Annotated in this window: 225 protein-coding genes, 10 tRNA genes and 80 pseudogenes (1 of these 315 running past the window's edge); 180 read left to right on the forward strand and 135 right to left on the reverse strand. The window is 58.9% G+C overall.

Annotated elements, in window-relative coordinates; genetic code table 11:
• Positions 1–36 precede the first annotated feature (36 nt).
• The 8 genes and pseudogenes from GKE73_RS13650 (at position 37) to GKE73_RS26610 (ending at position 4,931) form a co-directional block, all read left to right on the forward strand.
• On the forward strand, positions 37–954 hold the full coding sequence (locus tag GKE73_RS13650; RefSeq protein ID WP_230371486.1) for a PAS domain S-box protein: 918 nt from the start codon (positions 37–39) through the stop codon (positions 952–954).
• A complete protein-coding gene (locus GKE73_RS13655) occupies positions 891–1,727 on the forward strand; it encodes a GGDEF domain-containing protein (protein WP_230370434.1) in 837 nt (278 codons plus the stop codon). Before GKE73_RS13650 ends, GKE73_RS13655 begins: the two co-directional genes overlap by 64 nt.
• Positions 1,646–1,834, forward strand: coding sequence for an EAL domain-containing protein (locus GKE73_RS24865; RefSeq protein WP_312854575.1), 189 nt, complete (start codon positions 1,646–1,648; stop codon positions 1,832–1,834). The genes GKE73_RS13655 and GKE73_RS24865 overlap by 82 nt, the downstream gene beginning before the upstream one ends.
• Positions 1,749–2,423, forward strand: coding sequence for a putative bifunctional diguanylate cyclase/phosphodiesterase (locus tag GKE73_RS13660; RefSeq protein ID WP_280954932.1), 675 nt, complete (start codon positions 1,749–1,751; stop codon positions 2,421–2,423). Before GKE73_RS24865 ends, GKE73_RS13660 begins: the two co-directional genes overlap by 86 nt.
• 194 nt (positions 2,424–2,617) lie before the next feature.
• Positions 2,618–2,719 (forward strand): RNA methyltransferase substrate-binding domain-containing protein, encoded by a 102-nt coding sequence (locus GKE73_RS13665; protein WP_230370435.1) that lies wholly within the window; start codon positions 2,618–2,620, stop codon positions 2,717–2,719.
• A gap of 1 nt (position 2,720) precedes the next feature.
• Positions 2,721–3,250: pseudogene (gene rlmB, locus GKE73_RS13670) on the forward strand (23S rRNA (guanosine(2251)-2'-O)-methyltransferase RlmB).
• A 155-nt stretch (positions 3,251–3,405) separates the two neighbouring features.
• Positions 3,406–4,329: a multicopper oxidase family protein gene (locus GKE73_RS13675; RefSeq protein WP_230370436.1), complete on the forward strand. Its 924-nt coding sequence runs from the start codon at positions 3,406–3,408 to the stop codon at positions 4,327–4,329.
• Positions 4,293–4,931, forward strand: coding sequence for a multicopper oxidase domain-containing protein (locus GKE73_RS26610; protein WP_230370437.1), 639 nt, complete (start codon positions 4,293–4,295; stop codon positions 4,929–4,931). Before GKE73_RS13675 ends, GKE73_RS26610 begins: the two co-directional genes overlap by 37 nt.
• Positions 4,932–4,942: 11 nt before the next feature.
• On the opposite strand, the gene GKE73_RS26615 is transcribed toward GKE73_RS26610, so the two are convergent.
• Complete coding sequence (locus tag GKE73_RS26615; protein ID WP_280954933.1) at positions 4,943–5,065, reverse strand: hypothetical protein; 123 nt, start codon at positions 5,063–5,065, stop codon at positions 4,943–4,945.
• Between GKE73_RS26615 and GKE73_RS26620 the strand changes: the two genes are divergently transcribed.
• The 6 genes and pseudogenes from GKE73_RS26620 (at position 5,064) to rplI (ending at position 7,082) form a co-directional block, all read left to right on the forward strand.
• Positions 5,064–5,267 (forward strand): metal-sensitive transcriptional regulator, encoded by a 204-nt coding sequence (locus GKE73_RS26620; protein ID WP_230370438.1) that lies wholly within the window; start codon positions 5,064–5,066, stop codon positions 5,265–5,267. The two genes, GKE73_RS26615 and GKE73_RS26620, sit on opposite strands and share 2 nt — an antisense overlap.
• Positions 5,264–5,389, forward strand: coding sequence for a hypothetical protein (locus GKE73_RS23625; RefSeq protein ID WP_280954934.1), 126 nt, complete (start codon positions 5,264–5,266; stop codon positions 5,387–5,389). The genes GKE73_RS26620 and GKE73_RS23625 overlap by 4 nt, the downstream gene beginning before the upstream one ends.
• Before the next feature lie 296 nt (positions 5,390–5,685).
• Entirely contained in the window at positions 5,686–6,105 is a 420-nt protein-coding gene (rpsF, locus tag GKE73_RS13690; protein WP_230370439.1) for a 30S ribosomal protein S6, read from the forward strand.
• Positions 6,084–6,383, forward strand: a complete 300-nt coding sequence (gene priB, locus GKE73_RS13695; RefSeq protein WP_230370440.1) for a primosomal replication protein N — start codon at positions 6,084–6,086, stop codon at positions 6,381–6,383. Before rpsF ends, priB begins: the two co-directional genes overlap by 22 nt.
• A gap of 5 nt (positions 6,384–6,388) precedes the next feature.
• Positions 6,389–6,615, forward strand: a pseudogene (gene rpsR, locus GKE73_RS13700) (30S ribosomal protein S18).
• 18 nt (positions 6,616–6,633) lie between these two features.
• Positions 6,634–7,082: pseudogene (gene rplI / locus GKE73_RS13705) on the forward strand (50S ribosomal protein L9).
• A gap of 106 nt (positions 7,083–7,188) precedes the next feature.
• On the opposite strand, the gene GKE73_RS13710 reads toward rplI, so the two are convergent.
• Positions 7,189–7,524: a DUF2322 family protein gene (locus tag GKE73_RS13710; protein WP_230370441.1), complete on the reverse strand. Its 336-nt coding sequence runs from the start codon at positions 7,522–7,524 to the stop codon at positions 7,189–7,191.
• 108 nt (positions 7,525–7,632) lie between these two features.
• Here GKE73_RS13710 and GKE73_RS13715 point away from each other — a divergent pair, with 108 nt between their 5' ends.
• From GKE73_RS13715 to GKE73_RS23635, 5 genes are read left to right on the forward strand one after another with little or no spacing between them, the layout of a single operon-like run.
• Positions 7,633–8,319 carry an efflux RND transporter periplasmic adaptor subunit gene (locus GKE73_RS13715; protein ID WP_230370442.1) on the forward strand — a complete coding sequence of 229 codons (687 nt, stop codon included), beginning with the start codon at positions 7,633–7,635 and terminating at the stop codon, positions 8,317–8,319.
• On the forward strand, positions 8,285–8,686 hold the full coding sequence (locus GKE73_RS13720; protein WP_230370443.1) for an efflux RND transporter periplasmic adaptor subunit: 402 nt from the start codon (positions 8,285–8,287) through the stop codon (positions 8,684–8,686). The genes GKE73_RS13715 and GKE73_RS13720 overlap by 35 nt, the downstream gene beginning before the upstream one ends.
• Positions 8,686–9,900: an ABC transporter permease gene (locus GKE73_RS13725; protein ID WP_230370444.1), complete on the forward strand. Its 1,215-nt coding sequence runs from the start codon at positions 8,686–8,688 to the stop codon at positions 9,898–9,900. The genes GKE73_RS13720 and GKE73_RS13725 overlap by 1 nt, the downstream gene beginning before the upstream one ends.
• Positions 9,893–10,132: an ATP-binding cassette domain-containing protein gene (locus GKE73_RS23630; RefSeq protein WP_312854453.1), complete on the forward strand. Its 240-nt coding sequence runs from the start codon at positions 9,893–9,895 to the stop codon at positions 10,130–10,132. The genes GKE73_RS13725 and GKE73_RS23630 overlap by 8 nt, the downstream gene beginning before the upstream one ends.
• A 53-nt stretch (positions 10,133–10,185) precedes the next feature.
• Positions 10,186–10,596 (forward strand): ABC transporter ATP-binding protein, encoded by a 411-nt coding sequence (locus tag GKE73_RS23635; RefSeq protein WP_280954936.1) that lies wholly within the window; start codon positions 10,186–10,188, stop codon positions 10,594–10,596.
• A gap of 259 nt (positions 10,597–10,855) precedes the next feature.
• Here GKE73_RS23635 and GKE73_RS23640 read toward each other — a convergent pair whose 3' ends face one another.
• The gene (locus GKE73_RS23640) at positions 10,856–10,978 is read right to left on the reverse strand and encodes a hypothetical protein (protein WP_280954937.1); all 123 of its coding nucleotides are present in this window, start codon (positions 10,976–10,978) and stop codon (positions 10,856–10,858) included.
• 27 nt (positions 10,979–11,005) lie between these two features.
• Entirely contained in the window at positions 11,006–11,407 is a 402-nt protein-coding gene (locus tag GKE73_RS13735; protein WP_230371487.1) for an isochorismatase family protein, read from the reverse strand.
• Between the two features lie 239 nt (positions 11,408–11,646).
• Between GKE73_RS13735 and GKE73_RS13740 the strand changes: the two are divergent.
• From GKE73_RS13740 to GKE73_RS24870, 3 genes and pseudogenes are all read left to right on the forward strand, one after another.
• A pseudogene (locus tag GKE73_RS13740) lies at positions 11,647–13,130 on the forward strand (FAD-binding oxidoreductase); the annotation flags it as partial.
• Positions 13,131–13,139: 9 nt separating this feature from the next.
• Positions 13,140–13,502: a 4Fe-4S dicluster domain-containing protein gene (locus GKE73_RS13745; protein ID WP_230371488.1), complete on the forward strand. Its 363-nt coding sequence runs from the start codon at positions 13,140–13,142 to the stop codon at positions 13,500–13,502.
• On the forward strand, positions 13,478–14,290 hold the full coding sequence (locus GKE73_RS24870; protein WP_230370445.1) for a heterodisulfide reductase-related iron-sulfur binding cluster: 813 nt from the start codon (positions 13,478–13,480) through the stop codon (positions 14,288–14,290). The genes GKE73_RS13745 and GKE73_RS24870 overlap by 25 nt, the downstream gene beginning before the upstream one ends.
• Here the strand turns inward: GKE73_RS24870 and GKE73_RS13755 are convergent.
• The 9 genes and pseudogenes from GKE73_RS13755 to purM all read right to left on the reverse strand — a co-directional run bounded on the left by GKE73_RS13755 (position 14,287) and on the right by purM (position 22,613).
• On the reverse strand, positions 14,287–14,526 hold the full coding sequence (locus GKE73_RS13755; RefSeq protein ID WP_230370446.1) for a hypothetical protein: 240 nt from the start codon (positions 14,524–14,526) through the stop codon (positions 14,287–14,289). The two genes, GKE73_RS24870 and GKE73_RS13755, sit on opposite strands and share 4 nt — an antisense overlap.
• 340 nt (positions 14,527–14,866) lie before the next feature.
• A pseudogene (locus GKE73_RS13760) lies at positions 14,867–16,112 on the reverse strand (uracil-xanthine permease family protein).
• 84 nt (positions 16,113–16,196) lie between these two features.
• Positions 16,197–16,828, reverse strand: a pseudogene (gene upp / locus GKE73_RS13765) (uracil phosphoribosyltransferase).
• A gap of 142 nt (positions 16,829–16,970) precedes the next feature.
• A complete protein-coding gene (locus GKE73_RS13770; protein ID WP_230370447.1) occupies positions 16,971–17,735 on the reverse strand; it encodes an EAL domain-containing protein in 765 nt (254 codons plus the stop codon).
• A 231-nt stretch (positions 17,736–17,966) separates the two neighbouring features.
• The gene (grxD, locus tag GKE73_RS13775) at positions 17,967–18,278 is read right to left on the reverse strand and encodes a Grx4 family monothiol glutaredoxin (RefSeq protein ID WP_230370448.1); all 312 of its coding nucleotides are present in this window, start codon (positions 18,276–18,278) and stop codon (positions 17,967–17,969) included.
• A 198-nt stretch (positions 18,279–18,476) separates the two neighbouring features.
• A pseudogene (locus GKE73_RS13780) lies at positions 18,477–19,732 on the reverse strand (RsmB/NOP family class I SAM-dependent RNA methyltransferase).
• Positions 19,728–20,873 (reverse strand): DUF3108 domain-containing protein, encoded by a 1,146-nt coding sequence (locus tag GKE73_RS13785; protein ID WP_230370449.1) that lies wholly within the window; start codon positions 20,871–20,873, stop codon positions 19,728–19,730. Before GKE73_RS13785 ends, GKE73_RS13780 begins: the two are co-directional and overlap by 5 nt.
• A gap of 3 nt (positions 20,874–20,876) precedes the next feature.
• A pseudogene (gene purN / locus GKE73_RS13790) lies at positions 20,877–21,507 on the reverse strand (phosphoribosylglycinamide formyltransferase).
• A gap of 71 nt (positions 21,508–21,578) precedes the next feature.
• Positions 21,579–22,613 (reverse strand): annotated as a pseudogene (purM, locus tag GKE73_RS13795) (phosphoribosylformylglycinamidine cyclo-ligase).
• A 273-nt stretch (positions 22,614–22,886) separates the two neighbouring features.
• On the opposite strand from purM, the gene hda reads away from it, so the two are divergent.
• The 7 genes and pseudogenes from hda (at position 22,887) to GKE73_RS13830 (ending at position 26,956) form a co-directional block, all read left to right on the forward strand.
• On the forward strand, positions 22,887–23,561 hold the full coding sequence (gene hda / locus GKE73_RS13800) for a DnaA regulatory inactivator Hda (protein ID WP_230370450.1): 675 nt from the start codon (positions 22,887–22,889) through the stop codon (positions 23,559–23,561).
• Between the two features lie 115 nt (positions 23,562–23,676).
• The gene (locus tag GKE73_RS13805; protein WP_312854454.1) at positions 23,677–24,240 is read left to right on the forward strand and encodes an HAD family hydrolase; all 564 of its coding nucleotides are present in this window, start codon (positions 23,677–23,679) and stop codon (positions 24,238–24,240) included.
• A gap of 113 nt (positions 24,241–24,353) precedes the next feature.
• Positions 24,354–25,224 (forward strand): annotated as a pseudogene (locus tag GKE73_RS13810) (ATP-binding protein).
• Positions 25,225–25,280: 56 nt separating this feature from the next.
• Complete coding sequence (locus GKE73_RS13815; RefSeq protein ID WP_230370451.1) at positions 25,281–25,661, forward strand: hypothetical protein; 381 nt, start codon at positions 25,281–25,283, stop codon at positions 25,659–25,661.
• Entirely contained in the window at positions 25,612–25,767 is a 156-nt protein-coding gene (locus GKE73_RS13820) for a hypothetical protein (protein WP_230370452.1), read from the forward strand. Before GKE73_RS13815 ends, GKE73_RS13820 begins: the two co-directional genes overlap by 50 nt.
• Positions 25,767–26,621: a Nudix family hydrolase gene (locus GKE73_RS13825; RefSeq protein ID WP_230370453.1), complete on the forward strand. Its 855-nt coding sequence runs from the start codon at positions 25,767–25,769 to the stop codon at positions 26,619–26,621. Before GKE73_RS13820 ends, GKE73_RS13825 begins: the two co-directional genes overlap by 1 nt.
• Entirely contained in the window at positions 26,618–26,956 is a 339-nt protein-coding gene (locus tag GKE73_RS13830) for a hypothetical protein (RefSeq protein ID WP_230370454.1), read from the forward strand. The genes GKE73_RS13825 and GKE73_RS13830 overlap by 4 nt, the downstream gene beginning before the upstream one ends.
• A 200-nt stretch (positions 26,957–27,156) precedes the next feature.
• Here GKE73_RS13830 and ubiA read toward each other — a convergent pair.
• Together ubiA and GKE73_RS13840 are read right to left on the reverse strand one after the other, a co-directional pair.
• Positions 27,157–28,002 (reverse strand): annotated as a pseudogene (ubiA, locus tag GKE73_RS13835) (4-hydroxybenzoate octaprenyltransferase).
• Positions 28,003–28,266: 264 nt separating this feature from the next.
• Positions 28,267–28,551: pseudogene (locus GKE73_RS13840) on the reverse strand (chorismate--pyruvate lyase family protein); the annotation flags it as partial.
• A 181-nt stretch (positions 28,552–28,732) separates the two neighbouring features.
• Between GKE73_RS13840 and GKE73_RS13845 the strand changes: the two are divergent.
• From GKE73_RS13845 to GKE73_RS13860, 5 genes are all read left to right on the forward strand, one after another.
• Positions 28,733–29,089 (forward strand): CidA/LrgA family protein, encoded by a 357-nt coding sequence (locus GKE73_RS13845; protein ID WP_230370455.1) that lies wholly within the window; start codon positions 28,733–28,735, stop codon positions 29,087–29,089.
• Positions 29,086–29,355 carry an LrgB family protein gene (locus tag GKE73_RS23645; RefSeq protein ID WP_280954938.1) on the forward strand — a complete coding sequence of 90 codons (270 nt, stop codon included), beginning with the start codon at positions 29,086–29,088 and terminating at the stop codon, positions 29,353–29,355. Before GKE73_RS13845 ends, GKE73_RS23645 begins: the two co-directional genes overlap by 4 nt.
• Positions 29,327–29,755, forward strand: coding sequence for an LrgB family protein (locus tag GKE73_RS23650; protein WP_312854455.1), 429 nt, complete (start codon positions 29,327–29,329; stop codon positions 29,753–29,755). The genes GKE73_RS23645 and GKE73_RS23650 overlap by 29 nt, the downstream gene beginning before the upstream one ends.
• Before the next feature lie 119 nt (positions 29,756–29,874).
• Entirely contained in the window at positions 29,875–30,123 is a 249-nt protein-coding gene (locus tag GKE73_RS13855; protein ID WP_230370456.1) for a SixA phosphatase family protein, read from the forward strand.
• Positions 30,120–30,341: a hypothetical protein gene (locus GKE73_RS13860; protein WP_230370457.1), complete on the forward strand. Its 222-nt coding sequence runs from the start codon at positions 30,120–30,122 to the stop codon at positions 30,339–30,341. Before GKE73_RS13855 ends, GKE73_RS13860 begins: the two co-directional genes overlap by 4 nt.
• Positions 30,342–30,401: 60 nt before the next feature.
• On the opposite strand, the pseudogene metE reads toward GKE73_RS13860, so the two are convergent.
• Positions 30,402–32,683 (reverse strand): annotated as a pseudogene (gene metE, locus GKE73_RS13865) (5-methyltetrahydropteroyltriglutamate--homocysteine S-methyltransferase).
• Positions 32,684–32,780: 97 nt separating this feature from the next.
• Here metE and GKE73_RS13870 point away from each other — a divergent pair.
• Positions 32,781–33,716, forward strand: a pseudogene (locus GKE73_RS13870) (LysR family transcriptional regulator).
• Between the two features lie 64 nt (positions 33,717–33,780).
• On the opposite strand, the gene GKE73_RS26625 reads toward GKE73_RS13870, so the two are convergent.
• The 7 genes and pseudogenes from GKE73_RS26625 to glnA form a co-directional block, all read right to left on the reverse strand.
• On the reverse strand, positions 33,781–33,999 hold the full coding sequence (locus tag GKE73_RS26625) for a helix-turn-helix domain-containing protein (RefSeq protein WP_280954939.1): 219 nt from the start codon (positions 33,997–33,999) through the stop codon (positions 33,781–33,783).
• Positions 34,000–34,066: 67 nt separating this feature from the next.
• Entirely contained in the window at positions 34,067–34,252 is a 186-nt protein-coding gene (locus tag GKE73_RS26630; RefSeq protein ID WP_280954940.1) for an AAA-type ATPase lid domain-containing protein, read from the reverse strand.
• A complete protein-coding gene (ntrC, locus tag GKE73_RS13875; protein ID WP_280954941.1) occupies positions 34,234–35,244 on the reverse strand; it encodes a nitrogen regulation protein NR(I) in 1,011 nt (336 codons plus the stop codon). The genes GKE73_RS26630 and ntrC overlap by 19 nt, the downstream gene beginning before the upstream one ends.
• A gap of 119 nt (positions 35,245–35,363) precedes the next feature.
• Complete coding sequence (locus GKE73_RS13880; protein ID WP_230370458.1) at positions 35,364–35,696, reverse strand: two-component system sensor histidine kinase NtrB; 333 nt, start codon at positions 35,694–35,696, stop codon at positions 35,364–35,366.
• Positions 35,687–36,418 (reverse strand): two-component system sensor histidine kinase NtrB, encoded by a 732-nt coding sequence (locus GKE73_RS13885; RefSeq protein WP_230370459.1) that lies wholly within the window; start codon positions 36,416–36,418, stop codon positions 35,687–35,689. The genes GKE73_RS13880 and GKE73_RS13885 overlap by 10 nt, the downstream gene beginning before the upstream one ends.
• A gap of 108 nt (positions 36,419–36,526) precedes the next feature.
• On the reverse strand, positions 36,527–37,015 hold the full coding sequence (locus GKE73_RS13890; RefSeq protein ID WP_230370460.1) for a DUF4124 domain-containing protein: 489 nt from the start codon (positions 37,013–37,015) through the stop codon (positions 36,527–36,529).
• Positions 37,016–37,181: 166 nt separating this feature from the next.
• A pseudogene (glnA, locus tag GKE73_RS13895) lies at positions 37,182–38,601 on the reverse strand (type I glutamate--ammonia ligase).
• Positions 38,602–38,862: 261 nt separating this feature from the next.
• Here glnA and GKE73_RS13900 point away from each other — a divergent pair.
• From GKE73_RS13900 to GKE73_RS26635, 6 genes and pseudogenes are all read left to right on the forward strand, one after another.
• A complete protein-coding gene (locus GKE73_RS13900; protein WP_230370461.1) occupies positions 38,863–39,315 on the forward strand; it encodes a rhodanese-like domain-containing protein in 453 nt (150 codons plus the stop codon).
• Positions 39,316–39,505: 190 nt separating this feature from the next.
• Positions 39,506–40,330: pseudogene (gene aroE / locus GKE73_RS13905) on the forward strand (shikimate dehydrogenase).
• A gap of 38 nt (positions 40,331–40,368) precedes the next feature.
• Positions 40,369–41,019, forward strand: a complete 651-nt coding sequence (mtgA, locus tag GKE73_RS13910; RefSeq protein WP_230370462.1) for a monofunctional biosynthetic peptidoglycan transglycosylase — start codon at positions 40,369–40,371, stop codon at positions 41,017–41,019.
• 367 nt (positions 41,020–41,386) lie between these two features.
• A pseudogene (gene mgtE / locus GKE73_RS13915) lies at positions 41,387–42,677 on the forward strand (magnesium transporter); the annotation flags it as partial.
• Between the two features lie 5 nt (positions 42,678–42,682).
• Positions 42,683–43,503, forward strand: a pseudogene (gene prmC / locus GKE73_RS13920) (peptide chain release factor N(5)-glutamine methyltransferase).
• Entirely contained in the window at positions 43,503–44,267 is a 765-nt protein-coding gene (locus GKE73_RS26635; RefSeq protein ID WP_446686332.1) for a phosphatase PAP2 family protein, read from the forward strand. Before prmC ends, GKE73_RS26635 begins: the two are co-directional and overlap by 1 nt.
• A gap of 11 nt (positions 44,268–44,278) precedes the next feature.
• On the opposite strand, the pseudogene GKE73_RS13930 reads toward GKE73_RS26635, so the two are convergent.
• A pseudogene (locus tag GKE73_RS13930) lies at positions 44,279–44,759 on the reverse strand (FKBP-type peptidyl-prolyl cis-trans isomerase).
• Between the two features lie 142 nt (positions 44,760–44,901).
• Between GKE73_RS13930 and GKE73_RS13935 the strand changes: the two are divergent.
• The 3 genes from GKE73_RS13935 (at position 44,902) to GKE73_RS13945 (ending at position 46,489) form a co-directional block, all read left to right on the forward strand.
• Complete coding sequence (locus tag GKE73_RS13935) at positions 44,902–45,630, forward strand: cupin domain-containing protein (RefSeq protein WP_230370463.1); 729 nt, start codon at positions 44,902–44,904, stop codon at positions 45,628–45,630.
• An 18-nt stretch (positions 45,631–45,648) separates the two neighbouring features.
• Positions 45,649–46,122, forward strand: coding sequence for a winged helix domain-containing protein (locus GKE73_RS13940; RefSeq protein ID WP_230370464.1), 474 nt, complete (start codon positions 45,649–45,651; stop codon positions 46,120–46,122).
• 175 nt (positions 46,123–46,297) lie between these two features.
• Entirely contained in the window at positions 46,298–46,489 is a 192-nt protein-coding gene (locus GKE73_RS13945) for a hypothetical protein (protein WP_230370465.1), read from the forward strand.
• 126 nt (positions 46,490–46,615) lie between these two features.
• On the opposite strand, the gene bamC is transcribed toward GKE73_RS13945, so the two are convergent.
• Entirely contained in the window at positions 46,616–47,755 is a 1,140-nt protein-coding gene (bamC, locus tag GKE73_RS13950; protein WP_230370466.1) for an NlpB/DapX family lipoprotein, read from the reverse strand.
• Positions 47,756–47,783: 28 nt separating this feature from the next.
• Positions 47,784–48,660, reverse strand: a pseudogene (dapA, locus tag GKE73_RS13955) (4-hydroxy-tetrahydrodipicolinate synthase).
• A gap of 169 nt (positions 48,661–48,829) precedes the next feature.
• Here dapA and GKE73_RS13960 point away from each other — a divergent pair.
• Positions 48,830–50,501, forward strand: a pseudogene (locus GKE73_RS13960) (ABC-F family ATPase).
• Positions 50,502–50,767: 266 nt separating this feature from the next.
• Positions 50,768–51,499: an SDR family NAD(P)-dependent oxidoreductase gene (locus tag GKE73_RS13965; RefSeq protein WP_230370467.1), complete on the forward strand. Its 732-nt coding sequence runs from the start codon at positions 50,768–50,770 to the stop codon at positions 51,497–51,499.
• Between the two features lie 90 nt (positions 51,500–51,589).
• Here GKE73_RS13965 and cysB read toward each other — a convergent pair whose 3' ends face one another.
• Positions 51,590–52,534 (reverse strand): HTH-type transcriptional regulator CysB, encoded by a 945-nt coding sequence (gene cysB / locus GKE73_RS13970; protein WP_230370468.1) that lies wholly within the window; start codon positions 52,532–52,534, stop codon positions 51,590–51,592.
• Between the two features lie 118 nt (positions 52,535–52,652).
• On the opposite strand from cysB, the gene GKE73_RS13975 reads away from it, so the two are divergent.
• The 16 genes and pseudogenes from GKE73_RS13975 to GKE73_RS14020 all read left to right on the forward strand — a co-directional run bounded on the left by GKE73_RS13975 (position 52,653) and on the right by GKE73_RS14020 (position 64,798).
• Positions 52,653–53,360: a phosphoadenylyl-sulfate reductase gene (locus GKE73_RS13975; protein ID WP_230370469.1), complete on the forward strand. Its 708-nt coding sequence runs from the start codon at positions 52,653–52,655 to the stop codon at positions 53,358–53,360.
• A gap of 48 nt (positions 53,361–53,408) precedes the next feature.
• Positions 53,409–53,828, forward strand: a complete 420-nt coding sequence (locus GKE73_RS21730) for a ferredoxin-like domain-containing protein (RefSeq protein ID WP_245393849.1) — start codon at positions 53,409–53,411, stop codon at positions 53,826–53,828.
• Entirely contained in the window at positions 53,711–54,187 is a 477-nt protein-coding gene (locus GKE73_RS24875) for a nitrite/sulfite reductase (RefSeq protein WP_312854456.1), read from the forward strand. The genes GKE73_RS21730 and GKE73_RS24875 overlap by 118 nt, the downstream gene beginning before the upstream one ends.
• Entirely contained in the window at positions 54,112–54,912 is an 801-nt protein-coding gene (locus tag GKE73_RS21740) for a ferredoxin-like domain-containing protein (protein WP_312854576.1), read from the forward strand. Before GKE73_RS24875 ends, GKE73_RS21740 begins: the two co-directional genes overlap by 76 nt.
• Positions 54,834–55,070, forward strand: coding sequence for a hypothetical protein (locus GKE73_RS21745; RefSeq protein WP_376767359.1), 237 nt, complete (start codon positions 54,834–54,836; stop codon positions 55,068–55,070). Before GKE73_RS21740 ends, GKE73_RS21745 begins: the two co-directional genes overlap by 79 nt.
• 44 nt (positions 55,071–55,114) lie before the next feature.
• Entirely contained in the window at positions 55,115–55,372 is a 258-nt protein-coding gene (locus GKE73_RS23685; protein ID WP_280954944.1) for a DUF934 domain-containing protein, read from the forward strand.
• A gap of 5 nt (positions 55,373–55,377) precedes the next feature.
• Entirely contained in the window at positions 55,378–55,551 is a 174-nt protein-coding gene (locus GKE73_RS23690; RefSeq protein WP_280955206.1) for a DUF934 domain-containing protein, read from the forward strand.
• A 254-nt stretch (positions 55,552–55,805) separates the two neighbouring features.
• A pseudogene (locus GKE73_RS13990) lies at positions 55,806–56,470 on the forward strand (OmpA family protein).
• 129 nt (positions 56,471–56,599) lie between these two features.
• Positions 56,600–57,537 (forward strand): annotated as a pseudogene (locus GKE73_RS13995) (bifunctional riboflavin kinase/FAD synthetase).
• A pseudogene (gene ileS / locus GKE73_RS14000) lies at positions 57,534–60,320 on the forward strand (isoleucine--tRNA ligase). The pseudogenes GKE73_RS13995 and ileS overlap by 4 nt, the downstream one beginning before the upstream one ends.
• 92 nt (positions 60,321–60,412) lie before the next feature.
• Positions 60,413–60,896, forward strand: a pseudogene (gene lspA / locus GKE73_RS14005) (signal peptidase II).
• A 64-nt stretch (positions 60,897–60,960) separates the two neighbouring features.
• Complete coding sequence (gene ispH / locus GKE73_RS14010) at positions 60,961–61,887, forward strand: 4-hydroxy-3-methylbut-2-enyl diphosphate reductase (protein WP_230370470.1); 927 nt, start codon at positions 60,961–60,963, stop codon at positions 61,885–61,887.
• 167 nt (positions 61,888–62,054) lie between these two features.
• Entirely contained in the window at positions 62,055–62,504 is a 450-nt protein-coding gene (locus tag GKE73_RS26640; RefSeq protein ID WP_446686333.1) for an ATP-binding protein, read from the forward strand.
• Positions 62,505–62,511: 7 nt separating this feature from the next.
• A complete protein-coding gene (locus tag GKE73_RS26645) occupies positions 62,512–62,874 on the forward strand; it encodes a hypothetical protein (protein ID WP_446686334.1) in 363 nt (120 codons plus the stop codon).
• A gap of 32 nt (positions 62,875–62,906) precedes the next feature.
• Positions 62,907–63,959 (forward strand): molecular chaperone HtpG, encoded by a 1,053-nt coding sequence (htpG, locus tag GKE73_RS26650; protein WP_446686335.1) that lies wholly within the window; start codon positions 62,907–62,909, stop codon positions 63,957–63,959.
• A gap of 152 nt (positions 63,960–64,111) precedes the next feature.
• Positions 64,112–64,798 carry a DUF1345 domain-containing protein gene (locus tag GKE73_RS14020; RefSeq protein ID WP_230370471.1) on the forward strand — a complete coding sequence of 229 codons (687 nt, stop codon included), beginning with the start codon at positions 64,112–64,114 and terminating at the stop codon, positions 64,796–64,798.
• A 77-nt stretch (positions 64,799–64,875) separates the two neighbouring features.
• On the opposite strand, the gene GKE73_RS14025 is transcribed toward GKE73_RS14020, so the two are convergent.
• The 6 genes and pseudogenes from GKE73_RS14025 to GKE73_RS14050 all read right to left on the reverse strand — a co-directional run bounded on the left by GKE73_RS14025 (position 64,876) and on the right by GKE73_RS14050 (position 70,517).
• Positions 64,876–65,502, reverse strand: a complete 627-nt coding sequence (locus tag GKE73_RS14025; RefSeq protein ID WP_230370472.1) for a glutathione S-transferase N-terminal domain-containing protein — start codon at positions 65,500–65,502, stop codon at positions 64,876–64,878.
• A 135-nt stretch (positions 65,503–65,637) separates the two neighbouring features.
• The gene (locus tag GKE73_RS14030) at positions 65,638–66,333 is read right to left on the reverse strand and encodes an SIMPL domain-containing protein (RefSeq protein WP_230370473.1); all 696 of its coding nucleotides are present in this window, start codon (positions 66,331–66,333) and stop codon (positions 65,638–65,640) included.
• A gap of 61 nt (positions 66,334–66,394) precedes the next feature.
• Complete coding sequence (locus GKE73_RS14035) at positions 66,395–67,546, reverse strand: GGDEF domain-containing protein (RefSeq protein WP_230370474.1); 1,152 nt, start codon at positions 67,544–67,546, stop codon at positions 66,395–66,397.
• 146 nt (positions 67,547–67,692) lie between these two features.
• A pseudogene (locus tag GKE73_RS14040) lies at positions 67,693–68,489 on the reverse strand (ABC transporter ATP-binding protein).
• Positions 68,486–69,385: pseudogene (locus GKE73_RS14045) on the reverse strand (ABC transporter permease). Before GKE73_RS14045 ends, GKE73_RS14040 begins: the two co-directional pseudogenes overlap by 4 nt.
• Positions 69,386–69,623: 238 nt before the next feature.
• Positions 69,624–70,517 (reverse strand): ABC transporter substrate-binding protein, encoded by an 894-nt coding sequence (locus GKE73_RS14050; RefSeq protein WP_230370475.1) that lies wholly within the window; start codon positions 70,515–70,517, stop codon positions 69,624–69,626.
• 795 nt (positions 70,518–71,312) lie between these two features.
• Between GKE73_RS14050 and GKE73_RS14055 the strand changes: the two genes are divergently transcribed.
• Positions 71,313–72,515: an amino acid permease gene (locus GKE73_RS14055; RefSeq protein ID WP_280954945.1), complete on the forward strand. Its 1,203-nt coding sequence runs from the start codon at positions 71,313–71,315 to the stop codon at positions 72,513–72,515.
• Between the two features lie 296 nt (positions 72,516–72,811).
• Here GKE73_RS14055 and GKE73_RS14060 read toward each other — a convergent pair whose 3' ends face one another.
• From GKE73_RS14060 to GKE73_RS26655, 3 genes and pseudogenes are all read right to left on the reverse strand, one after another.
• Positions 72,812–73,405, reverse strand: coding sequence for an acetate uptake transporter (locus GKE73_RS14060; RefSeq protein WP_230370476.1), 594 nt, complete (start codon positions 73,403–73,405; stop codon positions 72,812–72,814).
• A gap of 258 nt (positions 73,406–73,663) precedes the next feature.
• Positions 73,664–74,802 (reverse strand): annotated as a pseudogene (gene aceA, locus GKE73_RS25925) (isocitrate lyase).
• Positions 74,751–74,960 (reverse strand): hypothetical protein, encoded by a 210-nt coding sequence (locus GKE73_RS26655; protein ID WP_230370477.1) that lies wholly within the window; start codon positions 74,958–74,960, stop codon positions 74,751–74,753. The pseudogene aceA and the gene GKE73_RS26655 overlap by 52 nt, the downstream one beginning before the upstream one ends.
• A 424-nt stretch (positions 74,961–75,384) precedes the next feature.
• On the opposite strand from GKE73_RS26655, the gene grpE reads away from it, so the two are divergent.
• From grpE to dnaJ, 3 genes and pseudogenes are all read left to right on the forward strand, one after another.
• Positions 75,385–75,921 carry a nucleotide exchange factor GrpE gene (gene grpE, locus GKE73_RS14080; protein ID WP_230370478.1) on the forward strand — a complete coding sequence of 179 codons (537 nt, stop codon included), beginning with the start codon at positions 75,385–75,387 and terminating at the stop codon, positions 75,919–75,921.
• A 118-nt stretch (positions 75,922–76,039) separates the two neighbouring features.
• Positions 76,040–77,968: pseudogene (dnaK, locus tag GKE73_RS14085) on the forward strand (molecular chaperone DnaK).
• A 132-nt stretch (positions 77,969–78,100) separates the two neighbouring features.
• A pseudogene (dnaJ, locus tag GKE73_RS14090) lies at positions 78,101–79,226 on the forward strand (molecular chaperone DnaJ).
• Between the two features lie 70 nt (positions 79,227–79,296).
• On the opposite strand, the pseudogene GKE73_RS14095 reads toward dnaJ, so the two are convergent.
• Together GKE73_RS14095 and GKE73_RS23695 are read right to left on the reverse strand one after the other, a co-directional pair.
• Positions 79,297–80,669, reverse strand: a pseudogene (locus GKE73_RS14095) (M13 family metallopeptidase); the annotation flags it as partial.
• On the reverse strand, positions 80,578–81,423 hold the full coding sequence (locus tag GKE73_RS23695) for a M13 family metallopeptidase (RefSeq protein WP_312854458.1): 846 nt from the start codon (positions 81,421–81,423) through the stop codon (positions 80,578–80,580). The gene GKE73_RS23695 and the pseudogene GKE73_RS14095, both read right to left, overlap by 92 nt.
• 79 nt (positions 81,424–81,502) lie before the next feature.
• On the opposite strand from GKE73_RS23695, the pseudogene hemB reads away from it, so the two are divergent.
• Positions 81,503–82,509: pseudogene (gene hemB, locus GKE73_RS14100) on the forward strand (porphobilinogen synthase).
• 146 nt (positions 82,510–82,655) lie between these two features.
• Positions 82,656–82,892, forward strand: a complete 237-nt coding sequence (locus tag GKE73_RS14105; RefSeq protein WP_230370479.1) for a hypothetical protein — start codon at positions 82,656–82,658, stop codon at positions 82,890–82,892.
• Here GKE73_RS14105 and GKE73_RS26660 read toward each other — a convergent pair.
• Positions 82,889–83,317 (reverse strand): CZB domain-containing protein, encoded by a 429-nt coding sequence (locus GKE73_RS26660; RefSeq protein ID WP_446686351.1) that lies wholly within the window; start codon positions 83,315–83,317, stop codon positions 82,889–82,891. The genes GKE73_RS14105 and GKE73_RS26660 overlap by 4 nt on opposite strands.
• Positions 83,318–83,341: 24 nt before the next feature.
• Positions 83,342–83,605: pseudogene (locus GKE73_RS26665) on the reverse strand (methyl-accepting chemotaxis protein); the annotation flags it as partial.
• A gap of 633 nt (positions 83,606–84,238) precedes the next feature.
• Here GKE73_RS26665 and glyQ point away from each other — a divergent pair.
• The 9 genes and pseudogenes from glyQ (at position 84,239) to GKE73_RS14150 (ending at position 91,637) form a co-directional block, all read left to right on the forward strand.
• Positions 84,239–85,111 carry a glycine--tRNA ligase subunit alpha gene (glyQ, locus tag GKE73_RS14115; protein ID WP_230371490.1) on the forward strand — a complete coding sequence of 291 codons (873 nt, stop codon included), beginning with the start codon at positions 84,239–84,241 and terminating at the stop codon, positions 85,109–85,111.
• Positions 85,112–85,119: 8 nt separating this feature from the next.
• Positions 85,120–85,578, forward strand: coding sequence for a hypothetical protein (locus tag GKE73_RS14120; RefSeq protein ID WP_230370481.1), 459 nt, complete (start codon positions 85,120–85,122; stop codon positions 85,576–85,578).
• Positions 85,553–87,612, forward strand: a pseudogene (gene glyS / locus GKE73_RS14125) (glycine--tRNA ligase subunit beta). The gene GKE73_RS14120 and the pseudogene glyS overlap by 26 nt, the downstream one beginning before the upstream one ends.
• A gap of 130 nt (positions 87,613–87,742) precedes the next feature.
• Positions 87,743–88,293, forward strand: a pseudogene (gene gmhB, locus GKE73_RS14130) (D-glycero-beta-D-manno-heptose 1,7-bisphosphate 7-phosphatase).
• Between the two features lie 5 nt (positions 88,294–88,298).
• A pseudogene (locus GKE73_RS14135) lies at positions 88,299–89,075 on the forward strand (lysophospholipid acyltransferase family protein).
• Complete coding sequence (locus tag GKE73_RS23700) at positions 89,035–89,322, forward strand: DUF45 domain-containing protein (RefSeq protein ID WP_280954947.1); 288 nt, start codon at positions 89,035–89,037, stop codon at positions 89,320–89,322. The pseudogene GKE73_RS14135 and the gene GKE73_RS23700 overlap by 41 nt, the downstream one beginning before the upstream one ends.
• A 113-nt stretch (positions 89,323–89,435) precedes the next feature.
• Positions 89,436–89,747, forward strand: a complete 312-nt coding sequence (locus tag GKE73_RS23705; RefSeq protein WP_280954948.1) for a M48 family metallopeptidase — start codon at positions 89,436–89,438, stop codon at positions 89,745–89,747.
• 27 nt (positions 89,748–89,774) lie between these two features.
• Complete coding sequence (gene gloA / locus GKE73_RS14145) at positions 89,775–90,164, forward strand: lactoylglutathione lyase (RefSeq protein WP_230370482.1); 390 nt, start codon at positions 89,775–89,777, stop codon at positions 90,162–90,164.
• A 72-nt stretch (positions 90,165–90,236) separates the two neighbouring features.
• Positions 90,237–91,637: pseudogene (locus GKE73_RS14150) on the forward strand (sodium:proton antiporter).
• 54 nt (positions 91,638–91,691) lie between these two features.
• Here the strand turns inward: GKE73_RS14150 and ypfH are convergent.
• Positions 91,692–92,192, reverse strand: coding sequence for an esterase (gene ypfH, locus GKE73_RS14155; protein ID WP_230370483.1), 501 nt, complete (start codon positions 92,190–92,192; stop codon positions 91,692–91,694).
• Entirely contained in the window at positions 92,080–92,373 is a 294-nt protein-coding gene (locus GKE73_RS24880) for an alpha/beta hydrolase family protein (protein ID WP_230370484.1), read from the reverse strand. The genes ypfH and GKE73_RS24880 overlap by 113 nt, the downstream gene beginning before the upstream one ends.
• A 190-nt stretch (positions 92,374–92,563) precedes the next feature.
• Here GKE73_RS24880 and mpl point away from each other — a divergent pair.
• Positions 92,564–93,942, forward strand: a pseudogene (gene mpl, locus GKE73_RS14165) (UDP-N-acetylmuramate:L-alanyl-gamma-D-glutamyl-meso-diaminopimelate ligase).
• Positions 93,943–94,066: 124 nt separating this feature from the next.
• On the opposite strand, the gene GKE73_RS14170 reads toward mpl, so the two are convergent.
• The 3 genes and pseudogenes from GKE73_RS14170 to GKE73_RS14180 form a co-directional block, all read right to left on the reverse strand.
• Positions 94,067–94,498, reverse strand: a complete 432-nt coding sequence (locus GKE73_RS14170; protein ID WP_230370485.1) for a hypothetical protein — start codon at positions 94,496–94,498, stop codon at positions 94,067–94,069.
• Positions 94,499–94,535: 37 nt separating this feature from the next.
• Complete coding sequence (gene serB / locus GKE73_RS14175; RefSeq protein WP_230370486.1) at positions 94,536–95,387, reverse strand: phosphoserine phosphatase SerB; 852 nt, start codon at positions 95,385–95,387, stop codon at positions 94,536–94,538.
• Between the two features lie 198 nt (positions 95,388–95,585).
• Positions 95,586–96,238: pseudogene (locus GKE73_RS14180) on the reverse strand (YiaD family glycine zipper/OmpA-like lipoprotein).
• A 340-nt stretch (positions 96,239–96,578) separates the two neighbouring features.
• Between GKE73_RS14180 and GKE73_RS14185 the strand changes: the two are divergent.
• Positions 96,579–97,069: pseudogene (locus GKE73_RS14185) on the forward strand (acyl-CoA thioesterase).
• Between the two features lie 93 nt (positions 97,070–97,162).
• The gene (locus GKE73_RS14190) at positions 97,163–97,525 is read left to right on the forward strand and encodes a pseudouridine synthase (RefSeq protein ID WP_230370487.1); all 363 of its coding nucleotides are present in this window, start codon (positions 97,163–97,165) and stop codon (positions 97,523–97,525) included.
• A gap of 302 nt (positions 97,526–97,827) precedes the next feature.
• Here GKE73_RS14190 and GKE73_RS25930 read toward each other — a convergent pair.
• The 8 genes and pseudogenes from GKE73_RS25930 to GKE73_RS14230 form a co-directional block, all read right to left on the reverse strand.
• Positions 97,828–98,623: pseudogene (locus GKE73_RS25930) on the reverse strand (ChbG/HpnK family deacetylase).
• Between the two features lie 6 nt (positions 98,624–98,629).
• On the reverse strand, positions 98,630–98,761 hold the full coding sequence (locus GKE73_RS14205) for a hypothetical protein (protein ID WP_230370490.1): 132 nt from the start codon (positions 98,759–98,761) through the stop codon (positions 98,630–98,632).
• A 20-nt stretch (positions 98,762–98,781) separates the two neighbouring features.
• The gene (locus GKE73_RS14210; protein ID WP_230370491.1) at positions 98,782–98,943 is read right to left on the reverse strand and encodes a hypothetical protein; all 162 of its coding nucleotides are present in this window, start codon (positions 98,941–98,943) and stop codon (positions 98,782–98,784) included.
• Between the two features lie 67 nt (positions 98,944–99,010).
• A complete protein-coding gene (locus GKE73_RS14215) occupies positions 99,011–99,550 on the reverse strand; it encodes a hypothetical protein (RefSeq protein ID WP_230370492.1) in 540 nt (179 codons plus the stop codon).
• A complete protein-coding gene (locus GKE73_RS14220) occupies positions 99,435–99,842 on the reverse strand; it encodes a glycosyltransferase (protein WP_230371491.1) in 408 nt (135 codons plus the stop codon). Before GKE73_RS14220 ends, GKE73_RS14215 begins: the two co-directional genes overlap by 116 nt.
• Positions 99,843–100,010: 168 nt before the next feature.
• Positions 100,011–100,136 (reverse strand): hypothetical protein, encoded by a 126-nt coding sequence (locus GKE73_RS23710; RefSeq protein ID WP_280954949.1) that lies wholly within the window; start codon positions 100,134–100,136, stop codon positions 100,011–100,013.
• 20 nt (positions 100,137–100,156) lie between these two features.
• Positions 100,157–101,125: an ArnT family glycosyltransferase gene (locus GKE73_RS14225; RefSeq protein WP_245394078.1), complete on the reverse strand. Its 969-nt coding sequence runs from the start codon at positions 101,123–101,125 to the stop codon at positions 100,157–100,159.
• A gap of 78 nt (positions 101,126–101,203) precedes the next feature.
• Positions 101,204–101,491 (reverse strand): ArnT family glycosyltransferase, encoded by a 288-nt coding sequence (locus GKE73_RS14230; protein ID WP_230370493.1) that lies wholly within the window; start codon positions 101,489–101,491, stop codon positions 101,204–101,206.
• A 256-nt stretch (positions 101,492–101,747) separates the two neighbouring features.
• Here GKE73_RS14230 and GKE73_RS14235 point away from each other — a divergent pair.
• From GKE73_RS14235 to GKE73_RS14245, 3 genes and pseudogenes are all read left to right on the forward strand, one after another.
• Positions 101,748–102,354: pseudogene (locus GKE73_RS14235) on the forward strand (LemA family protein).
• Positions 102,355–102,356: 2 nt separating this feature from the next.
• Positions 102,357–103,193 carry a TPM domain-containing protein gene (locus GKE73_RS14240; RefSeq protein WP_230370494.1) on the forward strand — a complete coding sequence of 279 codons (837 nt, stop codon included), beginning with the start codon at positions 102,357–102,359 and terminating at the stop codon, positions 103,191–103,193.
• A 226-nt stretch (positions 103,194–103,419) separates the two neighbouring features.
• Positions 103,420–103,695, forward strand: a complete 276-nt coding sequence (locus tag GKE73_RS14245; protein WP_230370495.1) for a TPM domain-containing protein — start codon at positions 103,420–103,422, stop codon at positions 103,693–103,695.
• Between the two features lie 99 nt (positions 103,696–103,794).
• On the opposite strand, the gene GKE73_RS14250 is transcribed toward GKE73_RS14245, so the two are convergent.
• The 8 genes and pseudogenes from GKE73_RS14250 to ccoN form a co-directional block, all read right to left on the reverse strand.
• Positions 103,795–104,217 (reverse strand): YbaY family lipoprotein, encoded by a 423-nt coding sequence (locus GKE73_RS14250; RefSeq protein ID WP_230370496.1) that lies wholly within the window; start codon positions 104,215–104,217, stop codon positions 103,795–103,797.
• Positions 104,217–104,732, reverse strand: coding sequence for a FixH family protein (locus tag GKE73_RS14255; protein ID WP_230370497.1), 516 nt, complete (start codon positions 104,730–104,732; stop codon positions 104,217–104,219). The genes GKE73_RS14250 and GKE73_RS14255 overlap by 1 nt, the downstream gene beginning before the upstream one ends.
• 19 nt (positions 104,733–104,751) lie before the next feature.
• Positions 104,752–106,207, reverse strand: a pseudogene (ccoG, locus tag GKE73_RS25935) (cytochrome c oxidase accessory protein CcoG).
• Positions 106,208–106,413: 206 nt separating this feature from the next.
• Positions 106,414–106,662, reverse strand: a complete 249-nt coding sequence (locus GKE73_RS24900; RefSeq protein ID WP_312854462.1) for a c-type cytochrome — start codon at positions 106,660–106,662, stop codon at positions 106,414–106,416.
• A complete protein-coding gene (locus GKE73_RS14265; RefSeq protein ID WP_312854463.1) occupies positions 106,662–107,282 on the reverse strand; it encodes a cbb3-type cytochrome c oxidase N-terminal domain-containing protein in 621 nt (206 codons plus the stop codon). The genes GKE73_RS24900 and GKE73_RS14265 overlap by 1 nt, the downstream gene beginning before the upstream one ends.
• Positions 107,282–107,470: a cbb3-type cytochrome oxidase subunit 3 gene (locus GKE73_RS14270; protein ID WP_230370498.1), complete on the reverse strand. Its 189-nt coding sequence runs from the start codon at positions 107,468–107,470 to the stop codon at positions 107,282–107,284. The genes GKE73_RS14265 and GKE73_RS14270 overlap by 1 nt, the downstream gene beginning before the upstream one ends.
• 3 nt (positions 107,471–107,473) lie before the next feature.
• Positions 107,474–108,092, reverse strand: a pseudogene (gene ccoO, locus GKE73_RS14275) (cytochrome-c oxidase, cbb3-type subunit II).
• A gap of 19 nt (positions 108,093–108,111) precedes the next feature.
• Positions 108,112–109,540 (reverse strand): annotated as a pseudogene (ccoN, locus tag GKE73_RS14280) (cytochrome-c oxidase, cbb3-type subunit I).
• 827 nt (positions 109,541–110,367) lie between these two features.
• On the opposite strand from ccoN, the gene GKE73_RS24905 reads away from it, so the two are divergent.
• From GKE73_RS24905 to GKE73_RS14340, 11 genes and pseudogenes are all read left to right on the forward strand, one after another.
• Complete coding sequence (locus tag GKE73_RS24905) at positions 110,368–110,892, forward strand: M61 family metallopeptidase (RefSeq protein ID WP_312854464.1); 525 nt, start codon at positions 110,368–110,370, stop codon at positions 110,890–110,892.
• A gap of 28 nt (positions 110,893–110,920) precedes the next feature.
• A complete protein-coding gene (locus GKE73_RS23720) occupies positions 110,921–111,775 on the forward strand; it encodes a M61 family metallopeptidase (protein ID WP_280954950.1) in 855 nt (284 codons plus the stop codon).
• A gap of 68 nt (positions 111,776–111,843) precedes the next feature.
• A pseudogene (gene pepN, locus GKE73_RS14300) lies at positions 111,844–114,469 on the forward strand (aminopeptidase N).
• A gap of 189 nt (positions 114,470–114,658) precedes the next feature.
• Complete coding sequence (locus GKE73_RS14305) at positions 114,659–115,315, forward strand: 2OG-Fe(II) oxygenase (RefSeq protein WP_230370499.1); 657 nt, start codon at positions 114,659–114,661, stop codon at positions 115,313–115,315.
• Positions 115,316–115,369: 54 nt separating this feature from the next.
• Positions 115,370–116,468 (forward strand): annotated as a pseudogene (gene aroC / locus GKE73_RS14310) (chorismate synthase).
• A gap of 2 nt (positions 116,469–116,470) precedes the next feature.
• Positions 116,471–116,911 carry a hypothetical protein gene (locus GKE73_RS14315; RefSeq protein ID WP_230370500.1) on the forward strand — a complete coding sequence of 147 codons (441 nt, stop codon included), beginning with the start codon at positions 116,471–116,473 and terminating at the stop codon, positions 116,909–116,911.
• Positions 116,912–116,921: 10 nt separating this feature from the next.
• The gene (locus tag GKE73_RS24910; RefSeq protein WP_230370501.1) at positions 116,922–117,746 is read left to right on the forward strand and encodes an EAL and HDOD domain-containing protein; all 825 of its coding nucleotides are present in this window, start codon (positions 116,922–116,924) and stop codon (positions 117,744–117,746) included.
• Positions 117,743–117,946, forward strand: coding sequence for a hypothetical protein (locus GKE73_RS14325; RefSeq protein ID WP_230370502.1), 204 nt, complete (start codon positions 117,743–117,745; stop codon positions 117,944–117,946). Before GKE73_RS24910 ends, GKE73_RS14325 begins: the two co-directional genes overlap by 4 nt.
• Positions 117,947–118,155: 209 nt before the next feature.
• Entirely contained in the window at positions 118,156–118,485 is a 330-nt protein-coding gene (locus GKE73_RS14330) for an acid-shock protein (protein WP_230370503.1), read from the forward strand.
• A gap of 137 nt (positions 118,486–118,622) precedes the next feature.
• The gene (locus GKE73_RS14335; protein WP_230370504.1) at positions 118,623–119,330 is read left to right on the forward strand and encodes an alcohol dehydrogenase catalytic domain-containing protein; all 708 of its coding nucleotides are present in this window, start codon (positions 118,623–118,625) and stop codon (positions 119,328–119,330) included.
• 85 nt (positions 119,331–119,415) lie between these two features.
• Positions 119,416–119,637, forward strand: coding sequence for an MDR/zinc-dependent alcohol dehydrogenase-like family protein (locus GKE73_RS14340; protein ID WP_230370505.1), 222 nt, complete (start codon positions 119,416–119,418; stop codon positions 119,635–119,637).
• A gap of 58 nt (positions 119,638–119,695) precedes the next feature.
• Here the strand turns inward: GKE73_RS14340 and GKE73_RS23725 are convergent, their stop codons facing one another.
• The 12 genes and pseudogenes from GKE73_RS23725 to GKE73_RS25945 form a co-directional block, all read right to left on the reverse strand.
• On the reverse strand, positions 119,696–120,019 hold the full coding sequence (locus GKE73_RS23725) for a thiolase (protein WP_280954951.1): 324 nt from the start codon (positions 120,017–120,019) through the stop codon (positions 119,696–119,698).
• A complete protein-coding gene (locus GKE73_RS23730) occupies positions 119,934–120,239 on the reverse strand; it encodes a thiolase family protein (protein WP_312854465.1) in 306 nt (101 codons plus the stop codon). The genes GKE73_RS23725 and GKE73_RS23730 overlap by 86 nt, the downstream gene beginning before the upstream one ends.
• On the reverse strand, positions 120,130–120,543 hold the full coding sequence (locus GKE73_RS23735; RefSeq protein WP_280954952.1) for a thiolase family protein: 414 nt from the start codon (positions 120,541–120,543) through the stop codon (positions 120,130–120,132). The genes GKE73_RS23730 and GKE73_RS23735 overlap by 110 nt, the downstream gene beginning before the upstream one ends.
• Before the next feature lie 14 nt (positions 120,544–120,557).
• Positions 120,558–120,893, reverse strand: a complete 336-nt coding sequence (locus GKE73_RS23740; protein WP_280954953.1) for a thiolase family protein — start codon at positions 120,891–120,893, stop codon at positions 120,558–120,560.
• A gap of 39 nt (positions 120,894–120,932) precedes the next feature.
• Positions 120,933–121,188 (reverse strand): annotated as a pseudogene (locus GKE73_RS14350) (3-hydroxyacyl-CoA dehydrogenase family protein).
• A complete protein-coding gene (locus GKE73_RS14360; RefSeq protein ID WP_230370507.1) occupies positions 121,179–121,784 on the reverse strand; it encodes a 3-hydroxyacyl-CoA dehydrogenase family protein in 606 nt (201 codons plus the stop codon). The pseudogene GKE73_RS14350 and the gene GKE73_RS14360 overlap by 10 nt, the downstream one beginning before the upstream one ends.
• Positions 121,733–122,449: a 3-hydroxyacyl-CoA dehydrogenase NAD-binding domain-containing protein gene (locus GKE73_RS14365; protein WP_230370508.1), complete on the reverse strand. Its 717-nt coding sequence runs from the start codon at positions 122,447–122,449 to the stop codon at positions 121,733–121,735. The genes GKE73_RS14360 and GKE73_RS14365 overlap by 52 nt, the downstream gene beginning before the upstream one ends.
• A gap of 3 nt (positions 122,450–122,452) precedes the next feature.
• A pseudogene (locus GKE73_RS14370) lies at positions 122,453–123,222 on the reverse strand (enoyl-CoA hydratase).
• Between the two features lie 52 nt (positions 123,223–123,274).
• On the reverse strand, positions 123,275–123,844 hold the full coding sequence (locus tag GKE73_RS14375; protein ID WP_280954954.1) for an enoyl-CoA hydratase-related protein: 570 nt from the start codon (positions 123,842–123,844) through the stop codon (positions 123,275–123,277).
• Positions 123,845–123,861: 17 nt separating this feature from the next.
• Positions 123,862–124,050: an enoyl-CoA hydratase-related protein gene (locus tag GKE73_RS23745; RefSeq protein WP_280954955.1), complete on the reverse strand. Its 189-nt coding sequence runs from the start codon at positions 124,048–124,050 to the stop codon at positions 123,862–123,864.
• Between the two features lie 9 nt (positions 124,051–124,059).
• The gene (locus GKE73_RS25940; RefSeq protein ID WP_376767436.1) at positions 124,060–124,524 is read right to left on the reverse strand and encodes an AMP-binding enzyme; all 465 of its coding nucleotides are present in this window, start codon (positions 124,522–124,524) and stop codon (positions 124,060–124,062) included.
• Positions 124,525–124,548: 24 nt separating this feature from the next.
• A pseudogene (locus GKE73_RS25945) lies at positions 124,549–125,780 on the reverse strand (AMP-binding protein); the annotation flags it as partial.
• Between the two features lie 332 nt (positions 125,781–126,112).
• Here GKE73_RS25945 and GKE73_RS14390 point away from each other — a divergent pair.
• Positions 126,113–126,460 carry an acyl-CoA dehydrogenase family protein gene (locus GKE73_RS14390; protein WP_230371496.1) on the forward strand — a complete coding sequence of 116 codons (348 nt, stop codon included), beginning with the start codon at positions 126,113–126,115 and terminating at the stop codon, positions 126,458–126,460.
• On the forward strand, positions 126,453–127,262 hold the full coding sequence (locus tag GKE73_RS14395) for an acyl-CoA dehydrogenase family protein (protein WP_230370511.1): 810 nt from the start codon (positions 126,453–126,455) through the stop codon (positions 127,260–127,262). Before GKE73_RS14390 ends, GKE73_RS14395 begins: the two co-directional genes overlap by 8 nt.
• Here GKE73_RS14395 and GKE73_RS14400 read toward each other — a convergent pair.
• Positions 127,259–127,729, reverse strand: a complete 471-nt coding sequence (locus GKE73_RS14400; RefSeq protein ID WP_230370512.1) for a MarR family winged helix-turn-helix transcriptional regulator — start codon at positions 127,727–127,729, stop codon at positions 127,259–127,261. The genes GKE73_RS14395 and GKE73_RS14400 overlap by 4 nt on opposite strands.
• A gap of 103 nt (positions 127,730–127,832) precedes the next feature.
• Between GKE73_RS14400 and GKE73_RS14405 the strand changes: the two genes are divergently transcribed.
• From GKE73_RS14405 to GKE73_RS14445, 12 genes and pseudogenes are all read left to right on the forward strand, one after another.
• Positions 127,833–128,540 (forward strand): SDR family NAD(P)-dependent oxidoreductase, encoded by a 708-nt coding sequence (locus tag GKE73_RS14405; RefSeq protein ID WP_230370513.1) that lies wholly within the window; start codon positions 127,833–127,835, stop codon positions 128,538–128,540.
• Entirely contained in the window at positions 128,488–128,601 is a 114-nt protein-coding gene (locus tag GKE73_RS25950; RefSeq protein WP_376767360.1) for an SDR family oxidoreductase, read from the forward strand. The genes GKE73_RS14405 and GKE73_RS25950 overlap by 53 nt, the downstream gene beginning before the upstream one ends.
• Positions 128,602–128,631: 30 nt before the next feature.
• Positions 128,632–129,413: pseudogene (gene badI, locus GKE73_RS14410) on the forward strand (2-ketocyclohexanecarboxyl-CoA hydrolase).
• Between the two features lie 99 nt (positions 129,414–129,512).
• Positions 129,513–130,667, forward strand: coding sequence for an acyl-CoA dehydrogenase family protein (locus GKE73_RS14415; protein ID WP_230370514.1), 1,155 nt, complete (start codon positions 129,513–129,515; stop codon positions 130,665–130,667).
• A 36-nt stretch (positions 130,668–130,703) separates the two neighbouring features.
• Positions 130,704–130,832, forward strand: a complete 129-nt coding sequence (locus GKE73_RS26670; protein ID WP_280954956.1) for an acyl-CoA dehydrogenase family protein — start codon at positions 130,704–130,706, stop codon at positions 130,830–130,832.
• Positions 130,774–131,307: pseudogene (locus tag GKE73_RS26675) on the forward strand (acyl-CoA dehydrogenase family protein); the annotation flags it as partial. The gene GKE73_RS26670 and the pseudogene GKE73_RS26675, both read left to right, overlap by 59 nt.
• 116 nt (positions 131,308–131,423) lie before the next feature.
• The gene (locus GKE73_RS26680; RefSeq protein WP_245394081.1) at positions 131,424–131,867 is read left to right on the forward strand and encodes an acyl-CoA dehydrogenase family protein; all 444 of its coding nucleotides are present in this window, start codon (positions 131,424–131,426) and stop codon (positions 131,865–131,867) included.
• Positions 131,860–132,648, forward strand: coding sequence for a nitroreductase (locus tag GKE73_RS14425; protein WP_230370515.1), 789 nt, complete (start codon positions 131,860–131,862; stop codon positions 132,646–132,648). The genes GKE73_RS26680 and GKE73_RS14425 overlap by 8 nt, the downstream gene beginning before the upstream one ends.
• Before the next feature lie 30 nt (positions 132,649–132,678).
• Complete coding sequence (locus GKE73_RS14430; protein WP_230370516.1) at positions 132,679–133,428, forward strand: electron transfer flavoprotein subunit beta/FixA family protein; 750 nt, start codon at positions 132,679–132,681, stop codon at positions 133,426–133,428.
• Positions 133,429–133,439: 11 nt separating this feature from the next.
• Positions 133,440–134,367: pseudogene (locus GKE73_RS14435) on the forward strand (electron transfer flavoprotein subunit alpha/FixB family protein).
• 195 nt (positions 134,368–134,562) lie between these two features.
• Positions 134,563–134,874 (forward strand): hypothetical protein, encoded by a 312-nt coding sequence (locus GKE73_RS14440; RefSeq protein WP_230370517.1) that lies wholly within the window; start codon positions 134,563–134,565, stop codon positions 134,872–134,874.
• A complete protein-coding gene (locus GKE73_RS14445) occupies positions 134,793–135,689 on the forward strand; it encodes a porin (RefSeq protein WP_230370518.1) in 897 nt (298 codons plus the stop codon). Before GKE73_RS14440 ends, GKE73_RS14445 begins: the two co-directional genes overlap by 82 nt.
• A gap of 162 nt (positions 135,690–135,851) precedes the next feature.
• Here the strand turns inward: GKE73_RS14445 and GKE73_RS23755 are convergent, their stop codons facing one another.
• From GKE73_RS23755 to GKE73_RS14455, 4 genes are all read right to left on the reverse strand, one after another.
• A complete protein-coding gene (locus tag GKE73_RS23755; RefSeq protein ID WP_280954957.1) occupies positions 135,852–135,983 on the reverse strand; it encodes a hypothetical protein in 132 nt (43 codons plus the stop codon).
• Positions 135,984–136,112: 129 nt separating this feature from the next.
• Positions 136,113–136,523 carry a methyl-accepting chemotaxis protein gene (locus GKE73_RS23760; protein WP_312854467.1) on the reverse strand — a complete coding sequence of 137 codons (411 nt, stop codon included), beginning with the start codon at positions 136,521–136,523 and terminating at the stop codon, positions 136,113–136,115.
• On the reverse strand, positions 136,480–137,154 hold the full coding sequence (locus GKE73_RS23765; RefSeq protein ID WP_280954958.1) for a methyl-accepting chemotaxis protein: 675 nt from the start codon (positions 137,152–137,154) through the stop codon (positions 136,480–136,482). Before GKE73_RS23765 ends, GKE73_RS23760 begins: the two co-directional genes overlap by 44 nt.
• A gap of 188 nt (positions 137,155–137,342) precedes the next feature.
• The gene (locus GKE73_RS14455) at positions 137,343–137,696 is read right to left on the reverse strand and encodes a PAS domain-containing protein (protein WP_230370519.1); all 354 of its coding nucleotides are present in this window, start codon (positions 137,694–137,696) and stop codon (positions 137,343–137,345) included.
• A gap of 192 nt (positions 137,697–137,888) precedes the next feature.
• On the opposite strand from GKE73_RS14455, the pseudogene GKE73_RS14460 reads away from it, so the two are divergent.
• Positions 137,889–138,880: pseudogene (locus tag GKE73_RS14460) on the forward strand (2-hydroxyacid dehydrogenase).
• A gap of 6 nt (positions 138,881–138,886) precedes the next feature.
• Here GKE73_RS14460 and yaaA read toward each other — a convergent pair.
• Complete coding sequence (yaaA, locus tag GKE73_RS14465; RefSeq protein ID WP_230370520.1) at positions 138,887–139,666, reverse strand: peroxide stress protein YaaA; 780 nt, start codon at positions 139,664–139,666, stop codon at positions 138,887–138,889.
• 137 nt (positions 139,667–139,803) lie between these two features.
• Here yaaA and dtd point away from each other — a divergent pair, with 137 nt between their 5' ends.
• Positions 139,804–140,256 (forward strand): D-aminoacyl-tRNA deacylase, encoded by a 453-nt coding sequence (dtd, locus tag GKE73_RS14470; RefSeq protein WP_230370521.1) that lies wholly within the window; start codon positions 139,804–139,806, stop codon positions 140,254–140,256.
• Between the two features lie 144 nt (positions 140,257–140,400).
• Here the strand turns inward: dtd and GKE73_RS14475 are convergent, their stop codons facing one another.
• From GKE73_RS14475 to gloB, 6 genes are all read right to left on the reverse strand, one after another.
• Positions 140,401–141,426: a lytic transglycosylase gene (locus GKE73_RS14475; protein ID WP_230370522.1), complete on the reverse strand. Its 1,026-nt coding sequence runs from the start codon at positions 141,424–141,426 to the stop codon at positions 140,401–140,403.
• Positions 141,410–141,574 carry a hypothetical protein gene (locus tag GKE73_RS14480; protein ID WP_230370523.1) on the reverse strand — a complete coding sequence of 55 codons (165 nt, stop codon included), beginning with the start codon at positions 141,572–141,574 and terminating at the stop codon, positions 141,410–141,412. The genes GKE73_RS14475 and GKE73_RS14480 overlap by 17 nt, the downstream gene beginning before the upstream one ends.
• A gap of 8 nt (positions 141,575–141,582) precedes the next feature.
• The gene (locus GKE73_RS14485; protein ID WP_230370524.1) at positions 141,583–141,921 is read right to left on the reverse strand and encodes a transglycosylase SLT domain-containing protein; all 339 of its coding nucleotides are present in this window, start codon (positions 141,919–141,921) and stop codon (positions 141,583–141,585) included.
• A 13-nt stretch (positions 141,922–141,934) separates the two neighbouring features.
• Positions 141,935–142,240 (reverse strand): transglycosylase SLT domain-containing protein, encoded by a 306-nt coding sequence (locus tag GKE73_RS24920; RefSeq protein ID WP_230370525.1) that lies wholly within the window; start codon positions 142,238–142,240, stop codon positions 141,935–141,937.
• A 371-nt stretch (positions 142,241–142,611) separates the two neighbouring features.
• Entirely contained in the window at positions 142,612–142,824 is a 213-nt protein-coding gene (locus GKE73_RS14495; RefSeq protein WP_230370526.1) for a hydroxyacylglutathione hydrolase C-terminal domain-containing protein, read from the reverse strand.
• 17 nt (positions 142,825–142,841) lie between these two features.
• On the reverse strand, positions 142,842–143,369 hold the full coding sequence (gloB, locus tag GKE73_RS14500; RefSeq protein ID WP_230370527.1) for a hydroxyacylglutathione hydrolase: 528 nt from the start codon (positions 143,367–143,369) through the stop codon (positions 142,842–142,844).
• Positions 143,370–143,390: 21 nt separating this feature from the next.
• Between gloB and GKE73_RS14505 the strand changes: the two genes are divergently transcribed.
• The 15 genes and pseudogenes from GKE73_RS14505 (at position 143,391) to GKE73_RS14580 (ending at position 153,561) form a co-directional block, all read left to right on the forward strand.
• Positions 143,391–143,648, forward strand: coding sequence for a hypothetical protein (locus tag GKE73_RS14505; RefSeq protein ID WP_230370528.1), 258 nt, complete (start codon positions 143,391–143,393; stop codon positions 143,646–143,648).
• On the forward strand, positions 143,567–143,953 hold the full coding sequence (locus GKE73_RS14510) for a class I SAM-dependent methyltransferase (protein ID WP_230370529.1): 387 nt from the start codon (positions 143,567–143,569) through the stop codon (positions 143,951–143,953). The genes GKE73_RS14505 and GKE73_RS14510 overlap by 82 nt, the downstream gene beginning before the upstream one ends.
• Before the next feature lie 177 nt (positions 143,954–144,130).
• On the forward strand, positions 144,131–144,580 hold the full coding sequence (gene rnhA, locus GKE73_RS14515; RefSeq protein ID WP_230370530.1) for a ribonuclease HI: 450 nt from the start codon (positions 144,131–144,133) through the stop codon (positions 144,578–144,580).
• 66 nt (positions 144,581–144,646) lie between these two features.
• Positions 144,647–145,379: pseudogene (gene dnaQ, locus GKE73_RS14520) on the forward strand (DNA polymerase III subunit epsilon).
• The gene (ispD, locus tag GKE73_RS14525; protein ID WP_230370531.1) at positions 145,360–146,061 is read left to right on the forward strand and encodes a 2-C-methyl-D-erythritol 4-phosphate cytidylyltransferase; all 702 of its coding nucleotides are present in this window, start codon (positions 145,360–145,362) and stop codon (positions 146,059–146,061) included. Before dnaQ ends, ispD begins: the two are co-directional and overlap by 20 nt.
• 1 nt (position 146,062) lies before the next feature.
• Positions 146,063–146,568 (forward strand): annotated as a pseudogene (gene ispF, locus GKE73_RS14530) (2-C-methyl-D-erythritol 2,4-cyclodiphosphate synthase).
• Positions 146,569–146,642: 74 nt separating this feature from the next.
• Positions 146,643–147,301, forward strand: a pseudogene (gene rpiA / locus GKE73_RS14535) (ribose-5-phosphate isomerase RpiA).
• A gap of 113 nt (positions 147,302–147,414) precedes the next feature.
• Positions 147,415–148,119 carry a phosphate signaling complex protein PhoU gene (gene phoU, locus GKE73_RS14540; protein WP_230370532.1) on the forward strand — a complete coding sequence of 235 codons (705 nt, stop codon included), beginning with the start codon at positions 147,415–147,417 and terminating at the stop codon, positions 148,117–148,119.
• Between the two features lie 161 nt (positions 148,120–148,280).
• Positions 148,281–149,770, forward strand: a pseudogene (ppx, locus tag GKE73_RS25955) (exopolyphosphatase).
• Between the two features lies 1 nt (position 149,771).
• Entirely contained in the window at positions 149,772–150,302 is a 531-nt protein-coding gene (locus GKE73_RS23770; RefSeq protein ID WP_280954959.1) for a CorA family divalent cation transporter, read from the forward strand.
• An 11-nt stretch (positions 150,303–150,313) separates the two neighbouring features.
• The gene (locus tag GKE73_RS26685) at positions 150,314–150,955 is read left to right on the forward strand and encodes a CorA family divalent cation transporter (protein WP_446686336.1); all 642 of its coding nucleotides are present in this window, start codon (positions 150,314–150,316) and stop codon (positions 150,953–150,955) included.
• A gap of 12 nt (positions 150,956–150,967) precedes the next feature.
• Positions 150,968–151,204: a cation transporter gene (locus GKE73_RS14570; protein ID WP_230370537.1), complete on the forward strand. Its 237-nt coding sequence runs from the start codon at positions 150,968–150,970 to the stop codon at positions 151,202–151,204.
• Complete coding sequence (locus GKE73_RS23785; protein ID WP_312854468.1) at positions 151,171–152,439, forward strand: heavy metal translocating P-type ATPase; 1,269 nt, start codon at positions 151,171–151,173, stop codon at positions 152,437–152,439. The genes GKE73_RS14570 and GKE73_RS23785 overlap by 34 nt, the downstream gene beginning before the upstream one ends.
• The gene (locus GKE73_RS23790) at positions 152,418–153,314 is read left to right on the forward strand and encodes a heavy metal translocating P-type ATPase (RefSeq protein WP_312854469.1); all 897 of its coding nucleotides are present in this window, start codon (positions 152,418–152,420) and stop codon (positions 153,312–153,314) included. The genes GKE73_RS23785 and GKE73_RS23790 overlap by 22 nt, the downstream gene beginning before the upstream one ends.
• Positions 153,315–153,350: 36 nt before the next feature.
• Positions 153,351–153,561 (forward strand): annotated as a pseudogene (locus tag GKE73_RS14580) (heavy-metal-associated domain-containing protein).
• Positions 153,562–153,578: 17 nt separating this feature from the next.
• Here GKE73_RS14580 and GKE73_RS14585 read toward each other — a convergent pair.
• From GKE73_RS14585 to lgt, 4 genes and pseudogenes are all read right to left on the reverse strand, one after another.
• Entirely contained in the window at positions 153,579–153,812 is a 234-nt protein-coding gene (locus tag GKE73_RS14585; RefSeq protein WP_230370538.1) for an MBL fold metallo-hydrolase, read from the reverse strand.
• A gap of 129 nt (positions 153,813–153,941) precedes the next feature.
• Positions 153,942–154,286 (reverse strand): MBL fold metallo-hydrolase, encoded by a 345-nt coding sequence (locus tag GKE73_RS14590; RefSeq protein WP_312854578.1) that lies wholly within the window; start codon positions 154,284–154,286, stop codon positions 153,942–153,944.
• Between the two features lie 166 nt (positions 154,287–154,452).
• Positions 154,453–154,797: a hypothetical protein gene (locus tag GKE73_RS14595; protein ID WP_230370540.1), complete on the reverse strand. Its 345-nt coding sequence runs from the start codon at positions 154,795–154,797 to the stop codon at positions 154,453–154,455.
• Positions 154,794–155,648, reverse strand: a pseudogene (gene lgt, locus GKE73_RS14600) (prolipoprotein diacylglyceryl transferase). The gene GKE73_RS14595 and the pseudogene lgt overlap by 4 nt, the downstream one beginning before the upstream one ends.
• A gap of 198 nt (positions 155,649–155,846) precedes the next feature.
• On the opposite strand from lgt, the pseudogene ilvD reads away from it, so the two are divergent.
• From ilvD to GKE73_RS14650, 8 genes and pseudogenes are all read left to right on the forward strand, one after another.
• A pseudogene (gene ilvD, locus GKE73_RS14610) lies at positions 155,847–157,694 on the forward strand (dihydroxy-acid dehydratase).
• 742 nt (positions 157,695–158,436) lie between these two features.
• Positions 158,437–158,757 (forward strand): hypothetical protein, encoded by a 321-nt coding sequence (locus GKE73_RS14615; RefSeq protein ID WP_230370541.1) that lies wholly within the window; start codon positions 158,437–158,439, stop codon positions 158,755–158,757.
• Between the two features lie 49 nt (positions 158,758–158,806).
• A complete protein-coding gene (locus tag GKE73_RS14620) occupies positions 158,807–159,121 on the forward strand; it encodes a hypothetical protein (RefSeq protein ID WP_230370542.1) in 315 nt (104 codons plus the stop codon).
• 4 nt (positions 159,122–159,125) lie between these two features.
• On the forward strand, positions 159,126–159,548 hold the full coding sequence (locus tag GKE73_RS14625; protein WP_230370543.1) for a hypothetical protein: 423 nt from the start codon (positions 159,126–159,128) through the stop codon (positions 159,546–159,548).
• A gap of 105 nt (positions 159,549–159,653) precedes the next feature.
• Positions 159,654–160,904 carry a serine hydroxymethyltransferase gene (glyA, locus tag GKE73_RS14630; protein WP_230370544.1) on the forward strand — a complete coding sequence of 417 codons (1,251 nt, stop codon included), beginning with the start codon at positions 159,654–159,656 and terminating at the stop codon, positions 160,902–160,904.
• A gap of 214 nt (positions 160,905–161,118) precedes the next feature.
• Positions 161,119–161,578, forward strand: a pseudogene (gene nrdR / locus GKE73_RS14635) (transcriptional regulator NrdR).
• Between the two features lie 100 nt (positions 161,579–161,678).
• A pseudogene (gene ribD, locus GKE73_RS25960) lies at positions 161,679–162,775 on the forward strand (bifunctional diaminohydroxyphosphoribosylaminopyrimidine deaminase/5-amino-6-(5-phosphoribosylamino)uracil reductase RibD).
• Positions 162,776–162,975: 200 nt separating this feature from the next.
• Positions 162,976–163,596 (forward strand): hypothetical protein, encoded by a 621-nt coding sequence (locus GKE73_RS14650; RefSeq protein WP_230370547.1) that lies wholly within the window; start codon positions 162,976–162,978, stop codon positions 163,594–163,596.
• A 96-nt stretch (positions 163,597–163,692) separates the two neighbouring features.
• On the opposite strand, the gene GKE73_RS14655 is transcribed toward GKE73_RS14650, so the two are convergent.
• The 12 genes and pseudogenes from GKE73_RS14655 to guaB all read right to left on the reverse strand — a co-directional run bounded on the left by GKE73_RS14655 (position 163,693) and on the right by guaB (position 171,600).
• Positions 163,693–164,547, reverse strand: coding sequence for an HDOD domain-containing protein (locus tag GKE73_RS14655; RefSeq protein ID WP_230370548.1), 855 nt, complete (start codon positions 164,545–164,547; stop codon positions 163,693–163,695).
• 32 nt (positions 164,548–164,579) lie between these two features.
• On the reverse strand, positions 164,580–164,834 hold the full coding sequence (locus GKE73_RS14660) for an alpha/beta fold hydrolase (protein WP_230370549.1): 255 nt from the start codon (positions 164,832–164,834) through the stop codon (positions 164,580–164,582).
• A complete protein-coding gene (locus tag GKE73_RS14665) occupies positions 164,831–165,217 on the reverse strand; it encodes a hypothetical protein (protein ID WP_376767361.1) in 387 nt (128 codons plus the stop codon). Before GKE73_RS14665 ends, GKE73_RS14660 begins: the two co-directional genes overlap by 4 nt.
• The gene (locus tag GKE73_RS14670) at positions 165,147–165,548 is read right to left on the reverse strand and encodes an alpha/beta fold hydrolase (protein ID WP_512698926.1); all 402 of its coding nucleotides are present in this window, start codon (positions 165,546–165,548) and stop codon (positions 165,147–165,149) included. The genes GKE73_RS14665 and GKE73_RS14670 overlap by 71 nt, the downstream gene beginning before the upstream one ends.
• Complete coding sequence (locus GKE73_RS14675; protein ID WP_230370552.1) at positions 165,548–165,727, reverse strand: hypothetical protein; 180 nt, start codon at positions 165,725–165,727, stop codon at positions 165,548–165,550. The genes GKE73_RS14670 and GKE73_RS14675 overlap by 1 nt, the downstream gene beginning before the upstream one ends.
• A gap of 13 nt (positions 165,728–165,740) precedes the next feature.
• Positions 165,741–166,352 carry a CZB domain-containing protein gene (locus tag GKE73_RS23795; RefSeq protein ID WP_312854470.1) on the reverse strand — a complete coding sequence of 204 codons (612 nt, stop codon included), beginning with the start codon at positions 166,350–166,352 and terminating at the stop codon, positions 165,741–165,743.
• A pseudogene (locus tag GKE73_RS23800) lies at positions 166,331–166,966 on the reverse strand (EAL domain-containing protein). Before GKE73_RS23800 ends, GKE73_RS23795 begins: the two are co-directional and overlap by 22 nt.
• Positions 166,851–167,237 carry a diguanylate cyclase domain-containing protein gene (locus GKE73_RS14685; protein ID WP_230370553.1) on the reverse strand — a complete coding sequence of 129 codons (387 nt, stop codon included), beginning with the start codon at positions 167,235–167,237 and terminating at the stop codon, positions 166,851–166,853. The pseudogene GKE73_RS23800 and the gene GKE73_RS14685 overlap by 116 nt, the downstream one beginning before the upstream one ends.
• A 1-nt stretch (position 167,238) precedes the next feature.
• Positions 167,239–167,583, reverse strand: a complete 345-nt coding sequence (locus GKE73_RS14690) for a PAS domain-containing protein (RefSeq protein WP_230370554.1) — start codon at positions 167,581–167,583, stop codon at positions 167,239–167,241.
• Positions 167,577–169,079, reverse strand: coding sequence for a PAS domain S-box protein (locus GKE73_RS14695; protein WP_230370555.1), 1,503 nt, complete (start codon positions 169,077–169,079; stop codon positions 167,577–167,579). Before GKE73_RS14695 ends, GKE73_RS14690 begins: the two co-directional genes overlap by 7 nt.
• A 27-nt stretch (positions 169,080–169,106) precedes the next feature.
• A pseudogene (locus tag GKE73_RS14700) lies at positions 169,107–169,976 on the reverse strand (phosphate/phosphite/phosphonate ABC transporter substrate-binding protein).
• 159 nt (positions 169,977–170,135) lie between these two features.
• Positions 170,136–171,600, reverse strand: a pseudogene (gene guaB, locus GKE73_RS14710) (IMP dehydrogenase).
• A 168-nt stretch (positions 171,601–171,768) separates the two neighbouring features.
• Here guaB and GKE73_RS24925 point away from each other — a divergent pair.
• From GKE73_RS24925 to GKE73_RS14775, 13 genes and pseudogenes are all read left to right on the forward strand, one after another.
• Positions 171,769–171,948, forward strand: coding sequence for a DUF4124 domain-containing protein (locus GKE73_RS24925; RefSeq protein WP_230370558.1), 180 nt, complete (start codon positions 171,769–171,771; stop codon positions 171,946–171,948).
• A gap of 58 nt (positions 171,949–172,006) precedes the next feature.
• Positions 172,007–172,165, forward strand: a complete 159-nt coding sequence (locus GKE73_RS14720) for a hypothetical protein (RefSeq protein ID WP_230370559.1) — start codon at positions 172,007–172,009, stop codon at positions 172,163–172,165.
• Positions 172,166–172,237: 72 nt separating this feature from the next.
• Positions 172,238–172,392, forward strand: a pseudogene (locus GKE73_RS14725) (GIY-YIG nuclease family protein); the annotation flags it as partial.
• Complete coding sequence (locus GKE73_RS14730) at positions 172,378–172,980, forward strand: UvrB/UvrC motif-containing protein (protein WP_512698927.1); 603 nt, start codon at positions 172,378–172,380, stop codon at positions 172,978–172,980. The pseudogene GKE73_RS14725 and the gene GKE73_RS14730, both read left to right, overlap by 15 nt.
• On the forward strand, positions 172,935–173,351 hold the full coding sequence (locus GKE73_RS14735) for a hypothetical protein (protein WP_230370562.1): 417 nt from the start codon (positions 172,935–172,937) through the stop codon (positions 173,349–173,351). Before GKE73_RS14730 ends, GKE73_RS14735 begins: the two co-directional genes overlap by 46 nt.
• The gene (locus tag GKE73_RS14740) at positions 173,299–173,973 is read left to right on the forward strand and encodes a helix-hairpin-helix domain-containing protein (protein WP_230370563.1); all 675 of its coding nucleotides are present in this window, start codon (positions 173,299–173,301) and stop codon (positions 173,971–173,973) included. Before GKE73_RS14735 ends, GKE73_RS14740 begins: the two co-directional genes overlap by 53 nt.
• Positions 173,974–173,988: 15 nt before the next feature.
• Positions 173,989–174,572, forward strand: a pseudogene (pgsA, locus tag GKE73_RS14745) (CDP-diacylglycerol--glycerol-3-phosphate 3-phosphatidyltransferase).
• A gap of 81 nt (positions 174,573–174,653) precedes the next feature.
• Positions 174,654–174,729 (forward strand) — tRNA-Gly (locus tag GKE73_RS14750).
• Between the two features lie 21 nt (positions 174,730–174,750).
• A tRNA-Gly gene (locus tag GKE73_RS14755) sits at positions 174,751–174,826 on the forward strand.
• Between the two features lie 23 nt (positions 174,827–174,849).
• Positions 174,850–174,925 (forward strand) — tRNA-Gly (locus tag GKE73_RS14760).
• 21 nt (positions 174,926–174,946) lie between these two features.
• Positions 174,947–175,022: transfer RNA gene (locus tag GKE73_RS14765), tRNA-Gly, on the forward strand.
• 43 nt (positions 175,023–175,065) lie between these two features.
• A tRNA-Cys gene (locus GKE73_RS14770) sits at positions 175,066–175,139 on the forward strand.
• 944 nt (positions 175,140–176,083) lie between these two features.
• Positions 176,084–176,668: an amidohydrolase family protein gene (locus GKE73_RS14775; RefSeq protein ID WP_230370564.1), complete on the forward strand. Its 585-nt coding sequence runs from the start codon at positions 176,084–176,086 to the stop codon at positions 176,666–176,668.
• Here the strand turns inward: GKE73_RS14775 and GKE73_RS14780 are convergent.
• Genes GKE73_RS14780 through GKE73_RS14790 form a run of 3 tightly spaced genes read right to left on the reverse strand, consistent with a single transcriptional unit; the run spans position 176,662 to position 177,943 of the window.
• Positions 176,662–177,021, reverse strand: coding sequence for a hypothetical protein (locus GKE73_RS14780; RefSeq protein ID WP_230370565.1), 360 nt, complete (start codon positions 177,019–177,021; stop codon positions 176,662–176,664). The genes GKE73_RS14775 and GKE73_RS14780 overlap by 7 nt on opposite strands.
• A 23-nt stretch (positions 177,022–177,044) precedes the next feature.
• Complete coding sequence (locus tag GKE73_RS14785) at positions 177,045–177,242, reverse strand: hypothetical protein (RefSeq protein ID WP_230370566.1); 198 nt, start codon at positions 177,240–177,242, stop codon at positions 177,045–177,047.
• Positions 177,230–177,943 carry an MFS transporter gene (locus tag GKE73_RS14790; protein WP_230370567.1) on the reverse strand — a complete coding sequence of 238 codons (714 nt, stop codon included), beginning with the start codon at positions 177,941–177,943 and terminating at the stop codon, positions 177,230–177,232. Before GKE73_RS14790 ends, GKE73_RS14785 begins: the two co-directional genes overlap by 13 nt.
• Between GKE73_RS14790 and GKE73_RS14795 the strand changes: the two genes are divergently transcribed.
• The 13 genes and pseudogenes from GKE73_RS14795 to GKE73_RS14835 all read left to right on the forward strand — a co-directional run bounded on the left by GKE73_RS14795 (position 177,927) and on the right by GKE73_RS14835 (position 188,283).
• Positions 177,927–178,172, forward strand: coding sequence for a hypothetical protein (locus tag GKE73_RS14795; protein ID WP_230370568.1), 246 nt, complete (start codon positions 177,927–177,929; stop codon positions 178,170–178,172). The genes GKE73_RS14790 and GKE73_RS14795 overlap by 17 nt on opposite strands.
• Before the next feature lie 153 nt (positions 178,173–178,325).
• Positions 178,326–178,928 carry a hypothetical protein gene (locus GKE73_RS14800; protein ID WP_230370569.1) on the forward strand — a complete coding sequence of 201 codons (603 nt, stop codon included), beginning with the start codon at positions 178,326–178,328 and terminating at the stop codon, positions 178,926–178,928.
• Positions 178,929–179,013: 85 nt separating this feature from the next.
• Positions 179,014–179,280 (forward strand): glycine zipper family protein, encoded by a 267-nt coding sequence (locus GKE73_RS14805; protein WP_230370570.1) that lies wholly within the window; start codon positions 179,014–179,016, stop codon positions 179,278–179,280.
• A 166-nt stretch (positions 179,281–179,446) separates the two neighbouring features.
• Positions 179,447–180,673 (forward strand): MdtA/MuxA family multidrug efflux RND transporter periplasmic adaptor subunit, encoded by a 1,227-nt coding sequence (locus tag GKE73_RS14810; RefSeq protein WP_230370571.1) that lies wholly within the window; start codon positions 179,447–179,449, stop codon positions 180,671–180,673.
• A gap of 15 nt (positions 180,674–180,688) precedes the next feature.
• A complete protein-coding gene (locus GKE73_RS23805) occupies positions 180,689–182,104 on the forward strand; it encodes an efflux RND transporter permease subunit (RefSeq protein ID WP_280954960.1) in 1,416 nt (471 codons plus the stop codon).
• Positions 182,092–182,409, forward strand: a complete 318-nt coding sequence (locus tag GKE73_RS23810) for an efflux RND transporter permease subunit (protein WP_312854471.1) — start codon at positions 182,092–182,094, stop codon at positions 182,407–182,409. Before GKE73_RS23805 ends, GKE73_RS23810 begins: the two co-directional genes overlap by 13 nt.
• Positions 182,312–183,688, forward strand: coding sequence for an efflux RND transporter permease subunit (locus GKE73_RS23815; protein WP_312854472.1), 1,377 nt, complete (start codon positions 182,312–182,314; stop codon positions 183,686–183,688). The genes GKE73_RS23810 and GKE73_RS23815 overlap by 98 nt, the downstream gene beginning before the upstream one ends.
• Positions 183,689–183,785: 97 nt before the next feature.
• Positions 183,786–185,849 (forward strand): efflux RND transporter permease subunit, encoded by a 2,064-nt coding sequence (locus GKE73_RS14820; protein ID WP_280954961.1) that lies wholly within the window; start codon positions 183,786–183,788, stop codon positions 185,847–185,849.
• A pseudogene (locus GKE73_RS23820) lies at positions 185,735–186,901 on the forward strand (efflux RND transporter permease subunit). Before GKE73_RS14820 ends, GKE73_RS23820 begins: the two are co-directional and overlap by 115 nt.
• On the forward strand, positions 186,898–187,095 hold the full coding sequence (locus GKE73_RS14825; RefSeq protein ID WP_230370572.1) for a hypothetical protein: 198 nt from the start codon (positions 186,898–186,900) through the stop codon (positions 187,093–187,095). The pseudogene GKE73_RS23820 and the gene GKE73_RS14825 overlap by 4 nt, the downstream one beginning before the upstream one ends.
• Complete coding sequence (locus tag GKE73_RS14830; RefSeq protein WP_230370573.1) at positions 187,041–187,496, forward strand: TolC family protein; 456 nt, start codon at positions 187,041–187,043, stop codon at positions 187,494–187,496. The genes GKE73_RS14825 and GKE73_RS14830 overlap by 55 nt, the downstream gene beginning before the upstream one ends.
• Positions 187,497–187,529: 33 nt before the next feature.
• Entirely contained in the window at positions 187,530–187,655 is a 126-nt protein-coding gene (locus GKE73_RS23825; RefSeq protein ID WP_280954962.1) for a hypothetical protein, read from the forward strand.
• 79 nt (positions 187,656–187,734) lie between these two features.
• Positions 187,735–188,283: a TolC family protein gene (locus GKE73_RS14835; RefSeq protein ID WP_280955219.1), complete on the forward strand. Its 549-nt coding sequence runs from the start codon at positions 187,735–187,737 to the stop codon at positions 188,281–188,283.
• 20 nt (positions 188,284–188,303) lie between these two features.
• Here GKE73_RS14835 and GKE73_RS14840 read toward each other — a convergent pair whose 3' ends face one another.
• From GKE73_RS14840 to GKE73_RS14855, 4 genes and pseudogenes are all read right to left on the reverse strand, one after another.
• Positions 188,304–189,725: an ABC transporter ATP-binding protein gene (locus GKE73_RS14840; protein WP_230370575.1), complete on the reverse strand. Its 1,422-nt coding sequence runs from the start codon at positions 189,723–189,725 to the stop codon at positions 188,304–188,306.
• Positions 189,686–190,054: a hypothetical protein gene (locus GKE73_RS14845; RefSeq protein ID WP_230370576.1), complete on the reverse strand. Its 369-nt coding sequence runs from the start codon at positions 190,052–190,054 to the stop codon at positions 189,686–189,688. Before GKE73_RS14845 ends, GKE73_RS14840 begins: the two co-directional genes overlap by 40 nt.
• Before the next feature lie 87 nt (positions 190,055–190,141).
• A complete protein-coding gene (locus GKE73_RS14850) occupies positions 190,142–190,819 on the reverse strand; it encodes an ATP-binding cassette domain-containing protein (protein WP_230370577.1) in 678 nt (225 codons plus the stop codon).
• Between the two features lie 106 nt (positions 190,820–190,925).
• Positions 190,926–191,909, reverse strand: a pseudogene (locus GKE73_RS14855) (ABC transporter transmembrane domain-containing protein); the annotation flags it as partial.
• Positions 191,910–191,982: 73 nt separating this feature from the next.
• Between GKE73_RS14855 and GKE73_RS14860 the strand changes: the two are divergent.
• From GKE73_RS14860 to GKE73_RS14870, 3 genes are all read left to right on the forward strand, one after another.
• A tRNA-Leu gene (locus tag GKE73_RS14860) sits at positions 191,983–192,067 on the forward strand.
• 330 nt (positions 192,068–192,397) lie between these two features.
• Positions 192,398–192,739: a lysozyme inhibitor LprI family protein gene (locus tag GKE73_RS14865; RefSeq protein WP_230370578.1), complete on the forward strand. Its 342-nt coding sequence runs from the start codon at positions 192,398–192,400 to the stop codon at positions 192,737–192,739.
• Between the two features lies 1 nt (position 192,740).
• Positions 192,741–193,064, forward strand: a complete 324-nt coding sequence (locus tag GKE73_RS14870; RefSeq protein WP_230370579.1) for a hypothetical protein — start codon at positions 192,741–192,743, stop codon at positions 193,062–193,064.
• Between the two features lie 102 nt (positions 193,065–193,166).
• Here GKE73_RS14870 and GKE73_RS14875 read toward each other — a convergent pair whose 3' ends face one another.
• Positions 193,167–193,583, reverse strand: a complete 417-nt coding sequence (locus GKE73_RS14875) for a hypothetical protein (protein WP_230370580.1) — start codon at positions 193,581–193,583, stop codon at positions 193,167–193,169.
• Between the two features lie 215 nt (positions 193,584–193,798).
• A complete protein-coding gene (locus GKE73_RS14880) occupies positions 193,799–195,406 on the reverse strand; it encodes a methyl-accepting chemotaxis protein (RefSeq protein WP_230370581.1) in 1,608 nt (535 codons plus the stop codon).
• Positions 195,407–195,861: 455 nt separating this feature from the next.
• On the opposite strand from GKE73_RS14880, the gene GKE73_RS14885 reads away from it, so the two are divergent.
• The 4 genes and pseudogenes from GKE73_RS14885 to GKE73_RS23830 form a co-directional block, all read left to right on the forward strand.
• Positions 195,862–196,065: a cold-shock protein gene (locus GKE73_RS14885; protein WP_230370582.1), complete on the forward strand. Its 204-nt coding sequence runs from the start codon at positions 195,862–195,864 to the stop codon at positions 196,063–196,065.
• A gap of 204 nt (positions 196,066–196,269) precedes the next feature.
• Positions 196,270–196,345: transfer RNA gene (locus tag GKE73_RS14890), tRNA-Met, on the forward strand.
• 329 nt (positions 196,346–196,674) lie between these two features.
• Positions 196,675–197,093: pseudogene (locus GKE73_RS14895) on the forward strand (ProQ/FINO family protein).
• Between the two features lie 150 nt (positions 197,094–197,243).
• Positions 197,244–197,774 (forward strand): annotated as a pseudogene (locus GKE73_RS23830) (glycerate kinase); the annotation flags it as partial.
• On the opposite strand, the gene GKE73_RS23835 reads toward GKE73_RS23830, so the two are convergent.
• Positions 197,687–197,944, reverse strand: a complete 258-nt coding sequence (locus GKE73_RS23835; RefSeq protein ID WP_280955262.1) for a hypothetical protein — start codon at positions 197,942–197,944, stop codon at positions 197,687–197,689. The pseudogene GKE73_RS23830 and the gene GKE73_RS23835 sit on opposite strands and share 88 nt — an antisense overlap.
• Between GKE73_RS23835 and GKE73_RS23840 the strand changes: the two genes are divergently transcribed.
• Positions 197,864–198,313 (forward strand): glycerate kinase, encoded by a 450-nt coding sequence (locus GKE73_RS23840; RefSeq protein WP_280955220.1) that lies wholly within the window; start codon positions 197,864–197,866, stop codon positions 198,311–198,313. The genes GKE73_RS23835 and GKE73_RS23840 overlap by 81 nt on opposite strands.
• A pseudogene (locus GKE73_RS14905) lies at positions 198,313–198,844 on the forward strand (O-acetyl-ADP-ribose deacetylase). Before GKE73_RS23840 ends, GKE73_RS14905 begins: the two are co-directional and overlap by 1 nt.
• Here the strand turns inward: GKE73_RS14905 and GKE73_RS14910 are convergent.
• Positions 198,841–199,595 (reverse strand): annotated as a pseudogene (locus tag GKE73_RS14910) (ion transporter). The pseudogenes GKE73_RS14905 and GKE73_RS14910 sit on opposite strands and share 4 nt — an antisense overlap.
• Before the next feature lie 227 nt (positions 199,596–199,822).
• Between GKE73_RS14910 and cysK the strand changes: the two are divergent.
• The 4 genes and pseudogenes from cysK to GKE73_RS14930 all read left to right on the forward strand — a co-directional run bounded on the left by cysK (position 199,823) and on the right by GKE73_RS14930 (position 202,218).
• Positions 199,823–200,755: pseudogene (gene cysK / locus GKE73_RS14915) on the forward strand (cysteine synthase A).
• Between the two features lie 145 nt (positions 200,756–200,900).
• A complete protein-coding gene (locus GKE73_RS14920) occupies positions 200,901–201,368 on the forward strand; it encodes a hypothetical protein (RefSeq protein WP_230370584.1) in 468 nt (155 codons plus the stop codon).
• 5 nt (positions 201,369–201,373) lie between these two features.
• Positions 201,374–201,784 (forward strand): YchJ family protein, encoded by a 411-nt coding sequence (locus GKE73_RS14925; RefSeq protein ID WP_230370585.1) that lies wholly within the window; start codon positions 201,374–201,376, stop codon positions 201,782–201,784.
• Between the two features lie 200 nt (positions 201,785–201,984).
• Positions 201,985–202,218, forward strand: coding sequence for a hypothetical protein (locus GKE73_RS14930; protein ID WP_230370586.1), 234 nt, complete (start codon positions 201,985–201,987; stop codon positions 202,216–202,218).
• Positions 202,219–202,382: 164 nt separating this feature from the next.
• On the opposite strand, the gene GKE73_RS23845 is transcribed toward GKE73_RS14930, so the two are convergent.
• The 3 genes and pseudogenes from GKE73_RS23845 to dcd form a co-directional block, all read right to left on the reverse strand.
• Positions 202,383–202,844 (reverse strand): MarR family winged helix-turn-helix transcriptional regulator, encoded by a 462-nt coding sequence (locus tag GKE73_RS23845; protein ID WP_280954963.1) that lies wholly within the window; start codon positions 202,842–202,844, stop codon positions 202,383–202,385.
• Positions 202,841–203,323, reverse strand: a complete 483-nt coding sequence (locus GKE73_RS14940) for a glutathione peroxidase (protein ID WP_230370587.1) — start codon at positions 203,321–203,323, stop codon at positions 202,841–202,843. The genes GKE73_RS23845 and GKE73_RS14940 overlap by 4 nt, the downstream gene beginning before the upstream one ends.
• Before the next feature lie 311 nt (positions 203,324–203,634).
• Positions 203,635–204,206 (reverse strand): annotated as a pseudogene (dcd, locus tag GKE73_RS14945) (dCTP deaminase).
• 164 nt (positions 204,207–204,370) lie between these two features.
• Here dcd and GKE73_RS14950 point away from each other — a divergent pair.
• Genes GKE73_RS14950 through GKE73_RS23855 form a run of 4 tightly spaced genes read left to right on the forward strand, consistent with a single transcriptional unit; the run spans position 204,371 to position 206,365 of the window.
• A complete protein-coding gene (locus GKE73_RS14950; RefSeq protein ID WP_230370588.1) occupies positions 204,371–204,601 on the forward strand; it encodes a FeoA family protein in 231 nt (76 codons plus the stop codon).
• A complete protein-coding gene (locus GKE73_RS14955) occupies positions 204,598–205,632 on the forward strand; it encodes a FeoB small GTPase domain-containing protein (RefSeq protein WP_230370589.1) in 1,035 nt (344 codons plus the stop codon). Before GKE73_RS14950 ends, GKE73_RS14955 begins: the two co-directional genes overlap by 4 nt.
• On the forward strand, positions 205,632–206,198 hold the full coding sequence (locus GKE73_RS23850; RefSeq protein WP_280954964.1) for a nucleoside recognition domain-containing protein: 567 nt from the start codon (positions 205,632–205,634) through the stop codon (positions 206,196–206,198). Before GKE73_RS14955 ends, GKE73_RS23850 begins: the two co-directional genes overlap by 1 nt.
• The gene (locus GKE73_RS23855) at positions 206,195–206,365 is read left to right on the forward strand and encodes a hypothetical protein (RefSeq protein ID WP_280954965.1); all 171 of its coding nucleotides are present in this window, start codon (positions 206,195–206,197) and stop codon (positions 206,363–206,365) included. The genes GKE73_RS23850 and GKE73_RS23855 overlap by 4 nt, the downstream gene beginning before the upstream one ends.
• 98 nt (positions 206,366–206,463) lie before the next feature.
• Here GKE73_RS23855 and GKE73_RS14965 read toward each other — a convergent pair whose 3' ends face one another.
• Both GKE73_RS14965 and GKE73_RS14970 read right to left on the reverse strand, forming a co-directional pair.
• Positions 206,464–207,243 carry a DODA-type extradiol aromatic ring-opening family dioxygenase gene (locus GKE73_RS14965; RefSeq protein WP_230370590.1) on the reverse strand — a complete coding sequence of 260 codons (780 nt, stop codon included), beginning with the start codon at positions 207,241–207,243 and terminating at the stop codon, positions 206,464–206,466.
• A 185-nt stretch (positions 207,244–207,428) separates the two neighbouring features.
• Positions 207,429–208,425: pseudogene (locus GKE73_RS14970) on the reverse strand (recombination-associated protein RdgC).
• 93 nt (positions 208,426–208,518) lie between these two features.
• Here GKE73_RS14970 and GKE73_RS14975 point away from each other — a divergent pair.
• The 3 genes from GKE73_RS14975 to GKE73_RS14985 all read left to right on the forward strand — a co-directional run bounded on the left by GKE73_RS14975 (position 208,519) and on the right by GKE73_RS14985 (position 208,869).
• Positions 208,519–208,595 (forward strand) — tRNA-Pro (locus GKE73_RS14975).
• 72 nt (positions 208,596–208,667) lie between these two features.
• A tRNA-Pro gene (locus GKE73_RS14980) sits at positions 208,668–208,744 on the forward strand.
• 49 nt (positions 208,745–208,793) lie between these two features.
• Positions 208,794–208,869, forward strand: a tRNA-Thr gene (locus GKE73_RS14985).
• Between the two features lie 16 nt (positions 208,870–208,885).
• Here GKE73_RS14985 and GKE73_RS14990 read toward each other — a convergent pair.
• Together GKE73_RS14990 and GKE73_RS14995 are read right to left on the reverse strand one after the other, a co-directional pair.
• Positions 208,886–209,647 (reverse strand): sterol desaturase family protein, encoded by a 762-nt coding sequence (locus GKE73_RS14990; protein ID WP_230370591.1) that lies wholly within the window; start codon positions 209,645–209,647, stop codon positions 208,886–208,888.
• Positions 209,648–209,849: 202 nt separating this feature from the next.
• Positions 209,850–210,548: a YebB family permuted papain-like enzyme gene (locus GKE73_RS14995; protein WP_230370592.1), complete on the reverse strand. Its 699-nt coding sequence runs from the start codon at positions 210,546–210,548 to the stop codon at positions 209,850–209,852.
• 176 nt (positions 210,549–210,724) lie between these two features.
• Here GKE73_RS14995 and GKE73_RS15000 point away from each other — a divergent pair, with 176 nt between their 5' ends.
• Positions 210,725–211,492 (forward strand): helix-turn-helix domain-containing protein, encoded by a 768-nt coding sequence (locus GKE73_RS15000; protein ID WP_230370593.1) that lies wholly within the window; start codon positions 210,725–210,727, stop codon positions 211,490–211,492.
• A 270-nt stretch (positions 211,493–211,762) separates the two neighbouring features.
• Here the strand turns inward: GKE73_RS15000 and tssA are convergent, their stop codons facing one another.
• From tssA to tssF, 16 genes and pseudogenes are all read right to left on the reverse strand, one after another.
• Positions 211,763–212,836, reverse strand: a complete 1,074-nt coding sequence (gene tssA, locus GKE73_RS15005) for a type VI secretion system protein TssA (protein ID WP_230370594.1) — start codon at positions 212,834–212,836, stop codon at positions 211,763–211,765.
• Positions 212,837–212,888: 52 nt separating this feature from the next.
• Positions 212,889–213,119, reverse strand: coding sequence for a PAAR domain-containing protein (locus GKE73_RS15010; protein WP_230370595.1), 231 nt, complete (start codon positions 213,117–213,119; stop codon positions 212,889–212,891).
• Positions 213,116–213,520, reverse strand: coding sequence for a hypothetical protein (locus tag GKE73_RS15015; RefSeq protein WP_230370596.1), 405 nt, complete (start codon positions 213,518–213,520; stop codon positions 213,116–213,118). The genes GKE73_RS15010 and GKE73_RS15015 overlap by 4 nt, the downstream gene beginning before the upstream one ends.
• Positions 213,521–213,940: 420 nt before the next feature.
• The gene (locus GKE73_RS15020) at positions 213,941–214,444 is read right to left on the reverse strand and encodes a hypothetical protein (protein WP_230370597.1); all 504 of its coding nucleotides are present in this window, start codon (positions 214,442–214,444) and stop codon (positions 213,941–213,943) included.
• Positions 214,445–214,560: 116 nt separating this feature from the next.
• Positions 214,561–214,866: a ClpB D2-like domain containing protein gene (locus GKE73_RS25965; protein ID WP_230370598.1), complete on the reverse strand. Its 306-nt coding sequence runs from the start codon at positions 214,864–214,866 to the stop codon at positions 214,561–214,563.
• A gap of 71 nt (positions 214,867–214,937) precedes the next feature.
• Positions 214,938–215,521: pseudogene (locus GKE73_RS25970) on the reverse strand (AAA family ATPase); the annotation flags it as partial.
• 65 nt (positions 215,522–215,586) lie between these two features.
• Positions 215,587–215,865, reverse strand: a complete 279-nt coding sequence (locus GKE73_RS25975; RefSeq protein ID WP_280954966.1) for a hypothetical protein — start codon at positions 215,863–215,865, stop codon at positions 215,587–215,589.
• The gene (locus GKE73_RS25980; RefSeq protein WP_280954967.1) at positions 215,819–216,070 is read right to left on the reverse strand and encodes a hypothetical protein; all 252 of its coding nucleotides are present in this window, start codon (positions 216,068–216,070) and stop codon (positions 215,819–215,821) included. Before GKE73_RS25980 ends, GKE73_RS25975 begins: the two co-directional genes overlap by 47 nt.
• Positions 216,071–216,105: 35 nt before the next feature.
• Positions 216,106–216,363: an AAA family ATPase gene (locus tag GKE73_RS25985; RefSeq protein ID WP_376767362.1), complete on the reverse strand. Its 258-nt coding sequence runs from the start codon at positions 216,361–216,363 to the stop codon at positions 216,106–216,108.
• Positions 216,360–216,542, reverse strand: a complete 183-nt coding sequence (locus GKE73_RS25990; protein ID WP_280954968.1) for a hypothetical protein — start codon at positions 216,540–216,542, stop codon at positions 216,360–216,362. The genes GKE73_RS25985 and GKE73_RS25990 overlap by 4 nt, the downstream gene beginning before the upstream one ends.
• Before the next feature lie 136 nt (positions 216,543–216,678).
• Positions 216,679–217,212 (reverse strand): Clp protease N-terminal domain-containing protein, encoded by a 534-nt coding sequence (locus tag GKE73_RS25995; protein WP_230370600.1) that lies wholly within the window; start codon positions 217,210–217,212, stop codon positions 216,679–216,681.
• Positions 217,213–217,285: 73 nt separating this feature from the next.
• Entirely contained in the window at positions 217,286–217,438 is a 153-nt protein-coding gene (locus tag GKE73_RS15050; RefSeq protein ID WP_376767437.1) for a hypothetical protein, read from the reverse strand.
• A 61-nt stretch (positions 217,439–217,499) separates the two neighbouring features.
• Positions 217,500–217,568, reverse strand: a pseudogene (locus GKE73_RS24935) (hypothetical protein); the annotation flags it as partial.
• A complete protein-coding gene (gene tssG / locus GKE73_RS15060) occupies positions 217,553–218,044 on the reverse strand; it encodes a type VI secretion system baseplate subunit TssG (RefSeq protein WP_230370602.1) in 492 nt (163 codons plus the stop codon). The pseudogene GKE73_RS24935 and the gene tssG, both read right to left, overlap by 16 nt.
• A gap of 56 nt (positions 218,045–218,100) precedes the next feature.
• Positions 218,101–218,268 (reverse strand): annotated as a pseudogene (locus GKE73_RS23880) (type VI secretion system baseplate subunit TssG); the annotation flags it as partial.
• A protein-coding gene (gene tssF, locus GKE73_RS15065; protein WP_230370603.1) for a type VI secretion system baseplate subunit TssF crosses the window boundary here: on the reverse strand, positions 218,265–218,485 show its final stretch. The gene runs 1,636 nt beyond the window's last position; 221 of the gene's 1,857 nt are visible here — the last part of the coding sequence; the start codon falls outside the window, past its right edge; it ends in the stop codon at positions 218,265–218,267. The gene tssF and the pseudogene GKE73_RS23880, both read right to left, overlap by 4 nt.

The raw sequence follows: 218,485 nt of genomic DNA on the forward strand, positions 1-218,485 counted from the left end.
CGCATGGAGTCGCTGGTCAACCACAGCCCCAACATGATGTCGCTCAAGGGGCTGGATGGCCGTTACCTGCTGGTCAACCAGTCCTACGCCAACTGGGTGCAGGCGTTGCCGGAGCAGATTCTTGGCCAGCGCGCGGATGCGTTTTTCTCCGCCGAGGACGCCGAGAAGATTCGCCAGCAAGATGCCGAAGTGTTGCGCACGCTGGAGGCGCGCCAGTTTGAGGAGTGCATCACGCTGGGTGGCGAGCGCCGTGTCACGCTGGTGAGCAAGTTCCCGTTGTTCGATGCCGATGGCCGTCCTGCCGGTGTAGGCAGCGTGGATGCCGATATTTCCGCGATCCGTCAGGAAAAACAGGCCAAACGTGAAGCGGAACAACGCTATCGGGCGTTGGTGGAACAGTCGTTGATGGGCATCTATATCCTGCAGGACGAACGCATCGTGTACGCCAACCCCAAACTGGCGTCGCTGCTGGGTTACCCGCAGCAAGACTTGCAGGATATTTCGCTGGAAACGCTGCTGGGCGGTAGCGAATACCAGCGCATGCGCCACCAGATCGCCCATCGCTTCCGCGAGCAGATCAACATCATGCATTTTGCCACCCGCGCACGGCGGCAGGATGGCGCCATGGTGGATGTGGAAGTGCATAGCCGCTTGTTCGACTATCAGGGCCGCCCGGCCATCATTGGCGTGGTGATGGATATTTCCGAGCGGGTGAGCGCCGATGCCAACCTGCGTCTGGCCGCCAAGGTGTTCGAAAATTCGGCGGAAGGGATTCTGATTCTGGATGCCGACACCCGCATCGTCGCGGTCAACGACGCCTTTCACCGTATCACCGGCTATGACGAGGCCCACGCCCGGGGCGCCAGTCGCGCATCTTCTTGCAGCACGATGTGGCCATCAACCGCCATCTGCGCGATGCCTTGGCCCTGCATGGCCACTGGCAGGGCGAAATGATGGACCGCCGCCGCAACGGCGAATGGTATCCGGCCGAGCTGTCGATCTCCACGGTGCGCGACAGCAACGGCGCCCTGTCCAATTACGTGGCGGTGTTTTCCGACATTACCGTGCGCAAGCAGGCGGAGGAGCGGCTGCAGTTTCTTGCCAATCACGATCCGCTGACTCGTCTTCCCAACCGTTCCAGCCTGATTGCCCGGCTGGAGCAATTGATCCGCCAGCCTGAGAGCTTGGCGGCGTTTGCCGTCATGTTCATTGATCTGGACCGCTTCAAGCTGATCAACGATTCGTTTGGTCATCAGGCCGGTGACGAGCTGCTGCGGGTACTGTCCCTGCGCCTGACCGACGCCATTGGCAGCCGGGGGGAACTGGCGCGGCTGGGCGGTGACGAATTTACCTTGCTGGTCAGTGGCGTGACCGATCAGGCCGAGCTGTCAACGTTGGCCGAAGACCTGCTCAACATTCTTTCCCGTCCGCTGCGGCTGGCCGAGCACGAGGTCTATGTCACCGGCAGTATCGGTATCAGCGTGTTCCCCGGCGATGGCGCCGATGCGCAAACCTTGCTGAAACATGCCGATAGCGCCATGTACCGGGCCAAGGAAGCTGGCAAGAACACCTACCAGTTTTTCGATGCCGAAATGAACGCCCACACCTTCGAGCGGCTGTTGCTGGAAAACGGCTTGCGCCGGGGCTGGAGCGTGGCGAATTCGAACTGCATTACCAGCCACAAGTCAGCGCCAGCAGCCACGAGCTGGCCGGAGTCGAGGCGCTGATCCGCTGGCGTCATCCCGAACTTGGCTTGGTGCCGCTTAACGCGTTTCATTGGTCTGGCGGAAGAAACCGGGCTGATCAAGTCGATTGGCGAATGGGTGTTGCGTGAAGCCTGCCAGCAACTGGCGCGCTGGCAGCAACAGGGGATATGGGTGCCGCGCGTGGCGGTGAACCTGTCGGCCCGCCAGTTTGAAGATCTGGCGCTGTTGCAGCATATCCATGACGCGCTGGCGGCGGCGGATCTGGAACCGCAGCGGCTGGAGCTGGAAATGACGGAAAGCCCGGTGATGCAGAATCCGACCGAAGCCGTGCGCCTGCTGACCGAGCTAAAAAGCCTGGGCGTGTGTTTGTCTATCGACGACTTTGGCACCGGTTATTCGTCGCTGTCGTATCTCAAGCGCTTTCCGCTGAATACCCTGAAAATTGACCGTTCTTTTGTCGACGGCCTGCCGCATGACGAGGACAACGCCGCCATCGCCGAAGCCATTCTCGCCATGTCGCGCAAGCTCAAGTTTGCCGTGGTGGCGGAAGGCGTGGAAACGGCCGAACAGGCCGATTTCCTGCAATCCAAGGGGTGCCATATGCTGCAGGGCTATCTGTTCAGCAAACCGGTGCCAGCGGAAGCCTTTGCTGCTGTGTATGCCCGGCTGGCCGCGGCCGTGCCGTCCGTCGCTCCGACCGGGCTGCTGGAGCGCTGAACGCCGGAGTTGCCTGCGCCAGCAGCGGGCGTTGGCGTTACAATAGCGGCCAACCTCTATCTGAAGACATGCCATGAGCAACAAACGCCTGATTCACGGCTTTCATGCCATCAATGCCCGCTTGTGGCAAAACCCCAATAGCCTGCTGGAAATCTGGCTGGCTGGCGGCTTAACAGGATGCCCGCGCCAAGGCCGTGCTGGAAAAAGCCGCCGAGGAAAACATCAAGCTGCACATCGTCGACAAGGAACGACTGGACAGCATGACCGGCAATGCCCGCCATCAGGGCGTGGCTTAGCATGATTGACGCCAGCCGCAACCATGTCAATCTGGACGACGTGCTGGAAAATCTCAGCGAACCGCCGCTGTTGCTGATTCTGGATGGCGTGACCGATCCGCATAACCTCGGCGCCTGCCTGCGTGTGGCCGATGCCATGGGTGCGCATGCGGTGATCGCACCGAAAGACCGTTCCGCCACGCTCAATGCCACCGTGTCGAAAGTGGCCTGCGGCGCCGCCGAAGTGGTGCCGTATATCACCGTCACCAATCTGGCGCGTACCCTGCGCGACCTCAAGGATGCCGGGGTGTGGATTGCCGGTACCACCATGGAAGCAGATACCGATCTGTACCATTTCGAGGCAGCGCGCTGGCCTGGGTCATGGGGGCGGAAGGCGAGGGCATGCGCCGCCTGACGCGCGAACATTGCGACGTGCTGGTGTCGATCCCGATGTTTGGCACGGTGGAAAGCCTGAATGTCTCGGTATCGTCCGGCATGGTACTGAGCGAAAGCCGCCGCCAGCGTGTGCTCAAGGCGGAGGCGTCGGCCTGAGTTTCGGCCAACCTTGCACGGCACAACCCCGCCCGGTTCCGGCGGGGTTTTTCATGGCCGGTTAGCTGACGCGGTGGAACTTTATCGACAGCCATGGTCCATTCGGTATATACCTGACTGGGGTATGCAATGTTATGGGCAAAGGAACACACACGATGGATCGTCGCCATTTTCTGCAGTTTGCCGCCACCCTGACGGCCAGTACCTGTTGGGCACGCCAAAGCTGGGCGCAGGGCATGGATCACCATGCCATGTCTGGTGCCGCGGCTGGGACAGCCGCCGTGCCGCTCGGCAGAACACTTTCACTTGCCGCGCCAGCGGCCGCTCAATGCCTTGCCGCGCCTTGCCAATCAGGCGGGCGCCGGACACTTTGCCGCCAGCTTGCGCGCCGCGCCGGTACAACTGCAGCTGGCACCGGACCTCCCCGCTACGACGTTCTGGGCTTACAACGGCCAGTGCCCGGCCCAGCCATTGTGGCGCAGGAAGGCGATAGCGTGGCCTTGCACTTTGCCAATCAGCTCGCTCAGCCCACCACGATCCACTGGCACGGTTTGCCGGTGCCGCCTGCTCAGGATGGCAATCCGCACGATCCGGTACTGCCGGGGCAGCAGCGTGATTACCGTTTCACCCTGCCGCAAGGCTCGGCGGGCACTTACTGGTATCACCCGCATCCGCATGGCCTGACCGGGCAACAGGCCTACATGGGGCTGGCCGGGGTGTTTGTGGTCAAGGCCAAGGACGATCCGCTGGCATCGCTGCCGGAGCAGTGGCTGGTGTTGTCCGATCTCAAGTTGGCCGAAAACGGCCAGATCGCCGCCAACAGCATGGCCGACCGGCATGATGGCCGCGAAGGCCAGTTCGTGTTGGTCAACGCCGGGTTACAGCCGGTACTGACGCTGGCGGCCGGAGAGCGTCAACGCTGGCGGCTGTGGAATGCCACCAATGCGCGCATCCTGAAACTGGCATTGCTTAAGCGCATGAAGTGCATCTGGTGGGCACCAGCGGAGGCTTGCTGGCCGCGCCTCGGCGGATCGACAGCATCATGCTCTCGCCGGGCGAACGCGTGGAAATCGTGGTGACGGCGCGCTTTAGCGCCGGTCAGCCGCAGGGCCTGCTCGCCTTGCCATACAACCGTGGCAAGGCCATGGGGCCAGAGTTGGCCGAACCCTTGACGCTGGCGGACGTGCACCAGCACGGCCGTGTCGCCACGCCACTGCTGCCGACGAATTTGCGCACGATAAGTGCACTGGGTACTCCAGCCGTGCGGCGCACGGTGGAATTTGCCGAAAACATGGCCGACCCGGCTGCGATGTTCCTGATCAACGGCAAAAAGTTCGACATGAATCGGGTGGATTTCGTCGGTAAAGTCGGCCAGATTGAAGAATGGGACATCGTCAGCAAGGCGCACATGGATCACCCTTTCCACCTGCATGGCACGCAGTTTCAAGTGCTGGCGCGCACGGACGATGGCATCTGGCAGGACGAGCCGTTTCTCGCCCTGGCGCGACGTGGTCAACGTGCCTGCTGGCGAGAGCGTGCGCTTGCGTTTTGTTCAGTCACAACCCGGCCTGCGCATGTTCCACTGCCACATTCTGGAACACGAAGATGCAGGCATGATGGGCATGCTGGAGGTCAGGGCCTAGTCCTGACCCGGCTTTTTCCGAAATGGCACACAACATGAATCAAACCTTGTCAGACCCAGAACAGTTGGCCGAAACCGCTTGCTGCAGCAAGAGCGTGGTGCAGCCCAACAAAGCCGCCCTGCTGAAGCGCCCGGCGCGCGTGGAAGGGCAGGTGCGCGGCATCGGCCAGCATGGTGGAAGCCGACCGTTACTGCGTGGATATTCTCACGCAGGTGGCGGCGGTGAAGTCGGCGCTCGACGCCGTGGCCATGCAGTTGCTGGAAAACCACATGAACGGTTGCGTCAGCCGCGCCATGGTAGAGGGCGATGCGGCCGGAATGGTGACCGAACTGCTGGATGTGGTGAAAAAATTCGCTGAAACGGAGCCGACATGAAATCCCTCTGGCTGCTTGCGGCGCTGCTGCCGGGCGTTGCCCCCGCCGCGGCGATTCCGTTTGAAACCTTCATCCGCCTGTCGCGCGGCATGTCGGAAGCCGAGGCCGTCAGCCCTGGCTAAGCCCGCCCGATTACGTCAGTGACGGCATTTCCACCCGCCACCGCCACGGCCCGTACACCGTGTTCGTCACGCGCAAGAAGATGTCATGGATGGCCGACGCGTTCACGCCCTATACCACCACGCTGACCATTGCCAATGGCGTGGTGGAAGATATTGAACGCGAAAAGCATTTCTGAGCCATCGTCCGCTACCGCACCATTTGCCTAGCCGCCGCAATGCGCGTAAAATGCTGCGGTTTTAACACCTTGCCTTTTGCAACCGCATGGCAAAAGGCTAAATAGCCAAAAGGAGTTCACATGCGTCATTACGAAATCGTGTTCATCGTCCATCCGGACCAGAGCGAACAGGTTCCGGCCATGATCGAGCGCTACAAGGGCATGGTTCTGGCCGCTGAAGGCAAGATCCATCGTCTGGAAGACTGGGGCCGCCGTCAACTGGCTTACCCGATCCAGAAGCTGCACAAGGCTCACTATGTTCTGATGAACGTGGAATGCCAGGCTGAAACCCTCGCCGAGATCGAGCACGCCTTCAAGTTCAACGACGCCGTTCTGCGTCACCTGACCATCAAGATGGATCGCGCCGTAACCGAAGCGTCCCCGATGATGAAGGACGAAAAGGCCAAGAACCTGCTGGATGCCCAGCAGTTAAGCAGCCGAGACCGAAGCTGCAGCCTGATTCAGGCCGCACTACGGACTTGCAGAACCGTCTGGTACTGACCGCCACGGTCGACCGCGAAGACGCCTTGAGATACACGCCCGCTGGCTTGCCAGTGCTGGAAATGTGGCTCAGACATCAGTCAAGGCAGACATCTTGCGGGTTTGAACGTGATGTGGCTTGCGAAATGCAGGCCGTCCTGATTGGCGACAATGCCCGGAAACTCTCCGGGACACTGGCAGGCAACACGGTGAATGTCACCGGTTTCATTGCCCAGCGTAGCCTCAGGAATCCTCGGTTAGTGCTGCATATCGAATATGTTGAATTTGTAAAAGGTTAGTCAAAATGGCTCGTCAACTCTTCAAGCGCAAGAAGTTCTGCCGCTTCACGGCAGAAGGCATCAAGGAAATCGACTACAAATCGGTTGATCTCCTCAAGGATTTCATCGCCGAAAACGGCAAAATCATCCCGGCTCGCATTACCGGTACGAAAGCTCGCTACCAGCGTCAGCTGACGACCGCTATCAAGCGCGCTCGTTTCCGGCTTTCCTGCCGTACACCGACCAGCACTAAACCGGGAAAGGACACGAGATGCAAATCATTCTGCTCGAAAAAGTCGCTAACTTGGGTCAACTGGGTGACGTAGTTAAAGTTAAAAACGGCTACGCCCGTAACTTCCTGATCCCGCAAGGCAAAGCCAAGCGTGCCAACGAAGCCAACCTGAAGGAATTCGAAGCTCGCCGCGCCGAGCTGGAAGCCCATCAGGCGCAAATCCGGCTGACGCGCAAGCCCGTGCCGCTAAACTGGTTGACGCGGTTGTTACCGTTGCCCAGAAGGCTGGTGTGGATGGCCGTCTGTTCGGTTCCGTTACCAACGTCGACATCGCTGAAGCTGTTACCGCTTCTGGCGTTGAAATCAAGCGTTTCGAAGTTCGTCTGCCGGACGGCCCGTTGAAGGCCATCGGTGAATACGACATCGAAATCGCTCTGCACCACGACGTGGTTGCTCCGATCAAGATCGTTGTAACGCCGGAAGCCTGATTCCAGTTTCTGGAATGGCCCCGCAAAAAAGCCCGCTCATGTAGCGGGCTTTTTTTATTTGGACTTCGGCCAACTTCTGTTGGCATCGCCGCACAGGTGCGCAGATTTAGTCCTGACGGGCAATGATGCTGCCTTGCAGCGTGGCGGCCTGCTGTTCGGCAATCGCCAGCAGGCGGTCGATATTGGGATGTTTGCCCGGAAACTGGCGCGCATCGGCGGTGTGTTCGGCATACAGGGCCAGCCCTTCCGGGCGGCGGCCGGATTGATGGCGCCGTGACGTTGCAGCAACGCATGGTAAACCCGCACCGAACCGGCCGTACCGGCTGATTTTCCAGCCTAAGCATACGCGCTGGCCGTTGCTGTCCAGTAGTTCGATGGCGGCAATCGCATCAACGGTGGGCAGGGTGTTCAGGTTGTCCTGAAAAGAGCGTGGTGGCGTCATGATCAATTCCTTGGGACAAGGCAGTCGGCCTTGCCGGGTTTCGTGAGTACAATAGTCGGCATGAAGACAAGCCGTACGGATGATATGACGATTTCTCGCAAACGGTTAATGCTAATTGTGTTGGGTGCCTTGCTCGGGCTGGCTACTCTCGCCCGGCTGGGCGTCCGACTGCTATTGGGGCCGAGCCTGCCCGCCTATCGGGTAACGGTCAAACCGCTGGTGCAGACGGTGGTGGCGACCGGGCGGTTGTCCAGTGTCACGGCGGCCAGTCTGGGGGCGACGGTGACGGCGCGGGTGGTCGCCACGCCGGTGGAAGAGGGCAGTGCCGTACGCAAGGGCGCGGTGCTGCTGCGGCTGGAGTCGGATGAAGCCGTGGCGCTGCGGGCGCAGGCACAGGCTGCCGTGGCACAGGCCGAGGCAACGTTGGCCGAAGCCCAGCGTCATTACCAGCGTCAGCATGGCCTGTTTACACAGGGTTTCATCAGTCAGGCGGCCATGGATAGCGAAGCCAAGGCGCTGCAGCTGGCGCAAGCCCAACTGGATGCGGCCAGCCAGCAGCGTACCGCTACCGATGTACGGCTGTCCCAGCTGACCGTGCGGGCACCGGCCGATGGCGTGCTGGTCAAGCGTAACGTGGAAGCCGGTGCTCTGGTCACCGCAGGTAGTGCGGCGCTGACTTTTGCCCCGGCTGGCCAGACCGAGGTGTTGCTGGATATGGATGAGCGCTATCTGGCCCGGCTGGCGCTGGGGCGAGCCGCGCGTGGCGGCGGATGCCTACCCGCAGGCTCCGTTTGAGGCCAAGGTGGTGCGCATTGCGCCGCTGGTGAACCGCGAACGCGGCACGGTGGAAGTGCGATTGCAACCGGCCGGGGCGTTGCCCGCCGGTTTGCGCCAGGACATGACGGTATCGGCGGAAATCATCGCCGCGCGCAAGAACGCTGCCATGGTGCTGCCCGCCTCGGCGGTACACGACAGTGCGTTGCTCACGCCGTGGGTGTGGGCGGTGCAGTCGGGCCGGGTGGTCAAACGCACGTTGCGGCTGGGCTTGGTGACGGATGGCTGGGCCGAAGTGTTGCAGGGTTTGCAGCCGGGTGAGCGGGTGCTGACTGGCGATGCGCTGGTGACGGCAGGCGAGCGGGTGCGTGTGACGGAGGCCGACTGATGCCGTTTGAATGGGCGGTGGCGCTGCGGTTGTTACGCGAGGGGCGTTTCCAGACCGTGCTGATCCTGGCCGGGGTGACCATCGGCGTTGCCGTGGTAGTGTATATCACCGCCATCGTCAACGGCCTGCAGAGCAACATCATCGACAAAACCTTGTCGACGCAGGCGCATATCGTGCTCAAGCCGTTGGAGGACGAAAACCGTCGGCTGATCGTGCCGAGTGGCGGCGTGCAGGTGATGGCCGAGGTGGCCAAGCGCACCACGCGTGAGAACACCATCGACAACTGGCAGCATCGGATGGCGCTGGTTAGGCAGATACCCGGCATTACGGCGGCTGCCGCCATGGCCAGCGGGCCGGGCTTTGCCACCAAGGGTGGGGTGCAGGAGTCCATCTCGCTGATGGGGGTGGAACTGGCGGATTACCTGAAAGTGGTGCGGCTGGACAACAAGCTGGTGAAGGGGCAGGTCAAGCTGCCCAATGGCTCGGTGATGATCGGCATGGAGCTGGCGCGCAAGCTGGGGCTCGCGCCGGGAGATCGGCTGCGCGTGGTGTCCGCCACCGGCAGTGCCGACAGCTACACCATCAGCGCGGTACTGGATTTTGGCCTGAAAGACCTGAACGCGCGCTGGGTAATGCTGCCGCTGCGCGCGGCGCAATCGCTGCTCGGCTACCAGCTGGATGTGACCGAAATCTACCTGAAAACGGCGGACTTGTTTCAGGCCGACAGGTTGGCCGAAGAAGCCGCCAGCCGTACCGGCCTGATGGCTGACAGCTGGAAAACCACCAATGCCCAGCTGGTAACGGCGTTGCGCAGCCAGAGCGCCTCCTCCAACATGATCAAGGTATTTGTTTCGCTCGCCATTGCGCTGGGGATTGCCTCGGTGCTGGTGGTGTCGGTGGTGCAGCGCCAGCGCGAGATCGGTATCTTGCGGGCGATGGGCACGGCGCGGCGCATCTTGCTGATTTTCCTGATTCAGGGCGGCATTGTCGGCTTGTTTGGTTCGGTGTTCGGCTCTGGTTTGGGGGCGCTGCTGGCATTGGGCTTTACCAAACTGGCGCGCAATACCGATGGCAGCCCGTTGTTTCCGGTGGTGGTGACGCCTTCGCTGTTTGTGGTCACCGCCGTCATCGCGACGCTGGTTGGTGTGTTGGCGGCGCTGGCTCCGGCACGACGGGCCGCCAAGCTGGACCCGGTGGAGGCAATTCGTGGCTGATGTACTGGCATTACGGCAAATCCGCAAATTTTACGGCGGTGGCAAGGCGCCCAAGGTAGAGGTGCTGCATGGCATTGACCTGCAACTGGGTGAGGGCGAGTTTGCCGCGCTGATCGGGCCGTCTGGCTCCGGTAAATCCACCCTGCTCAATATCATGGGGCTACTGGAAACGCCCTCGTCCGGCGACATGGCGATTGCCGGTGAAGCGACCCAAGGGCTGGACGATGCTTAAGCCGCACCGCGCTGCGCAACCGTTACCTTGGTTTCATCTTCCAGTTTCACCATTTGCTGCCGGCATTTAGCGCACTGGAAAACGTGATGATGCCGGTGTTTGCCGGTCGCGGCCGCTTGCTGGCGGAAGACCGCCAGCGGGCGAGGATGCTGCTGGAGCGCGTGGGGTTGGCCGAACATGCCTACAAGAAACCGGTGCAACTGTCCGGTGGCCAGCAACAACGCGTGGCCATTGTGCGCGCGCTGATGGCCCGCCCGCGGCTGGTGCTGGCCGACGAACCCACCGGCAATCTGGATACCCAGACGGCGGCGGAGGCATTTGCCCTGATGCGCGACATCAACCGCGAAGATGGCGTGACCTTTTTGATCGTGACGCATGATCCAAGGTTGGCCGAAACCTGTGACCGTCAGGTGCGGCTGGTGGATGGCCAACTGGTGTCGGAAGGTGCGCCAGCGCCATTCTGAGGCGCGGGCCGGGCAAGGTTGCACCAGCGCTGTGCCGGTGCTGCTGCTATTCATGCACTAAGCGGCAAAACTACCATCCGCGTGCTGGCACGCTGTTTGCTAAATAGATTTTTGTGTTCTGGCGAAAGCTGGTCCGGTGCCTAGTCCCGCATCAGCCTGTTCTGCGCCAGTCTGCAAAGGAGAAAATACTGAGCGGCTCAGCCGCCACTAGAGACGGGTTGGCCGAAGTCTTTCGGCCAACCCGTACTCGCTTCTGGCCTTAGGGTTGTTCGCCCACCAGATATTTCTTGCTCATCGCCTTGAAGTGTTCGCTACCCGCCGCGCGTAGCAGTTCGAACAACACCATTTCCCGATTGACCAGTACCGCCCCGGCGTCGCGCATGCGCTGCAATCCCAGTTCGATGGCAGCTTACTGGCGGCTGGAGACAGCGTCCGTCACCACAAATACCTGTTTGCCGCTGGCCAAGAGCTGCAACACGGTTTGCAGTACGCAGACGTGGGTTTCCATGCCGCAGACGATAACCTGTGGCCGGGCCAGCAGGCTGGCGGGCAGACAGCTGCCATCCACGCAGGAAAAATGCAGTTTTTCACCGATGCAGGCATCCGGGGCGGCGGCCAGCAGGGCGGGCAGCGTGTGGCCCAGCCCGCGCGGGTATTGCTCGGAGAACACCACCGGTAGCCCGTTGTCGACGGCAACGCCCAGCAACCATTGCAATCGCGCCACCAGCCCGGTCGCATCGACCACGGCGGGTAGCAGTTTTTCCTGAATATCCACCACCAGCAGGGTGGCTTGTTCCTTGTCCATCAGCATCACGCTTGTATCCTTTATGGTTGTGCTGACACAGGGTAATCCCTTGATGGGAGGCGGGGGAACTTGTGGCACTATCGTGCGGTTTCCACTTACGCTTGTGGCGCCGACGCTAGGCTGGCGCCCGCTAAGGGTGCCTGCAAAACCTGCGGTTGCCAATGCGCCCGTAGCCTTGCCGGTATCCGCCAGACTACCGGCTACCGCCGTCTCGCAAGCCGCGGCGAGTGCCGGGGGAGAGACTCATGCTGCAAGGCGCCTATCACGATTTTTACCAGCGCATTGTCGAGGTTGTCGACAAGACGCGCATCTATACCGACCCGCTATCCACGCTGACCTACGGCACCGATGCGTCCTGTTACCGGCTTACGCCCAAGGTGGTGATCCGCAGCCAGAGCGAACAGGAAGTGCAAGCCATTCTGGCCGCCGCTGCCGACCTGAACCTGCCGGTAACCTTCCGGGCGGCCGGGACTTCGCTGTGCGGGCAGGCCGTGACCGATTCCATTCTGGTGGTTGCCAGCCACGGCTGGAAAAAACTGGAAATCCTGGATAACGGTGCGGCTATCCGTCTGCAACCGGGGGTGATCGGCGGCGCCGCCAACAGCGCCCTGGCTCCGCTGGGGCGCAAGATCGGCCCGGATCCGGCCACCATCAACTCCGCCATGATCGGCGGGATGGTCAACAACAACTCCAGCGGAATGTGCTGCGGCACGGCGCAGAATACCTACAACACGCTCAAAAGCCTGCGCCTGGTATTGGCCGATGGCACGGTGCTGGATACCGCCGATGCGCAGAGCGTAGCCGCCTTCCGCCGCAGCCATGCCGACCTGCTGCAAAGGTTGGCCGAACTGGCCGCCCGCATCCGCACAGACAGCGAGCTGGAAGCGCGCATCCGGCGCAAATACAAGATGAAAAACACCACCGGCTACAGCCTGAATGCGCTGGTGGACTTTACCGATCCGGTCGACATGCTGGCGCATCTGATCGTGGGCAGCGAAGGTACGCTGGCGTTTCTGTCGGAAGTGGTGTTCAACACCGTGGTGGAGCAGCCGTATAAGGCATCGGCACTGGTGTTGTACCCCACCATCAAGGAAGCCTGCGACGCGATTGCCATTCTGGCGCAGCACAAGGATGTGGTGGCCGCGGCCGAATTGCTGGACCGCGCCAGCCTGCGCTCGGTGGAAAACAAGGTTTGCGTGCCCGCTTCGCTGAAGACCTTGCCGGAAGAAGCCGCCGCCATCCTGATGGAAGCGCGTGCCGGTTCGGCCGAGCAGCTGACCGCGCACATTGCCGCCATCAACGATTACATCGCCGCCATCCCGTCGCTGGAAGGCGTCACCTTTACCGACGTGCCAGAATTCACCCGCTTGTGGAATATCCGCAAAGGCATGTTGCCCAGCGTCGGTGCCATGCGCGCGGCGGAAACCACGGTGATTACCGAAGATGTGGTGTTCCCGATCGAGCACCTCGCGGCACGTTACGCCTGCAGGCGATGTTCCGCGAATACGGCTATCACGATGCCATCATCTTTGGCCACGCGCTGGAAGGTAACCTGCACTTCGTGTTCAGCCAGAACTTCTCCGATCCGGCAGAAATCAAGCGCTACGAAGCGTTCATCGCCGCGGTCTGCCAACTGGTGGCGGTGGAATACGAAGGCGCCATCAAGGCCGAACACGGCACCGGTCGCAACATGGCGCCGTTTGTGGAAATGGAATGGGGCCCGGCCGCTTACCGCATCATGCAGGAGATCAAGACGATCTTCGATCCGTCCGGCATCCTTAACCCGGACGTGATCATCACCCGCGACAAGCTGTTGCATATTCGCGATCTCAAGCCGATTCCTGCCGCCGATCCGATCATCGACAAATGTATCGAATGCGGTTTCTGTGAAGTGATGTGCCCCAGCCGTGCCATCACGCTCACCCCGCGCCAGCGCATCGTGGCGAACCGTGAGATCGCCGCGCTGCGCCAGAGTGGTCAGGAGCATGACAGGTTGGCCGAAATCGTCGAGCGCTATCAGTATCGCCTAGCGACGAAACCTGTACCACTTGCGGCCTGTGCGAAACCGCCTGCCCGGTGGGTATCAATACCGGCAGTCTGACCAGCCAGCTGCGTCAGCAGTCCTTGAGCGATAGCGGCTGGGCCAGTGCCAACTGGTTGGCCGAACACTACGCCACGGCCACGGCCGGTGCCCGCCTCGGTCTGCGCCTGTTGGACAGCCTGCACGGCCTGACCGGAAACGCCGCCACGCGCCGCATTCTGGGTGCCCTGCGGCGGGTCGGTGGTCGCAAGATTCCGCACTGGACACCGTATTTCCCGCGCGCCGCACGCCGGTTGAAATTGCAGGCCGGGTGCGCGGCCAGCACGCGCAAAGTGGTCTACATGCCTTCCTGCCTGACCCGCACGTTTGCCCCGGCCACCGTCCAGCCCGATCAGCGGCCCTTGAACGAAGTGGTGGCTTCCGTATTGGGCAAGGCCGGTTATGAGCTGCTGTATCCGGCGGGTCTGGATAACTTGTGCTGTGGCACACCGTTCCAGTCCAAGGGCGCCGTGGACGCCGCCGCGCAGAAGTTGGCCGAAACCACCGCCGCCTTGTTGCAAGCGAGCGAACAGGGCCGTTGGCCGGTGATTGTCGATAACGGCGTGTGTACCGCCAGCCTGTTGCAAGGCCTGCGCGCCCCGCGGCTGAAAGTGTATGACGTGACCACCTTCGTGCAGACCGTGGCGGCAGAGTATCTGGAATTTGTCCCGCAGGACGAAAACGTGGCGCTGCACGTAGTGTGCTCGATGCGCAAACTGGGCGAGGAAGCCACGCTCAACGCACTGGCACAACGCTGTGCCAAGCAGGTAACCGTGCCCAGCGGCATTACCTGCTGCGGTTTTGCTTAAACGACAAGGGCTTTAGCCACCCGGAACTGAATGCCAGCGCGCTGGATGGCCTGCGCCAGCAGGTGTGTGGTTGCTCCAGTGGTTATTCCAACAGTATCACCTGCGAAATTGGCTTGTCCGAACATGCCGGTGTACCGTACCAAAGCCTGATGTATCTGGTCGATCGCGCCACGCGGCGCAAGGGCTAAATCCGTCAAGGAGACAACACGACAACCGGCTGCGGCCGGTTTTTTCATGCCTGAGTGCGCCGAGCGGGGCAAAAAAATAACGCCGTCACGGTGGACGGCGCTGTCAAGTTACCACTAACTGGAGCATACATCCCGGCTACCACAGGCCAAACCTTGCGGTCATGGCAGCGTAGCCGTTCAGGTAGAGTCGCTGGCACATACATGCGCCAATGAAGCGGGATACATTATCCATGAGCGGGGCGTAAAAAATCGTTCAACCTTCGGACATCGATGTGCCACTTTGCGACATGGCCTTGTCACGCCAGCCGTGCTCAGCGGTGTTCCGCTTTACCAAGAAAAACCGGCCACGCGGGCCGGTTATTTGCAATGCCATGCAGCCTGTGCCGCATTAAACGTCTTGTCCTTCGACAATGCCATCATGGCCGGGCGCGTGCCTTGGCAGAATCAGGTTGAGCGCAATGGCGAGAACCGAGCACAAGCCGACGCCAGCCAGCTCAAAGCCGCCCAGCTTGAGCGTCAAACCACCAATCCCGGCGGTCAGCACCACCGAGATGATCACCAGATTGCGCGGCACCATCAGGTCAACCTTGGCTTCGATCAGCGTTTTCAGACCAATGGAAGCAATGGTGCCAAACAGCAGCACCATGATGCCGCCCATCACCGGCATCGGGATGGATTGCAGCAAGGCATTGAACTTGCCAAAGAATGCCATGCAGATGGCAAACAACGCGGCCCAGGTCATGGTGACCGGGTTGAAGTTACGGGTAATCATCACCGCGCCGGTTACTTCGGCATAGGTCGTCACCGGCGGCCCACCGATCAAACCGGCCGAGGCAAACCCCCAGACCATCGCCGGACAGTGTGCGATGCAGCCCCGGCGTTGTGGTGTAGTCCTTGCCGGTTACACCGCCAATGGCCATGACGCCACCGATGTGTTCAATCGCTGGCGCAATCGCCACCGGCAGCATGAACAGCGCCGCTGCCCAGTTGACTTCCGGATGGTGGAAGACCGGCATGGCAAACCACGGTGCATTGGCCAGCTTGCTGAAGTCCACCACGCCCATCAGGCTGGCGGCGATATAACCGACGGTCACACCGGCCAGAATCGGAATCAGCTTGAACATGCCGCGGGCAAAGATCGACACCACAATGGTGGTCGCCAGCGAAATGGCAGCGAGCAGCATCGAAGTCTCATACGGCATCACCTGATTGCCCCCGGCGCGGCCCATGGCCATGTTGGAGGCAGCGGTTGCCACCGACAGGCCGATGATCATGATGACCGGGCCGATGACCACCGGCGGCAGCAGCTTGTTGACCAGTGCCATGCCGCGCCATTTCACGATGGCGGCAAACACGAAGTACATGAAACCGGCGGCAAACAGGCCAAACATGGTGGCGCCTTGCCCCCGTGTATGCATCGAATAGATGATCGGGCCGATAAAGGCAAAGGACGAACCCAGAAAAATGGGGACCTGACGACCGGTACACAGCTGGAACATCAGCGTGCCGATACCCGCGCCCAACAGGGCCATGGCCGGGTTAAGGCCAGTGAGCAAGGGCACCAGAACCAGTGCGCCAAAGGCGACAAACAGGATCTGGGCACCGGCGATGGCCTGTTTCAGTTGCTGAAACATGAAGAAACCTCGTGGGTTACGATGTGGCAAAAACGTGCCGCCAGCCCAAGCAGGAGAGCGCGGCACGGTGGCTGACTAGTTGGCTCAGACGTTCTTGGTGCCGAAGATCTTGTCGCCGGCATCGCCCAGTCCCGGAATGATATAGCCCTGTTCATTCAGGTGGCTATCCAGTGACGCGGCGTAGATTTGCACATCCGGGTGAGCGGCGTTGACGGCCTTGACGCCTTCCGGTGCGGCGACCATCACCACCGCCTTGATCTGCTTGCAGCCCTTGCGCTTGAGCAGGTCAATGGTGGCAACCATGGAGCCGCCGGTGGCCAGCATCGGGTCGATGATCAGGGCAATGCGCTCGTCCAGACTGTCGACGAACTTGTCGAAGTACGGCTCCGGCTGCAGTGTTTCTTCGTTGCGCGACAGGCCCACCACACTGATCTTGGCGCTTGGCACCAGATCAAGCACGCCGTCCAGCATGCCGATCCCTGCACGCAAGATCGGTACCACCGTCACTTTTTTGCCCTTGATCTGCTGAACTTCGATCTCGCCGCACCAGCCCGGATGGCGGTGGTTTCCAGTTCGAAGTCGCGCGTGGCTTCATAAGCCAGCAGCCGGGCCAGTTCCCGGGTCAACTGGCGGAATTTCATGGTGCTGATGTCGCCTTCGCGCAACAAGCCGAGCTTGTGCTGGACCAGCGGGTGTTTAACGACGGAGATTTGCATAGTGTTCGGGCTTTCAACCTTGATAAAAAGCCGCCATTCAGCTGGGGTAACGGCGGAATCACGACTTTTCGGATAGCGGATAAGCGAAACCGGCAGCGGTGGCGCTGCCGGTTAGTTTCATTTCAAGAGTGTGGCCGGTATTTTAGCCCTTTTCCCAGTCGGAAATCCACGGCATCAGCCCTTCTCCGGGCAATGGCGGCGAGCAAATGTAGCCTTGCACCGCCTGACAGCCCAGTTCGCTCAGTACCGCCAGGTCTGCCGCATCTTCCACCCCCATGGCGATGGTCTGCAGTCCCTGCTCCTGACCATGCTTCAGACTTTCCTGCAGAATGGCACGCAGGTGGCTGTTGCGGGCCGAGCCCTGCACGAAGGCGCGGTCGATCTTGATGGCACTGAAATGCTGGCGATCCAGCTTGTCCAACATGTCGACGCCAATGCCAAATTCGTCCACCGCTACGCCAAAACCCTTGCTGCGCAGCGCCGCCAGTTGCGGGATTGCGGCTTCCCAGTGGGGGCGCAGGGCGTTTTCGGAAAACTCCAGCGTCAGGTCCTGTGGTGTCAGCCCGGCCAGACGGGTTTTCTGTTCCAGATAACTGGTGAGTTGCGGATCGGCCAGCAGGAAGGCCGACAGGTTGATCGACACGTTGAGCGCGTGGTTGTGATCCAGCCAGTCGCGGCAGGCATACAGCGATTTTTCCAGAATCAGTTCGGTCAGCTCACGGATCATGCCGCGTTCTTCCATGACCGGCACGAAGGCGATGGGTGAGAGTACGCCCAGCGCCGGGTGACGCCAGCGGGCCAGTGCCTCGGCCCCGATGACCTTGCGGCTGGAGATGTCGACGATGGGCTGAAAGTAGGGCACCAACTGGTCGTTGACCAGTGCCTTCCAGATTTCGTCAATCGGCATGGCGCCACCGCCACTACGGGCCCGCAGTGTGGATTCTGGTGCAAATAATGGAGCGTGTCGGAAGATCATCATCGTTATGTAAGCGGGGTATCCATGTTTACATTGTATGCCTACTTGGTGCGCTAGGGTTATTCATATGTAATTTTTTGCGCAACACGATGAAAAAAGGGCTTGCTGCCATCTGCCGTCAGGCAAAACGGTAGCAGCCTTGGCATGGCCGGAATACGTGGTTTACAGGCCCTTGAGCAGTTCCTGCAGTTCGCCCGACTGGTACATTTCGTACAGGATGTCCGAGCCGCCGATGAATTCGCCTTGCACGTACAGTTGCGGAATGGTCGGCCAGTTGGCGTATTCCTTGATGCCCTGACGGATATCCGGGTCTTGCAGGACGTCGACGGTTACCAGATTGTTAACGCCACAGGCCTTGAGGATCTGCACGGCGCGCGAGGAAAAACCACATTGCGGGAACTGCGGGGTGCCCTTCATGAAGAGTACGACCGGGCTGCTGGTAACGGTTTGCTTGATGCGTTCTTGGGTGTTCATGCGGGCAGTATCCTTGATGGGGAGAAAGCAGCCACGGCCTCTGGCTGACGGGCTTTGCTGATGACTCGTTCTGCTGGCAGGGGATGTGTTGTGCGTTTCCCCCGGCAAATACTTGAGTGTTTAGATAGGTTATTTTACGGATCTGTTGCGGGCGGGTCAATTTCCCCGGAGGGAGTCGACCCGCTCGCTGTCAGGGCGTCAGGCCGGGGTGCGTACCAGAACGGCGGCAAAGAAGCCGTCGGTATTGTGCAGGTTGGGCTTCAGTTCCAGATAATCGCCGGTACTCAGGGCGATTTTCTGTTCGGCCAACACCTGATCGACCGGAACACGCTGGAAGTCCGGGTGTTCGGCGAGGAAGGCTTCGACGATCTGCTGGTTTTCCTGCGGCAGCAAGCTGCAGGTGGCATAGACCAGACGGCCGCCATTTTTTACCAGCCGCGAGGCTGAGGCCAGAATTGCCGCCTGCTTGACGTTAAGTTCTGCCACGCTCTCCGGGCTTTGGCGCATTTTCAGGTCCGGGTTGCGGCGCAAGGTGCCAAGACCGGAGCACGGTGCATCCACCAGTACGCGGTCGGCCTTGCCTGCCAGCCGTTTGACCTTGGTGTCGTTTTCATGTGCCAGCAACTGCGGGTGCACATTGGACAGGCCGGAGCGCGCCAGACGCGGTTTGAAGTTGGCCGGGCGTTTTTCCGAAACATCAAACGCATACAGGCGGCCGCTGGAAGCCATCTGGGCGCCGAGCAGCAGGGTTTTGCCACCGGCGCTCAAGACAGAAGTCAACCACCATTTCGCCACGGCGCGCGCCCAGCAGCAGGCCGAGCAACTGGCTGCCTTCGTCCTGAACTTCGATAACGCCGGACTGGAACAGTTCGTGACGATTCAGCGCCGGTTTGCCCTTCAGGCGGATGCCGATGGGCGAGTACGGTGTGGCTTGCGCGTCGAAGCCATCCATGCGCAAACGATCCAGCGCTTCGTCGCGTTTCATCTTGAGCGTGTTGACGCGCAGGTCGAGCGGGGCGCTTTCAATCATGCCGCGGCCAAGTGCGATGATGGCGGCCGGGTCGGTTTCGGCCAACCTTTCGATCACCCAGGCTGGCAGCTCGGCCTGCACGGCCAGATTGTCCGGCAGGGTGCGGCCTTTCAGTTCGCCGATCCGAGGTTTTTTCTTCTTCTTTCAGGCTGCTGCCAAATTCCTTGATATTGAGACCACGCACGCGTGCCAGCGTGGCTAGGGCCAAGCGGCGCGCCGTGGCTTTTTGCGGCGCAATCAGCGCGCACAGCTGACCATAGCGGCGCAGGCAGGCGAAGGCGGTTTCCGCGATGATGTGGCGGTCGTTGGCTCCCAGCTTGTCATGGGCGCGGAAATAGGCCGACAGCACCGCATCGGCCGGGTTGTCGAAGCGGGTCATTTTGGTGAGCACGGCTTCGATGTGATTCAGTTGGCTAGGGTTAATGCTCATTTTTGGTCCGTATACCGGGTTGCGGCGGGAGTTTCCACGCTTGCTGGCCGTTGACGTTGATCATCACGGCGCGCAGCTCCACACGTTTTTTCGGGTCCACCCGCAGGATGCGTACGGGCAGGTTGGCAAAGTCCGGTGCCAGCCAGAATTCGGTGAGATCGTCCTGCGCTTTGGCGCGGAACACGATCACACGTATCTTGCCGGAACCGGTGTCGTAATCGGTCTCCCCGCTGGCTGCCATCGGGTATTCGTAGACTTTCTTACCTGTGGTGATCTGAATCGGCGCGGCGCCCAGATTGCCGCCCTTGAGCCCCAACTGGAACGCCAGACTGAACACGTCCTGCGCGCCCGGTTTGAGCGGTTCTTCCTTGTCGCCCTGATCCCCGTAATGTAACACGCCAGCGTCGTGGTCGAAGTGCGCCGATTCTTTGGCAACATTGCCCTTGTAGGCTTGCAGCTCATCCGGTTGCAGCCCGGCCTTGCCGATCTGCCCGTGTGAGTCGTAGCGCAGGTTGGGGCCGACGATAGGTGAGAAATTGACTTCCAGCCGGTAGCCGCCGTTGGCTCGTTGCCAGCTCATGTCGCCGCGACCCGCCAACATGGAGTTGTAGAAGGTCTGGTAGTGCAGCTTGGCTTCGCGCGGGAAGCGCCCCAGCTTGCTGGCCGGATGAATGTAGCCATTGCCAGCCGTTTTGTCGGCAGGCGTGTTATCCGTCTCGGTTGGCTCCGCCGGGTTATCCGTTGGCGCTGGTGTCGTTTTGGCAACGGCAACCGGTTCGCTGGCGGCCGGTTTGCCGACCGGGTTGTTTGCTCCCTCGGCCGCCAGCTTCAGCGGCGCGGAGGCGTCCTGTTTGCGCTTGGCTGGCCGTGCCTTTTTCTTGTGCGGCGTGTGCCGGGCCGTGCTGGCAGCTTTTACTGGCAGCGTTTTCAACTGGGTAGTGGCGCCGTTGGCCGCTACTGCGGGTGGCGGTTCGTCCAGCGCCAGTGCTTGCAGCTTGACGTCGATCTTGCGTAGCGCCGGGTCTGGCGGCAGGTCGATGCTGGCTTCCGGTAGCAGGCCGGAGCCAATCACGCCCAGATGCAGCAACAGCGACAGGGCGATGGCGACCAGCAACAGGCGCGACGCAGGTTTCATGGCTTAGTTGGGTTGCGGCGACATGAGCGTGGCTGGCGCGTTGTCATGGCTCAGCACCTTGCCGTCAATCAGCCGCAGTTGCCCGGCGGCAAAGCGGCGTACCGCATCGGGGTAAAGCTGGTGTTCCAGCTTGAGGATGCGGGCGGCGAGGCTGTCGGCGTTGTCGTCGGCCAGAATGTTGACCACGCCTTGCGACACGATCGGGCCGTGGTCCAGCTCTGCCGTGACGAAATGCACGGTGCAACCGGCAATCTTGCAGCCCATCTCCAGTGCCCGCTGGTGGGTGTGCAGGCCGGGGAAGGCGGGCAGCAGCGACGGGTGGATATTGAGCAGACGGCCTTCGTAGTGGCGGGTGAATTCCGGCGTGAGGATACGCATGAAGCTTTCCAGTACCAGCAAGTCCGGCTGGAAACTGTCGATGGTTTCGGCCAACTTGGCGTCAAACGCTTCGCGGCTACTGAACTGCTTGTGGTCGATCACTGCCGTGCTGATGCCGCGCTGTGCCGCCCGAGAAAGTGGCGGCATCCGGCCGGTTGGACAGCACCGCCGCAATGCGGACACCGGGGATGTCGGCCTCGACAATGGCTTGCATGTTGGAGCCACGGCCGGAAATGAGTATGACGATGTTTTTCATGAGACGGCAAAATCCGCAAGACAAAGACAAACGCCGCCAGCGATAGCGGCGTAATGGAGCGATACAACTGATCAGGCCACTTGGGTTTGATGCTCGTCGCCGTTGCGCTGACGGATTTCACCGATGCGGTAGACGGTTTCGCCTTCGGCAGCCAGCAGTTCACGGGCGGCGTCGGCGTGTTCCGGTGCCACAATCACGACCATGCCAATGCCGCAGTTGAAGGTGCGGTACATTTCCTGTGCGTCCACATTGCCTTCGCTTTGCAGCCACTGGAACAGCTTGGGCAAGGCCCAGCTGCTGGCATCGATTTGCGCCACGGTGTTGGCTAAGCAGTACGCGCGGGGTGTTTTCGGTGATGCCGCCGCCGGTGATGTGCGCCATGCCTTTGACCGGCAGGGTTTGCATCAGCTTGAGCAGCGGTTTCACGTAAATGCGGGTCGGTGCGATGATGGCTTCGCGCAGCGTCTTGCCCGCTTCGAACTCGGCGTCCAGTTGCGGCTGGGCGCGTTCGATGATCTTGCGAACCAAGCTGTAGCCGTTGGAATGCACGCCGTTGGAACCCGTGCCCAGTACCACGTCACCCGGCTGGATGTCGCGGCCGGTAATGACCTTGGATTTTTCCACCACGCCGACGGCAAAGCGTGTCATATTCACCCACCGGGTACATGCCCGGCATTTCGGCGGTTTCGCCGCCGATCAGCGCACAGCCAGCCTGTTCGCAACCGGCCGCAATGCCTTTGATGACGTCGGTGGCTTGCGGCACGTTGAGCTTGCCGCAGGCGAAGTAATCCGAGAAGAACAGCGGTTCCGCACCCTGCACCAGGATGTCGTTCACGCTCATGGCCACCAGATCGATGCCGACGGTGTCATGCTTGTTCCAGTCGAAGGCGAGCTTCAGCTTGGTGCCCACGCCGTCGGTGCCGGAAACCAGTACCGGCTCTTGGTACTTTTTGGAAATTTCCACCAGTGCGCCGAAACCGCCGAGGCCGCCGAGCACTTCCGGACGCATTGTGCGTTTGGCAAACGGCTTGATGTTTTCGACGAGCGCGTCGCCTGCGTCGATATCGACGCCTAACATCACGATAACTGAGGGACGTGGTGTTCAAGGTGGACTCGCTTTCTGCTAACTTGAGTATCTTTGCGTCAAGCTTTCGCCTGAGCGAAAACACTGTATTTTAACTGAAAATTTCTGCCTCTGCTGCCGTTGCTGCGCTCTGGTGCTAAGCTGTGGCCGCAAAAACCACGGTTTTTGTCGTCACTGTGGCGCCCGCGAGCGGGTGAACGGCTTTCGCTGCGGGAGGCAATCAGCGTAAAATCGCGCGATAACTTTGCCTTATTAATTGATTCTTTCGGCCAACCCGCCACGATACCGCTCAATCTTGGACCAGCTCGTACTCGATCTCACGCCCGCGCCGCTTCCTGCCTTTGACAACTTTGTTGCCGAACGCAATCGCGAAGTGATTACCGCCCTGACCGCTCCGGAAGCCGAACGCTTCATCTACCTGTGGGGAGAATCGGGCAGCGGTAAGACCCATCTGCTACAGGCCTGGATTGCCCACGCCGAACGACTGGGCCGCGCCGCGATCTATCTGGATGCCCAGCACGAGAGCCTGCCGGATTTTGCCCGCGAAGCCAGCTTCATCGCTGTCGACCACGTTGACGATCTGGCGCCCGATGACCAGATCATGCTGTTTTCGTTTTACAACTCGTTGAAAGAAGGCGGCGATGGCCGCCTGCTGATGGCCGGGCGTCAGCCGCCGATGGCGTTGTCGGTGCGTGACGATTTGCGCACGCGGCTGGGCTGGGGGCTGGTGTTTGAGGTGAAGGCGTTGTCGGATGACGACAAACTGGCGGCCTTGCGCACCCATGCCGCCACGCGCCAGCTGTCCATTCCCGACGATGTGTTCCGCTATCTGCTTACCCACTGGCGGCGCGACCTGACCAGCCTGATCGCCATGATCGACATGCTGGACCGCTATTCGCTGGCGCTGCGCTTACCGATTACCGTGCCGCTGGTAAAAAACGTTTTGCAAACCGCTACCCACGAATCCTGAAGGTCCGTTATGAATCTTGCGTTGTTTGATCTGGATAACACTCTGCTGGCTGGCGATTCCGATTTCGAATGGCCGCGCTTCATGATCAAGCGCGGCATGGTCGATCAGGAAGTGTATGACCGCCGGAACAATCATTTTTACGAGCAGTACAAGGCTTGGCACGCTGGACATCAACGAATATCTGGAATTTGTGCTGGAGCCACTCACCCGTTACAGCCGTGCGGAACTGGATGTGCTGCACGCCCAGTACATGGAAGAACACATCAAGCCGATCATCCTGCCCAAGGGGCGCGAGCTGCTGGCCGCGCATCAGGCAGCGGGCGACGAGGTGCTGATCATTACCGCAACCAACCGTTTCATTACCGGGCCGATTGCACGCGAACTGGGGGTGGACACCCTGATCGCCGTCGAGGTGGAAGAAGACGGCGATGGCCAGTTCACCGGCAAGCCGACCGGGGTGCCCAGCTATCAGGACGGCAAGATCACCCGCCTCAACATGTGGTTGGCCGAACGCGGCAAAACGCTGGCGTCTTACGAGCAGAGCTTTTTTTACAGCGACTCGCGCAATGACCTGCCGCTGCTGTCCATCGTTAGCCACCCGGTGGCGGTGGACCCGGACGAAACCCTGCGCGCGCATGCCGAGGCGCACGGCTGGCCGGTGATCAGCTTGCGCGACTGAGCGTTATTGCCACACCCACCGACAGGCCGTTGCTTAAGCCTGTCATTGCCGGGAGGCATTTTTGCAGAGCGGTGCGTTGCTGTTGTGCAAAACAGCCTTCCTGAGGATTCATCATGGACAAACTGGAAGCGTTTTTGACCCGTGCCGAGGCTCTGTTGGCACGCCCGGAACCGTTGCTGCCGCCATACACAGCGAGCCGGACTGGACCGCGCTGGCGTTTCGCTGGCGCCGTCAGGGCATGGCTTAGGCTGGCTGGAGGCGGTGACCACGCCGCATACCATGGCGCTGGACAACCTCACCCACATCGACCGCCAACTGGCGCAACTGGTGCGCAACACCCGCCAGTTCGTCAAGGGCAAACCGGCCAACAACGTGCTGCTGACCGGCGCCCGCGGTACTGGTAAATCTTCGCTGATCAAGGCTTTGCTGCCGGAGTTTGCCGACAAGGGCCTGCGCCTGATCGAGGTGGAAAAAGAGCACTTGTCCGATCTGCCGCAGATCGTCGAGCTGATTGCCGCCCGGCGCGAGCGCTTCATTCTGTTTTGCGATGATCTGTCGTTTGAAGACGGCGACGATGGCTACAAGGCGCTGAAGACGGCGCTGGACGGCGGGCTGGCACGGCGCACGGACAACCTGCTGGTGTATGCCACCTCCAACCGCCGCCATCTGCTGCCGGAAAAAATGAGCGATAACCGCGAAAGCTGGCTGCAGGATGGCGAAATTCATCCGGGCGAAGCGGTAGAAGAACGCGTGTCGCTGTCCGACCGTTTTGGCCTGTGGCTGTCGTTTTATCCGTTCGATCAGGATGCCTATCTGGCGGCGGTGGATAAATGGCTGGCGCATTTCAACCTCACGCTGGATGCGGTGGCTGAGCGCGCGGCGCTGCAATGGAGCCAGACCCGCGCCAGCCGCTCCGGCCGCGTGGCGTGGCAGTTTGCCTGCGACTGGGCCGGGCGTAGCGCCAAGGAACGCAAGGCCGATTAAGCGCCCGGCGTGGCGTTCGGCCAACCGGGCTCCTTCCCATTCATCAAGGCAATCGTATGGCTCGTCACTGGCAAGTTGCAGTATTGATGGCGTTTCCGGCGCTGGTGTGGATTGGCATGGATGTGTCATTGGGCAACCATGCAGCACTGGCGTTACTGCTACCCAATTACCTGTTTCTGTCCGCTCCGCACTGGTTTTATCTGGGCGTGGCCGCGTTGCAACGCCAACCGTCCGGCCTGACTCGTCTGGCGTTGCTGGCCTTGAACCTGTCGTTGTTGGGCGTGGCGCTGTGGCTGCGGCTGACTTATCTGCCCGCCGAAATCAGCATGGGCTGGACGCTGTATCTGCCGCTGGCGGCCATCGCTTTGCTGCTGGCGCATGTTGCGTATGCCCGTCGTCATCCTGCCGAGGCGCGTCAGGAAGATCCGGGCGATTGAGCTTTGCGCAGGCAACAAGCTGGATAATGTCGTGAACAAGAAAATCATTGAAGTGGTGGCCGGTGTGCTGATGCGCCCGGATGGCAGTTTCATGCTGGGCAGCTAATGGGCAAGCCGTATGCCGGTTACTGGGAGTTTCCCGGCGGCAAGGTGGAGGCGGGAGAAACGCCGTTTGCCGCACTGGTGCGCGAATTTCACGAGGAAATGGCCATTGAAGTGACGCAGGCCACGCCATGGCTGACCAAGACCCATCATTACGAACATGCCTCGGTGCATTTGCGCTTTTATCGCATCTGGGCCCGGCAGGGCGAGCCGCAGCCGCAGGAAGGGCAGCAGTTTGCCCGGCAAATACCGGGGCAGTACAGCGTTGGCCCGATGTTGCTTACCAACGGCCCGATCCTCAAATCGCTGGAATTGCCAGATGTCTATGCCATTACCTGCGCGCATGAAATCGGCGTGGAGCGGCAGTTGCAAAGGTTGGCCGAAAAGGCTTATCCGCTGGTGCAGGTGCGCGAGCCGCAGATGGACCGGCAACAGTTGGCGGCATTTGTGCAGCAGGTGGCGGCTATCGTTCATCCGCGCCAAGGCAAACTGGTGGTGAATGCCGACCCGGCCTGGCTGGCTGGTTGGCCGGTAGACGGGGTGCACCTTGCCAGCCAGCGGCTGGCCGCCCTGAGCGAGCGCCCGGATTTTGCCCGGGTGGGGGCTTCGGTGCATCACGCGGCGGAGCTGCAGCGTGCGGGGGAGCTGGGGCTGGATTACGCGCTGCTTGGCCATGTCTGCCCGACGCCCAGCCATGCCGACAGTACACCGCTGGGATGGGACGGTTTTGAATGCCGTTTGGCGGCGGGTACGCCGTTGCCGGTGTATGCCTTGGGCGGCCTGACGGCGGTGGACTTGCCGCAGGCCCGGGCGCACGGCGCACACGGTGTGGCCTTGATGCGCGGAGCGTGGGCATGACGCGTCAGCAAATGAAGTGGCTGGCGCTGGCGGTGATCTTGCTGGCGTTTGGCATCAGCAAACTGGCGCTGATCAACTGGTATCTGAAACATCGCACCACACCGGCAACACCGGTGGAACTGGCCTGCCATAACCTCGGCGCACCGTGTGCCTTGCCGGATGGCGGCCAACTGGTGTTTGTCACGCCGCCAAGCAATGGCCTAAGCCGTTTGTCATGCGCATCACTGGCGTGGCCGACAAGGAACCCACGGTGGAATTTGCCATGGTGGACATGGACATGGGGTTTAATCGCTATCGTTTCGTTGCCGATGGCGCGGCGTGGCAGGCGCGGGTGACTCTGCCGGTGTGCGTGACCGGCAGCCGACGCTGGCTGGCGACCTTCCATATTGGTGAACACATCTACCGCCTGCCGTTTGTCACTACGGGTTGAGCCGTCTGGTTTGGGCTGGGCATAAAAAAACCGCACGACAGCATCGTGCGGTTTTTTGTTGGCGGCCGATGTGGAATCAGGCCAGCCAGTAACTGGCCAGTACGCTTAAGCAAAAATGGTGCAGCCGACACGGTTGTTGTCGAGGAAAGCCTTGAAACACAGCGCACGGTTGCGGCCACGAATATCCAGATACTGCTTGAGGATGAACGGCACGGAAATCGCCAGACTCAGCCAGTACGGCCAGCCCAGTGCCAGCTGTTGGCCGATCATCGCCATCAGCAGCAGGAACGCGGCATGGCACAGCATGATGCCGGTGATGTCATGTTGGCCGAAGGTGATGGCCGAGGTCTTGATGCCGATTTTCAGGTCATCCGGCTTGTCTGCCATGGCATAGGCAGTATCGTACGCCACCGTCCAGAAGGCGTTGGCGACCAGCATCAGCCAGTGCCACGGCCGGTACCTCACCGGTGAGGGCGGCAAACGCCATGGGGATACCAAATGCGTAAGCCAGCCCGAGATAAGCCTGCGGCACCGGGAAAAAGCGTTTGGTAAACGGATAAGTCGCGGCCGAGAACAGGGCTAGGCAGGCTCATCAGCCGGGTCAGGCCGTTGAGCGGCAAAACCAGCAGGAACGATACCGCTGCTAGCGTGGCCGCCAGCCACAGTGCCTCTTTCTCGCTGACCGCGCCACGGGCAAACGGGCGGTGTTTGGTGCGATCGACATGGGCGTCGAAGTGACGGTCGGCGTAGTCGTTGATGACGCAGCCAGCCGAACGCATCAGTACGGTGCCGATGACAAAAATGGCCACAATCATCGGGTTCGGATGGCTTACCGGCCACCCAGAGCGCCCAGAGCGTGGGCCACAGCAGCAGCAGGATGCCGATGGGCTTGTCGATCCGCATCAGCTGGCTGTAAACGGTAAAGCGGTCTTTCAGATGCGGCATGTTCATGCGAGAAAAGCCTCCAGTGTGGGCAAAAACACTTCGCACACCAAGAGCGGAGCGTTGTTCATCAAAAACCGGCAACGCCGCGCCTACCAGCCACTGGCAGCAGGGTTGGCCGAAAACGCGGCGTGCGCCGCCTGCAACAGCGGATGGCCCGCTGGCAGCGCCAGATACTGCAGTGCATCGCGCTGTAACGCCGCCTAACATTTCGCCAAACAGCGTCAGCCCGAGCGAGCGGCTGCCGCGTGCCAGCACCGGCGACCACTCCGGGCAGTCGATCCGGCTGACACTGCGGGCAAAGATCACCGGGGTGTCGTCCAGCGTCAGCAATACATGGCGGCCATGCAGCCGTGTACCGGCCGGGCAATTCAGTTCTGCTGCCTCATCCGCATAGGCGCTGGCATCACCTTGTTGTACCACTTGCACGGCAAAGCGGTGGCCGGTGGCAATCAGGCGGGCGGTGAGCGAACTGGGTTCGCTCAGGCAGTCAGTCAGTGCGGGGGAAAGGGCAGGCGGCAGGCTCTGCCAGTCAACATGTGCAACCATATCCCGCATTATGCCAAAGCCAGCCCGGGCTTGCCTGCTCTGTTTCGCTGGCGATGGGGGCTGATCGTGCCCCGGTCAAGGGGAAACCCTTGTCAAGATTGCCGGGCGGGCGGTTATCATGGATGACAGGTGAGAACTTCATGACCAAGCGCTGATCGGCTGTGACCATTTTATAAGATAGATACGCTCCATGATTGAAACTTTGCTTTGGCTGGTGGGATACCAGTTGGCTGGCGAGCTGATTAGCCGTGCCTTGTCGTTGCCGTTGCCCGGCCCGGTGCTGGGCATGCTGCTGCTGTTTTTGACGCTGGTGGCGCGCCATACCGTGCCGGACACGCTCAAGACTAACGTGCCGCGCTTTCTCAGCCATTTGTCCTTGCTGTTCATTCCGGCTGGTGGCGCTGTGCTAGCGCACCTGGATTTGCTGCGCGGTTTTGGCTGGTCGCTGGCGCTGGTGTTGGTGGGGGCAACCGTGCTCACGCTGCTGGTGCCGGGCGTGCTGTTGAAGCTGCTGTTGCGTAAACGCTTGCACGGAGGGCACGCATGAATGCTGCCGCCGTGATGGAGGTGGTGCATGGCTCACCGCTGACCGGGATTTTTGTCACCTTGCTGGCTTATAAACTGGCGGTGTTGTTCAACCGGCGTTGCCATGGACATCCGTTGTCCAATCCGGTGCTGATCGGCGTGTTGCTGGTGGTGAGCTGGATGTTGCTGACCGGCACCGATTACCGCGGCTACATGAAAGGCGCGCAATTCATCCAGATGCTGCTGGGGCTTAGCCACGGTGGCGCTGGCGGTGCCGCTATACGGTAATCTGGCGCGCCTCAAGCGCGCCGCCGGGCCGCTGGCGCTCAGTATCGGCGTGGGCGGGCTGGTGGGAATTGTCAGTGCGGTGGGGCTGGGCTGGCTGGCCGGTTTGCCGCATGAAGTGCTGCTGTCGCTGACTACGCGCGCCGTGACTACGCCAATTGCCATGAGCGTGTCGCAAGGTATAGGCGGCGTGCCGGAGTTGTCAGCCATGTTCGTGATCTTGTCCGGCATCTTCGGTGCGGTTATCGTCAAGCCGTTGTTTGGCCTGCTACGCCTGACCGACGACCTGGTGCTGGGGGTGGCCACCGGGGTGTCGGCGCATGGCATCGGTACCGCGCGGGTGTTTCAGTTGTCGGAAATGGCCGGTGCCTTTTCTGGCCGGCCATGGGGCTTAACGGCCTGATAACCGCGGTGCTGGTGCCGTTGTTGGCCAGTTTCATTCATTTGTAAACGGCCAGACACCGGGCGGACATGTCGCGCCGCCACACTGTGATCTTTTGTACGCATATCAACGGAGGGGCAATGGACCTGATTTTGTGGCGTCATGCCGAAGCGGAAGAAGGTTCCGATGATCTGGCCCGGGCGCTGACGCGGCGCGGGCAACAACATGCGCGCCAGATGGCGGCCTGGTTGCGGGTGCGGTTGCCGCATGACTTTACCTTGCTGGCCTCGGAAGCGCGCCGTTCACAGCAAACGGCGGCTTTTCTCAGCCGTAGCGTGGAGGTGGTGCTTAAGCGCTCAATCCGGATGCCTCGGTCGAGCAGGTGTTGAAGGCGATACACTGGCCCCATGGTGGCAAGCCGGTGGTGCTGGTTGGCCATCAGCCTTATCTGGGCGAGGTGGTGGCGCAGTTGTTGTGTGGCCAGCCACAGCCGTGGAGTGTCAAGAAAGGCGCGATCTGGTGGATCAACTCGCGCAACCGTAACGACAGCGAGCAGGCGCGGCTGAAGGCGATGATGACGCCAAGCATGCTGGCCACGCACGACTGAAGTTGGCCGAAAACCTCCACGGGCGAAGGTTCGGCCAACCTGTCAGCCGTGGCGCGTTACTCAGGCGTTGACGGCCAGTTCGGCACGCAGCGCTTTGGCCACGCGCACCATGTTGCCCAGTGCCGCTTCCACTTCAGTCCAGCCGCGGGTTTTCAGCCCGCAATCCGGGTTGACCCACAGCCGCTCAGCCGGAATCACCGCCAGTGCTTTTTCCAGCAGATGGCGGATCTCGCTCTCTTGCGGCAGGCGCGGGCTGTGAATGTCATAAACGCCCGGGCCGATTTCATTCGGGTAATCAAACTCCCCAAACGCGGTCAGCAAATCCATGTCCGAACGTGAGGTTTCGATGGTGATGACATCGGCGTCGAGCGCGGCGATGGCGGGCAGGATGTCGTTGAATTCCGAATAGCACATGTGCGTGTGCAGCTGGGTGGCGTCATCCACCTGATAGGCGGTCAGGCGGAAGGCTTGCCCGGCCCGAGCAAGATATGCAGGCCAGTCGGCCTGTTTCAGCGGCAGCCCTTCGCGGATGGCCGGTTCGTCAATCTGGATCACGCGGATGCCTTAACGTTTTCCAGATCCAGCACTTCCTCGTTCAACGCCAGCGCAATCTGCTTGCACACCTCGGCTCGTGGCAAATCGTTGCGCACAAAGCTCCATTGCAGGATGGTGACCGGGCCGGTGAGCATGCCTTTGACCGGACGCGCTGTCAGGCTCTGCGCGTATACGCTCCAGGGCGACCGTCATCGGCTGCGGTCGGGCCACGTCGCCATAGATGATCGGCGGTTTGACGCAGCGGCTGCCATAGCTTTGCACCCAGCCGTATTCGGTGAAGGCAAAACCGGCCAACTGTTCGCCAAAATATTCCACCATGTCATTGCGTTCGGCTTCGCCATGCACCAGCACATCAATATCCAGCGCTTCCTGACTGCGGATGACCCGGGCAATCTCCTGTTGCATCGCCCGCTCGTAAGCCGCCGCCTCCAGCTCGCCACGCTTGAAGGCAGCGCGGGCGGCGCGAATCTCGGCCGTCTGCGGAAACGAGCCGATGGTGGTGGTGGGCAGCAACGGTAACTTGAGCCGGGCGTGTTGCAGGGCGGCGCGTTGTGCATACGGGCTGTGGCGCTGGTCGGCCCCGGCGGGCAGGGTGGCCAGCCGTTGCTGTACCTCGGGGCGATGAATCAGCGGGCTGCTGCGGCGCTGCTGTTGGGCAAAATCGCTGCCGGTCAGCTCGTTGGCAATGTGGCCGCGGCCATGTTCTAGCCCGCGCTTGAGAATCTTCAGTTCGTTGACTTTCTGCACGGCAAACGCCAGCCGGTCTTGATATCGGTCTCCAGCCGGGTTTCGGCTGCCAGATCAAACGGGCAGTGCAGCAGCGAGCAGCTGGGGGCTATCCACAGCCGCTCGCCCAGTTGCGCCTGGAGCGGCTCCAGCGTATCCAGTGCCACCGTCAGATCGCTGCGCCAGACATTACGCCCGTCCACCATCCCTGCGGACAGCACCTTGTCGTTCGGCCAACCCCGGGCAAACGTCGCCAATTGTTGTGGCGCCCGGACCAGATCCAGATGCAAACCAGCGACCGGCAGCGCTTTCAGCCAGTCGGCATGCTCGGCCACGCTGCCAAAATAAGTGGCCAGCAGCAGTTGGACCGGGCTATCTGCCAGCGCCTGATAGCTGTGCCGCAACTCCTCGCTCCACGCTGGCGGCAGGTCCAGCGCCAGAATCGGCTCGTCGATCTGCACCCATTGCACGCCCTGCGTGGCCAGCGCGGCCAGTATCTGGCGATAACTGGCGAGTAGCGCGGGCAGCAGGCTGAGCCGGTCAAAAGCCGGGCCTTTGTTCTTGCCCAGCCAGAGCAAGGTCAGTGGGCCTACCAGTACCGGTTTGACTGCCACGCCCAGCGCCTGCGCTTCTTTCACTTGCGCCAGCAGCGGCGCAGGGTTGGCCGAAAACACCGTGTCGGCCTGCCATTCCGGCACCAGATAGTGATAGTTGGTATCGAACCATTTGGTCATTTCCAGCGTCAGCTGGCTGGCATTGCCGCGTGCGAGTTCAAAGTATTGCGGCACGCTGAGTGTGGCGGCGTCAAAGCCGAAGCGGCGCGGCACGGCGCCCACCAGAATCTGGCTATCCAGCACATGGTCGTACAGCGAAAAATCGCCCACCGGGGACAGCTCGACACCGGCCGCTTTTTGCAACAGCCAGTGCTTTTGGCGCAGGGCACGGCAACCGTCCAGTAAGGCATCGGCATCAATGGCGTGGTTCCAGTACTGCTCGAGCAGGGTTTTCAGTTCGCGTTTGGCTCCAATGCGCGGGAAACCGGGCAGGTGCAACGTGGTCATGGGAAGGCTCCTTGTCAAAAAGTGAGCGCTAGCATCCCGTAATTTGATGTATGATACAAACTCATTATTTTACGTTAAAGCATGAATAATATTCATGATTCAGAGCCTGCTGGAATTACGTCATCTCAAAACGCTGGTTGCCCTTGCCGAAACCGGCAGCGTGTCCCCGGCGGCACAACGGCTGTTTTTAACCCAGTCGGCGTTGTCGCATCAGCTCAAAGCGCTGGAAGATCATTACGATCTGATGCTGTTCGAGCGCAAAACCCAGCCGCTACGTTTTACCCCGGGAGGTGAGCGGCTCTTGGCGCTGGCGCGCGAGGTGCTGGGCAAGGTGGCGGCGGCGGAGCGCGATCTGGCACGTATCCGTCAGGGCGAGGCGGGCGAATTGCGCGTGGCGGTGGAATGTCACACCTGTTTTGACTGGCTGATGCTCGGCGATGGATGCCTTTCGCCAGCACTGGCTTAAGCGGTGGAGCTGGACATTGTTTCCGGTTTTCAGGCCGATCCGGTCGGGCTGTTGCTGACCAACCGCGCCGATCTGGCCATCGTCTCCGAGGTGGAACCACAGGCAGAGGTCGATTACCAGCCGCTGTTTGCCTATGAGATGGTGGCCATCATGGCACGCGATCACAAGTTGGCCGAAAAGAAACGTCTGAGCGCGCAGGATTTTGCCGGAGAAACCCTGATCAGCTATCCGGTGCCCGACGAGATGCTGGATCTGGTGCGCAAGGTGCTGCGCCCGGTAAGCGTCAATCCGGCTCGCCGCACCAGCGAGCTGACTGTTGCCATCATTCAGCTGGTGGCCAGCCGCCGCGGCCTTGCCGCCTTGCCGTTCTGGGCGGTCAAACCCTATCTGGAGCGCGGTTATGTGGTGGCGCGACCGATTGGCGAGTACGGGTTAAACAGCGAACTGTACGCCGCGCTCAGGCATGACGATGCCTCGCTGGCGTTCATGCAGGATTTTCTCGCCACGGTGCGCGAACGCAGTTTTGCCACGCTGCCGGGCCTGTCGGCGCTGGAGGCCGCGCGCTAGCAGCGCGACAAACAAAACGGCGTCCGGCCAATGGCGGGACGCCGTGATCAACTCACACACGCACTCAGTCGTGCGCCTCGTCGTCGTGCTGTTCCATGCCCAGTTCCTGAATCTTGCGGGTGAGCGTATTGCGTCCCCAACCCAGAATATGTGCCGCCTCAACCTTGCGCCCGCCGGTATGTGCCAGACCGGTACGGATGCAGGTTTCCTCGAAACGCCGGGTCAGATCATCGATGATGCCGATCTCGCCTGCACGCAGGCGGCGCGCGACTTCTTCGGCCAACCCTTTGGTCCAGTCGCCAACATGCAGTGCCGGGGCGGCCGCGCCGACGGGGGCTGGTGCACCGCTGTCATCGCTGCCGGTGCTGACGGCCGGTTCGCGTAGTTCCGCTTAACAAGTCCACCACTTCCACCGTTTGCCCGTGCGCCATTACGGTAATCCATTGGCACAGGTTTTCCAGCTCGCGCACGTTACCGGTGAACGACGCCCCCTGAATCACCTCCATCGCGGCTTCGGTCAGGCGCTTGGGTTCCACCCCAGGCTGGTGGCACTCTTGGCCAGAAAATGGCGCGTTAGTAGCGGAATATCCTCGCGGCGTTCGCGCAGCGGCGGCAGGCGCAGGCGGATGACGTTCAGGCGGTGGAACAAATCCTCGCGGAACGATCCCTGTTTGACCCGGGTTTCCAGATTCTGGTGCGTGGCGGCAATCACGCGCACGTTGGCCTTGATCGGCGTGTGGCCACCCACGCGGTAAAAGTGGCCGTCAGACAGCACACGCAGCAAGCGCGTTTGCAGCTCGGTCGGCATGTCGCCGATTTCGTCCAGAAACAGCGTGCCGCCTTCGGCTTCTTCAAAGCGGCCGCGACGGGTGGATAGCGCGCCGGTAAACGCGCCTTTTTCATGACCAAACAGCTCGGATTCCAGCAAGTCCTTGGGAATGGCGGCCGTGTTGATGGCAATGAACGGCTTGTTGGCCCGCACCGAATGGCGATGCAGCGCTTCCGCCACGCGCTCCTTGCCGGTACCGGATTCACCGGTGATCAGCACTGTGACATTGGACTGCGACAGGCGGCCAATGGCGCGAAACACGTCCTGCATCGCTGGTGCCTGCCCCAGCAGTACTGGCATGGCTTCTTCGCCGATGATGGTTTCGATCTGCGAACTGCTTTCGGCCAACGCCCGCTCGATCAATTGCACGGCCTGGTCGACATCAAACGGCTTGGGCAGGTATTCGAAGGCACCGCCCTGAAACGCTGCCACTGCTGATTCCAGATCGGAGTGGGCGGTCATGACGATGACCGGAATCTGCGGATAATCCACCTTGACCCGCGACAGGAACTTCAGCCCGTCGGTGCCCGGCATGCGGATGTCGCTGATGATGACCTGTGGCGAGCGGTCGTACATCGCGTTCAGTGCATCGTCGGCACTGGCAAAACTTTCAAAAGCGATACCGCTGCGAGTCAGGGCTTTTTCCAGCACCCAGCGTATGGCTTTGTCATCATCGATAATCCAGACTGGCTTCGTCATGGTTTTATCTCCCTCCGTATCTTGTTCTGTCTGAGCGTTCCTGACTCTGCCACTCGTGCTCCCTTGCCAAGATGGCGGGGGCCTGAGCAGAGCGCTGGTGCAAGGTCATGTGCGGGTTATCAGTTTTCATTGCTAAACGGCAACATGACCGTGAAGCAGGTTTGGCCCGGACGGGACTCAAATTCGATGCTGCCACCATGCTGGTGCACAAAAGCCTGCGCCAGCGTCAGCCCCAACCCGGTACCTTCGGCCCGCCCGGTGACCAACGGATAAAAAATGTGGTCCTTGATCTCATCCGGAATCCCGTGGCCGTTATCGATGATTTGCAATTTCAGTGCCAGCGTATGCCTTTTGCGTGAAAGCGTGACCTGACGTGCAACGCGGGTGCGCAAAATGATCTCGCCCTTGCCCTTCATGGCCTGAATGGCATTCTTGACGATATTCAGCACCACCGGATCAGCTGTTCCTTGTCCGCGACCAACAGCGGCAGGCTGGTATCGTAATCGCGCCACATGCTGATGCCGTTGGGGTATTCGGCCAACACGATGCTGCGCACGCGTTCCAGCACTTCATGGATGTTGATTTCACGGCGGATATGGGTGCGGTGCGGGGCCAGCAGGCGATCAACCAGCGATTGCAGGCGCAGCGCCTCTTCCTGAATGACCTCGGTGTATTCCTTCAGCTCCGGCCGGTCGTTCAGCTCATGTTCCAGTAGCTGGGCTGCGCCGCGAATCCCGCCCAGCGGATTCTTGATTTCGTGCGCCAGATTGCGAATCAACTCGCGATTGGCCTGATGCTGCAACAGCAACCGCTCCTCGTTGGCGATTTTCAGCTGTTGATCCAGCGGGCGCAGTTCGATCAAGGCGCGGCGGTTTTCACCATCAACCGGCGTAACCGAAAGGGCAATATGCAGTGGGGTAGGGCTGTACGGGGTGGCCAGTTCCAGATCGTGTTCAATGTAGCTGGCATCATGCAAGAGCGCCGTGGCCAGCGCCTGATGCAATGCCGGGCTTTCCTTGAACAGCACAAACAGGTTGTGCCGCAACACTTCCTTGCGGCCCAGCGCCAGCAGGTTTTCACACGCAGGGTTGACGAACTCCAGCGTGCCATCAGCCTGGGCAATCAGTACCGGGGTGTCGAGCAGTTCTAGCCCGGCATAGTTGGGTGTAGTCATGAGACTCCGGAATCGGTAAAGCTATCTCTTGATGGATAGCAATAAGCACGCCAAGGCATGCTCCCCTAACGTGCGCTTTTCCGGAGTTATTTTGCACCAATATAGTGCTTACTGGCGATTCTGCCCCAGTTCGCGGCGTAATGCCTGAATGTTCTTTTCCCGGTCGGTGACAGCATCCTTCAGCTTCTGTACCCGGTCGAGGTATTTCTGATAGTTGTGGGTTTCATCACCATTGCGGGTCGCCCGGCCATCGGCCAGTGCTTTCCCGGCATCGGCGAGCGCCTGTTCCTCGTTGCTCAGCTCCTGCTCCAGAATCTTGCGGCGTCCGCCATCCCGCTGGCGCTGGGTACCCGCATCCACATTCGGGTAACCCGCCGGGCTGCCGTTAGCCGACGAGGCACTATTGGCGTGAGTCTTGTTGTGATGCGGAACGGGTGTTTGCGACGAATAGGTCGAAATCGGTTCCAGCCGGATCGGTTTGCCGCCCTTGATCGGAATGTTGCTGAAAGTCACATTGCCGTTCTGGTCGACGTATTTGTAAACCGCTGCTTGGGCTAGACCGCAGCTCATCAGCAGGCAGAGGGCAAGTCTCTTCATGGTGGTAGTGATACCTAAAAATCAACAGTGACTATGGGACTATGATAGGGAAAACTGACGATCAAGTCACACGCGGCTGGTCCAGCTCGCCATTTTGCCCTGACTCGCTGTGCGCATGGCAAAAAAAACGGCAGCCGAAGCTGCCGTAATAGGGTCGAAAAGCAGATTACAGGCTGTAGTACATCGCAAATTCCACCGGGTGGGTGGTCATGCGAGTCAGGTTTACTTCCTGCATTTTCAGTTCGATGTAAGCGTCGATCCATTCGTTGGAGAAAACACCGCCACGGGTCAGGAACTCGCGGTCAGCATTCAGCGCTTCCAGTGCTTCGTCCAGCGATGCACAAACGGTCGGGATCAGCTTGTCTTCTTCCGGCGGCAGATCGTACAGGTTCTTGTCTGCAGCATCGCCCGGGTGGATCTTGTTCTGGATACCATCCAGACCAGCCATCAGCAAGGCAGAGAAGGCCGGTACGGGTTAGCCAGCGGATCCGGGAAGCGAGCTTCGATACGACGGCCTTTCGGGTTGGCCACGTGCGGGATACGGATGGAAGCAGAACGGTTTTTGGCGGAGTAAGCCAGTTTTACCGGAGCTTCGAAGTGCGGAACCAGACGCTTGTAAGAGTTGGTGCCCGGGTTGGTGATGGCGTTCAGTGCCTTGGCGTGCTTGATGATACCGCCGATGTAGTACAGGGCAGTTTCAGACAAGTTTAGCATAGCCGTCACCGGCAAACAGGTTCTTGCCGTCTTTCCAGATCGACTGGTGTACGTGCATGCCCGAACCGTTGTCGCCAACGATCGGTTTCGGCATGAAGGTAGCAGTCTTGCCGTAGCTGTGAGCAACGTTCTGCACCACGTATTTCAGAACCGGGTCCAGTCAGCGCGCTGGGTCAGGGTGCTGAACTTGGTACCGATTTCCATTTGGCCAGCGGTAGCCACTTCGTGGTGATGAACTTCTACCGGTACGCCCAGTTCTTCCAGAATCAGAACCATGGCAGAACGCAGGTCTTGGCCGGAATCAACCGGCGGTACCGGGAAGTAACCGCCCTTGATGCCCGGACGGTGGCCGCTGTTGCCGCCTTCAAATTCTTCGGCAGAAGCCCAAGCGCCTTCTTCGGCCTTGATCTTCACGAAGCAACCGGACATGTCGGTGCCCCAAGTGATGCTGTCAAAGACAAAGAATTCCGGTTCCGGACCAAAGTAGGCGGTATCGCCCGTGCCGGAAGCCTTCAGGTAAGCTTCAGCGCGCTTGGCGATGGAGCGCGGATCGCGGTCATAACCCTTGCCATCGGCCGGGTCGATCACGTCGCAGCTCATGAATACGGTCGGCTCGTCAAAGAACGGGTCGATGCGGGCAGTTTCCGGGTCAGCCATCAGCAGCATGTCGGAAGCCTGAATGCCTTTCCAGCCTAAGCAATGGAAGAACCATCAAAAGCGTGGCCGTGTTCGAACCAGGATTCCGCATCTTCGGTCAGTACATGCGCCGGGATGGATACGTGCTGCTCTTTACCGCGAGTATCGGTAAAGCGCAGATCAACGAATTTCACATCGTTTTCTTCGATGAGTTTGACTACGTCTGCAACCGCCATTGTGTTCTCCTAAGGGCAACGTGCATCAATTGCTTGAATAAGGTGGTACGCCAGTTTGAAGCATGAAGCGTGCCAGTGCAAAATAGACTTTGATCTATTGTGTCACAAGCCAAAATGAGGCGCTAGCCATGTTTGGTGTTCCATTTTTGTGCGTTGGTCTTTCTTGTGGCACCAAATTGGTGCCTTTAGATAAATTGCACTACCGCTCCGCTTTTTCCGATAATGAAAAGACGATTGGCGGATAGGTAGCAGGAGTGTGGAATGGGGAAGATCAACGAATTATTGGCAAAGGCCAAGCAGCGCGCGCAGCAGCTTGGGTTGCCGTATTCCGGGGCGTTGACGCCGCCGGAGGCCAATGAAATCTGGCAGTCTCTGGATAATGCCGTCATGGTGGATGTGCGTAGCGCCGCCGAGTGGCAGTTTGTCGGCACGGTTCCCGGCGCGCTCTGCATCGAATTCAAGAGCTATCCGGGGATGGTGCCTAACCCGCATTTCAAGGAACAACTGCAAAAGCAGGTGGATAAAGAAGCCGTACTGATGTTCCTGTGCCGCTCCGGTGCCCGGTCTGATGATGCGGCCCGCCCGGCGGCAGAGGCAGGGTATTCGTCCGTGTATAACGTGCTGGAAGGGTTTGAAGGCGACAAGGATGCCCAGTCGCACCGGGGTACCGTTTGTGGCTGGAAAGCGCACGGCTTGCCGTGGGAACAAGGTTGAGCGTTGTTTTTCCGGATTGAAGCTGATGGCGTGCAGGTAACGCAGTGAGCGGATTTGCTGATTTTATTATCAAGTGTCATGACATCAAGCGGTTGATGTTTGCGGCATTACACGGCAAAGTGTTGCATCAGCAGAACACTAGGCCATTCTCCGGCCGCGACAACACAGGAAATAGCAGGAAAGCTGAATCATGACCGACCGTTACGCCGTTATCGGAAATCCCATTTCCCATAGCCAGTCACCTTTTATCCATGCCGAATTTGCCCGTGCCAGCGGCGAAACTATCGTTTACGAAAAATTGTTTGCGGAGTTGGGCAAGTTTGACGAAGTGGCTTCTGGTTTTTTCGCAGCCGGTGGCAAAGGGCTAAATGTCACCTTGCCGTTCAAAGGCGATGCTTTCCGTATGGCCGATGAAGTGACCGAGCGTGCCCGTGCGGCCGAAGCGGTCAATACCCTCACGGCGATCGATGGCAAGTTGTATGGCGACAATACCGATGGTGTCGGTCTGGTGCGCGATATCGTGGAAAATCTGGATGTGCCGATCAAGGGGCAGCGTGTCCTGATTCTGGGAGCGGGCGGTGCCGTACGCGGCGTGCTGGAACCTATCCTGCAGGAACAGTAAGCCTCGCTGACCATTGCCAATCGTACCCTGATCAAGGCCGAAGCCTTGGCCGAGCATTTTGCGCCATGGGGCAAGATCGAGGCGGTTGGTTATGAACAATTGGCTGGTCGCAGCTTTGATCTGATCATCAACGGCACCTCCAGCAGTCTGCACAATGAACTGCCGCCGCTGCCTGCTTAAGCGTATTTACCGCACAAGCGCTGGCCTATGACATGGTCTATAGCAAGGGGCTGACGCCATTCCTGCGCCGTGGTCAGGCGGAAAGTCTTGAGCATGCTGGCCGATGGCTTGGGCATGCTGGTGGAACAAGCGGCAGAATCCTACCGAATCTGGCGTGGCATTCAGCCGGACACGCGCAAAGTGACCAATATGCTGCGTGAAGTGCTGGCCTGATTACCCATGCGACTGGTTCTCAAGATTTTGGCGGCCCGGTGGCCGCTTTTCTACTCTATAACCTGTGGATTTTTGGTCATATCGTCTATTGGCGTAACCACGATCCGGAGGCAAGTGCGTTCATGAATGAGCGGCTGGCCAAGTTGCAGGAGGACGATCCGCAGGCTGAATTACGTCAGCAGTGGGTGCCCTACGGCAAGATTTCGGCCAACCTCAAGCGTGCGCTGGTGGCGGCAGAAGATGCCAAATTTGTCGATCACGAAGGGTTCGACTGGAACGGCATGGAAGCCGCATTCGAGAAGAATCTGAAGAAAGGCAAGATCGTGGCTGGTGGCTCCACCATCAGTCAGCAATTGGCAAAAAACCTGTTCCTCTCCGGGCAGCGTACCCCTTGGCGCAAGATGGAAGAGGCGATCATTACCGTGATGCTGGAAGGCGTGCTGGACAAACGCCGCATTTTTGAAATCTACCTGAATGTGATCGAGTGGGGTAACGGTGTCTTTGGCGCCGAGGCCGCCGCGCGTCATTATTTCCATACCAGTGCGGCGCGTCTGTCTGCCGCGCAGGCCGCCAAGTTGGCCGCCATGGTGCCCAATCCGCGGTTTTATGATTTGCACCGTAATGCGCCGGGTTTGGGTAAAAAGACCCGCATTATCCTGCGGCGCATGAATTACGCCGATTATCCGTAACTTCCGGCACGGCAGGCAGGCCGCTTCTGGCTGGAAGCGGGCCTGCGGCCCGTGCTACAATCTCGCCTCTCTTTGGTTCCTGCCGCGTTCAAGGCGCGGTGAACATATGGACTTACCCAGTTATCTCGTAACAAAACTACGTTACAACACTCTCGAATAATTCCCCGCCGTTAAACCGTGGTGCATGTGCTCCCGCTGGAACGGCGGAAGGAGGCTGCATGACGGTTGTCGAAAAGAAACAACCCACAGATCGTCTGCAAGAAAATCTCACCCAGGTGCAACGCTTGATCGAGCGCCACCGGGTGGTAGAGGATCTTGTGCATCGCCGGGACATGCCCGGCATGAGCTGGTCGAAGGGATTGTCCACAAGCAGAATCTGGCTGAGCTCAAGCTCAAGCTGGAACAGCTGCATCCGGCGGATATCGCCTACATTCTGGAATCGCTGCCGCTCGAAGACCGCTTGCTGGTCTGGGACATGGTCAAATCGGAAAACGACGGGGAAATCCTGTTGGAAGTGTCCGATGCGGTACGGGAAACCCTGATCGAGTCGATGGACCAGCAGGAGCTGGTGGCCGCGGCCGAGCAGCTGGACGCTGACGAGTTGGCCGATCTGGCCGCCGACTTGCCGCGCCAGGTGGTGTACGAGGTCATGGGCAATCTGGACGAGCAAGGTCGCGCCCAGTTGCAGTCTGCCTTGTCATATGAAGATGACAAGGTCGGTGGCCTGATGGATTTTGATCTGGTCAAGATCCGTGCCGATGTGTCGTGTGAAGTGGTGCTGCGCTATCTGCGTCGCTTTGACGAATTGCCACCGCAAACCGACAAGATTTTCGTGATTGATGATGCCGGTCGGCTAAAAGGGGTGCTACTGATCCGCAAACTGCTGGTATCCGATCCGGAGGCCATGGTGGAAGACATCATGGCCGTGGAAGTGGTCAGCTTTCATCCGGATGAGGAAGCCGCCGATGCCGCTCTGGCGTTCGAGCGCTATGACCCGGTGACCGCGCCGGTGGTGGATGACAACGGACTGCTGGTTGGTCGCCTCACGGTAGATGAGATGGTCGATGTGATTCGCGAAGAATCCGATACCGAAGTCCTCAATCTGGCCGGTTTGAAGGAAGAGGAAGACCTGTTCGCTCCCGTTATCAACTCGGTAAAAAACCGCTGGGCCGGCTGGCCGTCAATCTGTGTACCGCATTTGTGGCCTCGCGGGTGATCGGCTTGTTTGAAGGTTCCATTTCCAAAATTGTGGCGCTGGCCGCGCTGATGCCGATTGTCGCCGGTATTGGTGGTAACTCCGGCAACCAGACCATCACCATGATCGTGCGTGCGCTGGCCATGGGGCAGATGCAGGTGTCGCAAACCGGCGCCTGTGGCGCAAGGAGTTGGGCGTTAGTGTGGTCAATGGACTGGTGTGGGGTAGTGTGATCGGCGTGGTGGCTTCCTGGTTGTATGGCAGCCTGTCCCTCGGCCTTGTCATGCTTTCTGCCATGACACTGAATCTCATGTTGGCCGCCACCATGGGCGTACTGATTCCGACCATGATGCAGAAAGTGGGTAAGGACCCGGCGCTCGGCTCCAGTGTGTTGATTACAGCCTGCACTGATTCGGGTGGCTTTTTCATCTTCCTTGGCCTCGCCACCATCTTCTTGTTGTAACGGACATGCTTACGCTTGCTGAAGCGCTGCGGCGCTATGCCTTGCCCCGGCTGGAAAGTCGTCTGCTGCTGTTGCATGTGTTGCCGGATTTGAGCCATGCCGCCATTGTGGCGCATCCGGAGCGCGAGCTGACGGCGCCGCAGCAGGCCAATTTTGATGCGTTGGCGCAGCGGCGTCTGCAGGGCGAGCCGCTCGCTTATCTGCTGGGCGAACGCGAGTTCTATGGTCGTCTGTTTGCGGTGAGCCCGGCAGTCTTGATCCCACGACCGGAAACCGAACATCTGGTCGAAGCGGCGATGAACAAGGTTGGCCGAAAGCTTCCAGAGTCGTGGACCGGGTACCGGCAGTGGAGCCATCGCTGTGACGTTGGCGCTGGAAATGCCGTTATGGCAGGTGGAGGCGGTGGATCTGTCTTCCGAGGCCCTGCACATGGCGCAGCAAAATGCGCAACGACTGGGCGCTGCGGTGACATTCCATAGTGGCAGCTGGTATCAGGCACTGCCATCACAACAACGATATGATCTGGTAATTTCCAATCCGCCTTACATTGCCAGCAACGACCATCATCTGTCCGAAGGCGATGTGCGTTTCGAACCCTCCATGGCGCTGACCGATGGCCGAGATGGTCTTGATTGTCTGCGTGTGATCGCCATGCTGCGCACCGGAGTATTTGCTGCCGGGAGGCTGGTTGATGGTGGAGCATGGCTACGATCAGGGGGCTGCAGTGCGGCAGCTGTTTGCCGATGCTGGCTTGGCCGAGGTGCAGACCTTGCCCGATCTGGCTGGGCATGAGCGTGTCACGTTGGGTTGCCGTCTGGCATCCTGATGCGGCGTATAACGCTGAAACAAGGTGCGATCTCCAGTCTGCTTCTGCTGCTGTTCTGCCTGCTCCTGTTCCCGGATAGCAATCGCACGCTGTTTCTGTTTTTGCATCATCAATTGCATCGGTTTCCTGATGCGTTCTGGCGCTCGGTCAGTGTGCTGGGCAATTGGCAAACCGTGCTGGCTTTGCTGTTGGCGCTATCCTGGTATCGGCCGCAGCGGTTGCTAAGCGCTGCTGCTGGGCAGCGGTCTGGCGACCGGGCTTACCATGTTGCTCAAGACCGGGTTAGCGGTTCCGCGGCCATCATGGGTGTTGCCTACCGGTGCGGTGCAGCTGCTGGATGTCGTCCCAGCGAGTGGTGCATTTCCCTCTGGCCATGCTGTTGCGGCGGCCGTTTTGGCAACGGCATTGGCTACCATCATCCAGCCCGGTGCCGGCAAAAAGCCATGCCGCTGTTGGTGGTGGCGGTGATGCTGTCGCGCCCGGCTATCGGCGTGCACTGGCCGAGCGATGTGTTGGCCGGGGCGTTATTGGGTTGGCTGGTGATGCGGTTTAGCTGTCGTTATCTCTGGCCGCAAGGTTGGCCGAAAACCGTTACAACCTGCGTACAGGGAGGCTTGTTGTTGTTGCTGTGGTGGCTATACGGCCGTCAAGCGGTGAGGCATGACGCAGATTGGCTGCTTATTGGGATTGAAGGCAGTGTCGCGGTGTGGGGCGTGGTGCGGTTGCTGTGGCAACAGAACCGGAAGCAAGGCTCCCGGTTCTAGATCATGCCTGCTTAGTGGTGATGACCATGCTCGCCATGGGCGTGGCCGTGGGTCACTTCATCCTGCGAGGCGGCACGTACTTCCACCACCTTGGCCGCAAAGCGGATGCTCTGGCCTTACTAGCGGATGGTTGGCATCAACGACGGCTTTGCCATCGGCAATGTCCGTCACGCGGAACACCAGAACTTCGCCGGATTCCGGATCATCGGCTTCAAACATCATGCCCACTTCCACGTCAGCCGGGAACACGTCCAGCGGCTCAACGCGGATCAGTTCTTCTTCCGGGTCGCCAAAGGCATCGTCGGAGGACATCTTGACGTCGATGGCATCGCCAACGTTCTTGCCCTGCAACGCTTCTTCAACCAGCGGGAAGATGCCATCATATCCGCCATGCAAATAGCTGATAGGCTCTTCGGTTTTGTCGATGAGATTGTTGTCCGCGTCGAACATCTCGTAGTGGAGAGTGACGACGGTGTCTTTGGCGATTTGCATGAAAAATATCCGAAAGGAAAAGTAAAAAAGCTTGACCGGGTGCAAGGCGCAGCCTGACCCGCAAGAGATAACCTGCGCGAATTGTCGTCGCGCGTGTGCGTATTGTAAACCATTGCAGGGCGAAGCTGCCCGTGAAACTGCCATGAAACCGTTGACTTTGCTGGGCGGACTGACGCCTGAAGAATTCCTCCAAGACTACTGGCACAAAAAGCCATTGCTCATTCGCGGCGCCCTGACCGATGTCGGGCCGCATGTCGACTTTGCCTGGTTGAGCAAGCTGGCGATGGAGGAAGATGTTGAATCGCGCCTGATCGAATACCGGCAGGGGCACTGGCATCTGGAGCGTGGTCCGTTCCGCGCGTCGCGCTTCCGCCGCTTGCCCGCATCGGACTGGACCATCCTGGTGCAGAACGTCAATCACCACCTGCCGCATATCGACGATATTCTGTGGCGCTTCAATTTCATGCCGTACGCGCGGCTGGATGACTTGATGATCAGCTATGCCCCGCCGGGAGGGACGGTTGGTCCACACTTTGATTCTTATGATGTCTTTTTGCTACAGGTGGGCGGCAAAAAACGTTGGCAGATCTCGTCGCAGCAAGATGATGCCTTCATTGAAGGCGAGCCGATCAAGGTCTTGCAGGACTTTCAGGTGGAGCAGGAATTCATTCTGGAGCACGGTGACATGCTCTATTTGCCGCCCCGGTATGCGCATTATGGCGTAGCGCTGGAGCCGGGCATGACCTACTCCATCGGTTTTCGCGCGCCGACGGCACAAGAACTGGCTACGCAGTTCATGGTGTATCTGCAGGATCGAGTCTGTCTGGGTGGCATTTATGCTGACCCAGACCTCAAGGTTACCGACCAGTAAGCGCTCATTGGTCCTGAAATGGTCGAGCAGGTAAGCCAGATACTGGCGCGCGTGCAATGGGATCAGCATACCGTCAGTGATTTTCTCGGCCACTATCTGACCGAGCCCAAGGCGCATGTATTTTATGATGCCCCGGATGACGCTCTGGACGAAGAAGAGTTTGCCGCGCAGGCGCAGCAACAAGGCGTGGTGTTGGATCGCAAGAGCCAGATTCTTTTTGACGACAGTAATGTTTATTGCAACGGTGAACGCTTGGATGTGGAAACGGTTGACAAGGCGTGCTGGCATCAATTTGCTAATTGGCGTAAGATCAATGGTAACGTCATAGAGCAATCGATGATGCCCTTGTTGTATGAAGGCTACTTGGCTGGTTACTGGCACTGGCGGCAGTGTAGCAATATTGCCATATCAGATGTTGGACTTTACGGTAGACCATCGCGCAAAAAATGTGTAATGCAGCACTGTCGGCCCTTTGGGCTAAATGTTGCGTAGCAACAAAAGTTGTACGAGTTGTTACTTTTTTGGGTTGCGGTCTACTACACAGCCATTTTATTCGTGATACAATTTGTGCACTGAAAGATTTTCAGTCGCCCAGACTTGTAAGGTGCAGGCCCGGGAGATAGATTGACGTCTTGTTTAACTTATTTTCTTTAAAGGTCAAGAAAAAATGAAACAGTCGCTCCTCGTTGCTGCCCTGCTGGCTGTAGCCCTGTCTGCTTGCGGTAAAAAAGAAGCTCCGGCTGAAGCTTCTGCTCCGGCTGTTGAAGCTTCCGCTCCGGCTGCTGCCGCTTCTGCTCCGGCTGCTGAAGCCTCTGCTCCGGCTGCTGCTTCCGCTCCGGCTGCTTCCGCTGCTCAGTAATTAGCACGCGTATCGACGAAAAACCGGCTTCGGCCGGTTTTTATTTTCTGGTAATGCAATTTATTGTTTTACTGGATGTAAAAAAAGCCCGCATTTGCGGGCTTTTTTTTGTCAGCAGTTAACGGTTTATTGCAGTTCTACCTGTAGCTTGCCCAGTGCTGTTTTGGCAAAACCACCGGTCAGGTCTTTACCTTGCTTGTCCCGGATGGATAGCAGGGTAGAGCCATTGCCGTTTTCTTTCAGTACGATGCGATAATCGTCGCTACTTTCTTGCTGGGCTGGTTTCTCGCTACCCTTCCAGAACGCCAGACTAGACCAGAAGCCACCGCTGCTTTCCGGTTTGTTCGTATCCAGTTCGGATTTGGCTGGCTTGACGTAGTAGGTGCCTTGCGAGCGGTCACGGTCATTAACCACCAAACCAACGCGATCCAGAGCCAAACCGACACGGCGCCAAGTGCGATCAAAACTATCGTTGATCACCAGTTTGCCGTCGACGATCGGGTCTTGTGGTTTTTCCGGTGCGACCAGGGTTTTCTTGACAGCTTCCTTGGCTTTTTCTTCGGTCAGGCCCAGACGAACCATGAAGCGGCCCAGTAGTTCAGCTTCCAGACCCGGGTCTGTCGGGCGCGGTTGCCATTTGGTCTGCGATTTCCCTTCATCCACATACACTTCGTACATGCCGCGATGAGAGAAGTAGACTTCCGTGCCATTCGCCGTCTTTTCCAGACGGATACGGAACTTGTCGCGTTCAGCCGTCGACATTACGCTGCCCAAGCCAACGGTATCCATGAATTTGCGGATCATGTCGTTCGGCAACTTGGCGCGGTTTTCAGCCCAGTCTGTTTCCATGATGCCAAGATCCGGCTCTTCAGTTTTGATAATGAAACCGTTGTCTTGCCAGAAGGCTTTGAGTACCGGCCAGAGTTCAACCGGTTTTTTGCCGCTGACCAGTAGCCAGCGTTGAGTGCCAGCACGTTCCATTTGAACATTGTCGACGGCGTTGACGGCAACCGTCTCTGTCGCGCTCGGGGCGCGTTTGACCGGTTGTGCCGTATCATTCAGTGCGCTGGCGGAAACGTTGTTGCCGGGGATGGCGTACTTGTTACGGATTTGCGGTGCCGTCAGGTCTGGCGGAACTTCCAGTGTGTTGGCAATTTTTGGGGTGTCGGATTTGTAATCCAGCTTTTTTTCCAGCGGCTCTTGAGTGCTGCAACCGGCCAGAATGCCGGTTGCCAGCAGAATCGCGACAGGCGCGGTCCGTTTCATGCGTACTCCCAATCAGTTCAAGGGAAGGTTAGATGACTTCGGCCTGCTGCATGGCAGTTTCGACCAGCAGGCGCGAGCCTTCGGTCAAGGCCACCGAGGGGCAAGCGGATGCCACCGGGGATCAGTCCCGTGCGTTGAAGTGCCCATTTGGATGGCGCCGGGTTGGGTTCCACAAACAGCAATTTGTGCAGACCCTGCAATTTATCATTGATTTCGCGAGCTTTGGCGATATTGCCACTGAATGCAGCCTTGCACAGCTCGCTCATCAGTTTCGGTGCCACGTTGGTGGTAACGGAGATGACACCGTGACCACCGCACAGCATGAAGGCCATGCCGGTGGCGTCGTCGCCGGAGTAGAGGGCGAAGTTTTTGGGTGCGCGGCGGATCAGGTCGCAGGCACGACCAATGTCACCGGTGGCATCTTTCAGACCAACGATGTTGGGAATCTCGGCCAGACGAAGCGCGGTGTTGTTGTTCATGTCGGCAACGGTACGTCCCGGCACATTATAAAGAATGAGCGGAATGTCGACGGCTTCGGCAATGGCGCGGAAGTGCTGGTACATGCCTTCCTGGCTCGGCTTGTTGTAGTAGGGGACGACCGACAGGGTCATGTCCGCCCCGGCTTCTTTGGCGTGGCGTGACAGTTCGATGGCTTCTGCGGTGGAGTTGGCGCCAGTGCCAGCAATGACTTTAACGCGCTTGGCTACCTGCTGAACTACGGACTTGACGACCGCGATATGTTCTTCTACGCCCAGCGTGGCGGATTCGCCTGTTGTGCCGACGGCAACAATGCCGTCCGTTCCGTTTTGAATGTGGAATTCAACAAGGCGCTGGAGGGATTCAAAGTCTACCCGACCGTCGTCAAACATGGGGGTGACCAGGGCAACCAAGCTACCGGTAAGCATAGTTCAGCCTATTTTATGAATGAAGTGTAAAGGCTTCCGATTGTAGCGGAATTCGGCGCAGCGGCAAAAGGGATAACAGGTATCGGGGTGTAACATCGGGAGCGGGGTAATTTGTGATAGAATCCTACGTTTTTCCGATACTTACGGCTATTTGGCTTAAGGATCCAGCGTGATTACCACTAATAACATTACCATGCAGTTTGGCGCGAAACCGTTGTTCGAGAAGGTTTCGGTCAAATTTGGTGAAGGAAACCGTTATGGCCTGATTGGTGCCAACGGTTCCGGCAAATCGACTTTCATGAAGATTCTGGGCGGCGATCTGGAGCCCACCGGTGGTGAAGTGGCCATCGAAACCGGGCTGCGTCTGGGTAAGCTGCGTCAGGACCAGTTTGCCTATGAAGATCAGCGCGTTCTTGATGTCGTGATGATGGGGCATACCGAGATGTGGGCCGCGATGTCCGAGCGTGATGCCATTTACGCCAATCTCGAAGCTACCGAAGAAGATTACATGCACGCCGCCGAGCTGGAGGCGAAGTTTGCGGAATTTGGCGGTTATACCGCCGAGGCGCGTGCTTAGAGCTGTTGATGGGCGTGGGGATTCCGCAAGAGCAACACAATGGCCCGATGAGTGAAGTGGCCCCGGGTTGGAAGTTGCGCGTGCTGTTGGCGCAGGCGTTGTTCTCCGATCCGGATATCCTGCTGCTGGACGAACCGACCAACAACCGGATATCAACACCATTCGCTGGCTGGAACATGTGCTCAACGAGCGCAATTCCACCATGATCATCATTTCTCACGACCGTCACTTCCTGAATTCGGTCTGTACCCATATGGCGGATCTGGACTACAACACCATCCGTATCTATCCGGGTAACTACGATGATTACATGATCGCCTCGACCCAGGCGCGTGAACGTCAATTGTCGTCCAATGCCAAGGCCAAGGAACGTATCCAGGGAACTGCAGGAGTTCGTGGCACGTTTTTCGGCCAACAAGTCCAAGGCACGTCAGGCGACTTCTCGTCTCAAGCAGGTGGACAAGCTCAAGTCCGAAATGGTGGAGGTCAAGCCATCCAGCCGTCAAAGCCCGTTCATCCGTTTTGAGATGGATGACAAGATGAAGTTGCACCGTCAGGCGGTGGAAGTGGCCGGGCTGAGCAAGGCTTATGACGACAAAGTGTTGTTCCGCGGCGTGAACTTCATTCTGGAAGCCGGTGCCCGTCTGGCGGTTATCGGTCCGAACGGTGCCGGTAAATCTTCGCTGGTGAAATTGCTGGCCGGTGCATTCCAGTCGGAGTGGGCGGATGGTGTGGTGGCGGATGCTTCGGCACCATCAAGTGGGCGGAAAAGGCCAAGGTTGGTTACTTTGCCCAAGACCACGAAGCTGAGTTTGACAGTGATCGCACGTTGACCGAATGGATGCGCGACTGGGGCCGGGAAGGGGATGACGAGCAGGTTATCCGTGGCACGCTGGGCCGTTTGCTGTTTGGCAGCAATGATGTCGACAAGCCGGTGCGTGTGCTGTCTGGCGGGGAAAAGGGCCGCATGCTGTATGGCAAGCTGATCCTGACCAAACCCAATGTGTTGATCATGGATGAACCGACCAACCACATGGACATGGAGTCGATCGAATCGCTCAACATGGCGCTGGAACAGTTCAAGGGCACATTGATTTTCGTGTCGCATGACCGTCAGTTTGTCAGCTCGCTGGCGACCAATGTGCTGGAGCTGGATGGCAACGGTGGTTACGACTACTACACGGGTAATTACGAAGATTATCTGGCGAGCAAAGGCCGGAATAAGGTCTTTACCGGGCGTCGACAACCATGGCTGGCAGCGTAAGCGCTAAGCGGGTTGTCGCGCTAGTGTCTTGTTTTTACGGCCCTAAGCAAGTTTTAAGCGCTTGCTTGGGGCCTTTTCTTTACCCGTCGCGTGGAGTGCGCTATATTGCAGTGCGCGATTGTTGCACTGCAATATGTGCGCCGCAGCATCAGCGTGTCAGATATCCATATCAAGAACAGGGAACGAATCCCGAAGGTCGATGGCGGAACATTGAACCTGGCAGGCCGCCGGGTTGCCTGCAACCTCATAGTTACTAAGGATAAACCATGCGATTAAAAGGGAAAGTCTCCATCATTACCGGTGCAGCAAGTGGCATCGGCAAGGCAACCGCTCAGAAGTTTGTCAAGGAAGGCGCCATCGTTGCTGTTTGCGACCTTAACCTGGATGCGGTCAATGCCGTTGTGGAAGAGCTGAAGGCAGCAGGTGGCGAAGCCGTAGGTTATGTGGTCAATGTAACCGACAAGGCTCAGATCGCTGATATGGTTGCTGATCTGAAAGCCAAGTTTGGCCGCATTGATGTACTGGTCAACAACGCCGGTATCGTGATGGATGCCCAGCTGATCAAGATGACTGAAGATCAGTTCGACAAAGTGATCGATATCAACCTAAAAGGCGTTTACAACTGTACGCGCGCCGTGGTGGATACCATGGTGGAACAAGGTGCCGGTGTTATCCTGAATGCGTCTTCGGTCGTGGGTGTATACGGTAACTTTGGTCAGACCAACTACGCTGCTACCAAGTTTGGCGTGATCGGTTTTGTTAAGACCTGGGCCAAGGAACTGGGCAAGAAGGGTATTCGTGCCAATGCCGTTTGCCCGGGCTTTGTTGCTACTCCGATTCTGAAAGCCATGCCGGAAAAAGTGATCGAAGCCATGGAGTCCAAGGTTCCGATGCGCCGTCTGGCTCAGCCGGAAGAAATCGCCAACGTCTATGCCTTCCGGCTTCGGACGAAGCGAGCTACATCAATGGTGCTGCCATTGAAGTTACCGGTGGCCTGACGCTGTAATTCACCGTGCAAGCATAAAAAAAGCCCTGCATCGCAGGGCTTTTTTGTTTTCGGACAACCTGCAGAGGTTGGCCGAAAGGCGTTACTCTTCCGCTTCGGCATTGTGTGCCAGCAGGGCAGCATCCACTTGCTTGCGGTGCAGGTGCGGTGCAAAAAGTTCGATGAAAGTATAGGCAAAGCCGCGCAGATAAGCGTCCTTGCGGATACCAATCTTGGTGGTGGAGGCTTCGAACAGGTGGCTGGCATCGATACTGCGCAGCTTGCTGTCGCGTTCCGGTTCAAATGCCATGGTGGCGATGATGCCGATGCCAAGCCCCAGAGTGACGTAGGTCTTGATCACGTCGGTATCGATGGCTGTCAGCACCACGTTGGGTGTCAGACCCGCCTGCTCGAAGGCTTTGTTGATCTTGGAGCGCCCAGCAAAGGCAAAGTCATAGGTAATGATGGGGTAGGCGGTGATGTCGGCCAACGTAAGCGGGCGTTCCAGTGCCAATAACGGATGGCCTTCCGGTACGACTACGCTACGATTCCACTCATAGCAGGGCAGCATGGCCAGTTCCCGATACAGCGAAATGCCTTCGGTGGCGATGGCAAAATCGGCCTCACCCGTGACCACCATTTCGCAAATCTGGGTTGGGCTACCCTGTTTGATGGAGAGCCGCACCTTGGGATAGCGGCGGACAAATTCGGCAATGGTGCCGGGCAGGGCGTAGCGCGCCTGGGTATGGGTGGTGGCGATGGTGAGCGCACCTTCTGCCTCGCGGGCAAACTCGTCGCCGACGCGTTTCAGATTTTGTGCTTCGCGCAAGATCCGCTCGGAGATACGCAGTACTTCCTTGCCTGGCTCGGACACCGAGACCACACGTTTGCCGTTGCGGATGAATACCTGAATACCCAGTTCATCTTCCAGTAGACGAATCTGTTTGGAGATGCCTGGCTGCGAGGTATGCAGCTTTTCCGCAGCTTCCGAGACATTCAGTCCCTGTTTGGCCACTTCGACCAAATAGCGTAGTTGTTGTAATTTCATTGTGCCAGTGCACCCATAAAACCTAGAGCAATTAAATACTAACACAATATTCTTTTAAGTTTATAAGAGGCTTGGGTAGGATGGGCGGCAACCCCAAATTGAGATCATGGAGCGCTCGATGAGCCTGGATGAAAAAATTGCCCGCACGCAAGCCTTGTTGCGGGAAATCGCCGCGCAGCATCCTGATGCCGTGCTGGCCAACAGTTTTGGTGCCGAAGACATGGTCTTGACCGACCTGATTGCCCGTCTGGGCTTGTCGCTGGGCATCTTCAGCCTGGACACCGGGCGCTTGCCGGATGCCACTTACACGCTGATGCAGCAAGTGAAGGAGCGCTATCCGGCACAGCCGGTCACCGTGTATTTCCCGCAGACGGAGGCGACGGAAGCGTATGTCAACCTGCACGGGATTAACGGTTTTTACCAGAGCGTCGAGTTACGCAAGGCATGTTGTCACATCCGCAAGATCGAGCCACTCAAACGCGCCCTGGCGGGCAAGTCGGCCTGGCTGACCGGGCTGCGCCGCGAACAGTCTCCGACGCGGCAGGATCTTGGGGATCGTGAATTTGATGCCGATCACGGCCTGATGAAATTTAACCCGCTGATCGACTGGAGCGAGAAAGACGTCTGGGACTACATCCACCAACATGAAGTGCCCTATAACGCCTTGCACGACCAGCATTATCCGTCCATCGGCTGTGCACCATGTACCCGTGCCATTACCCTTGGCGAAGATGTGCGCGCCGGGCGCTGGTGGTGGGAAAACCCGGAAACCAAAGAATGCGGCCTGCACGTCAAAGCTAGCCCGCTCAAGCGCCCCACTGTTTAAGGTTGGCCGAAACCGCTTTCGGCCAACCTGTTTGAAGGACACCCACCCATGTACCGTTATGATGAAGTCGACGAACGCATCGTCAGAGAGCGCGTCGAGCAATACCGCGATCAGACCCGCCGTTTTCTGGCGGGCGAACTGACCGAAGACGAGTTCCGGCCCTTGCGCCTGATGAATGGCCTGTACGTGCAGCGCCATGCCCCGATGCTGCGCGTCGCCGTGCCGTATGGCCATTTGCGCAGCGTGCAGTTGCGCAAACTGGCGCATATCGCCCGCACCTACGACAAAGGCTACGCCCACTTCACCACCCGCCAGAACGTGCAGTTCAACTGGCTTAAGCGCTGGAAACCGTGCCGGATATCCTGTCGGAACTGGCCGACGTGGAAATGCACGCGATCCAGACCTCCGGCAACTGCGTGCGCAACACCACGACCGATGCTTTCGCCGGTGTGGCGGCGGATGAGCTGATCGACCCACGGCCGTATTGCGAGATCATCCGTCAGTGGAGCACGCTGCATCCGGAATTTGCCTTCCTGCCGCGCAAATTCAAGATCGCCGTGTCCGGTAGTGTGGAAGACCGTGCCGCGACGCTGGTGCACGACGTGGGCTTGCACGTGGTGAAAAACAGCACCGGCGAAGTTGGCTTCCGCGTTTATGTTGGTGGTGGCCTTGGCCGTACGCCGATGGTGGGCGAGGTGGTTCGCGAGTTCCCTGCTCAGCCCGGCATATCCTCAGCTATCTGGATGCCATCCTGCGCGTCTACAACCGCTTTGGTAAGCGCGACAACAAATACAAGGCGCGCATCAAGATCCTGGTTAAAGCCCTGACGGCCGAGGCGTTTGCCGCCAAGGTTGAAGACGAATGGCAGCATCTCAAGGATGGCCCGACCACCTTGCGCGATGTCGACATTGCCCATTACGCCAGCTTCTTTGCCGCTCCGGCGTATCAGGAGCTACCGTCCAACCCGTCAGAATTTCAGCAGCAGTTGGCCGAAGATCGTGCCTTTGCCCGTTGGGTGCAACGCAACACCCATGCTCACCAGCACGCAGGCTACCGCTCCGTGGTGCTGTCGCTGAAGAAAACCGGCGTGCCGCCGGGCGATATCACCGCCGAACAGATGGAAGCGGCCGCAGCTTGGGCCGATCGCTTCGGCTTTGGCGAACTGCGTGTCTCGCATGAACAGAACCTGATCCTGCCCGACGTGCGCGAGCAAGACCTGTACGAGCTGTGGCAGCTGGCCAAGCAACATGGCTTTGCCACCCCCAATATTGGCTTGCTGACCGACATCATCTGCTGCCCGGGCGGTGATTTCTGCTCGCTAGCCAATGCGCGCTCCATCCCGGTAGCCGAGGCCATCCAGCGCAAGTTTGACGATCTGGATTACCTGTTTGATCTGGGGGACATCGACTGCAACTTCTCCGGCTGCATGAACGCCTGCGGCCATCACCATATCGGCAACATCGGCATCCTGGGGTGGATAAGAACGGTGAGGAGTGGTACCAGATCACTCTGGGCGGCAGTCAGGGTAGTCAGGCGACCATCGGCAAGGTGATTGGCCCGTCGTTTGCGCAGGCCGACGTGCCGCTGGCGTTTGAAAAAATCATGTCGGTTTACGTAGAGCAACGCCCGGAAGGCGAGCACTTCATCGAAACGGTACGCCGAATCGGCCTCGACCCCTTCAAGGAGCGTGTCTATGCAAAACATCATTAAAGACGGTCAGTTGGTTGACGATAACTGGCAACTGCTGCGTCCCGATGAAAACGGTGTACTGCTTCGCTGTGGCCGACGAGCAGGATGTCATCGTGCCGCTCGCTTCCTGGCTGGCGGCACGCGAGGCATGGTTGGCACGTGGCGGCCAGACAGCAGTGTGGTTGTCGCCCTCCGATGACCTCACCTTGCTCCGCCCGGACCTGCCATCCTTGCCGCTGATTGCGATCGATTTCCCGTCCTTTACTGACGGACGCGGCTATAGCTTGGCGCGATTGTTGCGTGAACGCTACACTTATGCTTAAACGAACTGAGAGCGCTGGGCGATATCTGGCAGGACTTGGTGCATTACCTGTGGCAAGTAGGCTTTAACGCCTTTGAAATAAAGCATGGCAAGAATCTGCAGGATGCGGTCAAAGGCTATGACACCTTCTCCGAACGCTATCAGGCCACGTGGCGGCAGCCGTTGCCGTTGTTTCGCTAAACGTATCGCAGAAAAATAATGTGTTGTTTTTTTGTTACGGAATGCGCGCCGCACAATGAAAAATGATGTTTTTATACAACATTTTCGTTTAACGTCGGGTGAAGCTGTGTTGACACCGGGTTGCGGCATTCCTATAGTCCCGACTAACTGCATAAACACAGCTTGGCGAGTACCCTGTTGTTTGCAGTAGAATCGTTAAGTGTGGTCTTTGCGCCTTTACGCATTACCAATTCATAGATTAAAGAGGGAATAACATGACTAAACAGCTGAAACTGAGCGCCCTGGTTGCCGCTCTGCTGGTTTCCGCTAGCGCGTTTGCTGCTAAACCGGGTTATACCGCAGACCAATCGACCGATGCCGTTACCCGCAACAACTACGGCGAATGCTGGAAAACCACCTATTTCGACAAAGCCAAAGACGGTTTGGTTGAATGCGGTGATGCAGTAGCGGCCAAACCGGTCGTTGCAGCCAAGCTCTGGTTGCTGTTAAGGAAAAATACACCCTGTCCGCCAAGGTGTTGTTCAACTTCAACAAGTCCACCCTGCGCGCTGATGCCAAGAACGAACTGGACCCGCTGGTTGCCAAGCTGAAGTCCTACAACGGCGAAAACCACCTGAATGGTGTTGAAGTTGACGGCTTCACCGACTTCCCGGGTTCTGAAAAGTACAACCTGGCCCTGTCGCAAAAACGTGCTAACACCGTTAAGGACTACTTCGTCGCTGCTGGCGTACCGTCTGAAAAAGTGACCGCCGTTGGTAAGGGCAAAGCTGAAGCCAAGATGACGGAAGAGTGCAAGGCCAAGTTCCCGAAATACGCCAAGAACAAGAAGCAGAATGCTGCTATCAAGGCTTGCATCGAGCCGGATCGTCGCGTAGAAGTTGTTATCGACGGTGTGAAGGAATCCACCGTTCAGCAATAAGCCTGATGGCTGTTGCAAAAAAAGCCCCACAATGTGGGGCTTTTTTGTTTTTGCATCACCGGGTTAACGGCTGGACGGTGTAGACCCCCGACGGCTACAATCAGAAGTTTTCAGGAAGCAAGACGGCGAATGCAGGTATTTCTTGGAGATCCGCGCGGTTTCGGGCTTTCGGGCTGTGCCCTGACGATTGGCAATTTTGACGGTGTTCATCTGGGACACCAGAAGATGCTTGCCCGCCTGAAACAGGAGGCGCAGGCCCGGGGGCTGCCGACGGCCTTGCTGACTTTTGAGCCGCATCCCCGCGAATTTTTTGGCCGTGCCAATCCTCCCGCCCGCTTGTCGACGTTACGCGACAAATTCTCCTTTCTGCAGCGACTGGGTTTGCTGGATTATGTTTTCGTCTATCGCTTCAATCAGAGTTTTTCCCGCATGCTTAGGCCGGAGATTTTATCCATCAGGTGCTGGTGACGGAGTTGAAGACGCGTTACTTGCTGATTGGCGATGATTTTCAGTTTGGCGCTGATCGTAAGGGGGATTTTGCATTGCTGTCCGCCTGTACCGACTTTGTGACGGAGGCGATGCCGTCCGTGCTGGTCCAAGGTGAGCGGGCGTCCAGTACGCTGGTACGTGAACGACTGGCCTTGGGTGATATGGATTCGGCCGCGACCTTGCTGGGGCGTGTGTACCAGATTTCCGGCAAAGTGGGGCATGGCAAGAAGCTGGGGCGTACCATCGGTTTCCCGACGGCCAATGTGCATTTGCCGCATCTGAAGCCAGCGTTGCAGGGCGTGTTTGTGGTCGAGGCGGATACGCCATACGGCCGGTTGGGCGGCGTGGCCAGCCCGGGACTTAATCCTACCGTGAGTGATACGCCGGATTACAAGCTGGAAGTGCATCTGTTTGATTTCTCCGGCAACCTGTATGGTCAGCGCATTACTGTCCGTTTCCTGAAAAAATTGCGCGATGAAGCGCGTTATGATGATTTTTCCGCACTGGTGGCCCAGATCGAACTGGACGCGGCCAGTGCCAAAACCTATTTGACCAGTTTGCAACGAGAGCAGGCATGAGCATCGACTACCGTAAAACCGTCAATCTGCTGGATACCCCGTTCGCCATGCGAGGGGATCTGGCTAAACGTGAACCGGCGTGGGTCAAGCGCTGGCAGGAAGAAAAACGTTACGAAAAGCTGCGCAAGCTGACAGCCGGACGTCCCAAGTTCATCCTGCATGATGGCCCCCCGTATGCCAACGGCGATATTCACATCGGTCACGCGGTCAACAAGGTGCTCAAGGACATGATTGTCCGCTCCAAGACGCTGGCGGGTTTTGATGCGCCCTACGTGCCGGGCTGGGACTGCCATGGTTTGCCGATTGAATTGATGGTGGAAAAGCTGCACGGCAAGGAGATTCCGGCTGCCAAGTTCCGCGAGCTGTGCCGCGAGTACGCCAAAGAGCAGATCGCCCGCCAGAAGAAGGATTTCATCCGTCTGGGGGTGCTGGGCGACTGGGATAATCCGTACCTGACGATGGACTTCAAAACCGAAGCCGACATCGTGCGTACGCTGGGCAAGATTTACGAAAACGGCTACCTGTTCAAGGGCGAGAAGCCGGTGCACTGGTGTATCGAGTGCGGCTCGGCGCTGGCCGAGGCGGAAGTGGAATATGAAGATCGCACCTCGTCGTGCGATTGATGTGGCGTTCAAGGCGCTGGATGGTGAACGTGTGGCGCAGGCGTTTGGTCTTTCGGCCAACGTGGACGATGCCTATGCGGTGATCTGGACCACCACGCCGTGGACCTTGCTAAACCAACCAGGCCGTGGCCGTGAGCGCCAGCCTGACCTATCAGCTGATCGATACCCCCAAAGGCAAGCTGATTCTGGTCAAAGAGTTGGCCGAAGCCGCGCTGGAACGCTATGGTTTTGCCGGTAGCGCGGTATTGGCGGAAACCACTGGCGCCAAGCTGGAACATCTGCGTCTGCAACATCCGTTCTACGCTCGCGTGGTGCCGGTGATTTGCGGCGATCACGTGACGACCGATGCCGGTACCGGCCTGGTTCATACCGCCCCGGCGCATGGTCTGGAAGATTATCAGGTCGGTTTGCTGTATCAGCTGCCGATCGACAATCCGGTTGCCGATGACGGTCGTTACAAGTCGACCACCGAACTGTTTGCTTAACTTGTCGGTGTGGGACGCTAACCCGAAAGTGATCGAAACGTTGGCCGAACGTGGCGCGCTGGTGCACCAGACCAAGCTGCTGCACAGCTACCCGCATTGCTGGCGTCACAAAACCCCGATTATTTTCCGTGCCACCGCGCAGTGGTTCATCGGCATGGACAAGGTCGGGCATGGCGGGCATACCCTGCGTGCGCGTGCCAATCAGGCCGTGGACTCCACCGAGTTCTTCCCGTCCGGGGGCGTGCACGCCTTGAGGCCATGATCGGCAATCGCCCGGACTGGTGCGTGTCGCGCCAGCGTAACTGGGGTGTGCCGATGACCTTCTTTGTGCACAAGGAAAGTGGCGAACTGCATCCGCGTTCGGCCCAGCTGCTGGAAGAAGTCGCCCTGCGTATCGAGCAGCAGGGGATCGAAGCTTGGTTCAGCCTGGATGCCAAGGAGCTGCTGGGCGACGAAGCCGAACAGTACCGCAAGCTGAGCGATACGCTGGACGTGTGGTTCGACTCTGGTTCCACCCATTTTGCCGTGCTGAAGCAGCGCCCGGAACTGGCATGGCTTAGCTGATTTGTATCTGGAAGGCTCCGACCAGCACCGCGGCTGGTTCCAGAGCTCGATGCTGACCGGTTGCGCCACCATTGGCCGTGCGCCGTATCAGCAGCTGCTAACCCACGGTTTCGTCGTGGATGGCAAGGGCCTGAAGATGTCCAAGTCCAAGGGCAACGTCGTGGCGCCGCAAAAGGTCAACGACAGCCTGGGCGCGGATATTCTGCGGTTGTGGGTGGCTTCCACCGATTACTCCGGCGAACTGGCGATTTCCGATGAAATCCTCAAGCGTGTGACGGAAAGCTATCGCCGCTTGCGCAACACCTTCCGCTTCCTGCTGGCCAACCTGTCGGACTTCGATCCGCTGGAAAACGCCGTACCGTTGGCCAAGCTGCTGGAAGTCGATCAGTACGCCCTGCACATGGCGCGTACCTTGCAGGAAAAAGTGGCAGGTGAACTGTATCCGCGTTATGCCTTCCACTTTGCCGTGCAGGAAATCGTCAATTACTGCTCGGAAGACCTCGGTGCGTTCTATCTGGACGTGTTGAAAGACCGGCTGTACACCACGCAGGCCGACAGCCACGCGCGCCGCAGTGCGCAGACGGCGCTGTACCACATCACCCGCAGCCTGCTGTTGCTGGTTGGCCCGATCCTGTGTTTCACCGCGGACGAAGCCCGGGAAGTGCTGACCAAGAGCGGCGAAGAATCCACGCTCTATCACACCCGGCACGAGTTCCCGAGCCTGCCGGAAGCGGCCGAGCAGCAATTGGTGGCCAAGTGGCAGTCGATTCGCGACTTCCGCGCGCAGGTCAACAAGGAAATCGAGGCGCTGCGCAGTGCCGACAAGCTGGGCTCATCGCTGCAGGCCGAGCTGGACATCGAAGCCAATGGCGATTTGCTGCAACAGCTGCAAAGCTTGGGCGATGATCTGAAGTATGTCCTGATCGTATCGCGGGCGACGGTGAAGGAAGGTCCGGCTACGCGTATCACCGTGACCCCGTCCAGCCATGCCAAGTGTGACCGCTGCTGGCATTACCGTGCCGATGTGGGCAGCCATGCTTACCATGGCGCGGTGTGTGGCCGCTGTGTCGATAATATTGATGGCAAGGGCGAAAGCCGTCTGCACGTTTGAGCCCGTGGGCCGTGCCGCCGTCGTCTGGTGTCAGGCGAGGGCGGCAGCGGCTGTGAGCGCGTGAAAGTATTTTGATGGAATCTGTAATGAGCATGCCGCAAGCCAAAGGTTGGCCGAAATGGCTGGGACTCGCGCTGTTGGTGATTGTGCTGGACCAGCTGTCCAAACTCTATTTCAACGGCCATTACCAGTTTGGAGAAATGCGCGAGGTGATTCCCTGGCGTGTTCAACTTCACCTTGCTCTACAACCCCGGTGCGGCCTTCAGTTTTCTGGCGGATGCCGGTGGCTGGCAAAAGCATCTGTTCAGCCTGCTGGCTTTTGCCGTATCCGGCTGGCTCGGGTTCAATATCATCAAGGGGCGTTTCAGCGGCCTGATGAATCTGGCGGCGGCGTTCATCATGGGCGGTGCGCTGGGTAATGTGATCGACCGCATGGTGTATGGCCATGTGATCGACTTTATCCAGATTCACTACTATGCCAGCTGGTATTACCCGGCGTTCAATCTGGCTGATTCCTTTATCTGCGTGGGTGCCGCGCTGATGGTGATCGATAGCCTGAAAAAGCCGCAACACTGATTCCACCCTGAGCGGGCCGCTGGCGACACTGCCGCGGTCCGCTGTCATTTTGCAAGGACCTCTGATGACCAAGACCATCATGCTGGCCAATCCGCGTGGCTTCTGCGCCGGGGTGGACCGTGCCATCGCGATCGTGGAGCGCGCCTTGTCGCTGTACGGAGCGCCCATCTATGTGCGGCACGAAGTGGTGCACAACCGTTTTGTGGTGGATGACTTGCGCGCCAAAGGTGCCATTTTCATCGAGGACCTGCACGATGTGCCGGTGGGGTCGACACTGATTTACTCGGCCCACGGCGTGCCGTTGTCCGTGCGCGAGCAGGCCGAGCAGATGGGCTTGCGCGTGTTTGATGCGACCTGTCCGCTGGTGACCAAGGTGCATGTCGAGGTCAAGCGCATGCACAAGGCAGGCATGGAGATCATCATGATCGGCCATGAGGGACATCCGGAAGTGGAAGGCACCATGGGCCGGGTGGCTTCCGGTATGTATCTGGTGGAAAGCGTGGAGGACGTTGCCACGCTACAGGTACGCAAACCGGAAGCACTGGCTTATGTCAGCCAGACCACGCTGTCGGTGGACGAAACGCGCGACATCATCGCCGCGCTCAAGGCGCGTTTTCCGTTGATCAATAGCCCGAAGAAAGACGACATCTGCTATGCCACGCAGAACCGGCAGGATGCGGTAAAGGAACTGGCGGCCGATTGCGACCTCATCATCGTGGTGGGCTCGCCCAACAGCTCCAACTCCAATCGCTTGCGCGAAGTGGCCGCCTTGCGTGGCGTGGAGGCCTATATGGTCGACAATGCCAGTTTGTTGCAACCGGAATGGTTTGACGGCAAGCAGCATGTTGGCGTTACCGCGGGCGCCAGCGCACCGGAAGTGCTGGTGTCTGCCGTGGTGAAGCAGATCAAGGCCTATGGCGCGGAGTCGGTCTCCGAACTGGATGGCGTCAAGGAATCCACGGTCTTTGCCCTGCCGCCTGCCTTGCGTTAAGCCGTTGCGGTTGGCCTGAAGGTTGGCCGAAGTCGTTAGCTGCTACAGCCCGCCCTGATGCGGGCTGTTTCTTTTCGGCCAACCCTGACTGGCTTGCGGGTATTGAAAAGTGCGGTTGTGCCCCTATCTGCAAAGCCATTGTTCACCAACTAACGTTGATACTGACCATGAGCGCACAGAAAGAAACCCCGGGCTTTCAGACCGAAGTCAAACAGCTGCTTCACCTGATGATCCACTCCCTGTATTCCAACAAGGAGATCTTCCTGCGTGAACTCATCTCCAACGCCTCCGATGCCGCCGACAAGCTGCGTTTTGAAGGGCTGGCCCATCCGGAACTGTTGGAAGATGATCCGGACCTGAAGATCCGCATCAGCTTTGACAAGGATGCCAAGACCATCACGATCAGCGATAACGGCATCGGCATGAGTCGTGATGAAGTGATCGCCAATATCGGTACCATTGCCAAATCCGGTACCAAAGCCTTCTTCCAGCAGTTGACCGAAGACAAGCAGAAAGATGCCAACCTGATCGGCCAGTTCGGGGTTGGTTTCTACTCCGCCTTCATCGTGGCAGACAAGGTCACGCTCAGTACCCGCCGTCTTAGGCACCGGCCATGAGCAGGGCGTGCGTTGGGAATCGCAGGGCGAAGGCGAGTACACGCTGGAAAGCATCGAAAAAGCCGGGCGTGGTACCGACATCGTGCTGCATCTGAAAGAAGGTCAGGACGAGCTGCTCAACGACTGGACCCTGAAAAACATCGTCCGCAAGTATTCCGACCATATCTCGATCCCGATCGAGATGAAGAAGGGCAACAGCTACGGTGAAAACGGCGAAGTCATCGAAAGTGACGAGCTGGAAGCCGTCAACTCCGCCTCCGCGCTGTGGACGCGCAACAAGAGCGAGATCAGCGAAGAGCAGTATCAGGAATTCTACAAGCACGTGGCGCATGACTTCACCGAGCCGCTGGCCGGAGCCATGCCCGCGTAGAAGGTCGTCAGGAATACACCGAGCTGCTGTACGTGCCGTCGCGCGCGCCGTTTGACATGTGGGACCGCGAGCGCAAGCAAGGCGTGAAACTGTATGTGCGCCGCGTGTTCATCATGGAAGACACCGAAAAGCTGATGCCGCATTACCTGCGTTTTATCCGCGGGGTGATCGACAGCAACGACCTGCCGTTGAATGTCTCGCGTGAAATCCTGCAGGAAAGCAAGGATATCGACGCCATCCGCAACGGTTGCGTGAAGAAAGTGCTCGGCCTGTTGGAAGATCTGGCTGAGAACCAGCCGGAAAAATATCGCACCTTCTGGCAGGAATTTGGTCAGGTCCTGAAAGAGGGCGTGGGCGAGGACGCGGCCAACAAGGAACGCATCGCCAAATTGCTGCGCTTTGCCTCCACCACGCAGGAAGGTGACGAGCCGAGCGTGACCTTGGCTGACTACGTTGCCCGCATGAAGGAAGGCCGGGAGAAAATCTACTACATCACTGCCGATACGCTGGCGGCCGCCAAGAACAGCCCGCATCTGGAAGTATTCAAGAAGAAAGGCGTTGAGGTTCTGTTGCTGACCGACCGTGTCGATGAATGGGTGGTAGGCTCGTTGTTCGAGTTTGACGGCAAGCCGCTGCAATCCGTTGCCAAGGGCGAACTGGATCTGGGCAAGCTGGAAGACGAGGCCGACAAGGAAGCCCAGAAGCAGGCGGAAGAACACGCCAAGCCGGTGGTAGAGAAAGTACAAAAGGCCTTGGGCGACAAGGTCAAGGAAGTACGTGCCACCGCGCGCCTGACCGACAGCCCGGCCTGCCTGGTGGTGGGCGAACACGACATGAGCGCCCATCTGGAACGTCTGCTCAAGGCGGCTGGCCAGTCGGTTCCTGCTGCTGCCAAGCCGATTCTGGAGATCAACCCGGAACACGTGCTAGTACAAAAACTGGCTGAGGAAAGCGACGAAAACCGTGCTTACGATCTGGCGCAAGTGCTGTACGATCAGGCGCTGTTGGCCGAAGGCGGCAAGCTGGATGATCCGGCAACCTTCGTCAAACGCATCAATAAACTGATGCTGGAATTGTCGGCCTGATCCGGCTGGTTTCGGCCAACCCCGGCTGAAACGGCTGTCTGACTACACGCCGCCCTGCTTTGGCAGGGCGGTTTTTTTATGGCGAGGCGTACCGCTGGCGCTAGCGGGCGATTAGACTGGCACACTGGATTTAATGGGAAACTGTCTGCGCCATGTCTGTTTTGTCTGTGCTGGTTCGTCGCCATGTCTGGTTACGTATGCTGTGGGCGCGCCCTCGTCTGGTCTTGTCGGTCTGTTTTGGTGGATTGGTGGTGCTGGGCTTGCCACACTTGATGGTGCTACAGCCAGTAACGCGCTACATCGTTGGCTGGAATGCCGGTGCCGGGTTGTATCTGTTGCTGGCATTACGCATGATTTTCCGTGCCAGCGAGGAGCATATTCGGCGGCGGGCCCATATCGAGGACGAAGGGCAGTGGCTGGTGTTGGGGCTGGTGATTGTGGCCGCCATCATCAGCCTGATGGCGATTGTGGCGGAACTGGCCGTCAGCAAGGACATGCACGGCTATTGGCGCAGCGCTCATATTGCCTTGGCAATTCTCACCATTCTGTCTTCCTGGCTGTTTACCCATGTCATGTTTGCCCTGCATTACGCGCACGATTACTACACGGCACGGGCGCGGGGCATTCCACCGGGGCTGGAGTTTCCCGGTGCCGAGGCACTGGATTACAGTGATTTTCTGTATTTTTCCTGCATTATCGGCACGTCAGGGCAGACGGCGGATGTCAGCTTCAGCTCGCGGCGCATGCGCCGTCTGGGCACGCTGCACTGCGTGGTGGCGTTCTTCTATAACGCCACCGTGCTGGCGCTGATGATCAATATTGCCGCCGGGCTGATTTGACTCGGCACAGGGAGTGCGCTGCCGTTTTGCCTGTCAACGCCAAGCCCTTGCCCGGCAATAAAGGTTGGCCGAACCGATCAGGCGGCGCGTTCGGCGGGGGCGGGCGGTTGGGTGTCGATGAAGGACTGCCGGGTGAACAGGCGTTCCAGCAGGGCCGCCAGGTTGGGATAGAGTTCGCGCCATGCCAGTTGCGGCGCATGCACGTCCAGATAGGCGAGACAAACGCCTACCGCGATATCGGCCAGACTGTAGCTGACGCCATTGCACCATTGTCGGTCGCCCAGATCATGCGACAACGCGGCCAGCCCGCGCTCGATCTTGCCTTGCTGGCGTTCAATCCATTCCGGCATCTGCTTGTCCGCCGGGCGTCGGCGTTCCAGCACGATGGCAACCATGGCATCGCAGATACCATCGGCCAGCGCTTCCCAGCGCCGGGTGTTGATCAGCGGGCGGTTCTCTTGCGGCAGAATGCGCGATACCGGTGAGATGTTGTCCAGATACTCGACGATCACCCGCGAATCGTACAGCGTGGTGCCATCATCCAGTTCCAGCACCGGCACTTTCCCCAGCGGATTATGCTCCGGTACCGTCGTGCCTTCGACCCACGGCAAGGCTTCTTGCAGCGGGCAGTCGATTTTCTTTTCGGCCAACACGATACGTACTTTACGAGCGTATGGGCTGGTCAGCGAAGCGATCAGTTTCATGATGTGTGGATAGTCTGGATGTCGGCGACGTGCCAGCGTAGAGGCGCTGGCTACCGTCGTTACTTTAGCTCAACATTCAACAGGCTTAAAGCCTTAATCCCATGCCAAGTGCCCGCTGAGGGGAAAATGGCGGGTTTACTCGAGAATCAGTTTGCCGTTGACCTGAATCTGCAACACGGTTTGCCCCGGTTGCCAGTCGGGCTCGCTGACGGCGCCTTCGCTCGCCACGCTCAGGCTTTTCGCTTGCAGTAGCCGGGGCGGGCGTTCGCTGCTGCGGCTGTTACCAATCTCCAGTTCTGCGATGTGATGAACTTTCTTGCCCAGTGCCGTGGCGCTGATGCGGGCCTGTTCCTGCAGATCGGCGATTGCGTTGGGGATCAGCGTGTTTTCCATGCGGCGACGGCTGGCATCGGACAAGGAAAACTGCATGCCTTCCATCAGCATGGATTGTTGCAGCACGGCCACCAGTTGCGCGGCTTGCTGCATGTCACGGCTTTTCAGCCGTACCTCCGCCCGCCCCTGCCAGCCGCGAATCTTGCCGTTCCTGTCGTAATCCGGCCATGTGTTATAGGCGCCACTGGTGAGCGTGACATGGCTGTAGCGTCGCCCTTCGGCCAAGGCGTGCGCCGTTGCCTGATTGAGGTGGTCGGCAAGCAGGGCGGGCTGCGGCTGTTTTTCCTGCAGGTAGAAGGTGGCCTCGATCTGGTCGTTGGGCACTTCTTGCCGGGCTTGCCCTACCAGCCGCAGTTCCGTGGCGTTCCCGCCCGCCATGGCTAGTGGCGCCGTCACTAACAATGCCAGCGCGCACAGCCTTTGCATCTTGGATTGCATCATCACTCCTCCGTGGTAAAACGCCTCACTGAGCGGTTGGAGCACATTGGCGGCACAAGGTTCATCCGGCGGGCATGGCCACGACCCTGTTACGCCCTTGATACTTGGCCTGATACAGATAGTCATCGGCTTGCTTGATCAATTGGGTCAGGCTGGTGGCTTCCGTTGCCAGCATGGCCAGCCCGATGCTGACGGTGATGACATGTTCGTTGTGGAGCATCAGTGCCTCCACCGCCGCTCGTAGCCGCTCGGCGATGTGGCGGGCGGTATCCGCCGGGGTGTCGCGCAGCAGAATGATGAATTCTTCGCCACCGTGGCGGCCCACCACGTCCTGTGGCCGGACATGCTGGCGCAGACAGTCGGCCACGGCCTTCAGCACCTCGTCACCGTACAGATGGCCATGCTGGTCATTGATGCTCTTGAAGTGATCCAGATCGAGCATCAACACCGCGAGTGGCTGTTGCCCGGTCTGTGCCTCATGGACGCTGCGTTCGGCCAACCTTCTGAAGGCGCGCTGGTTGTATAGGCCGGTCAGGCTGTCGCGCTGGGCTTGTTCGGCCAACTTGTCCACGGCGCCAGCGTAACGTCGGTAAACGATAAACAGGCAGTAACCATACGAGGTCCAGAACATACTCAGGGACAGCAGACCTTGCAACGAGGCCTGAGTAAGCGTCATGGCCTGTGGTACCGGCCAGATCAGCGGGATGCGCAGCAGCGGAATGGCCACTTGCAGCAGCGCCAGTAGCAGCAGCGGGCGGTAGCTGTCGCGCGCCGAACCGTGTCGCACCTGCCTGATGCGCCAACTGCCCCACAGCCAGATCAGGACATAACCTGCCATGATGATGCTGATGCGCAGGTTGGTATGCAGCAGGATGTAGTCCTGACTGAGCAATAGCAGCTCCACCAGCAAAACCAGCACGTACAGCCACCAACTGCGCGGCTGTCGGGTGAAATGTTCGGTGGCGATCAGCATGTGCAGGCTGGCAGCAAGAAACAGCAGGTTGGCCAGCACCAGCTGATGCCAGAAGCCCAATGGCGTCGGCAACAGATAGATCATACCGGCCAGACTGCTGAGAATGCCGACAATGCCTAATGCCAGCAGCGGCTTATCGCCGCGGCTTTTGCGCCAGAACAGCAGGATGATCACGGTCAGCATCAGGCTGTAACCGCTGGTACAGAGCAGCGTGGCGCGTATATCCAGAAGCGATTGCATGGGTGAGAAGCCGGGTAAGAGTCGTATCAGGGCTAAAAAATATGACGAAACGTTACCATCGCTTTGTTTTAATCTAAAGAAAAATCCCCCGATGCTGTGGCGACTGAGGCCACGACAGCATCGGGGGACGCGAGGGACGGGCGGAATCAACCCAGTAACAGGGCGTCGTCGTCCAGCTTTTCTCCACGGGTTTTTTCAAACATCGCCAACAGGTCGGGCACATCCATGCGGCCACGCTCCTCACCGGTGACATCCAGTACCACGCGGCCCTGATGCAGCATTACGGTACGGTCGCCGTGGTCCAGCGCCTGACGCATGGAGTGCGTCACCATCAGTGCGGTCAGCTTGTTTTCCCGCACGATGCGGTCGGTTAGTTCCAGCACGAAAGCCGCGGTTTTCGGATCGAGTGCCGCGGTGTGTTCATCCAGCAACAACAGGCGCGACGGTTGCAACGAAGCCATCAGCAAACTGACGGCCTGACGTTGGCCACCAGACAGCAAGCCCATGCGATCGCCCAAGCGGTTTTCCAGACCCAGTTGCAACGTGGCTAGCTTGTCGCGGAAGCGTTCGCGGTATTCATTCTTGACGGCACGTGCCAGTCCGCGTTTTTGTCCGCGTTGCAGCGCGAGCGCCAGATTTTCCTCAATGGTCAGCCCTTCACAGGTGCTTAAGCCAACGGGTCCTGAAACACGCGTGCCACCAGTCCGGCCCGTTGCCGGGCGGAGAGGCGGGTCACATCCTGATCATCGATGAACAGACGGCCGGAATCCGGCGTGATATCACCACTGATGGCGTTGAGGAAGGTAGATTTACCCGCACCATTACTGCCGATGACCGTGACAAACTGACCGGCTTCGATCGTGAGCGACAGGCCACGCAGAACCCGGTTTTCCAGCGGCGTGCCGGGGTTAAAAGTCTTGAACAGGTTGTCGGCGCGCATCATGATGCCTGCCCTCCTTGTTTGCTGCGCAGTTTGCCCTTGAGCTTGGGCAGAATGAGCGCCGAGGCCAACCAGCACGGCGGTGATCAGGTTAAGGTCCTGTGCTTGCAGACCAATGAAATCGGCATTGAGCGCCAGCGCAATCAGCAGACGGTAGAGCAGGGCGCCCAGCACGGTGGCCAGCGTAACCAGCCACAGGCTGCGCGGAGGCAGCAGGGTCTCGCCAATGATGACGGCCGCCAGACCGACCACGATCGTGCCGATACCCATGGAGATATCGGCGCCGCCCGGGTTTGCACGTACAAGGCACCGCCCAGCGCGATCAGCGCGTTGGAGAGCGCCATGCCCGCCATGGTCATGCGGTTGGTGGAAATCCCTTGTGCGCGGGCCATGCGCGGGTTGGCACCGGTGGCACGCAGCGCCAGACCGGTTTCCGAGGCAAAAAACGCATCCAGCAACAGTTTCGCGACGATGACGATCACCGCCAGAATGGCTAATACTGGATCAGCCGGGCATTATCACCGTTGATAAACGGGCTGAATACCGTCGGCAGGCCAATCAGAGCCACGTTCGGCGCACCCATGATACGCAGGTTGATGGAGTACAGCGCAATCATCACCAGAATACTGGCCAGCAACTGCAAAATACCCAGCCGGACATTCAGCCAGGCCGTTACCCAGCTAAGCCGCGCCACCGGCAATGACGGCGATACCGCACGCCAGCCAAGGATCATGCCCCGCGGCGATCAGGGTGGCCGCCACGGCACCGCCCAGCGGGAAGCTGCCGTCTGCGGTCAGATCGGGAAAATCGAGCAAGCGGAAGGAAATCAGCACGCCCAGCGCTACCAGCGCAAAGATCAGGCCGATTTCCAGTGCGCCCATCAATGAAATCAACGACATGCATACCTCTCGAGAAAGCGGAAATCCCTTGTGAGGTTATCCGGACACGGCGCGTGATCGCTTGCCGTGAAACTATGGCTGCAATAACAAGGTTGGCCGAAGATCACTTCGGCCAACCTTGTCGGTCTTGCTTAATGGTTTACCAGCCCTCAGGCCAGTGGCTTACTTGATGGTGTCTTTGGCTTCTTTTTGCAGAGCGGCAGACAGCGGAGCACCTTGTTTCTGAGCAGCGGAGGCATTAACGATCAGCGTCAGCTTGTTGCCCACTTGCGGTGCAATCTTGCTCGGCTTTCTCGCCTTTCAGGATGCGTGCCACGATCTTGCCGGTCTGGCGACCCATGTCGTAGTAGTTCATGCCCAGTGCGGCGATGGCGCCACGCTTGACCGAATCGGCATCGGCAGCGATCAGCGGAATCTTGGCCTGGTTGGCAACGGCTACCAGCGACTCATAGGTGGAAACCACGTTGTTGTCGGTGCTGGTGTAGATGGCATCAACCTTGCCGACCAGGCTCTTGGCGGCCGGGCCAACGTCGACGGTACGCGGAGCCGGAGCTTCCACCAGCGTCATGCCACGTTTGGCCAGTTCGGCTTTCATTTCCTTGACCACGATGGTCGAGTTCACTTCGCCCGGGCTGAAGACGATACCCACGCGCTTGGCCGTCGGCTTCACTTTGCGGATCAGGTCAACCTGCGGAGCAAGCGGCAGACGGTCAGACACGCCGGTAACGTTGCTGCCACTGGCTTTCCAGCTGCTTACCAGTTTGGCGGCAACCGGATCGGTCACGGCGGTGAACACTACCGGGATGGACTTGGTAGCAGCGACCACTGCCTGCGCCGACGGGGTGGCAATGGCAACGATCACATTCGGATTATCGCCAACAAACTTGCGTGCGATCTGGCCAGCCGTGGCCGGGTTGCCTTGGGCGCTTTGGTATTGAACTTTTACCTTGTCGGCGCCAAAGCCTTCGGCTTTCAGCTCATCTACCACGCCTTTGCGGGCGGCATCCAGTGCCGGGTGGTCAACAATTGCGGTAATGGCAACGGATTTCAGTTCGGCGGCAAAGACGCTCGGAGCGAGCAGCACGGCCGTGGTGGCGGCAGTGAGGAAATGACGACGATTGGTCAGGGCCATGAGTCTTCCTTCTTGGATTAAGCGTGATGAGCGTTGGTAATGAATCAACGATATTTTGAGCAATTTTATTCTTATATAAAAGAATTTTCTTTCGATGAAGCGCAATAAAATTTTAAATTTTGAATATTGGAGACAGGATCGTGCGTCTTCTGCCAAGGTCGATACCTAAAGCTACCCAAGGTGGCGGGTGCAAGAGTGTAAGCTGGCAAATTTTCCAGTTTGCTGCGGCGTCTTGATGGTATCAGTCGGCTGGATGCAGAAAATTGACGTCCTGGCATGACGCAGGTGAATACTCGGTCGCGTGTGGTCAGGATGCGCGGTGGGTGCGTTGGTCCTGCTTGCCTGCTCACGGCGCATGGTGATGGGATAGTTCCGTTTGGCCGTGGGTCTTCGGCCAACCTTGACGTCTTGGTTGGTGGTCCCCGTTTAAGCAAAATGCTCATGGCGCGAAAAGACCAATAATTGCTTTATGTAAAGATTAATGCGAACTATCCGCTAACAACCTGCCCTGTCTTGGCAAGGCTTTGTTCATCCGTGTTGTCAGACTAAAACTTTGCGATGCAGTAAGCGCCTGCCGAGGCTCCCCGACGGTGTGTCCGGTGCTTGCACCGTCAGGGCGTTGTTGTACTATCCGCCCCTTCGGTTTTCCACTATCGGCAAGCTGCCAGCTAGAGACAGCCACCATGGTGGTCGCCTGTTAGTCAAAGCGCGTGTCGTGTCCTTGTCTGCGCCCATGCTTGCCTGTGGGCGCATTGCCATTTCTGCGGCACGCCCATACAAGGGATTGTTGGAATCATGAGTTTGCTACGCAAGAAAAGCGTCCATGGCATGTTGGCGTTTGCCCAAAGTGCCAAGGGGCTGCGCAAGGAGTTGTCTGCCTTCGACCTGACCATGCTCGGCATTGGCGCCATCATCGGTACCGGGATTTTTGTCCTGACCGGTACTGGGGCGACCGTTGCCGGGCCGGGGCTGGTATTGTCATTTGTCATCGGGGCACTGGCCTGCGGTTTTGCCGCTCTGTGCTATGCCGAATTTGCCGCCATGCTGCCGATTTCCGGCTCCACCTATACCTATGCCTATGCCACGCTGGGGGAACTGGTGGCCTGGATCATTGGCTGGGATTTGATGCTGGAATACGCACTGGCATCGTCGGCGGTGTCGGTTGGCTGGTCCGGTTATTTCCAGAGCCTGCTGGCGGGCTTTGGAGTGCACCTGCCGGACGCGCTGACTGCGGCAGCCGGGTCACAGCCCGGTAAGCCGACCTTGTTCAACTTGGCATTTGTCATTGCGCTGGTGATCACGGCTTTGCTGGCGTTTGGCATCCGTGAATCGAAGCGCGTGAACAATGTGGTGGTGGTGATCAAGGTGTCGGTGGTGCTGTTGTTTATTGCCACGGGTATCTGGCACATCAAGCCGGACAATTGGCACCCGGCGTTGCCCTATGGTTTTAACGGTGTCTTTCATGGCGCGGCTATCGTGTTCTTCAGCTTTCTGGGGTTTGATGCGGTGACCTGTGCTGCCGAGGAGGTCAAAAATCCGGAGCGGGATATCCCCAAAGGCGTGATCTGGTCGCTGGCAATCTGTTCGATTCTGTACGTGGTGGTTTCGGCCATCATGACCGGGATCGTGCCGTTTGCCCGCTTTGCGGGCGTTGATCACCCGATTTCGCTGGCGCTGCAGGTGGCTCGTCTGGACTGGTTGGCCGGTTTTGTCGATTTGGGCGCCATCCTCGGCATGACCACGGTGATTCTGGTGATGACTTATGGTCAAACCCGCATCCTGTTTGCCATGTCGCGCGACGGCTTGTTGCCCAAAGTGTTCTCCGAAGTCCATCCGCGTTATCACACACCGTACAAGGCGACGTGGCTGATTGGTGGCATCATTGCCCTTATCGCTAAGCTTTGTTCCGCTGCATACGTTGGCCGAACTGACCAATATCGGTACCACGGCCGCTTTTGCCCTGATTGCTGCCGCCATCATTGTGCTGCGCCAGCGTGAACCGAATCTGCCGCGCAAATTTCATTGTCCGGGCGTGCCGTATATTCCGGGGCTGGCCATCGCCTTTTGTGTGTTTCTGATGACTCAGCTGTCGGCGCTGACCGGCAATGTTTTGCCATCTGGCTGGTGTTGGGTCTGGTGGTGTATTTCGGCTACTCACGGCGCCATTCGGCGTTGCACGATGCGGCCTAGCTGTATTTGGCACAATAAAAAACGCCCCGTCAGGGGCGTTTTTTTTGGGGTGATTCTCACGAAAAACAGGTGGGTATGCGCCCTTCTGTCCGTGAGTTTTCGCCTTATTTGGCAGCCGGGGCGCCCAGCGGCAATACCGTGCGGCCATATACCTCGTTCAGGATTTGGGCGATGGCGCCATAGATGGCCGATGCGCCGCAGAAAATCCCTTCAAAACCGGCAACGTGTGCCAGTTCTTCATTGCCGGTTGCCTTTTCGATGGCCAGCAGGAAAAACAGCACAACCAGAGAACCGAAGATGACCTGCAGGCTACGCGAGAGTTTGAGCGTGCCAAAGAACATGAACAGGGTAAATACGCCCCACATGCCAAGGTAGGCGGCCATCGAAGTGCCGTTATCCGGCGTGAAGCCCATTTTCGGTAGTGCAAGCAGGCCCACCAGCGTCAGCCAGAATAGCCCATAGGAAGTGAACGCCGTAGCGCCAAAGGTATTACCCATTTTCCACTCCTGCACGCCCGCGATGATTTGCGCCAGGCCGCCGTAGAAAATGCCCATGGCCAGAATCATGCCGGTGAGCGGATAAAACCCGGCATTATGAAGATTCAACAGCACGGTGGTCATGCCAAAGCCCAGCAGGCCCAACGGGGCAGGGTTGGCAAGAGTAGGGGTGATTTGTAGGTTAGATTGAGCAGCAGTCATGAGTTTCCCTGTAATTTAAGAACAAGTATTGTTGGTATTAAGATGAAATCATCGCTGGTTGGTTACCAGTCTGGTGCCACTCGTAATGAACTTCCTCGGACGGATCCGTTCGTCGTCAGCCGGTAATGCGGCGTGCGGACGGAGAAAAACAGGTTACAGCGTGTTGCTCGATACGTGTCAGGACGGTGGATGTCTGACTGACATCCACAAAAAACCCCCGGTGTTGCCATCCGGGGGTTTTGATGTGCAGCAAAAAGCTTAGTGGAACTGTTCTTCTTCGGTAGAACCGGTCAGAGCAGTTACCGACGATACGCCACCTTGGATCGTGGTGGTTACATTGTCGAAGTAACCAGTGCCCACTTCTTGCTGGTGAGATACGAAGGTATAGCCTCGATCGCGAGCCGCAAATTCCGGCTGTTGAACTTTTTCCACGTAGGCGGACATGCCACGGATAGCATAGTCTTGAGCCAAGTCGAACATGTTGTACCACATGTTGTGGATACCAGCCGGGGTGATGAACTGGTATTTGTAGCCCATGGCACCCAGTTCTTTCTGGAATTTGGCGATGGTGGCATCGTCCGGTTTTTCTTCCAGTTGAAGGACGGGGAGCAGTTGTAAGCCAGCAGCTTGCCCGGGAACTTGGCGTGGATAGCTTCAGCAAACTTGCGAGCAAATTCCAGATCCGGGGTACCGGTTTCGCACCAGATCAGGTCAGCGTACGGAGCGTAGGCCAGACCACGGGAGATGGCTTGTTCCAGACCTTTCTTGGTCTTGTAGAAGCCTTCAGCGGTACGTTCGCCAGTGCAGAACGGCTTGTCGTTGGCATCAACGTCAGAAGTCAGCAGGTCAGCAGCTTCAGCATCGGTACGAGCCAGGATCAGCGTCGGTACGCCGCAAACGTCAGCAGCCAGACGAGCTGCGATCAGTTTTTGGATGGCTTCCTGAGTCGGAACCAGTACCTTGCCGCCCATGTGACCGCACTTCTTAACAGCAGCCAGTTGGTCTTCGAAGTGAACGCCAGCAGCGCCAGCCTTGATCATGGACTTCATCAGTTCGAAGGCGTTCAGTACGCCACCGAAACCGGCTTCGGCGTCAGCTACGATCGGAGCGAAGTAGTCGGTGTAGCCTGCATCGCCAGCCTGAACACCCTTGGCGTGTTGAATTTCGTCAGCACGGGTGAAGGTGTTGTTGATGCGTTCAACAACGGCCGGAACGGAGTTAACCGGATACAGGGATTGGTCCGGGTACATGGACATGTAGGAGTTGTTGTCAGCAGCAACTTGCCAGCCGGACAGGTAGATGGCCTTGATGCCAGCCTTAACCTGTTGCATGGCTTGACCACCGGTCAACGCGCCCAGACAGTTGATGAACGGTTCGTTGTGAACCGGGTTCCACAGCTTGGCTGCGCCGTTCTTAGCCGGGTGTGTTCAACTTGTACCGAACCGCGCAGACGTTCTACGTCAGCAGCGGTGTAGCCACGCTTGATACCTTTCCAGCGCGGATTTTCGTCCCAGTCTTTCTGGATGGCAGCGATGCGTTGTTCGCGAGTAGTCATGTAAAACCCTTCATTAACGATGCGTTATCTCTAGCGGGCCGGAATCAGCAATTCCGGCGCTCCTCAGTCTGAATGACGTTCCGGTTTTTCCGGAATTTTTTTTGACAATGCTTTATGTTCACTGCCATTTCTGATCACCAAACCCCCGTGGATAACGGGTTTTAGCCGGGTGAGCCAATCAGCGGGTGTGCGGTATTATAAGCACAAAAAACCGGCTCTGCGTGCACTGCAACAGAGAAAAATTGAACATTTTCGCAAGCCAACACGGTGAACGAAAATCGAATAGTCATAGCGGTTATTTTTGTGCGTAAACGAACAGAAAAGTTATAAATCGCACATTCCCCGCCTGCTCTTGAATTCCCGTTAAAAGCCCCTACCTAGCATCAGGACATCATTTTTGCCGATCCATGTTTGAGGACTCGCCATGCAGGAAAACCAGAATCAGGAAAACGAGAATAACGTCGTGGAAGAAACCGTTTCTAGCGAAACTGCCGTGGAGCAGACGCTGCCAGAGCAGGTGGCCGCACTGGAAGCCCGGGTAGCCGAGTTGAAAGAGCAACTGCTGCGCGCGCATGCCGATATGGAAAATCAGCGCCGCCGCAACGCGGAAGAACTGGTCAGCACGCAGAAGTATGCAATCAGTAAATTTGCTCAAGAGCTGGTATCTGTAAAAGATTATCTGGAAATGGCGCTTTTGGATCAGAGCGGCCAGATCGACACCCTGAAGATGGGCGTGGACATGACGCTCAAACAGCTGGTGGCGGCCTTTGACAAGGCGCAGATCAAGGACATCGTTCCCAAAGTAGGCGACAAGCTGGACCCGCATCAGCATCAGGCCATGAGCGCGGAAGCCTCGGACGCCGAGCCGAATACCGTGCTGCGCGTGATGCAAAAAGGTTATCTCGTGGCTGACCGCGTGCTGCGCCCGGCCATGGTGGTGGTGGCCAAGGCCAAAGACTAAAAAAGGTTGGCCGAATACCTCTTGAAAAAGCAGGTATAGCCAATACCTATTGAGCTAACAGTTGGCGGCTATGAAGTTCCCGCCGCAACGAAACCAATTCAGATAAAAGGAAACGACTATGGGCAAGATTATTGGTATTGACACGGGTACCACCAACTCCTGCGTGGCCGTGGTAGAAGGCGGCAACCCGAAAGTGGTAGAAAACGCCGAAGGCGCACGCACCACGCCGTCGATTATTGCTTATGTTGAAGATGGCGAAATTCTGGTCGGCGCACCGGCCAAGCGTCAGGCTGTGACCAACCCGAAAAATACCATTTACGCGGCCAAGCGCCTGATTGGTCGCCGTTTCGAAGACAAGGAAGTACAGAAAGACATCCATCTGATGCCTTTCGAAATCATGCAAGCCAAGAATGGCGATGCCCGGGTCAAGGTGCGTGACGAAGAACTGGCGCCGCCGCAAATCTCGGCAGAAGTGCTGCGCAAGATGAAGAAAGCCGCCGAAGATTATCTGGGTGAAGAAGTGACCGAAGCGGTCATCACCGTACCGGCTTACTTCAACGACAGCCAGCGTCAGGCCACCAAGGATGCTTAAGCCGTATTGCTGGTCTGGAAGTGAAGCGCATCATCAACGAACCGACCGCCGCTGCGCTGGCGTTTGGTCTGGCCAAGCAGGAAGGCGACCGCAAGATTGCCGTGTATGACCGGGTGGCGGTACCTTCGATATCTCCATCATCGAAATCGCTGATGTGGATGGCGAACACCAGTTTGAAGTGTTGTCCACCAACGGTGACACCTTCCTCGGCGGTGAAGACTTCGACCAACGCGTGATCGACTACATCATCGGCGAATTCAAGCGCGAGCAGGGCGTTGACCTGAAACAGGACGTGATGGCGCTGCAACGTCTGAAAGAAGCCGCTGAAAAAGCCAAGATCGAGCTGTCTTCCAGCCAGCAGACCGAAGTGAACCTGCCGTACATCACCATGGATGCAACCGGCCCGAAACACTTGGCGATGAAGATTACCCGTGCCAAGTTCGAAAGCCTGGTGGACGACCTGATCGAACGCTCCATCGAGCCGTGCCGCGTGGCACTGAAAGATGCTTAAGCCTGAAAGTCAGCGACATCGATGACGTGATTCTGGTGGGTGGTCAGACCCGTATGCCGAAGGTGCAGGACGCTGTGAAAGCCTTCTTCGGCAAGGAACCGCGCCGTGACGTGAACCCGGATGAAGCCGTGGCCGTGGGCGCTGCGATTCAGGGTTCGGTATTGTCCGGTGATCGTACCGACGTGCTGCTGCTGGACGTGACCCCGCTGTCGCTGGGTATCGAAACCATGGGCGGCGTGATGACCAAGCTGATCCAGAAGAACACCACGATTCCGACCAAGGCCTCGCAAGTGTTCTCCACCGCTGATGACAACCAGACGGCCGTGACCATTCACGTGCTGCAAGGTGAACGCGAAAAGGCTTCGGCCAACAAGTCGCTGGGTCAGTTCAATCTGGGTGACATTCCTGCTCCCCGCGTGGCATTCCGCAGATCGAAGTGGAATTCAACATCGACGCCAACGGTATTCTGCATGTGTCGGCCAAGGACAAGGCGACCGGCAAGCAGGCCAACATCACCATCCAGGCTTCCAGTGGCTTGTCCGAAGCGGAAATCGAGCAAATGGTGAAGGATGCCGAAGCCAACGCGGAAGAAGACAAGAAGCTGCACGAGCTGGTACAGGCGCGCAACCAGGCCGAAGGCTTGATCCACAGCGTGAAGAAATCGCTGGCTGATTACGGCGACAAGATCGACGCGGCGGAAAAGACCAAGATCGAAGAAGCCATCAAGGCCGCGGAGGAAGTGGTCAAGAGCGAAGACAAGGCCGAAATCGAAGCCAAGTCTGAAGAATTGGCCAAGGCCAGCCAGAAATTGGGTGAGATCATGTACGCCCGTGCTCAGGCCGAAGCTCAGTAAGCTTGGTGAAGGTGCTGCCGACGCTGGCAAGAAAGACGACGGCGACGTGGTAGATGCCGAGTTTGAAGAAGTGAAAGACAAGAAGCAGTAATTCTGCGGGTCTTTTGACAGGCACGGCGCGGGCTCGGGAGTGATTCCGCCCGGCCGTGCCTTTTTCCATAAGTGCAGACTGGATTTTCGGCCAACCTTGCTGTGTTCAAGGTGAGCCAGATGGTAAACAACAATGTCCAAACGTGATTTCTACGATGTACTCGGGGTCAATCGCGATGCCTCCGACGACGAGATCAAAAAGGCGTATCGCAAGCTGGCGATGAAGTTCCATCCGGACCGCAACCCGGACAGCAAGGACGCCGAGGAGAAGTTCAAGGAAGTCAAAGAGGCGTATGAAATCCTCTCTGACGGCCAGAAACGTGCCGCTTATGACCAGTTTGGTCATGCCGGTGTCGATCCGCAGGCATGGGCGGCGGTGGCGGCGCGGGCTTTGGTGGCTTTGGCGACTTCTCCGACATCTTCAGCGATATCTTTGGTGGTGGTCGTGGCGGTGCCGGTGGTGGACGTTCCAATGTCTACCGTGGTGCCGATCTGCGCTACAACATGGAAATTACGCTGGAAGAAGCGGCGCGCGGTTGCGAGAAGCAGATCCGTATTCCGTCGCATGCCGATTGCGAAGTGTGCCATGGCACCGGCGCCAAACCGGGCACGCAGCCCAAGACCTGTTCTACCTGTGGTGGCCACGGTCAGGTGCGCATGAGTCAGGGTTTCTTCTCGATTCAGCAGACGTGTCCGACCTGCCATGGTACTGGTAAGCAGATCAGCGATCCTTGCACCAGCTGTCACGGCGCTGGCCAGAAGAAAACCACCAAGACGCTCAACGTCAAGATTCCGGCCGGGGTGGATGAGGGCGACCGCATTCGTCTGTCCGGCGAAGGCGAACCGGGGCAGAACGGCGGGCTTAAGGCGACTTGTATGTGGTAACCCACATCAAGGCGCATGCGGTGTTCCAGCGCGATGGCAGTGATCTGCATTGCGAGATGCCGATTTCGTTTGCCACGGCCGCCTTGGGCGGCGATGTGGAGATTCCGACGCTGGATGGCATGGCCAAGGTCAAGATCGCGGCCGAAACGCAGAGCGGCCGGGTGTATCGCCTGCGCGGCAAGGGCGTCAAGGCCGTGCGTGGCAATAGCTATGGCGACCTGATGTGCCATGTGGTGGTGGAAACGCCGGTGAACCTGACCGAGCGGCAAAAAGAATTGCTGCGTGAGTTCGAATCCATCAGCCGGGGCGATACCGCCAAACACAATCCGCGTTCCAAGTCGTTTATGGACAAGCTGCGCGATTTCTTTGAATAAGCGTGCGTGTTGCATGACAAAACGGGCTCCAGCAGGAGCCCGTTTTTTTTATGTCCGTACGGAGGATGGCTTACCACAGACGGATGCGATCGGCCGGTGCCTTGTACATGCGATCTCCCGGATGGACATCAAAGGCCCGTAAGAAGGCGTCACTGTTGGCCGAAGCCCCGATGGCGCGGAACGGCTCCGGCGAGTGTGGATCGGACACCAATTGCGACAGCAGGGCGGCGTCGCGCGTCTTGCTGCGCCAGACCCGGGCAAAACCGTAGAAGAAACGCTGGTCGCCCGTCATGCCGTCGATCACCGGGGCCGGTTTGCCTGCCAGTGACAGCTGATAAGCCTTATAGGCGATTTGCAGGCGTTGTCGGCAATGTTCTCGCCCAGCGTCAGCTGGCCGTTGATGTGTTTGCCCGGCAGCGCTTCGTAGCGATTGTATTGCGCCACCAGCTTGGCCGTGAGCGCCCGGAAGCGGGCGCGATCTTCTGCCGTCCACCAGTTGTTGAGGTTGCCGTCGCCATCAAACTGGCTGCCCTGATCATCAAAGCCGTGGCTGATTTCATGGCCGATCACCGCGCCGATGCCGCCGTAGTTGGCGGCGTCGTCGGCCTGCATGTCAAAGAATGGCGGTTGCAGGATGGCGGCCGGGAACACGATCTCGTTCAGCGTGGGGTTGTAATAGGCGTTGACGGTTTGCGGTGTCATGCCCCACTCGCTGCGATCGACCGGTTTGCCAAGCTTCTTGATCATTTCGCGGTAGCGAAACGCGCTGGCGTGCTGGATATTACCGACCAGATCGTTGGCCGAAATGGTCAGCGACGAATAGTCTTTCCACTTGTCCGGGTAACCGATCTTCAGCGTGTACTGCGACAGCTTGCGCTGGGCGGCAGCGCGCGTGGCCGGGCTCATCCAGCTCAAGGTGTCGATGCTCTGGCGGTAGGCCGCCATCAGGTTGTCGACCAGTTGCAGCATGCGTGCCTTGGCCGCCGGGGGGAAATAGTGCTGCACGTACAGCTTGCCGATGGCTTCGCCCAGACTGTCTTCCACGGTGGCTACCGCGCGTTTCCAGCGCGGGCGTTGCTGCTGGGTACCGGCCAGTGCCTTGCCATAAAATTCGAACCGTGCGGTAACCATCGCCTTGTTGAGGTACGGCGCGTAGCCATCCAGCAGGCGGCTGGACAGGTAGTCTTGCCAGCTTGCCAGCGGCTGACTGTTAATCAATTTGGCCGGGGCGCTGACATAGCCGGGCTGGGCGACATTGAGTTCGGCCAACTGTGGCACGCTTCCCCGGGCAAAAAAGCTCGGCCAGTCGATGTCGGGAGCCAGCTGGGCTAACTGGGCCAAGGTCAGCTTGTTATAGGTTTTTTGCGGGTCGCGGTTGTCGACCTTGCTCCATTGCAACTGCGCCAGTTGCCGTTCCAGCTGAAACACCGTTTGAGCGCGCTGGGCGGGATGGCTGAATTGCGCCTGACGGAATAGCGCGGTGAGGTAGCGGAGATACGCCCTGGCGGGCGTGTTCAAAACGGGCGTCTTTCTCCAGATAATAATCGCGGTCCGGCATGGCCAGCCCGCTCTGGTAGACCCCGGCCAGCGTGGCGCGCGAGTTCTTGGCGTCGGGCTCGACATACAGGCCGAGCGGCGTTTCCAGCGGCTCGCTCTGCCATTGCCCCAACAGCGCGACCAGTTGCGCCTTGTTGCGCAGCGCGGCGACACGGGCCAGCTGTGGCTGTAGCGGGGTCAGCCCCGGGCGTTCGATGCGAGCTTCGCCCATGAAGCTGTGGTACAGGTCGCCGATTTTTTGCGCTTCAGCCGAGTCGGTCGGGTGGGCGGCGGCGTTCTCGATGATCTGGCGGCTGCGCAGCTGGTTGAGATCGTACAGGGTCTTGAAGGCGCCGATATGGGCCTCTTCCGGTGGCAGTACGGTTTGCTTGATCCAGCTGCCGTTGACGGCATGGTAGATGTCGTCCTGCGGTCGGACGGTGGGATCGAAGCCCTCTTTGCCGATGCCGGAGGGCGTGTCAGCCTGCGCGGCGCCATGGAGGACGAGCAGGCCGGTGATCAGCGCGAGCGGGAATTTCATGAAGCGGCTTTCTACGGGTGCACGACAAGTCAGACCATGATAGGTCAAAACATCCGGGCAATTGGAGTGGTGGCTGGCCACGCGGGTTCCCGCTGTCGGGAACGTTATGGCCGACGCCATGGTCACAGCTAGCGTTGGCTCGGCACAATACCGTGGCTGAGCGTACAATCCTGTCGTCAATATCGCTAGTGGACTCGTGATGATTTTTGCTAACCGTTATTTCCCCGCTACCCGCATGCGCCGCATGCGCAAAGATGACTTTTCGCGTCGTTTGATGCGCGAGAACGTGCTGACTACCAATGACCTGATCTATCCGGTGTTTGTGCTGGAAGGGCAAAATCGCGAGCAGGAAGTGGCGTCGATGCCCGGCGTGGTGCGTCAGAGCCTGGACAAGCTGCTGTTTACCGCCGAAGAAGCGCTCAAGCTGGGCGTGCCGATGTTGTCGATCTTCCCGGTGATCGAGTCTGGCAAGGACAATGCCGCCAAGGAAGCCTACAACCCGGATGGCTCGGTGCCGACCGTGCTGCGCGCCCTGAAGGCGCGCTTCCCGGAACTGGGGTTGATGACCGACGGCGCGCTCGATCCGTACACCATTCACGGCCGGGACGGGCTCTTGGACGAAACCGGTTACGTGCTGAACGATGAAACCACCGAGGTATTGATCAAGCAGGCGTTGTGTCATGCCGAAGCCGGTGCCGACATGATCGGGCCGTCCGACATGATGGATGGCCGCATCGGTGCCATTCGCGAGGCGCTGGAAGAGTCGGGCTTTATCCACACCAAGATTTTTGCCTACTCGGCCAAATATGCCTCGGCCTTTTATGGCCCGTTCCGCGATGCAGTTGGCTCCTCGGCCAACCCGGGCAAGGCGGACAAGTACACCTATCAGATGGACCCGGCCAATCTGGACGAAGCCATTCAGGAAGTGGCGATGGATTTGGAAGAGGGCGCCGATATGGTGATGATCAAGCCGGGTATGCCGTATCTGGACGTGATTCGCCGCGTCAAGGACACCTTCAAGGTGCCGACCTTTGCCTATCAGGTATCGGGCGAATACGCCATGCTCAAGGCCGCGTTCCAGAACGGCTGGCTGGATGAGGAAAAATGCATGATGGAGAGCTTGCTCGCCTTCAAGCGTGCTTAAACGCGGACGGTATTCTTACCTACTTTGCTCTGGATGCGGCACGCCTGTTGCAGCAGCGCTAAGGTGGGGGATTGCACCTCCTGCTGACCGGGCAGCCTGCGGGCTGCCTTTTTGCGTGCTTGTGGTGAGGTTGGCCGAACCCCTACAATCCGTCGCCATCACCATTACATACGCCGTTCTGTTGGAATGGCGCTAACGAGGCCATGATATGAATTGGGCGCATTCAAGCTGGTTCTGGATTGCCATCATTGCCGCACCACTGGTTACCGTGGTGGGAACGCTGGCCCGGTTGGCGCGCAAGGAGCCGCCGATCAAGCTGCCTCCGGGCGTAGTGCCACAGCCGTGGCAGGATGAAGACGAACAGGAAGATGAGGCGGCTACGGCGCACCCGGTAGCGGCAAAACCATCGTCCGCCGCCAAGCCGGATGAGCTGTCTGGACGTTAAGCCTTGCCGCTCGCCTTGGCTACTTGCGCCAGAGCGGATTGCGACAGGTGATCGAAGGCATCGATGACGCCAAGGCTGGTGCTTTCCACCACGTCCAGCGCCTGTTCCGCGGCCGCCTGATTGTGTTGTTCCTTCTGCAGCAATGCCTCGCGCGCGGCCTGATGGAACGCGGCATGTGGCGGTTCCAGATCGCGGTAGCTTACCAGATGCGAGAAGTATTGCTTGCCGTCGCCTTCGTAAAACCACTTGCCGAGGCGGCAGTGCTGATGGTCGTTGACGTCTTGCGAGCGTTTTTCGGCCAACCCCAAAAAGACGCGGTACAGCTCGAACTTGAAGGTGTTGTGGTCGATCTTGGCCAGTTCGGCAAAACCGATCAGCGAGGCGGTTTCCAGTACCTGCTCCAGCCGTATCAGCTGGTTCAGCATGCGCTGCAGGCTGTCGGCCGCTTCCCGGCCCTGTGTGGCCGATTCGCCCACCAGCGTACCCAGTTGGTGCGCCGCCCGGCTGGCCACGTCGGTTTTAACGCCAATGCCTTCCACCAGATGTTCGATGTCGGCGGTTGCCTGACTGGTGCGTTCGGCCAACTTGCGCACTTCATCCGCCACCACGGCAAAGCCGCGGCCCTGTTCATAGGCGCGCGCCGCTTCAATGGCGGCATTGAGCGCCAGCAGGTTGGTTTGCTGGGCGATGCCGCTGATGAGCGACACGATGTTGCCGATCTGTTCGGTCTGGCTCTTCAGCCCGTCGATGTGATCTTCCGCCTGCCGCGCGTATCCCAGCAATTCATTGTGCGCCTGCAGCCCGTGTAATACCTGCTGGCTGCTTTGCTGCGTGGTGGACGAGACTTCCTCGATAAACCCGCGCTCGCCGCCCAGCATGTTGGCCAGCCGGGCATAGCCGCCCTGCAATGCCTTGAGCGACTGGTTGAAGCTGGCCATGCGCTCTGCCTTGCTGCGCAGCGCCGCCAGTTCCTCGCGCAGCTGGGCGTTTTCCGTCTCCAAAGCCTGTTGCTTAAGCTGGTTTGCTGCTGCAGCGTCTGGCGGCTGGTTTCCAGCTCGCTTTGCAGGCGGGCAATTTCCGCTTCTCTCTCTTCGGCCACGCGCGAGTTGAAAAACAGCACGGCAATCCTTCCCTGAATTTGTTTATGACAAAGCGGAATGTTACTACACAAACAAATAGGATATATGACGGAAATTCCGCTAAGTTTATTCGGTCAGACTAGCCATGGCGCAGCTGGCTTGACGGGGTTTGTCCGCATATGGCTGGAGCATCCCCGAGCAAATCCGGTAGAATCAACCTTCGACTTTTTATATTGCCAACCACGTTTATGCTTACCTTCCGAGGAAATCATCCTCACGCTTCAGCATTACTGGAACCGCCAGGGCTGCGCGCTGTTGCAGCCGTACGATACGGAGGTGGGCGCCGGTACTTCGCATACCGCTACCTTCCTGCGTGCGCTGGGTCCGGAACCTTGGAATGCGGCGTATGTGCAACCGTCGCGCCGTCCCAAGGATGGGCGTTATGGCGAAAACCCGAACCGTCTGTTCCAGCATCACCAGTTTCAGGTGGTGTTGAAGCCGTCGCCGTCGAACATTCAGGAACTGTATCTGGGCTCGCTCAAGGAACTGGGCATTGATCCCACCGTGCACGATATCCGTTTCGTTGAAGACGACTGGGAAAACCCGACGCTGGGCGCCCTGGGGCTGGGTTGGGAAGTATGGCTCAACGGCATGGAAGTGACGCAGTTCACCTACTTCCAGCAAGTGGGCGGTCTGGATTGCAAGCCGGTGCTGGGTGAAATCACCTACGGGCTGGAACGTCTGGCCATGTACCTGCAAGGCGTGGAAAACGTGTACGACCTGATCTGGACCCACCGTCCGGACGGCAAGCCGGTGACTTACGGCAACGTCTTCTTCCAGAACGAAGTGGAACAGTCGCGCTTTGCGTTCGAACACAGCAACGTCGAGCTGCTGTTCAAGCAGTTCAATGATTACGAAGCGGAAGCCAAGCGCCTCTTGGATGCTGGCTTGCCGCTGCCGGGCTACGAAATGATCCTCAAGGGTTACCATACCTTCAACCTGCTGGACGCCCGCGGGTCGATCTCGGTGACGGAGCGTGCCGCTTACATCGGCCGTATCCGCAATCTGGCCCGTGGTGTGGCACAGGCCTACTACGACGCGCGCGAGGCCCCGGGCTTCCCGATGTGCAATCAGGACTGAGATCCAGCATGAAAACCGGACTTTGTCTTTTTCTGGCCGCGCTGACGGCCCCGGCACTGGCTGCCCAGGCCGATTGGGTGGTGTACCAGCGCGGCAGTGCGCTGGAACTGGCGGTTGATCGCCAATCCATCTGGCTGGAAAAAGACGGGCTGGTTCACTTCGTCAATCAGGAACGGTTTAGCGAACGGCAGTACGAAAAAGGCTACCGCTTTGCGTTCGACATCCGCCGCACCGACGGCTATGCCGATTGCAGCAAGAACCAGTTTGCACTGGTCGGTTCGTCCTATTACACCCGTAACAACCAGCACATTTTCTCGTCCATGTTCCCGTTGCAACGCTATGCCGGACACGGCAGCCGGTGTACGACGGGTCCGTGGCCGATGCCATGCTGCAAGTGGTGTGTGCTGCCGCCAAAACCGCTCCTCGCAAGAAACCTGAATGATCATGAACGCCACTTTGCTGATTGAACTCCTCACCGAGGAGCTGCCTCCCAAGGCCTTGGCCAAACTGGCCGAGAGTTTTGCCCAGACCATTAGCGACGAACTGAAAAAATGCAGTTCGTGGCCCCAGAGGTTTCGGCCAACATATTTGCCTCGCCGCGCCGTCTGGCGGTACAGATTCCGGCGGTCGTTAACGTCCAGCCGGACCAGAAAATTGTCCGTAAGGGCCCTTCGGTGGCTGCTGGCCTGAAAGACGGCCAGCCGACGGCTGCGCTGGCTGGTTTTGCCCGCTCCTGCGGCGTGGACGTGGCCCAGCTCACCACCCTGCATGATGGCAAACAGGAGGTGTATGCCTTTGAAACCGTCAAGACTGGTGAGGCGCTGTCGGCCGTGTTGGCCGATATCGTCGCACTGGCGCTGAAAAAGCTGCCGGTGCCCAAGCTGATGCGCTGGGGCGATTCCGACGTGCAGTTTGTGCGCCCGGTGCACGGCCTGATGATGCTGTGGGGCGAAACCGTGATCGAAGGCGAGGTACTGGGGCTGAAGAGCCGCAATGCCACGCGCGGCCACCGCTTCCTGTCCTCCGGCGATGTGTTTGTGGAAAAAGCCGACGACTACGCCCGCGTGCTGTTTGAGCAGGGCAAGGTGCTGGCCAGCTTTGAAGCGCGCCGCGAACTGATCAAGAAACGTCTGGCCGATGCTGCTGCCGTGCATGGTGCCACCATCGCCGCCGATGACGCGCTGCTGAACGAAGTGACCGGGCTGGTGGAATGGCCGGTGGTGCTGGAAGCTTCGAAGCCGAATTCCTCAAAGTGCCGCAGGAATGCCTGATCCTGACCATGCAGCAGAACCAGAAGTATTTCCCGCTGCTGGATGCGCACGGCAAGCTGATGAACCGCTTCCTGCTGGTGTCCAATCTGGAAACCTCCGATCCGTCGTTCATCATCCATGGCAACGAGCGCGTGCTGCGCGCCCGTCTGTCCGACGCCAAGTTCTTCTTCGAGCAAGACCAGAAAGTCCGTCTGGACAGCCGTCTGCCGCGTCTGGCCAATGTGGTTTACCACAACAAGATCGGCTCGCAGCTGGAACGCGTGCAACGCCTGCAAACCATCGCCGGTGGCATTGCCGAGCGTCTGGGCTGCGACCGTGCCACGGCCGAACGTGCCGCCTATCTGGCCAAGGCGGATCTGGTGTCCGACATGGTGGGCGAGTTCCCGGAACTGCAAGGCATCATGGGCATGTATTACGCCCAGCACGACGGTGAAGCCGCTGAGGTGGCCGCTGCCATCGAAGGGCATTACCACCCGCGCTTTGCTGAGCGATAGCCTGCCGCAAGGCCCGGTGGCGACCGCCGTGGCGCTGGCTGACAAGCTGGAAACCATTGTCGGCATCTGGGGCATTGGTCTGGTGCCAACCGGCGACAAAGACCCGTTCGCGCTGCGCCGTGCCGCGCTGGGCGTGGTACGCATGGCGCTGGATGCCAATGTTGACGTCAAGGAACTGCTCTCCATCGTTGCCGCGGGTTTCCCGGCGGGCAAGCTGTCGGCCACGGTGGTGGATGAAGTGTTCGGCTTCATGATGGATCGCCTCAAGCATTTCCTCGCTGGCGATTACAAAGTGGACGAGATCGACGCGGTACTGGCCCTGACCCCGAGCACGCTGAATGAAGTGCGTGCCGTGCTGTCTGCGGTGGCCAGCTTCAAGGCCCTGCCGGAAGCTGCCACGCTGGCCGCTGCCAACAAGCGCGTGAAGAACATCCTGAAAAAAGCCGAAGGCGAAGTGGGGCAGGTTAACCCGGCCTTGTTGGCCGAAGCGGCCGAACAGGCGTTGTTTGCCGCCGTACAGCAACTGGCGCCGCAAGTGGAAGCCAAGTTTGCCGAACGCGACTTCGCTGCCGCGCTGGCGCAGCTGTCCAGCCTGAAGGCGCCGGTCGATGCCTTCTTTGACGGCGTGATGGTGATGGCCGAAGATGCCGCCGTGCGTGCCAACCGTCTGGCGCTGTTGGCCAAGTTGGCCGAACTGTTCAACCGTGTAGCGGATATTTCGCTGCTGGCCGAGTAAGCGCGGCCTTCCATACCGCTATTGCCGCACGACAACCCCGAACCGGGCGCCTGATGGCCACGGTTTGGGGTTATTGCCTTCCTGAGCCGGTGTGCGCGGCTGTGGTGCAACCTTTTTGCAGGAGCCTGGATTGAAACTTGTCATTCTTGACCGTGATGGCGTGATCAACGAAGACCGCGATGATTTTGTCAAAAACACCATCGAATGGCAGCCGCTGCCGCGCAGCATGGAAGCCATTGCCAACCTGACTCAGGCGGGCTGGCGCGTGGTGGTGGCAACCAACCAGTCTGGGCTGGCGCGTGGCCTGTTCGACATGCATGCGCTCAACGCCATGCACGAGAAAATGCACCGGCTGGCGGCGCAGGCTTACGGGCGTATCGATGCCGTGGTGTTCTGCCCGCACGGCCCCAAGGATGGCTGCCATTGCCGCAAGCCCAAACCGGGCATGATTCAGGAAGTGGCCGAGCGCTTTAACGTCAAACTGAGCGAACTGCCGCTGGTGGGCGATAGCCTGCGTGACCTGCAAGCGATTGCCGCCGTGGGTGGTCAGCCGATTCTGGTCCGCAGCGGCAAGGGCGAAAAAACCCCGGAGCAGGGCGATTTGCTTAAGCAGGCACCTTGGTGTTTGACGACCTGTATGCTGCCGCCGAACATCTGATCAACTCCTCGAAAAAATCTTGAGCATTATGGCAATCTGGATTCGTAACCTGATTTACTGGCTGGTACTGGCGGTCATCACCCCGCTGTTTTTCCTGATGCTGTTCATTGCCGCACCGTTGCCACGCCGTACCCGTCATGTGTTTGGCCAAAGCTGGGCGCAGACGCTGACCGGATGCTGGCGCATGTGGTGGGCCTGAAATACAAGGTGATCGGCGCGGAAAACATTCCGTCGCAGCCGTCCATCATTTGCTCCAAGCACCAGTCCGGCTGGGAAACGCTGGCACTGCAAAAAATCTTCCCGGCGCAGATCTATGTCGCCAAGCGCGAATTGCTGTGGATTCCGTTTTTTGGCTGGGGGCTGGCGCTGATGAACCCGATCGCCATCAACCGCTCTGATCGCGCGCGCGCCAACCAGCGCATGCAGCAGCAGGGGTTGGAACGCAAGAAACACGGCTTCTGGATTACCGTGTTCCCGGAAGGGACGCGCACCAAGCCGGGCGTGGCTTAAGAAAAGTACAAGCTGGGCGCCGCCCGCCTGTCCAAGCAACTGGACATGCCGTTGGTGCCGGTGGCACACAATGCTCGGCGAATTCTGGCCGCGCAATGCGTTTCTGAAATATCCGGGCGAGATCACCGTGGTGATCGGCCCGGCGCTGGACCCGGCCCAATTCCGTGGCCCGGAAGCGCTGATGCGCGAGGCCGAAGACTGGATCGAAGCCCGCCAGCGTGAAATCGGTGGCGTTGGCCCGTTTGCCCATCCTGATGAAAAACGCGCCCGTCTGGCTGACTCTGCCGCTGCCTGATGGCGCGGTGGAGGTGGTGCTGACGCGGCGCGAGCGAAAAAGCATCGGCATTGCCATTCGCGATGGCCGGGTCGAGCTGATTGCCCATCCGCGTGTTGGCCGTGAACAACTGCTGGCGGTGCTGCACCAGCGCCAGCACTGGATAGTTAACCACGTCGCCCGTCAGCGCCATGCCTTGCAAACGCGCGATGACTGGTCGCAGGTGCAGCTGTTCGGCCAACCTTTGCCGCTGCATTTCATCGCTTAACCAGCGTGTGCGCGTGGCGCGTGCCGAGCCGGGCGTGCTGGTGAGCGGGGTGACGCCACACGACCGCGACGCGTTGCAAAACGCCATGAGCCGCTGGCTCAAACAGCAGGCCCATGCGCATTTCCCCGGTTAAGCTGGCCGAGCTGGCGCAGCGTTGCACGCGCGCTCCGGCTTCGTTGGCGTTGTCGTCCGCGCGTACGCGCTGGGGCAGTTGTACCTCCGCTGGCGTGATCCGTCTTAACTGGCGGCTGGTACAGGCCCCGCCCGATATTCTGGACTACGTGGTGGCGCATGAACTGGCACACCTCGTCCACATGAACCATTCTGCTGCGTTCTGGTCCGAAACGGCCCGGCTGTTTCCGGATTGGCAACGTGCGCGCCTGTGGCTGAAACAGCACGGCAGTACGCTGTTCCGGTTTGGCTGATCTCACTCACTGTTAGGAGACCCCCTCATGCGAATGCTGCATACCATGCTACGCGTTGGCAATCTTGAGCGTTCCCCGGCGTTCTATCAGGACGTCCTCGGCATGCAACTGCTGCGCCGCAACGATTATCCGGAAGGCCGCTTCACGCTGGCCTTTGTCGGCTATGGCGACGAAGCCGATCACACCGTGCTGGAGCTGACCCATAACTGGGACACCGAGCACTACGAGCAGGGCAATGCCTTTGGCCACATTGCGGTGGAAGTGGCCGATGCTTATCAGGCATGTGACATGGTGCGCGCCAAGGGTGGCAAGGTGGTACGTGAGGCTGGGCCGATGAAGCACGGCACCACGGTGATCGCTTTTGTTGAAGATCCGGACGGCTACAAGATCGAATTTATCCAGAAGGGTACGCAATAAGTCGTTCGTCGATACCACCGCGCGCCGCCACCCGGCTGGTGCGCGGTGGAGCATCTCACAGCCCCCGCTATCATGAAGACCAAATCCCTGTTGTTTCTGTCCGCTGTCCTGCTGCCCCAACTGGCCGGTGCCGCCGAGCTGAACGGAGCTGGTCTGAGCCCTGGGCTGGCTGTTGCCGTTTGCCGGGATTTTGCTGTCGATTGCCTTGTTTCCAATGCTGGCACCGGGTATCTGGCATCGTCATTTTGGCAAGATCACGGCCATGTGGACCTTGCTGTTCCTGCTGCCGTTCTTCGCCCGCTTTGGTGGCCATGCCACGCTCACCCTGCTGGCGCACGCGTTGTTGGCCGAATATCTGCCGTTTGTGGTGTTGTTGCTGGCGCTTTATACCGTGTCAGGGGGCATCCTGCTGTGGGGCAACCTGCATGGTTCGCCACGGCTGAATACCGCGCTGCTGGCACTGGGTACGCTGTTGGCCTCCATCATGGGCACCACCGGTGCGGCCATGCTGTTGATCCGCCCGCTGCTCAAGGCCAATGACAACCGCCGCCACAATGCCCATGTGGTGGTGTTCTTTATCTTTCTGGTGGCCAATGTCGGTGGTGGCCTGACGCCGCTGGGCGATCCGCCGCTGTTTCTTGGCTTCCTCAAGGGCGTGTCGTTTGGCTGGACGTTGCGCCACATGCTGTTGCCTGTGCTGCTGTCGGCCTTGGTGTTGCTGGCGCTGTTCTACCTGATCGACCGTCATTATTTCCGCAAGGACGGCGTGCTGCCGCGAGACCCGTCGCCAGATAGTCCGCTGCGCGTGCATGGCGCATTCAACCTGTGGCTGTTGCTGGGGATTGTGCTGGCGGTATTGCTGTCCGGGCTGTGGCAGTCGCCGCGGGTGTGGCAGGTGATGGGCACCCCGCTGGCGTTGCCGCATGTGCTGCGTGATGGCGTGTTGTTGGCGATCGCCGCGTTGTCGTGGTGGCTGACGCCCAAGCCGGTGCGGGCGGGTAACGACTTCAACTGGGCGCCGATTGCCGAGGTGGCCAAGCTGTTTGCCGGTATCTTCGTCACCATCGTGCTTAGGCCATTGCCATCCTGCGGGCCGGGCCACACGGTCAGCTGGCGGCACTGGTGCAGGCGGTGTCCGGCCCCGATGGTCAGCCGCTCAATGCCATGTATTTCTGGATGACCGGCCTGTTATCCAGCTTGCTCGATAATGCGCCGACTTATCTGGTGTTTTTCAATCTGGCCGGAGGCGAGGCCAGTACGCTGATGGGGCCGTTGGCCGAAACACTGCTGGCCATCTCCATGGGCGCGGTGTTTATGGGGGCCAACAGTTATATCGGCAATGCGCCCAACTTCATGGTCAAGGCGATTGCCGAGCAGCGCGGGGTCAAGATGCCGGGCTTTTTTGGTTACATGCTGTGCTCCGGCGCCATCTTGTTGCCACTGTTTGCCTTGCTGACCTGGCTGTTTTTCTGAGCGGCAGGCAGTAAAAAGGCCAGCTTGATGCTGGCCTTTTTTACCGGTGCGCTATCACGCCTTGGGATGAATGTCGCCCTTACCCGGTGCGCTGCTCAACGCTTCCTCCCAGAGCCGCTTGGGAATGTGCGATTGCAGGTAATCCAGCGCCTTTTCCATCAGGTCTTCGTTGATGGTGTGGCCGACATGCGGCTCGATTTCCGCCGTGATGTCGCCACCCAGCTTGATCAGGTGTTCCGCGGCCTGCACGCTTAACTGGAACGGCATGACCGGATCGGCCTTGCCGTGGAACAGGTGGATGGTGGTGTGCTTGAGGTCGGTTTGCGGTAGCACGGCAAAGCGCCCGCCAAACGACAATACCCGCCCGGCCAGAGTGTTTTCCACCTTGATGGCCTCCAGCGCCATGATGGCACCACGGCTGAAACCGATCAGCGCGGTGGCTTCATAGCCCAGCCCGCTGTGCTGCTGCCAGCGGCGGACGGCGGCAATGAAGGCATGGCATCGGCCACGCGCCCGGCGCGGTTGTCTTCGGTGACGCCTTGTACCGAGAACCACTGAAAGCACCCATGTCCGACGGCGCCGCGGCAGCCACGCTGACGATTAGCGCATTGGGAAAGCCCTTGGCCAGATAATTGCCCACGCCCTGCATGCTTTGCGGTGTGGCGCCGACGCCGTGGAACAGCAGCATCAGCTGTGCCGGGTTGGCCGGTTGTTGAACGACGATATCATTTTCCATGCTGTGACTCCGCAGCGGGCTGCCGGTAGGCCAGCCCACATCAAAAATAAGTGCCAGGTTTCCCGGCTTAAGCGGGCATGTTAGCAGACGGGCTAACCGGAGAAACCGCGATTGGTGTTATTGTCGTTCATATATGGGGTCAGAGGGAGGCTATAATAGCCCCCTCGCGGTTAACACTCTATTTACTGTCATGCACATTCATATCCACGGGCATCTGCGGCACCTTCATGGGCGGCATCGCTGCCATCGCCAAACAGGCGGGCCACACGGTGACCGGCTGCGACGCCAACGTCTATCCCCCGATGAGTACCCAACTGGAGGCAATGGGCATTACCCTGACCCAAGGTTTTGGCGTGGAGCAGATCAATGTCGGCGCGGATGTGTATGTGATCGGTAATGTGGTCAAGCGTGGCACGCCGCTGATGGAAAAAATCCTCAACCGTGGCCTGCCGTATATTTCCGGGCCGCAATGGTTGGCCGAAAACGTGCTGCACGACAAGTGGGTGCTGGCGGTGGCTGGCACGCACGGCAAGACCACCACCACCTCCATGCTGGCGTGGATTCTGGAAGACGCCGGGCTGGCACCGGGCTTCCTGATTGGCGGCATTCCGCAAAACTTTGGCATTTCCGCCCGCCTGCCGGGCGTGCCGCCGCAAGACCCGGCGAGCACCAGCCCGTTCTTTGTGATCGAGGCGGATGAATACGACACCGCCTTCTTCGACAAGCGTTCCAAGTTTGTCCATTACCACCCGCGCACCGCCATCCTCAACAATCTTGAGTTTGATCACGCCGACATTTTTGCCGATCTTGCCGCGATCGAAACCCAGTTCCATCATCTGGTGCGGACAGTGCCCGGCAACGGCCTGATCGTGGCCAATGGTCGTGAAGCCAGCCTGCAACGCGTGCTGGAACGCGGTTGCTGGACGCCGGTGGAAAACTTTGGTGTCGACAGCGGTTGGCAAGTCGGGGATGTGCATGACAGCGGCCATTTCGACGTGCTGTATCAGGGCCAGTTGCAGGGCACGGTCGCCCGGGAACTGATGGGCGAGCATAACCGCCTCAACGCGCTGGCCGCCATCGCCGCTGCCCGCCATGCTCGGCGTGGCGGTGAAGGATGCCATCGCCGCGTTGTCGCGCTTCGAAAACGTAAAACGCCGCATGGAAGTGCGCGGTGTGGCCGATGGCGTCACCGTCTATGACGATTTTGCCCATCACCCCACCGCCATTGCCACCACGCTGGAAGGGTTGCGTCGCAAGGTTGGCCGAAACCGCATTCTGGCGGTGCTGGAACCGCGCTCCAATACCATGAAGCTTGGCACCATGAAGGACGCCCTGCTTGCCGCCTTGCAACTGGCCGACCGGGTGTTCTGTTCCGCCGCCAATCTGGGCTGGAATCCGGCCGAGGCGCTGGCACCGTTGGGAAACAAGGCGGCAACGTTTGACGTGTTTGATGCGTTGGTCGACGCCATCGTGGCCGAGGCCCGTCCCGGCGACCACGTGCTGGTGATGAGTAATGGCGGCTTTGGCGGTATCCACCAGCGCTTGCTGGACAGGTTGGCCGAACGATAATGAAAAGAAAAAGCCCGGAGTTCCGGGCTTTTTTGTGGCGGTCAGTAACCGTTGATGGCGCGCCGATGGCGGCGGAACACCCAGCGCTCCCATAAGCGGTGCGTGGCGTCGTCCAGGGCTGCCGTCAAGGCTGGCACTGAGCTGATAACCGCCCGCGCCATTCTGCTTGCAACTCTGGATGCGGGCGGCCAGATACAGCAACAGCGCCGAATCCGGATTGGGGCAGAGCGAAACCTGCACACAGCTGCCAACCGGATACGGCTCCGGGCTTTGCCAGGGCGATGGCGTTCAGGCCAAGGCGGCAGTGCGTGAGGGGCGGCCGTTCCGGATGCTGGCTCAGCAGCGCCATTTCCAGCGCCAGATCAATCTTGGCTTCCAGCCGCTGCAACAGCGGATTGGCATCCTCCGGCGTTTCCGTCGGGGCCGCCATCACCTGCAAGGCCAGACGCGTTTGGCGTTCCAGCCGCGAAGGACACTGGCCATCCGGCAACGGTTCTACCGCAAATGGCAGATGGGCATCAAAACTGGCAGAATCCAGTGCAGGAAGCGAATTCATGCTGACAGCCTCTCGTGGTGGCACGCCTGACGTGAGTTCAGGCAAACAGATGGACGATGCCATCCAGCCCCATCACGTTGATGGCAACATCGGCTTGCTGGCGCACGACCGGCTTGGCATGGAAGGCGATACCCACGCCCGCTTCACCCAGCATTTTCAGATCATTGGCGCCATCGCCGACGGCGATGACCTGTTCCGGCGCCAGTCCCAGTTCTGCCCGTTTTTCCAGCAGCAACTGCTGTTTGACGTTGCCATCCAGAATTCGGCCAACTACACGGCCGGTCAGCTTGCCGTTTTCCACTTCCAGTTCGTTGGCAAACGCGTAGTCGAGGCCCGTGCGGGCTTTCAGCCGCTCGGTGAAGAAGGTAAAGCCGCCGGAGACCAGCATGAACTTGACGCCATGCTGCTTGCAGGCAGCCAGCAGCGTTTCGGCGCCGTGAGTGAGCTGGACTCTTTCACGATAGACCGTTTCCAGCGCCGATTCTTCCAGTCCGGCCAGCAGCGCTACCCGTTCACGCAGCGAGTCGCAGAAATCCAGCTCGCCGCGCATCGAGCGTTCGGTAATGGCGGCCACCTTGTGCTTGATGCCCAGCATGTCGGCGATTTCGTCGATGCACTCGATGGTGATCAGCGTGGAATCCATGTCCGACACCACCAGCCCGAAGTCGCTGAAACGACGGCCTGCGGCGACAAACGCGATATCGTAGCCCAACTGGTCGGCCTGTGCGGCGACGGCGGCGCGGCTGGCCGGATCAGCCGGGCTCAGGCGGGCCAGACCGGCGTGCAGTTGCTGGATGTCGGTCGCGCCGCAGAGGCGGGCCAGTTCGGCCAGGGAATCGGAATCAAGATGGGCGGCCTGAACGACCAGTGTGTGTGCAGCGGCAGTCATGATAGTGGTGGTTAACGTCGGGATTAAGCAAGCCTGCGATTATGCCACCATGGCCCACCGCCGTGGGCGTCAACCAGACAAGATGATGCCGGTTGGTTGTGTCGCAGCCAGAAAAACACACGCCGCGGCGAGCGGGCCACGGCGTGTTGAGCAGCGTTAGGGTTGGCCGAAAAGGCCGCTCCCTCGGCAAATGCCTGATTACTGCGGGGCGATCAGGATTTCCACCCGGCGGTTTTTGGCGCGCCCGGCTGCGGTGTTGTTGCTGGCAATCGGCTGGCTTGGGCCGTAGCCGATGGTTTGCAGGCGGGTATTGGCCACGCCACGAGCTTGCAGATAGGACGATACCGACTGGGCGCGCTGTTCCGACAACTGCTGGTTGTGCGCGACCGAGCCGGTGCTGTCGGTGTGGCTTAACCAACGGTGACGATGGTTTGCGGGTACTGCACCAGTACGCTTACCACGTCATTCAGCGGCTTCTGGATTCTGTTGTTGAGCGAGGAGCCGTCCACCGGGAAGGTAATGTTGTCCGGCAGGCTCAGGCGGATCTGGTCGCCCACGCGCTGGATGCCGATTTGCGTATTGGCGAGTTTTTCCCGCAACTGCTTTTCCTGATAATCCATGTACGCCCCGACGCCAGCGCCTACCAGGCCGCAAGCCAGTGCCGAGTTGCGCGCGCCCTTGCTGCCATGGGTGGCGGCGCCCAGTAGACCACAGGCTGCGGCCGCGCCCGTGCCATACATGGCGGTTTTGCTCATCTTGCTCTGGCCGGTTTGCGGATCGGTGGTACAGGCGGTGCTGGCCAGTGCCACGGCAACGATGGCAGCGGTGGCTGGGGTAAACAGACGTTTCATGTGCTGACTTCTCCTGAAATTCATGGCGGCCAGCCTGATTATTGGCTGGGAGCCGCAAGGCGGGCGGTGCTAGGCGCCGGCCGGTCATTAAGGCGGCGATTGTAGAGCATGCGGGGAAAGCGGTCTTGTTGGTGAGGCGAGCCCGGCGCGGCGCCGCCCGCATGGGGGTATTTTGCCGCGTTGGCGCCCAATCTGCACGGCAGCACGGCATGCCCATGGCCGATTCGCTCCCACGGCATGGTCAACTTCCGGCAAAATGTCGGATTAGTGCCGCGACAGCGCGGGGCCGCGAGGCCCTCTCATGCCGCGTGCCATTTTGTAATGACAAGGCAAGTTAACTATGGAAACTCTCGCAGGACTGGTCAATCAGCGTGAATTGGTGATGTCGGTATTGATGACGCCGGACATGGCCAATTTTTCCGGCAACGTACACGGTGGCGTGTTGCTAAAATTGTTGGATCAGGTGGCTTATGCCTGCGCCAGCCGCTACGCTTACCGTTATGCCGTGACCTTGTCGGTGGATCAGGTGCTGTTCAAGCAGCCGATTCATGTCGGCGAACTGGTGACTTTCCTCTCCAGCGTCAACTACGTTGGCCGAACTTCAATGGAAATCGGCATCAAGGTGGTGGCGGAAGATATCCAGAAGCGTTCGGTGCGCCATACCAACAGCTGCTATTTCACCATGGTGGCGTTTGAAAACGGCAAGGCGGTGGAAGTGCTTAAGCGCTGCCGCTGGAAACCGATGAGCAGATCAAGCGTTTCCGTGCCGCTGAAATTCGCAAGAAAATGCGCATGGAAGCCGAGCAGCGCATGCGTGAAGAACTGGCATAAGCGCGCCTGCGCCCCCTGTACCACCCCTCGTCGGCGAGGGGTTTTTTATTCATGGCGGGCTCGCGTGGGCCAGCCGCATAATGGTTTGACGGCATGTATACCCTGATCCATACCGATCCGCGCTTCTATCTGGTCAACAAGCACGCTTGTAGCGTCAGCTTTCACCGTCAGGGCGAAGAAGCGGGCCTGATGGAGGCGTTACGCGCCGGTTTGCAGGACGACGCGCTGTGGCCGGTGCACCGTCTCGACCGCATGACCTCTGGGCTGTTGCTGGTGGCGCGTTCGGCCGCCGTGGCGGCGCAACTGGGCGAAGCCTTTGCCATCAGGTGGAAAAATATTATCTGGCGCTGTCGGATCGCAAGCCGCAAAAGAAACAGGGACTGGTCAAGGGCGACATGGACAAGGGGCGTGGCGGTGCCTGGCGGTTGTTGCCGACGCGGCTGCATCCGGCGGTGACGCAGTTTTTCAGCTATGCCGTGCAGCCGGGATTACGGCTATTCGTGCTGCGACCACGGACCGGGCGCACGCACCAGTTGCGCGTGGCACTCAAGAGCCAGTCGGCCCCCATTCTGGGCGATACGCTGTACGGCGGCAGCCCGGCCGATCGCGGTTATCTGCACGCCTATGCGCTGGTGTTGCCTCTGGATGGTGAACGCCTGACCTTTGTCTGCCCGCCGGACGAGGGCGAGCAGTTTCTGGGCGCCTTATGTCAGCAAAGGTTGGCCGAACTGGCCGAACCATGGCGCTTGCCCGGCCGGTTATTTGAGACGGAAACGGCCGATCTCGACGTTTTGCTGCTGGCAGTGTTCGGCAAAGGCCGGGCTGGCCAGGTAATGGAATTCCTCCACTCGCGCGGTGGCAATCGGGTCGTCCGGGTCATCAGCGCGGTGGCCGGGGTGGCACATCATCAGGCTGTGATCGGGGCAGACTGCCAGCCAGCGCTGCATCAAGGCCGGGTAGTTGGCGTCTGGCGTCAGCGAGTACATGCCACCAAACCACGGTGTGCAGGCAAAGCCACGGGCCTGTGCCTCACGATGGAAACCGGCGCACACGGCACGCAGTATCCAGGCCTTGAGTCGGCTATCGCTAAGCCGCTCCCAGCCGGTCGGGCGCGCGCAGGTAAGGGCGCCTCCCGTTCGGCCAACGTTGCGCCACGGCGGCAAATAGCGCTGCGCGCACTTGTGGCAAGGCGTGCACGTGCTGGTGGCCATCGATGAAATCGGGCAAACGGCCAAAGGCTTCGCTGAAGCGGTCCAGCTGTCGCAACCATTGGTCGGTCAGCTCGGGCATGGACAAACGGCGCAGTTGGCTCGCTAGCAGCCAGTGCGACAGCGGCCGGGCGCTGGCATCAAACGGGTGCGTCAGGTTGAAATGCAAGCCAATGTCCGCCTGATGGGCAAAGCCTTGCAGGCTTTCGGCCAACCCGGGCCAGTGGGGCGACTGGCTCATCACGCTGGTGGCGGCCAGACGGCGCGCTGCCAGTAGTTCGAGAATCCCGGCGCTGATAGCGGGGGACTGGGCAAAATCGTCAGCACACAGCGTGAGTGTTTTCATTGGAATTCAGGCGGGGCGATGGCCGGAGAAGGCCCACAGTTTACTCAACACGAAGGTCACCACGGCCACGGTAAACAGCACGATCAGCAGTGCCGCGCGGTAATCCAGCGGGGTATGGCGCAGCAAGACGAAATACATCGCTTCGTTGAGAATAAAACTCAGGCTGGAGACGGCAAAAAAGCGCGGCAGCGCCTGACGGTGCGGTACATGGCTTCAAAGGTTTTCAGCCGATGACCCCAGTAACTGACCTGAAACGCCAGCAAGAACGCCACCACATTGGCCGCCAGCGGTACCAGACCGGCTAATACACCAGCAGCCACGCCACCAACACGAAATGCACCAGCATGGCGGAAACGCCGACCACGCCAAACCAGAATAATTCGCGGCTCATGCCTGTTCCGATGGCGGCTGATGCTGGCTGATGCGGCTGACCAGATAGGTCGGACGTTGTTTGACCTCATTGAAAATTCGGCCAACGTATTCGCCCAGAATCCCGATCGACAGCAACTGCACCCCGCCCAGAAACGAAATGGCGACCACCAGCGTCGGCCAGCCCGGTTGCGAATTGCCAAACAGCAGGGTGTGTACCAGCTCCCACATGGCGTAGCCGATGGAAAGCAGCGAAATCACGCTGCCCATCAGCGTCCACACGCGTAGCGGCATGTTGGAAAACGCCGTCAAACCGGTCAGGCCCAGGTCGAGCAGGCGCCAGAAATTGAAGCTGCTCTTGCCCGCGCGCCGCTCCCGGGTGTGCGTGGCGACCGGCAGCTGGGTGAATCCGACCCAGTTGTACAGGCCCTTCATGAAGCGATTACGTTCCGGCATGGCGCGCAGCGCGTCCAGAATGCAGCGGTCCAGCACACGGAAGTCCTGAGTGTTTTCCGGAATCTTGCGGTTGGAGCCAGTATTGATCAGCGCGTAGAACACGTGGGTGAACAGGCGCTTGGCCCGGGGTTTCGTTGTCGCGGCTGGAACGCACGCTGTACACCATGTCGTAGCCTTGGTGCCAGTGTTGCAGAAACTCCGGCACATGTTCCGGCGGGTGCTGGAAGTCGCCGTCAATCAGCACGGCCACATCGCCTTCGGCGTGATCAATCCCGGCGGTCAGCGCAATTTCCTTGCCGAAGTTGCGCGACAGCTGGATCAGCGTCACCGGCAGCTGCTCGACGCAGCCCAGTACCTGTTCGACCGTGTTGTCGCGGCTGCCATCGTCCACCACCAGCAACTGGTGGCGATAGCGTCGCTGAGCAAGCGGTGCAGGGTTTCCAGCATCAAGGCAATATTTTCGCCTTCGTTATAAGCCGGAATGATGCAGCTCACCAGCGGGTCGGCTTAAGCCGGTCAGCCGCGCGCAGTTTGAGCAGAGTGGGGGGCGTAAACGTATCGTTCATCGAGTCGTTCCCTGTTCACGCAACAGTGTCATGGTATCGCCCATGACCCGGAAGTGGCCAATGTCGTCAAACTGCGCCAATACGCTGGCTGGCAGGCTGTGACGCTCGCGCGCGTCCAGCACGATGTAGCTGCCCGGATGGCTTAAGCCAGTAACGCGTTCAGTTTGCTCGCGTCCTGCGTGGTTTTGGCGCGGCCGCCGGAGTAGAACTCGGCCGAAAACTCGCGGCGGCTATCCCAGTACACCGGGGCGCTGCCGCGCGTCGGGTGCTGTGCCTGCCGGGCGGCAATCACGGCTTTCTGCGTACGGAAATAGCGTTCAGGATGAGTAGCATTCAGGCCGCTGACCAGCAGCAGGAGCAGGCCGGAAACGGCGGCAATCCACGGCAGTCTGCTCGGGCTGCCCGCCGTGCGGGTACGGTGCCAAAGTTCGGCCAACAGCAAGGCGCAGCCGAGCAACATGGGCAGGGAGTAAGGAAAAATGATGTTGCCCGAGATGGTAAAGAACAGCAGCGTCATCAGCGTCCAGAGCGTGATGTAGAGCAGCCAGCCATCATCGCTGCGGCGCAGCGTCGGCAACATGGTGCGGTGTTTGGCCAGCCAGCCCAGCATGGCCAGCGACCAGGGGAAGATCGCCCCCAGCGTATACAGCCAGATCATGCCGTGCGGCGTGGCATGGGCAAAGCCGTATTTGTCACCCTTCCAGCCCGGGTCGAGGAAACGGCTGACGTGCTCACCCATGATGAAATAATTAAGGAAACCGGGGGTGCGCTGCTCGGCCCAGAGATACCACGGCAGAGCAATGGCCAACATCAGCACGGTGCCACTGATCCACGGCAGCCGTTGCCACAGCGCGCGCCATTGGCGGCGTAGCAGCACCCACATGAAAATCGGCATGCCCACCAGCACGATGGCCAGCGGCCCCTTCGCCAGCAGGCCAAGACCGAGGCCAACAAAGAACAGGTAGCCCCAGCGTTGCCGGTTAGCCCCCTGTTCCGTCTGGGCATACCAAAAGGCAGTCTGGCTCAGGCTGACGCAAAACAGCAGCGACGGGTCGGTCATCACCGTGTTAAGCCCGCACCGAGAAACAGCACGCTGCTGCCCAGGGATCAGCGCGGTGGCCGTGGCCGCTTCGCTGCCGTTACGCCGAACGCGCCAGTTGGGCCGTCAGCCCCAATACCACCAGCGACATCAGCAAGGAAGGCAGCCGTGCTGCCAGCTCGTTGACGCCAAACAGGCCCATCGACGCAGCGGAAAGCCGGTGGAGAGTGGCGGCTTGGCCCAGAACGGCACGCCGTAATCATGCTGTGGCGTCACCCAGTTGCCGGTTTCCAGCATCTTGCGGGCAATTTCGGCGTAACGCGCTTCGGTGGTGTCGGTGAGCGGAATCACCCACATGGTCAGCAGGCGCAAAATTAGCAGTGCACACAGCACGTAAGTGGCAGTACGCTGCCATGGGTAACAGGACGAGGTTTTCATCAGCTAAAGGTTGGCCGAAAAAGGCACGCAGCCGACAGGGGCGGCAGGCTGTGCTGGCCGTGTATTTCCCGGGAAAAAACCTGCAAAGACTAGCACGATCTGCCCCTCGCCGTCTTGTGCGCTTGTGTGTTTAGCGTATCACTGCCGTGCAGAGTGTGTGCATGGCGCCGCTAAGGTGACGCCGCCTTGTATCACCGTCCCACAGCCCAAATTTAGGCGATAAACTGGCGGAAATTCATTTTGAGAGGAGCGCATCATGCTGAAACAAGCCTTGGCCACTGTCGTGTTGGTGAGCAGCCTGTCCGGTTGTGGCTACAACACCATGCAAACCCGTGGATGAAGCGGCCAATGCTGCGTGGTCGGAAGTGCTCAACCAATATCAACGCCGAGCCGACCTGATCCCCAATCTGGTCAATACCGTCAAGGGCTATGCCAGCCACGAGCAGCAGGTACTGACCCAGGTCACCGCGGCACGAGCGCGCGTTGGTAGTCTACAAGTGAATCAAGGCACGGCGTTGGATGAGAAACAACTGGAGCAATACACCGCCGCGCAACGCCAACTCAGTTCCGCCTTGTCGCGGCTGTTGGTGGTATCGGAAAACTATCCGCAGTTGAAGGCCGACGGCGCGTTCCGCGATCTGCAGGCGCAGCTGGAAGGGACCGAAAATCGCATTGCGCTGGCACGCAACCGTTATATCCAGTCGGTACAAGCCTATAACACCACCGTACGCAGTTTCCCCAGTAACCTGACGGCGTTGGCCTTCAGCCTCAAACCGCGGCCCAACTTTGCCGTGGAAAACGAGCGCCTGCTGGCAACCCCGCCCTCGGTTAATTTCGGCCAACCTGCTTCGTCAGGACACTAGACATGGCACGGCTGTGGCGAATCGTCTGGCTTGGCATCGGGCTGTGTTGGTTGATGGCCTTCGCGTATGCCGAAGTGCCCGTGCCGTCCCCCAGTTCGCCGGTGGTCGATCAGGCCGGTTTTCTGCGCCCGGATGAACAGGCCGCTCTGGCGCAGCAATTGCTGGCTTTCCATCAGCAAAAAGGCAGCCAGATTGCCGTGCTGATCGTGCCAACTTTGGCCCCGGAAACGCCCTTCGATTACGGCACCCGAGTGATGGATAGCTGGAAGCTCGGGCGTCAGGGCATTGATGATGGCGTCTTGCTCTTGGTCGTGGCCAACGAGCACAAAACCCAGCTGCTGGTCGGGCGCGGGCTGGAAGGCGCCATCCCCGATGCCGTCGCCAAGCGTATCTTGCAAGACACCCTCAAACCTTATCTCAAGAGCGGCAAGCGGCTGGACGGCCTGCAAGCCGCTACGCAGCAGGTACAGCAGTTGATCAATGGCGAAGCGTTACCGCCCGCCGCCGGGCAGGCGAGTAGTTCCAGTGACGACAACTGGTTTGTCATGGGGTTTGCCGTCTTGTTTGCCGGTGGCGTGTTGACCCGCCTGTTCGGCCGCCTGTTGGGCAGTGTGCTGGTCGGCAGCTTCGCCTTTGTCTTGGCGCTGATGTTTGGTGCCGGGATATTCTTTGCCTTGTTGCTGGCCTGCCTCGCTGCTGTCTTCAGTGTGCTGTTTTCCTTTGGGCGCAGCGTTGGCATGTCATGGCCGGGGGGCGGTTGGGGCGGTGGCAGTTCTGGTGGTGGCTGGAGCGGTGGGGGAGGGGGCTTTGGCGGTGGTGGAGCCTCGGGAGACTGGTAAATGATGATAAAACGATTAGTCCGACATCTGGCCAGCACTGGCTGGCGTACCCGTCAACGCTTTCCGCCTTCCGTCCTGCACCGGCTGGCGCAACAGGTGGCCGCTTCGGAAGCACAACATCGCGGCCAATTGCGCTTTGTGATCGAATCGGCACTGGATTGGCTTAGCGATCTGGCATCGGCAGACGGCACGTCAGCGTGCACTGGAATGGTTTGGTCAGCTAGGCGTGTGGGATACCGAAGACAACACGGGGGTGCTGGTGTATGTGCTGATGGCCGAGCGCAAGATCGAAATCATCGCTGACCGGGGTATTGCCAGTCGAGTTCCTGTTGCGGCATGGCAGTCTGTTTGCCGGGGGATGCAGCAGGCCTTTGCTGCTGGGCGATTTGTCAGTGGGTTGGAAGAAGGCATGCAGCAATTGCATGCGCTGCTGGTACAGCACGTACCCAATCAGGGCGACAAGGGGCCGAATGAATTACCGGATGAGATCGTGTTGCGCTAGCACGGTCAGAGTTACATCCGGATGTGTGCCGTAGTCTGCTGGCCAGAATATAAAACGGGGCGTTAATCGCCCCGTTATTCATTCCTTGTCTGACACCGCTTACTGACCGATCAAAACCACTTCCACCGCTGGTTTGCCGTTCTTCATGCCCGGATTGACGGTAACCGGCGTTCGGCTTTGCAGCTTTAGCTCTCCATCGACATAAACCTGAGCTTCCACTGCATAGTTGCCGTCATGTTTCAGCGCCTGACGGTCATAACACAGGGCAAATGGCACCGGAAATACCTTGGGTTTTTCCAGTGTTTGCTCGGCTAGTACCGCCGCCGGGGCATCGGCGCGGCTGAGATCAAGCAGGCGCACCCTGACTAAGGTAGCGTTCAGCGGTATCTGGATGCGGGCCTGATGCCATACCGAGCCTTCCAGATAGTTCGGCTGGTAGCCGTTATGGCTGGCACAGCCAGCCAGTAACCCCAGTGCCAGCATGCCAGACGCCATGGTGCGTGTCAGTGAGCGCCAAGCCATCAGTTGTCTGCCGCTTCCAGCTTGGGTTTGCCCAGCATCACCATCGGGCCTTCGGAGGTTTTCCATTCCGACTGCACGCGCCACTTGTTGCCCTTGTCTTCCAGTTGGACATACCAGTGGTTGGCTTTGACCGGAACCTTGGCCAGATTGCCCTGATACATATTGTCGCCGGATTTTTTCAGCTCGGCGGTCAGGTCGAAGTCATCCTGCGCCGGATGAATCAGACGCAACAGCAGGGTATCTGGCAGCGGGCTCTGACTGGTTGTGACTACGCGCAGGCTCTTGCCATCACCACCAAACATTACTTGAGCGGTAATGCCCATGGATGCAGCGGCATTGTCCCGGCGCAATTCCATGTTGATGGCCTTACCCTTCTTGTAATAGTCATCGGTGACCAAGCCATCGTCAGTCTTGATGGCGACAGTCAGGTAGCTCACCCCCACGATGACCGATACCAGCGGGATGATCATCAGCAACCACGGCCACGGTTCCTTGAACCAGGGGACGCGGGCCATTGACGGTTTTTTCCATCCATTATTCTCCAATAAAGCTGGATTTTTCTTCCACGTGCAACGCTGGATTGTTGATCGACCGAATCACGAAGTGAATCTCATGGCTACCCTTGGTGGCGTACTGCGGATCGGCTTGTACACGTACCGAGACACTTTCAGTTTCAGTCGCTTTCACATCGACCGGTTTGTTGACCGGCACCATCTTGATTCCCGGCAGACCTTCTACAGAGATAACGAAATGCTGGTTTTGTTCCGTCGTGTTAATGATTTTGATGCTGTAGTTGTTTTCCAGCCAGCCTTCATCTGTCTCTCGCACCAGTGAGGCGCGGTCACGAATGATGTCGACCTTGAACGGTTTACGCAAGATCAGCGAGGTAATCGCGGCAACGAGGACAATCGACAGAACCAGCGCATACATTACCACGCGTGGTCGCTTCAGACGGGAAGGGATTTCCTTCTCCGGATACTTGCCTTCCAGTGCGGCTTCGGTGGTGTAACGAATCAGGCCACGCGGAGAGCCGATCTTGTCCATCACTTCGTCGCAGGCATCGATGCAGGCAGCGCAGCCAATGCATTCGTATTGCAGGCCATTGCGGATATCAATACCTACCGGACAAACCTGTACGCAAATGCCGCAATTGATGCAATCACCCAGATTCTGGGTTTTAGGATCAACGCCTTTCTTGCGTGCACCACGCGGTTCACCACGGTTTTCATCGTAAGAGATGATCAACGTGTCTTCATCGAACATCACGCTCTGGAAACGAGCGTACGGGCACATGTATTTGCACACCTGTTCGCGCATGATGCTTAAGCCAACAGATAGGTGAAACCGGCATAGAAGAATATCCAGAAGGTTTCCCAAGGGCCGTAATTGAACGTAGGCGCAGCTTTGACCAGATCATGAATTGGGGTGAAGTAGCCGACCAGGGTAAAGCCAGTCCACAGGCAGAACACGACCATGATCAGCTGTTTGGTCAGCTTGATGCGCAGCTTGTTCAGGCCCATCGGGGCTTTGTCCAGTTTCATCCGCTTGTTGCGGTCGCCTTCTACCCATTGTTCGATCAACAACATGATCTCGGTGTAGATGGTTTGCGGACAGGCATAACCACACCACAGGCGGCTAAGCAATGGTGGTCCAGACAAACAGGCCAAATGCCGCACTCATCAGGAATGCTGCCAGATAGACGAAATCCTGCGGCCAGATGGTCAGGCCAAACAGGAAGAACTTACGGTTGACCATGTCAAACAGTACTGCCTGACGGCCATTCCAGTTCAGCCGTGGCAGGCCCGAGGAATACGATTTGCGACAGCAAGACGACAGCCAGGCGCAGGTTGTTGAACAATCCCTTGACGCTACGCGGGTAAATTTTTTTGGATGCTGCATACAGCGAGATGGTTTCCTCGTCTCCCGGCTTCTTGCCGTTGGGAGGCGTTTGTTCCACTTTGATGGGAATTTCTTTTAATGAGTCTGACATGGTAGTTCTCTTTAGAGAAGATTTCGCAAAGCACACCTGCCTGCTGATGAGCTTTACGCAAGCCTCGCTTTAAGTCCAGAGCCTATTCTAATTTTACATAATTGTATATTGATGCCACTAAAACATACTGCCCGCAGAAGCGGGCAGTATGTAGGTCAAAGCTTACTGTGCTTTGGCGTTGTTGGAGAGGCCCCATACATAGGCAGCTAGCAGGTGTACCTTGCCTTCGCCCGTGAAGTCTTTCCAAGCATCTGGTTGTTGCGGCCATTGGTAATGGTTTCGATGATGGTTTTTTCAGTACCACCATACAGCCAGATGTTGTCAGTCAGGTTCGGTGCACCCAGTTGCTGGTTACCCTTGCCGTCCGGACCGTGGCAAGCCGAGCACACGGCGGTAAAGGTTTCCTTACCACGGGTAGCGCGTTCGGCATCATGCTTCTTGCCGGACAGCGACATCACGTAGTTGGCAACGTCCTTAACCTTCTCTTCACCGAATGCCGAACCCCACGCTTAAGCATCTGACCATGACGACCAGCCAGAATGGTGGTTTCGATGGTTTTCGGATCACCACCATACAGCCAGTCTTTGTCGGTCAGGTTAGGGAAGCCCTTGGCGCCGCGTGCGTCAGAGCCGTGGCACTGTACGCAGTAGGTCTGGAACAGGCGCTTACCCATTTCCTGTGCATTCGGATCGGCTGCAACGGCTTTCAAGTCCAGCTTCTGATACTTGTCGTACAGAGGCTGATACTTGGCTTCCGCTTGTGCACGTTCTTCCTTGTACTGGCCCACTTGAGTCCAGCCGCGGATGCCCGGGAAGGAACCCAGGCCCGGATACAGAACAAAGTAGACTGCACCGAAGATCAGCGTGATGTAGAACATCAACATCCACCAGCGAGGCAGTGGGTTGTTGTACTCCGCCAAATCTCCATCCCATACGTGACCCAGCGTCTCGACTTTTTCCCCTTTCTTGACCGTAGTCTTGGACTGGGAGAAAAGCAGGTAGGTCAGGCCAATAATGCCTGCCACCACGATGACGGTGATGTACACACTCCAGAAATCGCTAACAAAATCACTCATTATTTTGCTCCGTCGGAAACCTTGTCCGTGTCGGTTTCCTGCACTTTGTCGTCGTCAAGGAAGAGCTGATTAGCCGCTTCCTCGTACCGGTCTTTGGAGCGCTTGCTGTAAGCGACGATCAGGATCGCGATGAAAAATACGAAACAGATCACCGTGAACAGCGAACGCCCAAACGTAACCCAGTCCATGACTTAACGAACGTTTTTCAGTGCAAGACCCAGGCCCTGCAGGTAGGCAATCAGGGCATCCAGTTCAGACTTGCCCTCAACTTGCGCCTTGGATTCCGAAATATCCTTGTCGGTATACGGAACACCTACAGTGCGCAGCGCTGCCATCTTCTTGGGCATTACTTCGGCGTCGACCGGGTTCTTGGCAAGCCACGGGAATGCTTAACATGTTGGACTCTGGTACTACGTCACGCGGGTTGGTCAGGTGGACACGGTGCCATTCATCGGAATAGCGGCCGCCTACACGAGCCGAGGTCCGGACCGGTACGCTTGGAACCCCACAGGAACGGGTGGTCGTAAACGGACTCACCAGCTACCGAGTAGTGGCCATAACGTTCGGTTTCAGAGCGGAACGGACGGATCATCTGGGAGTGGCAGTTGTTGCAGCCCTCGCGGATGTAAATGTCGCGACCAGCCAGTTGCAAGGCGGTGTAAGGCTTGACGCTAAACAACAGGTTCCGTGGTGGATTTCTGGAACATCAGCGGAACGATTTCCACCGAGGCCTGCAATACTGATCAGGATCAAGGTGAATACGATCAGGAAGCCGACGTGTTCTTCAGCAAGTTTCTGGAATTTTTCCATGTTGTATACCTCGTTCCGCTCAAGCGTGAGCCGATGCGTCAATGGCCGGGATCTTGGCATCCACGGCACGACCAGCGGCGACAGTGCGGAAGGTGTTGTAAGCCATCAGGAGCATGCCGGACAGATACATCAGACCGCCCAGCAGACGTACGAAGTGGTACGGATAGGTGGCTTTCACGGCTTCAACGAAGGCATAGGTCAGAGTGCCATCGGCGTTCAGGGCACGCCACATCAGACCTTGGGTAACGCCCGAGATCCACAGTGCGGCGATGTACAGTACCACGCCAACGGTAGCCAGCCAGAAGTGGGCTTCGATCAGTTTGATGCTATACATTTGCTCACGGCCAAACAGGCGCGGCAGCAGGTAGTACATGGAACCGATGGTAATGAAGCCTACCCAGCCCAGAGCGCCCGAGTGCACGTGACCAACGGTCCAGTCGGTGTAGTGGGAGAGGGCGTTGACGGTCTTGATGGCCATCATCGGGCCTTCGAAGGTGGACATACCGTAGAAGGACAGGGCAACGACCAGGGAACTTCAGGATCGGGTCGGTGCGCAGTTTGTGCCAAGCGCCAGACAGGGTCATGATGCCGTTGATCATGCCGCCCCAGCTAGGTGCCAGCAGGATGAGGGAGAACACCATACCTACCGACTGGGTCCAGTCCGGCAGAGCGGTATAGTGCAGGTGGTGAGGACCTGCCCACATGTAGGTGAAGATCAGTGCCCAGAAGTGCACAACGGACAGACGATAGGAGTAAACCGGACGGCCAGCTTGCTTCGGTACGAAGTAGTACATCATGCCGAGGAAGGCTGCAGTCAGGAAGAAGCCCACTGCGTTGTGGCCGTACCACCATTGAACCATGGCATCCACTGCACCCGGATAAACCGAGTAGGATTTCCACATGGTGACCGGAATTTCCAGGTTGTTGAAGATGTGCAGCAGGGCTACCGCCGGGATGAACGCACCGTAGAACCAGTTGGCTACATAGATGTGTTTTACCTTGCGGATGGCGATGGTGCCGAAGAACACGATGGCATAGGCAACCCATACCACGGTGATCAGCAAGTCAATCGGCCATTCCAGTTCAGCATATTCCTTGGAGCTGGTAATGCCCAAAGGAAGCGTGATGGCGGCAGACAGGATAACCAGTTGCCAGCCCCAGAAGGTGAAGGCAGCCAATTTGTCTGAAATCAGACGGACATTACAAGTGCGCTGCACCACGTAGTACGACGTGGCAAACAAACCACTACCGCCGAAAGCAAAAATCACAGCGTTAGTGTGCAGCGGGCGCAACCGGCCAAAGTGGAAGTACGGTCCGAAGTTAAGCTCCGGCCATACCAATTGGCTGGCAATAATGACGCCCACCAGCATGCCAACAATGCCCCAAACTACGGTCATGATGGCAAACTGGCGCACCACCTTATAGTTATAAGTGGATTGCGTTTCCATTTAAGGTTTTCTCCAAGGTTGCAAACTCAGAACGTGACAAACCATGGCGACTTGAACCCTTCCTGACTGCCCCAATCTTACATAGTCAGTCGGGCCGCGCCGCGGGGAACCGATCTTCAGAGATACATAAGCGTTGACCTCTGCCGCAGGCTTGCTGGTTGCATGCTTGTCGCAGACGCTTTTTCCCCATTTATTCAACTCGGCATTCTAAATCATATTGGCCGAATGGGGCCAGATGATTGCCGTATGCCTGTCGGGTTTCCCGTTTACCATTTTTTGACGTTAAGCGTAGCGGGCTCGGGCGGATGACTTGCCTGATGCCGCTTATGGGGGATTATATTGTCATGCCCCCGTTACCCCTTGATGTAGGTCAAATCGTGGGGCGCCGCAACCTGTAGCCAGCAGCAGTGTTAAAATTGGTGGTCCCTACCCGTTTTGCAGGCCGATCATGAACGTCCCGGTTCGTTATTCCATTTGTCCGGTTGCGCCCGTCGCTCATTTGTTTGAGGTGAGTCTGAAGGTCAAACATCCCGCCAAGGAGGGTCAGCGTTTTTTCCTTTTAAGCGTGGATTCCCGGCAGTTACATGATTCGCGAGTTTGCCCGTCATATTGTGTCCATACGGGCGCGTAGCGGCGGTAAGCCGGTGCAGCTGTGTCAGCTGGATAAGCACACCGGCAGGCTGCACCGGTAAAAGGCACGCTGACGCTGACTTATCAGGTGTATGCCTATGATTTGTCGGTGCGGGGCGCCTATCTTGACCAGCAGCGTGGGTTTTTTAATGCGTCCAGCGTTTTTCTGGCGGTTGAGGGCTATGAGGACGAGGACTGTGAGGTGGAAATTTGTCCGCCTGCTGTCCCGGCGTTGTCTGGCTGGCAAGTGGCGACCAGTTTGCTCGCTGCTGGATGTCGACAAGACGTCCGGCTTTGGTCGTTATCTGGCAGCCAATTACGATGAGTTGCTGGACCATCCGGTGGAGCTGGGCACGTTTGAGCGGGTACGCTTCAAGGCCTGTGGTGTGCCACACGAGTTTGTCATTGCCGGGCGTTTCCGTGCCGATCTCAAACGACTGGCGAAGGATGTCAAAAAGATCTGTGAGTACCAGATCAATCTGTTCGGCCAACCTGCGCCGTTTGCGCGCTATGTCTTTTTGCTGTTTGTTGGCAAGGATATCTATGGCGGGTTGGAGCATCGCGCTTCAACCGCACTGATGGCTAGCCGCGATGATCTGCCTGCGCCGGGGGCAACCGAGATTAGCGATGGCTATTTGCAATTGCTGGGTTTGATCAGCCATGAATATTTCCACAGCTGGAATGTCAAGCGTATCAGCTTAAGCGGCGTTTGCGCCGTATGATCTGGCGCGCGAAGGCTACACCCGCCTGTTGTGGGCATTTGAAGGGATTACTTCCTATTACGATGACCTGACGCTGGTGCGTTGCGGGCTGATTGACCGCAAGCGCTATCTGGGCTTGCTGGCGCAGACCATCTCGGGGGTGCAGCGTGGGGCTGGGCGTCTCAAGCAAACGCTGGAAGAATCCAGTTTCAACGCCTGGACCAAATACTACCGGCAGGATGAGAACAGCCCCAACAGCATTGTCAGCTACTACACCAAAGGTGCACTGGCGGCATTGGCGCTGGATTTGACCATCCGGCGCGATAGCGCGGGCCAGCTGTCACTGGATGATGTGATGCGCGCGCTCTGGCAGAAATGGCTGGCCGATGGCCAAGGGTTGGCCGAAAACGAATGGGAAGCGGTGGCGCAACAAGTGACCGGGCTGGACTTGGGCGAGTTTTTTGAACGCGCCTTGCGCCGCACGGATGATCTGCCGTTGGCTGAACTGTTGGCGACACAAGGCGTCAGCTTGCTGTGGGATGTGGCCCAGAGTGTGGCGGATCGCGGCAGCGTACTGGATGGCGCACCGGCCAAGGCGCCACGGGTGTCGTTGGGCGTCAAGACCGCCGCTGATCCGCTCGGTCTCAAGTTGGTTCATGTGCTGGAGGGCGGTGCCGCGCAGCAGGCCGGGTTGTCTGGCGGTGACATTTTGCTGGCGCTTGATGGCTTGCGGCTGTTTGATCTGGATAAGGCGCTGGCCCGTTATCAGCCGGGCGATACTGTGACGCTACATGCCTTCCGCCGTGATGAATTATTGATGCGTGACATTGCTTTGCCCGCGGCCCCCGCCGATACTTGCCGCCTGTTGCTGGCCGATGAGGGCGGCCAGTGGTTGGTGCACTGATTATTTTGTGGCGCGGTGAGGCCAGCGTTAGGCCAAGCCGTCGTTCCGTATAGAAAAAGAGAGAAAACATGGCACAGCAACCTCAAGTCAAATATCGAAACGATTACGCCGTTCCGCCGTTTCTGGTCGACCGCGTGGATTTGAAGTTCGATATCGAGGACAGTGTGACCAAGGTGTCTTCACGCCCGGTGATCAATCGCAACAGCAAAGCTTAAGCGGCGGCCGATCTGGTGCTGGATGGTTCCGCCCGGCTGCTGGCCGTAACGCTGGATGGCGAAAGGTTGGCCGAACCGCGTTATGAGCTGGATGGCGAACAACTACGCCTGCATGACGTCCCGGACAGCTTCATTCTGGAAGTGGAAACCGAGCTGGAGCTTAGCCGCCAATACCAGCCTGATGGGGCTGTATGCCTCCAATGGCAACCTGTTTACCCAATGCGAGCCGGAAGGCTTCCGCAAGATAACCTATTATCTGGACCGTCCGGACGTGATGGCCAAATTCACCACCACCATCGTAGCTGACAAGCAGAAGCTGCCGGTGTTGCTGTCCAATGGCAACAAGGTGGGCGAGGGCATGGTGGACAAAAAACGCCACTGGGTGAAATGGGTCGATCCGTACAAAAAAAGCCTACCTGTTTGCGCTGGTTGCTTAAGCAAGTTGTCTGCGCTGCGTAGCCAGTATGTCACGGCGCGTGGGCGCAATGTGCTGCTGGAGATCTGGACCGAACCGGCCGATCAGGACAAGGCCGCGCATGCGCTGGAGTCGCTCAAGCACGCGATGAAATGGGACGAAGAGCGCTTTGGCCCGGAATACGATCTGGATATTTACATGATCGTGGCGGTGGGCGACTTCAACATGGGGGCGATGGAAAACAAGGGCCTCAACATTTTCAACACCAAGTATGTGCTGGCGCGGCAGGATACGGCTACCGATAGCGATTTCCACAACGTGGAACGGGTGATCGGCCACGAATACTTCCATAACTGGACCGGTAACCGCGTCACTTGTCGCGACTGGTTCCAGCTCAGCCTGAAAGAAGGCCTGACGGTGTTCCGCGACCAGGAATTTGGCGCCGACATGAGCAGCCGCGCGGTCAAGCGCATTGAAGATGTCAAAGCGCTGCGCGCCATGCAGTTTCCGGAAGATGCTGGCCCGATGGCGCACCCGATTCGCCCCGACTCGTATATCGAGATGAACAACTTCTACACCATGACGGTGTATGAAAAGGGCGCCGAAGTCGTTCGCATGTACCAGACCCTGCTTGGGCGCGATGGCTTCCGCAAGGGCATGGAGCTGTATTTCCGTCGCCATGACGGGCAGGCCGTCACCTGCGACGAGTTCCGCGCTGCCATGGCCGACGCCAACGGCGTTGATCTCACCCAGTTTGCCTTGTGGTACAGCCAGGCTGGCACGCCGCGTCTGCAAGTGGAAGGCCGCTACAGCCCGGCTGAGCAATCCTACACGCTGACCGTGCGTCAATCGACTCCGGCCACGCCCGGCCAGCCGGACAAACAGCCGTTGCACATTCCGCTGGCGTTGGGGCTGGTTGGTGCCGATGGCCATGATCTGCCGTTGCAACTGGAAGGCGAAGCGCAGCCGCAAGGCACGACGCGGGTGCTGGATATCAAACAGGCAGAGCAGCGGTTTACCTTTATCCATGTGGCGGCCGAGCCGGTACCGTCGCTGTTGCGCGGCTTCTCCGCGCCGGTGCGGCTGGAGTTTGACTGGCGCGACGATCAGCTGGCCTTCCTGATGGCTCACGACAGCGACAGCTTCAGCCGCTGGGAAGCTGGCCAGACGTTGGCCGAACGCCTGCTGTTGCGCTTGCTGGCCGAGCAGGCTGCTGGCCAGACGCTGACGTTGCCGGAGGCATTTGTCACCGCTTTCCGTGCTGTCCTGAAAGATGAATTGGCCGATCCGGCCTTCAAGGCGCTGATGCTGGGCTTGCCGTCAGAATCAGACCTGCTGGAGCTGGTGGACGATGCCGATCCGGAACAGATCCATCGGGTGCGTACCTTCGTGCTGGATCAACTGGCCGCCGCGTTGCGCGCCGAATGGCGCGAGGCGTACGAACTCAACCAGACGCGCGATTACCGCCCGCAGGACGCTGGCAAGCGTGATCTGAAGAACCGGGCGCTGGGCATGCTTAACCGTCTGGGCGATAGCTGGTCGGCGACTACCGCGCGTAAGCAGGGGCAAGATGCCGACAACATGACCGATCAGATGGGCGCCATGCTGGCCCTGCGTGATCGCGCCGGCCTCGAGCGTGAAGAGTGTTATGCCGCGTTTGCCTGCCGTTGGCAGCACGATGCGCTGGTCATGGACAAGTATTTTGCGCTGGTGGCGGGTAGCCAGTTGCCGGATACCCGGAGCAGGTGAAAGCCGCCATGCAGCATCCGGCGTTCTCGCTGAAAAACCCCAACAAGGCGCGCGCGCTGATCGGCTCATTTGCTTAGCAATTTGCGTCATTTCCATGCGGCGGATGGCAGCGGCTATCGCTTCATTGCCGATCAGGTGCTGGTGATCGACGCCTTCAATCCACAGGTGGCCAGCCGTCTGGTACGTGCCTTTAACCGCCGCAACAAACTGGAACCGGGGCGTCGGGCATTGATGACGGCCGAGCTGCAACGACTGTTGGCGGCCAAACTGTCCAAGGATGTTTACGAGATCGTAGCCAAGAATCTGGACGCCTGATCTGGCGCCGCCCGCAGCGCAGGCCAGCGGGCGCAAAGGCATTTATCCGAGATTGATCGGATGCCGGGCCGTGTACTGCCGTGTTGAGCGGCACGCTACACGGCCTTGGTGTGTCTGGCGCCGGTTTTCGGCCAACCCTTTATCCTTTGGGCGACGTTCGCGTGCGGTCCGCTGGGGAGAATGTTTACTATGACTGAACAACTGTTATCGGCAAGCGTGGCGAGCCCACCGCCCGTACTGGACAGCATTATCAATACGTTGGCCGAACAGGGGTGGGTGATCGACCGCAGCTTGTTCACGCCGCAGGATATCGCCCTGTTGCGCGACGAATGTGTCCAGCACTGGCGTCAGGGCGAGTTCCACGAGGCGGCGATCGGTCAGGCCAGCGAGCAGCGCCGCCTGAGTGAAATCCGCTCCGACTCGGTATTATGGCTGGATGAAGACAACGCCCCACCAGCGGTGGCCGCCTATTTTGCCAAGCTGGAGCAGATCCGTCAGGCGGTGAATCAGTCCTTGTTCATGGGGTTGGTCGAGCTGGAATCGCACTTTGCCGTGTTTCCGACCGGCGCGTTTTACAAGAATCATCTGGATCGTTTTCGCCACGACGATGCCCGAACCCTGAGTGCCGTGCTCTATCTGAATCAGGACTGGCCGGACGATGCCGGTGGCGAAATGCGGCTGTATCTGGACCCTGAGTGTCAGCATCATCTGGACGTTGCGCCAGAGGCCGGGACGCTGGTGTTGTTTTTGTCCGATCGCTTCTGGCACGAGGTTTTACCGGCGCGTCAGCCGCGTTTATCCATTACCGGCTGGTTCCGCCGCCATACGGGAAACGTGCCTTGGTAATGGGCCGTGTTAAAATCGTTAAAAACCAATTAGGCCATAAAGGGATCACAGAAGATGTCAGGCAATAGCATGGGTTTGCTGTTCACCGTCACCTCGTTCGGCGAAAGCCACGGGCCAGCCATTGGCTGCGTGGTGGACGGCTGTCCTCCCGGGCTGGAAATCAGCGAAGCGGACATCCAGCTGGAACTGGATCGGCGCAAGCCCTGGCACCAGCCGTCATGTTACCCAGCGGCGCGAACCGGATAGCGTGGAAATCCTCTCCGGCGTGTACGAAGGCAAAACCACCGGCACGCCGATTGCCCTGTTGATTCGTAATACCGATCAGCGCAGCAAGGATTACGGCAACATTGCCGACACGTTCCGTCCCGGTCATGCTGATTACACCTACTGGCACAAATACGGCATCCGCGACCCGCGTGGCGGCGGCCGTTCCTCGGCGCGCGAAACCGCCGTGCGCGTGGCGGCTGGCGCGATTGCCAAAAAGTGGCTGAAAGAGCGCTTTGGCATTGTGATCCGTGGCCACATGACGCAAATTGGCGAAGTCGTCATCCCGTTCCACAGCTGGGATGAGGTTTCGGCCAACCCCTTCTTTGCCGCTGACGCCAGCGTGGTGCCGCAACTGGAAGATTACATGGATGCCATCCGCAAGAGCCCTGGATTCGGTTGGCGCGCGTTTGCGCGTGGTGGCGGAAAACGTCCCTGTCGGCTGGGGCGAACCGGTGTATGACCGGCTGGACGCCGACATCGCCCATGCCATGATGAACATCAATGCCGTCAAGGGCGTGGAAATTGGCGCTTTGGCTGTGTGACACAAAAGGGCAGCGAGCACGGCGATGAACTCACGCCGCAAGGTTTTGCCAGCAACCACGCAGGCGGTATTCTCGGTGGGATTTCCACCGGGCAGAATATCGAGGTGTCCATTGCCATCAAACCGACGTCTTCCATTGCCCAGCCGCGTCACTCCATCGACAAGCAGGGCAACCCGATTCTGATGGAAACCCATGGCCGACATGACCCTTGTGTTGGCATCCGAGCCACCCCCATTGCCGAAGCCATGCTGGCGCTGGTGTTGATGGATCATGCGTTACGGCACCGTGCACAATGTGGCGATGTGCGGGTGGATACCCCGCGTATTCCCGCTAGTCGAGGTTAATCTTGCCATCACCCTCTACCGGATCAGGATTTGGAAAGAAAGTAGTGACCATGCTCAAGAATTTGTTTGGCGGGCTGACCCGTAGCAAGGATGAGGTCCGCGAGGTCGCACCGGTTGAGCCGGTCGCCGAGGCCATGGCCCCTCCTGTCCAACCCGCCGAAATTGACCACAAACCGCTGGATTTGCCCGCCACGCTCGGCTTTGTCACCCATCAGCCGATCATGGACAAACAGTTGCGCGTGGTGGCGTATGAATTCTTCGTCAAGCAGAGCAGCCAGGGCGGGCATGACGGCACGCAAACGCCGGGGAATTTGACCGGCTGCTGCTGTCAACGCTGCTCAACATGGAAATCTTCCGCCTGCTGGCCTATCGCCGCGCTTTTGTGCATATCGCCATGGCGTCGTTACAAGAGCCCATGTTGCTGCAAATGCTTAGGCCGATAGCGTCATTTTCGTGCTTGATCCGTTAACCGATGAGCCGATGACTGATGCCATGCTGGGGCAACTGGATGCGTTGCGTGCCAAAGGTGTGCGATTTGCCATCGAACCGGCGCTGTACGATCGCAAAGTGTTGGCCGAACGGTTGCAACCGGAACTCTTTAGCCGCGTCGATTTCATGCTGCTGGATTTTGCCGCGCCATCCACGCGAGTGCTCGCACCGATTCTCGACCAGCTGCCGCAGCGTTACCCCAACGCGCGCTGGATGGCACGTAACATCGGTACGGCGGAAGATCTGGATGTTTGCCTGCGCGCGCCGGGCAGCCATCGTTTTGCCCTGTTCCATGGCCCGTTCCTCACCTCGGTACGAACGCTGGAAGGTGGCAAGGCCGATGCCAGCCAGACGCGGGTGCTGCACATCATGCGCTTGTTGCGGGCCAACGCCGATCCGAAAGACATCGAGATCCAGTTCAAGCTGGATTCCGTGCTGCTGTTCAAGTTGATGCGCTTCATCAATGCTCCGATCAACGGCTTGTCGCGCAAGGTGCAAACGATTGAAGACACCTTGCTGTTACTGGGACGGGAAACGCTGTTCAAGTGGCTGTCGATGTTGCTGTTTACCGCGCGCAAGGAAGATGGCAAGGCGTTGAGCCTGTTGGAAAAATCGCTGATTCGCGCTCGCTTCATGGAAAAGCTCGGCAATTACCGCAGCAACAAGGTGGAGTCGGAACACCTGTTCCTCACTGGTATGTTCTCATTGCTGGATGTCCTGATGGGGGTGCCGTTCCCAGATGTGCTTGACCCGCTGGATTTGCTTAAGCACCGGTGCGTGAAGCGGTGATCGACAATCGTGGCCTGTTCGGCCCGCACTTGGGCCTAGCCATGGCCTGTGAACAAGGCGATGAAGCGCGTATCCGCACGCTGGCCAAGATTCTCGAGTTTGATGTTGCGCTGGTTAACCGCTATTACATGGATTCGGTGGTCTGGGCGCAGGAAATCCTGCGCGATAGCGATGCCCAACATAATGTGGAAGCCGTCTAAGTAGCGGCCTTCCTGCCCGTTCAACAGCCCGGTGATGCCGGGCTGTTTTGTTTTCGGGCAGCTGACCGGACGCATGGTACGTGGCGTTACATCTGCTTACACGTGACTCACAGATTCCCGTTGATCTCCCGACTAGGATGCAAGACATGGATGCACACAACGTTGGCGTCCTGGAGATTCCCTCCTTTTCCATCTTTGGAGAAATACACATGAAAAAGCTGTCCCTGATGCTGTTGAGCGCTGTTTTTGGTCTGACTTCCGCTGCAGGCTTTGCGGCAACCCCGGCGGCAGCTTCGGCTCCGGCAGCCAAAGCGGCACCGGCCAAGAAAGTAGTGAAAAAGCATGTGGCTAAAAAACACGCCACGGTGAAAAAAGCCAAATCTGCTGCGTCCGCACCGGCACAAAAAGCCCAGGCCGCCAAGACCGATGCTTCGGCACCGGCCAAGGTCGCAGTGAAAAAGCACCACGCCAAGAAGCATGTGAAAAAGCATGTACGCAGCCACAAGGCCGCTAAACCGGCTGCTTCGGCTGCCAACTAAATCGCACGCATACATCATTGCCCAAAAGGGAGACCACAAGGTCTCCCTTTTTTCATATCCGCATGACGGGCAACCTGACTAAAATCAGTAGTCTGGTTAAGGTTGTTGCAACGCCGCCGCGCGAAAGGAATCTGCCGATGCCTAATTCCGTCTCCGGAACCATGCGTGCCATGGTCCTGCACCATTCCGGCGAGGCCCTGCGCCTTGAGCATTGGCCAATTCCACAGCCTGCGGCAGGACAGCTGCAATTGCGTATTGAGGCCTGTGGCGTGTGCCGCACAGATTTGCATCTGCTTGATGGCGAGCTGCCCTATCCGCGCTGGCCCATTATTCCCGGACATGAAATTGTGGGGCGCGTCAGCGCGATTGGTGCGGGTGTAACGGGCTTTACTGTGGGGGAACGGGTGGGCGTGCCATGGCTGGGCTGGACCTGTGGCCAATGCCGTTTTTGTCTCAGCGGCCGCGAGAATCTGTGTGAGTCGGCGCGCTTTACCGGTTATCAGATCTATGGCGGTTATGCCGACTACACCGTGGCCGATGCCCGTTATTGTTTTCCTCTGCCTTGTCACGCAGATCAGTCGGCAGCCGAGCTGGCACCGCTATTGTGTGCCGGATTGATCGGCTATCGCGCCCTGCGCTTGGTAAGCGAGGCGCACAAAGTGGGGATTTATGGTTTTGGCGCGGCGGCACACATCATTGCCCAAGTGATGCGTCATGCCGGGCAAGAGTTTTATGCTTTCACCCGACCGGCGACGCAGAAGCGCAGGACTTTGCCCGTCTTCTTGGCGCTAGCTGGGTTGGCGGCTCTGACCAAACGCCACCAGATTTGCTGGACGCGGCCCTGATCTTTGCTGCCGATGGTAAACTGGTCCCGCAAGCCTTGCGACAGGTGCAGGCGGGCGGGTGTGTCGTGTGTGCTTAAGCATCCACATGAGTGACATTCCCGGTTTTGCCTATGCCGATCTCTGGGGAGAGCGGATGATCCGCTCGGTGGCCAACCTGACGCGGCAAGACGGCTTGGACTTTTTGCAGCTCGCACCGACTATCCCTGTGCATACCAGCACGACCGCCTTTGCCTTGGAACAGGCAAACGAAGCGCTCGCCTGTTTACGTGCCGGAGCGTTACGCGGAGCGGCGGTGCTGGTGATGTGACGGGGCTTGCGCCTTGCCATGGTGGCCAGCACCGCTCGCTGCCCAAGCCGGTACCGCGCTATTGCCGCTCCAGCACCAAGGCAATGCCCTGCCCAACACCGATGCACAAACTCACCACCGCATAGCGTCCATGACGGCGTTCCAGTTCACGCGCCGCAGTGAGTGCGATACGTGCGCCGGATGCTCCCAGCGGATGGCCGATGGCGATGGCCCCGCCGTTAGGATTGACGCGAGCATCGTCATGACTTAATCCGAGCAGCTGCAGGCAGCCGAGTACCTGCGGCGCGAATGCTTCGTTAATCTCGATCACGTCCATGTCGTTGAGCGTGAGTCCGGCGCGTGCCAGCGCCTTCGGAATGGCAAAGGCCGGGCCGATTCCCATGACGCGCGGCTCCACCCCGGCCACGGCGCCTAGCCAGAATCCTTGCCAGCGGTTTGGCCCCGGCGCGTTCTCCGGCCCGCGCGCTGCCGATCAATACTGCCGCGGCGCCATCATTGATGCCTGACGCATTGCCCGCGGTGACCACGCCACCGAACAGTGGTTTGAGTTCCGACAATGTTTCGTACGTCGATCCCGCGCGAGGATGCTCGTCTTCGTCCACCAGCAGTGCTGGCGTCTTGCGTCCGGTTGGCACCGCGACAGGCAGAATCTCGCCTAACATAGAAACCGTCTGCTTTGGCTGCTGCGTATTTGGCTTGCGAGGCGGCGGCAAACCGGTCGCAGGCGTCGCGGCTGATGTTCAATTCGGCGGCAACGTTGTCGCCCGTTTCCGGCATGCTGTGATTGCCATACTGTTCCACTAACTGTGGATTGGGAAAACGTGCGCCGATGGTGGTATCGAACACTTTGAAATCGCGGCTATAGGCCGATTCGGCTTTGGCGACGACAAAGGGCGCGCGGCTCATGCTCTCGACACCGCTTAAGCAATGTAAAGCTCGCCTTCGCCACAGCTGATGGCATGGGCACTGTCGAGAATGGCCGCGAGCCCGCTACCGCACAGCCGGTTGACCGCTTGCCCCGGAACGGTTGGCGGTAAACCCGCCAGCAGCGCGGCGTGGCGACCGATGTTGCGGCTGTCTTCGCCAGACTGGGTGGTGCAGCCGAGGATGACGTCCTCCACGTCTTCGCTCTGAAAGGCGGAGCGGGCAAGAAGTTCGCGAATGACGGTGGCGGCGAGATCGTCCGGGCGCACGGTCGCCAGCTTTTTAGGCGTGGCGCCCGAATGGCGAGCGCAGTCCGGCGTAGAGATAAGCATCAAGCATGGCAGTTCCTCGTGAATCGGTGGCAAATGGACTCAGTTTTCCGGCGTCAGCAGCGATACCCCAAGGCGGGCGCGGCGGATTAACCATGGGCTTGGGCGATAACGCGGGTCACGGTAGAACGTGTGCAGCGCCTCAAGAATGGTCAGTACCGTGCCTGCGCCGATGGCATCACCCAGTGCCAGTGGGCTTCGGGTAACCGAGGCCAAGCGTCACCGCGTGGTCGATATCTATTGGTGTGGCAATGCGTTGCTGGGCCATGTCGCAACCGATATTGACGATCATGGCCATGACGCGCTGGGCAACAAAGCCGGGGCTGTCGTGGATGACCGATACGGCGGTTCCGTCACGCGCGAGCAGGCTCCGGTGGCATCACGTACTGCCGGTGTGGTCAGTGGAGTCTGCATCAGTGTGCGATGACCATGCAGATAGAGTGGGTCGAGGGCGATAGTCCGGGACGGGTCGAGTTTTTCGGCCAACGTGCTGGTGGTGGCATCCTCGCCCAGCGGCAGTACCAGACATAACGCGTTGTCAGATGGCCGTGCGCCATGGTCGAGGGTGGCTCCAAGCGTTTGCAGCAGTGCGGAGACCGCCGCGTGGGCTTCTGGCTGACGTTGGCTGATCCATATCGGTGGCACGGAGACCTGTGGCGCGGCAGGGGCGGGCACGGCGACGACCGCGCCATTGTCGTAGTGATAGAAACCACGGCCACTCTTGCGGCCGAGCAGGCTTACGGCGATGCGCTGGCGCATGATGGGCGAGGGGCGGTAGCGCGGTTCCTGATAATACTGCTCGTAGATCGATTCCATCACCGGGTATGAAATGTCCAGCCCGATCAAGTCGAACAGTTCGAACGGCCCCATCCGGAAACCGGCGCTGTCGCGCAAGATACGGTCGACCGGGCAAAATCAGCGATGCCTTCGCCGACGATACGCAGCGCCTCGGTACCGTAGCCGCGCCCCGCGTGGTTGACGATGAAACCGGGAGTGTCGGCGGCGTACACCGGCGTATGGCCGATACGCCGTACCAATGTCGCCAGTGCTTCGCCCACCCAGCTGGCGCTGAGTACGCCGTCGATTACTTCGGCCACCTTCATCAGCGGGACCGGGCTGAAAAAGTGCAGGCCGCCAACACGTTCCGGTCGTCGGCACGCCGCGGCAATGGCGGTGATGGATAACGATGAGGTATTGGTGGCCAACAGGCAGTCAGCGGCGACCACGTCTTCCAGCTCATGAAACAACTGACGCTTGGCGTCGAGGCTTTCTACGATGGCCTCAAGCACGATATGGCAATCGGCCAGCTGTGCCAGATTGTCGACAGTGGTAATGCGCGTGAGGGTGGCGTCAAGGTTGGCCGAACTCAGCTTGCCCTTGTCCACCAGCCTGCCGAGGGCTTCGGCAATGGCGCTGCGAGCTTCCTCGGCAGCATGAGCGCGGCTATCGAACAGCCGTACCTGCACGCCGCCCTGCGCTGCTATCTGGGCGATGCCCCGGCCCATCAGCCCTGTGCCGACAATGCCAAGCGTTAAATCCTTGCGTGTGGCGTCCAGCATGCTTCAGCGTCCTTGAAAGTCGGGTTGGCGTTTGTCGAGGAAGGCGTGCATGCCTTCTTTTTGATCCTGACTGGCAAACAGCAATTGAAATGCCTTGCGTTCCAGCATCAGCGCCGTCTCAAGCGGCGCATCCTGTCCGGCCAGCACCACTTCCTTGATCTGGGCAATGGCCAGTGGCGGCAGGGCGGCAATCTGGCTGGCCAATTCCGTGGCCCGGCTTTGTACCGCGCTATCGGCCACTACCTCGCTGGCCAGCCCCATGCTGCAGGCCTCGGCGGCACTCACCGGCTGTCCGGTCAACAGCATTTTCATCGCCTTGAATTTGCCGACGGCGCGGGTCAGGCGCTGAGTGCCGCTTCGCCGGGCATGATGCCGACCTTGACTTCCGGCTGACTGAAACTGGCGCTCTCGCTAACCACGATGATGTCGGCGTGCATGGCCAGTTCACAGCCACCGCCCCGTGCAAAGCCGTTGACGGCCGCGATCACCGGTTTGGGACAGCTGGCCATCGCCTGCCATAGCCGCTGGGTGTGGAGCAGCAGCATATCGATGGCGCCGTGATCGGCCATGGCGCGGATATCGGCACCGGCGGCGAAATAGTGCTCGCCACCGGTCAGGATGATGCAACGGACTTCGGCCAACTTGCCCAAGGCGGTAAAGTGCTCGGCCAGTTGCTGGCGTACCTCCTGATTCAGCGCGTTACGCGCTTCCGGCCGGTTCAAGCTGAGGCGCGCGATGTGCGCAGCGGGGTAGTCGACTAGTACTTCAGTCATGGCGGACTCCCTGTGTTGGTGTCGGGAAAAACGGCGCTTGGCGCACCAGTGTTCAGCGATGGCGAAAATCCGGCTGGCGCTTGTCGACAAAGGCGGCCATGCCTTCTTTCTGATCGGTCATCGCGAAGGTGGCGTGCAGCGTGCGGCGTTCAAACAGCAGCCCTTCGTTGAGTGATCCCTCGAAGGCGCGGTTGATCGACTCTTTCATCATCATCGCCACCGGTTGGGAGAATTCGGCAATGGATTGCGCCGTGGCCAGCGCTTCGGCCAACAGTTGCCCGGCCGGATAAAGGCGCGAAACCAGGCCACAACGCTCCGCTTCCGCGGCGTCCATCATGCGTCCGGTCAGGCATAAATCCATGGCCTTGGCCTTGCCGATGGCGCGCGGCAGGCGCTGGTGCCGCGCGTCGCCGGGGATGACGCCCAGCTTGATTTCCGGCAGGGCAAAACGCGCGCTATCGGCGGCAAACACGATGTCGCACATCATGGCCAGCTCACAGCCGCCACCCAATGCCAGTCCCGAAACGGCGGCGATCACCGGTTTTCGGAAGGTTTTGAGCCGCTCCCAATTGCGGGTAATGAAATTGGACTTGTAAGCATCCATGTAATCCATGGCGCGCATGGCGCTAATGTCGGCGCTTAGCTGGCAAAGGCTTTGTCGCTGCCGGTGATGACAACGCAACCGATCGCTTCGTTTGCTTCCAGCGCATCCAAAGCCTCTCCGAGCTGGTTCATGAGCGCATCGTTGAGTGCGTTGTAGACGTCGGGACGATTGAGTCGGATCAACCCGACCTTGCCGATGGTTTCCAGCAGAATTTCCGTATCCATGACCACTCCTCAGTGGGTATCCGCAAACGCCTTGGCCGCTTCTCTGAGCTTGAACTTCTGCAGTTTGCCGCTGGGCGTCTGAGGGAGCTGGTCGGCCACTTCCAGCCGCTCCGGAAAATACTGTTTGGTGAGCTGCTGTTCGGTCAGGTAGGCCGTCATGTCTTCAAAGGTGAAGTGGCAACCCGGTTTGAGCGCGACAAACGCGCAGACGCGCTCGCCAAAACGCTTGTCCGGGTAGCCGACCACGGCAACGGCCGCAATGGCGGGGTGCTGGTAGAGCAGGTTTTCAATCGCCACTACCGGAATGTTTTCGCCGCCACGGATCACCACATCCTTGCTGCGGCCGTTGATGCGGAGGTAACCCTCGGCGTCGATAAACGCCAGATCTCCAGTCTCGAACCAGCCTTCTTCATCGGTAGCGTTCAGCTGTGGCCGTTTCAGATACCCGGCAAACAGCGAGGCTCCGCGGATCATTAGCGCACCGGTTTCGCCGCAGGCCAGCGACTCGCCGCTGGCGCCAACAACCTTGACTTCCATGCCCGGCAGCGGTCGGCCATCCGAGACGCCGGATTTTTCCAGCGCACGTGCGGGTTCGGTGACCGTCACGGCACCGCATTCGGTCATGCCCCACGCCGAACTGATCGTCAGGCCCATCAGGGAATGGGCCCGTTCAATCAATACCGGCGGAATCGGCGCACCCGCACAGTTAAATTTGCGGAACTGTGCCGAGGTGGGCTCGCCCGCCTCAACCGCCATGCACAGGTCGGCGACGAACGTGGCGGAAGCCATGCTGAATGTCACCCCTTCGTCGCGGATGATCTGCAATGCCCGTTTGGCGTCCCACACATCCATCAGCACCGTGGTCGAATTCAGAATCAACGGAATCATCGCCAGATAGCCATAGCCGGTGAGGTGTGCCATCGGTGAGGCACCGAGAATGACGTCGGACTCTTGCAGCTCCATTACCGGATATAGGCGTGCAAATTGGAGAACAAGGTGTTGGAGGTGTGCATCACGCCTTTGGGTTCGCCGGTTGTCCCCGATGTGTACATGAGCAGCAGCACATCGTCCGGATCGATAGCGGTGGTGGTCAGCGGTGGATGTGCGGTGGCGAGCAACGTGGCTTCGAAGCTATCGTCGCCGCTGCCTCCCACGACCCCCAATTGCTGTAGATGGGGGAGATTCGGCCGCATGGCGTGCGCCATCTCTTCGTAATCGAAGCCACGAAACACCTTGGGGACGATGAAAATCTTTGACTCGCCAAAGTTGAGCATGAAGTTCAGCTCATGCTGGCGAAAAATCGGCATAACCGGATTGGCCACGGCACCGATGCGCGCGCAGGCCAGCGAAAGCGCAATGAACTCCCAGCAATTGGGCAGCTGGAAGGTTACGACGTCGGAGCGTTCGATCCCTGATGCCACCAATCCGCGGGCAATCCGCTCGACGCGCTGATCGAGTTCCTGATAGCTGAGGCGAATCGGCTGGTTTTGCCCCTCTCGGTAGTCCACCACGGCCAGTTTGTCGGGGCAGCACGCCAATGCCCTGCGGAAATGGCACTCAATCGTTTCATCCCGCCAAAAGCCTTGGGCTTTCATCGGCCCCATGCGGGGCGCGAGCAGCACCGGGTCAAAGTTCATATCCAATCTCCATTCAACTCCAGTCGAAATCACCGCCGGGGCGATGCTCTGCCCGGAGGCAGTGCAAGAGAGTGCGTCGTGGCGTACTGCCATTTCACGACCGGTTTTCCACGCTGCGTATGTCGCCGATGACAAGGTGATGTCATTGTCCTGATGTCACGCTGCAGCCGATGTGATAGTACGGTATCTCTCTCTGATTAATGAGTCAACATGTTGATATAAAATGACGTATCAACTGTTGTGAAATTGCTATCAGCATAAACAAATAAAATCAAGCTATTGATTTTTAAATAAAAAATTTCTTTTGTTTGGCTTTTTCTGGATTCTAGTGCAAAAATTCCAATAAATTTTATATCAACTTATTGACGTATATTGAATGGCGTGGCTAGTATTCAACTCACATACAGAACAAGGAGGAATACGTGATGGACTTCAGCCTCAGCCATGAACAGCAGGCACTGGTCGATTCTGCCGCTCGCTTTGCCAAAACCCGTCTTGCTCCTTATTACCGCGCTCGTGAAAAAGCCGAGCGGGTTGAGCGTGAGATCGTGCAGGAAATGGGAGCGTTGGGTTTTCTGGGGCTGGAGTTGCCAGAGGAACACGGCGGCCTCGGACTGGACTGTGTGACCAGCGGCTTGCTGCTTGAACAAATCGCTTATGGCGACTTCAACGTCTCTTACGTAAACCTTCTGACTTCTCTATGCGGACAGATCGTTGCGACGCACGCGCGTTCTGATGCCGCCCAAAGCTGGCTGCAGCAGGTGATTGCTTAGCGACAAGCTGATTGCCATTGCCCTCACGGAACCCAGTGCCGGTTCTGATGCGGCCCGTCTCAAACTGAAAGCCGTGCGCGATGGCAACGATTTCGTGCTCAGCGGCGAAAAAACGTCAATTTCCATGGCGACGCAGGCCGATGTGGCCGTGGTGTTTGCCCGTACCGGTACGGAAGATGCCAAGGCTCGCGGGATCAGCGCTTTTCTGGTGCCGATGCATCTGCCGGGGATCACCCGAACCGCATTTGATGACATTGGCACCCGCCCGGTCGGGCGCGGTTCGATCTTCTTCGATGGTGTGCGTATTGCCAGCGACATGATGCTTGGCGACGAAGGACAGGGCTTCATCCAGGTCATGCAGGGATTCGACTACAGCCGGGCGCTGATTGGTTTGCAATGCATGGGGGTGGTGCGGGCCTCGCTCGACGAAGCATGGAAATACACACAGGAGCGTGAGGCGTTTGGCAAGCCGATCGGCGAATTTCAGGGCGTCAGTTTCCCGTTGGCCGAAGCCGAGACCATGTATGAGGCTTGCCGGGCGCTCTGTCTGAAAACCCTGTGGCTAAAGGATCAGGGGCTACCACATACCGCCGAAGCAGCAATGTGCAAGTGGTGGGCACCCAAGCTGGCGTGCGAAATCATTCACCAGTGTCTGCTGACGCATGGCCATGGTGGCTATGGCAGTGATTACCACTTTGGCCAGCGTTATCGGGATGTGATGGGGCTGCAGATCGGTGACGGGACGGCAAACATCATGAAGATGATTATCGCCCGCCAGATGGCCGAGCGGCATCGGATCTAGATCTTGGCCATGTTTTGCTGCAGCAGGCTGATGTAGTGGATGAAGGCCAAACGGTCGTCGAACGAGAAACCTTGCAGGGCCTGATCGTAGAAGTCGCTGATGGGATCGTAGAGCGCGGCCCAGAGCTCGTGGCCCTTGGCGGTTAATTTCACCCGGCGGGCCCGGCGGTCTTCCTCGCTGGTGACGCGTTCGATGAGGCCATCGCGCTCCAGTCGGGTCATCAGGCCAGCCAGGTTCTGTCGACTGACCAGCAAGTATTGCGAGAGTTCTCCGACGGTCATGCCATCCGTTGCCTTGGGGTGGGAGAGCGCGCCCAGTACCGACCACTGCTGGGTGGTGACACCGAGTCCCGACAGTGCCTGAGTGCCCTTGGTATGCAGCGTGTTGGCGGCTTGAAAGAACCGAAAAAACAAACGGTTGTTGATTTCGATGTTCGCAAGGTTTTTTTCGGCTGGAAGGTCTTTCATCAGCGGAGCCAGAGAAGTTTGAACGGAAGCTATTGAAGCGCAAAGCGCGGAACGAAGGCAAGACGCACTTCAAATTTTTGTCATGACATGAGGAGAGGCGAGCATGAAGGGTATCCGGGATAAGGTCGTTGTGGTGACCGGCGGTGCAGGCGGAATCGGCTCGGCAATCTGCCGTCGCTTTGCAGAGGACGGTGCCGTGGTCGCGGTTTTTGACATCAACAAGGAGGCGGCGGAAGCCGTTGCGACGGACATCCGCTCCAGTGGCGGCCGTGCCAGCGCTTTTGCCGTGAATCTGACTGATCAGGACTCCGTGCAGACGGCGGTGGCGGCTACTGAACAACAGCTCGGCCCGATCGAGGTGCTGGTGAATAACGCCGTTTGGGACAAGGTGGGCAATTTTCTCGATACCGAGAAACCGCTGTGGGATCAGATCGTCGCCATCAACCTGTACGGTGCACTGTACATGCACCACGCGGTACTCAAAGGCATGTCGCAACGCGGCCGTGGCCGTGTCATCAATGTTGCCTCCGATGCGGCACGCGTCGGTTCTTCCGGCGAAGCCGTGTATGCCTTCTGCAAGGGCGGGCTGGTGTCGTTCTCCAAGACCATCGCCCGCGAACTGGCTCGCAAGCAAATCAATATCAACGTGGTGTGCCCGGGGCCAACCGATACGCCATTGCTGGACGATATCTGCGGGGAAGGTGAACAGGGCGAGAAACTGCGTGCCGCCTTTACCCGTGCGATTCCGTTTGGTAAGCTTGGGCCAGCCCGGCGATCTGCCCGGCATTATCGCCTTCCTTGCCAGCGATGAAGCCGCATTCATCACCGGCCAAGTGATCAGCGTATCCGGTGGCCTGACGATGGCTGGCTAAGAGCCCCCTGACTGACAAAGGAGAGACAACATGGAATACCAGGACATTCTGTACACCAAGGAAGATGGCATTGCCACCATTACCATCAACCGTCCCAAGCAGTACAACGCGTTTCGCGCCCAAACCTGCGAAGAGATGATTCACGCCTTCAAGGATGCGGATTTTGACCGTCAGATTGGCGTCGTGGTGTTGACCGGGGCGGGCGACAAGGCCTTCTGCACCGGTGGTGACCAAGGCACGCAAGATGGCGGGTATGGTGGCCGCGGCACCATCGGCTTGCCGATTGAAGAAGTGCAAAGCGCCATTCGCGATATCTCCAAACCGGTGATTGCCCGTGTTAACGGTTACGCCATTGGCGGCGGCAATGTGCTGGTCACCATCTGCGATCTGGCGATCGCCTCGGAAACAGCGCAACTGGGGCAGGCTTCCCGCGTGTGGGGTCGGTCGATCCCGGATTTGGTACGGCGCTGCTGGCGCGTGTGGTCGGCGAAAAGAAGGCTCGTGAAATCTGGTACCTGTGCCGCCGCTATAGCGCCAAGGAAGCGCTGGCGATGGGGCTGGTGAATGCGGTGGTGCCACCTGAGCAGCTGGATGCCGAAGTGAAAAAGTGGTGCGAGGAAATTGTCGAAAAGAGCCCGACTGCCATCGCGCTGGCCAAGAAATCGTTCAACGTCGATACCGAGATGATCCGTGGCATGGGCGGGCTGGCGATGCACGCGCTCAAGCTCTATTACGAGTCGGCAGAGTCGGCCGAAGGGGGCAATGCCTTCCGCGAGAAGCGCAAGCCGGAATTCCGCAAATACGTCAAATAAACGGGGATGCGCGTCCATCTGGCATGGACGCGACCTCCCGTGCTCAGGCTTCGCCACACGGCACGCCGAAGATCATCGACATGGAAACGGATAGACAAAATGATCAGAGACCGGGAAACCCTCAATATTCTGCTGGATACCATTTCCCGGTTTGTGCGCGAACGCCTGATACCCAATGAAGCGCTCGTAGCCGAAACCGACCAGATTCCGCAAGAGCTGGTTAACGAGATGAAAGAGCTGGGCCTGTTTGGCCTGTCCATTCCCGAAGAGTACGGCGGCATGGGGCTGACGATGGAGGAAGAGGTGCTGGCCACCTTTGCCATTGGCCGAACCTCTCCTGCTTTTCGGTCTTTGTTTGCCACCAACAATGGCATCGGCGCACAAGGCATTGTCATTGATGGCAACGACGAGCAGAAAAACCACTACCTGCCAAAGATCGCCAGTGGCGAAATCATCGGTTCGTTTGCCTTGACCGAGCCGGATAGCGGTTCCGACGCCGCCAGCGTCCGCACTGTTGCGGTACGGGATGGCGGCAGCTATGTCATCAACGGCACTAAACGCTACATCACCAATGCGCCGGAGGCCGGTATCTACACGGTGATGGCACGTACCGATCCGGAGAAGCGCGGGCCGGATGGAATCTCGGCCTTTATCGTCGAGCGTGGTACTCCCGGGCTGTCGCTCGGCCAGATCGACAAAAAGATGGGGCAAAAAGGCGCGCACACCTGCGATGTGATTTTCGATGACTGCCGTATTCCGGCCAGCAACCTGATTGGCGGGCGTGAAGGGGTGGGCTTCAAGACGGCAATGAAGGTGCTCGACAAGGGGCGCATCAATATCGCGGCCGTGTCAGTCGGCGTGGCGGAACGCATGCTGGATGACGCCCTGCGCTACGCCTGTGAACGCAAGCAGTTTGGCAAGCCGATTGCCGAGTTCCAGTTGATTCAGGCGATGTTGGCCGACAGCAAGGCCGAGATTTATGCCGCCAGATCCATGGTGGTCGATGCCGCACGCCAGCGTGATCTGGGGCGGGATGTCAGTACCGAAGCGGCGTGCGCCAAATTGTTTGCCTCGGAAATGTGTGGCCGCGTCGCCGACCGGGCCGTACAGATCTTCGGTGGCGCCGGTTATCTGGCCGAATATGGCATCGAGCGTTTTTATCGTGATGTGCGGCTGTTCCGTATTTTTGAAGGAACGAGCCAGATCCAGCAACTCGTCATTGCCCGCAACCTGATTCGCCAGCACGGCGCCTGATACCGGCGTTGCCGGACGACAGAAAGGCCTTCAATCATGAAATTCCAATGGGATGATCCGCTGCGGCTGGATCTGCAACTGAGTGACGAAGAACGCATGATCCGCGATGCGGCGCACGAATATTGTCAGGCTCGCGCCCCGCGTACAGCAGGCGTTCCGCCATGAGTCCACCGATCCGGCCATCTTTCGCGAGATGGGCGAACTGGGCCTGCTGGGGGCAACGTTGCCCGAACAGTACGGCGGAGCGGGTTTGAACTATGTCAGCTATGGCCTGATCGCGCGCGAAGTCGAGCGCGTCGACTCGGGTTACCGCTCAATGATGAGTGTCCAGTCTTCGCTGGTGATGGTGCCGATTTTTGAGTTTGGCACGGAAGCACAAAAGCAGAAGTACCTGCCCAAGCTGGCGCGCGGCGTATGGATTGGCTGCTTTGGCCTGACTGAGCCGAACCACGGCTCCGACCCCGGCTCGATGATTACGCGGGCCAGAAAAGTGGCCGGTGGCTGGCAACTGAATGGCAGCAAGATGTGGATTACCAACAGCCCGATTGCGGATGTGTTCGTCGTTTGGGCCAAGGATGACGAAGGACAGATTCGCGGCTTCATTCTGGAAAAAGGCATGAAGGGGTTATCCGCCCCGGCCATCCACGGCAAGGTTGCCCTGCGCGCCAGCATTACCGGCGAGATCGTGATGGATGACGTATTTGTGCCGGATGACAACGCTTTCCCGGACATTCGTGGCCTCAAGGGGCCGTTCACCTGCCTCAACTCGGCGCGTTTCGGCATTGCACGGGGGCGCTTGGCGCGGCGGAAGATTGCTGGTTCCGCGCCCGTCAGTATGTACTGGAGCGCCAACAGTTTGGCCGTCCTCTGGCCGCCAACCAGCTGATCCAGAAGAAGTTGGCCGACATGCAAACCGACATCACGTTGGGATTGCAGGGCTGCTTGCGTCTGGGTCGGATGAAAGATGAAGGCAGCGCCGCTCCCGAGATCACCTCGATCATGAAACGCAACAGCTGTGGCAAGGCGCTTGAGATTGCCCGGACGGCGCGCGACATGCTCGGTGGCAACGGGGTCAGCGACGAATATGGCGTGATCCGCCACATGGTCAACCTTGAGGCGGTCAATACCTACGAAGGCACTCACGATGTCCATGCGCTGATTCTGGGCCGGGCCCAGACCGGTATTGCTGCGTTTGCTTAGGCTGATTGCCCGCGCCACCGGTCCCAAGGTTGGCCGAAAACATCAGTGCTGTTTATCCACAGGAGTTGATTATGCAGGACAACCATCACAAGGACGGAGAGCCCGCCACGGTGGCGCTGGTGGACCGGGTGATGCGGGAACGCCGTTCGATCCGGGCTTTTTTTCCCCAACCGGTGCCGCTGGAACGGGTGAACGAGATTCTGGCGAGCGCTGCTGGGCGCCCTCCGGCAACAATATCCAGCCATGGCGCGTACATGTGGTGTGCGGCAGAACACGTCAGCGACTGGTCGATGCCGTGTGCTCGGCCTATGACCGGGCGGATGGCAGCTATCAGGCCGAGTATCACTACTATCCGCGCGAGTTCTTTGAACCTTACCTCGGTCGGCGGCGCAAGTCCGGTTGGGGCCTCTATGGCCTGCTTGGCATCCAGAAGGGCGAGACCGAACGGATGCGCGCCCAACACCGCAAGAACTTTGAGTTTTTTGGAGCCCCGGTCGGGTTGATGTTCAGTATCGACCGGCGGATGGAGCAGGGGAGCTGGCTCGATTACGGCATGTTTTTGCAGAACGTGATGCTGGCCGCCAGTGCTCGCGGCTTGGCCACGTGTGCACAAGGCGCGTGGATTGACTACCACCGCCTCATTGCTGATCTGCTGAAGTTTGGCGAGCAGGAACAGCTGGTGTGTGGCATGGCACTGGGCTACCCCGACCCTGAGGCGCCCGAGAATACCTTGGCTCTCGATCGGGCTCCGTTAAGTGAATACGTCGTGGTTCACGACTGAATTGCCACGAACTGGCCGAAAGGAAAAGCGATGAAGATTCTGGTCCCTGTAAAACGTGTGCTGAATTACAACGTGAAAGTGCGGGTCAAGCCGGACGGCTCGGATGTCGATCTGGCCAACCTGAAGATGTCGATGAATCCGTTCGACGAAATCGCGGTGGAAGAAGCCGTGCGCCTGAAGGAAGCCGGTATCGCTTCCGAGGTGATCGTGGTGTCGGCCGGGAGCGCCGCCTGTCAGGAAACGCTGCGTAGCGCGCTGGCCAATGGTGCGGATCGGGCGCTGCTGATCGAAACCGATGCTGCTTTACAGCCGTTGGCAGTGGCCAAGTTGTTAAAGGCGGTGTGTGAGGCAGAGCAGCCGCAGTTGGTGATCTGTGGCAAGCAGGCGATCGATGACGACGCTAACCAGACCGGGCAGATGCTGGCCGCCTTGATGGGCTGGGCGCAGGCCACCTTTGCCTCGCGCGTGACTATTGCTGACGGGCAGGCCGATATTACCCGAGAGATCGACGGCGGGCTGGAAACCCTGACGGTCAAACTGCTTACTGTGGTGACGACTGATCTGCGGCTGAATGAGCCGCGCTATGCCTCGTTGCCCAACATCATGAAGGCCAAGAAAAAGCCGCTGCAGGTTGTGACTCCGGCGTCATTGGGCGTAGATATCGCCCCCCGGCTGAAACAGCTCAAAGTGGACGAACCGGCCAAACGCGGTGCCGGGGTCAAGGTCAGCGATGTGGCCGAGTTGATCGCCAAGCTCAAACACGAAGCCAACGTTATCTAAGGAATCCTGCCATGGCCCTGCTTGTTATTGCTGAACACGATCACCGCAGCCTGAAGGCTGCTACCCGTAATGCCGTCGCTGCCGCGGCACGGATTGGCGGCGAAATCCATGTGCTGGTGGCCGGTGCCAACTGTGGCGCGGTCGCCGAGCAGGCCGCCTACCGGCTCATGTTGCCAAGGTCAGGGTGGCCGATGCGCCACACTATGCCGATCAGACCGCCGAGAATCTGGCTGCGCTGATCGTGGCCTTGGCCGATGGCTATAGCCACATTCTTGCCGCCGCGACTAGCACTGGCAAAAACACATTGCCGCGCGTGGCAGCCCTGCTGGATGTAGCGCAACTGTCTGACATCGTGGCAGTGGCAAGTGCGGATACCTTTGTGCGCCCGGTCTATGCCGCTAATGTGCTGGCCACCGTGCAATCGCTCGATCCGATCAAGGTCATCAGCGTGCGTGGCACGGCGTTCGAAGCGGTCGGTGATGGTGGTAATGCTGTGGTTGAGCCGGTGCCAGCCTGCCCTGATCTGGGCCTTGCCCGCGTGAGTGGACGGGAGTTGGTTAAAAGCGAACGACCGGAGCTCGCCACCGCCAAGATCATCGTTTCCGGCGGCCGGGGACTGGGCAATGGCGACAACTACCGTGCCCTGCTGGAACCGTTGGCCGACAAGCTTGGCGCTGCACTGGGAGCCTCTCGCGCCGCTGTCGATGCCTTCGTCTCCAACGATTACCAGGTCGGCCAGACCGGCAAGATTGTTGCACCACAGCTTTATATCGCGGTCGGCATTTCTGGCGCCATTCAACATCTGGCCGGGATGAAGGATTCCAAGGTGATCGTAGCCATCAACAAGGATGCCGATGCACCGATCTTCCGGTGGCGGATTACGGATTGGTCGGTGACCTGTTCGAGAGCATCCCTGAACTGGTCGCGGCATTGGGTTGATCCGCCAGCCGCATCATGGCGATGCGGCGTATTGGTCATTGGTTCTGCGGTGTGTTCCGTTCGGTGTTGGCGCCGTGCGCGGGATTTTTTGTCTGATCGATTTTGTTGAACGGAAGGCACCCACCCGCAAGGTGTGGTCGTCAGATTCCGGCTCAACCGCTGAAGTACAACCATAACAATATACGGAGAGACTTCATGAAGCATGCAACCATCTATATCACCGGGTTGGCGGGCCTTCTGCTCAGCGCCACCGCCATGGCCGACAATACGGTCATCTACGGCAAGATCAACCTCGCGCTGGAAACGGTGTCCGCCAAGGGCGCCACCGATGGGCACAGCAATATTCCATCCGGTCAGCGTGTGACCAGTAACCTGTCGTATCTGGGATTTCGTGGCGAAGAAAACCGGGTAATGGTACCAGCGCCGTGTGGCAGGTGGAGCAGGACATCAACCCTGACAATTGCAACAACTGCGGCTTTGCCAACCGGACCTCATTTGTCGGCTTGAAGGGCGAGGATTGGGGGCGTCTGGTTGTGGGGCGTTACGACCTGTACTGGACTTCACATCTGGCGGCGCTCGACAAACATGTGGTGCAGGCCGGGGTCGCCGGGATGATCCTGTCGGTATTTGGTACCTATGGCGGTTATACCCCGTTGGGCAAATCCTCTGCCACCACCTCCCTGATGGGCGGGCGTGCCATCAATGTGGTGCGCTACGACACTCCGAGGGTGAACGGACTGGCGGGCAGTCTGAATTACTCCACCTCCGAGCAGAAGACCGGCAACGGTAGCCCGTCGGCGGTGCAAGTGGAGCTGGATTACAAGGACGGCCCGGTGATTGCCAACCTGTCCTATCTGCATGCCAACAGCAGCAACGGTAGCCTGACCAACACTGGCGGTGTTGCCAGCGAGCCGGGCATGAGTGCAGATGCGGTCAAATTTGTTGGTTCGTATACCTTTTCGCAAGGCACTGTGCTGGGCTTGGGTGGGGAGTCGTTGCGTACACATTATTCCGAAGGCAACGTCAGTCGCATGGCATACGGTATGCATCTTGGACAAGAACTGACGCCCCATACCTATGTGGGCATGACCTATGGCCGGGCGGGCAATGTATCGTCATCCATTGCCGGATCAGCAACGACCGATAAGACCGATGCCCACTTTCTCAGCCTGCTGACGACCTATAACTTCACCAAGCGCACGATGGTGTATGCCGAATATGCGCGCATTTTCAATTCGGCCAACGCGGGCTACTACTTCGTTTCCACCGGTAACCTGAATGCCACGGCGGCGATGCTTAAGGCAAGGGCGCCGATCCGATGACGTTCATGGTGGGCATGAACCATGTCTTTTGAGTGAGGCAACATCCGGTCTTTGCGCCAGCTTGATGCTGGCGTTTTTTTTTGAGATCAACCGCCGCAGGGGAGGGGTAAAGCATGATCGTCATCCGTCATGGCGTCCGACGGTAATTCGCCTTTGAAATTTTCAGGCAAGGTGAGCCTGCTTACGCCGTTGATCCAGCCAGAGTTCGGCAAGATTGGAAAACGCCTGTAGTCCAGCGCAGAGCAAGCAGTACAGGATGGCGGTAAAAAGATAGATCTCGGGTTGATCTGGCAATGGTTAATACCAAGAGAAAAGCCACGTGTTGAAACGTGGCTTGCTGTGGCAAAGCGTTATTGCCTCTCTTTTCAGGCTATCCACGGCTTATCAACCGCAGACAGCACAGTTGGCCGAATGGGGCGATGCCTAGTTGTCCTCCAGCTGGAAATGTTTGGCCAAGCGAGCCAAGGTATGCGCCTTGTCGGAGAATTTCACCAGCGTGGCATTGGCGTTTTCGACATGGTGATGTGATTCGTCGATCTGTTCCGCCACGGTTCCCATGCGTTCGGCCAGATGAGCGGCGGTGGCGGATTGCTGGGCGTTGGTGCTGGCGATTTCCTGCATCATGTCGCAGACGCTGCTGGAAGCATCGCGGATGGCGTTGAGCTGCCCGGTGGTGCGCTCTTGTGCCACGCTGCCTGCCCGGGTCTGGATGGTCACTTCCTGCATCACCTGTACCGTCTCGTCCGAGGCTTGGCGGATATCGTTGACCAGCTGGTTGATCTCGTCGGTGCTATGACTGGTCCGTTCGGCCAACTTGCGTACCTCGTCGGCCACCACGGCGAAGCCGCGGCCACTTTCGCTTAGCACGGGCCGCTTCGATGGCGGCGTTCAGCGCTAGCAGGTTGGTCTGGTCGGCAATTTCATGAATGGTTTGCGTCACCTTGCTGATGCTGGCGATGGCATCCGAGAGCGAGTGGATGGTGCGCTGGGCGTCCTCTACCGATTGCACCGCCTGCTGGCTGCGGGCATGGGCAAGGTTCATGTCCTCGGTGCTGGCATGGATGCTGTCACGCGAGTGCGCGCTCAGGCTGGCGGTACGTTCGGCGTTTTGTGCCACCTGTTCAATCGCCGTGGAGAGTTGTTCGATACCGGCGCTCATTTGTTCGACACTCTGGTTGCCGATCTCCATTTTCTGGTAAATGCCGTGCATGGTGTCCTGCAGGATATCGGAATCGGCATCCAGCTCCTGCGCCGTCATTTGCAATTCGTCGATGACAACCTTCAGATGCACCTGCATGTAGGCCAGCACTCGTTCCAGTCGGCCGGTTTCGCCTTTGCCATACAGCGAGAGTTTGTTGTTGAGGCGGCCCTCGGCAATGTTCTCGCACACCTGTAGTAACTGGGCATGGCGTGCGCTACAACGACGTTCGAACAGCATCCAGCTAAGCAAGCAGGCTGATGCCAAGCCCGGCCAAGATATATCCGCTGATGGTGCCGGAAACCGCGCCTACGCTGGCGAGCACTACGGCCAGCGCCAGCCCGATGCCATGACGAATCCGCGCTTCCTCGCAACCGCGGTGGGGCGGAGGGGTAAAGCGCGCGCCATGGAGCAATTGGGGATAGAGCTGTTCCGCTGCCTGAATGTCTTGGCGATCAGCTTAGCGTACGGACCGACATGTAGCCGGTGGTTTCGCCGTGCGCGCGGACGGGCACTACCAGCGCATCGACCCAATAATGGTTGCCGTTTTTGCAGCGGTTTTTGACCAGTCCATGCCACGGACGATTGTTTTGCAGGTTTTGCCACATGTCTTCGAATAACACCGGCGGCATGTCCGGATGTCTGACGATGTTGTGGCTGGAGCCAATCAGTTCTTCACGGGAAAAGCCGGATAGGCGGACAAAACCATCATTGGCATGGGTGATGATGCCTTTGAGGTTGGTGCGAGTCACGATCAAGCCATGGGTAAACGGCACTTCAATCCCAGTGACGGGAAAGTTCTTTTTCATGATCAGGCGGTAAATGGTGTATTGATGGGAGAAATGGGCAACAGCGAATTAATGTAAAATTTTTACAGCATTTAACCTATGACATAAATCAATGTCGTCATATTAAACAGCGCTTGTCATATAAATTTAAAAAACCAGACGGGTCGGAAGCGGCCAGCCGTGGAAAGTGCCTGAACCATGAGGAATGTCGCCATGAAAATTGCCGTGTTTGATACCAAAGCCTATGACCGTCAGGCATTGCTGTTGGCCAATCAGCGCTTCAATCACGAGTTGGTGTTTTTTGAACCGCGCCTCAACCGGGACACCTTGCAACTGGTACAGGATGTCGACGCGGTGTGCCCGTTTGTGAATGATCGCCTCGACGCTGAGGTCATGGCGGCGCTGGCTGACAAGGGCGTACAACTGATTACCTTGCGCTGTGCCGGGTTCAACGGTGTCGATCTGGCGGCGGCGAAACATCATTGCATTACGGTCACGCGGGTGCCGTATTCGCCGCATGCCGTGGCAGAACATGCGTTTGCCCTGCTGCTGGCGGTGGTGCGTCGTATTCACAAATCCTACGTGCGCGTGCGGGAGATGGATTTTTCACTGGATGGCCTGGTCGGATTCAACCTGTATCACAAGACCATGGGCATTATCGGCACCGGGCGGATTGGCCGGGCGGCCATGGCGATTGCCAAAGGGTTTGGCATGCGGGTGCTCGCCTATGACTCTTATCCCCAGCCCGAACTGGCCGCCCGTCTGGGATTTGAGTACGTGCCGCTGGAGACGCTGCTTGAGCAATCGGACGTGATCAGCCTGCATTTGCCGTTGACGGCGGAGAGCATTTGATTGATGCTTCAACGCTGGCGCGCATGAAACCCGGTGCCGTGCTGATCAATACCAGCCGTGGCGGCCTGATCGAATCCACGGCGCTGATTGCCGCTCTTAAGGATGGTCGTCTCGGCGGGGTGGGGCTGGATGTGTATGAAATGGAAGAAGGTGTGTTTTTTGAAGATCATTCCGAATCCGGCTTGCAGGATGATCAACTGGCGCGCCTGCTGACCTTTCCCAATGTGCTGGTCACCTCGCATCAGGGCTTTCTGACCCGCGAGGCCCTGACCAACATCGCCGAGACAACGCTGGCCAATGCCTCTGCCTTTGCGCTGGGTGAGCCGTTGCCCAATGCAATCAAAACGGCTTGAACATGCTTAGTGGTTAGCCGGGGCGCGGCGGAACACCCGAGTCAGTTCGCTGGAGGTGTCTGCATCGAAGGCGTAGCCTTCGCTGTCAAATTCCTTGAGCTGTGCTGGCTGGCTGACCCGGTTGAGTGTGGCCCAACGTACCATCAGGCCGCGCGCACGCTTGGCGTAAAAGCTGATGATCTTGTACTGGCCGTTTTTCTTGTCCTGAAAAACCGGCGTCACGATGGCTGCGTTGAGCTGTGCGCGTTTGACCGACTTGAAATACTCCTCGGATGCCAGATTGACGAGCACCGGATCACGGTCTTCGGCCAACCTTTGGTTAAGCGCATCGGTAATGATCTGCCCCCAAAAGGTATAGAGATCCTTGCCGCGCGGATTGACTAACCGGGTGCCCATTTCCAGCCGGTAGGGCTGCATCAGGTCGAGCGGGCGCAGGCAGCCATACAGGCCGGACAAAATGCGCAGATGCTGCTGCAAATAGCTCAAGCCGTCTTCATCCAAGTGGCTGGCATCCAGCCCTTCGTACACATCGCCCATGAAGGCGAGTACCGCTTGCTTGGCATTGTCCGGGCCAAATGGCGTATGCCAGTCGGCAAAGCGGCCGGTATTCAGCACCGCCAGCGCATCGCTGATGGACATCAATTTGGCCAGATCAGCCGGGCTTTTTTCCCGTAAGACGGCGATCAGTTCGCGGCTGTGTGCCAGAAAATCCGGCTGCGTGTAGGGGATGTGTGCGGCCGGTGGCGTGTTGTCGAGTGTTTTGGCGGGGGAGATGACCATCAGCATGTGTGGTGTCCTTGAACGGCGGTTGGCCGATTTTATCGGAAGCGGGCCACACGGTGGGCAAACTTGATCAGCCCGAACATGACCGGGCGATGTTGGCGCTCTACAATTTGCCGGTAATCTGACTGGGATGTTGAACTATGCGGGTGTTGTTGCAACGAGTGCGTGAGGCATCGGTAACGGTGGATGGCAAGGTTTCCGGCGCGATTGGCCCCGGATTGTTATTGCTGGTTGGGGTGGAAGCCAGCGATGGTGACGCCGACATCGAGTGGCTGGTGCGCAAGGTAAGCCAGTTACGAATATTCAATGACGACGCCGGTGTAATGAACCGTTCGGTGCTGGAGCAGGGTGGCGAGGTGCTGGCAGTCAGCCAGTTTACCTTGTTTGCCAGCGTCAAGAAGGGCAATCGGCCTTCTTATAGCCGCGCCGCCAAGGGCGAAATTTCCCGTCCGCGGTTTGAGCAGTTCGTTGCCGGGTTGGCCGAAACTTTGGGCAAGCCAGTGGCGACCGGCGTGTTTGGTGCCGATATGCAGGTGGCGTTGACCAACGATGGTCCGGTCACGATCTGGCTGGATAGCCAGCAAGCTGAGTGATGGTGATCGCTCTGTTCTGTTTGCCCGGCGGCAGGCGTGGTCACGGCTACTTGATCCGAGCAAGGCGAAATCCCTAATCGCCAATGAGAAAAGCCCCGACCAGCGGGGCTTTTTATCTATACGGCAGCCAAGTTGTCGCCAGACTTATAGGCCTTGTACCTCGATGCGGACTTGTTGACCCGGTTGCAGCCGTGCCACCTGTCCGGCGCCATTCCAGCGCTGGATATCCGCGTGGTTGACGCCAAACCGGCGGGCGATGCTGTAAACGGTGTCGCCACGTTGCACCACATAAGTGGATGGCGTGGCGCCGGTTGCCGGTACGCGCGTGGCCTGCAGCCCGCTGACCTTGAGCAGGGCATCATCCTGTGCGGAATTGCCAGCCTCGGTTGTGCGGCTGGCCACCAGCGTTTGGGCGTTGCCTTTTACCTTTAACACTTGTCCCAGCTTGACTACATCTTCATTCAGCTGGTTAAGCGCCTTGAGGTCCGCCACGCTGATATTGTAACGGCGCGAAATGTTATACAGCGTATCCCCCGCCGCCACGGTATGTTGCGACGCATTCGGATTGATGCGGGCTACGCGGGTTTCGGCCACTTTGACCAGGCTGACCGGACGCGCCTTGACCGGTTCGGCAACTTTGGCAACCTGCACCGTCTCGGCTCGGGCCGTTACGATGGTTGCTGCTGCCGGGATGGTCGTGGTTTGGGCTGCCGGGAGTACTTGCGATGCCGGAGCCTGAGCCGTGGTGATCGGAGCGGTTACAGTAGGTGTCGCTGTCGCTGTCGGTGCGCTGGTAGCCGGTGTCGAGCTAATAGTTGTATCGGCCTTGGCCAGCATCACCGGAGCAACGGCTTTGGGCGCGCTAACTGGTTTGGCAACTTCCGCTACGGTGACTGGTTTGTCGCGCTGAACCACGATCAGCGGTTGAGCTGCCGGGGTACGGACGACAGCCGGTTTCGCGCTGGCAACCATCACCGCACTGTTATCCTGCATCAGGTTGTCACCACCTTCCAGCGGGGCATTGTTATTGCCGCGCATGGCCACCAGAACCGGGCGGCCTGCTTGCAGGGTGCCGCTATGGACTTTATTGACGGCCAGCAGTTCTGACGTGGTCATGCCATGCTGGCTGGCCACATCCGCGGCGCTTTCAGTGCTAGTGGGGGTATACACCTGCCAAGTCAGCAGCGGCTTGTTCCATTTTTCCAGATTGGCTTCGAAGCGGTCCGCCTTGCTGGCTAAGCAACAGCATTTGACGGCCCGGCTTGTAGGCGTACACCGGCAGGTTGAAGCCCGGATTGAGTTCCTTGAATTCGGCCACCGAAATGCTTAAGCCAACTTGGCGGCGATGTCGATGTCCATGTGGCGTCCGGTGGACACCGCCACGAAATACGGTTTGTTCGGGAATTTATCCAGACGCAGGCCGTATTGTTCCGGCTGGTTGATCAGGTTGCGCACCGCCAGCAATTTGGGAACGTAATTGCGGGTTTCGTTCGGCATGCGGATGTTTTCGAACGTGGGGGTCTGTCCGCTGGCTTGTACGCGGGCGATGGCGCGTGACAGATTGCCTTCACCCCAGTTGTAGGCGGCCAGCGCCAGGTTCCAGTCGCCGAACTGGGCGTACAGATTTTGCAGGTAATCGAGCGCGGCACGGGTAGCATCTACCACGTCGCGGCGGCCGTCATACCACCAGGTTTGTTCCAGACCATACTGGCGGCCGGTGGCTAAACATGAACTGCCACAGCCCGGCGGCGCCAACGCCGGAGCGGGCGGTGGGCACAAAGGCACTTTCCACTACTGGCAGCAGGGCAATTTCGGTGGGCATGCCACGGCGTTCCACTTCATTCATGATGTGGAACAGGTATTTGTGGCTACGCTCCAGCGTGCGGCGGAAGTATTCCGCGCGGCTGGCGTAGAGGCGTTCATGACGCTGTACCAGCTCCGGATTGACTTCGGTGAGCTGGAAACCCGGCGCGCGCGATCCCACAGGTTATCGCCATGACGCAGCAGGCTGGAGTTGAGCAGCATCATGTCCAGACCGGCGGCCAGACCTTCGTCTACGCCGACAGACTGCCCGAAGGTCCCGGAGTCGGCATGTGCGACGGAGACTGCTGAAAATGCAAATGACAACGAAATTGCCAATGGAGTGAATCTTTTCATTTGGCTAAGCCCAGTATTCTGATCTTGGCCGATGCTAAACACCGCCTTTAACCATGTCAACCTGAAAAAACAAATGATTAGCTAGCTTTCAGTGTGTATAAGCTATGCCGTTCCTGCGGGGTAAATAGCCGCTATCTTTACCGGGCCGACCCCTGTCCTGACTGTGGTTGGCCGGTGGCGGTCCTGTGAAAATACGGGTTAGCGGAAATGGTTTTTCCATTCACGCAGCTCTGCGAATACCTGCTCTGGTGTGCTGACTGGCTGGCCCGTGTGCTGTTGTACCGCCTTCTGGATGCTAGCGTGTGTGGCGCGTAAAAACGGGTTGGTGGCTTTTTCGGCTGCCATGGTGCTGGGCAGGGTAGGCTCGCCTTGTGCGCGACGGGCGCGGTCGGTGACCTCGCGTTGCTGCAAAGCGGTATTGTCGGGTTCTACCGCCGGGCAAAGGCCAGATTGGACAGCGTGTATTCGTGTGCCGGGTAGATGAGAGTGTTATCCGGTAGTTGCGCCAAAGTGTTGAGCGACTGGTACATCTGTGCGGCGGTGCCTTCAAACAGCTTACCACAACCGGCCCCAAACAAGGTATCACCGCAGAACAGATGGCCGTCGAGCCGGTAAGCCAGGTGATCCAGCGTATGTCCCGGTACGGCCAGCACGGCGATTGAGCCTAACGTCGTATCAATGTGGGAACCGTCCATCACCGCTTCTTGCACCAGTGCAATGTCTGCCGGTCCATAGACCTTGGCCTCTGGCCAGCGCTGGCTCAGCTCGCTGATTCCGCCGGTATGGTCGGCATGGTGATGGGTGAGCAGAATGGCTTCCAGTGTCAGCTGGTTTGCCTCGAGAAAAGCCTGCGCCGGGGCGGCCTGACCGGGGTCGACAATGATGGCGCGGCGATTCTGCTGCAAAACCCAGATATAATTGTCGGCCAAGGCGCGAACTGGAGTAACGGTAAACATGGTGTCTGGAAAGGTTCCGCAATGATGAAGGCGTTTTCCAACTGGCTGACCACGGCCGAGTTGGGGTGCTATCTGCTGGAGCGCGAGCAGGCTTTTTACCGCCGGGCCGTGTCCGATGTGTTTGGGTTTCATGCCGTGCAGGTGGGTGTGCCGGATGTGAACTTCCTCGACCATAACCGTATCCCCGGCAGTGCCGGGTGGCCGAAACCGGTCCGGTCGACATCCGCTGTGAGCCGGAACGGCTACCGTTCGAGACGCGTAGTCTGGACCTGCTGCTGATGCCCCATGTGCTGGATTTTACCACCAAGCCGCATCACGTTCTGCGTGAAGCCGAGCGGGTATTGATGCCGGAAGGACGTCTGGTGCTGACCGGCTTCAACCCGCTGTCGTTGTGGGGGCTGCGCCGCCTGATTCAGGGCCGTAGCGCCACGCCGTGGTGTGGCAATTTTCTTTCGCTGGCGCGCATCAAGGACTGGTTGGCCCTGCTGGAACTGGAAGCCAATCCGACGGCATTCATGGGCTATGCGCCGCCGTTTTCGCGCCACGACTGGCTGGCGCGTTGCCATTATCTGGAACAGGCTTAGGCAACCGCTGGTGGCCGCTGACGGCAGCGGTTTACGGCATTGAAGCCATCAAGCGGCAACGCGGCATGCGGTTGATTACGCCGACATGGAAACCGGCCAAGGCAGCACCCGGACTGGCGGTGGCTTAAGCAGCAATGACCGGCAGCCCAGCCACAAAAAACCTGCAGACGAGACAGCATGACAACAGAAGACGTAGTAGAGATGTATACCGATGGTGCCTGCAAAGGCAACCCCGGCCCCGGCGGCTGGGGAGCGTTGCTGCGTTACAAGGGCAAGGAAAAGGAGCTGTGTGGCGGCGAGCTGAGCACCACCAATAACCGCATGGAGCTGCTGGCGGTGATCCGGGCGCTGTCTACCTTGAACCGGCCGTGCCGGGTGGTGGTGTATACCGACTCGCAATATGTGCAAAAAGGCATTTCCGAGTGGATCCACAGCTGGAAACAGCGCGGCTGGAAGACGGCAGCCAAGGAGCCGGTGAAGAATGCCGACTTGTGGCAACAGCTGGATGCCGAACGCAATCGCCACCTGCAGGTGGAGTGGCGCTGGGTCAAGGGCCATGCTGGCCATGAGTTCAACGAACGGGCCGATCAGCTGGCCAACCGTGGCGTGGAACAGGCGCAGTCGTAAATTCTTCCCTCAAGGTTGGCCGAAAGGCGTTTGACGCCCTCGTGCCCGGCCTGAAAGCATCAAGTCATGAGACAAATCATTCTCGATACCGAAACCACCGGTCTGGAACCGTCGCAAGGTCACCGCATCATTGAGTTTGCCGGGCTGGAGATGATCAACCGCAAGCTCACCGGGCGCCATCTGCATTTGTATATGCACCCGGAGCGCGAGATTGACCCGGATGCCGAGCGGGTGCATGGCATTTCGCTGGATTTTCTCGCGGACAAGCCGAAGTTCCGTCAGGTGGTAAGCGAAATTGCCGATTTTCTGCGCGACGCCGAACTAATCATCCACAACGCCCCGTTTGACGTGGGCTTTCTGAATGCCGAATTTGCGCGGGTGGGCATCGAGCCGATCGAGCAGCTGTGCGCCAATGTGATCGATACCTTGCGTGAAGCGCGCGACATGTTTCCCGGCAAGCGCAACAGCCCTGGATGCGTTGTGCGACCGCTTTGAAGTCGACCGCGCCAACCGTACCCTGCACGGCGCGCTGATCGACTGTGAACTGCTGTCGGAAGTGTACCTGTGGATGACCCGCGGGCAGGAAAGCCTGATGATGGACATCGAGGTGAATACGCCGATGGTGGAGCAGGCCGGTGCGTTGCCGGTCAAGCACCAGCCGCTGACGGTGTGTCGCGCCAGCGATGAAGAGTTGGCCGAACATGCGGCCTATCTGGATAGTCTGGACAAGAGCGTGAAAGGCCAATGTGTATGGCGCGCGCTGGAGAACCCTGTAGTGGTTGAGGAGAGCAAGGCATGAGTGGCCGTTACCGGCGTTGGTGCCAGCGGCGGGGTCGGGGAGCCGGTTTGGCGGCCCCAGCCCCAAACAGTATTTGCAATTGAATGGCCGGACCTTGATGTGGCACACGCTGATGACCCTGTCGCGCGTGGAAGCGATCGAACAAGTGGCGGTGGTGATTTCGCCAGCTGACGAGTGGTTTGACGATTACGAGTGGGATATTCCCAAGCTGACGGTGCATCGCGTGGGCGGTGCCACGCGCGGCGAGAGCGTGCTCAATGGCTTGCGCAGTTTGCAGGCCGCAGCCGACGACTGGATTCTGGTGCATGATGCCGCGCGCTGCTGCATTTCGCTGGCTGCGGTGGAACGCCTGATTGCCACGCTGGCCGATGATCCGGTGGGCGGGCTGCTGGCCTTGCCGGTGACCGATACCGTCAAGCGTGGCGATGCCGAAGGGCGGGTGAGCACCACGGTGCCGCGCAACGGCTTGTGGCGTGCGCAGACGCCGCAAATGTTCCGTGCGGGCACGTTGGCCGAAGCGCTGACCGTCTGTGCGGCCGAGGACATTACCGACGAATCCTCTGCTATCGAACGTCTGGGGCTCAAGCCCAGTCTGGTGGAAGGCGATGCGCAAAACTTCAAGGTGACCTACCCGCGGGATTTGCCACTGGTGCGCGCCATTCTTGCCGCACGGAAGGAGTGACATGTTTCGGATCGGGCAAGGTTACGATGTGCACCAGCTGGTGGCGGGAAGGCCGCTGATTCTGGGCGGGGTGCACATTCCGCATGACAAGGGGCTGCTGGGGCATTCCGATGCCGATGCGCTGTTGCACGCCATTACCGATGCCGTGCTGGGCGCGGCGGCGCTGGGCGATATTGGCCGCCATTTTCCGGACACCGATGCCCGCTTCAAGGGGGCCGATAGCCGGGTGCTACTGCGCGAAGCGGTGGCGCGGGTGCGCCATGCGGGTTGGCAGGTGATCAATGTTGATGCCACACTGATTGCACAACAGCCGAAATTGGCTCCGCACATCGATGCCATGCGTGCCGCGATCGCCGCGGACCGGGTATTGACGTGTCGGCAGTGAACGTCAAAGGCAAAACCAACGAGAAGCTGGGCTACCTTGGACGTTGCGAGGCGATTGAGGCCCGGTGCCGTGTGCCTGCTGATGCCGTTATCGGCGGCTTGACCGGGTGGATGCCCGGGTAGTGGAACGATTAGCATCACATTAATCAGAACAACAACTTAGGGCAGCGTCCCTAATCCACGACGGAGGTTTTATCATGCAAACCCAGAACCAACTCAAGCTGGCGGTGGCGAAAAAGGCCCGGAATTTGTTCCGGATAACTGCATTATCGGTGTCGGCACCGGTAGCACGGTCAACCTGTTCATTGAAGAACTGGCCACTATCAAGGGCCGTATCAAGGGCGCGGTATCCAGCTCGGAAGCCTCGACGGCCCGCCTCAAGGCTCACCATATTCCGGTGTTTGAACTCAACACGGTCGATGAAGTGCCGGTGTATATCGATGGCGCCGACGAAATCAACCATTACCTGCACATGATCAAAGGTGGTGGCGGTGCGCTGACCCGTGAAAAAATCATCGGCGCCGTGGCCGAAAAGTTCGTCTGCATTGCGGATCAGAGCAAGTACGTGGATGTCTTGGGTTCGTTCCCGCTGCCAGTGGAAGTGGTGCCGATGGCGCGCAGTTTTGTTGCGCGCGAGCTGGTGAAACTGGGCGGCCATCCTGAGCTGCGCGACGGTTTCATCACCGACAACGGCAACATCATTCTGGATGTGCATGGCTTGAAAATTGCTAAACCGGTTGAGCTGGAAGCGACCATCAACCAGCTGGCCGGGGTGGTGACGTGCGGCCTGTTTGCCCGTCGCCGCGCCGATGTATTGTTGCTGGGCCGTGAAGACGGCGTGGAAGTGATTCAGTAATCTTCCGCTTGGCCGAACTGTTACCGGTTCGGCCAACTATGGATTGTCACACGGGCGTCATGCACCGGTTATATGATGCCCCGTTATCTGCAATTTGACTAAAAGAGGCTGAAATGGCGGAGCACATTTCAAAGCAGTTCGACATGGAGCTCGAAACCATTCGCACCCGCGTATTGCAAATGGGGGGATTGGTAGAGCAGCAGATCGTGTCGGCCATTGATGCCCTGATGACGGGCAATATCGCCAAATTCGACAAGGTGATTACCGAGGATTCGCTGGTCAACGCCATGGAAGTGTCGATTGACGACGAATGCCTGCATATCATTGCGCGCCGTCAGCTTACCGCCAGTGACTTGCGCATTGTGTTCACCGTGATCAAGGCGATTACCGATCTGGAACGCATCGGTGACGAAGCGCAGAAGATCGCTCGTATCGGCAAGAGCATTTATCAGTCCGAACGCTATCAGGTGCCGCGTTTCCGTGAAATCAACAAGTTGGCCGAAGTGGCGCTGATGATGTTGCGGCGCGCGCTGGACGCCTTCGCCCGGCTGGATGCTACCGCGGCGCTGGAGTTGGCCGAAGAAGACTTGCGGCTGGACGATGAATTTGATGCCGAAGTGCGCCAGTTGATCACCTTCATGATGGAAGACCCGCGCACCATCAGCATGTCGATCGATACCCTGTTCATCTCCAAAGCGATTGAACGCATTGGCGATCACTCCAAGAATATTGCCGAATACGTGGTGTATCTGGTCAAGGGCAAGGATATTCGCCATACCACGCTGGAAGACATGAAGCGCGAAACCCCGGGCGAGTGATGCTGTAGTCCCGATGACGGCGCTGTGCAATGGCGGTAACATCCAGTTACCGCCATTTTTATTGTGTTCAACCGCGACGCCAGCATGGTTTTGGGGTGGCTACCCTGACCCGTAAGTTTGTACCCGACTGGCAAGCATATTGAAGAAGAGAAGGGGTGACCTTGACTCCAACTACGCCCCCCCATGATGTGCTGGCAACTGTCGATCTTGGGTCCAACAGCTTCCGGCTGCAGGTATCCCGAGTGGTGGAAGACCAGCTCTATCCGCTTGATGCCCTGAAAGAAACCGTCCGGCTGGGTAGCCCTGACGGATGACAAGTATCTGGATGACGACACGCAAGAGCGTGCCCGGCCTGCCTCGCGCGTTTTGGTGAGCGTTTGCGTGGCCTGCTGCTTAAGCGCAGGTGCGCGTGGTGGGCACCAACACCTTGCGCGTGGCCAAGAATGCGCCCGATTTCATCGCCCGTGCCGAAGAACTGCTGGGGTTTCCGATTGAAATCATCGCCGGTCGTGAAGAGGCGCGGCTGATTTATCTGGGAGCTGCTCACTCGCTGCCAGCCACCAAAGAACGCCGTCTGGTAGTGGATATTGGTGGCGGCTCGACCGAATTCATCATCGGCAGCCAGTTCAAGGCGCAGGTGACCGAAAGCCTGCCGTTAGGCTGTGTCAGCTATAGCCTGCGGTTTTTCCCCGACGGCAAACTGGGCAAAACCAATTTCCGCGACGCCATCCTGACGGCGCGCAACGAGATTCAGCGCATTACCCACTCCTATCCGCCACAAGAGTGGCAACTGGCGGTGGGGACGTCCGGCACGGCCCGCTCGCTGCGTGACATTCTCGAGCTGAACGACTGGTCCGCTAGCGACATCACCTTGCAGGGCATGGAAAAACTCAAGGCCGAGTTGATCAAGCGCGACAACATCAAGTACGTCAATCTCAACGGCCTGAAGGCGGACCGCGCGCCGGTGCTGGCTGGTGGGCTGGCGGTGATGATTGCCATCTTCGAGGAACTGAGCATCGACAAGATGATCGTTGCCGAAGGGGCGCTGCGCGATGGCGTGCTGTATGACCTGTTGGTAGTTGCACCGCGAAAAAGACATGCGCGACTCCACCGTGGCCTTGTTCCAGCGCCGCTACCATGTGGATACGGCACAGTGCGAGCGCGTGATGGGGTTGGCCGAACAGCTGTATCGCATGGTGTCCGGCGACGAGTTTGACGCCAACATGCTCAAGCGGCTGGGCTGGGCGGCGCGGCTGCACGAAATCGGCCTGACCATTGCCCATACCGCCTATCACAAGCATTCGGCCTATATCCTGCAAAATGCCGACATGCCGGGTTTTTCCAAACGCGAACAGGCCACGCTGGCGGCCATCGTGCTGGGGCATCGCGGCGACATGGGCAAGATGCTGCAATACGTGAACGAGCATTGTGGCAGGCCGTGGTGTCGCTGCGTCTGGCGGTGCTGTTCTACCGCAGTCGTCGCAGCGTGCCGCTGCCCGAAACCCTGCAACTGGTGCATCAGCCCAAGGGCTTTGCCCTGACGCTGAGTCAGGCGTGGTTGCAGGCCAATCCGCTCACCACCAGCGCCTTCAAGCAGGAAGTGACGCAGTGGAAAAACGTCGGCGTGCAGTTGCTGGTCGGGCAAGTCTGACATGCGGCATGCCGCGCTGAAACAGCAGGTGCCAACCTTGGGCGAGGCGCCGGGCACCCTGCTGCCGGTGGGCGAAGTCAAGCAGGATGGCTCGTCGATTACCCTGATCGAATACGGCGCCGAGCGCCTGCTGGAGACGCGTTTCGACACCGTGGAGGCAGGGCTGGCGTACCAGCCGTCCGAACCGGTGCTGTGGCTCAACGTCTATGGCTTGCGCGATCCTCGCTTCATGCAGGCCATTGGCGAGCGCTTCCACCTGCACCCGTTGGTGCTGGAGGACATTCTCAACGCACGCCAGCGTCCCAAGATCGAAGATTATGGCGACTACCTGTTCATCGCCACGCGGGTGTTCCATTTCCCGGCGCGCGGCGGACGGCTGAAATACGATCAGGTCTATCTGGTGGTGGGGCGCAGTTTTGTGCTGACCTTTCAGGAGCGCCCCACTGGCCTGTTTGAAGCGGTGCGCGAGCGCCTGCGCAGTGGGCGCGGGCAGATCCGCCACAAGCAGGCCGACTACCGGCCTACGCCCTGATCGACGCGGTGGTGGATGATTATTTTGGCGTGCTCAACCAGTTTACCGAGCATGTGGAAAAAACCGACAGCCAGCTGTTGAGTGGGCGCGACAAGGGGGTGTTGCTGCAAATCCAGCAGCTCAAGCACGATTGCCTGAAGCTGCGCCGCACCATCACGCCACTGCGCGAAATACTGATCTGCCTGACGCGTGGTGATTACGGCTTCTTCCGTGCCGAAACCGTGGTCTATCTGCGCGATGCCTATGATCACACCATGCACGTGATGGAATCGCTGGAAATGTCGCGTGAGATGGTGGGTGACATGCTCGACCTGTATCTGTCCACTCAGTCGCACCGGCTGAACATCCAGATGCGGGTGCTGACGGTGATCACCATGATCTTCATGCCGCTGACGCTGATTGCTGAGCATCTATGGCATGAACTTCGAATTCATGCCGGAATTGCACTGGCACTATGGCTATTTTGCCGTCCTCGGTTTGATGGCGGCCATTGCGGCGGCCCTAGGTTATCTGTTCTGGCGTTACCGCTGGCTATAAGGTACGGATTCCTCTTTTTACGACTGACAAGGTTGGCCGAATGTCGCGTTTTGGGCATTCGGCCAACCTTTATTTTGCAGGTTGGTTTTATACCCTATAGGGGTATATACTTTTGACAGGAGGCTGCCATGAAACCGTCTGTTGTCGAATTCCCCATTGAAGGCATGACCTGCAGTGCCTGTGCCGCACGCATCGAAAAAGTGCTGAACCGGCAGGATGGCGTCAGCGCCACGGTCAACTTTGCCAATGAAAGCGCGCGCATCGAGTACGACGCGGAGAAGAGCGGCCCGGCGCAATTGGTGGCGCTGATTCACAAAGCTACCTCGTCCCCGTGGCGCGGCGCGAGTTTGCCATTGAAGGCATGACCTGCGCAGCCTGCGCCAGTCGCATCGAGAAGGTGCTCAACCGTTTGCCCGGCGTGCAAGCCAGTGTCAATCTGGCACGCGAAACGGCGGTGGTGCAGTTCCCGGCCGGGACGCTGGACGACGCGCGCATTGTCGAGGTGGTGAGCAAGGCCGGTTACGCTGCCACGCCGTTGCTAGCGGCCGATAACCACTCGCTGGCGCAACGCCAGCTGGCGGCTTATAGCCAGCAGCGCCGCTGGTTTGCCGTGTCATTGCTGTTCACCTTGCCATTTGTGTGGGAAATGCTGGCGATGATGCTGGGCTGGCACGACTGGATGGTGCCGCGTCTGTGGCAGCTGCTGTTGTCATTACCGGTGCAGTTCATCATTGGCTGGCGCTTTTACCGTGGCGCTTTCCATGCGCTGCGTGGCGGTGGCACCAACATGGATGTACTGGTGGCGCTGGGTACCAGCATGGCGTGGTTGCTGTCGGCGGTGGTCACGCTGGCCGATTGGCCGGAGCAAGCCGTGTATTTTGAAGCCAGCGCGGTGGTGATTACGCTGGTGTTGCTGGGCAAGCTGCTGGAGGCTCGCGCCAAAGGCAAGACTTCCGGCGCCATTGAGGAACTACTGCGACTCAGCCCGAAAACGGCGCGACTGGAGCGCGATGGCCAGCTGCTGGAGGTGCCGGTCGCCAGCCTGCAAGTGGGCGACCGCGTGGTGGTGCGCCATGGCGAAATCATTCCGGTGGATGGTGATGTGCTGGAAGGCCATGCCTCGGTGGATGAAAGCATGCTGACCGGAGAGAGCCTGCCCGTCAGCAAAACGGTGGGGGACCGGGTGTACGCCGCCACGCGTAATCAGGACGGCATGTTGCGGATTGTTGCCACCAGCGTCGGCGGTAAAACACAGTTGGCCGAAATCATCCGTCTGGTGGGCGAAGCGCAAGGGTCGAAAGCCCCCATCCAGCGGCTGGCCGATGTCATTTCGGGGATTTTTGTGCCGGTGGTGGTGTGCATTGCGTTGTTGACCTTGCTGCTGACCGGCGTGTTGACACACGACTGGGCGCGCGCACTGATTCATGCCGTGGCCGTGCTGGTGATCGCCTGCCCGTGTGCGCTGGGGCTGGCGACGCCCACGGCGGTGATGGTGGGTATGGGTAACGGCGCCCGGCGCGGCATCCTGTTCCGTAACGCCGTGGCACTGGAAACCGCTTCCGCGTCACGGCACTGGTGGTGGACAAGACCGGGACGCTGACGCAAGGCCAGCCACAGGTCGCTGACGTGGTGGCACTGGCAGGAGACCGGGCCAGCTTGTTGCAGCTGGCGGCCAGCGTCGAGGCCGGTTCGGAGCACCCGTTGGCGCAGGCGGTGTTGCGTCTGGCCGAACAGGAACAGCTGGCGGCGTTGCCAGTTTCCGGTTTCCGGGTGGAGGTGGGACGGGGCGTGGAGGCCAGTGTGGCGGGCTGGGGCGTGGTGCGCGCCGGTGCGCCACAGTGGGTGAGTACGACATTGCCGGAATCGGTGGCCACCTTGCAGGCGGCAGGCAAAACCGTCATCGCTGTCAGTCTGAATGGCCAGTTGCTGGGCCTGCTGGCCTTGGCCGACGCGATTCGGCCAACCTCAGCGCAGGCGGTGCGTGAGTTGTCGGCCATGGGCGTCAAGGTGATCATGCTCACTGGCGACAACGCCGTCACCGCCAGCCGGGTGGCGGCTGAAGCTGGCATCAGCGAGTTCCGCGCACAGGTGCGGCCACAGGACAAGGCGCGCGAAGTGCAGCACCTGCGCGAACAAGGCTACCGTGTCGCCATGGTGGGCGACGGTGTCAACGATGCACCGGCGCTGGCGGCTGCCGATGTCAGCTTTGCCATGGGGGCTCCGGACGTGGCGGTGGAAGCGGCGGATGTCACGCTGATGCAGACTGATGTGTTGCACGTGGCCGATGCCATTCGCCTGTCGCGTGCCACGCTGGGCAAAATCCGCCAGAACCTGTTCTTTGCCTTTGTTTACAATGTACTCGGTATCCCGCTGGCGGCGCTGGGGCTGCTCAGCCCGGTACTGGCGGGTGCCGCCATGGCGATGAGTTCGGTGTCGGTGGTGAGCAATTCGTTATTGCTGCGCCGCTGGAAATAACCTGGCGCGGGCCGATTTTATGTGGAAGGAAAAATGATGAGCGAAGTGATTTTGCAGGTTGAAGGCATGACGTGCATGGGCTGCGTCAAGAGTGTTACCGGTGTGCTCACCGGCATGGCCGGGGTGGACGCGGCTGAAGTCAGCCCTGGAAGCCAAACAGGCCAAGGTCAGCTACGACCCGGCCGTGGTCTCGCCGCCGGAACTGGCCGCCGCAGTAGAGGATGCCGGTTTCGACGTCACCCTCTGAAACCCTGATCGGGCCTGTTACAGCTCGATCACCATGCCTTGCTCCAGCGGGCGGATAGGGAGTGCCACGGGATCGTCAGCCTGCAACTGTGTCAGGATGCTATCCCGTGCGGCGCTATCCAGATGGCTGGCCCAGAGCTGCACCTGCGGCGGTAGTTCTTGCCGCAGCGGCAGCAACCATGCCGGTGCCATGTGGCCGTAGTCGGCGGCTTCCTGTGCCTGCTCGTTGGGGTAAGTCACTTCACAGATCACATCGCTGAGTGACGGTACTTGGGCAATCCACTGCCAGAATGCCGTGCACGGGCCGCTGTCGCCACTGAACGCCAGTGCGCGCTCGCGGCCTTCCAGCAGCCAGCCTATCGCCGGAATACTGTGCTGTGCCTAAAGCGGGACGGTGGCCAACCCTCCGGCCAGTGTCAAGGCATCGCCCACTTCCATGGCAATGCAACGTACCCACGGTTGTGCCGCGCGGGGGCGTACGGTGTAATCGGGCCAGAGTACGCCATTGAACAGATGCGCCTTGAGCGCATCGATGGTTTCCTGCTGGCTATACACCACAATGCCCGGCCCGCCGTGGCTGGCATGCACATCGGCCAACAGCGGCAGCGCGTTACAGTGGTCCAGATGGCTGTGGGTGAGCAGTACGCGCCGGATGCGCAGTAATTCTTCCACCGTCAGCTCTCCTACGCCGCTGCCGCAATCGAGCAGCGTGTCGTCATCGATCAGAAAACTGGTGGTGCGAGCTTACCAGCCGATTCCGGCGGCAGAACCCAATACTTTCAATTGCATGTTTTGACTCCGTCTGGTGCCGTCTTGTGCGGCGGGACGACAGGAAAACTACTGTGAAGTGTAGTTGATATGGCGACTGCGAATTAGGCTGACCGCCAAATGATCAGGCCCCTGTCATGCAGGGGCCTGATGCCTGACCGGCGTGCGCCATGCCTAGTTGGCCGAAACGGTAGGTGTTTCCGTATTGGCCGATGGCGTGGCAGAGGGTGACGCCGGTGGTGCGGTCGGTGGCGCAGAGGGGGGCGTGTCGGGCGAACTGCTGCGCGTCGCCGCCTTGATGCTCGGCACTGGTGATGTCCACCGCCGCCCCGACTGCCTTGGCGCCAATGTCCACCGTGGTGGCCGTCACCGTCACCGCGGCATCCGCCACGGCAAGCACCGAACACCCGGAAAGCAGCCCCGTCAGCAGCAGTGCCGCCCACAGCGGCGCATAACCGTGCGCCGTCATGCCGGCTGCCCGGGCTGGCGTCGTGCCCAGCGCCACAACAGCAAACCGGCCACGATCATCGGCATGCTCAGCCATTGGCCCATGGAGAAATTGAGCGCCAGCAGGCCGAGAAAGTCATCCGGTTCGCGGGCAAATTCGGCGGTAAAGCGGAATACCCCATAGCCCAGCAGGAAGAGGGCGGAGACTTCCCCTTTCTGACGCGGCTTGCTGCTGAACCACCACAACAGGGTGAACAGCGCCAGCCCTTCCAGTGCAAATTCGTACAGTTGCGACGGATGGCGCGGCAGGCCGCCAAACTGGATCAGGGTGTGCAGCAGCTGCGGTGAATGTTGCGCCGGGCGAAGTCATCCGACTGCGACTGCGGAAACAGCATGGCCCACGGCGCATCCGGACGCGTCACGCGCCCCCACAGCTCGCCGTTGATGAAGTTGCCCAGCGTTTGCCAGCCGCCAGCCCCATCGGTACGAGCGGGGCGATGAAATCGGTGATTTCCCAGAAACTGCGCTGATGGCGGCGGGCAAAGAGCCACATCGCCAGCAACACGCCAAGAAAGCCGCCGTGAAACGACATGCCGCCCTCCCATACCCGCAGGATATGCAACGGCTGGGCCAGATATTCGGCTTGTAGAACAGCACATAGCCGAGCTTACCGCCGAGCACCACCCCCAGCACGCCATACAGCAGCAGGTCATCCAGCATTTTGGATGTCATGAAAGGGTGGCCCCGGCGGATGCGACGGTTGCCCAGCCAGATAAACAGCATGAAGCCCACCAGATACATCAGGCCATACCAATGAACAGCCAGCGGGCCAAGATGAATGGCCACGGGATCGAACTGCGGATGAATGATCATTTGTCAGTCGTGTGCGTTTGCGGTAAAAGAAGGTTGACGAAATTATACGGAAAGCGTTCCCCCGCGTCGCGCTCACCCGCGCCATGACGCGCCAATCCGTCTCTGGCATCCGGGAAATGGTGGGTTTTAGTGCAAAACACTGTCACCCATAACAGACAGGAACGTTGGCCGAAAGAATGCGCTGACAAAGGAATCACCATGCCCCAATATCGTTCCAAAACCTCGACGGCAGGCCGCAACATGGCCGGTGCCCGTGCCTTGTGGCGCGCCACCGGCATGAAAGATGAAGATTTTGGCAAACCAATCATTGCCATTGCCAACTCGTTTACCCAGTTTGTGCCGGGCCACGTGCACCTGCACAACATGGGCCAGCTGGTGGCGCGTGAAATTGAAAAAGCCGGTGGGGTTGCCAAAGAATTCAACACCATTGCCATCGACGACGGTATCGCCATGGGCCATGGCGGCATGCTCTATAGCCTGCCCAGCCGCGACCTGATCGCCGATAGCGTCGAATACATGGTCAACGCGCACTGTGCCGACGCACTGGTGTGCATTTCCAACTGCGACAAGATCACCCCGGGGATGTTGATGGCCGCCATGCGCCTGAACATCCCGGTGATCTTCGTCTCCGGCGGCCCGATGGAAGCTTACAAGGTGCAGTGGGGCAACGACGTACGCGGCCTTGATCTGGTGGATGCCATGGTCGAAGCCGCCAACCCGCATGTTTCGGATGAAGACGTCGCTCGTGTCGAGCGCTCGGCCTGTCCGACCTGCGGTTCCTGCTCCGGCATGTTTACCGCCAACTCGATGAACTGCCTGACCGAAGCGCTGGGCCTGTCGCTGCCGGGTAACGGTAGCCTGGTCGCCACCCACGCCGATCGCAAGGAGCTGTTCCTGCGCGCCGGTCGCCTGATCGTGCAATTGGCCAAGCGTTACTACGAACAGGATGATGCGTCGGTGTTGCCACGCTCCATCGCCACCAAGACAGCGTTTGAAAACGCCATGAGTCTGGATGTGGCCATGGGCGGCTCCACCAACACCGTGCTGCACCTGTTGGCCGCCGCCAATGAAGCCGGTGTCGATTTCAAGATGGGCGATATCGACCGGTTGTCGCGCTCGGTACCGTGTCTGGCCAAAGTGGCTCCGGCTACCCAGAAATATCACATGGAAGACGTACACCGCGCCGGTGGCGTGATGCGTATTCTGGGTGAACTGGAACGTGCTTAAGCATCATCAATGCCAATGTTCCCACCGTGCATAGCGCCACGTTGGCCGAAGCGCTGCAACAGTGGGATGTACGCCGTACGGCGGAAGACAGTGACGCGCACCGCTTCTATCGCGCCGCGCCGGGGGGCATTCCCACCACCATCGCCTTTTCGCAATCCATGCGCTATCAGGAGCTGGATCTGGACAAGGAAGCCGGTTGCATTCGCGACCAGCCGCATGCCTATAGCCGGGACGGCGGTCTGGCGGTATTGTACGGCAACATCGCCGAACGTGGTTGCATCGTGAAAACAGCCGGGGTGGACGATTCCATTCTCAAGTTCACCGGCCGGGCGCGCATCTTTGAAAGCCGGGACAGTGCGGTGGAAGGCATTCTGACCGACCAGATTGTAGTTAAGCGATATCGTCATCATCCGCTACGAAGGGCCGAAGGGCGGGCCGGGCATGCAGGAAATGCTGTACCCGACCAGCTACCTCAAGTCCAAGGGCTTGGGCAAGGCGTGTGCGTTGCTGACTGATGGCCGTTTCTCTGGGGGTACCTCTGGCCTCTCCATCGGCCACGTTTCGCCAGAGGCCGCCGAAGGTGGTGCCATTGGTCTGGTGGAAGAGGGTGACACCATTGAGATCGACATCCCCAATCGCCGTATCCAGCTGGTGGTATCCGAGGCAACGTTGGCCGAACGCCGTGCCGCCATGGAAGCCAAAGGGCGTGATGCCCGGAAACCGCTGGGCCGTGAGCGGGCGGTCAGCCCGGCGTTGCGTGCCTATGCTGCCATGACCACCAGTGCCGATACCGGCGCCATTCGTGATGTCAGCCGGTAGAACGTCAGTAACGGTCTGTTGGCAGCAACTCCGAAACCGGACTACCGCAAGGTCGTCCGGTTTTTTTATGTATCACCAGCGCGCGAGCGTGAACTTTTCCCGGATTTCCCTGCTCTATCTGGCTGTTGGCCGTTTTTCATGGGCGCCTTGCCGCGCTTCTGCTCCCCTTGGTCCAATGTTTCTACAAACCGAATCGTGCATCGATTGGTTGTTCTATTTTGTAACAAAACGAACATGTATCCAATGTGCAATCCATACCTGTCGGTATGTGGGATAGAAGTGGAAGCGTCGTTTTAGTCAATCCCATTATCGAGCGCTTGGTTGGTGTGAGCGTCATCGTACAAACCAGCGGGGCCGCTTGGTCATAGATTGCTGTTGCGCCTCGGTGGCAAGAACCCCGCATGGCTAAATCATTGTTGCACGATGGAAAGTGTTGCGTTGTGTCGGAGGCAAACAGGCAAAAAAAATGCGCGGAACCAGAGGTCCGCGCCAAGTCTACAAAGGAGAAATAGAGGAGAAACTATCAAGAAGCAATTGCTGCATCTCAACAGGAACCAATTATCCGGATTGCTGAACAGGGTGTCAACGGCTGTATGGCGGCTGGCTAGCAAAAATGTAACTTTCTGTCGCACATTTAGAACATTTTGTTGTTCACTTGTGAAAATGATTCGTATCGGCAAATACGCCGGTCCGGCATAAGCTGTGCGACAATAGCGCTTTTAGTTTTCTGCAGGATGACAACATGGCCCAGATGCATCAAACCCTACCTGATCCGCGCCAGTACTACCCTGAAGTCGCGCTGACCAACATGCTGATTCACAATGCGCAATCCGCCCTTGCCGCCACGACCGATGCCGATCGCGAGCTGTGGTACAGCGCCATGCGTGATTCCATGGTGGAGATGTTGGGCCGTGACGAGTTGTTGTCAATTTCTGTCGCGCTGGCCATGGTGCCGTCGCAAGAAGTCTATAAACAGGTCTGGGCCGGGCTGCGTGATGCCGTGGAAAATCCGGCTGGTCGGCACGCCGTCGTGTTTGCCATCCCGTTGGTGCTGGTAGCTTAAGAGCAAGAATCAGGCAACGCTGCCCGACGCCATTGCCGATGAACAAGGTTTGAATGCATTGTTGCGCGAACACGGTGTGGTTGCCGCTAACGCGCAGGTGCACGTATCCGGACGTTTGCTGCACCCGGACAGTATTGTGGCGATGGATTCGGGCAAGCTGTTCCGCTGGACCCGCGAACTGGCTGATGTGCAGGCAGGTCTGCCGGTGCCGCTGGAAGCTTCCGCCGTCACGGTTAAAGAAGAAGGCGTGTTCCTGCGTTACCTCTTGGGTGTGGCCATGCAGGAAGAAGGTGCGGATGCCCCGGTGAAGCTGGGTGGATCGGTCGGTGCCCGGGGTATGCCGCTGATGAAATTCCCTGGGTGAGCAATTGCATACCGATGGCGTTACCCTGTTCCCGATCGCGCGCCCGCCGATGCCGGTGATGCAGGCCATGGTAGCTGGCAACTTTGCCCGCTTTGAAGTGGCGTTGCAGGTATTTGCCAGCGCCCAGATTCGCCGCCTGCGCGAGCTGGGCAAGGACCCGGTGGCGATCATGTCGGCGCATGACAACGGCGAACTGCATGTCACCTTGTCTGCTGAAGGCGACGAGCGTAACTGGGAAGCCTTTGTCTGGCCGTTGGCGGCGCTGGATAATGTGGCACTGATCGAAGCCAACTTCCGTGAACTGATGGCCGAATGTCAGGTGCGTGACGTGCATGTGCTGCCGGAAGTTTATCCGGAGCTGCGCGATGATATCCCGCTGTTTTTTACCGCCAATGATTTGTCGGGCGACCGCGCCACACTGCAGTAAATCCAGCCAGCATGAAGTCTATTCATGCTGCTTGATGTTGCATTTTTTGTTCGGTAATTCGTGTAGAATTGCCCCCATTGTTAAACTTTGATGGAAGAGTCAAAGATGTTTGCTGCTGACCAGACGATTGCCAAGTTCGATCCGGAACTCGCCGCTGCCATGGATGCCGAGTACCGTCGTCAGGAAGACCACGTTGAACTGATCGCTTCGGAAAACTATGTTAGCCCTGCGGTAATGGAAGCTCAGGGTTCGGTATTGACCAACAAGTATGCCGAAGGCTACCCGGGCAAGCGTTACTACGGTGGCTGTGAGCACGTCGATGTGGTCGAGCAGCTGGCTATTGATCGCCTGAAAGCGCTGTTTGGCGCGGAATACGCCAACGTTCAGCCGCATTCCGGTTCGCAGGCCAACCAGGCCGTGTATGTTTCCGTGCTCAAGCCGGGCGATACCATCATGGGTATGAGCCTTGCTCACGGTGGTCACCTGACCCACGGTGCTTCCGTCAACATTTCTGGCAAGCTGTACAACGTGGTGGCTTATGGCCTCAACGACAAGGAAGAGCTGGACTACGAAGCGGTTGAGCGTCTGGCACGTGAACACAAGCCGAAAATGATTGTTGCCGGTGCCTCGGCCTATGCGCTGGAAATCGACTGGGCGCGGTTCCGCAAGATTGCCGACGAAGTGGGCGCTTACCTGTTTGTCGATATGGCTCACTATGCAGGTCTGGTGGCCGCTGGCGAATACCCGAACCCGGTACCGTACGCTGACTTCGTGACCACCACTACCCACAAAACCCTGCGTGGCCCGCGTGGTGGCGTGATTCTGGCCCGTGCCGAGCACGAAAAGGCGCTGAATTCGGCCATCTTCCCGTGCCTGCAAGGTGGTCCGCTGATGCACGTGATTGCTGCCAAGGCCGTTGCCTTCAAGGAAGCCGGTTCGCCGGAATTCAAGGCTTACGCGCAACAAGTCAAGAAGAACGCCAAAGTGATGGCCGACACGCTGACGGCACGCGGTCTGCGTATCGTATCGGGCAAGACCGAATCGCACGTGTTCCTGGTAGACCTGCGTGCCAAGCAGATTACCGGTAAAGAGGCGGAAGCTGCTCTGGGCCGTGCTCACATCACCGTCAACAAGAACGCCATTCCGAATGACCCGGAAAAACCGTTCGTGACCTCCGGTGTGCGTATTGGTACCCCGGCCATGACCACGCGCGGCTTCAAGGAAGACGAAGCGCGCCAGCTGGCCAACCTGATTGCTGACGTGCTGGATGCTCCGGCTGACGAAGCAGTCATCACTCGCGTGGCCAACGAAGTCAAGGCGCTGTGCCAGCGTTTGCCGGTTTACGCCGCAAACTAAGCACTACGCTCACGTTGTCATGCAAGGCGGCCCTTTGGGGCCGCTTTTTTCATGGCGATTACCGGCCTGCTGTCGGCGCTGGTTACTTGTTTGTAGCCGCCGCCATTGAGGCCCCGATTGTGTTCATCAAGGCCGTCCGGCCAGAAAATGGCATTAACTTGGTGCGATATTACTGCTACCATGCGCTAGTTGAGACATTCTGGATAGCCGCATCATGAAATGCCCGTTCTGTGGACATGCCGATACCCGGTCATTGACTCTCGTGTCAACGAAGATGGTGCCAGTATTCGTCGTCGGCGCCGCTGCCCGGCGTGCGAAAAGCGCTTTACGACTTTTGAAACCGCCGATGTGCGTATGCCGCAGGTGGTGAAGTCGGGGGGCATCGTGCCGAATTTGATGTGGCCAAGGTCCGTACCAGTTTTCTGCGCGCACTGCACAAGCGCCCGGTGCCGACGGCATTGGTAGACGATGCCATCGACCGCATCTGCCATCGCCTGTTGCAACTGGGTGAGCGTGAGGTGTCCAGCCGCCAGATCGGTGAAATGGTGATGAACGAACTGGCCAAGCTGGACAAGGTGGCTTATGTGCGTTTTGCCTCGGTGTACCGGAGCTTTCAGGATATTTCCGAGTTTTCCGATGCCATCAAGGAAATCGAGAAAACCCACCATTCATGACGGAGGCACCGCGCTCCGTGTTGTTTCATTGCTGCCATGATTTCCGCCTTGCCTGCCGGGGCGGTTGCGTGGCTGATTTTCTCTGTTAGGCCGTTTGTTCATGACCGATTTTTCGCCGCAAGATCACCATTTTATGCAGCATGCGCTAAGGTTGGCCGAAGCGGCTACCCGACGTGCCTCCCCCAATCCCGGCGTGGGCTGTGTACTGGTGCGAGATGGGCGCATTATCGGCGAGGGCGCCACGCTCAAGGTGGGCAATGATCATGCGGAAATCCGGGCAATCAAGCATTGTCTCGCGCAAGGTGAATCGCCGCGTGGTGCAACGGCCTACGTGACCTTGGAACCCTGTAGTCATCATGGCCGCACGCCGCCCTGTGCCACCCGCCTGGTGGAAGAGGGGGTGGCCCGCGTGGTAGCTGCGATGGTCGATCCTTACCATGAAGTGGCCGGTCAGGGATTGGCCTTGCTGCGAGCGGCATTGTCGCCGATGTCGGGTTGTTGGAAGCAGAAGCCCGCCGGGTGCACCGTGGGTTTCTGTCGCGGGTGGAACGCCAGCGGCCGTGGGTGACGCTCAAGGCTGCGGCCACGCTGGATGGTAAAACGGCGTTGCTCAACGGTAAAAGCCAGTGGATTACCGGCCCGGCCGCGCGCCGGGATGTGCAGAAACTGCGCGCACGTAGTTGTGCCATCCTGACTGGAAGTGGCACGGTGCTGGTCGACAACCCGCAGTTGACGGTGCGCACCGGCGATACCTCGTTGCAGCCCTTGCGTGTGGTGCTGGATAGCCGTCTGGTAACGCCGCCCGAGCGGCGCATTTTTGATGGTGGCAACACCTTGCTGGCGACCAGTGTCGCTGACCCGGCCCGCCATGAAGTGTACCGGCAGCGTGGTGCGCAGATCCTGATTTTGCCTGCGTTGGGCGGCCATGCCGATCTGGAGTTGCTGTTGCACAGTCTGGCGGAACGCGGTGTCAATGAACTGATGGTCGAAGCGGGGGCTGGCTTGAACGGTGCTTTGGTGCAGGCCGGGCTGGTCGATGAAATTATCCTGTATCTGGCGCCCGCTCTGGTTGGCAACGCTGCACAAGGCCTGTTTGCCTGGCCGGCGCTGGAGGATTTGGCCGACAAGCAAGCGGTTACGATTCGTGATGTGCGTATGGTGGGCGCGGATGTGCGTCTGACCATGGGCTTGGCATGAAGGGATGGGTATGGGCGCGCAGCACGGCTTCCAGTTAGGGTTGCGGCGCACTAGTGCCGTCCACGGCATAGTCCCTGCTTACCCCACGGTTTCTGTTGTCTGGCTGGAGATGGCTGGGCGAGATCTGTGGTGCGGGGGCGGTACGATCAGTGAGGATGATGATGATCTCTGAGCTTCCATCAGACGAACCCGCTTCGCTGGTGGCTTATTTGCGCCTGATCGAGCGGCAAGGAGCCTCGGCTCAGGTGGTGGCTGAGCGTCGCCGCTTGTTGACTCCGCTGGTGCGCGTGCTCGAAGGCAAGCCCCAGCAGTTGGAGGTGTTTCGCGAGGCGGTGGAAATGTTGCTGGCGGATTGCGAGCCGGACGAGCGTGTCATCACACTGACCTCGGCTCGCGAGTATTACTATTTCTGGCTGGGAGATGTGAAAAAACTGGCGGCCATGACCTCGCGCGCCGGGTTTAGCACTCGCAATGTTCATATTGAAGTTACCGGTTCGCTGGATGATCTGTGCCAGCGCTTGCAGCAGCAGGGCTTCGCTGATTTTCCGCCGTCTCTGGGGATTTATCTGGGCGAGCTGTTTGAGAACGGTGTTGACGAGAGCGTGATTGCCGAGCGCGAGATATTGCTCAAGGCCATGCTGTTTTTACTACACGGCCAGCCATACAAACCGGAAAGCTACCGGGTAGCGGTGGATGCGATGCTGCTGCATCTGGCCGAACGGGGTAATCACACGGCTTTTCTTGATCTGGCGCGTGAGTTTTTCTACTACTGGCTGTCGTTCCCGCCCGCTACAGAACGTCATGCCGCTGATGCCGGATAACTCGTCTGCCAGCCAAACAGAGTGGTTGGTTGAGATGTAAAAAAGCGCGAATGATCTTCGCGCTTTTTTATGGTTTGTGCCGCCGGAGACGAGGGCTTAGTCGCCTACCAGCCGTTGGTGCATTTCATCGCGCCAGTCTTCAAATTCGGTTTCGGCCAACCCCAGATAATCCAGCACTGCCGCTTTGCGTTGTTCCCAGCCCGCGTCTTCGCGTCCTGCCGTCATGGTGCGCCAGACATTGAACGAGGCACGGGCGACGGCCACCATCATGCGGCCATCATGGTCCAGCGGTCCCTGTTCGCTGGTGTCGAAGACGTCGGGGTCATGCTGTACCAGAATTGCCTTGGCAAAGGTTTCCGGCATGTTCCGTGCGCGCGCCACCAGATAGCCGACAACATCGTGACGGGTGCCATGCAATTCCTGTTCGACCTTGCCGATACGGTCGTCGGAGGCCATTGCAATCAACTGCAGCGTGCGTTCGTAACCGGGGTAGCGCATCAGCATTACCGCAATGCCACAGCCATGAAACAGGGCAAAGCTCTGGCAGTCTTCCGGTATCACGCGAATCCGCTCGCACAGTGCGGCACTGATCATGGCTTGCAGCATGGCGCGTTCCCAGAAGCGCTCGATCGCCGGAGGCGAGTCTTGGGATAGCCGCGTGCGCAGGACCAGCCCGCTTACCAGGCTGATGACGTTCTTGATTCCTAACAGGCTGAGTGCCTGCTGCACGGAAACGATTTTTCGTCCCCGACCGATGATGGGAGTATTGGCTGCCTTGAGCATGGCGGCAGACAGCGCGACGTCTTCGGCAATGATCTCACCCAGCTTGTGCAGGTTGATGTCCGGGTCGTTGCGGAGCGCCATCAGTTTGTCCAACACGCCAGGACGCGGTGGGATGACCAGATTTTTCAGGAGTTGGTCACGTTCATCGGGGTGGATCAATGTTGTCATTGCGTGCGCGCTCTGTGCGGAATGTCGCCATTTTAGCAAGGCTCCTGCCGCTTTGCTTGGCTGTTCTTTTGATGGACAGCAAAATGGTGCAAGTTATTTGGTCGTGGTGGTGGCCGGAAAAATGTTTCAAGCGTTTCGGCCAACCTTTGCGGTTGATCCCACTGCACCATGTGGCCTGCTTGTGCAATCACCACTTCCTTGCGTTGTGGGAAACAGGCGCGGCGTTCGTCCAGCGTGTCGAACACTCCTTTGGCCATCGGGTGTTCCAGCATGTCACCGCCAATCACCCATAGCACCGGTGCCTGAATGCGTCGCCAGCAGGCTTTGGCTTCTTCCAGCCGGTAGAGAACAGGGTTAACCATCTTGTGACGCGGATCGGCCGGTAGGTGAGTTGTTGCACGCCATCGGGGCGAGTCAGTTGCTGTGCCAGCCACTGGGCGCGTGGTAGCGACAGGTGAGGGCTGCGTTCCATCAATTTGGCGGCAACCTGCGCCAGATCCCGGATTGGATTGAACGCTGGTGTGCAGGCCGTTTCCTTGAGCCAGCGGGCATAACGGCCGGGGGCTTCCTCTGGCTGGGTCTGGCTCAAGCCAAAACCTTCAACCAAAGCCAGCTGCGCAATGCGTTCCGGGCGTACGCCAGCGTAGATCCCGGCAATCATCGCGCCCATGCTGTGGCCGACCAGGGCGAACAGGCTGGTTATCCGAATAGCGGGCCAGCAAGGCATCCAGATCGGCGAGATAGTCGGGAAAGTAATAACTGCCGTCGTTCCATTGGCTGTGGCCAAAACCGCGCCAGTCCGGTGCCAGTACGTGCCACTCGTGCTGCAGGGCGTCGACAGTAAACTGGAAGGTGGCGGAGCAATCCATCCAGCCATGCAGCAAGACCAGCAATGGAGCGTCCGCCGGACCCCAGTGGCGCACATGATAGCGCCGCTGGTTGATCAGGCAGGTTTCGCTACGGCTGTTATGTCGAATCGGCATGGCTGGAGGAACCGGCATTAATGACGATTATCTCGTGCCACTTTTACCTCGTTGGCCAGTGACTTGAGCGCGGCCAGTAACCGATCGCGCGCGTCATGCAAGGCCGGTAGCCGTGGCTCGGCGTCGCTGGCGCCATGTTCTCGGTGGCTGCCGAGCATTTTTTCGGCCAACTCGTGGACGTTTTTATGGGCCTGCATCACTGCGTGATAGCTAATCAAATTGGCCATACTGTTGATAGCCCTGACCATGGAACCATTTGCCAAACACACATTGCGTGGAGTCTCGCTCCAGCGTGCTGTCCGTATCGCCTGCATCCGTTTTCAGACAGGCCTGTTCTACCTGTTCACACCAGCCCCAGTGATGGATGGCGGCGGAAAACAGCGACAGGTCTTCGCTCGGGAACTGGCCGCGGGCAGCGGCGTTCCACAGTGGCGGGACACTATATTGTTCGATCCAGCCCGGCAGCGCGGCGGCAGACATCGGGCGTGCCACGCAGTAGCCTTGCGCCAGGTCACAGCCCATTGCAATCAGCAGGGCGCCATGTTCCGGCGTTTCCATGCCTTCGGCAATCACCTGGCGGCGGAAGGTGCGGGCCAGACTGACCACCCCTTCGACGATGGAGCGATCATCACTATCGCTCAGCATGTCGTGCACAAAGGTTTGGTCGATTTTCAGCACGTCGGCAGGCAGTCGGCGCAGGTAGGCGAGCGAGGCGTAGCCGGTACCAAAGTCGTCCAGTGCAAAGCGTACGCCCAGTTTCTGGCAGGCACGGATCACTTCGGACACCCGGCCGATGTCGCTCAAGGCGGCTGATTCCAGCACTTCCAGTTCCAACTGCCCTTTGGCCGGGCAGGGTAGTCGGCCAGATGCTGTTTGAGGCGCGGAATGAAGTCTTCGCGCAGCAGGTGATGTCCGGACAGATTGATGCTGACCGGCAAGACCAGCCCGATATCGTGCCACTGCTGCATTTGCGTCAGGGCATGGGTGATCACCCATTCGCCCAATTCATCCATCCATTCGGTGTCTTCAATCGCTTACGGGAATTCATAGGGCGACAGCAAGCCGCGTTGTGGATGTTGCCAGCGAATCAGGGCCTCTGCACCGATGATGGTGCCGTGCCGCATGTCAACTTTGGGCTGGTAATACAGTACCAGTTCGTTCTGATGCAGCGCCCGGACCACACGTTCCTGCGCTGCATTGCGCGATTGCAGGCGGCGGCTGTGTTCCGGATCGAACAGGTGATAACGGTTGCGCCCGTACTGCTTGGCGATGTACATGGCCTGATCGGCGTGGCGCAGCAGCGCATCCGGGTTGGCATCGTCATTGGGATACAGCGTGACGCCGATACTCGCCGAGATGGTAAAGGGCTGCTCGGCAATCTTGTACGGCATGGCAATGACCTGAAGCAGTCTGGCGCATGGTGTCGTCGAGGGCATTGCGCTCACCAATGTGGCTGAGCAGCAGCACAAACTCGTCACCGCCAAGACGTGATACGGTGTCTCCGCCGCGCAAGGCGTCTTTCAGTCGTTGCGCCACTTCTATCAACAGTTTGTCGCCGGTAGCGTGTCCTTGGCTGTCATTGACCGCCTTGAAGCCATCCAGATCGAGATAGCAGATCGCCAGCTGGCTGGCATCCTGCTGCGATTGATGCATGGCCGCTTCCAGCCGCTCGGTCAGCAGGATGCGATTGGGCAGCTGCGTCAGCATGTCATAGTGAGCCCTGGCGTTCCAGATTATTCTGCTGTTCCTTGAGTAAACTGATATCGGAGAAAATCCCGATGTAATTGGTAATGGCGCCAGCCGGATTGTGCACGGCGGCAATACTCAACAATTCCGGATAAATATCGCCAGACTTGCGCTGGTTCCAGATCTCGCCGCGCCAATGGCCTTGTTCAAGCACGCTTTGCCACATGTCGCGGTAGAAGGTTTCGGGCTGGTAGCCCGATTTCAGAAAGTTCGGGTTTTTGCCTATGGCTTCCTCCCGGCTGTAACCGGTGAGCAGGCAGAACGCCGGGTTGACGTTGATGATGCTGGCCTTGGCATCAGTCAGCATGATGCCTTCCGGGCATGGTGAAACACGCTGGCCGCCAGCTTGAGCTGCTCGTTGGCTTCGCGCCGATGAGTGATGTCTTCGAGCATCACCAGCATGGCGTACTGTTTGCCGTTGTCATCGGTCAGTGGCGTCAGTACCGTTTCCGACCAGAAGTAGTCGCGATTGCGGCGCTGGTAGCGTTTTTCCAGCGTGACGGTGCTGGCTTGGTTGTTGCCAAGCGCGCTGTAGTGTTGCAGTGAGGCGGGCAGGTCGTCCGGATGCGTCAGGGCAAAAATGCTGGGCAGTTCACTTTCTTCCCAGCCCAGAGCCTGACAGGCGGCACGGTTGGCGCGCTGGATGTCACCGAGTGGTGAAATGACCAGAATGCCGATCGGGCTGGTGTTGATCACGGCGCTTAACTGCGCTTCACGCTCGCGCAGCCGGTTCAGTTGCGCGCGGGTGTCGCTCTGGTCGTGAAAGACCAGTACGGCGCCGATGACACTGTGGCCATCGCGATCAAAGATCGGTGCGGCGCTGTCTTCCACCGGAAAACTTTTGCCGAAGCGGGTGATCAGCAGCGTATTGGAGGCAAGGCGCAGCGGTCGTTTTTCTTGCAGTACCTGCAGCAATGGCCAGTCAATGGCGGCGCGAGTGTTTTCATCGATCAGGTGGAAGACTTCCTCACCTTGCAGGCCGATGACCTCATTCAACTGCCAGCCGGTGAGTGATTCGGCCATCGGGTTCATGTATTCCACGCGGCCCTGTGCATCAATGGCAATGACGCCATCACCGATCGAAGCCAGTGTCACGCGGGTCCGTTCGGATTCGGCCAACAAGGCCTGGCGCGCGCTGGCTAACGATTGCGTCATGAAATTGAAGGTTTTCATGGCGCGCCGCAGCTCCGGACTGCCTGCGGGTTTCAAGCGTGTGTCCAGATTGCCCTTGGCCAGTTGCTGCAAGGCGACGTCAAATTGCGCCAAAGGCTTAAGGCTGGAACGCAAGACCAGCCAGATGCCAAGCATCAGCACGGTCAGGGTCATCCCCAGTGTGCGTATCCGTTCCAGCAGCCGCTGCCACAGGCGGGTGACTTCCTCGATGGGAGTCAGGGTGATGGTGAACGTGCCGTAATGCCGACCACCGATGATGGCATTGGCCTGCCCGGAAATCGGCTGCAGGCCGGTGAGGCGGATAAACCAGTAGGGAACTCCATGGTTGCCTTCGTCCGCTTCTTGCAGATCCAGCCGCGTACCGGCCGCATCCCGATAGCGTACGGCGGCCAGTTCGGTACGGGTGAGTTTCTGATTGAGGGTCTGTTCCAGTGCGCCGAAATCGCCCAGTACCAGATCATCAGCAACTTCGGTCGGCAGAATCCGGGTTTCTTCATCCAGATGACGGGCTAGTACGCGTTGGGCATCCAGAGCATCCAGCCGTGTGCCGTTGACGATGGAGATCGTCCAGACGCTAACAATCAGCACACTGAGTGCGCTGAACAGCGTCCCAAGGTTTGGCGATGCCACAGATTCCACTGCAATAGCGAGATCATCTCAGTTTCCGCTATGAGACATGGTATGCCGGTAAATGGCTACCTGGTTTTGATAAGCGGCATCATCCGCCGTGACAAAACCATTGGTGCTGGTATCGCCTACCAGACGGGCAGAGTCGGCCAGCAGTTTTTTGCCTGCCGGATCATGCTGCATGCTGACAAAGGCCGCGCTGACTTTGCGGATGATGTCCGCAGGCAGGCGGCCATGGGCGGAAATGGGGATATCCAGAAACGCGGCCGAACTCCACAACACACGGTACTTGATGGCTTCCCGCTTGGCAAACTCGCGCATCACGCCATCGTTGGCGGCGATGGCCTGTACCCGCCCTGTTTTCAGCTGGCCCATGATGCCTTCCTGATTGCCGCCAAATACCGGCGTGATGGTCAGGTGCTGGTGACGCAAGTAATCCAGCGGAACCCAATAGCCGACAAAAGAAGAGGGTGCGGGAAAGCCCATCGGTTTGCCGTTGAGGTCCTCAAGACTATGCACTGGGGATTCGGCCAACGTTACGATCACCGAGCGGATGACTTCGCCGTCCGGCCGCAGAATGACGTGGTAACCACTATGCAGCAGGGCTTACTGGAAGTGGTGATTGGTATAGATGAAGTCGTACTGGCTTTTGGCGATCTGCCCATCCATGCGTTCGGGCGTGCGCTCCGTCACCAGTTGCAGCGTGACCCCGCTTTTGCGTGAGACATACTCCAGTAGCGGATTCCAGTAACGGGCAGTCAGCATCGGGCTGCGCTGTGGCAGTACGGCAAAGCTATATGTCGGCCCGGCTGCCATGCTGTACGTTGCACAACCAAGCATCAGTACTGCCAGCAGGCTGCTCAGACGATGCGAGAGTCTTTTTCCCCATGTAGCGGACATACGAGTTCCTACGTTGCGGATTGCTTAAGCATTTTATCTGACAGCTAATAAAATGACTATTTTCTTTCAACTAAATGACATAACGTGCCGGTTTTTCCCGGTATGGGCGCACAAATAAAAAGTAGCAATGCTCTTGCGATATCAACACTACAGCAACGCTTAGCGTTCCACGTGGTAGTTTGGTGCTTCCTTGGTGATCTGCACATCGTGCACGTGCGATTCACGAATACCTGCCGAGGTGATTTCCACAAAGCCTTTTTCGTGTACTTCTTCGATCGAACGGCAACCCAGATAGCCCATCGAGGAACGCAGGCCGCCCATCAATTGATGGATAACCTGAGCGATCGGGCCCTTGTACGGTACGCGGCCTTCGATGCCTTCCGGAACGAACTTGTCGACGTTGGATTCGTTGTCCTGGAAGTAACGGTCGGACGAGCCTTGGGTCATGGCGCCGAGCGAACCCATGCCGCGGTACGATTTGTACGAGCGGCCTTGGTACAGTTCGACTTCACCCGGAGCTTCTTCGGTACCGGCAAACATGCCGCCCAGCATCACGGTGTTGCCACCGGCAGCCAAGGCTTTGGCAATATCACCGGAGAAGCGGATACCGCCGTCGGCAATCATCGGTACGCCGGTGCCCTTGAGGGCTTCGGAGACATTGTGGATGGCCGTCAGTTGCGGCACGCCCACACCGGCTACGATACGGGTGGTACAGATCGAGCCGGGGCCGATGCCCACTTTTACGGCGTCGGCACCCATGTCCAAAAGGGCACGAGCAGCGTCAGCGGTAGCGATGTTGCCGCCAATGACGTCAACATCCGGGAAGTTCTGTTTTACCCAGCGTACGCGGTCCAGCACGCCTTGGCTGTGGCCGTGAGCGGTGTCCACCACGATGGCATCGACGCTTAGCCAGAACCAGCTTTTCCACGCGCTCTTCCGTGCCTTAAGCACCCACGCCAACCGCTGCACCCACGCGCAGACGGCCTTGGCCATCCTTGCAGGCAAACGGGTGTTCGCTGGTCTTGACGATATCCTTTACGGTGATCAGGCCCTTCAGCACCCAGTCATCGTTGACAACCAATACCCGTTCCAGCTTGTGGTGGTGCATCAGTTCACGGGCTTCGTCGATGCTGGCGCCTTCCTTGACGGTGATCAGGCGATCACGCGGCGTCATGATGGAGGCAACAGGTTGATCAAGACGGGTCTCGAAGCGGAGGTCACGGTTGGTGACGATACCCACTACCTTGCCATTATCAATAACCGGCAGGCCGGAGATTTTGTGCTGGCGGGTCAGTAGAACCAGATCGCGTACCAGCATGTCCGGTGCGATGGTAATCGGGTCTTTCACCACGCCACTTTCATGGCGTTTTACCTTGGACACTTCCTTGGCCTGCAGATCGGGGCTCATGTTCTTGTGAACAATGCCGATCCCGCCTTCCTGTGCCATGGCGATGGCGAGGTTGGCTTCGGTCACGGTATCCATGGCAGCGGACACCAGTGGCAGATTCAGTCGGATGTTGCGGGTAAACTGGGTGGAGAGGACTACGTCGCGCGGCAGAACAGCGGAGTGGGCCGGGACGAGGAGAACGTCGTCGAAAGTATAGGCTTTCTCGATGATACGCATCTGGCGTTTCCTTTGCGGCAAAGCGGCATTATACCGATAGGCCGGGACGGATTGCAAAAAATCTGTTGACATCCGGCTTTTGCCGCCGGGAAGCGTACCGACGTACAATCAGGCTCTGATCTATTCTGGACGGAATGCCAAACCCATGAAAACTTCCCTTTTGCTGCTGTGTCTGGCCGGGGCGTGACCGGTGTTGCCCATGCCGAGGTTTACCAATGGAAGGATGCTTCCGGCCGTACGGTGTACTCGGATCGTCCGCAGCCGGGTACACATGCCCAGCGTATGAATATTCGCCACACGGCACCGGCTACCGCGGCTTCGGCCCCTGCGCCGGGCCAAACCGGCTGATCCGAAAGCCGCCAGCGTCGATGCGGCCAATGCCAAGATTCGCGAGGCCAATCAGAAAGTGCGCGAGCAAAACTGCAAGACGGCGCGCGCCAATCTTGCTTCGTTGCAAACGCATGGCCGTATCGCCATGCCGGGTAGCAATGGGCTGGCCACCGACGCGCAGCGCGTCGACATGATCAAGCGCGCCCAGCAAGACGTACAAACCTGGTGCAATTGAGTGGCTACACCCGCCGCATTTGACCCCCGGCCGGTGTTGGCCGGGCTGCCTAATCTGCCCGGCGTGTACCGCATGTTCGATGCCGCTGGCAACGTGTTGTATGTGGGCAAGGCGATTGATCTGAAGCGGCGGGTGAGTTCGTATTTCCAGAAAAATGACTTGTCGCCACGCATCGAACTGATGGTGCGCCGGTGGCACGGTTGGAAACCACGGTGACGCGCTCGGAAGCCGAGGCGCTGATTCTGGAAAACAACCTGATCAAGTCGCTGGCGCCCAAATACAACATCCTGTTCCGCGATGACAAGTCGTATCCGTACCTGATGATCTCGGGGCATGACTATCCGCAGTTGGCCTACTATCGCGGCGAGCCGAAGCGGCCGCACCAGTTTTTCGGGCCGTTTCCCAACAGCTACGCGGTGCGCGAGAGTATTCAGATCCTGCAAAAAGTCTTTCGCTTGCGAACCTGCGAAGATGCCGTGTTTGCCAACCGTTCCCGTCCCTGCTTGCTGTACCAGATCAAGCGTTGCTCGGCACCCTGTGTCGGCCATATCGGTCAGGACGATTACCGCCGTGATGTCAGCAGTGCCGTGGCGTTCTTGCAGGGCAAGCAAAGCGAACTGATCGACGCGCTGACCGATCGCATGATGGCCGCGTCGCAAGCTATGGAGTTTGAGCAGGCGGCCGAGTTGCGTGATCAGATTCAGGCCCGGCACGCGTGCAGGAAAAGCAGTTTGTTTCCAGCAATTCCAGCCAGCTCGATGCCGATGTGGTGGCCGTTCAGCAAGCGTCCGGTCTGGTGTGCATCAATCTGGTGATGATCCGCGGTGGTCGCCATCTGGGTGACAAGAGCTTTTTCCCCAGCAACAGTGACGACAGCGATGTTTCGGCCAACCTTGAAGCGTTTCTGGCCCAGCATTATCTCGGTTCGCCGCTGCCGCCGGTGATCATCATCAACGGCAGCATTTCTGATGTACTCAAGGAATATCTGGAAGAACAGGCCGAACGCTCGGCTGACCATAGTCAATCACCCCATCGGCGAGCGCCGCGTCTGGCTGGAAATGGCCGAGAAAAATGCCGAATTGGCTATTGGTCAGAAGCTTTCCAGCAAATCCACCCAGCAACACCGTCTGGCCATGTTGAACGAAGTCTTGCAGCTGGAAGGCGTCGAGCGGCTGGAATGTTTTGACATCAGCCATACCATGGGCGAGGCGACCGTGGCTTCCTGCGTGGTGTACGACAAGGGCGGCATGCAACCGTCGGAATATCGTCGTTACAACATCGAAAGCGCCAAACCGGGCGATGACTATGCCGCCATGCGCGAGGTGCTGACGCGGCGTTACCGCAAGTTGGCCGAAGGCGAAGGCAAGATGCCGGATGTGGTGCTGATCGATGGCGGCAAGGGCCAGTGCGCATGGCGCTGGAGGTTTTTGCCGAACTGGGCGTCAACGTCCCCATCGTCGGCGTGGCCAAAGGGGGAGGAGCGTAAGCCCGGTCTGGAAACGCTGATCCTCCCTTATCTGGAAAAGACGCTACAATTGCGCCAGGACCACCCGGCATTGCATTTGATCCAGACCGTGCGCGACGAATCGCACCGCTTTGCCATCACCGGCCACCGTGCGCGGCGTGCCAAGGCGCGTACCGCCTCGACGCTGGAAGATATTCCCGGCATCGGCGCCAAGCGACGGCAAAGCCTGCTGATGCGCTTTGGCGGTTTGCGCGGTGTTGTCGCGGCCAGTGTGGATGACCTGGCACAGGTGGACGGTATCAGCCAGATGTTGGCCGAAAAAATTTATAACGCACTGCATTGAGTACGACACATTCCGATGCCTTTCAATTTGCCGATATTCCTCACCTGGCTCAGGGTGGCGCTGATTCCGATCTGCGTTGCCGTGTTTTTCCTGCCCGATACCACCCTGATCTCGGAGCATCGCAATATTCTGGGTGCCACCATTTTTGCCCTAGCGGCCGTCACTGACTGGCTGGATGGCTTTCTGGCCAGACGCCTGCAGCAAACCTCGGCCTTTGGCGCATTTCTCGATCCGGTGGCGGACAAGCTGATTGTCGCCGCTGCGCTGATTCTGCTGGTGGAACTGAACCGTACCGAAGGCTGGATGGCGATGATCATCATTGGCCGCGAAATTGCCATCTCCGCGCTACGCGAATGGATGGCGGAAATGGGCAACCGCAAGAGCGTGGCGGTGGCCTACATCGGCAAACTGAAAACCACGGCGCAAATGGTTGCCATCCTGTTGCTGCTGTATGCTTAAGCCCGCTGTTGCCCGGGGTGGATACCCTGTGGCTGGGTAACCTGTTCATGGTGGTTGCCGTGATTTTGACTTTATGGTCAATGGCTTACTACCTGCGCATGGCGGCGCGCGAGTTTTCTGGCAAAAAAATCGACGTGTGAAGTGTTGACAGGGACGGATTAATCCTTATAATTCGCAGTCTCTCGCCGTTGCTCCGGTAGCGGCAGGGAAGTAAGAGATACGCGGGAATAGCTCAGTTGGTAGAGCGCAACCTTGCCAAGGTTGAGGTCGCGAGTTCGAGCCTCGTTTCCCGCTCCAGTTTCTCTTGCGTTATGTGACGCGGGAATAGCTCAGTTGGTAGAGCGCAACCTTGCCAAGGTTGAGGTCGCGAGTTCGAGCCTCGTTTCCCGCTCCATCTTGCTCTTTGCGTTACGTGCTGCGGGAATAGCTCAGTTGGTAGAGCGCAACCTTGCCAAGGTTGAGGTCGCGAGTTCGAGCCTCGTTTCCCGCTCCATTGCTCTTTACGTTACGCCCTGCGGGAATAGCTCAGTTGGTAGAGCGCAACCTTGCCAAGGTTGAGGTCGCGAGTTCGAGCCTCGTTTCCCGCTCCAGTTTATTGCTATCAGCACACTGTGCTGGTAGAACGCCACTTACGGCGGGGTAGCAAAGTGGTTATGCAGCGGATTGCAAATCCGTCTACGCCGGTTCGATTCCGACCCCCGCCTCCAGACAAAAACCCAGCAAATGCAAGTTTGCTGGGTTTTTTGCCATTTCATCCGCTACTGTTGTTATCCGGCCCAGATGTCGCGATGCCCATATCGGTATAAATCTCCGTATCGGCTTTTGCCCTTGGCTTATGAGTATGGTGGGCTTCGGTTGACCGCCCGGCATTGCTCTGCCAGTCTGAGGGCATAGTTTGCCTTGGGCCTTCTGCATGCATTCTCCTGTTGTTAACGACCACCTGATCCTGCGCGGTGAGGTTCTGCATTTTTTGGCGGACCCCGGGCCGGAAGATAATCCGGCAGCCCTGGCAACACTGGCCGGATGGCTATGTGTCCATCATTGCTTAAGCAAGGTGGCTGCAGTAGGGGAGTGGTCAGTGCTTGATCACTCTAGCCTCGCATTGGCAGTCGTGCACGATCATCACGGCAAGCTGATTTTGCCGGGTCTGGTGGATACCCATTTGCACTATCCACAGGTTGGTATCATCGGGGCATTTGGCCTAAGCAATTACTCGATTGGCTCAACGACTACACCTTTCCGGCTGAAATGCAGTTTGCCGATCCGGAACTGGCGCAGCGGACGGCCGCATTTGTGCTCGATCAGCTATTGGCCCATGGCACCACCACGGCAGCGGTGTTTGCCAGCGTGCATCCGGTGTCGGTGGATGCGTTCATGAGCGAAGCGCTGCAACGCAATATGCGCGTGCTATGCGGCAAGGTGTTGATGGATCGGCATGCGCCGACGGCACTACTGGACAGTGCCGAAACCGGAGCGCAGCAGTCGGCCGATCTGATTGCGTGCTGGCATGGCAAGGGCTGGGCTACGCCATCACCCCGCGTTTTGCCCCCACCTCCACGCCCGCGCAGTTGCAGCTGGCGGGCGAGTTGTACGCCAGCTTACCGGATTTGTATGTGCAGTCGCATCTGGCGGAAAACCACCGCGAGCTGGCTTGGGTGGAATCGCTGTTTCCGGTCGGCGCGATTATCTGGATGTCTATCAACACTATGGGTTGGTCGGGCCGCGTACCATTTATGGCCATGCCATTCACGTGTCGCCCGCGCAGCGCCAAAGGTTGGCCGAAGCCGGAGCAGCGGTGGCATTTTGCCCGACCTCCAATCTGTTTCTCGGCAGTGGTTTCTTTGATCATGCCGCCATGCTGGAGCAGGGCGTAGCCGTGGGCTTGGCCACGGACGTTGGGGCCGGGACGTCACTCAGCCTGATTCGCACGCTTGGCGAGGCTTACAAGGTGTCGCAGGCAGTGGGGCGACCGCTGCCGCCGCTACGCGGCTGGTATCTGGCCACGCTGGGCGGTGCCCGCGCCTTGTGTCTGGATGACGTGATCGGCAATTTTGCCGTGGGCAAGGAAGCCGACTGCGTGGTGCTGGATCTGAACGCCACCCCGCTGCTGGCGTTCCGTCTGGAGCGAGCGACTACGCTGGCGGAGCGTTTGTTTGCCCTCAGTACGCTGGGTGACGAGCGCCATGTGCATCAGGTGTATCTGGCGGGTTGCCCCATGTTATCGGCGGTTCAGTGATCGATGCTGGCCTTTGCGGGGGCATTACGCTGGCCGGTTGCTCCGTCTTCTGCCGTCAATTGCAGGAAAATGCCCGCAGCCAGTAACGTCAGAGCGCCCACGCACAGATAGGTGGTGTGGAAGGCGCCGAGAATCTGGGCTTGCCCCGGATGTTGTGACAGGTTGACGAAGCCGCCCAGCAACGCCGCAGCGGCAGCTACGCCCAGACTCATCGACAATTGCATCACTACCGACAGCAAACTGTTGCCGCTGCTGGCCGTACGCTCGTCCAGATCAATCAGGGTCAGCGTATTCATGGCGGTGAATTGTAGCGAGTTGACGGCGCCAAACAGTGCCAGATAACCATATAGCAACGCCTTGGGCGTGTGACCATCAATCAGGGAAAAGCGATCAGCAGGCCCAGCACCAGCGTGTTGCCGACCAGCACGCGGCGGTAACCCAGTTTTTCCAGCAACGGCGTGGCAATGGCCTTGGCACTCATCGCGGCCAGTGCCAGCGGGATCATGGTCAGACCCGCTTCCATCGGGTTGTAACCGAGCGCGACCTGCAGCAACAACGGTGTCAGAAACGGCATGGAGCCGCTCCCCAGTCGGGCAAATAGGTTGCCCAGTATCCCGACGGCAAAACTGTGGGTATGAAACAGCGACAGGCTGAACAGCGGCGTGGCAAAACGGGCGGCATGCAGCCAGTAGGCGGCCGGCTGGCGAGGCCCGCCATCAATAGCAGCATCACCTTTGCATGGGCGAATTGCAGCTCGCCCAGCCCTTCCAGCGCCAACGACAGCAAGACCATGGCTGCGCCGAACAGCAGAAAACCGGCCCAGTCGAAGTGCGGTGGAACACGGTCTTTCATGGCGGGCAGATAGCGTAACGCGGTGAGGCAGCCGATCAGGCCGACGGGCAGGTTGATCAGGAAAATCCAGTGCCAAGAGGCGTACTGCACCAGCCAGCCGCCCAGAGTCGGGCCCAGTAGTGGGCCAACCAGACCGGGGATGGTGACGAAGCCGAGCACCCGCACCAGTTCGGTACGGGGGTAGTTGCGCAGGATGATCAGCCGCCCCACCGGCATCATCAGCGCGCCGCCAACCCCCTGTGCCACTCGTGCTCCCACCAGCATGGTCAGCGTGGTGGAGAGTGCGCACAGCAGTGAACCCAGACTGAACATGACGATGGCCAGCATGAAAACCCGACGTGAGCCGAAACGGTCGGCCAGCCAGCCGGATGCCGGAATCAGCATGGCCACGGTCAGCATGTAGGCGATGACGGTCGATTGCATGCGCAGCGGGCTTTCCCCCAGCGTCAAGGCCATGGTAAAGCAGGGCGGTGTTCAGGATGGTGCCGTCCAGCGTTTGCATGAAAAACGAAACGGCGACGATCCGGGGCAGGAGTCGGGCCGTACGGGCATCGAGCAGGGGGGTAGCGTTCATGAGCCGTTGCGAGGTGTGGTGGGTAGCGGTGAGCCAAGTGGCTTATCTTGCCGCAAGACATGGCGGAGGGCAAAGTGACGGGCGCGCTGGTTAACACTTCTAAACACTTCCGCGAACATGACTCAAAGATGGCTCATACCTTGTTCCCTACAATGAAACCATCTCCAGTCAAGGACTGTGCGACGCAAGGCGGCATGAGGCCGCCACAGGCTGCACGGCAAGGTGAGCAAGATGAAACATACCGGACGTTGGATGGTGTTGCCGTTGCTGGCACTGTCGCTGTTGACCGGCGCGGTGGCGCAAGCCGACCCATTTGAACATGGTGGCTATGCGTCGCCGTTCCACCATGTGCGTGGCGGCGGTCCCGGCTGGCACCCGCATCATCTGGATATCGACGCCCTGGCACGGCGGCCGCTGGTTCCATGGCTATCATGGCGACAGGCTGGGCTGGTGGTGGATTGCTGCCGGTACATGGTTTTTGTACGACGCTCCGGTTTATCCGTATCCGGTGTCGCCCGCGGTGGTGATGTTGCCGCCCCCGACGGTACAGGTGGCTCCGCCTGCTCCCGCGGTGCAGGAAGCGCCGGTGCAGTCGTGGTATTTCTGCCGCTCGAAGAAGCAGTATTACCCGTATGTGGAACATTGCCCGGAAGGCTGGAAAACGGTACCGGCCACACCGCCGGAACGTTAATGCGGCAGAAGGAATACGAACATGAAAACTGTTGTGTCATGGATGACGCCACTGGTTTTGCTCAGCGTGTTGGCGGGTTGTGCCACCCGGCCGATCGGGCCGACTGCACAGGTGATTGCTTAGGCGCCGGGCAAGCCGTTTGAAGTATTCCGGCAAGATGATGCCGAATGTCGGCAGTTTGCCGCGCAAGCCGCCGGGACCAGCAGCACCGATGCGGCCGCCAACAACATGGCGGGCAGCATGGCCTTGGGGACGGTGGTGGGCGCTACGGCTGGCGCCTTGATGGGCGGTCATCGTGGTGCCAGCGTTGGCGCCGCCGGTGGGCTACTGGTGGGCACGGCCAATGGCGCCGGACAATCGGCTTATGCCGGACAGGATGCGCAGCAACGTTATAATCTGGCCTATCAGCAATGCATGTATGCCAAGGGCAATCAGGTGCCGGGTTATGGCTCGCCGCGTAGTCGTGGTTATGCCATGCCCCCGCCTTATCGTTGAGCGCGTCTGATCCGCTCTTAGGGCGGAGGAATGCTGTGATGTATACGGAAGGGAAGCAGTGCGATTAGCCTGCTTCCTTTGGTTTTTTCTCAAAATTTAAAACGGCCGCTCCATGACCACTCCCAATACCCCGTCTGAAGCTGGGGAGGTTTGCGTTTCTTCCTCAATGAGTAAAAAACGCAAGCGTCTCCGGCCTGTTGTCATTTCGCTGATCACCGTGTCGCTGTTGGCAGGCGTGTGGTTTGTCAGCCATCGTCAGCCGGACGACGGCAAGAAACCGCACAACGGCATCATGGCGGTGACCGTGGCGCCGGTGACGGCGAAGGATGTGGTGCTCGACCTGACCGCGCTGGGCACGGTGACGTCGAACCACACGGTGACGGTACGCAGCCGGGTGGATGGCCAGCTCGACAAGGTGATGTTTGAGGAAGGGCAGACGGTACGGCAGGGCCAGTTGCTGGCGCAGATCGATCCGCGGCCGTTTCAGGCGCAGCTGACGCAGGCAGAAGGGCAGCTGCTGCGCGATCAGGCACTTTTGCAGAATGCTCGGCTAGATCTGGAGCGCTATCGCCAGCTGTTGGCGCAGAACTCGATTGCCAAGCAGCAGGTGGATACGCAGGAAGCGCTGGTGCGCCAGTATCAGGGTACGGTCAAGGTGGATCATGGCGCGGTGGATAACGCCCGTCTGCAACTGGGTTACAGCCGCATCAGCGCGCCGGTGAGTGGCCGCGTTGGGCTGCGGCAGGTGGACCCGGGCAATATCGTGCATGCCAGCGATACTAACGGCCTGGTGGTGATTACTCAGGTGCAGCCGATCAATGTGGTGTTTGCCGTGCCGGAGACCCAGCTGACGGCGCTGCTGGAAGCTTACCGGCAGAATCCGGCGCTGAAAGTTGAAGCCCGGAACCGTGATAACAGCGCCAAGTTGGCCGAAGGGCGGTTGCTGACCGTGGATAACCAGCTCAATACCAGTACCGGGACGGTCAGCCTCAAGGCGCGCTTTGCCAATGCCGATCAGGCGCTGTTTCCCAACCAGTTTGTCAATGTGCGGCTGCAGCTGGGAGTACAGCAGCAGGCGCCGGTGATTCCGGCCGTGGCGGTGCAGCAGGGACGCGGCGGCAGTTATGTGTATGCGGTGAACCGGGATCAGAAAACCGTGTCGGTCCGCCAGATCAAGACCGGTGCCACGCAGAACGACGACGTGGTGGTGAGCGCCGGGCTGAAACCGGGTGAGCGGGTAGTGGTGGATGGCGTGGACAAACTGCGTGAAGGCGCCAAGATCCGCGTGATCGACCCGGCCTCGCTCGACGGCAAGGCCGGTGGCAAGGGACGTCATGGCAAGCGTGCGGCCAGTGCCGGTGCGGCGCATGCGGCCTCGGCTTCGGCCAACTAGGCGCCGGGGCCGGGCATGAATCCTTCGCGTTTGTTTATTCAGCGGCCAGTGGCCACCGCCTTGCTGATGGTGGCCATCATGCTGGCCGGGCTGGTGGGCTGGCGGTTGCTGCCGGTAGCGGCATTGCCGCAAGTGGATTACCCCACCATTCAGGTGGTGACACTCTATCCGGGGGCCAGCCCGTATGTGATTACCTCGTCGGTGACGGCGCCACTGGAGCGCCAGTTTGGCCAGATGCCGGGCATGGCGCAGATGTCGTCATCCAGCTCGGGCGGCGCCTCGGTCATTACCCTGCAATTTGGACTGGATGTCACGCTGGACGTGGCCGAGCAGGAGGTGCAGGCGGCCATCAACGCGGCCTCCAATCTGCTGCCAACGGATTTGCCCAGCCCTCCGATCTACAACAAGGTCAATCCGGCCGATGCGCCGATTGTTACCACGGCCGTCAGTTCCGGGACCTTGCCGCTGACCCGGCTGGAAGACCTGGTGGATACCCGGCTGGCGCAGAAGCTGTCGCAACTGCCGGGGGTGGGGCTGGTCAGCCTGAGCGGTGGCCAGCGCCCGGCGGTGCGTATCCGGACCCGTCCGCAAGCGCTGGCAGCACGCGGCCTGACGCTGGAGGACGTGCGTACCGCCATTGGCAACGCCAACGTCAATCAGGCCAAGGGCAGCTTTGACGGCGCGAAACAGGCGGCGACGCTGGATGGCAATGACCAGCTGAAATCTGCGGACGAATACCGCCAACTGGTGCTCGCTTATGTGGCCGGTGCGCCGGTGCGTCTGGCGGATGTCGCCGATGTGGTGGAAGCGGCGGAAAATACCCGTTTGGCAGCCCGGGCCAATAGCACGCCAGCCATTATCCTCAACGTGCAGCGCCAGCCGGGCGCCAACGTGATTCAGGTGACCGACCGCATCAAGGCCTTGCTGCCGCAGTTGAAACAGACCCTGCCCGGCGCGGTGGAGGTGACGTTGCTGTCGGACCGCACCGTCACCATCCGCTCCTCGGTGGAGGATGTGCAGTTTGAGCTGTTGCTGTCGATTGCGCTGGTGGTGATGGTGATCTTCCTGTTCCTGCGCAATCTGCCTGCCACGCTGATTCCGGCCGTGGCGGTGCCGCTGTCGTTGGTGGGAACCTTTGGCGTGATGTATCTGGCGGGGTTTTCCATCAACAACCTCACCTTGATGGCGCTGACCATTGCCACCGGTTTTGTAGTAGACGATGCCATCGTGATGATCGAGAACATCGCGCGCTACATCGAGGATGGCGACACGCCGATGGCGGCAGCGTTGAAAGGCTCGCAGCAGATCGGTTTTACCATCATCTCGCTGACCTTCTCGCTGATTGCCGTGCTGATTCCGCTGTTGTTCATGGGCGATGTGGTCGGGCGGCTGTTCCGCGAATTTGCCATTACCCGGCGGTGGCGATCCTGATTTCCGCCGTGGTTTCCCTTACCCTGACGCCGATGATGTGTGCCCGCATCCTGAAACATGTGCCGGAGGCGAAGCAGGGGCGTTTCTACCACGCCAGCGGCGCCTTCTTCGAGCGGGTGATTGCCCGTTATGGCCGCATGCTGAACTGGGTGCTGGAGCGGCAAACGCTGACGCTGCTGGTGGCTAAACGGCACGCTGGTGTTGACCGTGCTGCTGTACGTACTGGTGCCCAAGGGCTTTTTTCCGCAACAGGATACCGGGGCGATTCAGGCCATTACCGAAGCGCCGCAGTCGGTGTCGTTTAGCGCCATGGCGCAACGCCAGCAGGCGCTGGCGCGTGAGCTGCTGCAAGACCCGGCGGTGGACAGCCTGTCGTCGTTCATTGGTGTGGATGGCAACAACGCCACGCTGAATAGCGGCCGCATGCAGATCAACCTCAAGCCCAAGAGCGAGCGCGATGACCTGAGTACGGTGCTGAACCGCTTGCAGAGCAAGGCCGACGGCCTGCCGGGCATGTCGCTGTATTTGCAGCCGGTGCAGGATTTGTCGATTGATGCGCGCGTCAGCCGGACTCAATACCAGTTTACCTTGCAGGCTACCAGCCCGGACGAGCTGAGCCTGTGGGTACCCAAGCTGGTGGCCCGGTTGCAGCAATTGCCGCAGCTGGCCGACGTCAACAGCGATTTGCAGGACAAGGGCTTGCAGGCGTATGTCACCATCAACCGTGATGTGGCGGCGCGGCTGGGCGTGACCACGGCGGCCATCGACAATGCGCTGTACGATGCGTTCGGCCAACGTCTGATCTCCACGGTCTTTACCCAGACCAACCAGTACCGGGTGGTGCTGGAGGTGCATCCGGACAGTGTGGCCGGGCCGTTGTCGCTGAAGAACATTTATGTTGCCACCAGCGCGGGGACACCGGTGCCGCTGGATACCGTGGCGAGCCTGAGCGAGCGCCATACCTTGCTGTCGGTCAACCATCTGGGGCAGTTCCCCACCACCACCATTTCCTTCAATCTGGCACGCGGTGCGTCGCTTGGCGAGGCGGTGCAGGCGATCCGCTCCGCCGAGGGCGAGCTTGGTCTGCTTACCAGCCCGGAAACGCGCTTTCAGGGCGCGGCCATGGCGTTCCAGAATTCGCTGGACAGCACGCTGTGGCTGATTCTGGCGGCCATCGTCACCATGTATATCGTGCTCGGGGTGCTGTACGAGAGCTATATCCACCCGGTGACCATCCTCTCCACTTTGCCCTCGGCCGGTATCGGCGCCTTGCTGGCGCTGCTCTTGTCGCGTACCGAACTGGGGGTGATTGCCATCATCGGCATCATCCTGTTGATCGGCATCGTCAAGAAAAACGCCATCATGATGATCGACTTTGCGCTGGAAGCGGAACGCGAGCAGGGTCTGCCGCCGCGCGAGGCGATCTATCAGGCCTGCCTGCTGCGTTTCCGCCCGATCCTGATGACCACCATGGCGGCGTTGCTGGGGGCCTTGCCGCTGATGCTGGGCAGCGGCATGGGCTCGGAGTTGCGTCATCCGCTGGGCATTACCATGGTGGGTGGCTTGCTGGTGAGCCGGTGTTGACGCTGTTTACCACGCCGGTGATCTACCTGCTGTTTGACCGGCTGGCGCGCCGCGTAAGCGCCGGGCGGAGCGCAGGGTTGGCCGAAAAGGCCGAGTCATGATTCCGTCGGCACCCTTTATCCGTAGGCCGGTGGCCACCACGCTACTGACGCTGGCGATTCTGCTGGCCGGGTTCATCGCCTTTCGCCTGCTGCCGGTGTCGCCGTTGCCGCAGGTGGATTTCCCCACCATCTCGGTTTCGGCCAACCTGCCGGGGGCCAGCCCGGAAACCATGGCGGCGACGGTGGCGACACCGCTGGAGCGCGCGCTGGGGCGCATTGCCGGGGTGAGCGAAATCACCTCCAGCAGTTCGCAAGGTTCCAGCCGCATTACCTTGCAGTTTGATCTGGACCGTGACATCGACGGCGCCGCGCGCGACGTGCAGGCTGCCATCAACGCCGCCCATGCGCTGCTGCCCACGGGCATGCCGTCCAATCCGAGTTACCGCAAGGTCAACCCGGCGGACGCGCCGATCATGATTCTGGCGCTGACCTCCGATACCCTCAGCCGCGGCCAGATGTACGATGCCGCCGATACCATTCTGGGCCAGAAGCTGGCGCAGATCGAAGGCATCGGTCAGGTGATCGTGGGCGGCGGCTCGCAGCCGGTGCGGGTGGAACTCAACCCGATGCAGCTCAACCAGTACGGCATCGGGCTGGAAACGGTGCGTAACGCCATTACCGCCACCAATGCCAACCGCCCCAAGGGCATGCTGGAAGCGGGCGACCGCCACTGGCTGGTGCAAGCCAATGATCAGGCGCGCGAGGCCAAGGACTATCTGCCACTGATTGTCAGCTACCGCAACAATGCCGCGGTGCGTCTGGGCGACCTCGGCGAGGTGAAAAATGCCGTGGTGGATGTGCGCAACGCCGGGCTGGTCAACGGCAAGTCGGCGGTGATGCTGATCCTGTTCCGCCAGCCGGGCGCCAATATCATCGCCACGGTGGACCGGGTCCGTGCCGCCTTGCCGCAATTGCAGGCGTCCATTCCGCAATCGATTCATCTGGCGGTGACCATGGACCGCTCGCCCACCATTCGCGCGTCGCTGCACGAGGTGGAAACCTCGTTGTTGCTGTCGATTGCGCTGGTGATCCTGGTGGTGTTCCTGTTCTTGCGCAACGGCCGCGCCACTGCCATCCCCGCCATTACCGTGCCGGTGTCGCTGGTGGGCACGTTTGTGGTGATGTATCTGGCCGGTTTCTCGCTCAACAACCTCAGCCTGATGGCGCTGACGGTGGCGACCGGCTTTGTTGTGGATGACACCATCGTGGTGCTGGAAAACATCAGCCGCTATCTGGAAAAGGGCCTGACGCCACGGCAGGCGGCGCTCACCGGCGCGCGCGAAGTGGGCTTTACCGTGCTGTCGATGAGTATTTCGCTGATTGCGGTGTTCATTCCCATCTTGCTGATGGGCGGCATCATCGGCCGCTTGTTCCGCGAGTTTGCCGTGACCTTGTCGGTGGCGATTATGGTGTCGTTGCTGGTGTCGCTTACCACCGCGCCGATGCTGTGCTCGCGCTGGCTGAAAACGCGTGAGGTTTCGGCCAACTTGCCGGAGCCCAACCGGCTGCTGCGCCTGAGCGCGCGCGCGCTGGATGCCATGCAGCGCGGGTATCAGCAGTCGCTGGACTGGGCCTTGCGCCATGGCCCGCTGATGATGCTGTTGCTCGGCCTTACCGTGGCGCTCAATGTCTATCTCTACATCGTGGTGCCCAAGGGCTTTTTTCCGCAGCAGGATACCGGCCGACTGGGCGGCATGATCCGCGCCGATCAGAGCATTTCGTTCCGGGCCATGCAGCACAAGCTGCAACGCTTTGTCGACAAGGTCAGCCGCGATCCGGCGGTGGATCAGGTGGCTGGCTTTACCGGCGGCGGCCAGCGTAACACCGCCAACCTGTATGTCAGCCTCAAGCCGCTGTCGCAGCGCAAGGACAGTGCCGAACAGGTGATCGCGCGGCTGCGCAAGACCCGGCGCGTGAGCCGGGGGCCACGCTGTTTTTGCAGGCGGTGCAGGATATTCGCATCGGCGGGCGGCAAAGTAGCGCGCAGTACCAGTACACCTTGCAGGGCGATAGCCCGGAGGAACTGCGCAGCTGGACGCCGCGCGTGCAGCAGGCGTTGAACAAGTTACCGCAACTGGCGGATGTGAATTCCGATCAGGAAGTGAAGGGCGTGCAGATGATGCTGACCTTCGACCGCGACAGCATGGCGCGCTTGCATATCACGCAGAAACAGGTGGATGCGGTGCTGAACGATGCGTTCGGCCAACGTCAGGTGTCCACCATCTACAACCCGCTCAACCAGTATCACGTGGTGATGGAAGTGGCGCCGCCGTTCTGGCAAAACCCGCAGGCGCTGCAGCACATCTATCTGCAAACGCCGAATAACCAGCCGGTGCCGCTGTCGGCCATTGCCCGTTATGCGCCGACCTCCACCGCGTTGTCGGTCAACCATCAGGGACAATTTGCCGCCACCACCGTGTCGTTCAACCTGCCACTCGGGGTGTCGTTGTCCGATGCCACCACGGCCATTCAGCGCGCGCTGGCGCAGATTGCCCTGTAAGCGACCATTCAGGGCAGATTTCAGGGCAGCGCCAAGAGCTTTCAGGATTCACTCAGCAGCCAGCCGTGGCTGATTCTGGCGGCGCTGCTGGCGGTGTATATCGTGCTCGGGGTGCTGTACGAAAGCCTGGTGCATCCGCTGACCATCCTCTCCACCTTGCCCTCGGCCGGGGTGGGGGCGCTGCTGGCGCTGATGGCCTTTGGCAGTGAGTTCAGCATCATCGCGCTGATTGGCGTGCTGCTACTGATCGGCATCGTCAAGAAAAACGCCATCATGATGATCGACTTCGCCCTGACCGCCGAGCGCGAACAGGGGCTGACGCCGCGTGAAGCCATCTATCAGGCCTGCCTGCTGCGTTTCCGTCCCATCATGATGACTACACTGGCGGCACTGTTTGGCGCCTTGCCGCTGGCGCTGGGGCGTGGTGACGGCGCCGAGTTGCGCACGCCGCTGGGCATTTCCATCGTCGGCGGGCTGATCATGAGCCAGCTGTTGACGCTCTATACCACGCCGGTAGTGTATCTCTACATGGAACGCTCGCTTAAATGGTGTCTGGCGCGAGTGGCACGCTGGCGGCGTTCGCCGGTATCGGAAGAAGGAATCACACGGTGAAGCATCTCCGTTTGTTGGGTGCCGCGCTGGCACTGCTGGGGCTGGCGGGTTGTGCGGTGGGCCCGGATTATGTGCGGCCAAGCTGGAATTTGCTTAGGCGCAGTACAAGGAAAACAGCCAGTGGCAGCTGGCGCGGCCAATGGATGCCAGCCCGCAGGGGCCGTGGTGGACGGTGTATGGCGATAGCCAGCTGAATGCCTTGATGGACGAACTGAACCGCCAGAGCCCGACGCTGGCCGCGGCCGAGGCGCAATACCGGCTGGCTCAGGCGCAACTGCGTCAGGCCGAATCCGGGTTGTTTCCGTCGCTATCGGCCACGGCTGGCCGCACGCGCGGCACCCAGTCGTCCGGCTCCGATTCCGTCAGCAATCAATACTCGCTCGGTCTGGCGGCCAGTTGGGAAATCGACCTGTGGGGGCGGGTGCGCCGCGCCGTGGAGGCGGGGCAGGCCAAACAGGCCGCCGATCTGGCGCAACTGCATGCAGTACGCCTCAGCAGCCAGGCACAACTGGCATCGGCCGGCTGCAACTGGTGGTGGCCGACCGGCAACTGGCGCAATTGCAGGATAGTGCACGCACGTTGGCCGAAACCCTGACGCTGACCCGTAACCAGTACCGCTTAAGCCGTAGTGTCTGACGCCGCCGTGGTGCAGGCGGAAAGCCAGCTCAAGAGCGCTCAGGCGCAGGTGGTGGACAAGCAGCTGACGCGGGCGCAACTGGAGCACGCCATCGCCAGCGCGCTGGGCAAGACTTAGCCGGAACTGTCGCTGCCGTCGCAGGCCACGCACGAGCCACACCTGCCTAGCCATTCCGCCCGGCATTCCGTCCGCGCTGCTGGAGCGCCTACCAGATATTGCTCAGGCGGAACGGAACATGGCCGAAGCCAATGCCCAGATCGGGCTGGCCAAGGCGGCGTTCTTCCCCACCTTGTCGCTCAACGCCAGCGGCGGTTACAAGGGGGCCAGCTTTGCCAACTGGGTGACGCAGCCCAACCGCTTCTGGTCGCTTGGCCCGAGTCTGGCGCTGGCGCTGTTTGATGCCGGTTTGCGCAAGGCGCAGAGCGATGCCGCCATCGCGCAGTATGACCAGACGGTGGCGAGCTATCGCCAGACGGTGCTGGCGGCGTTCCAGTCGGTGGAAGACAATCTGGCAGCGCAGCGGCTGTTGAGCGAGGAAGCCGAGTTGCAGCAGGCTGCGGTGACGGCCGCACGCCGGAGCGAAACCATTACGCTCAACCAGTACCGCGCCGGTACGGTCAGCTACATCAACGTGATGACTGCGCAGGCCAACCGGCTGGCGGCGGAAAAGACCGCCCGGGACATCCGCAACCGCCAGTATCTGGCCAGCGTCAACCTGATCACCGGCATTGGCGGCCAGTGGTAAGCCCGGTGTCGTTCGCCGCCTCAGGCTTCGGCCTGGCTGCTTTGTAGCTGTTGCAACTGGTACAGACGCTGGTAAATGCCATGCTCGATGGCCATCAGCTGGTCATGATTGCCGGTTTCGGCAATCTGGCCGTGATTGAGCACGATGATGCGGTCGGCGTCGCGGATGGTGGACAGGCGGTGGGCGATGGAAATGAGCGTGATCTGCCCGCGTAGCGCGGTCAGGGTCTGTTGTACGCGCTGCTCGGTTTCGCTGTCGATGTGCGAGGTGGCCTCGTCCAGCAGCAGTATTTGGGGGCGGCCCGCCAGCGCGCGGGCAATGGCGATCAGTTGTTTCTGTCCGCTGGACAGGCGCGTGCCGCTCTCGCCCATGTCGGTATCATAGCCGTGTTCCAGCGCCAGAATCAGCTCGTGCACACCGGCCGCCCGGGCCGCCGCTTCGATGTCCTGTTGGCTCAATCCACGTCCCATGTCGATGTTCTCGCGCGCGCTGGCGGCCAGCAGAAACGGCTCCTGTGGCACTAGCCCGATTCCGGCGCGGAAGGCGTCATCGCCAATCTCGTCCAGCGCGATGCCGTCCAACCGGATGCTTCCCTGCTGTGGTGCATAAAAGCGCAGCAACAGTGACAGCAGGGTGGATTTGCCACTGCCGGTATGGCCGACGATGCCGTAGAACTTGCCCGCCGGAATCGCCAGTTGCAGATCATGCAGAATCGGGTGGCCCGGCTGGTAGCCAAAGCTGACGTGATCGAAACTCACCGCGCCGTGGCTGATGCTGGCTTCACCCCGGCCGGGCGCCTGACGCGGTTCCTGCAACAGCGCATTGACGCGCGCGGCTGCTACCACCGCCTGCTGCAGCTGGCTGAACTGCAGCGTGATCTGGATCAGCGGCTCCACCACGCGCGCAATGTAGCCGACAAAGGCGTACAGCACGCCAATTTCCAGCCCGGCGGGCGGACGTTGGCCGAAACGGGCAATCACCACCACCAAGAGCACCACGTTAAGCAAATCCAGCGCCGGGCGCAGCAGCCGGGCATTGGCCGACAGCTCGGACAAGCGGGCACGGTACTGTTGCCCGTTGGTGGCGATAAAGCGCTCGCTAAAGCGGCCTTCGGCGTTGCTGGCTTGCAGCACGCTCATGCCGTTGATCGATTCGGCCAACTGCGCATTAATCTGGCTGCGCAGCTCACGCGCCTGCGCCACCGACGGCGCGCTCCAGCGCTGGTAGCCCCACACGATCAGCGCCATGGCCGGAATCAGCAGCAACACCACCAGCATCAGCCGCCAGTCCAGCCAGGCCATGGCCAAGAGGGCGCCCAGCACCACGATGCCGCTGTTGAGCATGACAAACAGCACCTGCACATACAGCGCCTTGACCGACTCGGTATCGTTGGTGACGCGGCTCACCAGCTGGCCGGTAATGGCGCGGTCGAAAAACGCCATCGGCAGCGCCAGAACGTGTTCATACACCGGCGGCGCAGACGTTCGACACAGCGCATGGCCACGCTTACCAGCCGCACCAGTTGCAGGTAACGCAATGCCGAGGCCACATAGCCGGACAGCAGGCTGCCCGCCAGCAGCAGGACGATCACGCCCCAGTCGAGTTGATGCGGCAACAGGTAACGGTCGATAAACACCTTGCCCAATAGCGGGCCAGCGGCTTCCAGCAAGGCTGCCAGCACCAGCCAGAGCAGGCCCAGCCACAGGTGACGGTGTTCCGGTGCGGCAGCCAGACGCAACAGCGTCATGGCATCACGGCGTTCAGTCTTCATTCAGGCTGGCCTCCAGTTGTTGATAGCGCCACTGGCTGGCATACCAGCCCTCGCGCTGCAACAGCGCCTGATGTGTGCCGGTTTCGCTCACCCGCCCCGGCGCAGCACCACAATGTCGTCGGCATCCGCCACGGCCGACAAGCGATGGCTGACGATAATCACCATGCGCCCGCGTCGCGTCTCGCGCAGGTGTTGCAGGATCAGGGTTTCCGTTTGGGTATCGACGGCGGAGAGCGCGTCATCCAGCAGCAACAGCGGTGTATCGGCCAGCAGCGCGCGCGCAATCGCCAGCCGCTGGCGCTGGCCACCGGATAGCGCCACGCCACGCTCGCCCACCGGGGTATCGTAGCCTTGCGGCAGGCGCATGATGTCATCGTGCACCGCCGCCATCTGGGCAACGCGGACAATCTCGTCGCGGCTGGCATCCGGGCGCGCCAGCGCGATATTGTCGGCGACGGAAGCCGAAAACAGAAACGGCTCCTGCGGCACCCAGCTGATTGCCTCGCGCAGGGTGGCCAGCCGGTAATCGGCAATGGCGCTGCCGCCCCAGAAAATATTGCCCTGCTGCAACGGGTACTGCCGTAGCAACAGTCGTAGCAGCGTGGTTTTTCCGGCACCGGTCGGGCCTACCGAGGCCAAGCGTATGGCCCGGCTGCAGCCGAAACGACACCGTCTCCAGCGCCGGTCGGTTTTGTTCCGGGTAACAGAAGCTGATCTGACGGTATTCCAGCCCGCCCGGTTGCAGTGATGCGCGCGTGCCGCCATCCTGTACCGATGGCGCCCGGCTGAGAATGGCCTCCAGCCGCTGCCAGGCCGCCTTGCCGCGCTCCAGTAGCGACAGCACCCAGCCCGCGGCAAACATCGGCCAGATCAACTGGCCCAGATACATGCTGAAGCTGGTCAGTTCACCAATCGTCAGCGCCCGCTGCCATACCAGATAACCGCCCAGCGCCAGCGTCATCAGGCTGGATGTTGCCAGCGTCAGCCCCACCGCTGGTTCATAGGCGGCTTCCCAACGCTGCGCTTCCAGACTGCTGGCTGATGCCTGTTCGGCCAACCTTGCCAGCTCCCGGCCATTGCGCCGTTCCAGCCCCAGCGCCCGCAGCGTGCGCACGCCGGTCAAGGTTTCCTGCACATGATCATTAAGTTGGCCGAAACGGGCCAGCGATTGCGCCCGAGCCAGATGGACATGATGCGAAATGCGCCAGAACGCCACCGCCATCAGTGGAAACGGCAACAGCGCCGCCAGAGCCAGGCGCCAATCGATACCCAGCGTCATCATGGCCAGCACCAGCACCAGTGTCAGGCTGCCGTCGAAACCGGCAAGCATCGCCTCGCCAGCCGCCATCTCCACCGCGTCGATATCATTGGTCGCGCGCGCCATCAGGTCGCCCGTGCGCTGGTGCTGGTAAAACCCCGGCCCTTGGCTGATCAATTGCCGATACAAGCGATTGCGTAGCTCCACGCCCAACTGGTAGGCCGCGGCAAACAGCTGCAAGCGCCAGCCCACGCGCAAAAAATAAATCGCCAGCCCCATCACCAGCAATAACCCAAGTTGCCACTGCAACGGTTGGCCGGAAAGCGTGTGGCTCACCAGACCGTCGACGATATGCCCCACGGTGCGCGGAATGGCCACCGATAACGCCGCCACCGCCGCCAGCATGACGGCTGAAGCAAGGTAAGGGCGCCAGTGCCGACGGATAAAGTCGGCCAGCAAACGGTACAGCGGCATGACAAAACACCTTGGAAATGGGAAAAAACATTCGCGCCCGACAACGGCATGGGGCAGAGCGCAGGTTGGATAGCCCGCTGCCACCGCGCTGATTCTAGCCGCTAACGCCGGGTGCGTGCGCATTGGCAGCGGGCTATCGTCTGTCGCACCATCATTGCCAGCAGTCCGGCTGCTGGGCTAAAATCGCCGCTCTCATGCCCCGGTGGTGAAATTGGTAGACACAAGGGACTTAAAATCCCTCGGCTTCGGCTGTGCCGGTTCGACCCCGGCCCGGGGCACCATCCCAACGTCCGACGACGTTCAGAGAAGTCCAGAAAACCCGCATGGCACAAGGCTTTGCGGGTTTTTTGTTGTCCTCTGGTGTTCAACAGCATCCGATAGCATCCCGTTTCTTATGTACCATTTTGTGTGCCACTTCTAAAGCAGTACGAAAAAAGGTACACAGCTGTCCCCAAGTTTTTCTCCTGTCGTGCACTCTCGTGCCAAGACGCTGGTGCATGCGTCTGGCATTGGTACAATCGCCAGCATTGCAAATGGTTAAAACAGGGGGATCGTCATGAAAAACGTAATTGTCGCGGCTGTTACGCTGCTGCTTGGTGCCATGTTGAGCGATGGCCGAAGGGATCAGTTGTGAGGCGGCGCCACAAGATCAGTATGCGCAGCTGGTGTGTTCCGATGCCCGTCTGAAAGCGCTGAACAGCGAAGTGAACAAGCTGTATGGCGATTTACTCGCCAGCAAGCCGGTCGATGCTGAAAACATCAAGGCTTTTTACCAGCATCAGTATCCCAGCGATAAGGCATGGGTCAAGTGTGGCAGCAATGTCTTCTGTACCGAGGGCGCCTTGCTCGGTCTGAAAGAGATGCTGACGGGGGAACATGCCTTTGTTGGCAAATATGCGGTAACGGGTAAGGCGGATATCCTGCCTGTTAGCGCAACCGCGTCAACCGTATAAAGTGAATAACGTATGGTTCGACCCGCGCAAACACCGCACACCGACCACCTCGGTGGTGATGCGCGGCTTACTATCCAGCGGGAGTGCGCTCAATTACCACACGCTGGTGCTGGAACTGGGCGGCGGCTATAACGTGCTGCTTGGTCTGATGGAAAACTTCCCCGTTGATGCCGTGGCACAGCTTAACCAGTTGCTGGCCAGCAAGCGGCCGGTTCTGGTGAAAGGCGAACTGCTGCGTAGCAAGGAATCCAGCCCGCCATGGACACCTATGCACCCATCGAGATTCGCTCGGCCCGCTAATGGCAGGCAATCCTCCCATTACTGAATGAAACAAGCCCGCTAAAGCGGGCTTGTGTGTTTTACCGTTCCCTTGTTGGAGGAAACGGTCAGCGCCAGCCGAGTGTTCGGCCTAGCTCGTGATAAGCGCTCACTTGCGCTTGTTACGGTAGTTTTCCATTTCACGGGCGGCGGTGGCAAAGTCAAACGCGCCGATGGCGTCGGAGAGATTGCTGTACAACAGATCGTCCGCCTTGGTCTGGCTGGCTTCGCTAGTGTCGAGGCTGTTGGAATAACGATAAGAGTCCGACTTGATACCGGTTTTCAGGTTGGCCAGCGACACATTGACCCATGCCATCGATACCCCGGACAACACCGTGGCGTTGCCGCGAATGCTCAACGCTAGGCCGCGCTCATTGAGAAACTTGCACTGCGCGTCGGAAATCGGATAGCCGCCATGTTGACGCGCAATCTCGCGGATGTTGTCAGAGTCAGAGGTCTTGAAGGTGCAGGCCGGGCTGGAGGCGGATACGGCACACAACAGGACAAACCACAGTGGCTTCATCATAAACCTTTCCATTTAAGGTACAGGCCGATTCTATGTGGCTTCTTTAACCTTAACAATGGCCTGTTACCCAAAATCGGTAAGCCAGATTCCCGGTTAGCGCGATAGCCCGCTGCACCTTCATCAGACGGAAAAAGGGGCAGGGACGTGGCGCCTGACCAGACAGCAAAACGCCGAGGCGGCATGGCCTCGGCGTTGGGACGACGGCAAACGGTGGCTCAGACCTTGAAGCGCGATACGCTGGCTTTGAGCTCACCCGACAAGCCTACCAATTGTTCCATCTGGCGGCTGGTGTCGGTCGAGGTGGCGCTGTTGCTGGCAATGCCATTGGCGATCAGCTCCACACGCTTGGCGATGTCGTCGCTGGCAGCGCGCTGCTGTTGCAGGCCGGAGGCGATGGCTTCCATAGCCTGTGCCGCTTTGGCCGCCGCCTGAGCCATGCGTTGTACTGCATTGGCAACCTGATCTTCACGCTGGCTGCCGTCCTCGGCCCGGGTTTGCGCCTGTTCCAGCGCAAGACGCGCCGTGTCGGTCGTGGTGCCCACTTTTTCTACAATGCCATTGATTTCTTCGGTCGAGCGGGTAGTGCGTTCGGCCAACTTGCGCACTTCGTCGGCCACCACGGCAAAGCCGCGCCCCTGTTCACCGGCGCGAGCCGCTTCAATCGCCGCGTTCAGGGCCAGCAGGTTGGTCTGGTCTGCGATATCGCGAATCGTCACGACAATGCCGTTGATGTTGGCAATATTGGCCTGCAGGCTATCCATGCTTTGCGTCGCCGCCTGCATCGTGGTCAGTACCTTTTGCATTGCGGCGGCAGCGGTTTCGGTCGAGGTACGCGCCTCGGCACCTTCGTTTTCGCTTTGCAACGACAAGGCGCGCACGTCCTGTGCGCTTTCCGACATGCTGGCGATGCTTTCCGTCAGTTGCTCCACGGCCGAAGCAATGGCGGAAGTGGCGGCACTTTGTTCGGTAGAGGTTTGTGCCAGCAACTCGGTTTCCTGGCTAACCGTCTGGCTGGACTGGCTGACGCGTTCGGCACAGCGCACCACTTCGGCAATCAGGGTGCGGATCTGTTCCTGCGTACGGGTGGTCATGGCTAGCACGCTATCGCCTTGCAGGTCGGGCTTGTCCAGCCGATGGCGTAAATCCCCTTCGGCCAACTTCTGCAGGCAGTCGGCCACTTCTCTGGGCTCGCCACCCAGTTGGCGGAAAATCTCCAGACCGATATAGCAGGCGGCACCCACGACCAGCACCATCGACAGCAGGCCGCCCACGGCTGCCAGCAGGGTATGGCTGTCCAGATCGGTCAGCACGGCGGCTTCGCGGGTCTTGGCGGCGGCATTGGCCTGTTCGACCTCGGCCAGCAGAATATCGCGGATCGCCCGCCATTTTGGCGTTTCGTCATGCACCAGCTTGGCCTTGGCGGCGTCAAACTCGCCATGCTGGACGAGCTGGATAATCGCCTGCTGGCTGCCTTGCAGCGCTTCCACGGTGGCGGGAAGCTGCGCGATGTGGTCGTTGCCCGCATCCAGCTGTTTCAAGACAGCAATCTCGCTGCTGAATTTTTGCTGCGCGTTTTGATAATTCTGCATGGCCTTGGCGTTGCTTGGATCCAGCAGGTAGTTGCGCAGCGCCTGACCCATCTGCAGGCCATGGGCGTAACTGGTGGTGGAGGCCTGACGCAAGGCCATTTGCTGGCTGACAAATTCGCGTAGCGCCGTCCCTTGGCGCGCCGCCATCCAGATGGACGACACCGCCTGAAAGCCGATGCCGACAAAGCTGATGACTACCAGCAGTATCAATCTTGATTTAAGCGATAGCTTCATAATTGATGGCTTGACTTTCAATTTAATGGGTTGATCTAAATAAAACCATGGTAAATATACCATTCGGCCATGCGGGTAGCATGATAAGCATTGCCTGCTCGGGCGTCGACAGGTCAAACGCTGGGGGGGGAGGGCGTCGATCAGGCGCGAGCCCGGATGCGCCGCGGAACTGTCCATCACGGCCGCCGCCCTGTCTAATCCCTTTGGCACAACCACTGGCGACGGGCTGTTTTCACGGGGAATGGCATTTATTTTAAAATAATCACAAATAGTGATTGACCGGCTGGTACTGAGTGCGTATAACGGTACTGCAGGGTTTTCAAGTTCCATATCTATTTCGCTACATTTGTGTCCCCTTCCTCAAAAGCGGTGCCCCATTGTTCAAATATCTATTCCTTGATTATCTTGCTCTTTCGAGCATTGGCTCTCAAAAACATTAAGTAAAGGAATACATAATGGAAACCGGTACCGTTAAATTTTTCAATGACGCAAAAGGCTTTGGTTTCATCACCCCGGACAACGGCGGCGATGATTTGTTCGCACACTTCTCTGAAATCAAAGTAGACGGCTTCAAGTCGCTGCATGATGGCCAGAAAGTTAGCTACACCAAAGGCATGGGTCAAAAAGGCCCGGCTGCAACCAACATTCAACCGCTTTAATTTGTATTGAGGTGTTGCCAGAATAGTTATCTCATTCCATTGAGATAAATTAAATGGCATGGGTTTTAACTGTTGCCAGATATTAAGTTGAATTTAATTATTCATGGCTTGATATCGGTGATAAACAACAAAACCCGTTGTTTGGCAACACTCATACTTTATTGTGGTTATCACGTTACGCTGTTGACCGTGACGTGCAGTTGCCGCGGGGTGGAGCAGTTGGTAGCTCGTCGGGCTCATAACCCGAAGGTCACAGGTTCGAGTCCTGTCCCCGCAACCAATCAAAAAGCCAAGAGCCTGATGCTCTTGGCTTTTTTGTGTTCTACAGTTAACAGGCATGGCGGCGTCAGTGGTTAGCGTGCAGAGCTGTCAGCGTTGTCGTAAAACCCCGGGCCAGAGCCGTCTGTGGCCGTGTCGGCATTGGTAAAAAAGCCGACAGAAGCCCGTTGGTGTCTTTTGTTTCTGGTATGCGCGGGCAACCTGCATTAAGATAACGCCCGCCTTGGTGGTACGCCTTGCGTATGACTGTGGGGCAAGGGCCGGTAATATGCCGGTTTCTGGTCGGGCAGCGCTGGCTGCCTGTGCATCAACAGATCTAGATAGAAGTTCATGAAGCCAAATACTGAAACGGCACTGGGCGCCGCCCTCAAATCCGCAGTGCAGAGTCTGTCCAAGAAAAAACAGACTGAGATGATTGCGGAACATGTTTACAGCAAGTTCGAGGTGTTCCGCCAGTTCCGTCCGCTGGCTTTGGGCATTCACGAAAGCCTGATTGCCTCGTTGCCTCAATTCGAGGCCACGCTGATTTCGCGCGTGGTGGCCAATCACTGTCGCAAACCGCGTTACATCAAATCGCTGGCGCGTGGCGGCAAACGTTTTGATCTCGCTAAGCTAAGCCGGTGGGGGAAGTAACGCCGGATGAGAAAAAAGCGGCGGAACTGATGGTCGCCCCCAAGCCTGCTGCGGCAGCGGTGGTGGCACCCGAGGCCGCACCGGTTCCAGCAGTCGAGGAGAAAGCGGCAGACTAACCCGCCGTCTGGTTTCATCCTCCAACCCTCTGTTGCCTGTGGCCGGAGGGTTTTTGTTTGTCATTAACGCAATGGAGAGCGCCGATGCGCTGGGTTCTGGCTCCGGATTCATTCAAGGGCTCGTTATCGGCACAGGCCGTGGCGCAAGCCATGGCCTGTGGCATTCGCCGCGCGGATGAGGCGGCGCAATGCGACCTCCTGCCGATGGCTGATGGCGGCGAAGGAACGCTGGCCGCGCTGGCCGCGGCGGTAGGTGGCACTTGGTTGCATGTGCCGGTCCATCACGCGGAAGGGGAATTAAAGCCTTCCGCCGCCTTGCTGTTGCCTGATGGCACCGTGGTGGTAGAAGTGGCGCGTATTGTCGGCTTGCCTGATGTGACCGACAGCTCGGTATTGACACGCACCAGCAGTGGGGTGGGGGAGATGCTGGCGGCGCTGCTACAGGCCGGGCATCGACGTCTTGCCGTGGCGTTGGGCGGCTCCTGCACCAATGACGGCGGTGTCGGTTGTCTGGCCGCGTTGGGCGTGCATTTGCGGGATGCGGCTTAGCCAGCCAGTTACGGCGTTGCTTAAGCAAGGTTGGCCGAAATCTGTCAGGTCGATATCACGGCGCTGGACTCGCCTTTGGCCGAGGCCGAGCTGGAGATCTGGTCGGACGTGAGTAATCCGCTGACCGGCCCAAATGGGGCCACGGCGATATTCGGCCCACAGAAAGGGGTACAGCCCGAGCAGGTGGCGACCCGGATGCCGCCATTGCCAGATTTGCCGAACTGGCCGACACGGCTTTCGGCCAACCTTGTCGTCAGCGTGCCGGTAGCGGTGCAGCCGGAGGCTTGGGCTATGCTCTGCAATTATTGGGCGGACGGCCTTATCCCGGTGCGCAGGCCGTGGTCCGGCATATCGGGTTGGCCGCCGCCTTGCAGACGGCAGACTGGGTGTTGACTGGTGAAGGCCGCAGCGATGGGCAGACACTGGCTGGCAAGGCGCCGCTCCAGGTTGCGGCCATGGCGCGGCAGGCCGGTGTGCCGGTCAGCCTGTTGTCAGGCGCGGTGGTGCCTGATGGCGATGGCCAACTGGTGCGCGCATTTGATGGCTGTTTTTCGCTCTGCAACCGGCCGATGACCTTATCGCAGGCCATGGACGAAGCCGAGACGCGCATCGCCCAGCAGGCAGAGCAATTGGCGCGGCTGGTATTGGCCAGCCGCGGGAGGACGCGATGATGAAGGTGGCAGCAACGGAACTGGCGCTGGTGCAGGGTGACATTACTCGGCTGGCCGTGGATGCAATTGTCAATGCCGCCAATTCCAGCCTGCTGGGCGGCGGCGGGGTGGACGGGGCGATCCATCGTGCGGCCTAGCCCGCAATTGTTGGCCGAATGCCGTACCACGGGCGGGTGCCCCACCGGTGAGGCGCGGATGACTGCAGGCTATGCCTTGCCAGCGCGTTACGTGATTCATACCGTCGGGCCGGTATGGCACGGTGGTAACCATGGGGAAGCCGGTTTGCTGGCGGCCTGTTACCGTGCCAGCCTTGGTTTGGCGCAGCAGTACCAACTGGGCTCACTGGCGTTTCCGGCGATCAGTTGCGGGGTGTACGGCTATCCGGCTGCGGCGGCGAGCCAGATTGCCGTGGCGGCGGTGTGTGACTGGCTGCAGCATACCGAGTCGACTCTGCGCCAGATATGGTTTGTGGCACGGGATGCTGCCATGGCTGCCCACTACCGGCGCCTGCTTGAGCACTCCGCGCTTTAGCCTCGTTCTGGCTGATCCGGCGGCGCCAAGGCTGCGCCGCAATCCTTGCAATAACGTGCCTCGCTAGCATGCCCGTCGCTGGCGCAGTGAGGGCAGCGGCACGGCGGTGATGCCTTGTCGCCCTCCGGCCCGCGCGCCAGCTCGGCGCTGACGATGCCGGTGGGCACGGCAATGATGCCGTAGCCGATGATCATCACCACGCTGGCCACCGCCTGCCCCAGCGGTGTTTTAGGCGTGATGTCGCCAAAGCCGACTGTTGTCATGGTAACGATGGCCCAGTAGATACCTACCGGAATGCTGGTAAAGCCATGGGCTTCGCCTTCAATCACGTACATCAGTGTTCCCAGCACGATTTCCAGCAAAACCACCGTTCCCATGAATACCGCAATCTTGCGGCGGCTGGTGGTCAGCGCGCGCCACAGTTCGCTGGCCTCGCCGACATAGCGGGTGAGTTTGAAAATACGGAACATCCGTAACAGGCGCAGCACCCGGATATCCACCAGCACCCGGCTTTCGGGAATGAGTAGCCCGATATAGAGCGGCAGAATGGAAAGCAGATCGACCACCCCAAAAAAGCTGCGCGCATAGCGTGCGGGCCTGGGGCGCAAAGCAGGCGCAGCGCGTATTCGATGGTGAACAGGATGGTAAACACCCAGTCCAGCGTTGCCAGCTGTGTTCCCCATGCACGGCGAATGGCCGTCACGCTCTCCAGAATGACGGTGAGCAGCGACAGCAGGATGGTCAGGATCAATAACTGGTCGAAGCGGCGGTAAGCGGTGGTATCGGACTCGAAGATGATGGTGTACAGGGTACGGCGCCAGCCTGGTGTGGTAACTCGGTTTGCGGGGTGAACATGTCGGCACGCTACCAGCGAGGTTGATATCGTTATAAGGAAACAATATTAGCGGCTGCTGTTCCAGCCGTTTAGTATAGTTGAGAATAAATCATTCGTTTTGGTCGCGATAGGAGAACAAGCGTATGCGTATTGCCAATACCGTTACCGACCTGATCGGCAACACCCCGCTGGTCAAGCTCAACCGTGTTACCGATGGCTGTGTCGCCACCGTGGCTGCCAAGCTGGAATTCTTTAACCCGGCGCACAGCGTCAAAGACCGTATCGCCGTGGCCATGATCGACGCGGCAGAAAAAGAGGCAAGATCGGTCCCGATACCGTCATCGTTGAGCCGACATCCGGCAATACCGGTATTGGTCTGGCCATGGTCTGCGCCGCCCGGGGTTACAAGCTGGTGATCACCATGCCGGAAACCATGAGCCGCGAGCGCCGCATGCTGTTGCGTGCCTATGGCGCCGAGCTGATTCTGACGCCGGGGCCGGATGGCATGGGCGGTGCCATTGCCAAGGCGCGTGAACTGGTGGAACAGCATCCGGATACCTATTTCCTGCCGCAGCAATTTGAAAATCCGGCCAACCCGGAAATCCACCGTAAAACCACCGCCGAGGAAATCTGGCGCGATACCGATGGTCAGGTGGATATCGTGGTGGCTGTGGGCACGGGCGGCACCATCACCGGGGTAGGGGAAGCGCTCAAGGCGAAAAAGCCGGGGGTGAAGATTGTCGCGGTGGAACCGGATGCCTCGCCGGTCTTGTCTGGTGGCCCGAAAGGCCCGCATGGTATTCAAGGGATTGGCGCCGGTTTTGTGCCGATCATTCTGAATACTTCTGTCTATGATGAAATTGTCCGCGTTACCAACGATGACGCCTTCGATACCGCTCGTCAGGTGGCGCGACAGGAAGGTGTGCTGGTTGGTATCTCGTCTGGTGCGGCAGTATGGGCCGCGCTGCAATTGGCCAAACGCCCGGAAAATTGCTTACAAGCTGATTGTGGTGGTGATTCCGTCGTTTGGCGAACGCTATCTGTCCACGCCGCTGTACGAGCATCTGGCGGATTGAGCCTTTAAACGTTGGCCGAAAACACTGCCTGCGCTGATGCCGGCAGTGTTTTTTTATGGCGGTTTGCACCACTGGCGTGGCCTTGACTGAATGCCTGTGCCGGGCTGGTTTCACCTGTTGGGGAGAATCCGCTACCATGTCGCCGATGAAACGACTCATTTTCTGTGCCGGTTGCGCCGTATGGTTGTCCGCCTGCACCAATCTGATTCCACCGACGGCCACCCCAAGTCGACCGCCGGTAAGGCCGACCATTCCACTGCCGTCTCCGCGCCACGACAGCAAGATCGATATCTTGCGGCGCGAGGCCAGTCAACTGGCTGCTCAGGTGGGGCGTGGCACCCTTAGCCGTACGGCGGCGGCTGATCAGCTGAACATCGTGCGTTTACGCGTAGTTGGTGCCAACCTGGTGGATGACAACACCTTCGCCATGTACCGCTATCTGGCGGTCGAGCGTGATGCGGATCGCCTGACGCAGGATGAATCACAGGCCAAGATGGAAAAGCGTTTGCACGACTGGCGTAAACGTTGGCCGAAACTGAGAAACCCGCCTGCCGATCCGGCCTTTACCAACTTCCTGCTCGGGGTCTACGGTTTGCCCCGGCTCGGCTATTGATGATCATGAGCAAGAAGACGAGCGCTGCTCCCGTTGGCTGTCCGTGTGGCTTGCCAGCGTCTTATGAAAATTGCTGCGGACGCTATATCGACCCGCCGCAACAACCAGCTCCCACCGCCGAAGCGCTGATGCGTTCACGCTATGTCGCCTATACCCGTCAGCAGGAGGCCTATCTGCTGGCTACTTGGCATGCCTCGACAAGGCTTACCGCGCTGGATCTGGCGCAAGACCCGGTCAAGTGGCTGGGGTTGACCGTTGTGCACTGTCAGAACGGACAGATGAGCGATACCCGTGGCGTGGTGCAGTTTGTGGCGCGCTACAAGGTCAATGGCCGGGCGTGCCGCTTGCAGGAGACCAGCCGGTTCGTGCGTGAAGAAGGCCACTGGTATTATCTGGACGGTGATATTGCCGATTGACCGGTGAGTTCTGCTGCTCTGCCGGTGAGGGCTAGTCCGCCATCTGTAACGTCCGCCATCAAGCCGTGGTCAGGTCATCGCGTGTCAGGTTTAAGGTGCGTTCTGTAACTTGTCGCAACGCAAGGGATGTAGATTTTCTGCTTTATTTTTCCAGCTAAGCTTCTAATTTTATAAGGGTAACTTTGGAGGAGGACTCCACCATGGGACTTGCCCTGAACAAATTGCTGGAGCAAATGGAAGCCAGACGTTGCTGTTGTCTTGGTACCGAGTGCGTCACCCATGTCGAAGCGGTGCGCACACTGGAAATTCCCATCAGCGGAGAAGTTTGTACCGAGTTGCGGGCCATGGCCGAGGTATTTAATGCCCAGCCTGCCGAACTGGCTAAGCGCCATCCTGCAGGCGGCATTGATCGACATGCAGGAACATCTGAATGAAGAGATGGGGCATCTGGCCGACGATGCCCGTCATGAAGTCGATGACCCGTGTGTATTGATCGCCAGCGAAACCATCTGAACGCGTTATTGCCACGTGGTAACAAACAAAGGGCCGGTATCTGCTGCCCTTGTCATGTGTGGGTTCACCAAGTGGTGTGTGAACCCTAGCCCTCCGGATTGGCCGGTGCCTGACGCAGCAGCGTCAGCAGTTCACGCAGTGTATCGCGTAGCTCGCGCACCTGAGTCAGTTCAGGGTTGGCCGGATCAGCGTATTTGCGGCTGAGTTGCTGCGGAACCGCCAGTGCGGCATGACGTAACGCGCGGCCAGCATCGGTCAGAAAAATATCCACCCGGCGTTCATCGTCTTGTGCACGCCGTCGGCTTAACCAGCCACTCATTTCCATACGTTTGAGCAGCGGCGTGAGCGTGCCGGAATCTAGCATCAGACGTTCGCCCAGCTGTTTTACGCTGACACCATCCTGTTCCCACAGTACCAGCATGACCAGATATTGCGGATACGTCAGTCCCAGTGGCTCCAGCAAAGGCTGGTAAGCCTGCGTCATGGCACGGCTGGTGGCATAAAGGGCAAAGCACAACTGGTTATCCAGCTTCAGCCATTCATTCATAGCAAGGCCTCTATGTGGCGGGCTAGAGCTGATGGCGCGGTGATGGAGCCAAAACGGCGCACCACCTGACCACGGCGGTCCACCAGAAACTTGGTGAAGTTCCATTTGATCCGGTGGCTACCTAGTACACCCGGCTGGGCCTGTTTCAGGTAGTTCCACAATGGATGGCTGTGTGGGCCATTGACATCGATTTTGTCGGCCATCAGGAAACTGACACCAAAATTTTTCTGGCAAAAAGCCCCAATGCTTGACGCATCGCCCGGCTCTTGTTGGCCGAACTGATTGCAAGGAAACCCGATCACCACCAAGCCTTGCTCTGCGTAACGGCGGTGCAGCGCTTCCAGCCCGGCATATTGCTTGGTGAAACCACATTGGCTGGCGGTATTGACTAGCAGCATGACCTGACCGCGATAGTCGTTCAGGTTGATGCTGCCTCCCAGCAAACCGCTGGCAGAAAAATCATAGATGGATGTTGGCATGATGAGCGTACGAGGTGAAGCAAACTGACGTAATGACTATCTTTGCAAAAAATTAAATAGTGAACAACCTGATTGGGTGCTGCTGAGTGGAGAAATGTTGACCGACCGACAAAAAGAGAGCGCAGCGGCAAGGGGGAACCGCGGCGCTCACAAAGAAGAATTGGCTTGCTGTGCCAGAGGAGTAAACATCGCGAACGATGCCTAACCCTATGTTTATCCTAGAACATTAATTCAGGATTGCGAGCAGGTTTTTGTGCGGCAGATAAAAAAAGGATGGCTTATGCCATCCTTTGGGTACGGTTTGAAACGGTTCAGGGTTTGGGCAGGGTAACGCCTTGCTGGCCCATGTATTTGCTTAAGCCCGGTCGCTATATGAAACGTCGCAAACTTCGTCCGATTCAAAAAACAGTACCTGTGCCACGCCTTCGTTGGCGTAGATTTTGGCGGGCAGCGGGGTGGTGTTGGAGAATTCCAGCGTCACATAGCCTTCCCATTCCGGTTCGAACGGCGTCACGTTGACGATGATACCGCAGCGGGCATAGGTGGATTTCCCCAGACACACCGTCAGCACCGAGCGCGGAATGCGGAAATATTCCACGGTACGAGCCAGGGCAAAACTGTTGGGCGGGATGATGCAATAGCCTTTTTAAGCCACTTCCACAAACGAGTCGGGGTCAAAATTCTTCGGATCGACAATGGTGCTGTTGATGTTGGTAAACACCTTGAACTCGTCAGCGCAGCGGATATCGTAGCCGTAGCTCGAGGTGCCGTAGGAGATGACTTTTTCCCCGTTGGATACCTTGATCTGGTTGGGTTCGAACGGCTCGATCATGCGGTGTTGTTCGGCCATGCGACGGATCCACTTGTCGGATTTGATACTCATAGTCGGAGCGTCCGTTCTTGAAAGACTGAAATGGCGGTGATTCTACTCCTTAGCCATCGCCCGGGGCCATAACCTGTGCAGGTTGTGGTGCGGTGCTGTCCCGGCAAGATGAGTTACAGTATACTCGGTACTGAAAACCATTCTTATTTATGAGGCAGCAAACCATGCAGTCACTGGATACCTTTCCTGTGGGAGCAAAGGGGGTTGTGGAACAGCTGGATGTGTCCGACGAGGCATTCCGCCGTGTGGCGGCGTTTGGGTTGATCCCCGGCAATCCGTTTTCCCTGACGCGCAAGGCACCGTTTGGCGGCCCGCTGGTAGTGGCCGTGGGTGCCACACGGGTCTTGCTGCGCCGTAATCTGGCCAAGTCGATCAAGGTGAGGATGGCCGGATGAAACGTTTTGCCTTGATCGGTTTGCCGAATACCGGCAAATCGACGCTGTTCAACCGCCTGACGGGCCTGTCGCAACGGGTGGGCAACTGGCCGGGGCTGACGGTGGATCTGGCCAGTGCCAAGTTGTTGCTCGGCGGCCACATGGTGGAGCTGGTGGACCTGCCGGGGGTGAATGACCTGACCGGCTATACCGATGATGAAGCGGTGGTGCGTGAAGTACTGGGTAGCACCGCGTTCGATGGTGTGTTGCTGGTGTTGAATGCCTCGCAACTGGATCGCCAGTTGCCATTGGCGGTGCAGGTGATGGCAACCGGATTGCCATGCCAGGTTGTCCTGAACATGGCAGACGAGGCCCGTTTGCTGGGCGTGGAGCTGGATGTGGCCGGATTGGCCGAACGCTTGCAGGCGCCGGTTGCGCTGGTGTCGGCCAAACGGGTGGAAGGTTGGCCGAAACTGATGGCGCAGCTCAATACGCTGGCGTCACGGGCGGGAGCAGCGGTACAGGCGCAGCTGGAGCAGGTGCCGGACACGCGGCAGGCCATCAGCCAAGCGCAGGGGCTGTTGCGTGGGGTGTGGAGCCTGCCTGCGCAGATGCCGCCGCAGTTGACGGAAAAGGTTGACCATTGGCTGATGCACCCATGGCTGGGCTTGCCGCTGTTTTTTGTGCTGATGGCCTTGTTGTTCAACGCCACCTATATGATCGGTACGCCGTTGCAGGATGTGGTGAGCAGCGCGCTGGATTGGGTCAAGCTGCATGCTCTGGTGCCGTGGCTGACGCCGTTGCTTACTATCGTGCAAAGTTTGCTGCTGGATGGTATCTGGCAGGGCGTGTCGACGGTGCTGACTTTTGCGCCCATCCTGTGTGTATTTTTCATCCTGATGGCCATGGTGGAGGACAGCGGTTATCTGGCACGTGCGGCGTATTTGACTGACGCGCTGATGGCCCGGCTGGGGCTGGATGGCCGGGGCTTTGTCATGCAGCTGATGGGCTTTGGCTGCAATGTGCTTAAGCCATTCTCGGGACGCGGGTGATGCGTGAACGCAATCAGCGCTTGCTGTCGATGCTGATCATCCCGTTTTCACTGTGTTCCGCCCGGTTGCAGGTGGTGGTGTTCTTTGCCGGGGTGCTGTTTACGCCGCATCAGGCTCCGTGGGTGCTGACCAGTTTGTATGCGCTCAGTTTCCTGGTGGCGATGTTCAGCGCCCGGGTGTTCAAGGATCGCTATCAGGGCAGTGAGGCATTTTTGCTGGAGGTGCCACCGTACCGGCTGCCCAGCCTGCGGCAGATGCTGGCCCGCGCCGTGACCGAGGTGCGGGCGTTTCTGGAACTGGCCTCCACCTTTATCCTGATGGGGGTGGTGCTGGTGTGGCTGGTGTCACACATTCCGGCCGGTGAGCATCGCACGCTGGCCAATGCCATGGGCGATGTGCTGGCTCCGGTGCTGGACCCGATCGGCATCCAGCATGAATTGGCCGTGGCCTTGCTGTTTGGTTTTGTTGCCAAGGAAATCCTGTTGGGTAGTCTGGCGGTGATTTACGGCGTTTCCGAAGCCTTGGGGCGGCGCTGGTACAGCATCTGGATTGGGTGTCGGCCATGAGCTTCCTGTTGTTTACGCTGGTTTACGTGCCGTGCCTCTCCACCGTAGCCGCCATCCGGCGTGAATCCAAAAGCCTGGCATTTACCTCGCTATCCGTTGTCTGGTCGGTGGGGCTGGCTTGGCTGCTGGCTTTTGTGTTTTACCAGAGCGTGCAGTGGTTACGCTGATACATTAGCCTGCGCAAAAAAATGGCCATGCCGGAAGCCCCGCATGGCCATTTGTTATATCAGGGTTGGCCGAAACGGTTTCGGCCAACTTAACCGCGTCAATCGAAGCGCCAGCAGGCCATCGACAGCGAACCATAACGCCAGTCATCATGCAGGCGTTGCGGTGCGACGCCATCGCTGGCCGCGCCGAGCATGGCAAACAACGGGTTGAAGTGCTCGTCGCTCGGGTGGTTGTTGCGAGCCAGCGGCGCTTGGTTTTTCCAGTCGAGTAAATCGGCCAGACGGTGTTCGGCCAACGCCTGATCCACCCACAAGGCAAACTGCTGCGCCCATTGCGGTATGGCACTGCCTTCCGGCTGCAGGGCCCACAAGTTGTGGGTATAGCTGCCCGAGCCAATAATCAGCACATTGTCGTCGCGTAGTGCCCGCAAGGCCTGGCCCATCTGGTAGAACACTTCAGCGCTGGCGGCGTGTGGCAGCGAGACGGCGACCAGCGGAATATCCGCCTGCGGATACATGCGCAGCAGTGGCGTCCAGACGCCATGGTCCCAGCCATGCGTGTCCGTTGTGGCGACAGCAAATCCCGCCGCCGCCAAGCGGTCACGCACGTTTTCGGCCAACTTCACATCCGTTACCGCCGGATATTGCAGGGTGTACAGCGCGCGTGGAAAACCACCAAAGTCGTAAACCGTTTCCGGCGCGGCAGTCAGGCTGACGGTGGGGAGCCGCGTTTCCCAGTGGGCGGACAACACCACAATGGCGCGGGGCCGTGGCAAGTCCCGCCCCAGCTGTTCCAGAAAATGCGCTGTTGGGCTGTCTTCCAGCGCCAGCGTCGGCGCGCCGTGGGAGATGAATAGTGCGGGGTGTCGTGTTGTCATGATGGCATCGCTTGCAAAGTCTTGATGTCACCAGCTTACGGCAGAACCCTGTTCGAACAAACCGGTTATCTGGAAGTATATTGTTTAGTTATGGTAAACAATTGCTTACCTTGTGACGCCAAAGTCCAACCACAGGTTGGCCGAACCGGTTGATTGCTACCAACCGGCCCGGCTGTATTTGCTGGTCAATCCCAAGGGACATCCGACGAGGTGTTATCGCCAGACGACGCTGGCGCGGATGACGTCGCGACCGGTGCCGCCGCCGTTGATCCGCCCGCTTGGCTCTCCTCCAAGCCACCCAGCGCCTCAACCAGCTCATCCACCAGTTCGCCCAGCTCCGCGCTCATCAGCGTAAAGGTCGCCTCGAACAAGCTCTCGCGGTCATCGCTTACCCGGCTGGCTTCTTCCTGCAACACATCCAGAAATTGAATCCGCTTCAACTGCAATTGATCGGTCAAGACAAAACGGATGCGCTCACGCCAGATCAGCCCAACCCGCGTCACCTGTTTGCCGGTGGCAATATGCTGGCGGATTTCCTCGGCCGTCAGGTCCATGCGCGTGCAACGGATAACCGCGCCATTTTCGCTGCTGTCCTTCAACTCGCAATCGGCATCCAGCTCAAAACCGACCGGTGCTTCCCCGGCGGCCAGCCAGTCGGTCATCGCCGTGTGCGGCGCAATCTGCGTGCGTGGCAGAGCGGCCGGGAAGGGCGGCAGCGCTTCACGTAATTTGGATACCAGCGCTTCGGCCTTGCTTGCCGTGCCCGAGTCCACCATCAGCCAACCACGCTGGGTATCCAGATAGGCCGTCATGCGGCTGGTACGGACAAACGCCCGCGGCAGCAAATCGTCCGTAATCTGCTCTTTGATGGCCTGTTTTTCCTTTCGGCCAACCTTGCGCAGTTCCTTGTCCTCGATTTCGCTGACTTTGAGTTCGACAAAATCACGGATCACCCCCCGCTTACAGCACCTTGTCTTCGCGTTTCAGCGTTACCAACTGGCAGTCACGAACCGCAAATACCGGCGAATCCAGATGCGCGGCCGGAGGTACCCAGCCCTCAAAAAACCAGTCCAGCCCACCACAGTGTTGAAAAGGCGTTTTATCCAGTGCATCAGCAAGTTGCGCCGTTTCAACGGGGAATTCCTTGCTCAAACGATAAAAAGAGAGTTGCTTAAACCACATAATTGTTCCATAATGCGCGTCCTCTGATGGCGCTAATTGTACTCCCTCCCGGAGCACCGTAGCAGACTGTCAGATGCAGTAACAGCAAGTATTCGGGGTGTAGCTTAGCCCGGTAGAGCGCTACGTTCGGGACGTAGAGGCCGGAGGTTCGAATCCTCTCACCCCGACCAAAATGCTTGTAAAAATTTGTTGTTTATGGTACATTTCACCCCCTCGGTTTCTTGCCGAGAAATTGAAAAAAGCGGAGTGTAGCTTAGCCTGGTAGAGCGCTACGTTCGGGACGTAGAGGCCGGAGGTTCGAATCCTCTCACTCCGACCAGATTTAAAAAGCCTTGAGCCGTTTCAAGGCTTTTTTGCCAAGTTGGTTAGCCGGTGTAGCTCAGTTGGTAGAGCAGCGCATTCGTAATGCGAAGGTCGGGGGTTCAACTCCTCTCACCGGCACCATTCAAATATTTAAGGGTTACAGCATTTTTTGCTGTAACCTTTTTCGTTGCTGGTTCCATGCTTCCTTGACCAAAATTACATGCAGGAGCATTGAAAAATGAGTGATGCCTACTCTGGTTTGATTCAAACTAGAGTAGTTTCCTTTCTCTTTGCTAACCGAAATCCGCCCCCTAGTCGTGATAGACATTCTGGAAGCGGAGCATCGCCAGTAAATGCTCTTCCTGTTTACCGGAAAACCGCAGCGGGGTGCAAAATTCTCACTATCTTTAAATGTTCCAAACAGTCGGTCCCACCAAGTGATGTCTCCAAAGTTGTACTGATGTACGTCCAGTTCATGATGAATCGAATGATGTTCTGGCCGTTGGATGAACCATCCAAGCCACATTGGGGTACGAATGTTAGCATGATAAAAGTACTCTCCTGCGGCACTGAATAGTGATGTCCGGGCACCTGCCTCGGCAGTCCCTCCGAAAATGCAGTAGACGAGTAAGCTGGTGATGATCAAGTCCGACGCAATTTCTATTGGATGTTTGTAAAAGGATGTCAGTACTTCGATACGGCTAGGGCTGTGATGGAGCTGATGGAAAATCACCCAGAAACCGTTAGCATGTCTTATGCGGTGCCACCAGTAGAATACGAAGGTGCCAACAAACCAATAAAATGCACCTTCCAGAGCGGGGCTCTGCCATGCTCCCAGATGAAATAGGGCATGCCCGCGAAAAAATCGATTCCGGGTTAAGCCACCCAACCCGACCAAGGCTAGTTGGGCGAGGTTCATCAGTACAGCGCGGCCGTACCAGCCATGTGAATACGGAAGTTCTCTACCGGATAGATACATTCCAATATAAAGAAGGCTATGGTCAGGGTGATAATCAAAGCAGCTGGTAATAGTTGTTCGTGATATGGCATGTTGAATAGCCTTGTTTAGATGCGGCTTATAGGACGATAGGTGTTGGTTGTGGTGTCGGGCGAGTAGGTGTCTAGGCGTTGAAATAGCCATCAAAAACACTGTGTAGTGCAGCGCTTCTTAGCATGCTTGCGGGAGTGATGGTTTCCCGGTTCCACGGGATATTGCCAAAGTACCAGAGTGTCCAAAATCCCAAGTCAGCGCGAGGATTGCGAGTGAGTAAGGTTGAGAATGTCTCAACTTCGCCAACCGGGGTGCCGGTTGCTTCACGAATTATTTCATGAACATAGCGTGAGCAGAACTCTCGTTTTGAGTGCAGATTAAATCCGGTGTCGTAAAAAACTCCTAAGCGGGCTCGTGCTGCTTGTTGAAGCCTGTTCTGCTGGGTATCGGTTAACCCTATGTTCAGACGTTGAACGGAGATCCTTCCTCCTTCTGCAGAGGAGAGGAACCGGGCAAGAGGAGATATACGCGAGAGGGGAAACTTGCTTTCTGCGACCAATACCTCACTCCGATTGGCCTCAACAACTATCCCAACATGATTGGTCCAGCTTTGGGTTGTTTCCGCTACCTTGTGGAAAGGGTAGGCGGGCACGCGAATAAATAGAATGTCGCCCGCAGTCAGCTTGGTAGAGAGTCCTTCCAGGCTGATCTGTGCTGCGGGATTGCAGGTTTCTGTCTGTGTTGCACAGGCCGAAGCGGAGGACGTTACTCTTCTAGGCAAACGAGACGTAGTCAGTTTAACGATGGATTGTAAATGTCTCTTTGTCATAAAGTTCTGCTCCCTGAAGGTTATTCATAAATCTTTGCCCGCAAACAGCTACGACAAGGTCGCTACAGGCGTATGAAGTAGTAGGGATACTCTGAACTATGCAAATAGAATGTGAAACCTTCCCATTACAAATTGTAAAATGTAAGCTATGAGGTATCGAATATCGATACTTTCTCATGTCACAAACACTCCAACTGATTGCTACGCTCAAACAATTACTCAAAGCCAAAGGTAAAACCTATGCTGCTGTTGCGGAACATCTCGGCCTGAGCGAATCCAGCGTGAAACGTCAATTTGCCCAGCAGAGCCTTAATTTGCGTACGCTGGAAGCTATCTGTGCTTTCATTCAGTTGGAGTTTGTCGATCTGATTCAGGCTGCTGAAGCTTCGCAACCGCATCTACGCCAACTTAGCGAGGCTCAAGAGGCTGAGTTGGTGACGGATCCCAAAAGAGTGCTGGTGGCCGTGTGTGTGCTTAATCATTGGAACATGGAGAGGATCGTTGCGACCTATTGCCTGAGTGATGCGGAATGCATTAGGCATTTACTGGAACTTGATCGTATCGGTTTGATACGGCTACTACCTGAAAATCGCATAAAGTTACGCATTGAACGCGATTTTGAATGGCGTCCGGATGGGCCGATCCACCGTTTTTTCCAGAAAAGGGTACAAGGCGATTTTCTTGACTCGGGTTTCAATCATTCAGGGGAATGCCTGCTTTTTCAACAGGCAATGTTATCACCTGCTGATAATCAACGATTCCAGAAGAAGATGCGCCAGTTGCTTCAGGAGTTTACTGAATTACATCAGGAAGGGGTGGCTCGTGTGACAGAAGAGAGGGATGGAACCAGTCTGCTGCTCGCTTTGCGCCCGTGGGAACCCCTCGTTTTCCAATCAATGCGCAGGGTTCCAGATGAAAGAAAGTATGAACAGGCGCAGGTTTAGCCAAATTGACGATAGCCTTGGGAGCATGTGGTGGTCCGATGTTCGGGCCGTTGGCCTACTCTCCGCATGGCATAAATAATATAAACATTGTCCCAGTTGTTGTTACAACAAACGGTTTGGGAACGGAATAGTCCTTACTGGCATCCATGACATGAATACGCGTGGCATGAGTCCATCAACCACACATGATTGATGGACTGCTAGCGCAGTCAGTCTTTTACAGAATTCCCAGATTTGGAACCGGCGGATTGCCGTATTCGAATTTTCCGGCTATTCGCAATCAAGCAGTTCTCGTAACTGGCTTAGCGTTGAATCGTCCTTGATGACATGCTGCAGCCATTCTTCCAGACTCATTTCTGCCCAGCGCGCTGCTCGTTCAGCCAACAGCGAGACCGGGCTATGTGGTTCGTGGGCCCGGAAGTAATGTGCTACTTGACCTAGCATTTGTATGGCTTGTTCGCGGGAGGCAATCTGGCCGTCAAATGGTGCCGTGGGCGTGGAGCTGTGGACGATAGTTGAACTGTCTGCTTTTGGCATGCTAGATGGTCCTTTGGCTGCAGTCACTGGCGGGGTGCTGACGGAACTGGTGTGCTGTTTGCGATAACGCAGCACTAGATCCCGGCTGGCGTAAATGGCATTACGTATTTCCACCAGACTTGGAGCATGGTTTCCCAACTTGCTATCTACCTGTTGTTCCAGTATTTCGTACTGGGACAAAGCTTGCACCAGTTGGTCATGCAAGCCGGAGAACCAGTTGGCACCTGATTGAGCGGCCGCTTTCTCGAAAGTTTCCCCTGCCAGTTTGCCTTCGGCCAACGCTGCGTCGCGTGCGGCAGGGTCTTTTAGCCCAAGGTTGTCTACTTCGCGCGATTCTTGCCAGTCTTGCCAGCTATAGCCGCCAAATTCAGGCTTGAGCAGTGGGGCGGTTCGGATGGCTGCTGCCAATTGGTGATTCAGCCATTCGAGCTTGCCTGTGCGTTCGTCGGGATCCTGCTCGTCCAGTTCCGGGTAGCCATTTTCCCAGTAGCGTTCGATCCAGCCGTTGAGCAGAGTGAGCCCGTCACTAAGTCTTGCCACTCCGTGTTGGCGTACCCACGCTTCGGCCAACCAGACGAGCAGTTGCAGATCTTTACTTTGTTCGGTGAAAGAGGCTTCGCACAGGCGGACTACTCGCGGCCATTCTGCCACTTTCAGCGCTTGTTCCCATTCTCCTTGTGCTAGGCCTAGGTCATCGCTGCGGCGCGCTTCGCGAATCTGATCGAACAGGGCGGAGTAGGCCAAGTCTTCTCCGGCCGGATTATCTCCGGCAACGGGGCTGAGCAGGGCTTCGATCGTGTCTTGCATGATTTTTCCTGTAAAAAATGTCAGCCCCTGCCTATTTCTGGCAGGGTGGAGATCAATACGGCTCCACAGCTGGTTTTATGGCCTTCCGGGCCACGGGTTTACCACCAACGAGCCAACTGCTGTCGCCTTCGACGATGGTGCAGCTGCCATGTCCCCGGCGCGGGCACGTGACTGAATCACCTAGGCAAGCTACCTGTTTGCCAAACAGGGTGGTACTGGACGCAGCACTCACCACATGCCCTCCGTGGTCTGTGGGGTCGCCCAACCGGATAACGCGTTTCATGATGACATTTCCTCTAGTGGCGGCCCTGGCAACGCTGAGGCTGGCGTCTTCCGGCCAAATTGTGCCAGCAATACCGGGGCCTCCAAGGCATGGCTGCGGGTGATGGCTAAGGCAGTCAGCAGTGCGCCGGTAGCCGCGCCGTTGTTGCCCCATTCGCGCACGCTATTACAGGCCTGGTCGATGGGATGAATTTCGGTCTGATGGTGGCTGAGTGCACTGGACAGTGCGCTTAGCCTGGCTCCGCCGACCTGTACGTCACCACTGTTGTGTACCAGCCATTCCAGGCTTGTCGTCCGATTGGCCTCGGGCTTGGCATCTTCTTCGCTGAATGGGTAGTCAAGCAGCATGGCATTTACCAGTGCATTGTCTAGCATGGGCAGCAATTGACGACTCAGTTGCATGGCCCGGTTGGATGAAGCCGCACCATGTACTGGCTGGCTCAGCTCGGCAAGAATTGGCAAGGCAGCGAGTGATGGTTGCTGGCTGGGGGGGGACAGGTCCCCAGTCTGCACTGGATGCAGAAATTGATTTCTCCCAATACGGTTGATAGGGATCTTGTGTGTCCAGCGGGGTAGTTTGATCGGTGATCTCAGTACAGGGTAACCCGTTGCGCAGAAACAGTAGACAAACCACGGCCAAACCGGGTTTGCCGCGCCGTGCAAGGGCCGGGTCCGGCTCAGTGTCGAAGTCGTCATCGTCTTCCAGTTGCAGGATTGGGGCGTCTGCCGCCAGTAGCACTAGCCCGGGGCATTCCGGCATCTGTAGCAATACTTGTCGGGCGCGTTCGGCGATATCGCCATGACCGGGGAGGAAGCGGCACTCTACCGCTGGAACGGTACCTTCCAGCGTCTGTGAGGCGGCTTCCTGCTGAATGCTTTTAGCGTGGCTAGCTGTTCGACCCCTGATTCCGATGGAATGCCCTCGGTATACACCGGTAACCAGGCGGCTCCCGGAGCGGTCAGATACAAGTCTTCCAATGCTTCACGTTGCGGCGCGGCTAGTGCGGTGAGGATATCGTCATCTTCCAGCTCATCCCGCTCCAGCGTTAGCCACTGGCAGGTTTCATCCGTTTCGGCCAACCAGGCTGGCTCTTCGCCCATCGGCAGGGCGGTGCAGTATAGCCAGCGGCAGGAAATGGTCTGCTGCCTTTCGGCCAACTTGGCATAATGCTGCTGGCGTGCCTGTTCGCGTGCCGCGATGCGCTGGGCTTCAGCAGCTTCTTCCGCTTGCCGACGATCTTCTTCTGCTTTTTTCTCCTTGTGCGTGCTCCACCAACGAAGTGCCAGCGTAACAGCCACGGGTGGCACGATGTGCAGTAACAGCATGGCTGACGGACTGACACGTTGCCAACTTACTGGTAGTACCAGCCACAGCAGGCTCCACCAGCCAATGGTGGACCCCCCTAACAGTGCGAGCAATCTCCACATAGTGATCGTGTCCCTCAGCTCAGACGCACTTTGATATCGGAACCCTTGAGCGAGACGGCGATCTTTTTCACCGGCTTGCCACTTGCCATACGACTGAGCAGGTCGCAGGAGATCGGTGCCAGCAGGGTGCGGGTGAGGATGGCATCGGCGTTGCGCGCACCGCTGTCAACATCCATGCAGCGGGCGGCCAGTGTAGCGGCCAGCGTGTCTGGAAACTCAATCTTGGCGCCATGGTTGTCCGCGATGCGGTCGCGGATACGACCCAGCTTGAGCGCAACGATGGAGTGCAGCACCTCGTCGCTGATGGGGAAGTAGGGCACGATGTCCAAGCTCCCAAGAGTGCTGGCTTGAAGGTTTGCTGCAGGGTGGGGCGCAGGATTTCCACCAGATCAGCCGCAGTCGGATCACGGGTTTCGCCTTCTATCGTCACGCCGTGTTCACAGGCGCGCATTACCAGATCCGTACCAGCATTGGAGGTGAGCAGGATGATAGTGTTTTTGAAATCCACCTCGCGGCCTTCGCTGTCTTCCAGCACGCCTTTGTCGAACACCGGAAGAACAGCTCCATTACGTCCGGATGGGCTTTTTCCACTTCGTCCAGCAACACCACCGAGTATGGGCGGCGACGGACGGCTTCAGTCAGCACGCCGCCTTCGCCGTAACCCACATAGCCGGGAGGGGATCCCTTGAGCCCCGAGACGCTATGGGCTTCCTGATATTCGGACATATTGATGGTGACCAGATTGCGCTCACCACCGTACAAGGCTTCCGCCAGCGCCAGCGCGGTTTCAGTTTTGCCTACGCCGGAGGGGCCCACCAGCAGGAATACGCCCTTGGGTTTGCCGGGGTCTTCCAGATTGGCCTTGGCGATCTGTACCCGCTCGGCAATTTGCGCCAGCGCGTGGTCTTGGCCGATCACGCGTTCGGCCAACAGCGCACCCAGTTTTTGCACTTGTTCCAGCTCGTTGCTCACCATGCGGCCCAGCGGGATGCCGGTCCAGCCTGGCGATGACGTCGGCGATCACGCTTTCATCCACGCACTCAAAGGCCAGCGGCTGGATTTTTTGCAGCTTGCGCAGCTCTTGCCGCTTTTGCATCAACGGGCTGGGTTTCTTGCCTGCCAGCCGTGGCGCGTCGGTTTGTTGCTTCAACTGCTCGATCTCGTCCACCAACTGCTGTTGCACCTGCCAGTGCCGCGTGCAGGGCCTCGAGGTCTGCGCGCAGCTCGCTCAAACGGCTGCTGAGCTCGGCGATGCGTTCGGTGTGGCCTTCTTCACGCGACAGCGCCTCGATTTCGCGCTCGATGTTGTCGATCAGCACCTGAGTGTCTTCCACCGGGCCAGGCTTGTAAGCTGCGGGACAGCGCCACGCGGGCGCAGGCGGTATCCAGCACGCTGATGGCCTTGTCCGGCAACTGGCGACCGGTGATGTAGCGGCTGGACAGGTGCACGGCGGCGCTGATGGCTTCGTCGAGGATGTCCACCTTGTGATGAAGGCGCATGGCTTCGGTAAGGCCGCGCACCATCTGTACTGCGATATCGGGGGCAGGCTCTTCCACTTTCACGACCGGAAGCGGCGTGCCAAGGCCGCGTCTTTTTCGAAGTATTTCTTGTACTCGGCCCAAGTGGTGGCGGCGATAGTGCGCAGCTCGCCGCGCGCCAGCGCCGGTTTCAGCAAGTTGGCGGCGTCGTTCTGTCCAGCCGCGCCGCCCGCGCCGATCAGCGTGTGTGCCTCATCGATGAACAGGATGATGGGCACCGGGCTGGCTTTCACCTCATCGATCACCTGACGCAGGCGGTTTTCGAATTCGCCCTTCACGCTGGCGCCTGTAGCAGACCCAGATCGAGCGTGCGCAGGGTGACGCCCAGCAAGGTTTCCGGTACTTCACCCAGCACGATTTTGCGTGCCAGCCCTTCTACCACGGCAGTTTTGCCCACACCGGGTTCGCCGGTGAGGATGGGGTTGTTTTGCCGACGGCGCATGAGGATGTCGATCATCTGGCGGATTTCGCCATCGCGGCCCGAGGATGGGATCGATCTTGCTTAAGCGCGGGCCTGTGCGGTGAGATCCACCGTGTATTTTTCTAGCGCTGGACAGCCGCGGCCGGTCTGGCACGGGATAGGGGCGTCGGCGTCAGGTTCCGTGTCGTCTTCGGCCTGTTCCTGGCGGGCGGCAGGCGATGCACTGCCTTCGCCGCCGTGGCGGCGCAGCTCGCGATAAGCGCCTAGCAGCGCCGCCGTACCGTCCCTGTGCAGCCAAGCTGCGAGAGCTGGATTGCACTGCGTTGCGCAGGGCGTCGTCATGCCACAGCGCCAGCAGCAGGTCTAGCGTGGAGATATCGGCTTCGCTGTGTTCCATGCTGGCCAGCAGCCGGGCTTTTTCCAGCCAGCGTGGCAGCCAGGCGGACAGCACCGGGTTGCGGGTGTTGCCGGTGCGAAAGCTATCCTGTGCGGCATCCAGTTCGCGGCCCAGCGTGTCGGCGGGTATGCCCAGTGCCAGTAGTGCGGCTTGTGCGGCGTTGTCTTGTTGGTCCAGCAGTGCCAGCAAGACATGTTCGATTTCTACTTCAAAATGAGTGCGGCCCAGCGCACGGTTGGCCGCTTGTTCCAGTGCTTGGCGTGCAGCGGGGGTGAGGCGTTCGATCAGGGATTTTAGTGATACCGACATGTGTATTTTCCAGTAATTGAAATCAAAATTCGAAGTCGCGAGTTGTGATCAGTGTAATAAGGCATAGCGCATGTCATCGGGGTCTTGCTTTTGCGCCCCTAGCCAGCAGGTTCCGCCCGAGGCGCAGAGGGTTGTCCGGCATCATGCGGGCTGGTGGTACGGCGTCTTTTTCCAGTATCAGGCATGCATCCACGGCCAGATTGTGGCCGAGGGCAAACTGCAACACGGCACGCAACGCCGCCGCCGCTTTGCCGCCCCGGCAACAGTGCCTCGTAGCGCTTGATGTCCATGCTGCCCAGTCGTAACCGCAGCTTGGTTTGGCGGTCCCAAACCCTGCTGCTTAAGCCAGTAGCGATATACCCAGTTCACAGCACTGTTCTCCAAGCTTGCTTTGTTCACTTTCCGGTAGCGTCATCCATTGGCCAACAAACTGTTCTATCCGTGCTGTTACGCCGAAGAAGCTCTCAATGAGCGTAGCCAGAGACTGTGCCGACATAGGCTTTTGGCTAAGCAAGTAAACAAAGTAGACGAACAGGTTTTCGTCCATGTCGACTCGCTCACCAATCTGTCGACGTAACGTCCCTAACCCGGTGCCGCCCAAATCAAGTAGATGCCGGGTAAATCCATCACGTTCACCGGCTTCTACCTCCAGCCAAAAACGGTACTTGCTCCATGCTTCGTAAAATAGTGAGGCGGCACGGTGGCTGAAGATGTCAAAGAAAGCATGCATTGAACTGTCGCGGTAGCGCTGTTTTCGCTCCAGCAATAGCTCGGTATAAGCGGTTGGTAATGCGCCGGATGGTCCGGTAAGCCCCATGAAGCTGATGACCATCTCCGCTGTTGCTTAAGCGCTTCGGCCAACGTGCCATCCTCTGGCGCAGGTTGATAGCTGGTCAGCTCGCTGGGAGGAAATGACAGCGTAGCTAATGTGCGAAAACGCAGATCAACTGGCAGTCGTCTTTTGATGCCCGGGCGCTTGCGCCCAGACAACGCCAGCAAGCGCACCGCCCGGAAAAAACCGAACTGGCTGGCATCAGACTCCAGTTCTTTCCTCAGATCACGAGGGCTTCGCTAACTCGGGCTGGCCATGTGAGTACCTCCTCGCTGTCCTGAACATTTTCCACGATCAAACGAGTGAAACTGTTGGGGGCGCAGTAAAGCGCGAAAAAACGCTCCAGTACTGAAGCGAACAAGAACACGCTGCCGCCCACGTAATAGTCCGCATCCAGTTTGAGGCGGATTTCACTACCGCGTACGAAGCCGGTGAAATCGC

The sequence above is a fragment of the Paludibacterium denitrificans genome (genome assembly GCF_009707705.1).
Lineage (GTDB): Bacteria > Pseudomonadota > Gammaproteobacteria > Burkholderiales > Chromobacteriaceae > Paludibacterium_A > Paludibacterium_A denitrificans.

Bases quoted from the DNA above. Each gene is read 5' to 3' on its own strand.
- GKE73_RS23705 (WP_280954948.1), top strand. From the start codon at position 89,436: ATGCGCATTTCCCCGGTTAAGCTGGCCGAGCTGGCGCAGCGTTGCACG.
- GKE73_RS25980 (WP_280954967.1), bottom strand. From the start codon at position 216,070: ATGGTGCGCGGCCTTACCGAAGCCATGCGCCTTCATCACAAGGTGGAC.
- GKE73_RS14400 (WP_230370512.1), bottom strand. From the start codon at position 127,729: ATGAAAGACCTTCCAGCCGAAAAAAACCTTGCGAACATCGAAATCAAC.
- GKE73_RS14255 (WP_230370497.1), bottom strand. From the start codon at position 104,732: ATGGCCCGCGTCCCCTGGTTCAAGGAACCGTGGCCGTGGTTGCTGATG.
- GKE73_RS14810 (WP_230370571.1), top strand. From the start codon at position 179,447: ATGAGTAAAAAACGCAAGCGTCTCCGGCCTGTTGTCATTTCGCTGATC.
- GKE73_RS13725 (WP_230370444.1), top strand. From the start codon at position 8,686: ATGCCGTTTGAATGGGCGGTGGCGCTGCGGTTGTTACGCGAGGGGCGT.
- GKE73_RS14230 (WP_230370493.1), bottom strand. From the start codon at position 101,491: ATGAAAACCTCGTCCTGTTACCCATGGCAGCGTACTGCCACTTACGTG.
- GKE73_RS14965 (WP_230370590.1), bottom strand. From the start codon at position 207,243: ATGACAACACGACACCCCGCACTATTCATCTCCCACGGCGCGCCGACG.
- GKE73_RS14615 (WP_230370541.1), top strand. From the start codon at position 158,437: ATGGCCCAGATGCATCAAACCCTACCTGATCCGCGCCAGTACTACCCT.
- GKE73_RS14805 (WP_230370570.1), top strand. From the start codon at position 179,014: ATGGCGGGCAGCATGGCCTTGGGGACGGTGGTGGGCGCTACGGCTGGC.
- GKE73_RS13940 (WP_230370464.1), top strand. From the start codon at position 45,649: ATGGTCGAGCAGGTAAGCCAGATACTGGCGCGCGTGCAATGGGATCAG.
- GKE73_RS23700 (WP_280954947.1), top strand. From the start codon at position 89,035: ATGAAAAACGCGCCCGTCTGGCTGACTCTGCCGCTGCCTGATGGCGCG.
- GKE73_RS14950 (WP_230370588.1), top strand. From the start codon at position 204,371: ATGCAGTCACTGGATACCTTTCCTGTGGGAGCAAAGGGGGTTGTGGAA.
- GKE73_RS14990 (WP_230370591.1), bottom strand. From the start codon at position 209,647: ATGAACCTCGCCCAACTAGCCTTGGTCGGGTTGGGTGGCTTAACCCGG.
- GKE73_RS13890 (WP_230370460.1), bottom strand. From the start codon at position 37,015: ATGAAGAGACTTGCCCTCTGCCTGCTGATGAGCTGCGGTCTAGCCCAA.
- GKE73_RS13935 (WP_230370463.1), top strand. From the start codon at position 44,902: ATGAAACCGTTGACTTTGCTGGGCGGACTGACGCCTGAAGAATTCCTC.
- GKE73_RS13820 (WP_230370452.1), top strand. From the start codon at position 25,612: ATGCCCGTCGTCATCCTGCCGAGGCGCGTCAGGAAGATCCGGGCGATT.
- GKE73_RS26640 (WP_446686333.1), top strand. From the start codon at position 62,055: ATGAGCGCACAGAAAGAAACCCCGGGCTTTCAGACCGAAGTCAAACAG.
- GKE73_RS14020 (WP_230370471.1), top strand. From the start codon at position 64,112: ATGTCTGTTTTGTCTGTGCTGGTTCGTCGCCATGTCTGGTTACGTATG.
- GKE73_RS14205 (WP_230370490.1), bottom strand. From the start codon at position 98,761: ATGTATTTCGTCTTGCTGCGCCATACCCCGCTGGATTACCGCGCGGCA.
- GKE73_RS23725 (WP_280954951.1), bottom strand. From the start codon at position 120,019: ATGGGAATCGGCCCGGCCTTTGCCATTCCGAAGGCGCTGGCACGCGCC.
- GKE73_RS14390 (WP_230371496.1), top strand. From the start codon at position 126,113: ATGGACTTCAGCCTCAGCCATGAACAGCAGGCACTGGTCGATTCTGCC.
- GKE73_RS23695 (WP_312854458.1), bottom strand. From the start codon at position 81,423: ATGGCGTCGGCCATAACGTTCCCGACAGCGGGAACCCGCGTGGCCAGC.
- GKE73_RS13650 (WP_230371486.1), top strand. From the start codon at position 37: ATGTCGCTCAAGGGGCTGGATGGCCGTTACCTGCTGGTCAACCAGTCC.
- GKE73_RS23685 (WP_280954944.1), top strand. From the start codon at position 55,115: ATGAAAACGGTGTACTGCTTCGCTGTGGCCGACGAGCAGGATGTCATC.
- gloA (WP_230370482.1), top strand. From the start codon at position 89,775: ATGCGAATGCTGCATACCATGCTACGCGTTGGCAATCTTGAGCGTTCC.
- GKE73_RS24880 (WP_230370484.1), bottom strand. From the start codon at position 92,373: ATGGAAAATGATATCGTCGTTCAACAACCGGCCAACCCGGCACAGCTG.
- serB (WP_230370486.1), bottom strand. From the start codon at position 95,387: ATGACTGCCGCTGCACACACACTGGTCGTTCAGGCCGCCCATCTTGAT.
- GKE73_RS14925 (WP_230370585.1), top strand. From the start codon at position 201,374: ATGAGCAAGAAGACGAGCGCTGCTCCCGTTGGCTGTCCGTGTGGCTTG.
- GKE73_RS14035 (WP_230370474.1), bottom strand. From the start codon at position 67,546: ATGCAATCGCTTCTGGATATACGCGCCACGCTGCTCTGTACCAGCGGT.
- GKE73_RS23740 (WP_280954953.1), bottom strand. From the start codon at position 120,893: ATGCTTATCTCTACGCCGGACTGCGCTCGCCATTCGGGCGCCACGCCT.
- cysB (WP_230370468.1), bottom strand. From the start codon at position 52,534: ATGAAATTACAACAACTACGCTATTTGGTCGAAGTGGCCAAACAGGGA.
- GKE73_RS25990 (WP_280954968.1), bottom strand. From the start codon at position 216,542: ATGATCGACATCCTCATGCGCCGTCGGCAAAACAACCCCATCCTCACC.
- GKE73_RS14820 (WP_280954961.1), top strand. From the start codon at position 183,786: ATGATTCCGTCGGCACCCTTTATCCGTAGGCCGGTGGCCACCACGCTA.
- GKE73_RS26620 (WP_230370438.1), top strand. From the start codon at position 5,064: ATGGTGGAAGCCGACCGTTACTGCGTGGATATTCTCACGCAGGTGGCG.
- glyA (WP_230370544.1), top strand. From the start codon at position 159,654: ATGTTTGCTGCTGACCAGACGATTGCCAAGTTCGATCCGGAACTCGCC.
- GKE73_RS23645 (WP_280954938.1), top strand. From the start codon at position 29,086: ATGAATGCTGCCGCCGTGATGGAGGTGGTGCATGGCTCACCGCTGACC.
- GKE73_RS14995 (WP_230370592.1), bottom strand. From the start codon at position 210,548: ATGACAAAGAGACATTTACAATCCATCGTTAAACTGACTACGTCTCGT.
- GKE73_RS13770 (WP_230370447.1), bottom strand. From the start codon at position 17,735: ATGCCGATTGACGAAATCTGGAAGGCACTGGTCAACGACCAGTTGGTG.
- GKE73_RS14050 (WP_230370475.1), bottom strand. From the start codon at position 70,517: ATGGCCCTGACCAATCGTCGTCATTTCCTCACTGCCGCCACCACGGCC.
- grpE (WP_230370478.1), top strand. From the start codon at position 75,385: ATGCAGGAAAACCAGAATCAGGAAAACGAGAATAACGTCGTGGAAGAA.
- GKE73_RS26670 (WP_280954956.1), top strand. From the start codon at position 130,704: ATGAAATTCCAATGGGATGATCCGCTGCGGCTGGATCTGCAACTGAGT.
- GKE73_RS14440 (WP_230370517.1), top strand. From the start codon at position 134,563: ATGAAGCATGCAACCATCTATATCACCGGGTTGGCGGGCCTTCTGCTC.
- GKE73_RS13825 (WP_230370453.1), top strand. From the start codon at position 25,767: ATGGGCAAGCCGTATGCCGGTTACTGGGAGTTTCCCGGCGGCAAGGTG.
- GKE73_RS15010 (WP_230370595.1), bottom strand. From the start codon at position 213,119: ATGAAACGCGTTATCCGGTTGGGCGACCCCACAGACCACGGAGGGCAT.
- GKE73_RS14025 (WP_230370472.1), bottom strand. From the start codon at position 65,502: ATGAAACTGATCGCTTCGCTGACCAGCCCATACGCTCGTAAAGTACGT.
- GKE73_RS14170 (WP_230370485.1), bottom strand. From the start codon at position 94,498: ATGAATTCGCTTCCTGCACTGGATTCTGCCAGTTTTGATGCCCATCTG.
- GKE73_RS14685 (WP_230370553.1), bottom strand. From the start codon at position 167,237: ATGCTGACGCAGCTGCCCAATCGCATCCTGCTGACCGAGCGGCTGGAA.
- GKE73_RS23805 (WP_280954960.1), top strand. From the start codon at position 180,689: ATGAATCCTTCGCGTTTGTTTATTCAGCGGCCAGTGGCCACCGCCTTG.
- GKE73_RS14055 (WP_280954945.1), top strand. From the start codon at position 71,313: ATGAGTTTGCTACGCAAGAAAAGCGTCCATGGCATGTTGGCGTTTGCC.
- GKE73_RS13715 (WP_230370442.1), top strand. From the start codon at position 7,633: ATGCTAATTGTGTTGGGTGCCTTGCTCGGGCTGGCTACTCTCGCCCGG.
- GKE73_RS13900 (WP_230370461.1), top strand. From the start codon at position 38,863: ATGGGGAAGATCAACGAATTATTGGCAAAGGCCAAGCAGCGCGCGCAG.
- GKE73_RS23745 (WP_280954955.1), bottom strand. From the start codon at position 124,050: ATGGATACGGAAATTCTGCTGGAAACCATCGGCAAGGTCGGGTTGATC.
- GKE73_RS14920 (WP_230370584.1), top strand. From the start codon at position 200,901: ATGAAACGACTCATTTTCTGTGCCGGTTGCGCCGTATGGTTGTCCGCC.
- GKE73_RS13785 (WP_230370449.1), bottom strand. From the start codon at position 20,873: ATGAAACCTGCGTCGCGCCTGTTGCTGGTCGCCATCGCCCTGTCGCTG.
- GKE73_RS14330 (WP_230370503.1), top strand. From the start codon at position 118,156: ATGAAAAAGCTGTCCCTGATGCTGTTGAGCGCTGTTTTTGGTCTGACT.
- GKE73_RS14240 (WP_230370494.1), top strand. From the start codon at position 102,357: ATGGCACGGCTGTGGCGAATCGTCTGGCTTGGCATCGGGCTGTGTTGG.
- dtd (WP_230370521.1), top strand. From the start codon at position 139,804: ATGCGGGTGTTGTTGCAACGAGTGCGTGAGGCATCGGTAACGGTGGAT.
- GKE73_RS14595 (WP_230370540.1), bottom strand. From the start codon at position 154,797: ATGACGGCGCACGGTTATGCGCCGCTGTGGGCGGCACTGCTGCTGACG.
- gloB (WP_230370527.1), bottom strand. From the start codon at position 143,369: ATGTTTACCGTTACTCCAGTTCGCGCCTTGGCCGACAATTATATCTGG.
- GKE73_RS14675 (WP_230370552.1), bottom strand. From the start codon at position 165,727: ATGCAGGCCCATAAAAACGTCCACGAGTTGGCCGAAAAAATGCTCGGC.
- GKE73_RS14105 (WP_230370479.1), top strand. From the start codon at position 82,656: ATGAATTGGGCGCATTCAAGCTGGTTCTGGATTGCCATCATTGCCGCA.
- GKE73_RS23855 (WP_280954965.1), top strand. From the start codon at position 206,195: ATGAGCTTCCTGTTGTTTACGCTGGTTTACGTGCCGTGCCTCTCCACC.
- GKE73_RS14190 (WP_230370487.1), top strand. From the start codon at position 97,163: ATGTATACCCTGATCCATACCGATCCGCGCTTCTATCTGGTCAACAAG.
- GKE73_RS14030 (WP_230370473.1), bottom strand. From the start codon at position 66,333: ATGCAATCCAAGATGCAAAGGCTGTGCGCGCTGGCATTGTTAGTGACG.
- GKE73_RS14880 (WP_230370581.1), bottom strand. From the start codon at position 195,406: ATGAAGCTATCGCTTAAATCAAGATTGATACTGCTGGTAGTCATCAGC.
- GKE73_RS13745 (WP_230371488.1), top strand. From the start codon at position 13,140: ATGCAGGAGATCAAGACGATCTTCGATCCGTCCGGCATCCTTAACCCG.
- GKE73_RS14060 (WP_230370476.1), bottom strand. From the start codon at position 73,405: ATGACTGCTGCTCAATCTAACCTACAAATCACCCCTACTCTTGCCAAC.
- bamC (WP_230370466.1), bottom strand. From the start codon at position 47,755: ATGAAACGGACCGCGCCTGTCGCGATTCTGCTGGCAACCGGCATTCTG.
- GKE73_RS13945 (WP_230370465.1), top strand. From the start codon at position 46,298: ATGAAACAGTCGCTCCTCGTTGCTGCCCTGCTGGCTGTAGCCCTGTCT.
- GKE73_RS14940 (WP_230370587.1), bottom strand. From the start codon at position 203,323: ATGCCAACATCCATCTATGATTTTTCTGCCAGCGGTTTGCTGGGAGGC.
- rnhA (WP_230370530.1), top strand. From the start codon at position 144,131: ATGACAACAGAAGACGTAGTAGAGATGTATACCGATGGTGCCTGCAAA.
- GKE73_RS21730 (WP_245393849.1), top strand. From the start codon at position 53,409: ATGTACCGTTATGATGAAGTCGACGAACGCATCGTCAGAGAGCGCGTC.
- GKE73_RS13965 (WP_230370467.1), top strand. From the start codon at position 50,768: ATGCGATTAAAAGGGAAAGTCTCCATCATTACCGGTGCAGCAAGTGGC.
- GKE73_RS14505 (WP_230370528.1), top strand. From the start codon at position 143,391: ATGATGAAGGCGTTTTCCAACTGGCTGACCACGGCCGAGTTGGGGTGC.
- grxD (WP_230370448.1), bottom strand. From the start codon at position 18,278: ATGAACACCCAAGAACGCATCAAGCAAACCGTTACCAGCAGCCCGGTC.
- GKE73_RS23850 (WP_280954964.1), top strand. From the start codon at position 205,632: ATGCGTGAACGCAATCAGCGCTTGCTGTCGATGCTGATCATCCCGTTT.
- GKE73_RS15020 (WP_230370597.1), bottom strand. From the start codon at position 214,444: ATGCTGTTACTGCACATCGTGCCACCCGTGGCTGTTACGCTGGCACTT.
- GKE73_RS13855 (WP_230370456.1), top strand. From the start codon at position 29,875: ATGGACCTGATTTTGTGGCGTCATGCCGAAGCGGAAGAAGGTTCCGAT.
- GKE73_RS14405 (WP_230370513.1), top strand. From the start codon at position 127,833: ATGAAGGGTATCCGGGATAAGGTCGTTGTGGTGACCGGCGGTGCAGGC.
- GKE73_RS14305 (WP_230370499.1), top strand. From the start codon at position 114,659: ATGACTGAACAACTGTTATCGGCAAGCGTGGCGAGCCCACCGCCCGTA.
- GKE73_RS14375 (WP_280954954.1), bottom strand. From the start codon at position 123,844: ATGCGCGCCATGGATTACATGGATGCTTACAAGTCCAATTTCATTACC.
- GKE73_RS14840 (WP_230370575.1), bottom strand. From the start codon at position 189,725: ATGGCGTTTTTCGACCGCGCCATTACCGGCCAGCTGGTGAGCCGCGTC.
- GKE73_RS14365 (WP_230370508.1), bottom strand. From the start codon at position 122,449: ATGCTGGACGCCACACGCAAGGATTTAACGCTTGGCATTGTCGGCACA.
- phoU (WP_230370532.1), top strand. From the start codon at position 147,415: ATGGCGGAGCACATTTCAAAGCAGTTCGACATGGAGCTCGAAACCATT.
- ispH (WP_230370470.1), top strand. From the start codon at position 60,961: ATGACCAAGACCATCATGCTGGCCAATCCGCGTGGCTTCTGCGCCGGG.
- GKE73_RS14670 (WP_512698926.1), bottom strand. From the start codon at position 165,548: ATGCCGGTTCCTCCAGCCATGCCGATTCGACATAACAGCCGTAGCGAA.
- GKE73_RS24900 (WP_312854462.1), bottom strand. From the start codon at position 106,662: ATGTCGCTGTCCGGCAAGAAGCATGATGCCGAACGCGCTACCCGTGGT.
- GKE73_RS26615 (WP_280954933.1), bottom strand. From the start codon at position 5,065: ATGCTGGCCGATGCCGCGCACCTGCCCTTCCACGCGCGCCGGGCGCTT.
- GKE73_RS14955 (WP_230370589.1), top strand. From the start codon at position 204,598: ATGAAACGTTTTGCCTTGATCGGTTTGCCGAATACCGGCAAATCGACG.
- GKE73_RS14570 (WP_230370537.1), top strand. From the start codon at position 150,968: ATGAAACCGTCTGTTGTCGAATTCCCCATTGAAGGCATGACCTGCAGT.
- GKE73_RS14885 (WP_230370582.1), top strand. From the start codon at position 195,862: ATGGAAACCGGTACCGTTAAATTTTTCAATGACGCAAAAGGCTTTGGT.
- GKE73_RS14930 (WP_230370586.1), top strand. From the start codon at position 201,985: ATGGGACTTGCCCTGAACAAATTGCTGGAGCAAATGGAAGCCAGACGT.
- GKE73_RS26635 (WP_446686332.1), top strand. From the start codon at position 43,503: ATGCGGCGTATAACGCTGAAACAAGGTGCGATCTCCAGTCTGCTTCTG.
- GKE73_RS13845 (WP_230370455.1), top strand. From the start codon at position 28,733: ATGATTGAAACTTTGCTTTGGCTGGTGGGATACCAGTTGGCTGGCGAG.
- GKE73_RS13675 (WP_230370436.1), top strand. From the start codon at position 3,406: ATGGATCGTCGCCATTTTCTGCAGTTTGCCGCCACCCTGACGGCCAGT.
- GKE73_RS13755 (WP_230370446.1), bottom strand. From the start codon at position 14,526: ATGAAAAAACCGGCCGCAGCCGGTTGTCGTGTTGTCTCCTTGACGGAT.
- GKE73_RS13830 (WP_230370454.1), top strand. From the start codon at position 26,618: ATGACGCGTCAGCAAATGAAGTGGCTGGCGCTGGCGGTGATCTTGCTG.
- GKE73_RS14690 (WP_230370554.1), bottom strand. From the start codon at position 167,583: ATGCTGACTGATGCCAAGGCCAGCATCATCAACGTCAACCCGGCGTTC.
- GKE73_RS25940 (WP_376767436.1), bottom strand. From the start codon at position 124,524: ATGATCCGCGGAGCCTCGCTGTTTGCCGGGTATCTGAAACGGCCACAG.
- GKE73_RS13885 (WP_230370459.1), bottom strand. From the start codon at position 36,418: ATGACTACACCCAACTATGCCGGGCTAGAACTGCTCGACACCCCGGTA.
- GKE73_RS14830 (WP_230370573.1), top strand. From the start codon at position 187,041: ATGGATGCCAGCCCGCAGGGGCCGTGGTGGACGGTGTATGGCGATAGC.
- GKE73_RS14800 (WP_230370569.1), top strand. From the start codon at position 178,326: ATGAAACATACCGGACGTTGGATGGTGTTGCCGTTGCTGGCACTGTCG.
- ntrC (WP_280954941.1), bottom strand. From the start codon at position 35,244: ATGACGAAGCCAGTCTGGATTATCGATGATGACAAAGCCATACGCTGG.
- GKE73_RS14790 (WP_230370567.1), bottom strand. From the start codon at position 177,943: ATGCAATCGACCGTCATCGCCTACATGCTGACCGTGGCCATGCTGATT.
- GKE73_RS14850 (WP_230370577.1), bottom strand. From the start codon at position 190,819: ATGGCGGCACGCGCGCATCACTGCAACCGGGCGGGCTGGAATACCGTC.
- GKE73_RS14265 (WP_312854463.1), bottom strand. From the start codon at position 107,282: ATGAGTGATTTTGTTAGCGATTTCTGGAGTGTGTACATCACCGTCATC.
- GKE73_RS23770 (WP_280954959.1), top strand. From the start codon at position 149,772: ATGCGGCATGCCGCGCTGAAACAGCAGGTGCCAACCTTGGGCGAGGCG.
- GKE73_RS13975 (WP_230370469.1), top strand. From the start codon at position 52,653: ATGAGCCTGGATGAAAAAATTGCCCGCACGCAAGCCTTGTTGCGGGAA.
- GKE73_RS14270 (WP_230370498.1), bottom strand. From the start codon at position 107,470: ATGGACTGGGTTACGTTTGGGCGTTCGCTGTTCACGGTGATCTGTTTC.
- GKE73_RS15000 (WP_230370593.1), top strand. From the start codon at position 210,725: ATGTCACAAACACTCCAACTGATTGCTACGCTCAAACAATTACTCAAA.
- GKE73_RS13805 (WP_312854454.1), top strand. From the start codon at position 23,677: ATGACCGCCGGAACAATCATTTTTACGAGCAGTACAAGGCTTGGCACG.
- tssA (WP_230370594.1), bottom strand. From the start codon at position 212,836: ATGCAAGACACGATCGAAGCCCTGCTCAGCCCCGTTGCCGGAGATAAT.
- GKE73_RS14665 (WP_376767361.1), bottom strand. From the start codon at position 165,217: ATGGGCGCGATGATTGCCGGGATCTACGCTGGCGTACGCCCGGAACGC.
- GKE73_RS23625 (WP_280954934.1), top strand. From the start codon at position 5,264: ATGAAATCCCTCTGGCTGCTTGCGGCGCTGCTGCCGGGCGTTGCCCCC.
- GKE73_RS14120 (WP_230370481.1), top strand. From the start codon at position 85,120: ATGAAAACCGGACTTTGTCTTTTTCTGGCCGCGCTGACGGCCCCGGCA.
- GKE73_RS14430 (WP_230370516.1), top strand. From the start codon at position 132,679: ATGAAGATTCTGGTCCCTGTAAAACGTGTGCTGAATTACAACGTGAAA.
- GKE73_RS14455 (WP_230370519.1), bottom strand. From the start codon at position 137,696: ATGAAAAAGAACTTTCCCGTCACTGGGATTGAAGTGCCGTTTACCCAT.
- GKE73_RS23640 (WP_280954937.1), bottom strand. From the start codon at position 10,978: ATGCGCGACGCCGGGGCGGTACTGGTCAATCGGGAAATGGTGTTGTTC.
- GKE73_RS14335 (WP_230370504.1), top strand. From the start codon at position 118,623: ATGCCTAATTCCGTCTCCGGAACCATGCGTGCCATGGTCCTGCACCAT.
- GKE73_RS15015 (WP_230370596.1), bottom strand. From the start codon at position 213,520: ATGCAACTGAGTCGTCAATTGCTGCCCATGCTAGACAATGCACTGGTA.
- GKE73_RS13710 (WP_230370441.1), bottom strand. From the start codon at position 7,524: ATGACGCCACCACGCTCTTTTCAGGACAACCTGAACACCCTGCCCACC.
- GKE73_RS23845 (WP_280954963.1), bottom strand. From the start codon at position 202,844: ATGAATGAATGGCTGAAGCTGGATAACCAGTTGTGCTTTGCCCTTTAT.
- GKE73_RS26610 (WP_230370437.1), top strand. From the start codon at position 4,293: ATGCTCTCGCCGGGCGAACGCGTGGAAATCGTGGTGACGGCGCGCTTT.
- GKE73_RS14340 (WP_230370505.1), top strand. From the start codon at position 119,416: ATGAGTGACATTCCCGGTTTTGCCTATGCCGATCTCTGGGGAGAGCGG.
- GKE73_RS14845 (WP_230370576.1), bottom strand. From the start codon at position 190,054: ATGAAGACTGAACGCCGTGATGCCATGACGCTGTTGCGTCTGGCTGCC.
- GKE73_RS14250 (WP_230370496.1), bottom strand. From the start codon at position 104,217: ATGGCTTGGCGCTCACTGACACGCACCATGGCGTCTGGCATGCTGGCA.
- rpsF (WP_230370439.1), top strand. From the start codon at position 5,686: ATGCGTCATTACGAAATCGTGTTCATCGTCCATCCGGACCAGAGCGAA.
- GKE73_RS26655 (WP_230370477.1), bottom strand. From the start codon at position 74,960: ATGACTACTCGCGAACAACGCATCGCTGCCATCCAGAAAGACTGGGAC.
- GKE73_RS23735 (WP_280954952.1), bottom strand. From the start codon at position 120,543: ATGAGCCGCGCGCCCTTTGTCGTCGCCAAAGCCGAATCGGCCTATAGC.
- GKE73_RS25995 (WP_230370600.1), bottom strand. From the start codon at position 217,212: ATGTCGGTATCACTAAAATCCCTGATCGAACGCCTCACCCCCGCTGCA.
- GKE73_RS26660 (WP_446686351.1), bottom strand. From the start codon at position 83,317: ATGCTGAACCAGCTGATACGGCTGGAGCAGGTACTGGAAACCGCCTCG.
- GKE73_RS14740 (WP_230370563.1), top strand. From the start codon at position 173,299: ATGTTGAACGAAGTCTTGCAGCTGGAAGGCGTCGAGCGGCTGGAATGT.
- GKE73_RS13735 (WP_230371487.1), bottom strand. From the start codon at position 11,407: ATGCTGATGGACAAGGAACAAGCCACCCTGCTGGTGGTGGATATTCAG.
- tssG (WP_230370602.1), bottom strand. From the start codon at position 218,044: ATGGTCATCAGCTTCATGGGGCTTACCGGACCATCCGGCGCATTACCA.
- yaaA (WP_230370520.1), bottom strand. From the start codon at position 139,666: ATGCTGATGGTCATCTCCCCCGCCAAAACACTCGACAACACGCCACCG.
- GKE73_RS14865 (WP_230370578.1), top strand. From the start codon at position 192,398: ATGGCCGAAGGGATCAGTTGTGAGGCGGCGCCACAAGATCAGTATGCG.
- GKE73_RS14655 (WP_230370548.1), bottom strand. From the start codon at position 164,547: ATGACAACATTGATCCACCCCGATGAACGTGACCAACTCCTGAAAAAT.
- GKE73_RS14795 (WP_230370568.1), top strand. From the start codon at position 177,927: ATGACGGTCGATTGCATGCGCAGCGGGCTTTCCCCCAGCGTCAAGGCC.
- GKE73_RS14415 (WP_230370514.1), top strand. From the start codon at position 129,513: ATGATCAGAGACCGGGAAACCCTCAATATTCTGCTGGATACCATTTCC.
- GKE73_RS13815 (WP_230370451.1), top strand. From the start codon at position 25,281: ATGGCTCGTCACTGGCAAGTTGCAGTATTGATGGCGTTTCCGGCGCTG.
- GKE73_RS14875 (WP_230370580.1), bottom strand. From the start codon at position 193,583: ATGATGAAGCCACTGTGGTTTGTCCTGTTGTGTGCCGTATCCGCCTCC.
- GKE73_RS14785 (WP_230370566.1), bottom strand. From the start codon at position 177,242: ATGCCGTTTCTGACACCGTTGTTGCTGCAGGTCGCGCTCGGTTACAAC.